This is a genomic window from Brenneria nigrifluens DSM 30175 = ATCC 13028 (assembly GCF_005484965.1).
Taxonomy (GTDB): Bacteria; Pseudomonadota; Gammaproteobacteria; order Enterobacterales; family Enterobacteriaceae; genus Brenneria; species Brenneria nigrifluens.
Genome location: NZ_CP034036.1, coordinates 745,790 through 976,475 on the forward strand (window position 1 = coordinate 745,790; position 230,686 = coordinate 976,475).

Below are 230,686 nucleotides of genomic sequence, written 5' to 3' on the forward strand. Positions count from 1 at the left end.
CTGCATGCAGGGCAACGTGCGGCCGTCTGATTTTACCCAGTTCAGCCGCATCGATATCAATATGAATGATGCCGGCCTGCGGGCAGAACTGTTCCGCCTTGCCGATCGCCCGGTCGTCAAAGCGGGCGCCCAGCACAATCAACAAATCCGCCTGTTGCAGGATCAGATTGGTTGAGCGCGCGGCGTGCATCCCCAGCATGCCCAGCGACAGCGGATGATCGGCCGGCATGGCGCCCAGCGCCATCAGCGTCATGGTGGTGGGCAAACCGGCGCGTTCCGCCAGTTGTACGGCCTGCCGATGGGCGGACGCGCTGATGATCCCGCCGCCAAGGTAGAGAATCGGGCGCTGGGCGGCGTTAATCAGCGCGGCGGCCTGCTCGATTTTTTGCCCGTCGAGCGTCGGCGGCGCCGGGGGCGGGACTATCGCCGGCAGTTCATCCAGCTCGATTTCCGCGGTTTGCACGTCTTTGGGAACATCAATCCACACCGGACCGGGACGACCGGACTGGGCGATGCGAAAGGCGTCGGGAATGACGCGCGGCAGATCGCGGATATCTCTCACCAGATAGTTATGTTTGGTGACCGGAATGGAGATGCCGTAGGTGTCCACTTCCTGAAAGGCATCGGTGCCGATCATGCAGGAAGGCACCTGCCCGGTGATGCAGACCAGCGGAATCGAATCGAGTTTGGCGTCGGCGATGGCGGTCAGCAGATTGGTGGCTCCCGGCCCGCTGGAGGCCAGACAGACGGCGGCCCGCCCGCTGGCCCGCGCCATGCCCTGGGCCATAAAGCCGGCGCCCTGTTCATGGCGCGCCAGCACATGGCGGATGGTTTTGCTTTGGCCGAGCGCATCGTATAACGGCAGGGCAGCGCCGCCGGGAATGCCTGCCACCGTGGTGATGCCTTGCCGTTCGAGCAGCCGGACAATCAATTGGGCGCCTGTATAACGCATGATCATATCCTTTATCAGGGCCGGCGCGGTGGCGGAGCGGGGAGGGTGGAAACAAGAAACCCCGCTCGGCTTGCGCCGGCGGGGTTTGGGAATCTTGGTTTGATTCGGAACCCGTTACGGCGCGCTGCCGACGACCACCACGACCACGCGCACGACGACGACCGCGTCAACATGCGCGGTGCTTAGTAGTGCTGAAGTGGAAGAAGCCTGTCTCATGGGATTCCTGTTAATGGTATGCAACCGCTTTATATAAACACGACTGATGAAAAAGACACAATACCCACAGGGGAAAAACATCAAAAATCCGCGAGTGGATCACATTTGGTGATTTTCGCCCTGCTGCCGGGAAAAGATAGCGATAACTGTCTGTTCTTGCAGGGGGCCGTCAAACAGGGGCTTATGCGCCGTTGCGCATAAGCCCGCAGAGGTGGGTAGAGATTAGCTATCAGCCTTTCGCTTTCCCTTTTTTACCGCCGTTGGTGGTTGCTTTGGATTCCGCGGCCTGCTTCGGCGTATCGCTGTAGGAACGACCGTAGTAGGTATCCAGCAGAATCTGCTTCAGTTCGGAGATCAGCGGGTAGCGCGGGTTGGCGCCGGTGCACTGGTCGTCGAACGCGTCCTCGGACAGTTTATCCACCTTGGCCAGAAACGCCTCTTCCTGCACGCCGAAGTCGCGAATGCTGGCCGGAACGTCCAGCGCCGCCTTGGCTTCCTCCAGCCAGGCCAGCAGTTTGTCGATTTTCTGCCCCACGTCGTCGCCGGGAGCGCTGAGCGCCAGATGATCGGCGATTTCCGCATAGCGTTTGCGCGCCTGCGGGTAGCCGTATTGGCTGAACGTCGCCTGTTTGGTCGGTTTATCGGTGGCGTTATAGCGAATCACATTGCAGATCAGCATGGCGTTGGCCAGACCGTGCGGAATATGGAATTCGGAACCCAGCTTATGCGCCATGGAATGGCACACGCCTAGGAAGGCGTTGGCAAAGGCGATACCGGCAATGGTCGCCGCGCTGTGCACTTTTTCGCGCGCCACCGGGTTTTTCGCCCCTTCCTGATAGCTGGTAACCAGATTGCCGTGCAGCAGTTTCAGCGCCTGCAGTGCCTGTCCGTCGCTGAATTCATTGGCCAGCACCGACACATAGGCTTCCGTGGCGTGGGTGACCGCATCCAGACCGCCGAAGGCGCACAGCGATTTCGGCATGGTCATCACCAGGTCGGCATCGACGATCGCCATATCCGGGGTCAGCGCATAGTCCGCCAGCGGATATTTCTGGCCCGTCGCATCGTCGGTCACCACGGCGAACGGCGTCACTTCGGAGCCGGTGCCGGAGGTGGTGGGCACGCAGATCATCCGCGCTTTCACCCCCATTTTCGGGAAGGTGTGGATGCGTTTGCGGATATCCATAAAGCGCAACGCCAGGTCGTCGAAACGGGTTTCCGGGTGTTCATACATCACCCACATCAGTTTGGCCGCATCCATCGGCGAACCGCCGCCCAGCGCGATGATCACATCCGGTCCGAAAGCGTTCACCTGCTCTGTTCCCTTGCGAACAACGCTCAGCGTCGGGTCGGCTTCTACTTCAAAGAACACTTCGGTAGCGACGCCGTGCTGTTTCAGACGCGATATCACCTGATCGGCATAGCCGTTGTTGAACAGAAAACGGTCGGTGACGATAAATACGCGTTTCGCACCGTCTTGTACGACCTCTGACAGGGCGACGGGAAGCGAACCACGCCGGAAATAGATGGATTTGGGAAGTTTATGCCACAACATATTTTCCGCTCGCTTGGCTACGGTTTTTATATTGAGAAGGTGTTTGGGACCCACGTTTTCCGAGACGGAGTTGCCGCCCCAGGAGCCGCAGCCCAGCGTCAGCGAAGGCACCAGCTTGAAGTTGTACAGATCGCCGATGCCGCCGTAAGAGGTAGGCGTATTGATCAGCACCCGGGAGGTTTTCATCCTTTCACCGAAATAGAGCACGCGGTGGGCATGGTTATCCTGGTCGGTGTACAGGCAACTGGTGTGGCCGATACCTTCCATATTGAGCAGTTTTTCAGCGATATCGACCGCTTCGCTGAAATTCTGCGCCCGGTACAGCGCCAGCGTGGGGGAGAGTTTCTCATGGGCGAAAGGTTCGGTCTCATCGGCTTTACTGACTTCGCCAATCAGCACCTTGGTATCCGGCGGGACGCTGATGCCCGCCATTTCGGCAATCTTTACCGCCGACTGGCCGACGATGGCGGCATTCAGCCCGCCGTTCTTTCTCAGGATTTCGCCTACCGCCGCAAGTTCGTTGCCCTGCAGGATATAGCCGCCCTGAGCGCTAAAATTCGCGCGCACGTCGTCGTAAATGCTCTTGACGACGACGGCGGACTGCTCGGACGAACAGATCATGCCGTTATCGAAGGTTTTCGACATCAGAATGGAGGCGACGAACCGTTTGACGTCGGCGCTTTCATCCACCACCACCGGCGTGTTTCCGGGGCCGACGCCCAGGGCCGGTTTTCCGGAGCTGTAGGCCGCCTTTACCATTCCCGGACCGCCGGTGGCGAGGATCAGATTGATATCCGGGTGATGCATCAACTGGTTGGTCAGGTCAATGGAGGGCTCGGCAATCCAGCCGATGATATCCTCCGGAGCGCCTGCGGCGACCGCGGCCTGAAGCACGATCTCGAGCGCCCTGTTGGTGGAGTTTTTCGCCCGCGGGTGCGGCGAGAAAATAATGCCATTGCGCGTTTTCAGACTGATCAGCGCCTTGAAAATGGCGGTGGAGGTCGGGTTGGTGGTGGGAACGATACCGCAGATCAGACCGACGGGCGCGGCGATCCTGATCGTGCCGTAGGCGTCATCTTCCGACAGGATGCCGCAGGTCTTCTCATTTTTATAGGCGTTGTATATGTATTCGGATGCGAAGTGGTTCTTGGTTACTTTATCCTCCACCACGCCCATACCTGATTCCTCCACCGCCATTTTCGCCAGCGGAATGCGATATGAGGCGGCGGCGAGCGCGGCGGCGTGGAAGATGTTATCTACCTGTTCCTGCGTATAATCGGCGTAGATGCGTTGGGCCTTTTTTACCCGGGCAACCAAGGAGTCAAGATCATCAATTTGTGTTACGGCCATGGTGGTCTCCAATTGAGCAATATATTTGCCAGGGGCTTTCCCTGAGTAAGACGGCAATAGCCCACGAGGCTGGTAACGACGCATCGTGCACGCTTGCCAGGGCTTTTGCTTCCACCTCTGCGGCATGCGTTACACAAACCGATGCCGAGAGTAAATATATTCCGTATCAAATTGGTGACTTTGATTGAGATTGATAACAAATCCCCGCTGGGAGGCTGTTAACGCATTTCTTGCGTCCTGAGCGCAAATTAATAATAGCCGGCTTATTATTTCACATTTGCATTATTAATCGGTATCACGCCAGGATGTAAAAAATCGGCATATCTTTTATTATCAATCTCGATCAAAGTATTTGTTGTTCTTGTGTTAAATTTGGTTATTTAATTGTTAATTAATATCACCTCCTGCCATTTACTTTATTGATCGCAGCCTGCGGATTGATCGGGTTCTTTCTTGAAAACATTGGTAAATATGTTGGGTGTAATGAGTTTTTCTGGTGGCTTTCAGTAATATAAAAATAGTATGGATAATAAAATAGAACAGAAATAATGGGTTGTTTGGTTTATGCGTATTTAGAAAAAGTCGGGAAAATAGCCAACTAAATCAAAAGCATTATTATCTCTACCCATTAAGAATGGTGATGTTGTTATTATGTTGCGTGGCTGTTGTTATAGGGTAATTGCCACGTTGCTCTATGTTTGTTATCAGGTAGCATATTTTATTTTTTAGCGCGTTTCACGCATCAGTTTAAAGTTTTTCCCAGAATAACCGGGTAGATCACAATATGGTGTGAAGAAGCGTCTATTTACGTCGTAAAATAGCCGCTTTTATTTCCTTTTATTAACATTTCCTTTTATGCAATGGCGTTAGTTTTAACCAGAACGGTAAATGACGTTATGACCGCTTTATTTGAGTTTCCGGTTGTCGATGATGCGCCCTTCAGACACGGTGACGGCCCGACTGGCGATATATTGCGCATCATCCAGATTGTGCGACACCATCAGCAGCGTCAGCCGGCGTTCATCGCACACCTGTTCCACCAGTTGCAGCATCTCCAGGCGTAATGCGGGATCGAGCGCGGAGAAGGGTTCATCCAGCAGCAAAATAGGCTGATGGCGCACCAGACAGCGGGCCAGCGCCGCACGCTGCCGTTGGCCGCCGGAAACCTGCGAGGGCAGGCGCTGGAATAACTCGCTTAACCCGACCTGCTGCGCAATATGCCGCAGGGTTTCGCGCTGGTCGGCATTGAGCCGCAAACCGGGATTCAGCCCCAGGGCGATATTTTGCTCGATGGTCAGGTGCGGAAAGAGGTTGTTTTCCTGAAACAGAATGGAGACCGGACGCCTGGCGGGCGGGGTATGGCGATGGTCTTCCCCGTTCAGACGCAGTTCGCCGCCGTCAGCCGGCAGAAAACCGGCGATCAGGTTCAGCAGGGTGCTTTTCCCCGCGCCGCTGGGACCGAGAACGGCAATGCGTTCTCCCGGCAGCACCTGGAGGTCGAAGCGCATGGGCATCTGTTGGTAGAGATAGGTCAGTTTATCGAGAAAGATCATCGCGATCCGCCAGTTTTTCAATCAGGGTGAACAGCATGAAGCACAGCAGCATCAGCAACAGCGCGGTAACGGCGCCGTCGGCGCTGCGATAGGCTCCAATCTGCTGATAAAGGTAAAAGGGCAAGGTGCGGAACTGCTCATTGCCGAACAGGGCGATAACGCCGAAATCGCCGATCGACAGCACGCTGGCAAACGCCAGCGCCTGAGCCAGCGGCTGTTTCAACGCCTTCAATTCAATAATTTTCAGCCGCCGCCAGCCGCGGATATCCAGCGACAGGCAGAGTTGATTATAGCGTTCGGCGATATCCACCATCGGATTTTCCAGCACTTTGAGCGCATAGGGGATGGCCATCAGCGCGTTGGTCAGCACCACCAGGGCATAAGGGGATTGCGGCAATCCCAGCGTATTGTTCAGCAGCAGGAAAAAACCGGTCGCCAGCACGATACCGGGCATGGCGAGGATCAGCATGCCGCTCAGATTCATCAGCTGGCCGGATAGCGGCCGGTGGCGCAGCTTGAGTTCCCGGCTGCTCCATAGCAGCATCATGGTCAGGATGACGCAGATAACGCCGGCGGCCACGGCGATACGCAGCGACGTGAACAGCGTTTGCCACAGCGCGGGCTGTTGCAATACGCTGAGCAGGGAGCGGTTGACGCCGTCTGCCGCCACCGCCAGCAGCGGCGGCACGATCAACAGCAGTGCCGCGCCGATCAGCAGGCTATCGCAGATCCGGCTGAACAGGCTGTCCTGCGGGTTGCGCCATGCCAGTTGCCGGGTGCTGCCCACCGGCAGCATGCGGCCTAATCGTTGGCTCAGCAGCACCAGCCCAAGGCAGCAGGTCATCTGAATAAGCGCCAGCAGCGCGGCGCGCGACGGATCGTAATCAAAGCTCAGCGCCTGATAAATAGCCAGTTCGATGGTGGTGGCCCGCGGTCCTCCCCCCAGCGACAGCACGGTGGCGAAGCTGGCGAAACAGAGCATAAAGATAAGCGCGGCGGTGGGCGGGATCTGCCGGCGCAGCCAGGGCCATTCGACAATGCGGAAATGCTGCCAGCCGTTCATGCCCAGTTGGGCCGCCAACTGACGCTGTTCCGTGGCGATGCCCTCCAGCGACTGCAACAGCAGACGGGTCGCCAGCGGCAGGTTGAAGAAAATATGCGCCAGCAGAATGCCTTGCAGTCCGTAAGGGGAGAAGCGGTAGGGAAGACCCGCCGCCTCCAGCAGATGCGCCAGCCAGCCCTGGCGGCCGTAAACGCTCAGCAGGCCGAAAACCGCCACCAGCACCGGCAGCACCAGGGTCATGGCGCACAGCCGCAATAGCCAGCGGTGGCCGGGGAAACGCCGGCGATAAAGCGCTCTGGCGAGGAAGACCGCCGGCAGGGTGGAGAGCAGGGCGGATAAAAATGCCTGCCAGAAGGTGAAGCGGATAACATGCCACAGATAGCTATCGCGCCATAGCGTCCGCCACTGGTTTTCCGGCGCCTGTAGCCACAGCGCGCCGAAAGCCAGCAGCGCCACCGAGATCAGCAGCGTGGCGGCCAGTCCGCCCGGCCACAGGCTGCCTGCGGTCAGCGGCTGACGGCGCGTTGCCATGCCTGGATCCAGTTATTCCGCTGTTCCGCTACCTGCTGTGCGCTGTATTGCAAGGCTTTTTCCGGTACGGCAAGCGAGGCGAAGCCGGGCGGCAGCTCGGTGTCGGTCACCGGATACATCCAGTTGGTGGTGGGGATCGCCTGTTGGAATGCCGGCGTCAGGATGAACTGCATAAAGCGTTTCGCCAGCGCCGGGTTTTTGCTGGACGCCAGCTGTCCGGCGACTTCGATTTGCAGATAGTGCCCTTCGCTGAAGTTTGCCGCGGCGTAGCTGTCTTTTTTCTCTTCAATGATGTGATAGGCCGGGGAAGTGGTGTAGCTGAGCACCAGGTCGGCCTCGCCTTTCAGAAACAGACCGTAGGCTTCGCTCCAGCCTTTGGTGACGGTAACCGTTTTTTTCGCCAGCTTTTGCCACGCCTGCGGCGCCTGTTCGCCGTACACCTGCTGCATCCATAGCAGCAGCCCCAATCCCGGGGTGCTGGTGCGGGGATCCTGATAAATCACTTTCCACGGCTCGCTGCTGTCGACCAGTTCATGCAGGCTCCGGGGGGGATTCTTCAGCTTCTCCTTGTTGTAGACAAAGGCGAAATAGCCGTAGTCATAGGGCACGAAGGTGGCGTTGTTCCAGCCGCCGGGAACCTTCACGGCCGCGGCGGTATCCAACTGGTGTCGGCTAAATAGCCCGGTCTGTTCCGCCGCCTGCAATAGGTTATTATCCAACCCCAGAATGATATCCGCTTTGCTGTTTTTGCCCTCCATGCGCAGGCGGTTCAGCAGCGAGGCGCCATCTTCCAGCGCCACAAAATTCAGTTCGCACTCACACTCTTTTTCAAAAGCGGTTTTGATCACCGGGCCGGGGCCCCATTCGGACGCGAAGGAGTCGTAGGTGTAAACGGTGAGCGCCGGTTTGGCGAACGCCGGCGCCGACATCAGCAGCAGGCAGGGAAGGATTTTTTTCCACAGGGAAAGCGGGCGTTTCAGCGGCCCGGGTTTTAACCCGTTTTGTTTTAATAGCGATGTAATTAACACTTTGCACTCCTGTCGTTATAGGGTGGCAAAGGTCTTTGAGTCAGCGATGAACACTCTCAAATCCCTTCGCCGGTATTAACCGGATCAGGTTCGACGGGTATTTTCTCAGCGAAAAACGCGTTAGAGACAGTTGATAAAGCCGTTTTCGCACCCCGTTGAGAACGGCCTATTGTAAAGGCTTGGGGAGGGCAGGGAAAGCCGGGTCGTCAGTTTTCCGGCGGGGCGAACCAGGCGGATTTGAAATCGAACCATCCCAGGGTATTCATACGGATGCCGCGCATGCTGCGCTGTCCCTGTAGTTGCAGCCAGTTGTGAAACAGCGGATGCAACTGACCGCTACGCACCAGTTTTTCGCTCCATTCCGCCATCGGCAGCGCTTTGCTGCGCCACAGGCCGGCGTCCTGAAGCAGATCTTCCTCCAGACAATGCTGCATCAACGGCTGTTCGTAAAGCATGGCAAACAGCGAAAATTCCAGGGGCAGATAGCAGTTGACGCTGCACAGCCAGATATCGCTCCGCGCTTCCCCCTGATGCCAATCCTCGTAGGTCACCGTTTGGATGGTCAGTTTAACGCCGTGCGCTTTAAGCACTTTCTTTATTATTTCACCGATCATCTGATATTCGGGATGGTCATGATAGAAGGTCAGGGTGAGCTGTTTCAGTTCCGCCGGTTTTTCCTGCGCTTCGTCCCGCTGCCGGTAATGCCAGCGGGGCAGCAGGCTATAGGCCGGCGACCAGTCGCGCTGATGCGCGCTATCCGCGTGGCCGAGCAGGGCGATCGGGTTGCATATCCGGCACAGCCAGCGGCGCACCTGCGGCTGACCGGCGAGCGGCGAACGCTTATCGAACAGCAGGAAGTAGCACCCCTCTTCCATACGGCTTTCCAACTCATCGTGAGATGAATCATCCGATTCCAGGTGCAGGGAGCAGGGATACACCTCGGTGGCGTCGGGCAGCACCCAGATATTGACCTCGTCAATTAGCGCCCGATAGCCGAAGTAGTCATCAAACGCCTTTATTTTCAGCTGATTATTATTGTTGCGCGTCACGGAGTAAGGGCCGGTTCCGATAGGCTGGCGGGCGAAATCAGGCAGGGTGCGCCACTCCTCCGGCAGGATCATGGCCGGCACGCTGCCCAGCAGCCAGGGCAGCCAGTCGTCGGGGCTGCTCAGCCGGACGTCGATCACGAACGGCATCGGCGAGGTCACGCTAGCGATATGGGAGAACAAGGGAAGCGCATTGAGCCGGGTGAGCGAGGCGATCACGTCTTGCATGGCGAGCTCGCGCCCGTGATGAAAACGAATCGACGGGCGCAGATAAAACCGCCAGTGCAGCGGGGACAACATTTGCCAGTGGTGCGCCAGATCGGGTTTAAGTTCCCCGTTTTCCTCATTTATATTGGTCAGGCCGCTGAAAATCTGCCGGGCGATATGCATTTCCGAGCGCCGCAGGGCGGAACCCGGCAGCAGATTGCGCAGCGGGCGATAGTAAAGAATGCGCAGAATATGTTTGCCCTGGCGGAAACTGCGGCCCAGGTGCGCCAGCAGCATTTGCCGTACGGTGTCTTTATCCCCCACCAACTGCACCAACTGATCGATGCGGTCCTGCTCCAGCAGGTCCTCGGCCCGCTGCTGTTGCAGCGCCAGCCCGGTGTAGATAAAGGTCAGCAGCGAGCGTTTGCCCCGTCCCGCTTCCGCCTGCCAGGTAATCCAGCCCTGTTGCTGCATGGCGCCCAGCAGCGAGCGGATATGGCGGCGTGAACAGCTCAGAACGCTCGCCAGCTCTTGCAGCGTGGTGGCGGTGGTCTGTCCCTGAAAGCGTTGCCATAGGCGCACGAACTGTTGTTGCAGACGGGATGAAGTCATAAAAGAGGAACTCCTGGCCTTGAAGTCATCAATTTATCTTTCCCTATATTACGTTGATACTTTCCCATAATGAAAGCGCGGAGGTGGCTTATGACAATCTCGACACTGTACCGGTTCTATCAGACCTATCTCACAACGTGCCGGGCGAAATGGCTGTGCTGGCTCTCTGCCCGGCAGCGGATAGCGTTATTGCAGCAGGCGACGCAGTGGCAAATAGCGGAAATGTCGGAGGAAGAATATCGTCACTGGATATAGTCGCAGAGAACGATAAGAGAATAATTCTGAGTAATGGTGCATTTCACCAGCCAGCGAAACTTTCCGCTGGCTTTTTTTTTATGTGCGCCGTGACTGGCGCGCCATAAAAAAGAGGTTCCCGACGGGGGAACCTCCTGATGATTATCGATCGTGCGTTATCACCGGCGAACCCGCGTCACCGGTAAGTGCTATCAATGCAGGAACGACGGTTGCTGCCGTTCATAATCGGTAATGGCGGCGTCGTGCTGCAATGTCAGCCCAATGCTGTCCAGGCCGTTAAGCATGCAGTGGCGGCGGAAGCCGTCGATTTCGAACGGGTAGCTGTTGCCGCCCGCCAGCACGGTCTGGTTTTCCAGATCGACGGTAAAGGTAATGCCCTGCTCGCCGTCGACCAGTTTGAACAGCGTATCCACATCCGCTTCGCTCAGCGTCACCGGCAGCAGTTGGTTGTTAAACGCGTTGCCGTAGAAAATATCGGCGAAGCTCGGGGCGATCACCACCTTGAAGCCGTAGTCGGTCAGCGCCCAGGGCGCGTGCTCGCGCGACGAACCGCAGCCGAAGTTTTCACGGGCCAGCAGGATGCTGGCGCCTTTATAGCGAGGTTTATTCAGCACAAAATCAGGATTGGGCTGCTGGCCGGACTCGTCCAGAAAGCGCCAGTCGTTGAACAGGTGCTGACCGAAACCGGTGCGCGTCACCTTTTGCAGAAACTGCTTGGGAATAATCGCGTCGGTATCAACGTTAGCGGCATCCAGAGGAACCACCAGACCGGTATGTTGGGTAAATTTAGTCATGTCGGCGTCTCTCTTAATTCAACTCGCGGATATCGGCGAAGCGGCCGGTAACGGCGGCGGCGGCGGCCATCGCCGGGCTCACCAGATGCGTGCGTCCGGCGCGTCCCTGACGGCCTTCAAAGTTACGGTTGCTGGTGGAGGCGCAGCGCTCGCCGGGGTTCAGGCGGTCGTTGTTCATGGCCAGACACATGGAGCAACCGGGCAGGCGCCACTCGAAGCCGGCTTCGATAAACACTTTATCCAGCCCTTCCAGTTCGGCCATGGCTTTCACCGGTCCGGAGCCGGGCACCACGATAGCCTGCACGCCGTTGGCGACCTTACGGCCTTTGGCGACTTCCGCCGCCGCGCGCAGGTCTTCAATGCGCGAGTTGGTGCAGGAGCCGATAAACACTTTGTCGATCGCCACCTCGGTCAGTTTGATGCCGGGCTGCAAATCCATATAGGCCAGCGCCTTGGCCGCCGACGCGCGTTCCACCGGATCGCTGAAGGATTCCGGCGACGGAATCACCTGATTGACGGCAATCACCTGGCCGGGGTTGGTGCCCCAGGTTACCTGCGGGGCGATGTCGGCGGCATCCAGCGTGACGACGCTGTCGAAGCCGGCGTCGTCGTCGGACTTCAGCGTACGCCAGTAAGCGACGGCGGCGTCCCAGTCGGCGCCTTTCGGCGCGAACTGACGCCCTTTCAGATAGGCGAACGTGGTTTCGTCCGGCGCCACCAGGCCGGCCTTGGCGCCCATTTCAATCGCCATATTGCACAGCGTCATACGGCCTTCCATGCTCAGCGCCCGGATGGCTTTGCCGCAGAATTCCACCACGTGGCCGGTGCCGCCGGCGCTGCCGGTTTTCCCGATAATCGCCAGCACGATATCTTTGGCGGTGATGCCGGGCGCGGCATCGCCGGTGACTTCGATCTTCATGGTTTTGGCGCGGCCCTGCTTCAGGGTTTGCGTTGCCATCACATGTTCGACTTCAGACGTGCCGATGCCAAACGCCAGCGAGCCGAACGCGCCGTGCGTCGCGGTATGGGAGTCGCCGCAGACGATGGTCATGCCCGGCAGCGTCATCCCCTGTTCCGGGCCGATAACGTGCACGATCCCCTGGTACGGATGGTTCAGGTCATACAGCTGCACGCCGAATTCGGCGCAGTTCTTGATCAGCTCCTGCATCTGGATACGCGCCATTTCGCCGCTGGCGTTGATATCTTTCGTCTGGGTAGAGACGTTGTGATCCATGGTGGCGAAGGTTTTACCCGGCTGACGAAGCTTGCGTCCTTTGGCGCGCAGACCGTCGAAAGCCTGCGGCGAGGTCACTTCGTGCACCAGATGGCGATCGATATACAGCAGGGGCGTTTCATTCGGCGCTTCGCGCACCACATGCGCATCGAATAATTTCTGATATAACGTCTTGCTCATGGTTATGCCCCTTGCGCCACAAACCGGGCAATGGCATCACCCATCTCATTGGTGCCGACGGCCTGGCCGTCGCTTGCCAGATCGGCGGTGCGATAGCCTTCAGCCAGGGCGGTATTCACGGCTTTTTCAATCGCGCCGGCCGCGTCGTCGGCGCCCAGGCTGTAACGCAGCAGCAGCGCCAGCGATAAAATCTGCGCCACCGGGTTGGCGATGTTTTTACCGGCGATATCCGGCGCGGAGCCGCCGGCGGGTTCGTACAGGCCGAACCCCTGTTCGTTCAGGCTGGCGGACGGCAGCATGCCCATCGAACCGGTGATCATCGCGCACTCGTCGGACAGAATGTCGCCGAACAGGTTGGAGCACAGCAGCACGTCGAACTGGGAGGGATCTTTAATCAGCTGCATGGTGGCGTTGTCGATATACAGATGAGACAGCTTCACATCCGGATATTCCTTGGCGATTTCAGTGACGATTTCACGCCACAGGATGGAGCTTTGCAGCACGTTGGCCTTATCGATGGAGGTTACTACGCCGCGCCGTTTGCGTGCCGATTGAAAGGCGATATGGGCGATGCGTTCAATTTCGAAGCGGTGATACACCTCGGTATCGAAGGCGCGCTCGTACTGGCCGCTGCCTTCGCGGCCTTTCGGCTGGCCGAAATAGATGCCGCCGGTCAGTTCACGCACGCACAGGATATCGAAGCCTTTGGCGGCGATGTCGCCGCGCAGCGGGCAGAACGCTTCCAGCCCCTGATACAGACGCGCCGGGCGCAGGTTGCTGAACAGGCGGAAATGCTTGCGCAACGGCAGCAATGCGCCGCGCTCAGGCTGTTCGGCCGGCGGCAGATGCTCCCATTTCGGCCCGCCGACCGAACCGAACAGGATCGCATCGGCCTGCTCGCAGCCGGCGATGGTCGCCTGCGGCAGCGGCGTACCCTGACGGTCGATGGCGCTACCGCCCACGTCGTATTCGCTGGTGGTGATCCCTATGCCGAAGCGCTGACGCACCGCGTCCAATACTTTGTGCGCCTGCGCCATTACTTCCGGCCCGATGCCGTCTCCGGGTAAGACGGCGATATGGTAACTCTTTGTCATCACACTGTTTCCTGACTATTTTGTTGTTTGCTGTTGTGCTGTTGCAGACGCTGAATTTCTTTTTCTACCTGCTGAGCGCGTTTAATGTTGTTCAGAACGTTCACCATTGCCTGCGCGGAGGATTCAACGATATCCGTCGCCAGACCGACGCCGTGGAAACGGCGTCCCTGATAATTCGCCACAATATCAACCTGACCCAGCGCATCGCGGCCTTGCCCTTTGGCGGTCAACTGATATTTAACCAGTGAAATCTGGTAGCCGGTAATACGGTTAATCGCCTGATAGACGGCGTCGACGGGGCCGTTGCCGGTGGCGGCCTCGGACTGGGTTTCATCGCCGCAGATCAGTTTGACCGAGGCGGTCGCCATCACGCTGGAGCCCGATTGTACGCTGAAATAGTCCAGACGATAAAACTCGGCCTCTTCCTGCTTGTTATTGATAAAGGCCAGCGCTTCCAGATCGTAATCGAATACCTGGCCTTTTTTGTCCGCCAGTTTCAGGAACTCGGCGTACAAGCTATCCAGATTATAATCGCTGTCGTGATAGCCCATCTCTTCCATGCGGTGCTTGACGGCCGCACGGCCGGAGCGGGAAGTCAGATTCAACTGGACCTCTTTCAGACCGATGGATTCCGGCGTCATGATTTCATAATTTTCGCGATTTTTCAGCACGCCGTCCTGGTGAATGCCGGAAGAGTGGGCGAAAGCGTTGGCGCCCACCACGGCTTTATTGGCCGGGATCGGCATATTGCAAATCTGGCTGACCAGTTGGCTGGTACGGTAGATTTCCTGATGATTGATGGCGGTCTGGACGTTGAGAATGTCATGACGGGTTTTGATCGCCATGATCACTTCTTCCAGCGCGCAGTTGCCGGCGCGTTCGCCGATGCCGTTCAGCGTGCCTTCAACCTGACGCGCGCCGGCGTTGACCGCCGCCATGGCGTTGCCCACCGCCAGACCGAGATCGTCATGGGTATGAACGGAGATAATGGCTTTATCGATGTTGGGAACGCGCTGGTACAGGGAAGAGATGATATTGCTGAATTCGTGGGGCAGGGTATAACCGACCGTGTCCGGAATATTGATGGTGCGGGCGCCGGCGTTGATGGCGGCCTCCACCACGCGACACAGATCGGCGATTGGCGTGCGCCCGGCGTCTTCGCAGGAGAATTCCACGTCGTCGGTGTAGTTGCGCGCGCGTTTGATCATGTAAATCGCCCGCTCGATAACCTCGTCCAGCGTACTGCGCAGTTTGGTGGCGATATGCATCGGCGAGGTGGCGATAAAGGTGTGGATGCGGAAGGCATCGGCCACGCGCAGCGCCTCGGCGGCCACGTCAATATCTTTTTCAACGCAGCGCGAGAGGGCGCAAACCCGGCTGTTTTTGATATGGCGGGCAATGGTCTGTACGGATTCGAAATCGCCGGGCGAGGAAACCGGGAAGCCCACTTCCATTACGTCAATGCCCATTCTTTCCAGCGCCAGCGCGATTTGCAGTTTCTCTTTGACGCTCAGACTGGCCTGCAGCGCCTGTTCACCGTCACGCAATGTGGTATCGAAAATAATGACTTGCTGGCTCATCGATTGGTTTCCTTATCGTATTTACTTAGCGCCCGGCGGGTTAGTTAGTATGGAGGCCGGGATTGCCCGCCATAAAAAAACCCGCGCATCGGCGCGGGTTTTTTATTTGGTGGCGTGAAATCAGTTCTAAATTCCTCCCACCGGCATACCGCGCAATGTAGATGCGTTTAGTAGTAGGCCTAGTAGGAAAGTGAAGTTGAACATGAAGTCTCGTCATCTGAAATTTGTGAAGTGCTCTATTGGTACTTGATTAGCAGGGTTATGTCAACCTTTGATTTGGTGTGATCCGCGTCAAGTAAAGCAGCGGGGGGGTACTGCCGGCGTTAGAAAGAGTGTTGCAGTTTTATTCTTTAACGGTAGACTGCGTCCCAAATAATTTACAACTGTACGCTGAAATTTTCAGGCTAACTTTCCTCTGTGGGCAGTCTCTTGCAAATGAATGAGCATTTACAGCAATACCATGTAGTACACCGGATACAGCAGCAGGTTGAACATTGTTCAGGTCGCAGCGCGTTACGGGAATGGACGCCGGACGGAGAACGGCGGCTTACCTGGGCCCAGGCGGGGCGGCGCATACGGCGAATCGCCAGCGCCCTGCTGGCGCAGGGGCTGGACGTGCAGGAGCGCGCGGCGATTTTCTCGCATAATTCACTGAACTGGTCGCTGGTCGATCTGGCGATGCTGCACCTGCGGGCCATCAGCGTGCCGATCTATGCCACCAACACCGCCGCGCAGGCGGCGTTTATCATTAACGACGCCGATATCCGCACCATTTTTGTCGGCGGTCAGGCGCAGTTCGATGCCCTGCTGGCGCTGCGGGAAACCTGTCCGCAATTACGCAATATCATTGTGATGGACGACGGCGTGGATTTGCGCGGCTGCGATATTGCCGTGACGCTGCGCGAATTCGAAGCGCAGGCGGTGGATGCGTTCTGGCGCGATGAGCTGCAAAAGCGGATTGACGGCCGCGATCTCAACGATCTGTTTACCCTGATTTATACCTCCGGCACCACCGGCGAACCGAAAGGCGTGATGCTGGACTACGCCAATATGGCGATGCAGCTCAAGCTGCACGACCTGCGCTTGCGCGTGACGGAGACGGATATTTCCCTGTGCTTTCTGCCGTTGTCGCACGTGTTTGAACGGGCCTGGAGCTTCTTTATCATGCACAGCGGCGCGCAAAACGTGTATCTCAACGACACCAATCTGGTGCGCGCCGCCATGCAGGCGGTTAAACCGACTATGATGTGTGCGGTGCCCCGCTTTTATGAAAAGGTGTACAGCGCGATTTATGAAAAAGCGGCGCAGGCGCCCTGGTATCGCCAGCGCTTATTCCACTGGGCCGTCGCCCAGGGGCGGCGGGTCTTTCTGCTGCGGCGCGCCGGCAAACACCCCGGCGCGTGGCGTCGCTTGATGCATCGCTACGCCGACCGTCTGGTGCTGGGAAAATTACGCCAGCTATTGGGCGGGCAGATCAGGTTCCTGCCCGCCGCCGGCGCCCGGTTGGACGACAATATCATTCTGTTTTTCCAGTCGATGGGCATCCGCATCGTCTATGGCTACGGCATGACGGAAACCTGCGCCACGGTTTCCTGCTGGGAAGAAGAGAACTTCCGCCTGGGGTCGATCGGCACGCCCTTGCCGGAAATTGAGGTGCGCATCGGTGCGGATAATGAAATTCAGGTGCGCGGCGCCACGGTGATGCGCGGTTATTTCCATCGTCCGCAGGAAACGGCGGACGCCTTTACGGCGGATGGCTGGCTGAAAACCGGCGATGCCGGCGAACTGGATGCGCAAGGCAATCTGTTTATTACCGAACGCCTGAAAGATCTGATGAAAACCTCCGGCGGCAAATACATCGCTCCGCAACACCTGGAAGGCACGCTGGGGCAGGATCGCTTTATCGAACAGGTGGCGGTGATCGCCGATGCGCGAAAATACGTGTCGGCGCTGATTGTTCCCTGTTTTGAAGCACTGGAAGAGCACGCCCGTTCGATCAATCTGAAATATCACGATCGTCTGGAACTGCTGCGCCACAGCCATATTATCGAACTGTTCGAGCAACGTCTGCGCGAGATACAGAAAGAGCTGTCCCGCGTTGAACAGGTGAAAAAATTCACCCTGTTGCCGGCGCCGTTTTCGATGGATGAGGGCGAACTGACGCCGACGTTGAAACTACGCCGCAAGGTGATTCATCAGCGTTATCAGTTGGAAATCGACGCCATGTATTCTGAATCATGACGGTTGCCTGAGTTATCATCTCGCGTTATTTTGATTAGTTATATTTAAAAAACCCTACAGTGTTAAGAGGCAAACCCATGGAGATGTTGTCAGGCGCCGAGATGGTGGTCCGATCGTTAATCGATCAGGGCGTAAAACATGTATTCGGCTATCCCGGCGGCGCGGTGCTGGATGTTTACGACGCCTTGCATACGGTTGGCGGTATTGAACATATTTTGGTGCGCCACGAACAAGGCGCGGTGCATATGGCCGATGGCTATGCGCGCGCCACCGGCGAGGTCGGCGTAGTGCTGGTGACCTCCGGTCCCGGCGCGACCAACGCCATTACCGGCATCGCCACCGCTTATATGGATTCGATTCCCTTGGTGGTAATCTCCGGTCAGGTGGCGACATCGCTGATTGGCTACGACGCTTTTCAAGAGTGCGATATGGTGGGGATTTCCCGGCCCATCGTGAAGCACAGCTTTCTGGTCAAACAGGCGGAAGATGTGCCGACGGTGCTGAAAAAAGCCTTTTATCTGGCGTCCAGCGGCCGTCCCGGTCCTGTGGTGGTGGATTTGCCGAAAGACGTGATGAATCCGGCCAATAAGCAGCCTTACGCTTATCCCGATCGCGTCAGCATGCGCTCCTATAACCCGACGGTCCAGGGGCATAAAGGGCAGATTCGGCGCGCGTTGCAAACCCTGCTGGCGGCGGAAAAACCGATTATTTACAGCGGCGGCGGGGTGATCAACTCCGGCTGCCATCAGGAACTGCTGGCGCTGGCGGAAAAACTCAATCTGCCGGTAGCCAGCTCGCTGATGGGGTTAGGCGGCTTCCCCGGCACGCATCGTCAAAGTCTGGGCATGCTCGGGATGCATGGCACCTACGAAGCCAATATGGCGATGCATAACGCCGACGTGATTTTCGCCGTCGGCGTACGCTTTGACGATCGCACCACCAATAATCTGGCCAAGTATTGCCCGGATGCCACGGTGTTGCATATTGATATCGATCCCGCTTCAATCTCCAAAACGGTAAACGCCGATATTCCCATCGTCGGCGATGCCCGCCAGGTATTAACCCTGATGCTGGAGTTGCTGGCGCAGGATGAGGCGCAGCAGCAGTTTGACGCACTGCGCGACTGGTGGCGCAACATCGAGCAGTGGCGCGCCCGCCACTGCCTGAAGTACAGCGCGGAAGGGGATAAGATCAAGCCGCAGGCGGTGATTGAAACGCTGTATCGGCTGACCGGCGGTAATGCCTATGTCGCCTCGGACGTGGGCCAGCATCAGATGTTCGCCGCCCTTTACTATCCTTTCGATCGGCCGCGCCGCTGGGTCAACTCCGGCGGTTTGGGCACCATGGGATTCGGCCTGCCCGCCGCGCTGGGGATCAAGCTGGCGCTGCCGCAGGAAACGGTTATCTGCGTCACCGGCGACGGCAGCATTCAGATGAATATTCAGGAACTCTCCACCGCGCTGCAGTATGACCTGCCGATAGTGGTGGTTAACCTGAACAACCGGTTCCTCGGCATGGTGAAACAGTGGCAGGATATGATCTATTCCGGCCGCCACTCCAGTTCCTATATGGAGTCCCTGCCGGATTTCGTCAAGCTGGCGGAGGCCTATGGGCATATCGGCATCGCCATTGATACCCCTGACGAACTGGAAAGCAAGCTGGCGCAGGCGCTGGCGCAGAAAAACCGTCTGGTGTTCGTGGATGTCAAAATCGACAGCGGCGAGCACGTTTACCCGATGCAGATCCGCGGCGGCGGGATGGATGAGATGTGGCTAAGCAAAACGGAGAGGACCTGATCATGCGGCGGATTTTATCGGTATTACTTGAAAATGAATCCGGCGCATTGTCACGCGTCGTCGGCCTGTTCTCGCAGCGCGGTTACAATATTGAAAGCCTGACGGTGGCGCCGACCGACGATCCCACGCTGTCGCGCATGACCATTCAAACCGTTGGCGATGAAAAAGCGCTGGAGCAGATAGAGAAGCAACTGCATAAGTTGGTGGATGTGCTGCGCGTCAGCGAGCTGGGACAGGGTTCCCACGTCGAGCGCGAAATCATGCTGGTGAAGCTGCAGGCGACGGGCTACGGCCGTGAGGAAGTCAAGCGCTGCGCCGAGATTTTTCGCGGGCAGATTGTGGATGTCACCTCCTCGCTTTATACCGTTCAACTGGCCGGCACCAGCGATAAGCTGGATGCGTTCCTCAATGCCGTACGTGAAGTGGCGGAGATTGTGGAAGTGGCGCGTTCCGGGATCGTCGGCGTATCCCGCGGCGATAAAATCATGCGTTAGGGGGATTTAGCGCGGATTTTTGCCGTAGCAGGCCCGATAATCGCATCGGGCCGGTTAATTTTTTCCTTCTATAACTTATAAATGATAAAAGCGGTTGCCGTTCAGTTGCGTCTGCGGTTAGATCTACGCCATATCCATGATGAGCTTATGGTCATCGCTCTATTTTATTTATCCGGCTTACTAAGGGGTTACCGTGAAACTGGATGAAATCGCGCGTCTTGCGGGTGTTTCACGCACTACTGCCAGTTATGTGATCAATGGAAAAGCAAAACAGTATCGCGTCAGCGATAAGACCGTTGAGAAAGTGATGGCGGTGGTCAGAGAACATAATTATCATCCCAACGCCGTCGCCGCCGGATTACGTGCCGGACGCACCCGTTCCATTGGTCTGGTGATCCCTGATTTGGAAAATACCAGCTATACGCGGATTGCCAATTATCTGGAGCGTCAGGCGCGACAGCGCGGATATCAGCTGTTGATCGCCTGTTCCGAAGATCAGCCGGATAACGAAATGCGCTGCATCGAACACCTGCTGCAACGCCAGGTCGATGCGATCATCGTGTCAACGGCGCTGCCGCCGGAGCACCCGTTCTACCAGCGCTGGGTGAATAACAGACTGCCGATTATCGCGCTGGACCGGGCGCTGGATCGCGAACATTTCACCAGCGTGGTCGGCGCCGATCTCGAAGATTCCGAAATGCTGGCGCAAGAACTGAGGAAAATCCCGGCCGAATCCGTTCTTTATCTCGGGGCGCTGCCTGAGCTTTCCGTCAGTTTCCTGCGTGAACAGGGGTTTCGCCAGGCCTGGGCCGACGATGCGCGGGAAGTGCATTATCTGTATGCCAATAGCTATGAGCGCACGGCGGCGGCGGCGGCGTTTGCCCAGTACCTTAACGATCATCCGATGCCGAAAGCGCTGTTCACTACCGCTTTTCCGCTGTTGCAGGGGGTGATGGACGTTACGCTGCGCCAGAGCGGACGTTTGCCGAATAATCTGGCCATCGCCACCTTTGGCGATAACGAATTGCTGGATTTTCTGGAGTGTCCGGTATTGTCCGTCGCTCAGCGTCATCGTGAAGTGGCGGAACGAGTGCTGGAACTGGTTTTGGCCAGTCTGGACGAACCGAAAAGGCCGAAGCCGGGGCTTAACCGCATTCGCCGCAACCTTTATCGCCGCGGCTCGCTTAGCCGCCGTTAACATCGCTCCCCGGCGCGCTCATATGGGCGCAACGTATGGCGCCCGCCGACGATGAAAAACGAACTGTGTTTTAACCTTTTATAAATCAGTCAGCTAACATGTCAGAAATTAATCAGGCCAGTTTTAAGCTCGCGCCAGGAAAAACGCTTTCCGCCGAGCAGGAGGCGTTAAAGCGCGGTGTCGAGGCGTTCCTGGACCGGCATCGGCATGACCAACATGCGCTCTTCGTTATCCATGGCGAAGCCGGAACGGGCAAAAGCGTTTTATTGAATACCCTGTTCGGCGAGATACAAACCCAGGCCCGCCTGCGGCCGCCGCACCCGCTTTACGGCAGCGAGAACTACCTTCTCGTTAACCATCCCGAGATGCTGAAAGCCTATAAAAATGCCGCCGATAACCAGCCCGCGCTGAGAAAAAAGGATTACGAGCGGCCCACCACTTTTATCAACCGGATGCATAAACGCGGTGCAATTGCCGACATCGTGCTGGTTGACGAAGCGCATCTGCTGCTGACCCGGCGCGATAGCTATAACCATTTTTTCCAGGATAATCATCTGGAGGAGATTATTCGTCTGGCGCGCATCGTGGTGCTGGTTTTCGATGAACAGCAGGTGTTGAAATTCAAGAGTCTGTGGCGGGAAAGCGATCTGTCGCGCATGCTGACTCGCTGGCCGCATGAGGTTTACGCGCTGCGGCGGCAGTTCCGCATGCGTGCGGATGCGGCCAGCCTGCGCTGGATCCGCGCTTTTTGTCAGCGCCGACTGCTGCCGCTGCCGGGGGCGGAAGAGGCTTTCGAGATCGGGATATTCGATGATGCTCAGGCCATGTATGAACGGGTAAAAGAAAAAAATGCCGCCCGCGGCCTGTCGCGTATGTTGTCGACGTATGACTATCCCTATCGGCTGGACGGGCAGGACTATTTTATCGAAGAGGGGCGGTTCCGCTTGCGCTGGGACCGCGCGAAACCAAATGAGCGTCTGCCCTGGGCCGAGCGCGAAGACACCATTGACGAGGTGGGATCGGTTTACACTGTGCAGGGGTTCGATCTGAACTATGTCGGCCTGATTCTGGGGCCGTCGGTGGCGTGGGATGCGCAGCGTGAGGAGATCGTGCTCGATGCGGCCAGATACGAAGATAGCGCGGCTTTTCAGGGCCAATCGCGCATTGAAAATAGCGCCGGGATGAAAGAGCGCATCATGCTCAACGCCATCAATGTGCTGATGACCCGCGCCATTCACGGACTCTATATTTACGCCCACGATCGCGGATTGCGTAACAAGCTGATGTCGCTAGCGCGAAAATAGATAGTAACGGGGAAGATAACCATGGATGCAACTGAAGTGCTTTGGATTGACGATCCGCGGATGAACCAGCGTTCCCGCAACGTCGATATTATTGATGATGAGGTTAAGGCGCTGGTCACGCGCATGTTCGCCGTGATTGACGCCATGAAGGATTCGGGGCTTGCCGCCATCCAGTTGGGCGTTCCGCTGCGCATCGTCGTCATAGACATGGCGGACGAAAAGGGAGAACGCCAGCGCCTGGCGTTGATTAACCCGCAGATAACCCACTCTTCGCCGGAGAAAACGTCACATCTGGAACTGTGCTCTTCTATTCCAGGCCATCCCATGCCGGTGGAACGGGCGAAGCGGGTCAAGGTGGCATTTATCGATCTGGACGGCGCCGCGCGGGAGATCGACGCCGGCGGCGAGTTTGCCGTATGCCTGCAACACGAAATCGATCATCTCGACGGGCTGTCGCTGCTCGACAACCTGTCCGATCTGAAACGTAACCGCCTCAAGACGCAGCTTGCCAAACTGCGTCGCAAAACGGTTTCCCATCAGTGATGCCTTTGCGGGGAAACCGGTTACCCGGTGACGGCGACCCTGAATAACCGGCGGCAGTATTCCAGAAAATAGCCGTATATCACTCCCATCACCATGGAGACGACCGCATTGCTGGCAACGGCGGTCAGCATCTGCGACGAATCCGCCCCGATGGTCCACAGAATGGCGATATAAACCGGCGACTGAAAACTGACGTACGCCAGCAGATCGGCCAGGTTGCGCAGCAGAAAGTGTTGCGGGCCATGGCGTCGGGCGAAGCCGAGCACGCGATCGCGGTAAATGCCGTAGGGCCAGGCAACGACGATATTGACCGGGATAGACAGCAGCCGTGAAGATAAAGACTGTTCAAAGCTCATGCCGGAAAGTCCGATCTCAATCACCATGCCGGTAATAAAGCAATAAACCACCAGGGCGAAGGTATCCGCCGTGGCGCTGCGTAATCTTGAGACCGGGGAAAAGAACATCTTCACTCACTCCATTTTCAGATGGCGAACAAAAATCAGAGTAACGGGTTAATCACGGATTTTTGTTTTGCTTTTTAAATTGTGAGTAGTGTACATCACTGCATTCTTGCTTAATAAGTAGCTAAAAATATTTATTTTTGACCTCCTGATCAGGTTTATCGCTACTTTATCTCTGGTTCGCCGCCGTTTTGCTTTTTTATCGCGAGAATGGTAATAAAATAATTTAAAAACAACAGGTTATTTTAAATTGGCTCTGCTGCGCCATTCAACGGGAAATAACGGCACTAAAAAGCGAAAATGGCCAGCTAAAAATAGCTGGATATATCTCCATGCTTTTTAACCTGCGGCGGTGAATACGCAAAGGCTTTATTTATTCCGTAGTACTTAACTGCGGATTTTTCTTTTTGGCGGCGGATTTTCGATGTGGACAACGTAAATTAAAGTAAATCGGGCGCTGAATAAAGACGCACGGATATTGGTGATAAAAATGCGACGTTGAGCAAATGCCGACAAGCGCAGTATAATAGCCCCCCTCAGTGAAAGCCTTGTTATGCAAGGCTTACGGCAAGTTAAGATTATTCTGGAAACATTTATATTTAGTATCAGCCTGTGACAATAAAAATAATCGGACAATGGAAATCCAGTGCCATTTTTGCGGCCAATATTATTTCGGAAGTAAATTTCTCTTAAATTTTCATGACCTTAATCTTTATTAATTATCCGCCTTTATTTTTTTTACCTTCCTGCCGACCCAAATTCATGCAGAAATAATTCCAAAGCACGCCAGCTCTGGCTTGACAAGGTTTTAATACCCTCCGTACACTCTTCATCGTGGGGATTTGTGGGATAAAGTGGTAAAAAAAGTTATGGAGGGGTAACTCAGGCATGTTTCGTGGGGCTACGCTGGTTAATCTCGACAGCAAGGGGCGGCTTGCCGTACCTACCCGTTATCGGGAAACGCTGAACGAGGAATCGCAAGGTCAAATGGTTTGCACCATTGATCTTCATCAGCCATGCCTGCTGCTTTATCCCTTGCCTGAATGGGAAATCATTGAACAGAAGCTGTCGCGCCTGTCGAGCATGAACCCCGCAGAGCGCCGCGTTCAGCGCCTGTTGCTGGGTCATGCCAGCGAGTGTCAGATGGATAACGCCGGACGGTTATTGATCGCCGGTACGTTGCGGCAGCACGCAGGCCTTACAAAAGAAGTGATGCTGGTCGGGCAGTTCAACAAGTTTGAACTGTGGGATGAACAGACTTGGTATCAACAGATCAGGGAAGATATCGACGCAGAACAATCGACTCAGGAACCGTTGTCTGAGCGGTTGCAGGACTTATCGCTATAGTCATGCCGGAAAATTATAAACACACCACCGTGCTGTTGGACGAGGCCGTTAACGGCCTGAATATTCGCAGCGACGGAACCTATATAGACGGCACTTTTGGCCGTGGCGGCCACTCTCGCCTCATTCTTTCCCAATTGGGACCGGAAGGACGCCTGCTGGCGATCGATCGCGATCCGCTGGCCATTGAAGCCGCCGGCGCGATAGACGATCCCCGGTTTTCCATTATTCACGGCCCGTTTTCCGCGCTGGCCGACTATATGGCCGAGCGCGGCCTTACCGGTCATATCGACGGCGTATTGCTGGATCTGGGCGTATCCTCGCCGCAGCTCGACGATCCCGAACGCGGTTTCTCCTTTATGCGCGACGGTCCGCTGGATATGCGCATGGATCCGACTCGCGGCCTTTCCGCCGCCGAGTGGCTGCTGAAAGCGGAAGCGGAAGATATTGCCTGGGTGCTGAAAACCTTCGGTGAAGAGCGTTTCGCCAAACGTATCGCCCGCGCCATCGTCGAGCGTAACCGCATCGAACCGCTGACGCGCACCAAAGAGCTGGCCGAGCTGATTGCCGCCGCCAGTCCGATTCGCGAAAAGCATAAACACCCGGCGACGCGCAGTTTCCAGGCCATTCGCATTTATATCAACAGCGAGCTGGAAGAGATTGAACGGGCGCTGGACGGCGCGTTGAGCGTGCTGGCTCCGCACGGTCGCCTGTCGGTCATCAGCTTTCACTCGCTGGAAGACAGAATAGTCAAACGCTTTATCCGCCATCAGAGCCGTGGTCCGCAGGTGCCGGCAGGTATGCCGTTGACGGAAGAGCAATTGCGCAGCCAGGGCGGACAAACCCTGAAGCCGGTGGGAAAGATGATGCCGTCGGCTGAAGAGGTCGCCGCCAATCCCCGCGCCCGCAGTTCGGTGCTGCGCTTTGCCGAGAGGCTGCCGGCATGATCGGCCATGAGCGTCACGGCCTGGTCGGCGTCATCGGCGAGGATCTGCTGCGTAACGGCAAGATCCCGCTGTTGCTGATGGCGGCGGTGCTGGTTTCCGCGGTGCTGGTGGTGACGACGGCGCACAAAACGCGTTTGTTGACCGCGGAGCGCGAGCGGCTATTGCTGGAGCGTGACGCGCTGGATATTGAGTGGCGCAACCTGATTCTGGAAGAGAATTCGTTAGGGGATCATAGCCGCGTTGAGCGGATCGCGACGGAGAAACTGCAAATGGGGCATGTCGATCCGTCACAGGAAAATATTGTGGTTAAGCAATGAACTAAACAGGTATCCAATACAGCATGAAAGCAGCCCGTACAGGAAAGTTAAAACGCCAGGAAGATCAAGCCAGCTTTGTCAGCTGGCGTTTTGCGTTGCTCTGTAGCTGTATTCTGCTGGCGATGATCGGTCTGATGGCGCGGGCGGCCTATCTTCAGGTGATTAACCCCGACAAACTGGTGCGTGAAGGGGATATGCGTTCGCTGCGCGTGCAGGAGGTGCCGACGGCGCGCGGCATGATCAGCGATCGCGCCGGTCGTCCGTTGGCGGTAAGCGTACCGGTTAATGCGGTGTGGGCCGATCCGCAACAGGTGAACGAACAGGGCGGCATCACGCTGGATACGCGCTGGAAAGCGCTCTCGGACGCGCTCGAAGTCCCGCTCGATCAGCTGGCGGCGAAGATTAACGCCAACCCGAAAGGGCGCTTTGTCTATCTGGCGCGTCAGGTCAACCCGGCCATCGGCGAATATATCCATAAACTGAAGCTGCCCGGCATTAACCTGCGTCAGGAGTCCCGCCGCTATTATCCTTCCGGCCAGGTCACGGCCCATCTGATCGGCTTTACCAATATTGACGGACAAGGCATTGAAGGGGTTGAAAAAAGCTTTGACCGCTGGCTGACCGGCCAGCCGGGCGAACGCACCGTGCGTAAAGATCGCTTTGGCCGGGTGATCGAAGATATCTCCTCCGTTGACAGTCAGGCGGCGCATAATCTGGCGCTGAGCATCGATGAGCGTTTGCAGGCGCTGGTCTATCGCGAACTGAGCAATGCGGTGGCGTTTAACAAAGCCGAGTCGGGCACCGCGGTGCTGGTCGATGTCGGCACCGGCGAAGTGCTGGCGATGGCCAACAGCCCGTCTTACAACCCCAATAATCTGGCCGGCACCGCCAAAGATATTATGCGCAACCGCGCCATTACCGATATTTTCGAACCCGGCTCCACCGTGAAGCCGATGGTGGTGATGACGGCGTTGCAGCGCGGGGTGATAAAAGAGAACAGCGTGCTCAATACCCTGCCTTATTACGTTAACGGTCACGAAATCAAAGACGTGGCGCGCTACAACGAATTGACCCTGACCGGGGTCCTGCAAAAATCGAGTAACGTCGGCGTTTCCAAGCTGGCGTTGGCGATGCCTTCCTCGGCGTTAGTGGATACATACTCGCGCATGGGGTTGGGAAAGGCGACCAATTTGGGGTTGGTCGGAGAAAGCAGTGGCTTATATCCTCAAAAACAACGGTGGTCTGACATAGAGAGGGCCACCTTCTCTTTTGGCTACGGGCTGATGGTAACGCCGTTACAGTTAGCGCGAGTCTACGCCACGATCGGCAGCTTTGGCGTTTATCGCCCGCTGTCGATTACCAAAGTCGATCCGCCGGTCGCCGGCGAACGTGTGTTCCCGGAAGCGCTGGTGCGCACCGTGGTGCATATGATGGAAAGCGTGGCGCTGCCCGGCGGCGGCGGCACCAAGGCGGCGATTAAAGGCTACCGGATCGCGATTAAAACCGGCACGGCGAAAAAAGTCGGTCCGGACGGCAAATACATCAACAAATATATCGCCTATACGGCGGGCGTCGCGCCCGCCAGTAACCCGCGCTTTGCGCTGGTCGTGGTCATCAACGATCCGCAGGCCGGGAAATATTACGGCGGTGCGGTTTCAGCACCGATATTCGGCGCCATCATGGGGGGGGTATTACGGACGATGAACATAGAGCCAGACGCTTTGCCCATCGGCGATAAAAACGAGTTTGTAATTAACCGAGAAGAGGGTCCAGGTGGCAGATCGTAATTTGCGCGAGTTATTAGCGCCGTGGGTGCAGGACGCCCCGGCCTGTGCGCTGCGGGAAATGACATTAGACAGCCGCGTTGCGGCTGCCGGGGATCTGTTTGTGGCGATTGTCGGCCACCAAACGGACGGACGGCGCTATATCCCGCAGGCCATTGCGCAAGGCGTCGCCGCGATTATCGCCGAAGCCGAGGGCAAAGCCGCAGATGGGGACGTGCGTGAAATGCACGGCATTCCCGTGGTTTACCTGAGCAATCTGCATCAGCGTCTTTCCGCTCTGGCGGGACATTTCTATCGGCAGCCGGCGGAAAAATTGCAGTTGGTCGGCGTGACCGGAACCAATGGTAAAACCACCACGGCGCAGCTGCTGGCGCAGTGGAGCCAGGCGTTGGGCGAAACCAGCGCGGTGATGGGTACGGTGGGAAACGGCCTGCTGGGGCACGTCGCGCCGACCGGCAACACCACAGGATCGGCGGTGGAGGTACAGCAGGTGCTGAGGCAACTGGTCGATCAGGGCGCGACGTTTGCGGCAATGGAGGTCTCTTCCCACGGTCTGGTGCAACACCGCGTCTCCGCACTGCCGTTCGCCGCGGCGGTATTCACCAATCTGAGCCGCGACCACCTGGATTACCACGGCGACATGGAACGCTATGAGGCCGCGAAATGGTCGCTGTTCGCCGACCACCGGGTGGGGCAGACGATCATTAATGCGGATGACGACGTCGGCCGCCGCTGGCTCGACAAACTGCCGGACGCCGTCGCCGTTACCATGGAAAACAATCTGGTTCCGGGCTGCCGCGGCCGCTGGCTGAAGGCCACCGGCGTCGATTATCACGACCGCGGCGCCACCATTCGCTTCGACTCTAGCTGGGGCAATGGCGAAATCGCCAGCCGCCTGATGGGGGCCTTTAACGTCAGCAATACCTTGCTGGCGCTGGCGACGCTGCTTTCCCTGGGCTATTCGCTGGATCGGCTGATTAGCGCCGGCGCGCATCTGCAACCAGTGTGCGGCAGGATGGAGGTGTTCAGCGCCCCGGGCAAACCGACGGTGGTGGTGGATTACGCCCACACCCCGGACGCGCTGGAAAAAGCGCTGGAAGCGGCGCGGCTGCACTGCGCGGGGCAACTGTGGTGCGTCTTCGGCTGCGGCGGCGATCGCGATAAAGGTAAGCGCCCGCTTATGGGGGGCATCGCGGAACAGCTGGCCGACAGAGTGGTGGTGACCGACGATAACCCGCGCAGCGAAGAGCCGCGCGCCATCGTCAGGGATATTTTAACCGGGTTGCTGGATGCCGGACGCGCCCAGGTCATTTCCGGCCGCGCCGAGGCCGTCACCAGCGCCATTATGCAGGCGAAAGAGAACGACGTGGTGCTGGTGGCCGGTAAAGGCCATGAGGATTACCAACTGGTCGGCAATCAGCGGTTGGATTATTCGGACCGCATTACCGTCGCCCGCCTGTTGGGGGTTATCGCATGATGCGCGTTTCCTTGCAGCAGATAGCGTCGATTCTGGGCGCCCAACCGATCGGCGGCAGCGTCGAAATCGACGATGTCGCCACGGATACGCGTAAGCTGCAGGCCGGCTGCCTGTTTGTCGCGCTGCGCGGCGAGAAATTCGATGGGCACGACTATGCCGCGGATGCATTGAAAAACGGCGCGGCGGCCCTGCTGGTAAGTAAGCGCTTACCAGTTAATGCGCCGCAGCTGCTGGTGGAAGATACCCGTCTGGCGCTGGGCAAGCTGGCCGGTTGGGTAAGGCAGCAGTCCGATGCCCGCGTGGTGGCGTTAACCGGTTCTTCCGGCAAGACCTCGGTCAAGGAGATGACCGCCGCCATTCTGCGTCAGTGCGGCAACGTGTTGTATACCGCCGGCAACTTTAATAACGATATCGGCGTGCCGCTGACGCTGCTGCGTCTGACGCCGGAGCATCAGTTCGCGGTGATTGAACTGGGGGCCAACCATATCGGCGAGATTGCTTACACCACCGATCTGGTGCGTCCGGAAAGCGCGCTGGTCAATAACCTCGCCGCCGCGCATCTGGAGGGCTTCGGCTCGCTGGCGGGGGTGGCGCAGGCGAAAGGCGAGATTTTTGCCGGCCTGCCGGCCGACGGCGTGGCGATTATCAATGCGGACAGCAACGACTTCCCGCACTGGCAGGTGACGCTGAGTCATAAAACCGTATGGCGTTTTTCACCGCAGGCCGCCGAGGATGTCGATTTTTTTGCCAGCGATATCAAGGTGCTGGCGCAGGGTACGCAGTTCAGCCTGCATACGCCGTTCGGGGTAATTGATGTGACACTGCCCCTGCCGGGGCGCCACAACGTGGCCAACGCGCTGGCCGCCGCCGCGCTGGCCATGTCCGTCGGCGCCACGCTGGCGGCGGTGAAAGCCGGTTTGGCGCAGCTTCAGGCGGTGCCGGGCAGGCTATTTCCGATTGTGCTGGCGCCGGGAAAATTGCTGCTGGACGACAGCTACAACGCCAATGTCGGCTCGATGACCGCGGCGGCGCAGGTTCTTGCTGAAATGCCGGGATACCGCGTGATGGTGGTCGGCGACATGGGGGAACTGGGCGACGAGGCGAGGGAGTGTCACCGTCAGGTCGGCCAGGCCGTCCGCGCCGCGGGCATCGATAAAGTCTTGAGCGTGGGAACGTTAAGCGAATTGATCGGCCGCGCCGGCGGCGATGGCGAACATTTTCAGGATAAGGGCGCGCTGGTTTCGCGTCTGGGCGCGCTGATAGCCGAACATAAGACAATAAGCATATTGGTTAAGGGGTCACGGAGCACCGCGATGGAGCAGGTAGTACGCGCATTACAGGAGAATGCAACATGTTAGTGTGGCTGGCCGAGCATCTGGTCAAGTTTTATTCCGGCTTCAACGTCTTTTCCTATTTGACGTTTCGCGCCATCGTCAGCCTGCTGACCGCGTTGGTGATTTCCCTGTGGATGGGGCCGCATTTGATTGCCTGGCTGCAACGTTTGCAGATCGGGCAGGTGGTTCGCAGTGAAGGTCCGGAGTCGCATTTCAGCAAGCGGGGAACGCCGACGATGGGGGGCGTGATGATTCTGGCGTCGATCACTATTTCGGTGCTGATGTGGGTCAACCTGTCCAACCCCTATGTCTGGTGCGTGCTGGCGGTGCTGCTGGGCTATGGCGTGGTCGGCTTTATTGACGATTACCGCAAGGTGGTGCGTAAAGACACCAAGGGGCTGATCGCGCGCTGGAAATATTTCTGGCAGTCGCTGATTGCGCTGGTGGTGGCCTTCGTCATGTATGCGATTGGTAAAGACACGCCGGCCACCCAACTGGTGGTGCCGTTTTTTAAAGACATCATGCCGCAACTGGGGCTGCTCTACGTAGTGCTGGCGTACTTTGTGATTGTCGGGACCAGCAACGCGGTGAACCTGACCGACGGTCTGGACGGACTAGCGATTATGCCGACGGTATTCGTCGCCGCCGGATTCGCCCTGGTCGCCTGGGCGACGGGGAATATGAATTTTGCCGGTTATCTGCATATTCCCTATATCCGCCATGCCAGCGAACTGGTGGTCGTCTGTACGGCGATTGTCGGGGCCGGACTGGGATTTTTATGGTTTAACACCTATCCGGCCCAGGTGTTTATGGGGGATGTGGGTTCGCTGGCGCTGGGCGGCGCGCTGGGCACCATCGCGGTGCTGCTGCGTCAGGAGTTTTTGCTGGTAATTATGGGCGGCGTATTCGTGGTGGAGACGCTGTCGGTCATTTTACAGGTTGGATCCTTTAAGCTGCGCGGCCAGCGTATTTTCCGCATGGCGCCGATTCATCACCACTATGAACTTAAAGGATGGCCGGAACCGCGGGTGATCGTGCGTTTCTGGATTATTTCGCTGATGCTGGTGCTGATTGGCCTGGCAACGCTGAAGGTACGGTAAAATATGGCGGACTATCAGGGTAAAAAAGTGGTCATTATCGGGCTGGGGCTGACCGGCCTCTCCTGTGTTGATTTCTTCCTCGCGCGCGGCGTGGTGCCGCGCGTGGTGGATACCCGTATCAGTCCGCCGGGGTTGGATAAGCTGCCGGAAAACGTCGAGCGCCATCTCGGCGATCTCAACGAAACCTGGCTGATGGACGCGGATCTCATCGTCGCCAGCCCGGGCATCGCCCTGGCGACGCCGATACTGAGCGATGCCGCTGAGGCGGGCATTGAGATCGTCGGCGATATCGAGCTGTTTTGCCGTGAAGCGCAGGCGCCCATCGTGGCGATTACCGGCTCCAACGGCAAAAGCACGGTGACCACGCTGGTGGGCGACATGGCGCGGGCCGCCGGGTGGCAGGTGGGCGTGGGCGGCAATATCGGTCTGCCCGCGCTGCGCCTGCTTGAACATGAATGCCAGCTCTATGTGCTGGAACTGTCGAGTTTCCAACTGGAGACCACCAGCAGTCTGCACGCGGCGGCGGCGACCATTCTGAACGTGACCGAAGACCACACCAACCGCTATCCGTTTGGCTTGCAGCAGTATCGCGCCGCCAAGTTGCGCATTTACGAAAACGCCGGCGTGTGCGTGGTTAACGCCGATGACGCGCTGACCATGCCGATTCGCGGCGCGGATGAGCGCTGCGTGAGCTTCGGCGTCGACGTCGGCGATTACCACCTGAATCGGCAGCAAGGGGAAACCTGGCTGCGGATTAAAGGCGAGCGGGTGTTGAACACCCGCGAGATTAAACTGGTGGGGCAGCACAACTACACCAATGCGCTGGCCGCCCTGGCATTGGCTGACGCCGTGGGTATTCCGCGTTCGTCGGCCTTGACGGCCCTGACCGCCTTTACCGGCCTGGCGCATCGTTTCCAACTGGTCTGGGAGCGCAACGGCGTGCGCTGGATCAATGATTCCAAGGCCACCAACGTCGGCAGCACCGAAGCGGCGTTAAGCGGCCTGACGGTGGATGGCACTCTTCATCTGCTTTTGGGCGGGGACGGCAAATCCGCCGATTTCTCGCCCTTGCTACGCTATTTTCAGGGCGACGACATCCGGCTTTACTGTTTTGGCCGCGACGGCGAACAGTTGGCGGCGCTGCGTCCGGATATCGCCGAACGGACGGAAACCATGGAGCAATCCATGCGGCTGATCGCGGGACGCGTCGCGCCCGGTGACATGGTATTACTGTCGCCGGCCTGCGCCAGCCTCGATCAGTTCCGCAGTTTTGAACAACGGGGCGACGAGTTCGCCCGTCTGGCGGAGGAACTGGGCTGATGCGCTTCTCCGGACTGGCGGTTGTCGAACGTATAAAAAACTGGGTCATGGGGACGCGGGAAAGCGATACGCAGAGTCTGGTTCTGTATGATCGCACGCTGGTATGGCTGACGTTCGGGCTGGCGGTGATCGGTTTTGTGATGGTGACCTCCGCCTCGATGCCGATCGGGCAGCGTCTGGCCAGCGACCCCTTTCTGTTCGCCAAGCGCGATGCGCTGTATCTGGGGTTGGCTTTGGCGCTGTCTCTGGTGACGTTGCGCGTTCCCATGGAAATTTGGCAGCGTTACAGCCCGGTCCTGCTGTTGGCCTCCATGCTGCTGCTGCTGGTGGTGCTGGCGGTCGGCAGCTCGGTTAACGGCGCGTCGCGCTGGATATCGCTGGGGCCGTTGCGCATTCAGCCGGCGGAGTTATCCAAGCTGACGCTGTTCTGCTATCTGTCCAGCTATATGGTGCGCAAAGTGGAAGAAGTGAGGAATAACTTCTGGGGCTTTTGCAAACCGATGGGGGTGATGGTGGTGCTGGCGGTGCTGTTGCTGGCGCAGCCGGACCTCGGAACGGTGGTGGTGCTGTTTATCACCACCCTGGCGATGCTGTTTCTGGCGGGGGCGAAGCTATGGCAGTTTCTGGCCATTATCGGCTGCGGCATTTTTGCCGTTTGCCTGCTGATTATCGCCGAACCCTACCGTATGCGGCGCGTCACTTCGTTCTGGAATCCGTGGGAGGATCCGTTCGGCAGCGGTTATCAGCTCACCCAATCCCTGATGGCGTTCGGCCGGGGGGAACTATGGGGGCAGGGGCTGGGAAATTCGGTGCAGAAACTGGAATATCTGCCGGAGGCGCACACCGACTTTATTTTCTCCATTTTAGGTGAAGAACTCGGCTATATCGGTGTGGTTTTGGCGCTGTTAATGATATTCTTCGTCGCTTTTCGCGCGATGTCCATCGGGCGGCGTGCGCTGGAGATCAACCAGCGTTTTTCCGGTTTTCTCGCCTGCTCGATCGGCGTCTGGTTCAGCTTTCAGACGCTGGTCAACGTCGGGGCCGCGTCGGGGATGTTGCCGACCAAGGGGTTGACGTTGCCGTTAATCAGCTACGGTGGTTCCAGTCTGATCATCATGTCGACGGCCATCGTTATGCTGTTGCGTATTGATTTTGAAACGCGCCTGACTAAAGCGCAGGCGTTTACGAGGAGTGCCCGATGAGTGGCGAAGGCAAGCGTTTGATGGTGATGGCGGGCGGAACGGGAGGACATGTGTTTCCCGGTCTTGCCGTGGCGCATCATCTGATGGCGCAGGGCTGGCAGGTGCGCTGGTTAGGCACCGCGGATCGCATGGAAGCGGATTTAGTGCCGCAGCACGATATCGAGATCGATTTTATCCGTATCTCCGGGCTGCGCGGCAAGGGGCTGCGCGCCCAGTTGGCCGCGCCGCTGCGTATATTCCAGGCGGTGCGGCAGGCGCGGGCGATATTGCGCCGTTACCGGCCGGACGTGGTGCTGGGGATGGGCGGCTATGTTTCCGGCCCCGGCGGGCTGGCCGCGTGGCTGTGCGGCGTACCGGTGGTGCTGCATGAGCAAAACGGGATTGCCGGGCTGACCAACCGCTGGCTGTCGCATATCGCCAAAAAAGTATTACAGGCTTTTCCGGGCGCCTTTGTGAAAGCCGAGGTGGTCGGCAACCCTGTGAGGGCGGACGTGCTGGCATTGCCTGCCCCCGCGGTTCGGCTTGCCGGCCGCAGCGGCCCGGTTCGGGTGCTGGTGCTGGGCGGCAGCCAGGGGGCGCGAGTCCTCAATCAGACGCTGCCGGGCGTCGCCGCGACCTTGGGCGACGGCGTGACAATCTGGCATCAGGTCGGCAAAGGCGCGCTGGCGGACGTTGAGCAGGCCTATCGGCAGGTCGGGCGGACGCAGCACAAGATCGCTGAATTTATTGATGATATGGCGCAAGCCTACGCCTGGGCCGACGTGGTGGTCTGCCGTTCCGGCGCGCTGACGGTCAGTGAAATCGCCGCCGCCGGTTTGCCGGCGCTGTTTGTCCCTTTCCAGCATAAGGACCGGCAGCAGTATTGGAACGCCCTGTCGCTGGAAAGAGCGGGGGCGGCAAAGATTATCGAGCAGCCGAAGTTTAACGCGGCGTCGGTAAGTGAAGTCCTGGCGAACTGGGATCGCGCCACGCTGCTGGCGATGGCGGAAAAGGCCCGAGCGGTGGCCGTTCCCGACGCCACGGAGCGCGTGGCGAAGGCGGTGAGCGCCGTAGCGGGCCGCGCGGTTCATAGCTGATTAATTAATACATTATCGCCGGGCGGCGCTGCCGTTCGGGGGATTAAATAAGGTAGCGATAGAAAAAAGTGAATACTCAACAACTGGCGAAACTGCGTTCAATCGTGCCCGAGATGCATCGCGTCCGGCACATCCACTTTGTCGGCATCGGCGGTGCCGGCATGGGCGGTATCGCCGAAGTGTTGGCTAATGAAGGGTATCAGATAAGCGGGTCCGATCTGGCGCCGAACGCCGTTACCCGGCAGTTGAGCGAACTGGGAGCGCAGATCTATTTTCACCATCGGGCGGAAAACGTGCTGAACGCCAGCGTGGTGGTGGTCTCCAGCGCCATTTCCGCCGATAACCCGGAGATTGTGGCGGCGCACGAGGCGCGTATTCCGGTGATCCGCCGGGCGGAAATGCTGGCCGAGCTGATGCGTTTCCGTCACGGTATCGCGGTGGCGGGAACTCACGGTAAAACCACCACCACGGCGATGGTCGCCAGCATCTACGCCGAAGCGGGGCTGGACCCGACGTTTGTCAACGGCGGATTGGTGAAGGCGGCGGGCACCCACGCGCGTCTGGGTTCCAGCCGTTACCTGATCGCGGAAGCGGACGAAAGCGACGCCTCGTTCCTGCATCTGCAGCCGATGGTGGCGATCGTGACCAATATCGAAGCCGATCACATGGATACCTATCATGGCGATTTTGAAAACCTGAAGCAGACCTTTATCAGCTTCTTGCACAATCTGCCGTTTTACGGCCGGGCGGTGATGTGTGTGGACGACGCGGTGATCCGCGAACTGCTGCCGCGGGTCGGGCGCCATATCACCACCTACGGCTTTAGCGACGACGCCGACGTGCGCGTCGCCGACTATCAGCAGACCGGCGCGCAGGGGCACTTTACCCTGGCGCGCCAGGATAAGCCGCTGCTGCAGGTGACGCTGAACGCGCCGGGGCGTCACAATGCGCTGAACGCCGCCGCCGCGGTGGCGGTGGCGATGGACGAGGGTATTGACGACGAGGCGATCCTACGCGCGCTGGAGCGCTTTGAAGGCACCGGCAGACGGTTTGATTTTCTGGGTGAATACCCGCTGGAGCTGGTAAACGGACAACGCGGCAGCGCCATGCTGGTGGATGATTACGGCCACCATCCGACCGAAGTCGACGCAACCATCAAGGCGGCGCGCGCGGGCTGGCCGGACCGGCGTCTGGTGATGGTTTTTCAGCCGCATCGCTATACGCGCACCCGCGACCTGTACGATGACTTTACGCATGTGCTGTCGCAGGTGGACGTTTTACTGATGCTGGAGGTGTATTCGGCGGGCGAGTCGCCGATCCCCGGCGCGGATAGCCGCTCTCTGTGCCGCACCATCCGCGGGCGCGGTAAGATTGATCCGATTTTGGTGGCCGATGTGGATACCTTGCCGGAACTGCTGTCGCAGGCGCTACGCGGCGGAGATCTGGTTTTGGTTCAGGGCGCCGGCAATATCGGCAAGCTGGCGCGGAAACTGGCTGATTCCCGGCTACAGCCCCAGATAAGCGAGTGAGGAACATCATGACTGAGAAAGTTGCCGTATTGCTTGGCGGCACCTCTGCCGAACGTGAAGTGTCGCTGCTTTCGGGTCAGGCGGTGCTGGCGGGCCTGAAAGAAGCGGGCATCAATGCCCATGCCGTGGATACGCGCGAGTTTCCGGTAACGCGGCTCAAGGATGAGGGGTTCACCAAAGTCTTTATCGCCTTGCACGGCCGCGGCGGCGAAGACGGTACTTTGCAGGGACTGCTGGAGTTTTTACAGTTGCCCTATACCGGCAGCGGGGTGATGGCGTCCGCGCTGACGATGGACAAACTGCGCACCAAACTGGTGTGGCAGGCGCTGGGATTGCCGGTGTCGCCCTATGTTGCGTTTCATCGCCAGCAGTTCGCCGCGCTTGCGGAGGATGAGCTGCTGGAAAAACTCGCCCATTTGGGCACGCCGCTGATAGTGAAGCCAAGCCGCGAAGGCTCCAGCGTGGGCATGAGCAAGGTGGATCGGATCGCGGCACTGCCGGCCGCGCTGGAAGAGGCGTTTCGTCATGACGACGAGGTGCTGGTGGAAAAATGGCTCAGCGGCCCGGAGTACACGGTCGCCATCCTTGGCGACGAGGTGCTGCCGTCGATTCGCATCCAGGCCGCGGGCACCTTTTACGACTATGAAGCGAAGTATCTGTCGGATGATACGCAGTACTTTTGCCCAAGCGGTCTGTCGGCGGAAAAAGAGCGGGAACTGGCCGCGCTGTCGCTGGCGGCCTACCGCGCGCTGGATTGCGGCGGCTGGGGCAGGGTGGATCTGATGATGGACGGCGACGGGGCTTTTTATCTGCTGGAGGTCAACACCTCTCCGGGGATGACCAGCCACAGTCTGGTGCCGATGGCGGCAAGGCAACAGGGGTTGAGTTTCTCACAGCTGGTTGCCAGGGTTCTGGAGCTGGCCGGCTGATATGTCGCAGGCAGCGCTGAATACGCGCGCACGGGAACCCGAAGCGAAAGGGACCCGTCGCAGCAACGGAGGCCAACTGGCGGGGATGATTTTCCTGCTGCTGGTGGTGGGGACGATCGTCTGGGGAGGATGGATGGTCGTCGGCTGGATGAAGGACGCCAGCCGCCTGCCGTTGTCCAGAATGGTGGTGACGGGCGAAAGGCAGTACACCACCAACGACGATATCCGTCAGGCGATTTTGTCGCTGGGGTCGCCGGGAACCTTTATGACGCAGGATGTGAACGTCATCCAGCAGCAGATTGAACGTTTGCCGTGGATCAAACAGGCCAGCGTGCGCAAGCAGTGGCCGGACGAATTAAAGATTCATCTGGTTGAATATGTTCCGGTGGCGCGTTGGAATGATCTGCTAATGGTCGACGGCGCGGGGAATGCTTTCAGCGTACCGGCCGAGCGGGTCGGCAACCGCAAGATGCCGTTATTGTACGGCCCGGACGGGAGTGAAACCGATGTTCTGGAGGGTTACCGGACCATGAATCAGGTGCTGGCGGCTGGAAAATTCAGCTTGAAAACGGTGGCGATGAGCGCGCGTCACTCATGGCAGCTGGGGTTGGATGATGATACCCGTATCGAACTGGGACGGGACGATCGGGCCAAGCGGCTGGCGCGTTTTATCGAGCTTTATCCGCTGTTGCAGCGTCAGGCGCAGAGCGAGAACAAACGCGTCGGCTATGTGGATCTGCGCTATGACAGCGGCGCGGCGGTAGGCTGGGCGCCGGCCTTGTTTGAACAGCAAGGCGCTGAGCAGCAGCAAGAGATTGAGCGGCAACAGAACAGTAATCAGAATCAGGCACAGGCTAAACAACAATGATCAAGTCGACGGACAGAAAACTGGTAGTTGGGCTGGAAATCGGTACGGCGAAGGTGGCCGCACTGGTAGGGGAGGTTCTGCCCGATGGCATGGTCAATATTATCGGCGTGGGCAGCTGCCCGTCGCGCGGTATGGATAAAGGCGGCGTTAACGATCTCGAATCGGTGGTCAAATGCGTGCAGCGCGCGATCGACCAGGCCGAGCTGATGGCGGACTGCCAGATATCCTCCGTCTATCTGGCGCTGTCGGGAAAGCACATCAGTTGCCAGAATGAAATAGGGATGGTGCCTATTTCGGAAGAAGAGGTGACGCAGGACGACGTGGAAAGCGTGGTGCATACCGCCAAATCGGTACGCGTGCGCGACGAGCATCGCATTCTGCATGTGATCCCGCAGGAGTACGCCATTGATTATCAGGAAGGGATCAAGAATCCGGTGGGATTATCCGGCGTGCGCATGCAGGCCAAGGTCCACCTGATTACCTGCCATAACGATATGGCGAAGAATATTGTCAAAGCCGTTGAACGCTGCGGTCTGAAGGTGGATCAGCTGATTTTCGCCGGTCTGGCCTCCAGCTACGCCGTTTTGACGGAAGACGAGCGCGAACTGGGCGTTTGCGTGGTGGATATCGGCGGCGGCACGATGGATATCGCGGTCTATACCGGCGGCGCCCTGCGCCATACCAAGGTTATCCCTTACGCGGGCAACGTGGTGACCAGCGATATCGCCTACGCGTTCGGCACGCCGCCGACGGATGCCGAAGCGATCAAGGTGCGCCACGGCTGCGCATTGGGCGCCATCGTCGGCAAAGATGAAAACGTCGAGGTCCCCAGCGTCGGGGGCCGCCCGCCGCGCAGCCTGCAACGGCAGACGCTGGCGGAAGTGATTGAACCGCGTTACACCGAACTATTGAATCTGGTGAACGACGAACTTTTACAGTTGCAGGAGCAGTTACGTCAACAGGGCGTTAAACACCATCTGGCGGCAGGTATCGTGCTTACCGGTGGTGCGGCGCAAATAGACGGCCTGGCGGCCTGTGCGCAGCGGGTGTTCCACACCCAGGTGCGCATCGGCCAGCCGCTAAATATTACAGGTCTGACGGATTATGCACAGGAACCTTACTACTCAACGGCGGTCGGGTTGCTGCATTACGGCAAAGAGTCTCACCTTGGCGGTGAGCATGAGGTCGAAAAACGTGCCTCGGTGAGCAACTGGTTCAAAAGAATCAATAGTTGGCTGAGGAAAGAATTTTAATTTTATCAAAGAGATCACCTGGCACAGTTTATGATCTCGTAGTTACAGGCACAAAACGGAGAGAAACTATGTTTGAACCAATGGAATTAACCAACGACGCGGTGATTAAAGTCATCGGCGTCGGCGGAGGCGGCGGCAACGCCGTCGAGCATATGGTGCGCGAGCGCATCGAAGGCGTTGAGTTCTTCGCGGTCAATACCGATGCTCAGGCATTGCGTAAGACGGCGGTAGGCCAGACGATCCAGATCGGCAGCGGCATCACCAAAGGTCTGGGCGCCGGCGCCAACCCGGAAGTCGGGCGTAATTCGGCGGAAGAGGACCGCGAAGCGCTGCGCACGGCGCTTGAAGGCGCCGATATGGTGTTTATCGCCGCGGGCATGGGCGGCGGCACGGGTACGGGCGCGGCGCCGGTGGTTGCCGAAGTGGCGAAGGATCTGGGTATCCTGACGGTTGCCGTGGTGACCAAGCCGTTCAACTTCGAAGGCAAAAAGCGTATGGCATTCGCCGAGCAGGGTATCGCCGAGCTCTCCAAGCACGTCGACTCGCTGATCACCATTCCGAACGATAAGCTGCTGAAGGTTCTGGGGCGCGGCATCTCCCTGCTGGATGCGTTCGGCGCCGCGAACGACGTGTTGAAAGGCGCGGTTCAGGGTATCGCCGAACTGATTACCCGTCCCGGTCTGATGAACGTCGACTTTGCCGACGTACGCACCGTGATGTCCGAGATGGGTTACGCCATGATGGGCTCGGGCGTGGCGCGCGGCGAAGATCGTGCGGAAGAGGCGGCGGAAATGGCCATCTCCAGCCCGCTGCTGGAAGATATCGACCTGTCCGGCGCGCGCGGCGTGCTGGTTAACATCACCGCGGGCTTCGATCTGCGTCTGGATGAGTTCGAAACCGTGGGTAACACCATTCGCGCTTTTGCTTCCGACAACGCGACGGTGGTTATCGGCACCTCGCTCGATCCGGAAATGAATGACGAACTGCGCGTCACCGTGGTGGCGACGGGCATCGGCATGGACAAGCGGCCGGAAATTACCCTGGTGACCAATAAGCAGTCCAGCCAGCCTGTGATGGATCATCGCTATCAGCAGCACGGCATGACGCCGCTGACCCAGGAAAAACCGGCGGCTAAAGTGGTCAACGACCAGAATCAGCAGGCCAATAAAGAGCCGGATTATCTGGATATCCCGGCGTTTCTGCGTAAGCAGGCGGATTAATACCGCCCTATGACGTTGGAATCTCCGCTCTTTGTGCTAAACTGTCCCGCCGATCCTGGTATAAACTAGGTCGGTAGGTTCAGTAACATGCGAGATAAAATGATGATCAAACAACGTACACTAAAACGTATTGTTCAGGCGACAGGGGTCGGTTTGCATACCGGCAAGAAAGTCACCCTGACCATGCGGCCTGCACCGGCAAATACCGGGGTCATCTATCGTCGCACCGACTTGAATCCACCGGTTGATTTTCCGGCTGATGCAAAATCCGTGCGTGATACCATGCTCTGTACTTGCCTGGTTAATGAGCATGACGTGCGTATTTCCACGGTGGAGCACCTTAACGCCGCGCTGGCGGGGTTGGGGATTGACAATATTGTCATTGAAGTTGATGCACCGGAAATTCCAATTATGGACGGCAGCGCCAGTCCTTTCGTCTACCTGCTGCTGGATGCGGGGATTGAAGAGCTGAACAGCGCCAAGAAATTCGTGCGTATCAAGCAGCCTGTGCGGGTTGAAGACGGCGATAAATGGGCCGAGCTGACGCCGTTCAACGGTTTTAGCCTGGACTTCACCATCGACTTCAACCACCCGGCGATTGATGCAGGATCCCAGCGTTATCGTCTGGACTTTTCTGCCGACGCTTTCGTGCGTCAGATAAGCCGCGCGCGTACTTTCGGTTTTATGCGTGATATCGAATATCTGCAGTCTCGTGGGTTGTGCCTGGGCGGCAGTTTCGATTGTGCTATAGTGGTGGATGATTACCGCGTGCTGAACGAAGACGGACTGCGTTTTGAAGATGAGTTCGTGCGCCATAAAATGCTGGACGCCATCGGCGACCTTTTTATGTGCGGTCACAACATCATCGGCGCATTTACCGCTTTCAAGTCAGGACATGCCTTGAATAATAAACTGTTGCAGGCTGTGTTGGCGAAGCAGGAAGCGTGGGAATACGTCACCTTCGAAGATGACGCTGAAATGCCGCTGGCATTCAAGGCGCCGTCGACCGTATTGGCTTAACGCATAAAGTCGTTATTTCTTATTACGACTGGTTTTACTGGTACCCTCTCCGGCCAGTGAAGCCAGTCGTTCTAATATCCGGCGCAGCTTCTCCGGGCTTTGACCGGCCAAACCCCGCAATATTTCCGCACTTTGTTCGCTCAACTGACGAAACGGTTTTGCCTCTTCCTTCTCGTCGGGCGCGCCGATAGCGCTTTTTTTCACTATTTCATGCCCTTTTGCGGCGAGCGCGGGATTAATCCTGATGTCGATCGAGGCCAATGATGGTAATATTTGGGCGCGCAGTGCAGAAAGCAGGGCCGGCTGTTCATAACGTAACCGCATCAACCAGTTAGCGTTGGCGGTTTCCAGCACCAGCAGTCCATGCCGATAGTTGGCAACGCGGCACCAGGGATGCAGCTGTGCGGGAAGTAATCCGCGCACCGCCCGGTTGAGTTTTAATAAAGCGATAGCGCGCTGCTGCACATCACGCAGTGGGCCGGTACCCGCACCCGATGCGCTATCAAACAGGGATTCCAGTGATTGTGGGCGGCTATCACGCATAAATCAGGCTCCGACGGACGTTAAACTAGTGATCGGTATTCTAAATCGTTGGCGACAATTTGGCAGACGTTATTTCTGGCCGCATCTCTTATTGGGGATGGTCGCGGCGAGCCTTGGCTTGCCGGCCAGCCTGAATGAGTCGCAGGATCTGGCGCCGTTGCCGAATTCAGCTTCCAGCGTTAGCCGCCAGAACAGCGTATCGCTCAGCCTTACCGATTTAGTGGCGCTGAAAGAAGCGCAGCGTCGCTCTTCTTTTGGCGTGGACTACTGGCATCAGCATGCCATCCGCACGGTAATACGTCACCTCTCTTTTGCGCTTACCGCGCCGCAGCAGCTACATGCGCAGCAGGTCGACGACTTGCCCTCGCATTCTCTGGTGCTGCTGGATACGCTGAGCGCGTTGCTGACGCACCAGGAACGGCAACCCACCATCATTCGCCGGACCGGGCGAGCTTCCGATTTTTCCCCCGCGCAGCATCAGACGGGCATCTGGCTGGCCCAGGTTCGCGGCATTCGCGCCGGCCCCGCTATCCATAGCTGAAAAAAATTGTTTGCTAATTAACAGCTGCAGGATTTCCTCTCAGTTTTTTGATGTTGTGCAGCCACTGGATGAGTGGCATTTGTGAGATTAAAACTATTATGGTCATGAATATATTAACCAAAATTTTTGGTAGCCGTAACGATCGTACGCTGCGCCGTATGAGTAAGAACGTTGAGGTGATTAATCGTCTGGAAGCCGATATGGAAAAGCTTTCGGATGACGAACTGAAAGCCAAAACGGCTGAATTCCGCGAGCGTCTGGAGAAAGGCGCATCGCTGGAGAGCCTGCTGCCGGAAGCTTTTGCCGTGGTGCGCGAATCCAGCAAACGGGTGTTCGGCATGCGCCACTTCGACGTTCAGCTTATCGGCGGGATGGTATTGAACGAGCGCTGCATTGCGGAAATGCGCACCGGTGAAGGTAAAACGCTGACCGCGACGCTTCCCGCGTACCTCAATGCTCTGACCGGCCGCGGCGTGCACGTGGTGACGGTGAATGACTATCTGGCGCAGCGCGATGCGGAAAACAATCGCCCGCTGTTTGAGTTCCTGGGATTGAGCGTTGGCATCAACCTGCCGGGCATGCCGGCGCCGGCCAAACGCGAAGCCTATGCCGCGGATATTACTTACGGCACCAACAACGAATACGGTTTTGACTATCTGCGCGACAATATGGCCTTCAGCCCGGAAGAGCGCGTACAGCGTAAACTCTATTATGCGCTGGTGGATGAGGTTGACTCCATCCTGATCGATGAAGCCCGTACCCCGCTGATTATTTCCGGCCCGGCTGAAGACAGCTCCGAGCTTTATATCCGCGTTAACAAAATCATTCCCCACCTGATCCGTCAGGAGAAAGAGGATTCGGATACCTTCCACGGCGAAGGGCACTTCTCGGTGGATGAGAAATCGCGCCAGGTCAACCTGACCGAGCGCGGTCTGGTGCTGGTGGAAGAGCTGCTGGTGCGCGAAGGCATTATGGATGAGGGCGAGTCGCTCTACTCGCCGGCCAATATTATGCTGATGCACCATGTGACCGCCGCATTGCGCGCCCATGTGCTGTTTACCCGCGACGTGGATTACATCGTGAAAGACGGTGAAGTTATCATCGTCGATGAACATACCGGGCGTACCATGCAGGGGCGTCGCTGGTCGGATGGTTTACATCAGGCGGTGGAGGCGAAAGAGAATGTCGCTATCCAGAATGAAAACCAGACATTGGCCTCCATCACCTTCCAGAATTACTTCCGTCTGTATGAAAAACTGGCCGGGATGACCGGTACTGCGGATACCGAAGCCTTTGAATTCAGTTCGATTTATAAGCTGGATACCATTGTTGTTCCCACCAACCGTCCGATGATCCGAAAAGATCTGCCCGATCTGGTCTATATGACCGAAAGCGAGAAGATTGACGCTATCATTGAAGATATCAAGGAACGCTCCGCCAACGGGCAGCCGGTGCTGGTGGGTACCATTTCCATCGAAAAGTCGGAGGTCGTTTCTCAGGCGCTGGATAAAGCGGGCATCAAGCACAGTGTGCTGAACGCCAAATTCCACGCCATGGAGGCGGATATCATCGCCCAGGCGGGCCAAAGCGGGGCGGTAACCATCGCCACCAACATGGCCGGTCGCGGTACGGATATCGTGCTGGGGGGAAGCTGGCAGGCTGAAATCGCCCAGTTGGAAAACCCGGAGGAAGCGCAGATAGCCGAGATTAAAGCGGCATGGCAGGTGCGCCACGACGCGGTGCTGGCTGCCGGCGGTTTGCATATCATCGGCACCGAGCGTCATGAATCCCGCCGTATCGATAACCAGCTGCGCGGCCGTTCCGGCCGTCAAGGGGACGCGGGCTCTTCACGTTTTTACCTGTCGATGGAAGATGCGCTGATGCGTATTTTCGCTTCCGACCGCGTATCCAACATGATGCGTAAACTGGGCATGAAGCCCGGCGAGGCGATTGAACACCCCTGGGTGACGAAGGCGATCGCCAATGCGCAGCGCAAGGTGGAAAGCCGTAACTTCGACATCCGTAAGCAATTGCTGGAATATGATGACGTGGCGAACGATCAGCGCCGGGCGATTTACACCCAGCGCAACGAGCTGCTGGACGTTTCCGATATCAGCGAAACCATCGCCAGTATCCGCGAAGACGTGTTCAAGGTAGCCATCGACAGCTGTATTCCGCCGCAGTCGCTGGAGGAAATGTGGGACGTCGAAGGTCTGGAGCAGCGTCTGAAAAATGACTTTGAGCTGGATATGCCGATTAAAGAGTGGCTGGATAAAGAACCTGAGCTGCATGAAGAGACGCTGCGCGAGCGCATTTTACAGCAGGCGATCGAGGTTTATCAGCGTAAAGAAGAGGTTGTGGGCAGCGAGGTGATGCGCAACTTCGAGAAAGGCGTGATGCTGCAAACGCTGGATTCCCTGTGGAAAGAGCATCTGGCGGCGATGGACTACCTGCGTCAGGGTATCCATCTGCGCGGTTACGCGCAGAAGGATCCCAAACAGGAATATAAGCGCGAGTCTTTCGCCATGTTTGCCGCCATGCTGGAATCGCTGAAATATGAGGTGATCGGCACGCTGAGCAAAGTACAGGTTCGTATGCCGGAAGAGATTGAGGCGCTGGAGCAGCAGCGGCGTGAAGAGGCCGAGCGCCTGGCCCGTCAGCAGCAGTTGAGCCACCAGGAAGAGGAGACTCAGAATGCCGGCGCGCCGGTTCACGCCGAACGTAAAATTGGTCGTAACGACCCCTGTCCCTGCGGTTCCGGGAAAAAATATAAGCAATGCCACGGCCGGTTACAGAAGTAGCCGACCGTTGAATTGAGCAATAATATAAAGGCGGTCGCAGAGGCCGCCTTTTACTTGATGGGACGTATTATGGTGCAAAAACAGTTATCCGTTGCGGTGGGCATTATCCGCAATGCCGAGCAACGGTTTTTTATTGCTCGTCGGCCGGCCGGCGTTCATATGGCGGGCATGTGGGAGTTTCCCGGCGGTAAAGTGGAAGCGGGGGAAACCCCGGCGCAGGCGTTGATTCGCGAACTGCGTGAAGAAACCGGGATTGAGGCGCAAAATCCGCAGCCGCTGAATACGAAAACTTTCTCTACGCCGGAGCGCGCCATCACGCTGCATTTTTTTCTGGTGGAGAGCTGGCTTGGCGAGCCATACGGCCGTGAAGGTCAGGCTTCCCGCTGGCTGAGGGCGGATGAGCTGCTGGAAGATGAATTTCCACCGGCGAATGCGGAGATGATCCGCTGGTTGAAAGCCAATTAACGCTGTTCTTAAGGGCGAGCTGCCGCCGTTGCCGTCGGGCGTTTGAAAACCGTGGCGCTATTCCTTAGTGCCGCGGTTCGCTCCAGTCTTCACTGTCGGAAATAATATCATCGCTGGGGATTCGCTTTTCCTCGTCGGCCCATTCCCCCAGATCGATAAGCTGGCAGCGCTTGCTGCAAAACGGGCGGTAAATGCTTTTCTCGTTCCAGATAACGGTTTTCTTGCAGGTCGGGCATTTTACGGTGGTAACGTCATTAGTCATGGCTTTTTCCTAACTATTTTTTCTTAACGATTTCTTCTTAACAACAGGCCAAATCAAACGGCAGCCGGGCGGGAATCTGACCGTTCTCATTGTCCAGGGACAGGAAACGGATGGCGTAGCGCGTTTTGTGACCGGAAATTTGCGGGTAGAGCTGATAAGCCAGATCGATACGCAGACGCAACAGATCGGCCTCAGAGGCATTATCCTGAAAGAAGCCGTTCAGGCTAATCTGCGGGCGGAAGGTGGCGGAGTGGCGAATCAGCTCCAGTATCATATCCAGCGATTTCTTTAACGGCGCCAATGAGTCCAGCCAGCCCGCCACCAACTGCTCGCGCTGTTCCTGTGGCTGATAAAGCCAGATATGCAGCGTGGGTAAATCGAAACTACAACATCCTCCCGGTATGCTGAGCCGCTGACGGACCATGGCGATCAGCCGATCTTCCCGCAGGAGTTGTCCCATCCGCGGGGCGGCCATCAGCACGCCGGACTGCGTTTTCAACTGCTGGCGCAGGGAATGGATCCGCTCCATATCAACACCGGGAACATGGCTCCATTGCAATAGTTTTTGCTGCTGGCGTTCCAGCTCTTTTAGCAGTTCGGTGCGAACATCCCCGCGCTCCAACACATCCATCAGGTCGGAAATGGCGCGAAAAAACGTCAGCGCGCTTCCCATATCGGTCAGGGAATGGTTGCGGTGCAACTGCTGTAACAATAATTCGATACGCAACCAGGTGCGCGTTTTCTCGTTTAAAGGATATTCAAATAAAATGGTTGAGGATACGTCACTCATGCTTGGTAATCCTGTCAGCGGATGAAGCCGCGAGCTCAAGGTAACGGCGATGCAACTGCGCAACGCGCGAAGCAAGCTCGCTTTGGCTGCGACTATTATCAATAATATCATCGGCATAGGCCAGGCGCTGTTCACGAGTCGCCTGAGCCGCCAGTATATTTTCTGCTTGTTGACGACCGATCCCGTCTCGGGCCAGAGTGCGTTCAAGCTGAGTATCCCGGTTCACATCGACCACCAGAACACGCTGGGCATGGCGTTGTAAACCATTCTCTATCAGTAATGGCACAACCCACAAGACATAGGGATCGGTCGATTCCTGAAACCGGGATTGTGTTTCCGCATGAATCAACGGGTGCAACAGATTATTCAGCCATTGCTTATCCTCCGGGGAGGAAAAGATGCTTTGGCGTAACGCGGCGCGCTTCAAAGAGCCGTCGGCGTGCAGGATATCGGCGCCAAAACGTAGCCTGATGGCGTCCAGCGCCGGTTTCCCCGGTTCAACCACCTGACGCGCAATGATATCCGCATCAATGATGCTCACTCCGAGTTTGGCGAACTCATCGGCTACCGTACTTTTTCCGCTGCCGATGCCACCGGTTAAGGCTACGATATATGTCATAGGCCGATTTTAAAAGTTGGTGGGCGATTTATCCGATTTTATCCCAAATAGGGAAGTTTTGCGCGCGGAATAAAATGGCGTAAAGATAGCGTGATGCCAGTATGGCTGCGGTCTGTGACGAGTCTCAACCCCATATGCCGCCCCGGCGGCGGGGCGGCATATTGAACGTTCCGATAAAAAATGGCGCAGGGCGGTTTAGTCCCTCGGCCTGGCGTTTACTCCAGTCTCACCACCACGACTGATTTGGCGGGAATTTTCAATGCCAGCGCCGAGCCGTTAATTTTGCCATCCCGATAGTTTTCCGGATGAATAACTTCGGGCCGACCGGGGATGTTGTGCGCATCCGGCACTGTGCTGGTAAGTATTTCACCGGAAACGGACGTCGCTTTAAGCGTTCCCAGATTGATGGACAGGTCATAGCCTTCGCGCTGGTTCATGTTGGCGACGCCGATATATACCTTGCCGTCCTGCGCCCTGGCGGCGGAGACATTAAAAGCCGGGAACGATTTGCCACCGGAGGTCAGCAGAGGCGCCTTAACATCAAGCGGGATGGCGGTAGCATCCTGGAACGGTACGTACATCCTGAAAGCATAATAGGTCGGCGTCAGCGCGATCTTGTCCCCTTCGGTCAGGATCATCGCCTGCAATACATTGATGGCCTGGGCGATGTTGGTCATGCGCACTCGCTCAGCATATTTATGAAAAATATTGAAATTGGCGGCGGTCAGGATACCGTCGCGCAGGGTGTTCTGCTGGAACAGATGGCCGGGATAGGTGCCGGGCTCAACGTTATACCAGGTGCCCCATTCGTCAACGAACAGACCGATGCGTTTTTGAGGGTCGTTCTTATCCATAACGGCGATATGCTGCTGCAGCACATCGTCCATGCGCAGGGTTTGCTGGAAAATCGCGTTCCACTGCTCGTCAGGGAAACCCGTAGCGCTGGCCTGATTACGATTTGCCCACTCTCCCGTCAGCACGGTGTAGAAATGCAAAGAGATGGCGTCCAGATGAAACGCGGCGTTTTTCATGACCACGTCCGTCCAGTTAGTGTCGTCGTTATTCGCGCCGGAGCCGACGCGCAGCGCGGTATTGTCATTGCCTTCATGGAAGTTGAGGCCGTCTTTATGGAAAAAAGATCCCCAGCGGCGCAGTTCGTTGGAATAATACTCCGGCGTCATATTGCCGCCGCAACCCCAGCTCTCATTGCCAATGCCGATAAAAGGCACCTTAAACGGCTTGTCGCGGCCATTGGCGCGGCGCTCGTTGGCCAGGCTGTCCTGTTCCGTCGACGTCAAATATTCAATCCATTCGCGCATTTCCGTCGGTGTGGATGACGCGACATTAACCGAAATATAGGCATCCGCGCCGATCTGTTCGGCAAAGTCGAAAAACTCATGGGTGCCGAAAGCATTGTTTTCCAGACCGCCGCCCCACCAGTTATTCTTGCGCACCGGGCGTTTATCGCGCGGCCCTATGCCGTCACGCCAGTGATATTCGTCAGCGAAACATCCTCCCGGCCAGCGTACGACCGGCACCTTGAGCGCTTTGAGCGCTGCGACCACATCGTTTCTGATACCGCGCGTATTCGGAATGGAGGAATCGGGGCCGACCCAGATGCCATCGTAGATGCCGCGCCCCAGATGCTCAGAAAACTGGCCATAGATATAGCGCGATATCTGAGGACCGGATTGTTCGGCTTTCAGCGTCGCTTCGATGCGGCTATCTGCGATTGCCGCCGACATCATTCCCATTAATCCCATCATTAATACCGAGAGCTTCATCTTTCCCATAATCATTCCGTCAATAATATTTAAGATAAAAAAAACCCGAGTGGGCCTCTTAGCGAGGACCCGCTCAGGTTTTGCCTGATCGACGACCAGTGACAATCCAGTGTTATATCGGGAGAAAGATTATAGGGATTAAGCGGACGGTGATGTAACGTTCGTCACATTTTCACCATCCCTGTCATCGCCACTGTCAGGGCGTCATCAGCTAAACATCCCCCCCGGCGTCACTTAAAAAAGTAAATTCGCAGTCTTGTCGCAGGATTATTCCCGCGTATGATAACGTCACTGGAAAGGGCATGAATTACGCCGATCACCACCGTTGCGCATCGTCGCCACTAACCAGGAATGCAAACCCCATGCGTATTGAAGAAGACTTGAAATTAGGCTTTAAAGACGTTCTTATCCGGCCCAAGCGCTCTACCCTCAAAAGCCGTTCCGACGTTGAACTGGAGCGCCGATTCACTTTTCTCCACGCTGGGTGCGACTGGTCCGGCGTGCCGATTATCGCCGCCAATATGGATACGGTCGGTACTTTCCGCATGGCGGAGAGGCTGGCATCGTTCGATGTATTAACGGCGGTGCATAAACATTATTCGCTGGAGCAATGGACGCGCTTTGTGCAGGATTCATCCGTATCGGTGTTAGGTCACGTGATGGTATCAAGCGGTACGTCGGCCGCCGATTTCACCAGGCTGCAGCAAATTCTGGCGTTGTCGCCCGATCTGAAGTTTATTTGTATTGATGTCGCCAATGGCTACTCGGAGCATTTTGTCACCTTTCTGCAAAAAGCGCGTGAGGCCTTTCCAGACAAAGTGATTTGCGCGGGTAACGTGGTGACCGGCGAAATGGTCGAAGAGCTGATTCTGTCAGGGGCGGATATCGTTAAAGTCGGTATTGGCCCGGGGTCTGTGTGTACCACCCGCGTCAAGACCGGGGTCGGCTATCCCCAGCTTTCCGCGGTGATTGAATGCGCCGATGCCGCCCATGGTCTGGGAGGACAGATCGTCAGCGACGGCGGCTGTTCCGTGCCGGGCGACGTGGCCAAAGCCTTTGGCGGCGGCGCCGATTTCGTGATGCTGGGCGGCATGCTGGCCGGGCATGATGAGTGTGAGGGCGCCGTTGTGGAAGAGAATGGCGAAAAAATGATGCTGTTCTATGGCATGAGTTCGGCTTCGGCAATGGAACGCCATGTGGGAGGCGTCGCGGAATACCGTGCCGCCGAAGGCAAAACGGTCAAATTGCCGCTGCGCGGCCCGGTTGATAACACCGTACGCGATATTCTTGGCGGGTTGCGTTCTGCCTGCACCTATGTCGGCGCTTCACGCTTGAAGGAGCTGACCAAGCGCACCACGTTTATTCGCGTTGCCGAGCAGGAAAACCGTATTTTCAATAGCTAACGAACAGCGTCCCCCGGTATTGGCTGGTTCAGGCGCCGGCCAATACGTTGCCCAACTGGAAAATAGGCAGGTACATGCCGATAACCAGGGCGCCGACCATCGCTCCGACAATCAGCATCAGCATCGGCTCCAGCGTTTGCGTCAGCGTTTCCGCCTGTTGGCGGGTTTTTCTCTCATACCAATGCGCCAATTGAGTAAACAGGCTATCCAATGCTCCGGTTTCCTCGCCCACGCGAATAAGCTGCTGACAAGGGGCGGGAAACAGCGCGCCATATTGCCGGGTCGCGTGATGAAGCGTGTTGCCCTGCCGGATCGCTATTTGTATCTGCCGGATTGCCGCCTGATAAACCGGGTGGCGGATGGCGGCGGCGGCATCCAGTCCTGCCGGCAGTGTCAGCCCGGCGTGCTGCGTCATCGCCAGTACGTTAAATATCTGGCTCAGGCAGTCGCCGCGGATCAAATGCGCCAGGAGCGGTAATTTCAACAGCCAGGCCTGTTCCTTCTCCCGCCAGAAGGGGCTGCGCCGGCGTAGGCTGCAATAGCCCAGTAACGCGCTCAATGCGATGACAAAGCCCGCTAAACCGTAGCGGGCTATCCCGTCCGCCAGATGCAGTAACTGCCGGGTAAACCAGGGAAGCGGCGTGTCGAAAGACGCATACAGGTTGGAAAATTCCGGCAATACCAGCGTCAGCATCAGCAGGCTGACCAGCATGGCGATGGCTAATACAAAACAGGGATAACGCAGCGCTTTCACCACTTTCTGGCGCAGGCGATACTGCGCCTCCTGTTGCAGCGCCAGCCGCAGGCAGCACTCATCGAGCTTTCCCGTCAGTTCGCCCACGGCGATCAGCGAACGGTAGATGACGGGAAAGATATGCGGATATTCCGCTACGGTTTCAGACAGCGCTTTCCCCTGCGCCACCTGGACGCCGATTTCTCTCAGCACGCAGCGCCAGCCCGGACGTTGATGCTGTTCGGTCACCAGATGCAGGGCTTCCAGCAAAGGGAGGCCCGCCTGCAACAGCGTCGCTATTTGTTTGATAAGCTCGCTGAGCTGCTCGCCTTTCCAATAGCCCGGCGTCAGGTAGCGGCCGGTTTTCAGCGATAAAGGCTGATATCCCTGGCTGATTAAACGCGCGTGGGCGTGTTGTCGGCGGGCGCTGATTATTTCTCCGTGGACCAACGTCCCTTCCGGCGTAATGGCCTGCCAGTGATATAAACGCTCCAGCCTCATGACGCGGGATCCTGATGCCATGCGCCTGCGCCGACAATACGGTAAATCTCCGCTATTGAGGTTACCCCCTCATGCACCAGTAATAGCCCGGCTTCGAGCAACGAGGGGGAACCCGGCTGGCGTGCAAGCCGTGATAGCTCGCCGCTGCCGGCGTTATTGGCCAGCGCTTGTCGCAGTTGCGGCGTAATCAGCAGCAATTCGTAGATGGCGACACGGTCGTAGTAGCCGGACAGACAGTGGCTACAGCCGTTGGCCCGCCAGTTATTCAGCGGACCGCGCCACAGCGCCGCTGGAAAATGAGCGAGCGGGGCGGCCGGCGTCTTACAGCGGGGGCATAAGCGCCGTACCAGACGCTGGGCAATCACCAGTTTCAGGGCGGCGGCGATCAGGTAGCCCGGAATGCCGAGATGACTCAGCCGGGTGAGGGTTTCCGGCGCGGAATTGGTATGCAGCGTGGACATCACCAGGTGCCCGGTTTGCGCCGCTTTGACGGCGATTTCAGCGGTTTCGGCATCGCGGATTTCGCCGACCATGATCACGTCCGGATCCTGGCGCAACAGCGCCCGTAATATGCGGCTGAAATCGAGGTCGGCTTTCGGGTTGATCGCCGTCTGATTGATGCCCGGCAGCGGGATTTCAACGGGATCTTCCACGCTGCAGATGTTGCGACTGACATGATTAAGCCAACTGATGGCGCTATACAGCGTAACGGTTTTACCGCTGCCGGTGGGGCCGGTCACTAAAATCATCCCTTGCGGCGCATTCAGCACCCGGATCAACTGCTTCAGGTCGGCGTCCGCAAGCCCCAGTTTGTCCAGCGCCAACTCCTGCCGGCGGGTTTGCAGAATACGCAGCACCACTTTCTCGCCGTGCTGTACCGGTAAGGTGGCAATGCGCAGCGAACAGCTTTGCCTATCCAGCATGATGCTGAACTGTCCGTCCTGCGGCAATCGCCGCTCGGCGGTATTCAGCTTGCCCATGATCTTCAGCCGGGCGGTAATACGCGCGCTCAATCCGCTCGGCGGCGGCGAGGCTTCCTGCAATACGCCGTCAATGCGCAGGCGCACGCGATAGTCGGTCGGCAGGGGTTCAAAGTGAATATCGGAGGCGCGGCGCTGAATGGCCAGGCGCAATATCTGATTGATAAACCGCACCGCCGGGGCGTCTTCGTCGCTGATGTGGCTTTCAGGCTCGGCTTGGTAAGCCTCGGTGGTTTCCTTCACCACGGTTTTTTCCGCGCCGGTTTTGAGCTGCTGCTCCATTCTGGCCTGCGGCCACTGTTCCAGCAGAATCTGGCGATTGCCGGCGAAACGCAGCGCCGCCATCATTTCCGCTGACGCCTCGCCGCTGACGGCCACCGACAAGGTCTGCTCATCCATATTCAGCAGTAACGCATGGTAGCGATGGCACACTCGCTGTAATTCGCCGGCAAGATGCTGTGCGTCAGCCATGGTTAACCCGCCGCGTCGTCAAAACGGAAAACATCCTGACAGGCGGATTGCATGCTGTCCGCCGTGCTTTCGGTGGCGCAGTTTTTGGTCCAGCGCGCCGTGCCGGTTTCCGCATCCCATACCGGCGTCAGGACGACGCTCAACCCTTGCAGGGTGGATTGTCCGCTTAGGGTAATGACGCCCTGATTAACGCTGACCGCGCTGACGTAGCGTGAGGTTTTACTGCCGGGTATTCCCTGATTTCCCGCATTGCAGGCGGAAAACGCCGCATTCTCCAGCCCGCAAAGGTCCACGGCGGTTTTATACGACGCCATCGTTTGCAGCATATCGGTCATAGCCGCCTTTTGCAGGTATCCCTGATAGGCGGGTACGCCAATGGCGCTCAGGATGGCGACAATCGCGATGACGATCATCAACTCAACCAGCGTAAATCCCTGTTGTTTTTCCATAGTGGTTTTCCCCGTTGCGGTGCGTAGCGACAAGATAGAAAACGTGGCGGCAACTGGCGACAGGCGATGATGAAAACCGGAACAGGGCGCGGAGAAGAGTTGGTGATTTGCCGATTATGGAATGGTTTTTGCGAGCGGTTTTGCAATTTGCGTACGGCAACGAAGAGGAGAGAGGCCCGGTATTTCCCAGGCCGCCTGGAGAGTCAGATAAAGCGCATCGATAAATCCAGCGCGCGGACGTGCTTGGTCAGCGCCCCGACGGAAATATAATCCACCCCGGTTTCCGCATAATCGCGCAACGTCTCGATCGTTACGTTGCCGGAGATTTCCAGCAGGGCGCGGCCCTGGGTGATGTTCACCGCCTCGCGGATGGTTTCCAGACTGAAGTTATCCAGCATGATGATATCCGCGCCGGCGTCCAGCGCCTGTCGCAGCTCATCAAGCGATTCCACCTCCACTTCCACCGGCACGTCGCGGCGCAGTAAAAAGGCGTTCTCCACCGCCTGCCTGATGGAGCCGGCCGCGATGATATGGTTTTCCTTAATCAGGAAAGCATCGGACAGGCCGAGCCGGTGGTTATTGCCGCCGCCGCACATCACCGCATATTTCAGCGCGGTGCGCAGCCCCGGAATGGTTTTGCGGGTATCCAGTAACCGGGTGCCGGTGCCTTGCAGCACCGAGACGTAACGGCTGACTTCGCTGGCCACGCCGCACAGCGTTTGCAGGAAATTCAGCGCCGTACGCTCCCCGGTCAGCAGCTGTTTGGCCGGGCCGGCGATGTCGCACAGGGTTTGGCCGGGCGCAATGGCATCGCCATCGGCAACGCGCCAGGTAATGGATGTCGCGTCGCCGAGTTGGGCGAAAACCTCCTCAAGCCAGCGTTTGCCGCAGAAGATGCCCGCCTCGCGGGTGATTATACGGGCCGAGGCCTGGGCATCATGCGTTAACAGATGGGCGGTAATATCCTGGGCGGCATCCACCTCGCCGCCCAAATCTTCACTTAACGCCAGCCGTACGCTGGCGGGAATATCCTGCGCAATACGATTGAGCAGCTCGGTCTGGCGTTGTTCCTGACTGTAGCGACGCGTTGTCATCACAAAAAGCTCCGAAGGGGGATTCGGGTCTCTATGCTACCCGGTTTGAACGACGACATCCACCATGAGTAGTTGTGATAATTCAAGGTTTTAAGTTGTTAAAAGCTGTAGCCCACCACCAGATAATAACCCCAGCCGGTTGATTTCACTTCAAATGGCCCCTGGCCGAAGTTCAGCTCGGCGCCGTCCGCCCACTGTCCGCCGTTGTGGAAATAACGGGCGACGACGGAGTAGTGCAAGTGGTCGTAACCCAGCGACAGAATATGGCTGGAGGCGATGGAGTTGCCGGTGCGCGACCGGCCGTCCTTATTGCGCAGGTCTGAGCCGAAGTCAACGTTGGTGAAACCGATATAGGCGACGTTGCCGCCCCACAGCGTCCCTAACGGATAGGCGTATTTCACTTTGAAACGGTAGCCGTCCCATTCGTTTTCATTGCCGGCGCCATAGTTCTTCCACTGGTATTTGGCATAGATATTGGTGGAAAGCGATAAATCGGTTCCGGTATCGATATCGTTGCCCAACCCTACGTACCAGGTGCTTTGCCGTGAATCACTGCTGCGCCCGTGGTCGTAAATGATATTATTGGCGACATACCACTCTTTGAACGGACCGACGCCAAGGTCGGCGCCCGTCAGCTTATCGATGGAAAAGCGCGGTTCAATTTCCACGAACAGCGGTGAGCCATCGTCCCAGGCACCGCGGTCGTTCGAGTTTCCCACGCCGAAGAACTTCGGTACATCGATATAGCCGTAAAAATCGAACCAGTCTTTGCGGGCGAACGCCTCATATTCCAGATAGACATCGTTGTTTAGCTGAGGTCCGAAGCGGGTGTGATAACTCCCCACCACGTTGACGCTCTGATGCCACCAGTCGGAAAGATATTGCGGTTTATTCTCGTCAGCGAGAGCCGGCACGCTGTAGGACAAGGCGACCAAAGCGCCTGCGGCGAAAGCTTTTTTCATATTAATTTCCGTATAGTTGGAAAGCGCGTTGTGAAGCCAGGTATTGTGAAATAAGTTTTTGTAATACCTGAAAAAATCGATGACTATTTCACGTCGCCATTTTAAATAAAAATTGAAACAGTGCACGTTAGTTGATTCACATATTCATCAGATTGCATAAAAATGTGATCCATATCACTATTTTCTGGCGTTCTGGAGAGACGTAACGCGGCTCGCTTCTGGAGCGATTACCCTGTTTAAAGACGATTTACGACGGCGTGACAACGCGCGGGGAAACAATAAAACCTTTTTGTATCCAGCCGGTTAGGTATGGGGTTGAGAAATATGGTACTCTTTCGGCAGGCGCATTCTGGTTAAACACCGTTCCGATTAACCGCACCTTATTTCAGCCCGGCAAACGACATGATGCGAGGTTATCGCCGATGCTTTTGGAAAATGGCTGGTTATCCGAGATAAAACATATTTCCTCCCCCCATTGCGATAGTCGCCCGGACGACGAAGCCCCTTCTCTGCTGGTGATCCATAATATCAGTTTACCGCCGGGGGAATTTGGCGGCCCTTATATCGACCAACTGTTTACCGCGACGCTGGATGCCGACGCCCATCCCTATTTCGCCGATATACGCCATTTACGGGTTTCCGCGCACTGCCTTATTCGCCGGGACGGGGAAATTATTCAATATGTCTCTTTTAACCAGCGAGCCTGGCATGCCGGCGTTTCTCAATATGAAGGTCGTGAACGGTGTAACGATTTTTCCATCGGCATCGAGTTGGAAGGAACGGATACGCTACCTTTTACTACGGAACAATATTATCAGCTGGCGGCGGTAACCCGGCTGCTGCTCAGCGCTTACCCCGTAACGCCGTCGCGCATTGCCGGACACAGTAATATCGCACCGGGCCGTAAAACCGATCCTGGACCGGCCTTTGATTGGGATTTATATCACCGCCTGATACGGGAAGGCCGGATGGATAATGACGGGAGCATAAACCGATGACGCTGTTTACATTGTTGCTGGTATTGGCGTGGGAGCGTCTGTTTAAACAGGGTGAGCATTGGCAGTTGGATCACCGTCTTGAAGCGGTGTTTCGCCGCTTGCCGCCCCCTTCCTTATTGCAAACCCTGTTGCTGACATTGTGCTGCGTGGGAGTGGTATCGGTTTTGTTATGGCTGGCGGACGGTATCTTGTTCGGACTGATTCTGTTAATGCTGTGGATCGCCGTCAGCCTGATGTGTATCGGGGCGGGGGAGGTGCGTCAGCACTATCGGCGATATCTGCAGTCGGCCCGGCGCGGAGAAGTGGGCGCCAGTCAGGAAATGGCGGCGGAGCTGGCTTTGATTCAGGGCTTGCCCGTCGGGGTGGGAGAAAAAGAGCGTTTGCAGGAACTGCAGAACGCCTTGCTGTGGATTAATTTCCGCTTTTATCTGGCCCCGCTGTTCTGGTTTATCGTCGCGGGCCCTTATGGTCCCGCCGCCATGGCCGGCTATGCGTTTTTACGCGCCCGGCAGACCTGGCTGGCGCGCCACCATACGCCGCTGGCGCGCGCGCAGTCAGGGGTTGATTCGCTGTTGCATTGGCTTGACTGGATCCCGGTGCGTCTGGCCGGCGTGACTTACGCTTTGCTGGGGCATGGCGAGAAGGCGCTGCCGGCCTGGTTCGCTTCTCTGGGAGATTTCCGCAACTCGCAATATTGGGTTTTGACCCAACTGGCGCAATTTTCGCTGACGCGTGAGCCGCATATCGACCCGGTAGAAACGCCAAAGGCGGCGGTGGCGCTGGCGAAAAAAGTGACGCGAATACTGGTGGTGGTGGTGGCTTTACTGACGATTTATGGCGCGCTGGTATAAGGCGCAAGAGGAAGAAAAATGGCCGGAGATATCGGCCATTCAGACCATTGACAAAGCCTGTTATTAGGGAGAGCGTGGCGAGGGGCCGTAGCGGCGTAAGCCGCCGGAGCGCCCCTCGGTACGGTAGGCCCGGGTATCTCCGGCTTACAGGCGACTTTGTCAGCAACCTCAATGGCCGAACATATCGGCCATTTTTCGCGTATCAGGCTAATTAACGGACCCGGTTTTCTGCCTGAAAGCGTAACCGATACCCAGAATAACCACCCATACCGGGATCAACAGCACGGAGATGCGAATGCCCGGCGTCAGGTACATCACCACCAGAATACCCGCCAGGAACAGCAGACAGATATAGTTGCCCAGCGGATAAAGCAGCGCCTTGAACTTGGTTACCGTCCCTTCGCTGTCTTTTTTCGCCCGGAACTTCAGGTGGGCGAGGCTGATCATCGCCCAGTTGATCACCAGCGCGGAAACCACCAGCGCCATCAGCAATTCAAAGGCTTTGCCGGGAATCAGGTAGTTGATCAGTACGCAGAACGCCGTGGCTAAGGCGGAAACCCCAATCGCCACGACGGGTACGCCGCGAGCGTCAACCGTTTGCAGCACTTTAGGGCCGTTGCCTTGTTTCGACAGGCCGTACAGCATACGGCTGTTGCAATAAACACAGCTGTTGTATACCGAGAGCGCGGCGGTCAGCACCACGATATTCAGTACGGTCGCCACCACGTTGCTGTTCAGTTCATGGAAGATCATCACAAACGGACTGCCGCCTTCGACCACTTTGCCCCACGGGTAAAGCGACAGCAGAATGGTCAGGGAACCGATGTAAAAGATCAGGATACGGTAGATAACCTGATTGGTGGCGCGGGGAATGCTCTTTTCCGGGTCATCCGCTTCCGCCGCGGTGATGCCGACCAGCTCCAGTCCGCCGAACGAGAACATGATCACCGCCATCGCCATCACCAATCCGCTGGTGCCGTTGGGGAAGAATCCGCCCTGCGCCCACAGGTTAGTAACGGTCGCTTCCGGGCCGCCGGTGCCGCTGAGCAACAGCCAGCCGCCAAACACGATCATGCCGATGATGGCCGCCACTTTAATGATGGCGAACCAAAATTCCATCTCGCCGTAAATTTTGACGTTCGCCAGATTAATGGCGTTAATCACCAGGAAGAACACGGCGGCGGAAACCCAGGTTGGGATATCAGGCCACCAATACTGGACGTAAATCCCCACGGCGCTCAGTTCGGCCATGGCGACCAGAACATACAGTACCCAGTAGTTCCAGCCGGAGGCGAAACCGGCGAAGTTGCCCCAATATTTGTAAGCAAAATGGCTGAAAGAACCCGCTACCGGCTCCTCTACCACCATCTCCCCCAGTTGTCGCATGATAAGGAAAGCAATCAGCCCGCCAATCGCATATCCCAAAATAACCGAGGGTCCAGCCATTTTGATTGTTTGAGCGATGCCGAGAAAAAGGCCGGTTCCCACCGCGCCGCCCAGGGCAATCAACTGGATATGGCGGTTTTTCAAGCCACGCTTTAGCGCTCCGTCCTGTTGTTGACCATCCATCAAATTTAATCCTCTGCCTTGGTGAGCAATATAAGGCCGATGCGCTCCGCTCGGCCGTATTAACTCTTTTACGTTGGTGTAATTTTATTTTTACGATGAGATGTAGACGAATATTGATCAGCATCTACCGTTGGTCAGAGAATAGTGGCAAGCAAACAAGATTGCACTGATTTCTTCTGCTCTATAGACAAAAATTATAGTGACATCAATGTCTCACCGTTAAATCATCCTCTTCCCGACCTGCGGGCTCTCTTTTCCCCGTTTTAGCGATCGCCTTTTTCTTACCATAGAATGAAATTGCCCGATTTCCTGGGTAAATTGCAGCGGAAAATACCGTTGACTTGAGATTATAAATGAATGAAAAGTCTTTTATTTTGAATTTAAATTCATTTATTTACTGTTTAAACGGTTCAGCACCGCCTGCTTTACGTTTCATAAAGGTTAAAATATAAGTCAGGGCGATAAAGGGGAATGGCGCCGGCGCGCTATCACTTTGCCGCATATCCTTGGTGCATTTGTTAAAATATGGCGAGATTGGTGATTTAGCGCCACGTCCTTATGGACAGAAGGTGAATATTTTGTTACTTTAGCGTCACGTTTTTGAAATTGGTATTACCAATTGACTCCGCGCCATTCGCAGAGATGAATTCACCATGGCATACAGCAAGATCCGTCAGCCCAAACTGTCAGATGTGATTGAGCAGCAACTGGAGTTTTTGATCCTTGAGGGAACCTTGCGCCCCGGCGAAAAACTGCCCCCGGAGCGCGAACTGGCCAAACAGTTCGATGTCTCCCGCCCTTCTCTGAGAGAAGCCATTCAACGCCTGGAAGCCAAAGGATTGCTTTTGCGCCGTCAGGGCGGCGGCACTTTCGTGCAGGCCAATCTATGGCAAAGCGTCAGCGATCCGCTGGCCGCGCTGCTGAGCAATCATCCTGAATCACAATTCGATCTGCTGGAAACCCGTCACGCGTTGGAGGGCATTGCCGCCTATTACGCCGCGTTACGCGGAACCGAGGCGGATTTGCAGCGTATTCGGGATTGTCATGATGTTATTCAGCAGGCCAGGGACGCGGGCGATTTGGCGGCGGAGTCGGAAGCGGTAATGCAGTATCAGGTGGCCGTAACGGAAGCGACCCATAACGTGGTGCTGTTGCACCTGCTGCGTTGTATGGGGCCGATGCTGGAACAGAACGTAAGACAGAATTTTGAATTGCTTTATCTAAGCCGGGAAGTGCTGGTGCAGGTGAGCATTCATCGCGCCAGTATTTTTGCGGCGATTGTTGCCCGTGAGCCGGAAAAGGCGCGCGAAGCATCACACCGCCATCTGGCGTTTATTGAGGAAGTATTGCTGGATCTTAACCGGGAAAATAGCCGACGAGAAAGGTCATTGCGCCGGCTCCAGCAACGCAGGGATTGAGCGTCCCATTTTGTATTTCGGGGCTCTGAATTACGGCGACTACGATGATGAGCCTGTCTTCATGTGCTTTACTCGGATCCAATGACGAGTCAGAACACAGGAAGACAGGCTCCGACAAACCAACTTATTAGAGAAGATAAGGAATAACCATGTCAGATCGTTTAACTAATGACGTGGATCCGATCGAAACCCGCGACTGGCTGCAGGCGATCGAATCGGTCATCCGTGAAGAGGGTGTTGAGCGCGCTCAGTTCCTGATTGATCAGGTATTGGGCGAAGCGCGTAAAGGCGGGGTCAGCGTTGCCGCCGGCAGCGCCGCGCGCCAATACGTCAACACCATCGCAGTGGAAGACGAACCTGAATATCCGGGTAACCTGGATCTGGAAAGTCGTATCCGCTCGGCGATTCGCTGGAACGCAGTCATGGCAGTAATGCGTGCTTCGAAAAAAGATCTGGATCTGGGGGGGCACATGGCGTCGTTCCAGTCTTCCGCCACCTTCTATGAAGTGTGCTTTAACCACTTTTTCCGTGCGCGCAACGCGCAAGACGGCGGCGACCTGGTGTATTTCCAGGGCCATATCTCTCCCGGTATCTATGCTCGCGCCTTCCTTGAAGGCCGCCTGACCGAAGAGCAGATGAATAACTTCCGTCAAGAAGTTCACGGCAACGGCCTCTCCTCTTACCCGCATCCCAAACTGATGCCGGAATTCTGGCAGTTCCCCACCGTCTCCATGGGCCTAGGCCCGATTGGCGCCATCTATCAGGCTAAGTTCCTGAAATACCTTGAGCACCGCGGCCTGAAAGACACCTCAAAGCAAACCGTTTACGCCTTTCTGGGCGACGGCGAAATGGACGAGCCGGAATCCAAGGGCGCGATCACCATCGCCACCCGTGAAAAACTGGACAACCTGGTTTTCGTTATCAACTGCAACCTGCAACGTCTGGATGGACCGGTTACCGGCAATGGCAAGATCATTAACGAACTGGAAGGCATCTTCAGCGGCGCCGGCTGGGAAGTGATCAAGGTTATCTGGGGCGGACGCTGGGACGAACTGCTGCGTAAAGACACCAGCGGCAAACTGATCCAACTGATGAACGAAACCGTCGACGGCGACTACCAGACCTTTAAATCCAAGAACGGCGCCTATGTGCGCGAGCACTTCTTCGGTAAATACCCGGAAACCGCCGCGCTGGTCAAAGACTGGACCGACGATCAGATTTGGGCGTTGAACCGCGGCGGCCATGACTCGAAGAAAGTCTATGCCGCGCTGAAAAAAGCCCAGGAAACCAAAGGCAAGCCGGTGGTTATTCTGGCGCATACCATCAAGGGTTATGGTATGGGCGACGCGGCGGAAGGGAAAAACATCGCTCACCAGGTCAAGAAAATCAACATGGAAGGCGTACGTTACTTCCGCGATCGTTTCAATGTGCCGGTTAGCGATGAAAACATCGAAAAACTGCCGTACCTCACTTTCGACAAAGATTCCGCGGAACACAAATACCTGCACGAGCGTCGTCAGGCGCTGGAAGGTTACCTGCCGTCCCGTCAGCCGAAATTCAGTGAAAAGCTGGAACTGCCGACGCTGGAAGATTTCAACAGCCTGCTGGAAGAGCAGAACAAAGAGATTTCCACCACTATCGCTTTCGTGCGCGCCCTGAACGTGATGCTGAAGAACAAGTCGATCAAAGATCGCCTGGTGCCGATCATCGCCGATGAAGCGCGTACCTTCGGTATGGAAGGTCTGTTCCGTCAGATCGGCATCTACAGCCCGAACGGCCAGCAGTACACCCCGCAGGACCGTGAGCAGGTCGCTTACTACAAAGAAGACCAAAAGGGTCAGATCCTGCAAGAAGGGATCAACGAACTGGGCGCGGGTTCATCCTGGCTGGCGGCGGCAACCTCTTACAGCACCAACGATCTGCCGATGATCCCGTTCTATATCTACTACTCGATGTTCGGTTTCCAACGTATCGGCGACCTGTGCTGGGCGGCCGGCGATCAGCAGGCGCGCGGCTTCCTGATCGGCGGAACCTCCGGGCGCACCACGCTGAACGGCGAAGGCTTGCAGCACGAAGACGGCCACAGCCATATTCAGTCGCTGACCATCCCGAACTGTATTTCCTACGATCCGGCCTATGCTTACGAAGTGGCCGTCATCATGCATGACGGTTTGCATCGTATGTACGGCGAAGCGCAGGAAAACATCTACTACTACATCACCACGCTGAACGAAAACTACCACATGCCGGCGATGCCGCAGGGGGCGGAAGAGGGTATCCGTAAGGGTATCTACAAGCTGGAAACGGTGGAAGGCGGCAAAGGAAAAGTCCAACTGCTGGGTTCCGGTTCCATCATGCGTCATGTGCGTGACGCCGCGCATATTCTGGCGAAAGACTACGGCATCGGTTCCGACATCTTCAGCGTCACGTCCTTCACCGAACTGGCTCGTGACGGTCAGGATTGTGAGCGCTGGAACATGCTGCACCCGACCGAAGAACCGCGCGTTCCCTATGTGGCCCAGGTATTGAGCGATGCGCCGGCCGTAGCCTCAACCGACTACATGAAGCTGTTTGCCGAACAAATCCGCAACTTCATCCCGGCTAGCGATTATCGCGTACTGGGCACTGACGGTTTCGGTCGTTCCGACAGCCGTGAGAATCTGCGTCACCACTTTGAAGTGGATGCGTCTTACGTCGTGGTTGCGGCTCTGGGTGAACTGGCTAAACGTGGTGAAATCGATAAGAAAGTGGTTGCCGACGCCATCGCCAAATTCAATATCGATGCTGATAAAGTCAACCCGCGTCTGGCATAAGAGGTAAAGATTACATGGCTATCGAAATCAAAGTACCGGACATCGGTGCAGATGAAGTTGAAGTCACCGAAGTGCTGGTGAAGGTGGGCGACAAGGTGGAAGCCGAGCAGTCGCTGATCACCGTAGAGGGCGATAAGGCCTCGATGGAAGTACCTTCCCCGCAGGCCGGTGTGATTAAAGAGATCAAGGTTGCGGTGGGCGATAAAGTCGAAACCGGCAAACTGATTATGATTTTCGATTCCGCCGACGGCGCGGCCGATGCCGCGCCCGCCAAGGCCGAAGAGAAGCAGGAAGAAGCCAAGCCGGCGGCCGCCCCCGCGGCCAGCGCCAGCAAAGAGGTTGCGGTGCCGGATATCGGCGATGACGAAGTCGAAGTCACCGAAGTGCTGGTGAAAGTGGGCGACAAGGTGGAAGCCGAGCAGTCGTTGATCACCGTGGAAGGCGACAAGGCTTCCATGGAAGTACCGGCGCCGTTCGCCGGCACCGTCAAAGAGATCAAAATCAACACCGGCGACAAAGTGAAAACCGGCTCGCCGATTATGGTGTTTGAAGCGGAAGGCGCGGGTGATGCCGCACCGGCCGCGGCGCAAGAGGAAAGCAAAGCGGAAGCCGCTCCGGCCAAACAGGAAGCGGCGCCGGCTAAGCAGGAAACCAAAGCCGCCGCGCCGGAGGCGAAAGCTGACGGCAAAGGCGAGTTTGCCGAGAACGACGCTTACGTTCACGCCACGCCGGTTATCCGCCGTCTGGCCCGTGAATTCGGCGTCAATCTGGCGAAGGTGAAAGGCACAGGCCGTAAAGGTCGTATCCTGCGCGAAGACGTTCAGGCCTATGTGAAAGAGGCGGTTAAACGCGCCGAGTCCGCTCCGGCCGCCGCTAGCGGCGGTAGCCTGCCGGGTCTGTTGCCCTGGCCGAAAGTGGATTTCAGCAAGTTCGGCGAAATTGAAGAAGTGGAGCTGGGCCGCATCCAGAAAATCTCCGGCGCCAACCTGAGCCGTAACTGGGTGGTCATTCCGCACGTTACGCACTTCGACAAAACGGATATCACCGAACTGGAAACGTTCCGTAAACAGCAGAACGCGGAGGCTGAGAAACGTAAGCTGGATGTGAAGATTACCCCGGTTGTTTTCATCATGAAAGCCGTTGCCGCTGCCCTTGAGCAGTTGCCGCGTTTCAACAGTTCGCTGTCCGAAGATGCCCAGCGTCTGACGCTGAAAAAATATATCAATATCGGCGTGGCGGTCGATACGCCGAACGGTCTGGTGGTTCCTGTGTTCAACGATGTGAACAAGAAAGGCATCATCGAACTGTCTCGCGAACTGGCGACTATCTCCAAGAAAGCCCGTGACGGTAAGTTGACCGCCGGCGAAATGCAGGGGGGATGCTTCACTATCTCCAGCATCGGCGGCCTTGGCACCACGCATTTCGCGCCGATTGTCAACGCGCCGGAAGTGGCTATCCTGGGCGTCTCCAAGTCTGCGATAGAACCGGTCTGGAACGGTAAAGAGTTTACGCCGCGTCTGATGCTGCCGATATCTCTGTCCTTCGACCACCGTGTCATTGACGGTGCTGATGGTGCACGCTTTATTACCATCATCAACAACACGTTGTCTGACATCCGCCGTCTGGTGATGTAATCGAAAAGCCGGCCTGACGGCCGGCTTTTTCTGATAAGCTGTTATTTGCTACGGCTACCAGTGATTAAGGACAAATCGTTAGTCGCATGTTGTTTCAAAGTTGTTAACAATTTTGTAAGCTACCGCGGCAAAGACACGTCCCGGTGGAAGAGGGCGTTAAGACTCGATAACAATAACGTCACAGGCCCGCCGGAAATTAATTAAGAGGTCATGATGAGTACTGAAATTAAAGCTCAGGTGGTGGTGCTTGGTGCCGGCCCCGCAGGCTATTCCGCGGCATTCCGCGCTGCGGACCTAGGCCTGGAAACCGTACTGGTGGAGCGCTACGCCACGCTGGGCGGTGTGTGTCTGAACGTCGGCTGTATCCCTTCCAAAGCCTTGCTGCACGTCGCCAAAGTGATTGAAGAAGCCAAAGCGCTGGCGGAACACGGCATTGTGTTTGGCGAACCCAAAACCGATATTGATAAAATTCGCCTGTGGAAAGAAAAAGTCATCACCCAGCTGACCGGCGGCCTGTCCGGCATGGCGAAAGCGCGCAAGGTGAAAGTGGTTAACGGCCTGGGCAAATTCACCGGCGCCAATACGCTGGTGGTGGACGGCGAAAACGGTAAAACGACGATCAATTTCGACAACGCCATTATCGCGGCGGGTTCCCGTCCGATCCAACTGCCGTTTATTCCCCATGATGACCCGCGCGTATGGGATTCCACCGATGCGCTGGAGCTGAAAAGCGTGCCGGAACGCCTGTTGATTATGGGCGGCGGCATTATCGGTCTGGAAATGGGCACCGTGTACCATGCGCTGGGTTCGCAGATCGATGTGGTGGAAATGTTCGATCAGGTGATCCCGGCCGCCGATAAAGACATCGTCAAAGTGTTTACCAAGCGTATCAGCAAGCAGTTTACGCTGATGCTGGAAACCAAAGTGACCGCGGTGGAAGCCAAAGAAGACGGCATCTACGTGACGATGGAAGGTAAGAAAGCGCCCGCCGAACCGCAGCGTTATGACGCGGTGCTGGTGGCCATCGGCCGCGTGCCGAACGGTAAGCAGCTGGATGCCGGTCAGGCCGGGGTTGAGGTTGACGATCGCGGCTTTATCCGCGTGGATAAGCAGCTGCGCACCAACGTGCCGCACATCTATGCCATCGGCGATATCGTCGGTCAGCCGATGCTGGCGCATAAAGGGGTGCACGAAGGCCATGTCGCCGCGGAAGTTATCGCCGGCAAGAAACACTACTTCGACCCGAAAGTGATCCCGTCCATTGCCTATACCGAGCCGGAAGTGGCCTGGGTCGGGCTGACCGAGAAAGAAGCGAAAGAGAAAGGCATCAGCTACGAAACGGCTACCTTCCCGTGGGCGGCATCGGGCCGCGCCATCGCTTCCGATTGTTCAGACGGTATGACCAAGCTGATTTTCGACAAAGAGACCCACCGCGTGATCGGCGGGGCGATTGTCGGCACCAACGGCGGCGAGCTGTTGGGTGAAATCGGTCTGGCGATTGAGATGGGCTGCGATGCGGAAGATATCGCCCTGACCATCCATGCGCACCCGACGCTGCATGAATCCGTCGGTCTGGCGGCCGAGATTTTCGAAGGCAGCATCACCGACCTGCCGAACCCGAAAGCCAAGAAAAAGTAACCGCGTCTATCGCATGGTGAAAAATCAAAATCCGGCAGATTATGCCGGATTTTTTTATGGCGGGCTGTTCTGCCCGCCGCTCCCGGCTTTTTTTAGCCGGTTGCGCGGAATGTGGCGTCGGTTCGGTTATTTGCCGCCCAGCGTCTTACAATTTCGTCTCAAAGAAAAACAACGCCTTATCTTTGGGACTACTATGATATACATTTCACGACGAGCACCGTTCTGGTTGCTGGCGGCCTGCCTGATCGGTGGCTGAACGTTGCCGGGTAGTAACAACGTCCGCATCAGACACCTAAGCGCGATGGTGCCGTTCATTTTCCATATGGGTATAAATTTATAATAAATTTGATACCGATTAGGGCTGCTGCTACTATTTTATTCGCTGGCGTTTTATTTCCACGCTTAGCGACCGGCTGAAGTGAAGGCAATAATTAGCCGGTGATTATCCAGAATTTAACCGGCCTGTTTGTGGAATCTGTCCACTCGCCATCAGGTATCAGTGAGGAGGTTAAGTATGACTAATACCATGTCCCAAAAAACAGCGCGGGAAGGTTTAGGTAATCCCGAACTTTTTGAAGGCGGCGTCTTTGTCACCAAAAACGGAGTTGCCGAGCTTTTTGTGCAGACGGCCGCGGAACGGCAAGCCGAACTGGCTGAAAGAGCCCGCGAGCGTCAGATTAACGCCCTGTTGAAACTCGTTATGAAAGGGAAACACGACATCGCCAACGATCGCAAAATGTCCCCCGAAGAAGCAAAACAGCGTCTACGCGATGCGCGGAGATAACGGGACGTAATCAATGAGTAAAATGGTGGTTTTGGCGCAGACGGCCTTTGATAGCTTACGTGAAATCGAGTTTTATAAGTCTGCTATTATCGGGCCGCAGCAAGCCGCAATTTTTGTCGATGATCTGATTGATCGCTCCGTAGCCAGCATCAGCCGTTCCCCCGCGCTTTACAAATTTAATCCGGATTTGGCTGACAAAGGCATCCAGATGCGGGAATGGTTGGATATTCACCACGGCTATCGTTGCTTTTACGATGACAGAGGCCCGGAGATTGAAATCCTGCTGTACGCCAGCACCAGACAAGATTTTGAGGCGGCACTTTACCGCCACAGTATTATTTATGCTGACTCATCGCTTGGGTAGCTAGCGAGCGCGGCTTATGCCGGCGTGTCTATCAGCAGCTCCAGCAGATATCGCAGGTCCCCCGCGTTTTGCAATGCGCAGCGAGCCAGGATCTGCCGGCTATCGAGATGCGGCAACGCGCTGATGTTCTGCGTCAGCTTTGCCCCGAGATCGGTGGGTTTCGCCGCCGTTTCCCGCCGGGTGACGCGGCTGGTCAGCCTTGAACCGTCGCGCAGGAACAGGGTGACTTTATGGAAACGGGCATCCGGATCCTGTTCGTCCGGCGGCGTGCTATCGTCCGCCAGCCGCGTAACCTTGTCCGCCAGCGCGGCGATAGCCGGATCCACCGCACCTTCCGCAAACCGCGCCAGTTTCAGTTCTCCTTCCAGCAGCGCCGCGGCAATCACATATTCCAGACTAAAACGCGCTTCCACACCGGTGGCGGCTTTACGGATAAATGGGGCGGTATCGCCGCCGGGCGGGAAAGAGACGGTGATGCCGGCTATATCATCCGCCAATGATGCGCCGTTTTCCCGCTGCGCCTGCCACTGCTCCCTGAGCGCGAAAGCCGCTTCCGCCGCGCTGTGGGTGCCGCCGCAGGTCGGGTAGCGTTTGAATTCCAGGCCGGGAGACAGGATCCGCCACGGCGCCCCCCAGGATTCGACGAGCAGTTGTGGCTGCTGTTTCTGGTCGCCATGCGCGGCCAGAAAGGCTTCCACAACCCGTTGGGCATTGCCGTTGAAACCGGCCAGCCCGAGTTTGACCGCGGTGAGGCCTGCTCTTGCCGCCAGTCCTGCATGCAGCGGTTTGGCCGCGGAACCAAACTGGGCGCGCAACCCGGCGGCCTGCGTCGCCGCCAGGCCGAGGATATTTCGCGTCTGCGTGGCGGAGGCGCCGGCCAGCCGCGCCGCCGCCGCCGCCGCCGCAATGGTTCCCAGCGTGGCGGTGTTGTGATAGCCAAGGCTATAGTGGCGCGAGCCGCCGGCCAGACCGATGCGTCCTGCGGCCTCCACCCCGATAACATAGGCGGTGAGAAACGCCGCTTCGGTTATGACGGGGTTTTCAGCGGCCAGGGCGAACAAGGCCGGCAGGATCACGGTGCCGGGATGGCCGCGAAACGCCGGCTGATAGTCATCAAAGTCCAGCGCATGGCCGGCGTACCCCAGAATCAGGCTGTTCGTCAGGCTGTCGGCGCCGCTAAATACCTGCTTTAACGGATGAAGCCCGCTGTCGGCGATGGCGCCCTGGGTAATGGGCAGGGCGGCGGCGACAAAATCGGTGACGCCCAGACGCGCGGCGTCAATGGCCGCCCGATCTGGCGAACTGTGGGTAACGTAATCGGCGAGGGCAGCGGTTAAATCGGCAACGTTAGTCATAAATAGAGCAAAATCAGCAGTGGAAGATACCTTAATCTACTGCGTCCGGCCGACGGATGATTAATAGCCAAACGGAATGAATCATTCTTTTTGGCTATTAAAGGGGGTGATGGCGCGTATCAGAAACGATCCTTCACCTGCCCCGGCGTGATGCCGAAGGCGCGGCGCAGCGCGGTGGCGAAGTTGGCCGGGCTGTTATAACCGGCGATGCTGGCCGCCTGCGCAATGCCTATCCCATCTTTTTGCAGCGCCAGCATGGCGCGTTGTAAACGGCAGTTACGCAGGTATTCAAACACGGTGATATTGAACGTCTGGCGAAAATGACGCTGTAGCGTACTTTCGCTCATGCTGACGCTTTTGGCGATTTCAGCCATGGAGAGGTGGTCGGCGGCGCCGCTTTCCAGCATATCCCGGATCTGTTGGACCCGTTGGTGATTGCGCAAGGTCACTCCTGGGGCGGTATTGTCCCGTTGCGTCTGGCGGGTGAGCGAACCGAACGCTTCGATAATCAGCAACATACACTGGGTTTCCAGATACAGCCGTTGCAGCGGGGTATGACAGGGGCCGGCGTTCAGAATCTGCCAGGCAATGGCCATTGCCTGACGCGACGGGATCCATAAATGGGTGGCGAGATGGGTTTGCGTGAAATCATAAATCGCCTGCCAGTCGCTGACGCTGTCCAGCAGATTGCCGTACAGCCATTTCCGGCTAAAGGTGAGCGACACGGTGCGTTCGTATTCGTCGCGTTTACCGCTGCGGCTGAACCGCGTGGGTTCGGTCAGTGAAATCAGCGAGGCGGGATGATGCTTTCCCAGGTGCAGCAGCTTTTCATCGTAGCTGATATGCGCGATACCGTTTACCACGATAGCCAGTTTTATCGCCCCGTTCAGCATACTCTGCGTTTTCATATTGTGCAGGTTGATTACATCGGCCGTATGCAGAATCAAATCGCGGTTCAACTGGATAACATTAAAGCTGCCGAACAGCACCGGCGTATCGTCAATCAGCCTCGATCCCAGCAGTTGATAGTCATTGGTGACCAGGCTGGATTGCTGCACGATATGGTTCTTATAGATCGATTTTGACGATGGCAGCTGATTTTGCATGATCCCCTCTTACCTTGTCCGGTTATCGCCGGTCATTTTGCCGTTTTTGCAAAACAATTTGCTGTTTGCACAAACCCGCCCTTGAAAAACAAATGTAACAATGACCGCGCCGCTTTGGTAATGCAAATACTTCTCAGTAGCATTTTTCGTTGGCGGCCGGCAACGCGCGGGCGATAACCCCCGCGATATCACAGGCTTGTCTCCACCAAGTATGGAGCCGGTTTTACGGCAATAAATAAAGCCTGCCACAGTCCGCGTCAGCATCAGCGTCTTTCAAATTACGATTCTACAGGGCGATTTTAATCATGAGACTACCACCACGCCACTATCTGGCGACCCTTATCGGGCTGAGTTGTGCGACTACGCCTTTCCTGACCTGGGCCGATGCGCCCGCTACCCGGCAGACTTCGCCGGCGGCCGCCGCTGATTCCTCCGATACCATCGTGGTCACCGCCGCCGAGCAGACCCGCCAGGCGCCGGGCGTGTCGGTGATCACCGCGGAAGATATCGCCAAGCGTCCGCCGGCCAACGATCTGTCGGAATTGATCCGCACTATGCCGGGAGTGAACCTTACCGGGAACTCCACCAGCGGACAGCGCGGGAACAACCGTCAGATTGATATTCGCGGCATGGGGCCGGAGAATACGCTGATTCTGGTGGACGGCAAGCCGGTTTCCAGCCGCAATGCCGTGCGCTATGGCTGGCGCGGCGAACGCGATACCCGCGGCGATACCAACTGGGTGCCGGCCGATATGGTGGAGCGCATCGAAGTGCTGCGCGGCCCGGCGGCGGCGCGCTACGGCAACGGCGCCGCGGGCGGGGTGATTAATATCATCACCAAACAGCCGACGCAGGAGCTGCACGGTAGTTGGAATACCTATCTGAACGCGCCGCAGCATAAGTCGGAAGGCGCCACCAAACGCACCGATTTCAGCCTGATGGGCGGCCTGACCGATAATCTGAGCTTTCGTTTGTACGGCAATCTGAATAAAACCCAGGCCGATGCCAGAGATATCAATGACGGGCATCAGTCCGAGCGTACCGGCAATCAGATCAATTCTCTGCCCGCCGGTCGGGAAGGGGTGCGTAATAAAGATATCAACGGCCTGCTGCGCTGGGATATTACCAAACAGCAGTCGCTGGAGTTTGAAGCGGGCGTCAGCCGTCAGGGCAATATCTATGCGGGCGATAGTCAAAATACCAATAGCAATGCCAATGTCCTCAGCAATTATGGCAAAGAGACTAATCGTATGTACCGTCAGAACTTTGCCGTCACGCATCGCGGCTATTGGGACAGCGGAGTCAGTTCGATGTCGTACCTGCAATATGAACGCACCCACAATACCCGTATTCTGGAAGGATTGGCGGGCGGTACGGAGGGGATTTTCTCTTCGCCTAATGCTTTTAGCACCATCAAACTGGATAGTTTCATCGCGCATAATGAAGTCAATATTCCGTTTAATGCTCTGTTCGATCAGGTGGCGACCATCGGTTTAGAGTGGAACGAGCAGAAAATGAAGGATCCGGTGTCGAATACGCAGACCACCACCGAAGCCGGCAGCATCGGTTCGCTGAGCAGCGACGGGCGTAGCGACAAGACATCCGCCCGTCTGGCGTCGGCTTTTATTGAGGATAATATTCAACTGACGCCGAGTACGGTGCTGACGCCGGCGCTGCGTCTCGATCACCATAGCACGGCGGGCACCAACTGGAGTCCGTCGCTGAACCTGTCTCAGGAACTGGGAGAGGATTACACCCTGAAACTGGGTATCGCCCGGGCTTACAAGGCGCCCAATCTGTATCAGACCAACCCTAACTATATTCTCTATAGCCGCGGTCAGGGATGTTACGGCGGCAGCTCACAGAGCTGTTACCTGCTCGGTAATGAAGACCTGAAAGCGGAAACCAGTCTGAATAAGGAGATCGGCCTGGAGTTCCACCGCAATGGTTTGACGGCGGGCATTACCTATTTCCACAATGACTATCGCAATAAGATTGAATCCGGTTTGTCGCCGATTGGTCAGGCAGTCGGGGGAAGCAACCCCGCTTACGCCAATGCCAATATTTTCCAGTGGGGAAATATCCCGAAAGCGGTGGTGCAGGGGCTGGAGGGCAGCCTGAGCGTTCCGGTTACGGAGAGTATCAACTGGCGTAACAATCTGACGTGGATGCTGGAATCGAAAAATAAAACCACCGGCGATTACCTGTCCATCACCCCGGAGTTTACCCTGAACTCATCGGTTGAATGGCAGGCGACGGAACAGCTGTCCTTCCTGGCGGATGTCACCTGGTATGGTCGTCAGAAACCCAAAAAGTATGACTATAACGGCAACCGCGTGACCGGCAGCGCCAGCGATGAACTCAGCCCGTATACGTTATTCGGCCTGAGCTCCACCTATGCGTTTAACCAGTACGTGAGCGTGACGGGCGGGGTGGACAATCTGCTGGACAAGCGCCAGTTCCGCGCCGGCAACGCGCAGGGGGTGAACAATATCGCCGGCGCGGGCGCCGCCACCTATAACGAGCCGGGCAGAACCTTTTTCGTCAGTCTGAATACCCGCTTCTAAGCGGCGCCGTCTGGCCGATCGGCGTGTCCGCCGTTCAGGATAGCGCGGCGGCCAACTGCGGCACCGGCTGCGCGTCTGATAATCTTCCGGCGGTTTCCTGCTCCTGTTCCAGTTGGAAAATGGCGACGGCCTGCATCAGCTGGCGCGCTTGTTCTTCCAGTGAAGCCGCCGCGGCGGCCGACTGCTCCACCAGAGCGGCGTTCTGTTGCGTTACGCCGTCCATTTCCGTCACCGCCTGACTGACCTGACCGATCCCCAGGCTTTGTTCGTCGGAGGCGGCGGCGATTTCCCCCATCAGGTCGTTAACCTGTTTGATGGAGGCAATGACGCCGTCCATCACTTCGCCGGTGCGAACCACCTGCCTGGCGCCCGCATCCACGCGTTCGACGGATTCCGCAATCAGCCCTTCGATTTCTTTCGCCGCCTGGGCGCTTTTCTGCGCCAGATTACGCACTTCGCCCGCCACCACGGCAAACCCGCGCCCCTGTTCGCCGGCGCGCGCGGCCTCGACGGCGGCGTTCAGCGCCAGAATATTGGTCTGGAAGGCGATGCTGTTGATCATGCCGGTGATCTCGTTGATCTTACGTGAACTGGTGGCGATGCTACCCATGATCTCACCGAGCTCACGCCCCATTTCCCAGCCCTGTTTCGCCACCGACGTCGCTTTTTCCGCCAGCCCGGTAGCCTGGTGAACGTTGTCGGCATTATGTTTTACCGTGGTGCCCAACTGCTCCATGCTGGCGGCGGTCTGTTGCAGGGCCGCCGCCTGCTGCTCGGTGCGTGAAGAGAGATCGTTGTTGCCGGCGCTGATTTCCGCCGAACCCTGATAGATGGAGTCCGCGCTGTTGCGAATGGTGCTCACCGTCATTTTCAGGCTTTCCTGCATTTCCCGCAGATAGGGAATCAGCTGGCCGGCATCGTTACGGCCGAAATCTTCCAGCGCATGATCCAATCGGCCTTTGGCCAGCGTGCGGAAATGTTCTTTGATTAGCATCAGGGGATTCACGATATAGCCCGTGAGGTAACGGTCGGTCAGCAACAGAATGACGACGCCCGCGATCATCGCCGCAATCAGAATCTTTTTACACCAGTCGACCAGCGTGTAGACATGCTGCACGGTCGTGTTATCCGAGGCGATATGCTGATAGTTGCCCGCCGCGGCGATAAACGCTTCGTTCAATGCCTGAAAATCATCGCGGAACAGCCGCCGGTATTCGGCGAATCTTTTCTCCAGCAGGGCGTTCATCATCGGCTGTAGCCCCTGCCCGATAAGCTGGCTCCATGACGCCACGACCTCATCGACGATACGCTGTTCAATTCCGGTATGCGGTTGATTTTTGAATTTTTCGAGATTTTCCTGACTGCTTTTCAAGGCGGCATCGGCCGATGATACGGTGGTATCGATATCATCCAGCTTGCCGCTTTGCATCAGCGTCATCGCCCGGTTGATGCGGATCACCGAGCGCAGGGCCTGATCGGTGCCGTTCGTCAGGGTATTCAAGGACTCCACCTGGGTGTTGCCGAGCGTCAGATAATGGGTGGCCTGATTCAGCGATGACAGCGTAAACCAGGACACCCCTCCCCATAACAGTAGAAAAAGACTGAGAATAACCAGTAAAACCTTTCTGATTGTAACATTCCGTAAAAAGGACATATGCACTCCCAATGGCGTTGATATCAACCTGCCCATTAGGAGACTATCGGCAATCGGCTCAATTAGTTACATACGTCTTTTTTATAGGTTATACGCGATATATCGAATTGAAATGGATGACGGTAATAAGCGACCAGACGCTTTCTGGGCGAGAATAAGGCGGGCCGGAGGGAGTCTGACGCCGCCATAGGGCATTGCACCATAGAGGGGCAGGAATTTTTTACTTTTGGTGCAAGGCAACGTTCACCGTATATCCGCCAATCAAGCGGTTTGTTTGGATATATTAAATTATTTTCGGCACAAAATGATTCATTCCAATCATTTTTCATTGCGCTATATTTCAATATGAACTTTTGACGCCGCAATTTATCCGCAAATATTGAATCAAATGAATCGACGTGAATCGTTTTTGGCATGACTGTTGCAAATTCTGTCCCGTACGTAGCGAAGCGAAAAACGGGCTAATTTATGGATCATCTTGCGTTGTGCCAACAAATAAAAAAGCAGTTTGAATCGTTGCCGAAACAGGAACGGCTGGCGGCCGGTTTTGTGCTCGATCATCCCCAGGAAGTGGCTGTGATGTCGATGCGCGAACAAGCGCGGCTGGCGGGCATTCCCCCTTCCACCATGACCCGGTTGGCGAAACGGCTCGGGCTGCCCGGTTACGATGAAATTCGCGCTATTTTCGTTGCCGCCTTGCGGGGGCAGGGGCATGAGTACGCTCCGCGCGTGCCTGCGCTGGTCGAGATGAAACAGAGAATGGGCGAAAGCTCGCTGGTGCTGGATTTGGCCAACACCACCACGGCCTATATTCAGAATCTATGCCAGGAGTCTACGCTGGACGCCATCGTCAGAGCGGCGAAAGTGCTCTCCGCGGGACGGATGATTTATTGCCTTGGTTTGCGGTCTTCATTTCCGGTGGCCTTTCATTTCGCTCACGTAGCCACTTATTTTCAGGGGAATATCCATTTAATCGAAGGCGCGGGAGAAAGCGGCATTATGGCACTGATGAATAATATCAGCCCGAAAGACGTATTGCTGGTATGCAGTCTTTCCCCCTATGCCAGGCGTTCGGTGGCGCTGAGCCGTTATCTGGCGCAGCAGAAGGTGAAAGTCGTCGCCATTACCGATAACGCCAGTTCGCCGCTGGCGCGTATCGCCAGCGAAACCATCTTGGTAAAAAAACAAACCACGTCTTTTTTTGACACCTTGACGCCGGCTTTTCTGGTCAGCGAATTATTGGTGGCGTTATTAGCCGCCACCGCGAAAGTGGACGTACAAGACTTGGTAAATAGTACCGAAGAAAAATTATGGGCGATGGGCGAGTGGTGGAGTCTGAATTAATTCAGCCGCCGTTTATCGCATTATTATTTATTGCCACCAGGAAAAGAGAAATGATTGCCTATAAACCTGAATTGACTACCGCGCCGAAACACGGTCATAAAAGTCTGCTTTATTCGGACGTCGTGACGGATTTAAATACGCTCGACTTCGTGGATATCGCCGTATTGGGTATTCCCTACGGTTCGGCTTACTCGATCGATGAGGTCAGTAACGATCAGACCCATGCGCCTACGGCGGTACGCCAGGCAACCGATCGCGCGCTGCGCAGCTTCGAGCGTTATGACTTTGATATCGGCGGCCCGATGATGGACAACCAGCCGATCCGCATGGTGGATTGCGGCGATATCGCCGGCGATGCGCGCGAGTTGAACCGCCATTATGACGCCGCCGAGGCGGTGGTGCGCAAGATCCTGGCGCTGGGCGGCATGCCGCTGATCATCGGCGGCGACCACGGCATTCCGATCCCGGTGCTGCGCGCGCTGGACAGCGTCGGCCCGATTACGCTGATTCATATCGATGCGCATCTTGACTGGCGGCAGGAGGTGAACGGCGTTACCGACGGTTACTCCAGCCCGATCCGTCGCGCGTCGGAGATGGCGCACGTTGGCGAAATCTTCCAGATCGGTCTGCGCGCCAATGGGTCAGCCCGCCAGGAAGAGGTGGACGCGGCGCTGGCGTACGGCGCGCATCTAATCACCGCGCATGAACTGCATGACGCGGGCCCAGAGGACATCCTCAGCCGTATTCCCGACGGCGGCAACTATTACATCACCATGGATGCGGATGGGATCGACCCGACGATTATGCCCGCGGTCAACGGCCCGGCGCTGGGCGGCGTGACCTACGGCGAAGCGCGAAAACTCATTCACGGCCTGGTGAAAAAGGGCCGCGTGGTGGGCATGGATATCGTCGAAATTACGCCTAAAAAAGATGTGAACAATATTACGGCGATTACCGCCTGCCGGTTCTTTATCAATCTGATCGGGATGGCGGTGCGCGCCGGCTATTTTAAAAAAACGTCCGCGAGCTGATTTTAACGTCGCATTCGCGACGGTTCGCCACGATAAATAATCAGACACCATTTTTACGCCGCATGCAAAAACAGCGGATTATTGCGTCAACACCAGGGTTTTTATAACTAATGAGTCGTTATCCAACCTTTATTCACTATGCCAAGTCAGGAGAACTGCCATGAAAAGACATACATTGTTGTCCGCGCTCGTCGGCGTCGTAGCGGCGTTTGCGGTAATGACGGCCAATGCCGCCAGCGTTCTCGATAGCATTATGAGTCAGAAGAATTTACGTGTGGCCGTACCTGTGGACTATCCGCCCTATGGCTACGTCGGCAGCGATATGCAGCCGCAGGGGGTGGATATCGATATCGCCCGCCTGATCGGCGAAAAGATGGGCGTCAGGGTGACGCTGATCCCGGTGACCGGTCCCAACCGCGTACCCTACCTGCAAACCGGCAAGGCGGATATGACCATCTCCTCGCTGGGGAAAACGGAAGAGCGCGCCAAAGTGATCGACTACAGTATCGCCTATGCGCCTTTCTTTGACGCGGTGTTCGGCAGCGGTAAGGTCAAGGCGACCACCACCGACGAACTGGCGGGCAAAACCGTGGCGGTGACCCGCGGTTCCATGCAGGACGAAGAGTTGACCACCATGGCGCCGAAGGCCGTCATCCGCCGCTTCGAGGACAACAATAGCACCATCTCCGCTTTCCTGTCCGGCCAGACCGAACTGGTGGCGATCGGCACCACGGTGGCGGGCGCCATGAAACAGAAAAACCCCAATATCGATCTGGAGCTGAAGGTCATTCTGTCCAATTCGCCATGCTATGTCGGGATGCCGAAAAACCAGCCGGAGCTGGTCGCCAGGGTGAACCAGATCCTGCGCGCCGCCAAGGCGGACGGTACGCTGGACGCTATTGCGCAGAAGTGGCTGGGCGCGCCGGCTGGCGAGCTGCCGGAATGATGACGGTCGGGCTGGAGAGGTGGGCATGACGGAGAAACGCGCGACCCGGCTATTGGCCGATTGGCTGGCGGCCCTGACGCCGGAGGCGATCCCCGAACCGGTGCGCCGGGTGGCGCAGCGCTGCCTGGTGGATACGCTGGGGGTTATGCTGGCTGGCTCGGAGACCCGCGTTGCCGGGCTGGCGCGCGCGGTGGCGGAGCAGAGCGCCGCCTTCGGCCGGTCGGAAGCCGTAGGATGCAATGTCGACATGGCCGCGCCGGCGGCGGCGTTTGTCAATGCCACGGCGGCCCATGCCCTCGATTTTGACGATAATTGCTACGCCGGGTTTGCGCACGGCTCGGCGGTGATTGTACCGGCGGCGCTGGCGCTGGCGCAGTCCCGTTGCGCCAGCGGCGCGGCGCTGATAACCGCGCTGGCGGCCGGTTCGGAATGCCAGTACCGGCTGGCGCAGGCGCTGGGAACGACGCTGTATGAGCGCGGTTGGTGGACCACTGGCGTGCTGGGGGCGGTGGGCGCCTGCGCGGCCGCGGCCAGACTGCTGGAGCTGGATGCGTCCGCGACCGCACAGGCGTTGGGGTTGGCTATCGCCGGAACCGGCGGGATGAAAAGCGTATTCGGCAGCGACGCCAAGCCGCTGCTGGCCGGGCGCGCTAGCGAGGCGGGCGTGATCGCCGCGCTGTTGGCCGGGCAGGGCGCCAGCGGGCCGACCGATGCCGTCGAACATCCGTACGGGCTGGCCGCGCTGTGCAACGCAGGTCGTTTTACGCGGGAACGGCTGGAGGCGGGCGATAACTGGTGCCTGCTGAACCCGGGCATCGACGTCAAACGTCTGCCGGTGTGCCTGTCTTCCCATGCGGCGGTGGACGGCGTGATGGAGCTAATCCACGAGCGGATGCTCGATACGAACGATGTCGTGCGCATCGTCTGCGATGTGCCGCCGCTGGTTGCGGCCAATCTGATCTACCCGCAGCCGCTTTCCGTTCAGCAGGCGCAGTTCAGTTTGCCGTTCGCCATCGCCGCGTCGCTCTCTTGCGGCGAACTGACGCTGGATTGCCTCAACGAAGAGACTGTGCGCAGTCCTGCGCTGGCGCAGCTGATGGAAAAAGTGGCGATGACCACCGGCCCGCGCTGGCGCGACGCTGAACTGTTGCGGCGGGCGCCGGAGGGCGCGGCGGTCACGCTGGAAATGGCGGATGGGACGAAATACGAGCGGTTTACCGCACAAGCCCGGGGAACGTCCGTCCGGCCGCTGAGCGATGAGGAACTGAGCGACAAGTTTCGCCGCTGCGCCGGCCGGGTGATGGGCGCCGCGCAGACGCAGAACTTGCTCGACCGGCTGTGGGGGGCGGAAACTCTGCCTAACCTTGACGATATACTGGCACTGCGCCCAACGCGGGGGAAAACGCCTGATGATGTTTGATTTTGCTACGGTACTGCAACAGTGGCCGCTGTTATTAACCGGAACGATAACCACGTTGGCGATGGCGCTGATCGCGACGCTGTTCGGCCTGCTGCTTGGCATCGCCTGCGGCTGGGGCCGGGCCAGGGGAGCGGCCTGGCTGCGTTTCCTGGTGGGATGTTACGTGGAGCTTTTTCGCAATACGCCCTACATCGTGCAACTGTTTTTTATCTTCTTCGGGCTGCCGGCCGCCGGCGTGCAGCTATCGGCGCTGACCGCCAGCGTGGCGTCGCTGATCCTCAACCTCGGCGCTTACGCCGCCGAAATCGTGCGGGCGGGGATCGAAACGACGCCGCGCGGCCAGATTGAGGCGGCGAAGAGCCTGGCGCTCAGCCGCTGGCAGATTTTCACCCGCGTCGTGCTGCCGCCGTCGCTGTCCCGCGTCTGGCCGTCGCTGGTAAGCCAGGTGATTATCATCATGCTGGGGTCGGCGGTGTGCAGCCAGATCTCCACCGAAGAGCTATCGTACAGCGCCAATCTGATCGCCAGCCGCTCGTTTCGCAATTTTGAATCCTACATCATTGCGGCGGCGATCTATCTGCTGCTCGCTATCGCGATGCGCCGCTTTCTGAACTGGGTGGGGCCGCGCTTTATTTTTATGACGGGCCGCCCTTCCGGGCCGTCGCTCAGCGGCGTTAAAAAATGCGCCCGGCGTATTTTCAATCGTTGATATCAGGAAAACGATAATGAGTGATTTTTCACTGTGGGATATCTACCGTAATCTGCTGCTGGCGCTGCGCTGGACGGTGGGGCTGTCGGTCATCGCCTTTATCGGCGGCGGCATCGTCGGCGGCATTCTGCTGGTGTTGCGTTTGTCCGGCGGCGTCTGGTCGCAGCGTCTGGTTGCGGCATACGTCAATCTGTTTCAGGGCACGCCGCTGTTGATGCAGCTCTTTCTGACCTACTTCGGACTGGGACTGCTCGGCATCGAAACCGCGCCGTTGTTCGCCGCCAGCCTATGCCTGACGCTATACGCCAGCGCGTTTCTCACCGAAATCTGGCGCGGCAGCGTTGCGGCTATTCCGCGTCAGCAGTGGGAGGCCGCCGCCAGTCTGGCGCTCTCATTCGGCGAACAGTTACGCTATGTGATACTGCCTCAGGCGATGCGTCTGGCCATCGCGCCGACGGTGGGGTTTATGGTGCAGGCGGTGAAAGCCACCGCGCTGGCCTCGGTGATCGGTTTTGTCGAATTGACCCGTTCGGGACAGATTATTTCCAATGCCACCTTCGCGCCGTTTTTGGTTTATGGCAGCGTGGCGCTCTTATATTTCATCCTGTGCTTTCCGTTGTCGCTGTGGAGCCGACATCTGGAAAAGCATTTAACGCGGGGATCAACCGGTCATGACTAATTCTGCCCAGCTTGCCAGCGACTTTGCGCTGGTCGACATTTGCGGTCTGCATAAGCGTTTTGGCGACAATGAAGTGCTGAAGGGCATCGATTTGCAGATAAAACGTCAGGAGGTGGTGTGCATCATCGGCAAAAGCGGTTCGGGCAAGAGTACGCTGCTGCGCTGCATCAACGGTCTGGAGTCTTTCCAGCAGGGGGAACTGCGCGTGGACGGTCAACAGGTCCAATACGACGATGAAACCGCCATGCGTGAACTGCGCCAGGACGTCGGTATGATATTCCAGAGTTTTAACCTGTTTCCTCATCTCACCGTGGGGCGAAATATTATGCTGGCGCCGTCGCTGGTGAAGAAAATGCCAAAGGACGAAGCGGAACGCGCCGCCCGCCTGCTGTTGCAACGCGTCGGGCTGGCGGAAAAGTTCGACAGTTGGCCGGACAGCCTGTCCGGCGGACAGCAGCAGCGCGTGGCGATTGCCAGAGCGCTGGCGATGAACCCGGAGGTTCTGCTGTGCGATGAGATCACGTCGGCGCTCGACCCGGAACTGGTGGGCGAAGTGCTACAGGTGGTTGAAAAGCTGGCCGAGGAGGGCATGACCATCATTATGGTGACCCATGAGATGAGTTTCGCCCGCAAGGTGAGCGACCGCGTGGTGTTTATGCATCAGGGAAAAGTCCATGAGGTCGGCCCGCCGCAGGAGATTTTCGATAATCCGCAAAGTGCGGAACTGAAACAGTTTTTAGCCTAAGACGCAATTAATTTAAAAGTGAACCTTGCCAACCCATCGGCATGGACAAGCTCTGCCGCAAACCCGCTCGTTTAAAAAACGGCTTTACCAGGAGAAATAGACTATGGCGCATACGCGTATTCGTTCGTTCAACACCAAAAAAACCTACCCCGAACAAAATCTGGACAACGATCTCTGTCAGGCGGTGGTAGCCGGCAATATGGTCTTTCTGCGCGGACAAATCGGCCAGAATCTGGATACCCGGGAGTCAGTCGGGATAGGCGATGTCGCGGCCCAGACCGAGCAGGCGATGTCAAATATCAAGATGCTGCTCGAAGAGTCCGGCAGCAAGCTGGAGGATATCTGTAAAATCACCGTCTACCTGACGGACATCCGCTACCGTGAAACGGTTTACAACATCATGGGGCGCTGGCTGAAAGGGGTCTTTCCGGTGTCGACCGGGTTGACGATCGCCGGGCTGGCGCGTCCGGAGTGGTGGGTGGAAATCGACGTCATCGCCGTAAAGTCCTGAGGATAGCCCGCTATGACTGCCGCCATTGGTATCCTGTCCGAACTGATTGCTTTTCCTACTCTCAGCCGTCAGTCCAATCTGGCGCTGATTGACTATGTGGAGGACTATCTGGCCGGTCACGGCGTTAGCGCGCGCCGGGTGTACAGCTCCGACGGCCAGCGGGCGAATCTCTACGCCACCATCGGGCCGCAGGATCGGGGCGGGATCTGCCTTTCCGGCCACTCGGATGTGGTGCCGGTGGCGGGACAGCCGTGGAGCAGCGATCCGTTCACGCTAACGCGGCGCGGCGATCGTCTCTATGGGCGCGGAACGGCGGATATGAAAGGGTTTATCGCCTGCGTACTGGCGCTGGCGCCGCGTTTTGTGCAGGGTACGCGCGGCGCCGACGCCCGGCCGATACATATCGCCATCAGCTATGACGAAGAGATCGGCTGCGTCGGCGTGCGCGGCCTGCTGGATCAACTGGCGCGGGACGCCGTGCGCCCGACGGGATGCATCATCGGCGAACCGACCATGATGCGCATCGCCACCGCGCATAAAGGGAAAAGCGCCTGGCGCTGCACCGTGCTCGGTCAGGCGGCGCACTCTTCCCAGCCGCAACAGGGAGTGAACGCCATCGAATACGCCGCCGAACTGATAATGTTTCTGCGTCAGCGTGGGCGCGACTGGCAAGAGGGCGTAAGCGATACGCGCTACGAGCCGGCCTGGTCGACGGTACAGACGGGAACGGTGCGCGGCGGCGCGGTGGTCAACGTGGTGCCGGACCGCTGCGAATTCGATTTTGAAATCCGTCCGCTGCCGGGCAGCGATCACCATCTGCTGGCGGATGAGCTGGGTCATTTCGCCCGCCGGCAAATCATGCCGCAGATGCGGCGGGTCGCCGGCGACGCGAACATTCAGCTTGAGGCGCTGTCGGCCTATCCTGGTTTGCGGGACGATGCGTCGCTGGATGCGCTGAAACACCGCTGCGCGGCGGCGGCGGAACAGCCCGGATTTCACGCGCTGGCGTTCGGCACCGAGGCCGGATTGTTTCAACAGGCGGGGATCCCGTCCGTCGTCTGCGGACCAGGATCGATTGCACAGGCCCATAAGGCGGACGAGTATATCGACTGCGGTCAGTTGGATCGGTGTCAGGCGTTTCTGGCGCGGGCGCTCGGCGTATAGCGGACTTTCTCTCTGAAAACGTCGGCGCGTTGTCGCAGACATTATGTCTCGTATACAATGGCGCATTGCCGACAACGCGCCCGCGCCGCATCATCGCCGTAAAATGCCTGCGATCGCGATGAATGGGATACTCGTTCACCAACGAAGTGAAAGAAACGATCTCTTAATGTTGCCGCCTTGTAAACAAATTAACAGGCGCTGCAAATTCTGTTATGCTAACGGCGCTGAACCGGCACTCTCTTACCTTACATCCCGTGCCGGAATAGTGGCATGGACATTAGAAGCAGGCACAGGGGCACCGGGCATAATGAAGACAATGAGAGCGAGGAGAAAGTCGTGCTAGAAGAATATCGTAAGCACGTAGCCGAGCGGGCTGCACAGGGGATTGTTCCCAAGCCGTTAGACGCCACACAGATGGCGGCGCTGGTTGAGTCATTGAAACATCCGCCGGCTGGTGAAGAGCACGTTTTACTGGATCTACTGATTAACCGCGTTCCCCCTGGCGTTGATGAAGCCGCATACGTTAAAGCCGGCTTTCTGGCGGCCATTGCCAAAGGCGAGGCCTCTTCCCCGCTGATCGATCCTGACAAAGCCGTTGAGCTGCTGGGCACCATGCAGGGCGGTTATAATATTCACCCGTTGATTGATGCGCTGGACAATAAAGATCTGGCGTCGATCGCGGCAAAAGCGCTGTCTCACACGCTGTTGATGTTTGATAACTTTTATGACGTGGAAGAAAAGGCCAAAGCCGGTAATGTCCATGCCAAACAGGTTATTCAATCCTGGGCCGACGCCGAGTGGTTCCTCTCTCGTCCCGCGCTGGCGGAAAAAATTACCGTTACCGTATTCAAGGTGACCGGCGAAACCAACACCGATGACCTCTCTCCCGCGCCCGATGCCTGGTCGCGTCCGGATATTCCTCTGCATGCGCTGGCGATGCTGAAAAACGCCCGCGAAGGCATCGAACCCGATCAGCCCGGCGTGGTCGGGCCGATCAAACAGATTGAAGCGCTGAACAAGAAAGGCTTCCCGCTGGCCTATGTCGGCGATGTGGTCGGCACCGGCTCTTCCCGCAAGTCCGCCACCAACTCCGTGTTGTGGTTTATGGGCGACGACATTCCTCATGTGCCCAACAAGCGCGGCGGCGGGGTGGTGCTGGGCGGTAAAATCGCCCCTATCTTCTTCAATACCATGGAAGATGCCGGCGCGCTGCCGATTGAGGTGGACGTCAACGACCTGAACATGGGCGATGTGATTGATATCTATCCGTACGAGGGCGAGGTTCGTCGCCATGATAACGGCGATATATTGGCGACCTTTGCGCTGAAAACCGACGTGCTGCTGGATGAAGTGCGCGCCGGCGGCCGTATTCCGCTGATTATCGGCCGAGGGCTGACCTCAAAAGCGCGTGAATCGCTGGGGATGCCGCCGAGCTCTGTGTTCCGCATCGCCAAAGCCGTGGCCGACAGCGATAAAGGCTTCTCGCTGGCGCAGAAAATGGTGGGGCGCGCCTGCGGCGTTGCCGGTATTCGTCCGAATGAATATTGCGAACCGAAAATGACCTCGGTCGGCTCCCAGGACACCACCGGGCCGATGACCCGTGATGAGCTGAAGGATCTGGCCTGCCTCGGTTTCTCCGCCGATCTGGTGATGCAGTCATTCTGCCACACCGCCGCCTATCCGAAGCCGGTGGACGTCACCACCCATCATACGCTGCCGGATTTCATTATGAACCGCGGCGGGGTATCGCTGCGTCCGGGGGACGGGGTGATCCACTCCTGGCTCAACCGTATGCTGCTGCCGGATACCGTCGGCACCGGCGGCGATTCCCATACCCGTTTCCCCATCGGCATCTCCTTCCCGGCCGGTTCCGGGCTGGTGGCGTTTGCGGCGGCGACCGGCGTAATGCCGCTGGATATGCCGGAATCCGTGCTGGTGCGTTTTAAAGGCAAAATGCAGCCGGGCATCACCCTGCGCGACCTGGTGCATGCCATTCCGCTGTATGCGATTAAGCAAGGGCTGCTGACCGTCGAGAAGAAAGGCAAAAAGAATATTTTCTCCGGCCGTATTCTGGAAATCGAAGGGTTGCCGGATCTGAAGGTGGAGCAGGCGTTCGAACTGACCGACGCCTCGGCGGAGCGTTCCGCCGCCGGCTGTACCATCAAGCTGGATAAAGCGCCGATTATCGAGTATCTGAACTCCAATATCGTGCTGCTGAAATGGATGATCTCGGAGGGGTACGGCGATCGCCGTACGCTGGAGCGCCGTATTCAGGGGATGGAGAAATGGCTGGCCGATCCGCAACTGCTTGAATCCGACGCGGATGCCGAATACGCCGCAGTGATCGATATCGATCTGGCGGAAATTAAAGAGCCGATCCTCTGCGCGCCGAACGATCCGGATGACGCCCGCTGGCTGTCCGACGTGGCCGGCGAGAAGATCGACGAGGTGTTTATCGGTTCCTGTATGACCAATATCGGCCACTTCCGCGCCGCCGGTAAGCTGCTGGATAGTCACAAAGGCCAGTTGCCTACCCGCCTGTGGGTGGCGCCGCCGACCAAAATGGACGCCGCGCAGTTGACCGAAGAGGGATACTACAGCGTGTTCGGCAAGAGCGGGGCGCGTATCGAGATCCCCGGCTGTTCGCTGTGTATGGGCAATCAGGCGCGCGTGGCGGACGGGTCAACGGTGGTTTCCACCTCTACGCGTAACTTCCCGAACCGCTTGGGCACCGGCGCCAATGTTTATCTGGCTTCCGCGGAGTTGGCGGCGGTGGCTTCGCTGCTGGGCCGTCTGCCGACGCCTGGGGAATACCAGGCTTATATGGAGCAGGTGGATAAAACCGCGCTGGATACCTACCGCTATCTGAACTTCGACCGTCTGGATCACTATACCGATAAAGCGGACGGGGTGATTTTCCAGACGGCGGTGTAAACCACGGTAGTTTTTCTCTTCCCGGCCTCCCCTGACAAGGGGGAGGCCGGGAGGGGGTCATAGCACCAAACTCTATAATCAATAATCTCAGAGGCCGTCAGGCCTCTTTTTACTTTCCCCGCTGCGCCGAACGCTCCGCATATATAACCTTCCGTTACTGGGTTAGAGCCTAATCGTATGACGATCCCGCACGCAATGGCGTGCCTTCCCCGGCGTATTTGCTCATTATATGACGGGTTAACGCCGCGTATTATCGATAAGGTCTCTGATCACTCATCTGGGTTAAGCCGTAAGGAAAATGCCATGCCAAGTTTATTTGATCCGATCAAGATAGGCGCCATTCCATTATCCAATCGTATTGTTATGGCGCCGCTCACCCGTATGCATGCCTTCGAACAGCGTATTCCCAGCGCGTTGTCGCTGGAATACTACGTTCAGCGGGCCAGCGCCGGTCTGATTTTGACCGAAGCCACCGCGGTAACGCCGCAAGGGGTGGGCTACCCCAATACGCCGGGCATCTGGTCGGAAGAACAGATCGCAAGCTGGAAAAAGATTAATGACGCGGTGCATCAGGCCGGCGGAAAAGTGGTTATCCAGCTCTGGCACGTCGGGCGCATTTCCGATCCGCTTTATCTGGATGGCGAACTGCCGGTCGCGCCCAGCGCCATTGCGCCGGAAGGCCATGTGGCTACGATCCGTCCGTATAAGCCTTACGTGGTGCCGCGCGCGCTGGAAACGGAGGAAATAGCCGGACTGGTGGCGGATTTCCGTCAGGCGGCGGAAAATGCCAAACGCGCCGGTTTTGACGGGGTGGAAATCCATGCCGCCAACGGCTATCTGTTCGATCAGTTCCTGCACGACGGTTCCAATAAGCGGACGGATCAATACGGCGGCTCCATCGCCAACCGCGCCCGTTTTCTGCTGGAAACGGTGGACGCCATACTGGAGGTGTGGCCGGCGGAGCGGATAGGTGTGCATCTGAATACCATGTCCGACACCCATTCCGTACAGGATTCCAACCCGCAGGCGCTGTTCGGCTACGTGGCCGAACAGCTGAACGAGCGTCATCTGGCGTTTATCTTCGTGCGTGAGGCGCTGACGACGCCGGTGCGCATTCTTCCGTTGATCCGCCAACGTTTTAGCGGCACGCTGATTGCCAACGATGGGTTGACGCGCGAGTCCGCCGAGCGGCTGATTGCCGATGGCGAAGCGGATGCGGTGTCTTTCGGGCGGCTTTATATCGCCAATCCGGATCTGGTGGAGCGTTTCCGACTCAACGCGCCGTTAAACGCCCTGAATAGCGCCACCATCTACAGTGCCGACAGCACCGGGTATACCGACTACCCGACGCTGGATCAGGTCGACGGCTAAGCGTCGTCCCACCTCTTTAGCCGTCATGCTTGAAGTATGACGGGTATATCACTGTGGTATGGCAGGAGGACAGTTAAACTACGTTAAGCAATATCACTGAGGATGGCATCATGGACTATGAATTCTTGCGGGACGTTACCGGGCAGGTAATGGTACGAATGTCGATGGGACATGAGGCGGTCGGGCACTGGTTTAATGAAGAGGTCAAAGGGCAACTGGCGGTATTGGACGCCGTGGAAGAGGCCGCCCGCCGGGTGGCGGGAAGCGAACGGCAGTGGCGGAAAGTCGGCCACGAATATACGCTGCTGCTGGACGGCGAGGAAGTCATGATTCAGGCAAACCTGCTGGAATTCGTCGTCGATGAAATGGAAGAGGGCATGAGCTACTACGATGAAGAAAGCCTGTCGCTGTGCGGCCTGGAGGACTTTCTCGATCTGGTGGCGAAATACCGTGAGTTTGTGCGGCAGCGTTGAGCGGGCTCGTTGGCGGCGTCGGCCTCCGGGCAATGCTGTTTAGGCGGATGGCGTAACCCTCCCCGGTCTTATCAGGCTTTCGGCAGGAATATTGAACATGGTATGTAAATTCCAGATCATCGGCAGCGTCAGATTTCGCTTGCCGTTGAGTATTTCATAAACGCGATTTAAGCGACCGATAGCCGGCTGAAGATCTTTGGGCGTCAATCCCGATTGTTCCATACGAAATTTAATCGCTTCAATGGGGTCGGGGAGATCCACAGGAAAGTGTTTGGCCTCATAGGATTCAATAAGTGTTACCATCACATCAAAAAAATCTCCTTCTGGCGTGCCGGGTTCTGGTGGATTATCGAATAAAGGAGAGATTTGTCCAAGCGCGGTCTGATAGTCGCTGTCATTGCGGATAGGATAAATCGACATCATGTTATTCCCCTTCAATGGTATTGGCGTCAATGGCGTCATACTGCCGATGCGTACCGATAAATTTGATATACATGGCGCCGAAACGATAGGCGACAGACGCGATAAGACGATACTCGTTGCCTTTGATATTAAAAACCACCCGGCGGCTTTTCAAGATGCTGGCATGGCGAAACTGCGCTTTTAACTCATTTGGAGTAAGCCAATGGGCATTTCTGACTTCATCAACCCAGGCTTTAAGCGGCTGCTCCGCATCCGGATGCAATTCCCAGAACTCGCGTAATCTGCCGATAGCGATAATTTTCATGTGAACTCTTAGTCCCAATTTGGGATTGTAGCAGTAAAATCCCATTATGGCGAGAGCGTCTGGATGCGTCGATAGATAGCCTATTGCTGGTACTGTTTATGGGTATGGCTTCGCAAATTGCTCTGGGGAATGTGATATTTGCCGTCCAGCGGATAAGACAAGGCGCGAAACAGATGGGTGCCGAATGGGGAATCGCTTTGTGAGCTTAGCGTCTACACACCCTCCATTTTGAATTTATTTAATCAAATAATCATTCCTGTGATTTTTCATACTGGGATATGGCTCGCATTTGTTTTATTTTGATCTAATATAATCATATGTGATTTAATTAAATCATAAACGGCGGGGTAGCAATGAAAATTAAAGCGACGATAGAGAAAATCCCTGGGGGAATGATGGTGGTGCCGCTGGTGTTGGGCGCCTTGCTGAATACCTTTGCTCCTCAGGCACTGAACGTCGGGGGATTCACAACCGCGCTATTCAAAAATGGCGCCGCGCCGTTGATTGGCGCGTTCTTATTATGTATGGGCGCGGGGATCCATATCAAGGCGGCGCCTAAGGCGCTGTTGATAGGGGGCAGTATTACGCTGACCAAATTTATCGTGGCGGTGGCGCTGGGCTTTGGGGTCGAGCGGTTGTTCGGGGCGGAAGGTCTTTGGGGATTGTCTTCGGTCGCCATTATTGCCGCCATGAGCAATACCAACGGGGGATTATACGCCGCCTTGGCCGGTGAGTTTGGCGGCGAAGAGGAAGTGGGGGCGACGCCGTTGATGTCGCTCAGCGACGGACCGGTGCTAACCATGATCGCTCTGGGGGCGGCAGGTATGGCCAACATCCCGCTGATGTCGATTGTGGTGGTGTTGATCCCGATGCTGATAGGCATGCTGCTTGGCAATCTCGACGTACAGATGCGGGAATTTCTCACCAAAGGCGGTCCGCTGCTGATCCCGTTTTTCGCCTTCGCGCTGGGCGCGAATATCGATTTGAGCATGCTGATCAAGGGCGGTATAGCGGGCATTTTACTGGGCGCGCTGACCACGCTGGTTGGAGGATTTTTCAATATCAAGGTCGATCGTTTAGTGGGCGGGTCGGGCATCGCCGGCGCGGCGGCTTCCAGCACCGCGGGCAACGCGGTGGCGACGCCGATGGCGATCGCCCAGGCCGATCCGGCATTGGCCCAGGTGGTTGCGGTTGCCACACCGTTAGTCGCCACTTCGGTCATTGTCACTGCATTATTAACGCCGATGCTGACGTCATGGGTGGCGAAGCAAAACCGGCAGCGGAAAACCACGTCGGCGGATGGGGGGGACAATATATGAAAATGGTGGTGATAGCCGATGATTTTACCGGCGCGAACGATACCGGCGTACAGCTGGCTAAAAAAGGGGCGCGTACCGAAGTTGTGTTCGACGGACAGAGAAAAACGCCGGGCCGGGCCGAAGTGCTGGTGATTAATACCGAGAGTCGGGCATTAACCGCCCAACAGGCGGCGGACAAAGTCAGAGACGCTCTGCAGCCCTACTGTTCGGGAAGCAATGCGCCGCCGCTGATTTATAAAAAAATTGATTCAACGTTTCGCGGCAACGTCGGGGCGGAAATCGCTGCGGCGATGGCGGTCAGCGATGCGCAGATCGCCATCGTCGCCGCGGCCATTCCCGCCGCCGGGCGCGTCACCTTGCAGGGACAATGCGTGGTGCACGGCGTTCCGCTGGCGGAGACGGAGTTTGCCAGCGATCCCAAAACGCCGGTCGTCTCATCACATATTAAAACTCTGATTGGACTGCAAACGGAATATCCCATTCACGAACTGGATCTGTCGGAGGTTCGCTCCGGCAACCTGACGGCGGCGTTACAGAAACTGGGTCGTGAGGGACCGTGCATTGTGGTGGTTGATGCCGAGCATGACGGCGATCTGGTGCGACTGGCTCAGGCGATAACGCAAATCACCGTGCGGTTTTTATTGGTCGGCGCCGCCGGTTTGGCTAATGCGCTTCCTCCCACCTGTTATCTGAATAGCGAACAACGGCTGCCGGTGTTGGTCGTCGCCGGCTCAATGAGTGATGCGACGCGGCGGCAGATTGCCTTTGCCGCCGAGTCAAAATTGCTGGGCATCGTTGATGTCGACGTTGAAGAACTGCTTCAGGCGGATAGCCGGGATGCCCAGGACAGGGTTACGCGCCGCGCGGTGGCGTTGCTTCAGGCCCGCCAGCACTGCGTGCTGCGCACCAGTCGCCACGCCGACGCCCGCCGGATGATAGAGACGCTGTGCGAAAAGTATCAACTAAGCCGTCAGCAACTGGGAGACAGCATCAGCAATGCGTTGGGCGCCATTACGCTGGCCATCGTGAGTCAGTCGCAGATTGGCGGCTTGTTCCTTACCGGCGGCGATATCGCCATCGCCGTCGCCAGAGCGCTGGGCGCGGAAGGGTATCGTATCACCAGTGAAGTTGCCCCCTGTGTGCCATGTGGAACCTTTATTAACAGTGAGATAGACGATCTGCCGGTGATTACCAAAGCCGGCGGGTTTGGCGGAGAGTCAACGCTCCAGGACGCGCTTTATTTTATTGAGGAGATGTACCGTGGCAAATAATACGATTGCGGTCACCATGGGCGATCCGGCGGGTATCGGGCCGGAGATTATTATTAATGCCTTGTCTGACGGAGAATTGTCGGGGGCGCCGGCGGTGGTGGTGGGCTGTCTGCAAACGTTACGTCGTGTTCAGGCGTTAGGGGTTACGGCCAATGTTGAACTGAAGCCCATTCAACGGGTTTCGCAGGCAAGTTTCGCTCCCGGCGTCATCAACGTTATAGATGAACCCCTGGAACAGCCTGACGCGCTGATTCCGGGAAAAGTGCAGGCCCAGGCGGGCGATCTGGCCTACCGCTGTATCAAGCGGGCGACCGAATTGGCGATGGCGCAGGAGGTACACGCCATCGCTACCGCGCCGCTGAATAAAGAAGCGCTCCATTCGGCCGGACATATTTATCCGGGGCATACGGAATTGCTGGCGAAACTTACCCACAGCCGCGATTACGCCATGGTGCTGTATACGGATAAGCTGAAAGTTATCCATGTCTCGACGCACATCGCGCTGCGTAAGTTTCTCGACACCCTGAGTAGGGAACGCGTCGAAACGGTGATCGCCATGGCGGATACTTTTCTCAAGCGGGTCGGCTTTACCCATCCGCGCATCGCCGTGGCCGGGGTAAATCCGCACGCCGGGGAGAATGGTCTGTTTGGCGATGAGGAAATAAATATCGTCAGCCCGGCGATTGAGGCGATGAAGGCCAAAGGGATTGAGGTGTCCGGCCCCTGTCCGCCGGATACCGTCTACCTACAGGCGTATGAAGGGCAATACGATATGGTGGTGGCGATGTATCACGATCAAGGGCATATCCCTCTGAAGCTGCTGGGCTTTTATGACGGGGTCAATATTACCGCCGGACTCCCTTTTATTCGTACCTCTGCCGATCATGGCACGGCGTTTGATATTGCCTGGACAGGAAAAGCGAAGTCTGAGAGCATGGCGATCTCAATCCGGTTAGCCATGCAGCTCGCGTAATCCGGGGATGATTTTCAACGGCTAATAAGGCGGTTTGATTCAATAAATGGATAGCGTCGTGGGGCAAACATTGAGTGATGCTTTCCGCGTGAGCGGAAATAATGCGAAAGGACGAAGCCGTCTTGACCAGATTATGGATTATCTGAAAAGCCATAATCTGGTGACGGTGGATGAACTGGTTGCCGTCATTGATGCTTCCCCGGCGACCATTCGCCGCGATCTGATCAAACTGGATAAACAGGGCGTTATCAGCCGCACTCACGGCGGCGTCACCCTTAACCGCTTTATTCCCGCCCAGCCGACCACCAACGAAAAGCTTCAGCGCAACTTGCTGGAAAAACAGGCCATCGCTCGCTACGCCGCGACGCTGGTGCAACCCGGCAGCTCGGTGGTGCTGGATGCGGGCACCACCACGCTGGAGCTGGCGCGCAACCTGACCCATCTGCCGCTGCGGGTGATCACCGCCGATTTGCAAATCGCGCTGTTTCTGTCGGAATTCAAACAGATTGAAGTCACCATTATCGGCGGGCGGATTGATGACAGCAGCCAGTCGTGTATCGGCGAGCACGGGCGGCGTTTATTACGCAGCATTTACCCGGATATCGCGTTTATCAGCTGCAACTCGTGGAGCCTGGAAAAAGGCATCACCACGCCGACGGAAGAAAAGGCCGGCGTGAAGCAGGATCTCCTGCTCAACGCCAGCCGCCGGGTGTTACTGGCGGACAGCAGTAAATACGGCGCCTATTCACTATTTTGCATCACGCCCTTATCCGACCTGTCGGATATCGTCACCGACGGCGGATTGCCGCCGGAAGTACAGGCGCAACTCAAGGCGCAGCCGTTTAATCTGACGCTGGTGTGAGACCGGGTATCCGGTCCGCTACCGCCTCTCATACCGCGTCCATTACGGCGGCGTAATGCTATTCCGCTCCCGCGACGTTCCCCCTCATAAACGATCTCTATCCATGCGGGATTTGATCTACTGACGTTGATTTTGTGATCCACAAACCATTTCTAAGCTATGTCGCAAACCGGCTATTTACTCGCCATAAACGGCGGTGCTAGCATGCTTGTTATGAAATATAGAACATAGTTTTATAATGTAAAACAAATATCGGCGGGTTTGCTGTCGCGGCAACAAGCGTTGTTAGCAACGAATAGCGCTGCAACAGGTGCCTTCCTCTCTTGGTGGTTGATGTTGTAAGGAGACGTTAATGGGGTTTTCGACAAAATTTTCCGGGATTATTCCCCCGGTATCTTCGATCTTCGCCGCCAATGGCGCGCTGGATGAAGCCGGCATGCGGCGCGTGATCGATTATCTGATCGCCGCCGGAGTGGATGGCTTGTTTTTTCTCGGCACCGGCGGCGAGTTTTCGCAAATGTCGGCGACGGAGCGGATGAGCTTGACGGAAACGGTTATTCGCCTGGCGGATGGCCGTGTCCCGGTACTGATTGGGGTGGGCAGCACCAATACGCGGGAAGCGGTGGGGCTAAGCCGCCATGCGCAATTGTCGGGGGCGGATGCGGTCGTCGCCATCAACCCCTATTACTGGCAAATCACCGAAGATAATCTGTTCGGCTACTACGGCGCCATTGCGCAGGCGGTAACGCTGCCGGTGATTTTGTATAACTTTCCGAAACTGACCGGGCAGGACCTCTACCCGGAACTGGTGAAACGCCTTGCGGATGCGCATGCCAATATCGTGGGTATTAAAGACACTATCGACTCGGTTGCCCATCTGCGCGACATGATCGCCACCGTGAAGCCCGCCCATCCCGATTTCAGCGTGTTCTGCGGGTTCGATGACCATTTGCTGAATACGCTGCTGCTGGGAGGGGACGGGGCGATTTCCGCCAGCGCCAACTTTGCTCCGGCCCTGTCTGTCGACCTGTATCGGTCGGTATGCGATGGCGATTTGGCGCAGGCGGTCGCTCTGCATAAGACCATCCTGCAATTGCCGAGGCTCTATCAGATCGACAGCCCATTCGTAAATGTGGTGAAAGAGGCGATGCGGTTGACGGGGTTGGATATTTCGACTGTCTGCCTGCCGCCCACTCAGCCTTTGAACGAGAAACAGAAAGCACAGGTCAGGCAAACGCTGATCGACGCCAATATCTTGCCGCAGGAATAGCTCAGGCTACGGATAGCGCTGGTTACCGCTGTGACCCAAGGGAAACGGCGCCTATTCATTCTAATCAATAAGTGAAGAAGCCATGTCTATTAATACTATTTTTAATCAAGACAATGCGCAGGTCTATGACATTTATACGCACGCCGCGGGGCCGCAGGGGGCGCTGCCGCTGACGCCGGAAATGCTGATAGATTCGCCGAGCGGCCATATTTTCGGCCTGACGCTCAATGCCGGTATGGGTTGGGATCCGAACAAGTTATTGGGTAGCGAGGTATTGATTCTCGGCACCCAGGGCGGTATCCGAGATGCGGACGGCACGCCGGTGGCGCTGGGCTACCATACCGGCCACTGGGAAATCGGTCTGCAAATGCGCGCCGCCGCCGAGGAGATCGCGCTGCATCGCGGCGTGCCGTTTGCCGGCTATATCAGCGACCCGTGCGATGGGCGCTCTCAGGGAACCACCGGGATGTTTGATTCCCTGCCGTACCGCAATGATGCGGCGATGGTTTTTCGTCGTCTGATTCGTTCTCTTCCCACCCGTAAGGCGGTGATTGGCGTCGCGACCTGCGATAAAGGGTTGCCGGCGATGATGATTGCGCTGGCGTCGATGCACGATCTGCCGACGATCATCGTTCCCGGCGGCGCCACGCTGCCGCCGACGCACGGCGAGGACGCGGGCAAAGTACAGACGATCGGCGCGCGCTTCGCCAATCACGACCTGACGCTGGAAGAAGCCGCGATGCTCGGCTGCCGGGCCTGTGCTTCACCCGGCGGCGGATGCCAGTTTCTCGGCACGGCGGGAACGTCGCAGGTGGTGGCCGAAGGGTTGGGATTGGCGTTGCCGCATTCCGCGCTGGCGCCTTCAGGGCAGGAAGTCTGGCTGGAGATTGCCCGTCAGTCGGCGCGTGCGGCGCTGACGCTGGAGCGCAAGGGGCTGACGACGCGCGATATTCTGACCGACAAGGCGATTGAGAACGCGATGACGGTACATGCCGCTTTTGGCGGTTCAACCAATCTGCTGCTGCATATTCCGGCCATTGCCCATGCCGCGGGATGCCGCCTCCCCGACGTCGAACAGTGGACCGCCGTCAATCGCCGGGTTCCGCGTTTGGTCAGCGTGTTGCCTAACGGTCCGGTTTATCACCCGACGGTACGCGCGTTTCTGGCGGGCGGCGTGCCCGAAGTGATGCTGCACCTGCGCGCGTTGGGGCTGCTGCATGAAGACGTGCTGACCGTGACCGGCGAAACCCTGGGCGACAACCTGGCATGGTGGGAAAACTCGCAGAGGCGGAAAATATTCCGCGAGCGTTTGCAACAGCTGGACGGTATTCACCCGGATGAAGTGCTGATGAGTCCGGCGCAGGCGCGCGCCCGAGGTCTGACATCAACCATTACCTTTCCCGTGGGCAATATCGCCCCTGAAGGATCGGTGATTAAATCGACGGCGATAGACGACTCGGTGGTGGGAGAGGGCGGGGTTTACCGGCATACCGGTAAAGCCAGCGTCTTTGTTTCGGAAGAACTGGCGATTAAAGCGATTAAACAGGGCGATGTGCACAAAGGCGACATAATGGTGATTATCGGCGGCGGGCCGTCGGGAACCGGGATGGAAGAGACGTATCAGGTTACCTCGGCGCTGAAACATTTACCTTACGGCAAATATGTCTCGCTGATTACCGATGCCCGCTTTTCCGGGGTGTCAACCGGAGCCTGCGTCGGGCACGTCGGGCCTGAAGCCCTGGCCGGCGGGCCGATTGGCAAACTGCGCGACGGCGATATGATTGAAATTATCGTCGATCGCCGGAAACTGGCGGGATCGATTAATTTTATCGGCAGTGAGCAACAGCCGCTGACGCCGGATGAAGCGGCCGAGGTGCTGGCGAAGCGTGAAGCCCATCCTGATTTGCGTCCTCATCCTGAATTGCCCGATGACACCCGTTTATGGGCGGCGCTACAGGGAGCCAGCGGCGGAACCTGGAAAGGCTGTATCTACGATATCGATAAAATTATTGAAGTATTGCAAGCCGGAGTGAAGGCATTAAATAAATAATGCCGCAAAGATAATAATATAATTATTCAACTGGAAATAACGTGATGCCGTGTATTACCGTCTTGTTTAATTAAGCAAGCGGTAATATGCCGTCGGGTCGGTTTTATATTTAATCGCCGACGCGTTTTATATGATGTCTGTCATATTGCAAACTGCCGATATGTTGGCTGCCTGTCTGCGCCTTGAAATCAATCGGATATAGTGGTGAGAAATGAGTTTTATTTCAGGATGAGTAGGTCTGATTGTCAGGGAAAACTATAAATAATAGAAATCTATCTTGCCTTTAATAATATAAAAACCCGGAGTTACTGATATGCCATTATTTATTGTCTGTATCGGGATCTTTTTCCTGCTTATTTTAATCATGAAGTTAAAATTAAACACCTTTGTTTCCCTGCTTATCGTCGCCTTTGGCGTGGCGCTGGCGCTGGGCATCCCGCTCAACGGCGTAGTCAAGTCCATCGAGAAAGGGCTGGGAGGCACATTAGGCCATATTGCGCTTATTTTCGGCGTGGGCGCCATGCTGGGACGGTTAATCGCCGATGCCGGCGGCGCGCACCGCATCGCGGTGACGCTGATTAATCGGTTTGGCGAACGCCATATTCAATGGGCCGTGGTGATTGCTTCGTTTATTGTCGGGATTGCGTTGTTTTTTGAAGTGGGATTGGTATTGCTGATCCCGATTCTCTTTACCATGTCACGGCAATTAAACGTTTCCATTCTGCACCTGGGCATTCCGATGATTTCCGCGTTGCTGGTTACTCACGGATTTCTGCCGCCGCATCCTGGTCCGACGATGATTGCGGGGGAATATGGCGCGGATATCGGTACGGTATTATTTTACGGCATTATCGTCGGTGCGCCGACGGTGGTTATTTGCGGTCCGCTATTCAATAAAGTGGCGAAATTGATTGTTCCGGAAGGCTTCAGCAAAGTCGGGAATATTGATTCTCTCGGCATGCAGAAAACCTTTCAACTGGAAGACACCCCGGGATTCGGCATCAGCATATTTACCGCCATGCTGCCGGTCATATTGATGTCGATTGCGACGCTGGTGTCGATGGTGCAGCAGCAAATCGGCGTGCCCGATAGCCTGTTTACCGACATTATCAAATTCCTGGGCGACGCATCGGTCGCCATGATTATCTCTTTGCTGTTCGCCATCTATTCCATGGGGCTGAGCCGGGATATCGCGGTGAAAGATCTGATGTCTTCATGCAGCTCCGCTGCTGCCGGTATCGGAATGATGTTGCTGATTATCGGCGGCGGCGGCGCGTTCAAGCAGGTGCTGATCGATGGCGGCGTGGGTAGCTATGTCGCCGAACTGTTTTCCGGCACCTCGGCTTCCCCCATTCTGCTTGCCTGGGGCGTGGCGGCTATTTTGCGCGTTTCGCTCGGCTCCGCCACCGTCGCGGCCATTTCCACCGCCGGGCTGGTGATACCGACGCTGGCGCAAAGTCACGCCAATCTGGCGCTGGTAACGCTGGCCACCGGGGCGGGCAGCGCAATCGCTTCTCACGTCAATGATGCGGGCTTCTGGATGATAAAAGAGTATTTCGGATTGACGATGAAAGAGACCTTTGCGACCTGGACGCTATTGTCGACGCTGGTCTCAGTCTTTGGCCTGGCCTTTATCCTGCTGCTTAATATGGTGATTTGACGGGCTTGCTCTGGTATGGCTTGCCGCCATGTCGGAGCGGCAATTTCAACCTTCGTAGCCAAGGCGTCGGGATAGCTCTTTGGACGCGGCTTTCAGCAACACGATGTAGTCGTTGAATTCCGCGTCGGAAACGCGATTGGTCAGCGTCGACATACTGATTGCCGCGATGGCGCGACGGGCATGATTCCAGATAGGCACCGAAATACATCTCACGCCCTGTTCATTTTCCTGGTTATCCAGCGCATAGCCATTCTGGCGTACGAATTCCAGCGCTTGCAGATAGGTTTTCCGATCGACGATGGTATTGGGGGTACGCTGGGTAAATTCATAGTCCTGCAACAGCGCGTCGATCTCATTTTGCGGGTTGAACGCCAACAGCACCTTACCAATCGCCGTGGCGTGAACGGGTAAACGCCGGCCAATGCGCGAAAAGGTAATCACGGCCAGTTTCCCTTCGACTTTATCGATATACACCCCCTCTTTGCCGTCCAGAATGGCAAGGTGCGTGGTCTGGCCGGTTTGCGACGCCAAATCCAGCAGGTAGCTGCGCGCCTTTTCGCGAATATCAATGGAGTTCACCACCAGATTACCGCGTTCTACCAGCTTCATCCCTAATCGATATTTGCCGTTTTCACGGTTCTGATCGATATAACCCGCTACCTGCAACGTTTTCAGCAGGGAGTGCAGGGTACTTTTATGTAGACCCATTTGCGTGCTGATATCGGTAATTTTGATTTCAACATTATATTCGTCAAAAAGGTCCAGAATACGTAAAGCGCGTTCCACCGACTGGATGATTGGCATAGGAAAACCAACTGCTTATGAGGGGTAGGGTGAATTTTCGCATGGTACTACGTCGGTCAGGGTAAATCAATTTGCCGCGTTTGATCGTATAAGGGCGCGCCCCGCGGATTTCCTTGCCCGCGGGGCGGCCAGAGCAGGCTATTTCATGCCGGCGGCGATGGCGTCGACGTTATGTTTCCAACTCGAAGTCGATATTGCCGCTATCCAGGCGTCAGTACTAAAAGATACCTGGGTAGCGTCGCTTTTAAGCTTATTAAACTAATAAAGCCCCGAATTTCGGGGCTTTATTGATATGACGAAAAATATTTTAATGCCGGATCAAAACGGAATATCGTCGTCAAAGTCCATCGGCGGTTCGTTGCCTGCCGCCGGGGCGTTGTTCTGCGCCGGGCGCGGTTGCTGCGCTGGCGCGGCGCCGCCGCTGAACTGATTGCCGCCCTGCGGCTGCTGCGGCTGGCCCCAGCCGCCGGATTGCTGCCCGCCCGCGCCGCCGCCGGCCGGTGCGCCGCCGCCTTGACGGCCGCCCAGCATTTGCATGGTGCCGCCGATGTTGACCACCACTTCGGTGGTGTATTTGTCTACGCCGGACTGATCGGTCCATTTACGGGTTTGCAGCGAACCTTCGATATAAACCTGAGAACCTTTACGCAGGTATTCGCCCGCGACTTCAGCCAGTTTGCCGAACAGCACCACGCGGTGCCATTCGGTTTTCTCTTTCTGCTCGCCGGTTTGCTTGTCACGCCAGCTTTCCGACGTGGCCAGCGTGATGTTGGCAACCGCACCGCCATTCGGCATATAGCGAACTTCCGGGTCCTGCCCCAGATTTCCGACAAGAATCACTTTATTAACGCCTCTGCTGGCCATGCTCGTGTCTCCTGATGAATCACTTGATTTATCTTAAGTCTAAACCATCGATTTTAGCATGATACGAATTTCTATCATACCTGCGAAATAGCTTCAGCAATGAAAGTGCTGATTGCAGCGGTTGCATAAAAAATGCCCCAACAACTGGATATCCATTCAGCCTTTTTGGTGGTAGGCTATCCCGGTTCGGTGCCTTTATCGGCTGTTTCCGTCAACGCTAAAAACGCGCCTGGCGTTTTTTTTGTGCCATAATTGCATGTTTCGTACCGGTTGTCTCCGTCCGCGAGATAATGCAAAACCGTATTTATTCCGGGAAGTGTGTGAATGGATAAGATTGAAGTTCGTGGTGCCCGTACTCATAATCTCAAGAATATCAACCTGATAATCCCTCGCGACAAGCTGATAGTCATCACCGGATTATCGGGTTCAGGCAAGTCATCGCTGGCGTTTGATACGTTATATGCCGAAGGGCAGCGACGTTACGTTGAATCTCTCTCCGCCTATGCGCGCCAGTTTTTGTCGCTGATGGAGAAACCGGACGTCGATCATATCGAAGGGTTGTCGCCCGCCATTTCCATTGAGCAGAAATCGACCTCCCATAACCCGCGCTCCACCGTCGGCACCATTACCGAAATTCACGATTACCTGCGCCTGCTGTTTGCCCGCGTCGGCGAGCCGCGCTGTCCGGAGCATGACGTTCCGCTGGACGCGCAAACCGTCAGTCAGATGGTGGATAACGTGCTGTCTCAGCCGGAGGGCAAGCGGCTGATGCTGCTGGCGCCGGTGGTGAAAGATCGCAAGGGCGAGCACAGCAAAACGCTGGAAAATCTGGCGACGCAGGGTTACATCCGGGCGCGTATCGACGGCGAAGTGTGCGATCTGTCCGATCCGCCGAAGCTGGAATTGCAGAAAAAGCACACCATCGAAGTCGTCGTCGATCGCTTTAAAGTGCGCGACGATCTGGCGCAACGCCTGGCGGAGTCGTTTGAAACCGCGCTGGAATTGTCCGGCGGCAGCGCGGTGGCGGCCGATATGGACGACCCGACGGCGCCCGAACTGCTGTTCTCTGCTAATTTCGCCTGTCCGGTGTGCGGTTACAGCATGCATGAGCTGGAACCGCGCATGTTTTCATTCAATAACCCGGCGGGCGCCTGCCCCAGCTGCGATGGCCTGGGGGTACAGCAGTTTTTCGATCCGGCCCGGGTAATTCAGAACGCCGAGCTGTCGCTGGCGGGCGGGGCGATCCGCGGCTGGGATCGGCGTAACTTCTATTATTTCCAGATGCTGCGCTCGCTGGCGGAGCACTACAAGTTTGATGTCGATGCGCCGTTCGACAGCCTGGGCGAATCAGTCCAGAAGCTGATCCTGTACGGTTCAGGCAAGGAAAACGTCGAGTTTAAATATATCAATGACCGGGGGGATACCTCGGTGCGCCGTCACCCGTTTGAAGGGGTGCTGCATAATATGGAGCGCCGTTATAAAGAGACGGAGTCCAGCGCGGTGCGCGAAGAACTGGCGAAATTTATCAGCAATCGCCCTTGCGCCAGCTGCGGCGGTACGCGTCTGCGCGAAGAGGCGCGCCATGTGTTCGTTGAGCAGACCACGCTGCCGGAAATTTCCGATATGAGCATCGGCCATGCGATGAGCTTCTTTCAGAATATGCAGCTCAGCGGACAGCGGGCCAAAATCGCCGAGAAAGTGCTGAAGGAAATCGGCGATCGGCTGAAATTCCTGGTCAACGTGGGGCTGAATTACCTGTCGCTGTCGCGCTCGGCGGAAACCCTCTCCGGCGGTGAGGCGCAGCGTATCCGTCTGGCGAGTCAGATCGGCGCCGGGCTGGTCGGGGTGATGTACGTGCTGGACGAACCGTCCATCGGCCTGCATCAGCGCGATAATGAACGCCTGCTGGAAACGCTGATTCACCTGCGCAATCTGGGCAATACCGTGATTGTGGTTGAGCATGACGAAGACGCGATTCGCGCCGCCGACCATGTGATTGATATCGGCCCCGGCGCGGGCGTGCACGGCGGCGAGATAGTCGCGGAAGGGACGATGCAGCAGATTATGGCGGTGCCTGAATCGCTCACCGGCCAGTTCCTCAGCGGAAAACGCAAGATTGAGGTGCCGCAACGGCGCGTGCCCGCCGACCCGACCAAAGTGCTGAAGTTGATCGGCGCGAAGGGCAACAATCTGAAAGACGTGACGCTGACGCTGCCGGTGGGGCTGTTTACCTGCATCACCGGGGTGTCCGGCTCGGGTAAATCCACGCTGATTAACGACACCTTATTCCCGCTGGCGCAGCGTCAGCTTAACGGCGCCACGCTGGCCGAACCGGCGGCCTACCGCGACATTCAGGGGCTGGAGCATTTCGATAAAGTCATCGACATCGACCAAAGCCCGATCGGTCGTACGCCGCGCTCCAATCCGGCGACCTATACCGGTATTTTTACCCCGATTCGCGAACTGTTCGCCGGCGTGCCGGAATCGCGCACCCGCGGCTATAACCCCGGCCGCTTTAGTTTTAACGTCCGCGGCGGGCGTTGCGAAGCCTGTCAGGGGGATGGGGTCATCAAAGTCGAAATGCATTTCCTGCCGGATATCTACGTGCCGTGCGACCAGTGCAAAGGCAAACGTTACAACCGCGAAACGCTGGAAATCAGGTACAAAGGCAAGGGCATCCATGAAGTGCTGGATATGACCATCGAAGAAGCCCGCGAGTTCTTTGATGCCATCCCGGCGCTGGCGCGCAAGCTGCAAACCCTGATTGACGTCGGCCTGTCGTATATCCGTCTGGGGCAATCCGCCACCACCCTGTCCGGCGGCGAGGCGCAGCGCGTCAAGCTGGCGCGCGAGCTGTCGAAACGCGGCACCGGGCAGACGCTGTATATCCTGGATGAACCGACCACCGGTCTGCACTTCGCCGATATTCAGCAATTGCTGGCGGTGCTGCATCAGCTGCGCGATCAGGGCAATACCATCGTGGTCATCGAGCATAATCTGGATGTGATTAAAACCGCGGACTGGATTGTCGACCTGGGGCCGGAGGGCGGCAGCGGCGGGGGGGAAATTCTGGTATCCGGCACGCCGGAAACGGTCGCCGACTGCGAACAGTCGCATACGGCGCGTTTCCTGAAACCGATGTTGGCGCGTCAACCTGCGTAACCTTCACCGCTAAGCTGAGGTAGCTATGTGGATACAATATGAAATTCGTCTGACGCCGAAAGCCAGAGGCTTTCATCTGATTACCGATGAAGTGCTGGCGCAGGTAAAAGCGCTGCGGCAAATCAAGGTCGGTCTGCTGCATATTTTTATCAAACATACCTCGGCGGCCCTGACGATAAATGAAAATGCCGATCCTACCGTGCGGCAGGATTTTGAACGTTTTTTCAATCGTCTGGTGCCGGAAGATGAGCCCTATTATCAGCATGTTGATGAGGGCAGTGACGATATGCCCGCGCATCTAAAGGGCAGTCTGTTAGGGAGCAGCCTGATGCTTCCCATTAGCGACGGGCGTCTTAACGTGGGCACCTGGCAGGGGATTTATTTATGTGAACATCGCAATCACGGCGGTAGTCGCCGCTTGGTTGTGACGCTGCAAGGGGAATAATGGGCGGCCGGGATAGGGCAAACCGCCGGGAACGAAATCTCTTTTAAGTCGCGGGGCGCCGGGCTTTTTCTCTGCGGCGATTTTTTTTAACCGTTTTTTTGACCATGAAAATAATAAAGATATAGATAATCAGGCCGATAATGACCATCAGCGCAGTGAGAGTGACTAACGCGGATGGATGTGAAGAAGGATAATGATGGCTGCTGTCGGCTGGATCTTATCCCGGCGTTGGTTTCTTACATAGAATCTTGGGCGAAGCCGTTGTTCGGGCGATAAGCATTATTTTCCGAATGGCGGCGGTAGTAATGTTGTCAGTGTTGCTGTTGTTGCATTTTTTGATGTTATTTATGGTGACTACCTCCTTCATAATTTCCTATCCTGTTGATCTCCCTCACTTGTCGTTCTCTGTCGTGTTTTGGCTTTTTATTTGAAGTAAGGGGAGAGTATGCGTTTATCTGACTGGAAAATCGGCACCCGTTTGGTGGCCTGGTTTATCTTTCTCGTCGCCATGATTTGCCTTATTAGTCTGGTCTCGCTGTCGCGGTTATCTTATTTTCACGATGATGCCCGCGGAATAGTTGAAGATGTCTATCCGCAGACGGTGGATGCCAACCGGTTGATCGATGATGTGAATGCCGCGGTATTGGCGTTTCAGAAACTGCTACTGGTGCAAAGCGAGGATAAAGTCAAACAGGTACGTGATGAAATCACCAACGTATCGGGTAATATCAGCAAGTTAATGGAGAAAATAACGGCCGGCGCGAACGATGCGGAATCGCAGAAAATTATGCGCGATATTCACCAATATCGGACGGAATTTCTGAATTCGGGGCAAAAAATCATCAGCCTGACTTTGGCGGGAGAGCAGGATGCGGCCGTCGCCGAGTTTAATGCCAACACGGATATTATCCAGAGCAAATATCGAAGCGCCATCACCCGGCTGATTGATTATCAGGATAACGCCATGGATGTCACGATTAATGAGATGTCTCACTCCTATAATGTCAGCCGCTGGATTCTGCTGGGTATTCTGTTCGGCTGTATTGTGGTCGGCAGCATGATTGCCGTGGCGATGACGCGCAGCATCACGTCGCCGATTAATCAGGCATTGCAGGTGGCTAACCGCGTGGCGCAGGGAGACCTGATGTCAACGATTGAGTCGCGGGGCAAAGATGAAACCAGCCAACTGCTACAGGCGCTGGAGCATATGAATGTCAGTCTGCGGCAGATCGTCGGTCAGGTGCGTGAAGGGGCGGAATCCATCACCACCGCCTCTTCCCAGATTGCCGCCGGCAACCAGGATCTGTCTGCGCGCACGGAAGAGCAGGCCAGCTCGCTGGAACAAACCGCGTCCTCCATGGAAGAGTTGACGTCGACCATTAAAAATACCGCCGACAACACCCGGCAGGCCACGGAGATTGCCAATAAAGCCTCTGATTCGGCGAAGCGCAGCAGCGAAGTGATGGTTTCCGTTACGCAAAAAATGCGCGGGATTCGTGATTCTTCCCAGCGGATGGCGGAAATTATCAGCGTCATCGACGGCATTGCCTTTCAGACCAATATTCTGGCATTGAATGCCGCCGTGGAAGCCGCCCGGGCCGGTGAACAAGGGCGCGGTTTCGCCGTGGTGGCGGGTGAAGTCCGTTCTCTGGCGCAGCGTAGCGCCGCGGCGGCAAAGGAAATTAAAGAACTGATTGATGACTCCGTCGGAAAAATCCATGAAGGAATGCAGTTGGTGGATAACGCCGAAGAAAATATCAGCGGCCTGACGACCAACGTTCAGGACGTAAACGATATCATCAGCGAAATCGCTCAGGCCAGCCATGAGCAAAGCGACGGCATCAACCAGATTAATATTGCGGTAGGACAGATCGATAGCACCACCCAGCAGAACGCGGCCCTGGTCGAAGAGTCGGCCTCGGCGGCCCTTTCGCTACAGTCCCAGGCGTCCATACTGGCGGAGTCGGTGCGTACGTTTAAGCTGGATGATGCGGGTGCATTTACGCGGGTCGCTGAGCCTGCCAACTTTTCGCAAACCACTACGTTGCCAGCGGCCGGCAAGTTAGCGCCGGCAGCGAACAAAACGGCGGATAGTTCACAGGACTGGACCTCGTTCTAATCCTGATCGAAGCCATTCTCCGCATGAGGATGGCTTCACTATTTTTCGGCCAAATCACGCTATTAAAAACGGACAAAGTTTCACTGCAAAGGCGATACTTTGCCTTAGTGTTATCTGCCTGTACGGCAGTGAACAATTTTACTCCACTGGCTCTGGTTCGTCATCATTTCTAAGCTGCCTGTACGGCAGTGAACGACTCAATCCTGGGCCGCAGAATTCTCCGATTTTTCTAAGCTGCCGTACAGGCAGCTCAGAAAGGTCACAGATGAAATTGATTGCTTTAATGCGTGTTCACTGCCGTACAGGCAGCTCAGAAAGATATAGAAGATGATCAACCAACCCGCCTTGGGTTCACTGCCGCACAGGCAGCCCAAAAAAGTCAGCAGCGTTGCCGGGTTTCTCTGGCGATAGCGGTTTCCTTGCGCGAAACAACGCGCGAGATTACTGCCCCGCCGGGAGCGGTTTTTTTGTCTATTGCTTTCTATCGGGAGTAAAGTTGCACTATTAGCATTAATTTTCGTCAGGAGGGCAGGATGTATCGGTCAGTTTTATTACCGGTGGATGTCAGTGAGCCGGAGTTAACGGAAAAATCGTTGCAGCAGGCCAGGTTCCTGGTGGAAAAAACGTCGGCCAGCCTGCGGCTGCTGTATGTGATATCCACGGTGCCGGACTATATTCTGAACCGGTTTAATCCGCAAACGCATCAGTTTGAAGACACGCTGGCAACGGATATCAAGCAACAGCTGAAAGCTATCGCCGATAAGCTGGCGCAGCCGGAGGAGCGGCTTTCAATCAGCGTTCGTATGGGATCGATTTATGATGAAATTCTGAAAGAGGCCGAGGAGGTCAGCGCCGACCTGATTGTCATTGGTTCGCGGCGACCGAGTGTGACCACTTATCTGCTGGGTTCCAACGCTTCCGCTATTGCGCGCTACGCTAAAACCTCCGTGCTGGTGGTGCGCTAGTCAGCTATCTCCGTTCTGTTATCGGGCGGGGATAAGAGCCACCGGACGGTGGCTCCCCGGTCGCTTATTGAATGGCGGCGAAAGCCGCGGCGACGCGCTGAACGTTGCCGTGGTTCAGACCCGCGATGCACATACGGCCGCTGGCGATCAGATAGACGCCGAATTCTTCGCGCAGGCGATCGACCTGTGCCGGGCTGAAGCCGGTATAGCTGAACATGCCGCGCTGGGTCAGCAGATAGTCAAAATTACGCTGCGGCAACGCCTCTTTCAGCGCCGCGACCAGCGTCTGGCGCATTGCCAGAATACGCGTGCGCATCTCTTCCACTTCGGCCTGCCAACCGGCATTCAGCGCCGTGTCGTTCAATACCAAGGATACCACCTGGGCGCCAAAATTCGGCGGTGACGAATAGTTGCGGCGTACGGTGGCTTTTAGCTGGCCCAGCACACGCAGCGCGGTTTCCTCATTTTCGCACACCACCGAAAGGCCGCCGACGCGCTCGCCGTATAGTGAGAATATTTTCGAGAACGAGTTGGCGATCAGCGCCGGAATACCCGCGCCGGCAACGGCGCGAATCGCATAGGCGTCTTGCGCGATGCCGGCGCCGAAGCCCTGATAGGCGATGTCCATAAACGGGATCAGTTCGCGGCTTATCAACACCTCGATAACGCGATCCCATTGCTCGTTGGTCAGGTCGGAACCGGTCGGGTTATGGCAGCACGGATGCAGCAGCACGATGCTGTGTGCCGGCAGCTGTTGCAGGGCGGCGAGCATCGCGTCGAATTTTACCCCCAGCCTGTCGGCGTCAAAGTAAGGGTAGGTATGCACCTTAAAACCCGCTCCGGCGAAAATGGCGATGTGGTTTTCCCAGGTCGGATCGCTGACCCACACTTCCGAGTGCGGAAAGTAGCGTTTCAGAAAGTCGGCGCCGACTTTCAGCGCGCCCGAACCGCCGAGGGTCTGAATGGTGGCAATGCGCTTGGCGGTCAGCGCCGGATGATTTTTGTCAAACAGCAGGTGCTGAATGGCGGTACGGTAAGACTGCAACCCTTCCATCGGCAAGTAGGAGTTTGCCTGCTTGGGTAATTGTTGCAGTTCATCTTGCGCGGCGCTGACGGAACGAAGCTGCGGAATAATGTTCTGTTCGTTGTAGTAAAGCCCGATACTCAAATTCACCTTGTCCGCGCGCGGATCCTGTTTGAATTTTTCCATCAGCGACAGGATGGGATCGCCGGCGTAGGCATCAACGTTTTGAAACACGGTGTAACTCTCCTGGAAATAATTTATGGGCATCGGGTAACGCGGCTGTCTGAGGTCATCGTCTTTGCATGAATCAGGCAGTCAGACCGCGTAGCGGCCGGGGCGGTGGTTCATCGCAATAATCAGGTTCAGAATGGTCGCGCCCAGTATTGAGGCAATCAGCATAGGTATGCTTACCACGAACAGGGAAGCCAGTACAATCACAACGTCGACACCCATTTGCAATTTACCTGCCCGTATCCCGTATTTATCCTGTAAATAGAGGGCCAGTATATTCACGCCGCCCAGACTGGTTTTATGCCGGAACAGAACAATAAACCCCAGCCCCATAATGATGTTGCCAAATACTGCGGCATAAAACGGATTGAGATGATCAAAATGGACAAACAGCGGATGGAGACTGGAAAACGCGGAAACCAGCGCCACGGCACAGAAGGTTTTTACGGTGAATTTCCACCCCATACGGCGAATGGACAGATAATAAAAAGGCAGATTTATCAAGAAGAACGCCACGCCAAAGGAGACCTGCGTCAGGTAATGCAACAGAAAGGCCAGGCCCGCCGTGCCGCCCGTCAACGCGCCGGCCTGGCGTAGCAAAATAACGCCAAAAGAAACCATCAGCGTACCAATGATTATCGCCAGAACATCTTCCAGCAGCGTATGTGATAATTTTTCGGTAGCGATCACGTTATCCATAGAACTCTTCATCTTCAACGTACCGTCAATAAACACCTGTCTATTAACTAGCAAAAATCGCACCAGATAAAGGGAAAACGGTGCGGGATTGGGCAGGGTAAAGCAGCAATAAGGGCAACTTATTGAATTGCAAGTATGATGTTTTGCACAAGTAACGCATTAATCATCTTTTTTACGAATGAATTATGCGAATTTAACGTTTAGCATGCAATATTTAATTATCTCCTTGCGCCAACCAGAAGCGCGTTGCCCCATATCAGGGCAACAGCGGCATGTCAGGCGCCATCAAGCCATTTTCTTTGAGTCGGTTGAGCACCACGGACGTTTTCAGGTGCGCCACGCTTTTATTCTGTGACAGGATCTGGCTAATCAACGTACTGAGTCCTGGCAGGTCGGCAACCGCTACTTTTAGCAGATAATCCGCATCACCGGTCGTTTTATAGGCGTCGATAATGGCGTCGACTTCCCCCAGCATCTGGTGGAATTTTTCGACGTATTCCGCGGTGTGGTTAATCAGTCTGACTTCGATCAACCCCAGACACTCCAGCCCTACGGCGTTGGGCGATAGGCGGGCATGGTAGCCGAGAATCAGCTGTGCTTGTTCCAGTGCAATACGACGTCGGGAGCATTGTGAAGCTGAAAGCCCGACCAGATCGCTTAACTCCTGATTGGTCAGACGACCATTGGCCTGCAATAGCGTCAGTATTTTCAGATCAAAGTCATCAATGTTGTACATGGTTCTCTCTACGCGGCGCGGGAAAATAATCTCCCAGACTACCAGTTTTTTACCCCGCGTTGTCTATGGGTTTTTTATCGCCGGCGTCCCGGTAGCGGTGGAAATCCGCCGCGCTGTCGGCGCATCTTATTTGTGTATACTGCTGCTTTTGCCAACCGTCTATTTTTACTTATGGGGAAAACGTAATGATCAAATGGTGTCCGCTGGCTTTGCTGTTAATCGCTGAAGGCGTAAGCGCGCAGTCTCATCTGGATAAGGTTCAGCAACAGGGCGTGCTGAGCGTGTGCACCACAGGAGACTACAAGCCCTATACCTATCGACACGCCGACGGGCGCTACGAGGGAATTGATATCTCGATGGCCGAGTCGCTGGCGCAAAGCCTGGGCGTGAAGGTTAACTGGGTGAACACCACCTGGAAAACGCTGATGCCTGATTTCCAGTCTGGAAAATGCGATATTGCCATGGGCGGGATTTCCGTCACGCTGGAACGGCAGAAAAAAGTGTTCTTTACCAACACGTTGGATGTGGATGGCAAAATCCCGCTGGCGCGTTGTGAAAATAAAGACAAATACCAGACGATTGAGCAGCTTAATCAGCCGTCGGTACGCCTGATTGAACCGGCGGGCGGCACCAATGAAGCCTTCGCGCATAAATATCTGCCTCAGGCGACGCTGATATTGCATGACAACGTGACCATCTTCCAGCAACTGGTGGATAAGAAAGCGGATGTGATGGTGACGGAAGCGTCGGAAGCGTTGTTTCAGCAGAAACATTACCCGAAACTGTGCGCGATTAACCCGGATAAACCGTTACAGTATGGGGAAAAGGCCTATATGCTGCCGCGGGAGGATATCAGTTGGAAATTGTATGTCGATCAGTGGCTGCACCTGACGAAAGCCACCGGGCAGTATCAGAAAATCGTTGGTCAATGGCTGGCTGTCGGGCAGTGATAGCAAGAAGATCCCCGCCTGTGCGGGGATGACCGTAAAAGTGAAGGGGTTGTCTTCGAATTTAAGCGCCTTGATGGCGCTTTTTTACTTATAACGTCACACCGTTATTTGCGGTTATTCTAATTATCAATGTATTCCAGCTGGGTACGTTGCGTTAACCGGGTAATCAGCTCGTAGGCACTGACGCCGGTATGGGCGGCGATTTTCTCCACGAGCAATTTTTCGCCCCATAGAATCACTTCATCGCCAACCTTGTCTTGGGCATCCGGCCCCAGATCCACGGTAATCATATCCATGGAAACCCGTCCGGCCAGCGGTACTTCGCGTCCATTTATCCGCACCGGCGTGCCGGCCGGCGCGCTGCGCGGGTAGCCGTCGCCGTAGCCGATAGCCACCACTCCCAGCCGGGTATCGCGCTTACTGGTCCAGATGCCGCCGTAGCCAACGGGTTCTCCCGCTTTGTGATCGCGCACGGCAATCAGCTGCGAGGTCAGGGTCATGGCGGGCTGGAAGCCAAAATGGGCGGCGTCTGCGGTTTCCAGCGGCGAGACGCCGTACAGGATGATGCCCGGCCGCACCTGATCGCGATGCGACTGCGGCCACAGTAGAATGCCGCCGGAGGCGGCGATGGATCGTGCGCCGGGTTTATCGGCGACAAAAGCGTCAAAGCAGTCGAGTTGGCGTACGGTGGTATCCACCTGCGGCTCATCGGCGCGGCAAAAATGGCTCATAATGTTCACCGGTTGCACCACATTGCGGCATTGCGCCAGCCGCCGGTAGAAGGCTTCGGCGTGTTCCGGCAGTACGCCAAGGCGATGCATTCCGGTATCGAGCTTCATCCACGCGCGAACGGGCTGCGGCAGCGTCGCCTGTTCCAGCGCGGCGAGTTGTTCCGGGCTGTGAACCGCGGTTTCCAGTTGATGCTCCGCCGCCAGGGGGAGTTCGTCGGCGGAGAAAAAACCCTCCAGCAGCAGGATGGGTTTGTCGATGCCCGCCGCGCGCAGCGCCAGCGCTTCTGAAAGCCGGGCGACGCCGTAACAATCAGCCTCGCAAAAGGCGCGGGCAGCTTCAATGATGCCGTGGCCGTAGGCATTGGCTTTTACTACCGCAACCAGGCGGCTTTGCGGGGCCAGTTGGCGGATCCGTTGCAGATTGTGACGCAACGCGCGGCGATTAATGACGGCGGTTGCCGTTTTCATTTTTTAGTCCTTAACGCACTATGCTCGCAGTGCGTTATTCGTCATCGTATTGTGGGCCGGCGTAATTATCAAAGCGCGACCACTGCCCGTTAAAGGTCAAACGAACGGAACCGATCGGGCCGTTACGCTGTTTCCCTAAAATAATTTCGGCGATACCTTTCATGTCGCTGTTTTCATGATAAACCTCATCACGATAGATAAACATAATCAGGTCGGCGTCCTGCTCGATGGAGCCGGATTCACGCAGGTCGGAGTTAACCGGCCGTTTATCCGCCCGCTGCTCCAGACTACGGTTAAGCTGGGACAGCGCGACGACAGGGACTTGCAATTCTTTTGCCAATGCTTTGAGCGAACGGGAAATTTCGGCGATTTCCAGCGTACGGTTATCGGATAGGGACGGAACGCGCATCAATTGCAGGTAGTCGATCATAATCAGGCTCAGGCCGTCGTGTTCGCGAAATACCCGGCGGGCGCGGGAGCGAACTTCGGTTGGCGTCAGGCCGGAGGAGTCATCGATGTACATATTGCGTTTTTCCAGCAGGATCCCCATGGTGCTGGAAATGCGCGCCCAATCCTCATCGTCCAGCTGGCCGGTGCGGATACGGGTCTGATCCACGCGCGACAGCGACGCCAGCATACGCATCATGATCTGATTGCCGGGCATTTCCAGACTGAAGATCAGCACCGGTTTATCCTGGGTCATCGCCGCGTGTTCGCACAGGTTCATCGCAAAGGTGGTTTTACCCATCGACGGGCGCGCCGCCACGATAATCAGGTCGGATTTTTGCAGGCCGGCGGTCTTTTTATTGAGATCCTGATAGCCGGTATCCACGCCGGTAACGCCGTCGTGCGGCTTCTGATAAAGCTGTTCGATGCGGGCGACGGTATCTTCCAGGATGCGGTCGATGCTTTTCGGGCCTTCATCTTTGCTGGCGCGGTTTTCGGCAATCTGAAAGACGCGGGATTCCGCCAGATCGAGCAGATCTTCACTGCTGCGCCCCTGCGGATCGTACCCGGCGTCGGCAATTTCATTGGCGACGGAAATCATCTCGCGCACCACGGCGCGTTCGCGCACGATATCGGCATAGGCGCCGATATTGGCCGCGCTGGGGGTGTTTTTCGCCAGCTCGGCCAGATAGGCAAAACCGCCCGCCGATTCCAGCGCACCCTGTTGTTCAAGCGATTCGGACAGGGTGATCAGGTCTATCGGCCGACTCATTTCCAGCAGGCGCTGCATTTCAGTGAAAATCAGACGGTGGGCGCGATTATAGAAATCGTTGGCGACAACGCGTTCGGCGACGTTATCCCAGCGCTCATTATCGAGCATCAGGCCACCCAATACCGATTGTTCCGCTTCCAGCGAATGCGGCGGAAGCTTCAGACCTTCCATCTGGCGGTCTCGGGGTTCATTCGATTTATTGGTCGGTCTTTTTTCTGCCATGAAACGAGTTCTTTTACCAGTTGATTTGCCATTGATTAAGAGGGCATTGTATATCTGAAAGCGACGAATAACACACTTCTAATACACACAAAGAGAGGAAGCGACATGGCAAAACGCATTCAGTTCAGGGCTTATGGCGGCCCGGAGGTTCTGCAATATGTTGATTTCACGCCCGCCGAGCCCGCCGCGGGCGAGGTTCAGATAGAAAACCGCGCCATCGGCATCAATTTCATCGACACTTACGTGCGCAGCGGCCTGTATCCGGTTCCCGAACTGCCTTCCGGGCTGGGGACGGAAGCGGCGGGGGTGGTGGCGAAAGTCGGCGCGGGCGTGCGGCATCTGCAAGTCGGCGATCGGGTGGTTTATGCGCAATCGACGCTGGGAGCGTATAGCGAGGTGCATAACGTGACGGAAGCGCGAGTGGCGCTACTGCCGGACAGCATCAGCTTTGAGCAGGCGGCGGCATCGTTCCTGAAAGGGCTCACGGTTTACTACCTGTTCCATCAGACTTATGCGCTCAAACCGAATGAAATCTTTCTATTCCATGCCGCGGCGGGCGGCGTCGGGCTGATTGCCAGCCAGTGGGCGAAAGCGCTGGGCGCCAAACTGATCGGCACGGTGGGGTCCGATGAAAAAGCGCAGCGGGCAAAACAGGCGGGCGCCTGGGAAACCATTAATTACCGCACCGAAAATATCGCCGGGCGGGTCGCCGAATTGACCGGCGGCGAAAAGGTGGCCGTGGTGTACGATTCGGTGGGGAAAGATACCTGGGAACCCTCGCTGGACAGCCTGCGCCGTCGCGGATTAATGGTCAGCTTCGGCAATGCGTCCGGGCCGGTAACCGGGGTTAATCTGGGGCTGCTGAATCAGAAAGGGTCGCTGTACGTTACCCGCCCGTCGTTAGGGGGGTACATAACCAATCGCGCCGAACTGGAACAGGCCGGCAATGCGCTGTTCTCCCTGCTGGCCAGCGGCGCCATCAAGGTGGACGTTCCGGCCAGCCAGACCTTTGCGCTGGCGGACGCGCAGTCGGCGCACCGTGCGCTGGAAAGCCGCGGCACGCAGGGTTCCAGCCTGTTGATCCCCGGTCTGTAATGGCTTGCGCTCAGTAAAGCAAAAGGCCCCCTTACGGAGGCCTTTGCAGTGACGCTTATTTCATCAAACTGTATGTAGGGTACAGCGGGCGTCGTTATATAAGGTGCCACTGCCTGCGTGACGGTAGTTTTCTGACGCTGATGAAATCTTGTTGTTTGCTGCTTTTGCCCGGTCAAGAGCTGGACTACAAAGCCGCCAACAAATTGTGGCGACATCCTAGCAGCCGCAAGAAGGGAAAAATATCTGCTGGCGCACAATTTTGCATAAAAGCCGCAGCGCGATGCCTTTACCCAAGGCTATGATGGGTTATCCGCAATCGTTACCGATAATAGCGCAGCGGTTTTTGTTGGAAATGACGCCATATCCACACCGCCGCGACGGCCAGCAACAGCCAGGGCAGCACTTTGATGGCCATCACGAACAGCCCGCCTAGCAGCATAAAAAAGGCGGCGACAAACAGGGCGGCGATAACCCCCAACAATGACACTCCGGTCACCATCAGCATGATAAAAAAACCAATAACGAAGAAAATTTCCAACATGGCGCGCTCCTGTTGCGGCTGAATGTGCTGTGCACGAGATTAATCTTGATGTATCGGCAGCCGTGGCGTGATTGTCGTCGGTTGCCGCATCAAGGTCATGCCATAGGGTATAACAAGAATCGTGCCAAGATGCGTTGCCGATAACTCATTGATTTATCAGCAACAGATTAAGAAAGGCGCGTTCGGCGTTAGTCAAAAAGACTAACTATTGGTCTTTTCAGCGCGCGGAATGGTTAACCAGCGCCAGCGCTCGCTCAACCACGGCGGCATCCGCCCCCGGTTTGTGCGCGTTTTCACTCAGATAGCGCCGCCACTGGCGCGCGCCGGTCACGCCCTGAAACAGGCCCAGCATATGGCGGGTGATATGGCCCAGCGCTGCGCCTTGGGATAATTCGCGCTCGATATAGGGATACATGGCCTGAACCGCCGCGACCAGATCCAGGCTGGCGGCCGGTACGCCGAACAGTTCAGCATCCACCTGCGCCAGGATACCGGGGTTGTGGTAGGCTTCGCGCCCCATCATCACGCCGTCCAGATGTTGCAGATGGATTTTGGCTTCTTCCAGCGTTTTGACGCCGCCGTTAATGGCGATAGTCAGCGCGGGAAAGTCGCGTTTCAGTTGATAAACCCGCGGGTAATCCAACGGCGGAATTTCGCGGTTCTCTTTCGGGCTCAGGCCGGAGAGCCAGGCTTTGCGCGCATGCACGATAAAGGTGTCGCAGCCGCCGCGCTCGGCGACGGTGTGGATAAAGTCGCACAGAAATTCATAGCTATCGCGATCGTCGATGCCGATGCGGGTTTTCACCGTCACCGGGATGGCGACCCGATCCTTCATCGCCTTGACGCAGTCGGCCACCAGCGGGGCTTCCCCCATCAGGCAGGCGCCGAATCGGCCGTTCTGCACCCGATCGGACGGGCAACCGACGTTCAGATTCACCTCGTCATAGCCGCGCTGTTCCGCCAGTTGCGCGCACTGCGCCAACGCTTCGGGATCGCTGCCGCCGAGTTGCAATGCCAGCGGATGCTCTTCCTCGCTGTAGGCCAGATAATCCCCTTTGCCGTGAATAATGGCGCCGGTGGTGACCATTTCGGTATACAGCAGGGCGTGGCGGGTCAACCGGCGCAGAAAATAACGGCAGTGGCGGTCCGTCCAGTCGAGCATGGGGGCGACGGAGAAGCGGTGAGGGGGGTGTTTCTGCGGGTTATCAGTGTTTATGCTTGTTTTTGCTGATTTTTCCGTGGCTATATTTTCGTGCATTTTTATCATTTTGGCGTATTGACGCTTTGTCAGCCCCCATATTTATGGGGACCTGAAAAGCGAAAAAATTAATATGGCATACTATAGCATAGAGAAGCGTCAGCGCGCCGGTGGCACCGTACAGCTACCGCTGTACTGTCGGCGTGAAAGAAAAGGGTAAATACGTTTACCGTGAAAATAAAAGATTCGGCAAACAGGTAAAAGAAATTTTAGTGCATTCTGTCATTACATGAAGGCCAGCGTAGTGGCCTCATATCATGCAGCAACAAGTTTGTGCAAGGTTGACGTGTCAACGGTCTGGTGAGCTATCCAAAGACTGTAATTGTCCTGAAGGTTTAGCCAAAACTTCGCCGAACTACCCAGAACGGTGGATAGCCTCACTGCCATTTCAGGACTGATAGCGGCATTGCCCGCAACAAGACGTTGCACGGTAGATGGCGCGACACCGAGCGCCCTGGCTAGTTCTCTGATGCCTACACCCAATTCTTCTAGGGTTTCGGCAATGATTTCCCCCGGATGCGGGGGGTTATGCATAGTCATCAGTGGTAATCCTTATAATTAACGATATAGGCATTCCCATCGATAAATTCAAATGTAATGCGCCAGTTCCCTGTAACTGTTATGGACCATTGCCCTTTTTTGTCCCCGATTATTAATAGCTTTCCCGCTCCCGCGCCATGAGAAACATTATATCGAGTGTTGCGCACTGCGCAACACTCGTTTATATATTAACTAACATGGAGCAGTAGGCTTTCCGCATTACGGCTAAGGCCGCAACACCTGCCGCAGGCGCTCGGGCACGCTTTGCGCGTACAGTTTCAGCTCGGCGATAAAGGTCTCCACCAGCGCCGAGGTCGGGCGGTGCAGCGGGCGAATCAGGCTGACGGTGAAAGGCACCTCGATACTGAACGCGCGCACCACCACCCCGGAAGAGGCGTAATCCAGCGCGGTCAGCGGATTGACGATGGAGATGCCGGCGCCGGCGCGCACCATGGCGCACACCGACGCCGCGCTGTGGGTTTCCAATACCATCCGGCGGGAGATGCCCGCCTGCTGAAACAGTTTATCCAGCAGTTGGCGATAGCCGTCGGCGCTCGACAGGCTGATAAAGGGTTCGCCGGCGAAGTCCGCCGGAATAAGCTGAGCTTTGGCCGCCAGAGGATGGCGGGCCGGCAGTACGCACACTTCATTAAGCATCATCAGGGTCTGACGTTCGGTCCCGGCCGGGGCAACGCTGTTTTCGGTCAGCCCCAGATCGTGGCGCTGGGCGGAGAGCCACTCCTCCAGCAGCGGAGACTCCTGCGGAATGATATGCAGATTAAGCGACGGATAGCGGCTAAGCAGCGGTTTACAGACGTCCGGCAGCAGCGATTGGGAAAATACCGGCAGACAGGCGACCGACAGCTGCGCCTGCTGAAAACGGCGGATATCGCCCGCGGCGTTGATAATCCGCTCCAGCCCGTAATAGGAGCGCTGCACTTCCTCAAATAGCTGCAGGCCCTGCGCGGTGGGATAAAGCCGCCCGCGCTGGCGTTCGAACAGCGTCATCTGAATCAGTTTTTCAAACCGCGCCAGTTCGCGGCTCACCGTCGGCTGCGAGGTGTTCAGCAGCGCGGCGGCCTCCGTCAGATTTCCGGTGGTCATTACCGCGTGGAAAATCTCAATATGTCTCAGTGATACGGCCGCCATCGTGGATCCTGTTTGGGTAACCTGGTATATCAAAAATGAATAGAGTAACCATATATAGATATTTTATTACCAAACAGACCATCGGCATAATACAAACATTCGCTAAATGGTCATTTTTTTGTTTCGGGGAAACGTTATGCCGCACGATTTGAATGACGCCACGCACGCGCTCAACGCGCAAAGCCTGCGCGAACTGCCGGCTCGCTTCGGCTGCCCGGTGTGGGCGTATGATGCGCAAACCATCATCGAGCGTATCGCCAGGCTGCGCCGCTTCGATACCATTCGCTTTGCGCAGAAAGCCTGTTCCAATACGCATATTCTGCGCCTGATGCGTCAGCAGGGCGTCAAGGTGGATTCGGTATCGCTGGGGGAAATTGAGCGCGCGCTGGTGGCGGGTTTTGTGCCGGGCACCGACGATCATGAAATCGTCTTTACCGCCGACCTGCTGGATCGTCCGACATTACAGCGGGTGACGGAGCTGAAGATCCCGGTCAACGCGGGGTCGGTGGATATGCTGGAACAGCTGGGACGCCAGTCGCCGGGGCATGCGGTATGGCTGCGGGTCAACCCCGGTTTCGGCCACGGCCACAGCCAGAAAACCAATACCGGCGGCGAGAACAGCAAACACGGCATCTGGTACGGCGATCTGCCGCAGGCGCTGGCGCAGATCCGGCGTTACCAACTGAAGCTGGTGGGCATACATATGCATATCGGTTCCGGCGTGGATTACGGTCATCTGGAACAGGTGTGCGACGCCATGGTGCAACAGGTGATTACCCTGGGCCACGATATTGAGGCGATCTCGGCCGGCGGCGGCTTATCCATTCCCTACCGCGACGGCGAAGAATCCATTAATACCGAACATTACTTCGGGCTGTGGAATGCCGCCCGCGAGAAAATCGCCGCCCATCTGGGGCATCCGGTGACGCTGGAAATCGAGCCGGGACGCTTTCTGGTGGCCGAATCCGGCGTGCTGGTGGCGGAAGTGCGCGCGGTGAAGGATATGGGCGGCCGTCACTTCGTACTGGTGGACGCCGGTTTCAACGACCTGATGCGTCCGGCGATGTACGGCAGCTATCACCATATATCCCTGTTGCCGGGCGACGACCGCGATATCGGCCAGGCGCCGCTGCGCGACAGCGTGATTGCCGGGCCGCTGTGCGAATCCGGCGATGTCTTTACCCAGCAGGCGGGGGGCGGCGTGGAAACCATCGCGCTGCCGCAGGCGCAGGTGGGGGATTATCTGGTGTTCCACGATACCGGCGCTTACGGGGCGTCCATGTCCTCCAACTACAATAGCCGTCCGCTGCTGCCTGAAGTGTTGTTCGAACAGGGAAAGACGCGGCCGATCCGCCGCCGCCAGACGCTGGAAGAACTGCTGGCGTTGGAATTGGTTTAAAAACGCTGTGCCCTCAACCGGGGAGTGTTTGACACTCCTCGTACTATTGGATACCGTGCTGGAATGATTGCCAACCACCCCGATCGCGACCAGATTCGCCTGGAAAATGTGCTTACCGCGCTAGGCAACCCGCTACGCCTCGCCGTACTGCGGGTGCTGGCCGACGGCGGCGAATACTCCTGCGGCTCGGTGCTGCAGGGTATCTCTAAGTCAACCCTGACTCACCACTGGCGGGTGCTGCGCGACAGCGGCGTGATCTGGCAGCGGCCCTACGGGCGCGAGAATCTGCTGTCGCTGCGCCGCGAGGATCTGGACGCGCGCTTTCCCGGCCTGCTTGATGCCCTGCTGGGCGCGGTCGAGTACGACCCGGCCACCGCCGCGGCGACGGCGAAAAATCCGCCGCCATCCCAGACCGACGGCCCTCGGTAACCCCCCACCTTTACCTGACGCGGCAGCACGATTTTTGCAACCGCATCGCGGCACGATGCCGGTCGGCCGTCAGGGGTATTACATTACCCGGCATAATTTTACAGTTGGTTGCATTTAGAGCAGAACTCTTTCGATTCTGTGCTGGTGTACCCGGCGCGCTATCTTTAGAGTATCAAGTCCCAGAGGTATTGATTGGTGATAAATCGATGTGCTCTGTACATTGAACCATTTGATTACACCAACCTACGCGGATGCGTAGGTTTTTTTTGTCTGTAATTTAAGCTGAATTCATCAACCCAGCACCTGCTTTTCGCTCAGGAAATCAATAAATACCCGCACTTTCGGCAGCATATGACGGCTGCTCGGCCAGACGACGGAGAATTTTCCCGCTTCTTTCAGATAGGGCGCCAGTACCGATATCAGTTCCCCGGATGCCAGATAGTCCCGCACGATAAATTCCGGCACATAGGCAATGCCCAGCCCCTGCAGCGCCGCCTGTAATAGCGACTCCAGATTGTTGCTGCTGAGCGCCAGCGGTAACGCCACCGGCGAGGCATCGTCGATATCCCACTCTTGCCATTGGCCGTTATTGGGAAAGCGGTAACGCAGGCAGGCGTGATGTTGCAGCGCTTGCGGGGTCTGCGGGGGCGGGCGGTCGGCAAAATAGGCCGGACTGCCGACAATGACGAAACGAAACGGCCCCAGTCGGCGCGACATCATTTGTGAACTGAGTAGCTCGCCGCTGCGGATCGCAATATCAAAGCCCTCATTAATCATATCCACCATGCGGTCGCTGAAATCGAGATCCAGTTCCACTTCGGGGTAACGTTGCCGGAATTCAGGCAAATGAGGCAGCAGCATGCGATAGCCAATCGCCGGAGCGGTGATGCGCAATTTGCCGCGCGGCGCGGCGGAGATCCGCACCAGCTCCTGCTCGGCCTCCTCCAGTTGCGCCACGATATGTTGGCAGCGCTCGAAGAACAGCTGACCTTCATCGGTCAGGCTGATGCGCCGGGTACTGCGATTGAACAAACGCACGTTGAGTTTTTCTTCCAGCCGCGCCACGCTTTTGCCGACCGCCGATGCGGAAATGCCTATTCGTTCGGCGGCGGCGACAAAGCTCTGACTCTGCGCGGCGCGCACAAACGCCACTAATCCGTTGAGACTGTCCATCGCACTATCTTCCTTCCGCCTATTCGAGCTATTTAGTCCGCAATGAACGGACATGAAGCCTGTTTTTGTTTAATTGAAGACATTTTATCATTTTTAGCACGAATTACTTTGCAGGGGAAAGCGATGAAGTCTTTATCTATCCGCGCGACGGGCAGCCTCCGCGTATTGTTCACCGTGTGTCTGGCGTCGGTGATCCTGCCGCTCAACTTTGTCGGCGGCGCGGTGGCGACATCGGCCATCGCCCATGAACTGGGGGGCGGCGCTCAGGCGCTGAGCTGGATCACCAACGCCTTTATGCTCAGTTTCGGCTGTACCCTGATGGCGGCCGGCGCGCTGGCGGATGAATTCGGCAGGAAGAAGGTGTTTATCGGCGGGGTGGCGCTGTTCGCGCTGTTTTCCTTATTGCAGGCGCTCAGCGGCAGCCTGATCGGGATTAACCTGTTGCGCGCGGCGCAGGGAGTGGCCGCCGCCGCGGCATTGGCCGGGGGCTCCGCGGCGCTGGCTCAGGAGTTTACCGGGCACGCGCGGACTCGGGCTTTCAGCCTGCTCGGCAGCAGTTTTGGCATCGGCCTGGCGTTCGGGCCGTTTCTTGCCGGGACGCTGATCGCCCATTGGGGCTGGCGCTCGGTGTTTTTTTCCATCGCCGCCGTCGCTCTGCTTTCCCTGCTGACCGGCACGTCAAAAATGCGTGAAACGCGCAATCCGCAGGCAACGGGAATCGACTGGCCGGGAACGCTGTCGTTTACCGCTATGCTGGCGCTGCTGACCTGGGCGCTGATGGCTATTCCGCAATACGGTCTGCGCAGCGCGCTGGTATTGTCGCTGTTGGCGAGCGCGGCGCTGCTGCTGGCGGTGTTTATCCGCGTGGAGCTGCGGGTGGCGCACCCGATGCTTGAGCTGTCGCTGTTTCGCTTCCCGCGTTTTATCGGCGTACAGGCGCTGCCGCTGGCCACCGGTTTTTGCTTCGTGGTGCTGCTGGTGCTGTTGCCGATGCTGTTTATCGGCGTGGTCGGTTTGAGCGAAGCGCGCGCCGGGCTGATGATGATGGCGCTATCGCTGCCCATGCTGATCGTTCCGCTGCTGGCGGGATGGCTGACGCGCTGGATATCGCCGGGGAAACTGTGCACCGCCGGGCTGGTGATTGCCGCCGGCGGTCTTGGCTGGCTGAGTCAGGCGGTGCTGGCGCAGGACGTGCCGGGGATGATTGCGCCGATGCTGGTGATTGGCATCGGCACCGGCCTGCCGTGGGGACTGATGGACGGACTGTCCATCGGCGTCGTGCCGCTTGAACGGGCGGGGATGGCGAGCGGCATTTTCAGCACCACGCGGGTGGCCGGCGAAGGGCTTGCGCTGGCGACGGTCGGGGCGATGCTCGCCGCGTTTATCCATACGGCGCTGCTGGCCTCCGACGCCGTCGGGAATGTCGGCGAGGCGGCGCAGCGGCTGGCAACGGGAGACCTGTCGCGGGCGCAGCCTCTCCTGCCGCACTCCAGCGCGACGCAGCTTCAGCAGCTTTATGCCGCCTCGTTTCATCCGTTGCTGCTATGGCTGATGGCGATCACGCTGCTTTCCGCGCTGGCGGTTTTTTTCGCCCTGCGCCGTGGTGAAGCGCATCCGGATAGTTCCGCTGCGCTGCGCAGCGCGAAAGGGAACGGGGATAAATAGCGCATTGTCTTCTACTATACTGGGCTATACCCGTCATACTTCAAGCTGCAGATGCGTTGGCTGCGTTACTCGGCCCCTCCCTGGGCCTCGCCCCGTTGGGGCTGCTGCAAGCAGCGTTCAAATCTGCTCCAGGCAGATTTGTCAGTCACCCGAATCACTTACCTGAGTAAGCTCATCGGGATTGAATGAGAGACATCCTGTCTCTCACCGGAGGCCAGCCGTTGGCTGGACAAATTCGTTCCCGACGAATTTGTCCTTCTCTTGCCGCCTTCCTGCAACTCGAATTATTTAGGGTATAAGATATTTTGATACCGGGCGTATTTTGGTTACAGTGGCCCACCGTTCTGCTTTTCGCAGTCCATAGCCTTTATCTGTCTATTGGGAGAAGACATGATTTATACCCTGTTACGCTGGGTGTTCAAACGACTGTACCGCATCCGGATTGAAGGCGACAGCCGCCATTTTCAACAGTCCAAACTGTTGATTACCCCTAACCACGTCTCCTTTCTTGACGGCGCGCTGCTGGCGTTGTTTTTACCCATCAAACCGGTATTCGCGGTCTATTCCACCATTTCGGACCGCTGGTTTATGCGCTGGCTGAAGCCCTATATTGATTTCGTGCCGCTGGACCCGACCAAGCCGCTCGCCATCAAGGGGCTGATTAGGTTGATTGAGCGGGGGCAGCCGGTGGTGGTGTTTCCCGAAGGACGCATCACCGTGACGGGATCGCTGATGAAAATCTACAGCGGGGCGGCGTTTGTGGCGGCGAAATCCGGCGCGACCATTGTTCCCGTACGGCTGGACGGCGCGGAGTTCACCCCGTTCGGGCGGCTGTCCGGGGTGTTCAAGCGCCGCTGGTTTCCGCGGATCACGATAAAATATCTGCCGCCCACCACGCTGCCGATGCCGGAGGCGAACAGCGCCAGAGAACGCCGTATTTTGGCGGGCGAACATTTGCACCGGATTATGATGCACGCCCGGATGGCGACGCGGCCGCGGCACACGCTGTATCAGGCTTTTCTCGCCGCGCGCACCCGCTACGGGCGGCGTTCCCCTTGTATTTCGGATATTTCGTTTAAAGAAGACAGCTATCAGGGGCTGCTGAAAAAATCGCTGGGCGTCGCGCGGATTTTGCAGCGTTTTACCCGCGAAGATGAGCACGTCGGCCTGCTGCTGCCCAACGCCACCGTCACCGCGGCGGCGATCCTCGGGGCGTCGCTGCGCAACCGGGTGCCGGCGATGTTGAACTACACGGCGGGGGCGAAAGGGCTGCAAAACGCCATGAAAGCCGCCGCCATCCACACCATCGTCACCTCGCGCCAGTTTCTGGAAAAAGGCAAGCTGACCGACCTGCCGCAGCAGGTCGGCGAGGCCAACTGGGTCTATCTGGAAGATTTAAAAGATACCGTCACCCTGGCGGATAAGCTGTGGATCCTGCTTCATCTGCTGTTCCCCGCCCGGGCGATGCTGATGCAGCAGGCGGACGATGCGGCGATGGTCCTGTTTACTTCCGGCTCCGAGGGAAGTCCGAAAGGCGTGGTGCATTCCCATGACAGCCTGCTGGCGAACGTCGAACAGATTCGCACCGTGGCGGACTTCACGCCGCGCGACCGTTTTATGTCCGCGCTGCCGCTGTTCCATGCCTTCGGCCTGACCGTCGGGCTGCTGACCCCGCTGATCACCGGGGCCAGGGTATTCCTCTATCCCAGTCCGCTGCATTACCGCATCGTGCCGGAGCTGGTGTACGACCAGAACTGCACCGTGCTGTTCGGCACCTCCACCTTTCTGGGTCACTACGCGCGTTTTGCCCATCCTTATGATTTCGCCCGTTTGCGCTATGTGGTGGCCGGGGCGGAGAAGCTATCGGAAACCACGCGTCAGGTCTGGCAGGATAAATTCGGCATCCGCATTCTGGAAGGCTACGGGGTGACGGAGTGCGCGCCGGTGGTGGCGATCAACGTGCCGATGGCGGCGAAAATCCATACCGTCGGTCGTCTGCTGCCGGAAATGGAATCGCGGCTGATTACGGTGCCGGGCATCGAGCGGGGCGGACGCCTGCAACTGCGCGGACCGAACATCATGAAAGGCTACCTGCGCGTCGAGCATCCCGGCGTGCTGGAAACGCCGGCGGCGGAAAACGCGCAGGGCGAAATCGAGGCGGGCTGGTACGACACCGGCGACATCGTCGAACTGGATGAAACCGGCTTCTGCACCATCGTCGGCCGGGTCAAACGCTTCGCCAAACTCGCCGGCGAGATGGTGTCGCTGGAAAGCGCGGAGCAGCTGGCGTTAGCGGTTTCCCCGCAGGCTCAGCACGCCGCCAGCGCCCGCAGCGACAGCAGCAAAGGCGAGGCGCTGGTGCTGTTTACCACCGACGGCCAGCTAACCCGCGAACGGCTGTCGGCGCAGGCGCGCAGCAGCGGCGTGCCTGAACTGGCGGTGCCGCGCGATATTCGGCATGTGAAGGCATTGCCGTTACTCGGCAGCGGCAAGCCCGATTTTGTCACGCTGCGTGAAATGGCGGAGCAGGCGGAATGAATCAGACCTCGTCACAGACAACCCCGCTGCTGTCGCGCAGTATGAGCGCGGTGATTATCGCGCAGTTTTTCTCGGCGTTTGGCGACAATGCGCTGCTGTTCGCCACGCTGGCGCTGATCAAACAGCTGGTCTATCCCGAATGGAGTCAGCCGTTTTTACAAATGGGCTTCGTCGCCGCCTATATCGTGCTGGCGCCGTTTGTCGGGCAGGTGGCGGACAGCTTCGCCAAAGGCCGGGTGATGATGTTCGCCAATACCCTGAAGCTGGCCGGGGCGCTGCTTATCTGCTTCGGCGGCAATCCGTTTCTCGGCTATACGCTGGTGGGCGTGGGGGCGGCGGCGTACTCGCCCGCCAAGTACGGCATTCTGGGGGAGATAACCCACGGCGACCAACTGGTGAAGGCCAACGGCCTGATGGAAGCCTCGACCATTGCGGCGATCCTCACCGGGTCGGTGGCCGGGGGCGTGCTGGCGGACTGGAATTTGTACGCCGCGCTGGCCGTCTGTGCGGCGGCCTACGGCGTGGCGCTGGGCGCCAATATGCTGATCCCGCGGCTCAGCGCGGCGCGGCCCGGTCAGTCCTGGCATCCCGCCCGGATGACGCGCGGCTTCTTTTCCGCCTGTCGTGTACTCTGGCGCGATGGCGAAACCCGTTTTTCCCTGCTCGGCACCAGCCTGTTCTGGGGCGCCGGGGTGACGCTGCGTTTTCTGCTGGTGCTGTGGGTGCCGCTGGCGCTCGGCATTACCGATAACGCCACGCCGACGCTGCTCAATGCGATGGTGGCGGTGGGCATTGTGTTCGGAGCCGGGGCGGCGGCCAAACTGATTACGCTGAAAACGGTACAGCGCTGCTTGCCGGCGGGGGGGCTGATTGGCGTGGTGGTAGTGATTTTCACGCTGCAACAGAGCCTGTCCAGCGCCTATGCGCTGCTGATTCTGCTCGGCGCGCTGGGGGGATTCTTTATCGTGCCTCTGAATGCGCTGCTGCAGGAGCGGGGAAAGGCCAGCGTCGGCGCCGGCAACGCCATCGCCGTGCAGAACCTGGGGGAGAACGCCGCCATGCTGCTGATGCTGGGGCTCTATTCGCTGGTGGTTAAACTGGGCGTATCGGTTATCACCATCGGCATTGGCTTCGGCGTGTTATTCGCCTGCGCCATTGGTCTATTATGGCTATGGCTGATTTACGCGAAACGGCGGGAGCAGTGAGTTTCACCCCACCCCGACCCTCCCCTTCGCAGGGGAGGGAGTTGGCTCCTCCCCCTGACAAGGGGGAGGCCGGGAGGGTAAGATTTCGAACGTTGTCAGCAATCTGACAGGATAGAGGCGGATATGGACCTGATATGGCATGACTGGCATGTTGCCGATCTGAACGTTTATTCACTCCATGACATTCTGGCGCTGCGCAATCAGGTTTTTATCGTGGAGCAGCGCTGTCCGTATCAGGATATCGACGGCCGGGATCTGGCGGAGGGCAGTCGCCATATCGCCGCCTATCGCCACGGCGGCATCGTGGCCTATGCGCGTCTGCTGGCGCCGCATCCGGGCAATGATGTGGTCACCATCGGACGGGTGATTGTGGCGCCCGACGCCAGAGGGCGGCATTTAGGACATCTGCTGATGGAGCATGCGCTGATCGGCTGCGCCCGCCACTGGCCGCAAAAGCATCTGTTGCTCTCTGCCCAGGCGCACTTGCAGGATTTTTATGCCGCTTTCGGTTTTGTCGCCGTCGGCGAGTCGTACGACGAAGACGGCATTCCCCATATTGATATGCGCAATATTATTTTATCGGCGCCGGTTCCCAGGTCTTATTGCAGTCCGAATCCCGAGAAATAGAGCGGCGCTGGCGAATCGTGCGGCACATCGCCGCGCTGTTGCTCCACCGCCGTCATTGAAGAGGGCAGTTCGAACGGCAGTCGGGCGGTATAGGCTCTATCGCTGAGTAGCGAGCGCAGCAGCACCTCGTCGCTGACGCCGAAATTCCCCAGCAGCACGGCGGCCTTATCCTCGATCGCAGTCAGGATCGCCGGTCGGTCGAGATAGACGGTCACCACGGTGGGTACGTGACGGGCCGCGGAAAGGATCGCCCGGTACTGCGGGTCGTCCGGTTTGAAGTCCAGCGCGCCCTCATGGTACATGGCGCCGAAGAAGAAGTTCCTGTGCGGCTGCTCATAAGGGGCGTTGACGCGCACGATCGCCACCTCCGCCTGCTCCGGGCGCTCGACCAGCGTCAGGCCGGCGTTCTGCGCCGCCTTGCGGCTCATCCCCCAGACATAAACCTTTGCGCCCGCCTTTAGCGGCAGCACGCCGTCCCGCTTCTTCAGCAGCACCAGCGAGTCGTACTGCGCCCGATCCGCCTGCCGCTGCGCGTCTCTATCGTTCAGCACCCGCTCCGCCCGCCGCGGATCGACAAACGGCGCCTCGAACTGCCCCAGAAGGAACTTCTGTTCCAGAATGCGCAGCACCGACCGATCGATGCGCGCTTCCTTCAGCTTGCCCTCGCGCACGGCCTGCACGATGATCGATGAGTCGTCCACGCCGCCGAACTGATCCACCCCGGCCTCGACGGCCTTGACGAAGCGCTCCGCCACCGACAGGTGTTCCACGCCCCAGGGGATGCCGATATCCACGCCGGGCTTTTCACCGTGCGGATAGCCCGCTATACAGGTGCCGACGCAGTCGGCGGTGATCAGCCAGTCGCTGACGATCACCCCGCGGAAGCCATACTCTCCGCGCAACACATTCTGTAGCAGGAATTGGTTGAAACCCGCTCCCACCTGTTCAATGGGCGTGCCCTTATAGACCGCGTCCTTCAGGATGGGGTAGGTAGGCATCACGCCGGCGACCCCGGACTCGAACGCCCCGGTGAAAGGATAGATGTGCTCCTCCAGCGCCTGCGAGTCTTTAAACGGCGCATATCTGCCGTAGTGGTGGTGGCCGTCGAATCCTTTGTCTGACGCGCCATACCCGACCCAATGCTTCACCACCGCGCTGACGCTGGCGCTATTCAGCCCCCCGGTGCCGTTCTGCATCCCGGCGACGTAGCCCCGCACCATTTTCTTTACCCGTTCCTTATCGTCGCCAAAGGTGCCGTCGATGCGCGACCAGCGCGGTTCCGTAGCCAGATCCGCCACCGGCGACAACGCCTGGGTGATGCCGACGGAGCGGTACTCCTGGCGGATGCGGTCGGCGTAATGCCGGATCAGCTCCTCGTTGCCGATGGCGGCCATTCCCGGCGGGGCAGGCCATTGGGAGAAACCGGCGGGCGACGGCGCGGCGTCCATGGCATAGGTATAGGTGTTGCGCGGATCGACGCTGATGGTCAGCGGGATCCCCAGGCGGGAGGCTTCGGCGATCTCCTGCAACAGATTATTCTGCCGGGCGAACTCTGCGGGAGCGGATTCGTTCAGGCGGGTAATGAGGCTGTTCACCTGCTTGTCCGCCGCCAGCCGACGGGTGGCGTCCAGATCGTAGGCGGCGCCGCGGCCGATGGGATCCCCGACGGACGGCGCCGAAGCGTGCATCATCATGCCGGCCTTTTCCGGCAGCGTCATGCGGGACAGCAGATCCCGCGCCCGCTCTTGTACCGGCAGGCGCCAGTCCTCGTAGGGCTGTAGTTCGGCATCGCGGTTCAGATCGCGGAACTGTAGTCCGTCTTGCTCAATGATTTTTCCCGCCCGCCAGGTCAGTACCGGTTGCGTCGCCGCGACCGGAACGGCGCAGCACAGTATCCCTAACGACAACATTGTTTTCTTCATATACCCGTCCCTTGTCCGATAAAAAAAACCTAAACGCCGCGACGCATCGTTCCCCGCAAGGGAAGCAATACGTCGAGAGGTTTAGGTTTTGCCTGTATAAACAGTCACAATCCTGACGCCGTCCGGTGTGAACGGCCTGAGTGACTATAGCAATCTGGGAAGGGAAAACCGTGAACGCATTCACGATCCGTTCCGTGATCAACCTGCGGGTGATTCAGGAAGCGCAGCGCGAACCGGCGGTGCGGCACATCGCCCTGTCCGAGGAACGGCCGCCGTCGGACAGGTTAACTGGCTGAACTGGAAATTTTACTGCCCAGTTTTTCCACGTCCTGACCAAAGCCGCGCGCGGTGTTGCAACCGCTCAATACCGCCGCCATCAGCAGCGATGCCATGATTAATTTCACCAATTTCATCATCGTCACCCGAGGAGATAAACACCGCTACACTTTGTCATAATCCGGCGCAAAAATTCAATCTCGAACAGGCTGAAAAAGCGGAAATTTATCGGGATATTCAGCCGGATGCCTTACTCATCAAACCAAGCGTTTATGTTTATGTCGGCTATATCCACCGGAGGTGGCGTACGGCATCTTGCGATTGGTGAAGTATACGCACAATAATGACCGTATCGACTTCATACAAAAAGAAAATAACGTGGCTTGAGACAGGCAACGAATAGATGCCTCTACCGATTTCGTGGCGTTCCGTGCCGACGCGATATTGAGCAATGGTACTAAACGTGTTCTCAAGTTTTGATAAATATCGCTCAGCCGCCTCTTCACCGAAATTCAGCAGGCCATACAGATAAATACTTTCCATATCCTCCTGCGCGAGCGGGGTGAGCTTAATTCCTTTTTGTCGACGCCTGCACTTTATCCCTGACTTTTTGCAGAAACTCATCGCGATTCCATTCCTGTGGCTCTCCGCTATTTAATCCGTCGGCGATCAGATTACGCAGTTTTTGCAGGTCGGACTCAGCCTGTTTTTCACGCAGCATTCTGATTGCCTCCCGAATGACTTCACTCTGTGTTCGGTAATCACCGGACTCAACCAGCGACTCTACGTAGTGTCGCAGTTCATCTCCAAGATCAATGGTTATCGTTCTGGCCATAACTACCTCAGCGGTGGATGTAAGATTTATTCTTACAGAGAATACCTAAAGATGAAATCTCAATCCAGAGTAAAGAAAATGATATTTTTGGCCGTCTGGCAAGGTGGATAACGTGAAAATGGAAAGCGGCTCGCAACGCGTTTTGTGCGCCGCTTTGCAAGGCGGGAGGTGAACGGGGCGTTCGCGGAACGAGCGGCCCCGCCTTATTCCGCTTCCGGTAGAAACAGCTCCAGCAGCGAATTAAGAAACAGCTTGCCGTGCTCGGTGATTTGCCAGTGGGCGGCGCTCTCAATCAGGTAACCCTGGGCCAGCGCCTGTTCCAGCTGCGGGCGGATTACGCTTTCATCCAGCCCGGCGTAGGCGGTGAAATCGGCGCGCGGGGCGGCTTCCAGCAGGCGAAAACGGTTCATAAAGAACTCGAAGGCGCGGTCTTCGCTGGCGACCTGCTGCTGTTTGTCCAGATAGTTGCCCCGCATATAGCCGCGCGGATGGCGGGTTTTCACCGTGCGCAGAATGCGCCCGTCGCGAAAGGTCAGTTTGCCGTGCGCGCCGCAGCCGATGCCCAGATAGTCGCCGAAGCGCCAGTAGTTCAGGTTGTGTCGGCACTGGTAGCCCGGTTTGGCGTAGGCCGAGGTTTCGTATTGCTGATAACCGGCCGCGCTCAGCAGGCGGTGCCCCTGTTCATAGATATCCCACAGCGCGTCGTCGTCCGGCAGTTTGGGCGGGCGCGAGCCGAACAGCGTATTGGGTTCGATGGTGAGCTGATACCACGACAAATGCGGCGGGTTGAGGGCAATGGCCTGACGCAGGTCGTCCAGCGCTTCTTCCAGCGACTGGTCGGGCAGGCCGTGCATCAGGTCGAGGTTAAAGCTGCGCAATCCCAGCCCGGCGGCCAGATGCGCGGCGCGTTTGGCCTCAAGTGGTCCGTGAATGCGCCCCAGCCGGGTCAGCTTTTGTTGACTGAAACTTTGTACGCCGATCGAGATGCGGTTGATGCCCGCGCGCTGATAGCCGCTGAAACGATCGGCCTCCACCGTGCCGGGGTTCGCCTCCATGGTGATTTCGGCGTCGGGGCTGAGGGGTAAACGCGCCCGTACGCCGTCCAGCAGGGATTGCATCGCTTCCGCGCTCAGCAGGCTGGGGGTGCCGCCGCCGATAAAAATGGAGTGCAGCTCCCGGCCATCCGCCAGCGGCAGGTCGGCATCCAGATCGGCCAGCAGATGGTCGACGTACTCCTGATGCGGCACGTCGCCTTTCAACGCATGAGAGTTGAAGTCGCAGTACGGGCACTTTTGTACGCACCAGGGAATATGGATGTACAGGCTGAGCGGCGGCAGTTTAAGCATTACGCAGGGCATCCAGCAGTAAACGCAGCGCCTGACCGCGGTGGGAGCGGGCGTTTTTCTCTTCGCGCGTCAGTTCGGCGGCGGTGACGCCTTCGTCCGGCAGCAGAAATATGGGATCGTAACCAAAGCCGCCGTTACCGGCGGCTTCAACGGCAATCATTCCCTGCCAACTGCCGTGGCACACCAGCGGGGTCGGGTCTTCCGCATGGCGCAGATAAACCAGCACGCAGTGGAAACTGGCGCCGCGCCGTTCATCGGGCACGTCTTGCAGCGCGTGCAACAGCTTGTCCAGATTCTGGCGGTCGCCGGCGTCCACGCCGGCGTAGCGCGCCGAATAGATCCCCGGCGCGCCGCCCAGCGCATCCACCGCCAGACCGGAATCATCGGCGATGGCCGGCAGGCCGGTGATCTTTGCCGCATGGCGCGCTTTCAGAATCGCATTCTCGATAAACGTCAGGCCGGTTTCTTGCGCGGCGTCCACGCCCAGTTCGGTTTGCGCCACGATATCCAGACCGAAGTCCGCCAGCAGACCGGCGAGTTCGCGCACTTTACCGGGGTTGCCGGTAGCCAAAACCACTTTTTGCATACTGTTTTCCTGCGTGTTTATCGGAGAAGTTCCGCGACTTCCGCCGGGATGTGTTGCGGATTGATGATTTTAATCTGTTTGTGCCGCCCGAGTTCGCCTTTTTCAATAATGACCAGACTTTTGGCGACCCGGAACTGTTTGGCGAGGAATTTGGTCAGATGGGCGTTGGCCTGACCGTCGACCGGCGGAGCGGTCACGGCGACTTTCAGTTCGTCGCCGTGCAGCCCGACAATCTGGTCGCGGCTGGCTTTCGGCTGAATATACAGCCGAATCACCAGGTCGTCATCTTGGCGAGTGACGGCGCTCACAGCAGGAACCACAGCCCCGGAAACAGATCCATGCCCAGATAGTTGAGCAGGTAGAGGATCAGGATCACCACCATCGCCGAGAAGTCGATGCCGCCCATCGCCGGGATGATGCGGCGAATCGGCGCCATAAAGGGTTCGGTAAGCTGGTGCAGCAGATATTCGATGGGGCTGCGTCCCTGGCTTATCCAGCTCATCAGCGAACGGATAATCACCACCCAGAAAATCAGGTAACCCGCCGACTTGATCAGCGACAGCAGGCCGACCAGCAGATTCATCGGGCTGAGCGACAGGGCGCCGACCTGAATCAGCAACAGCAGCGGGTACTTGATGGTGGTCAGAATAAAGGCCAGCAGCAGCGAGGCGCTGTCTATCGGCCCCAACGACGGCAGGATCCGGCGCAGCGGCCCGACGATCGGCTGGGTGATCTTGACCACGAACTGCGACAGCGGATTATAAAAATCACTGCGCGACCACTGCATCCAGATGCGCAACAGCAGGACCATTACGTAGAGGTCGACCAGCGTTTTGACCAGAAAAGTCAGGGTAAGCATAAATACGTCAGTTCCTTATTAATGGATGATACCTTTCATCTTTCATCTTTCAGGTTGCGGGTATGTCGGCCGCAACGCCGATGACTTCGGGTATAAATGGGGGTGATTATCACCGCTTTCAATTAAAACAGCTTTTCCATTTCCTGAGCGCGCTCGACGGCGGCCTGCATCGCCTCCGCCACGATTTGCGGCAACTGACGTTGGTTAAACACCCGCAGCGCTTCGGCCGTGGTGCCGCCTTTGGAGGTGATATTCTCGCGCAGCGTCGACAACGGCGTGTCCGGGTTGGCTTCCACCAGCGCCGCGGCGCCGGATGCGGCCTGCTGTACCAGCAAACGCGCGCTATCCGCATCGAAACCCTGACGGACGGCTTCCTGCTGCATGGCTTCCATAAACAGGAAAAAATAGGCCGGCGCGCTGCCTGCCGCGGCAATCACCCCGTTAATCCCGGCTTCGTTTTCCACCCAGCAGATTTTACCCACGCTTTGCATCAGTTCGGCGGTGAATTGCCGATCGGCGGCGCTGACGGAGGCGGAGGCATACAGCCCGCTCATACCCTGCCGTACCAGCGACGGCATATTCGGCATAATCCGCACGATATTCAGGTTGTCTCCCAACAGCGCCTGAAAACGGGCGGTGCTGATGCCGGCGGCGATCGACAGCACCAGCTTGGCGGAGAAATCCACCTGCCGGCGCAACGGTTCGCAGACGTCGGCCATGATTTGCGGCTTGACCGCCAGCACCACTACATCCGCTTGCTGAGCGCTGCGCACGTTATCCGCGCTGCTGATAACGCCGAATTTGGCGGCCAGTTGGTCGCGGTGCGTGGCGGATGGCGCGCACACGCTGATATTCCGCGCGGGATAACCCCCGTCGATTAGCCCGGCAACAATGGCCTGCGCCATATTTCCGGCGCCGATAAACGCTATTTTACGTTGCTGCATGTGAATTCTCGCTGATTATCTTGCTCTGTTAACGATCGCCAAGGTGACGAGGTATTCCGCGCGTCTGATTATTGGGTCGCCGCTGAATAATCACGCGCGCCAAAGATGGCGGTGCCAATCCGCACCAGCGTGCTGCCGGCGGCGATGGCGGCATGCATATCATCCGTCATCCCCATCGACAGGGTATCGATGTGCGGATAGTGTAATGCCAATTGTTGGAGCAGATCATCCATTTGCCGGAAAACGGCAAGCTGGCGCCGATAGTCGGTTTCGGGCGCCGGAATCGCCATCAGACCGCGCAGGTTCAGGTTCGGCAATGCCGCCACGCCGGCCGCCAGCGTGGCTAACTCATCCGCCCTGATGCCGGATTTGCTCGGCTCGTTGCTGATATTAATCTGTAGCAGGACGTTCAGCGGCGGCAGCGACGCCGGGCGCTGTTCGCTCAGGCGCTGGGCGATACGCAGACGATCCACCGTGTGGAACCAGTCGAAATGCTCTGCCACCAACCGACTTTTGTTCGACTGCAACGGGCCGATAAAGTGCCATTCCAACCCTGTCTCCGGCGAGTGTTCCCGGAAATAAAGGATTTTGTCCACGCCTTCCTGCACATAATTTTCGCCAAACGCCCGTTGCCCGGCCTCGATCGCTTCTTCGATAGCCGTCACAGGTTTGGTTTTACTGACTGCAAGCAGCGTTATTTCTTCCGGTGCCCGTGCGCAGCCCTGGGCGGCGACGGCGATCTGCTGCCTGATGTCCTGTAGATTCTGCTGGATAGTGGTCATAGTAGTTCAGGAGATTAATCGATGAATGTGGATGAATGGGTGGCGCTTAGTGTAAAACATAATGCCTCGGATCTGCACCTGTGTAGCGGACATCCGCCGATGTTGCGTATTGACGGTCAACTGCGATCGGAAAATACCTTACCACGTTTGTGTACGGAACAACTGGAACAATGGTGCGCCGCCTGGCTTGAGCAGCCCCTGTTACGACAGTTGCAACGGTCGGGGCAGGTGGACTGCGCGCTGATGCCGGCGGACGGGCCACGCCTGCGGGTCAATCTGTTTCGTCAGCGTCAGGGACTCTCCGCGGCGCTGCGCATCATTCCATCGACCCACCCGTCGTTAACCACGCTGCGCGCGCCGCCGTCGCTGTCGGAACTTATTGAGCAGCCCGACGGCCTGATTTTACTCACCGGCGCGACCGGCAGCGGCAAATCCACCACGTTGGCGGCGATGATCGCGGCGTTGAACCAGCGCCGCCGCCGGCATGTGATCACGCTGGAAGATCCCATCGAGTTTATCCATACCAGCGGGCAGTGTCTGATCCAGCAGCGTGAAATCGGCCGGGACAGCACCTCCTTTGCCCTGGCGCTGCGGGCCGCGCTGCGTCAGGATCCCGATGTGATTTTACTGGGGGAACTGCGCGATAGCGAAACCATCCGCCTGGCGTTGACCGCCGCCGAAACCGGCCATCTGGTGCTGGCTACCCTGCACACCCGCAGTGCGTCGCAGGCGGTGGACCGGCTGGTGGACGTATTTCCCGGCGCAGAGAAAGCGTTTGTCCGCAGCCAGCTCGCCGCCTGTCTACGGGCGGTCGTGGCGCAAAAACTGCTGCCGATGCCGCAAGGTGGTCGGGTGGCGCTATTTGAAGTGCTGACGGCGACGTCCGCGGTCGGCAATCTGATCAGGGAAGGAAAAAGCCACCAGTTGCCCAGCCTGATCCAGACCGGCGCGCAGGCGGGGATGCAGACCTTTGAGCAAAGCCGGCAGCAGCGCTGCCGGGAAGGGCTGCTGGCGTGAAGCGAGCTGGCTAAGCAGGGCATGCTCTCTGTTTTACCAACCCTTGGGGAGAGGAGTCGCGCTCTTCAGCTTCTCTTTTTGTAGCACAATTCGCACACGGCGCCGCCTTTGGCGATGGTATTTCCCAACACAAACATTAAATTGGGAAAGGCGTCGGTAATGGCGTTGTCGCCTTCCATGCAGATATCGCACAGCTGGTGTATTTCATCGGGAGCTTTTTCTTGTTCCAGCCACTTATTGACGTAAGGACAGTAGTGGAAGTGCACAATGAATTCGTTATCCGTTAAGGATATCGGCTGCATTTCATAAACCTTGCTTTCCAGTCCGGCGGTAAAGATTGCCGCAAATTCATGAATATCATTGGGATTCTGCATCTGCGAAACCATTTTTCGGCCATTGTCGCGCCCATAATGGGCGATAGCGTCGCGGGCATGGCGATCGTCCAGACCGTAACGCTTCGCTTCGTCCAGCATGTAAGCAATCGTGGCGGCTCGTTTCTCGGTAATCGCCCGCAGCGCCAGAGTGACCTCATCCGTGAGATTGGGGGTATTGTGATAAGTCATGGAGACGCCGTTTTCCATATTAGTTATCCTTAACCCGCGCCGTTTCGCGGTAGCAACGCAACGGGCGGGAATAAACATCATCTTATGATAAGGATGACTTACTCACTCCCAGTCGGTATTGACTTTGACATCTTTGGCGCCTTCCAGCCCGTAGATATCTTCGGAATACCATTTTTTGGAGAGTTCAGCCAATGTGCCGTCGTTTTTTAATTCGGCAAGTACGTCGTCGACCTCCTTGATAAAGGCTTGGTCCGTCTGCTTGTTATAAAGGAAAACGTTGGGGAAAAGACCGACGGAGTCGGCGACTTTCAGATTCAGATCGATGGCTTTGGTAACGGCCAGAAATGCGCCGATCGGATAAACGACCGCGTCGTATTCGCCGGATGCGACGGACTTGAACATATCGGCGGCGGACTGTTCGCCGGTCGGTTGCAGATTAATTTTATTATCCGGATGCTTCAAATTGTAGTTTTCAATCACGATATAACGGGCGTCGTTGGTGTGAATCGGCACCAGTTTTTTATTTTGCGCGGCAAGATCGTGCAGGGAGCGGATAGTATTATCATCTTTTCTGACAATTAAGCGCAGGTCGCTGATGCCGGAAGGCTGTTTCGAATACTCATATTTTTCCGCCCGTTCCTTGGTCAGATAAAAATGATTGGCCGCCAGCGTATACGCGCCGGTGGATAATCCGACGATAATCGCATCGCGGGAGACGGTATTAAAATGAAATTTATACCCTTTCAACCGCTTATCGATGATCTGTAATAATTCGCCGTCATAGCCGGAAATATGGTCGTCATCATCGACAAAGCTGAACGGAAAGCCATTAGCGTTAACGACCACTTCAATGGTTTTTTCCGCGTTATCCGCCGCATTAACCGTATTCAGGCTCATGACGATCAGCAATAGCGGGACGATGGCCTGGGTGAATATTTTTATCCTGAACATATTAACTCCTGTGGGAAAGTGCAACTTTTTTAAAGGAAGAATCAGCGGCGCTGGCGTCCCCCCATTTTTTATTGAGCCGGGCTTCGACAATGCGCAGTGCTTTGGCGAAAGCGAAGCACAAGGCAATATAGATAAGTAGAACGATCAGATAGGCCTCGACAAAATGAAAACCGCGCGCGGCGGCGATATTGGCTTTCGCCATCACATCCACCACGGTGATGGTATACACCAGCGCGGAGTCTTTGATTAAGTCAATGACCACGCTGGTATAGTTCGGCAGCGCGGAAATAGCGGATTGCGGCAGCAGAATTCTTCTAAAGCAGGTGAATCCGGACAAACCGACCGACCAGCCCGCCTCGCGTTGACCTTTATCCACCGCCTGGTAGGCGGAACGGAACACTTCGGAAAAATAGGCGCTGAAGATGAGGGTGAACGATACAATCGCCGCGGTATCCGCCGATAATTTGTTGGCCGCAATGCTGTTTATCGGCTTATTCAGCAGCGCCGCGATGAGATAGGGGTATACATAATAAACAAAATACAGCATAACCAGCGCCGGAACGGAACGGCCGAAAGAGATAATAATCTCCGCCACAATATGCAGCACGGGCGTTTTCTTTATTCTGAAATAGGTCAGCAGCATCCCGAATGTGCTGGCAAAAAGGGTTGAGAAAAAAGTGATGTACAGCGTTTTCGGCAGAGCGGAAAGAATAAATGGAATATTGTTCAGAAAAAAATCAAGGCTAAACATTTTCTTCTCTCTCTAATTGAGTATGTGCCGGTATCTTTTTTCTAATGCTTTCATGACCGCAAAGATCAGAACATTAATAGCCCAGTAAATCAGAACAACGCTGATAAACGCTTCCGCCTGTTTGACGCCGTAACTATTTTGCGAAATCTTCTGCGCGCGGCCAAAAATATCGATAATGCCGATGATATTGATCAGCGACGTCATCTTGACGATATTAATTAATAAATTTCCCAGGTTGGGTATGGCAATAATCAGCCCCTGCGGAAATATGATTCTTATCAATCCCAGGAACGGGGGGATATTAAGGCTACTGATGGCCTCTTTTTGCCCTTGGTCCACGGCATGATAAGCGGAGCGCATCATTTCGGCAAAATAGGCGCTCATACTGGCCGAAATGGAGAGTATGGCGAAAACGTTGTCGCTGATTGCCTGCGGGCTGATGCCTAATTCGCTCAGGATAAGTTTGCCGCCGTAAAAGAATAACAGGATAAGCAAAATCAGCGGCGAGCCGCGCATCACGTCAAGATAACCGGTGACGATTTTTTGAATAGTGCGGTTTTTTTGTTCTTGCAGCGCAACAAAAAATAAACCGCCCAACAGGCTGATTAGCAGAGAAACGATGGATATATACAGCGTGACATCCATGTTATGCAATAATTTCGGGATGATGATAAAAATTTCATCCACATTAATGACCGCGTTGTTCATACCGTATTCCAGAGGCGTAAAACGCCCACGTTAATAACTGACTCGCTCCAAAAATGCTCGCGTTCTGGGCTGCCGGGGTGAAATGAAAATAGTCTCGGGAGTGCCATCTTCCACAATCGTACCGCCTTCCATAAAAATAATGCGCGAGGCGATCTCTCTGGCGAAATTCATTTCATGGGTGACGATGATCATCGTCTGGCCTTCCTGAGCGATTTTCTGAATCAGTTTCAGCACCTCCCCCACCATTTCGGGGTCCAGAGCCGACGTCGGTTCGTCCAGCAGCAGTACGGAAGGGTTCATCGCCAGCGCCCGCGCGATGCCGACCCGCTGTTTCTGCCCGCCGGACAGGCTGTTGGGATAGCTGTCTTTCTTATGCAGCAAACCGACGCGTTGCAGCAGATCGGCGGCGATCTCCTCTGCCTGGCGTCGGGGAAGTTTTCTGGCGTATACCAATCCCTCCGTTATATTTTCGCAGGCGGTTTTATTTTTGAAGAGATTATAATTCTGGAAAACCATGGCAGATTTGCCGCGCAGCAGATTGATCTCTTTTTTCTTGGCACGGGCGCAGTCAACGCGGTATTTATCAATCTCGATCATGCCGCTATCCGCGTGTTCCAGAAAATTTATGCAGCGCAGCAATGTGGTTTTTCCTGAACCGCTGGGGCCGATGATACAAACAATATCGCGCTCTTTAACCTCTAACGAAACCTTGTTTAGAATGGTCTCATCGCCAAATTTCTTGGTTATTTTATTTAGATGGATCATTATCGCTGCCGCTGCGCCATTATTATTGGATGTCAAAAACACGCCACAATAACGTTATTAGGTTGGAAAATTTTTAAAAATGAAGTTACCTTTCAGCCATTATGCATTTCGTGCGGAAATAGCAAAATCAAAAAAAAGCATAATAATATGCAAAAACAATCATTGATTTTTTATATGTAACAAAAGCAGGAAATCGGGCATCCGGGGTTGGCCGGATGCCTGAGACATTATTGCGGATAGCTCAGCCTTTCCGGGATTCGGCGCATAATCACCTTGCCGTGTCGTATCGATATGCGGGCTTTGGCCTGACGGCGTACGGCTTCGTAATCATTTTCCGCATCCAGCACCAGCAGATTGGCCGGGCGGCCCACGGCGATGCCGTAGCCTTCCCCCAGATTCATCGCCCTGGCGCTGTTATCGGTGACGAAATCAAGGCTGCGTTGCAGGTCTTCGTAACCCATCATATGGCAGATATGCAGCCCGGCATCCAGTACGCGCAGAATGTTGCCGTTGCCGAGGGGATACCAGGGATCTTTGATGGAGTCCTGCCCGAAGCAGACGTTCATGCCCGCCCGGTCGAGTTCCGCCACCCGCGTAATGCCGCGCCGTTTGGGAAAGGTGTCGAAACGCCCCTGGAGATGGATGCTTTCCGTCGGGCAGGAGACAAAGCTGATGCCGGACATTTTAAGCAAGCGGAACAGTTTGGAGCAGTAGGCGTTATCGTAGGAGCCCATGGCCACCGTATGGCTGGCGGTCACCCGCTGTCCGATTTGCCGCACTCTGGCTTCTTCCGCCAGCACTTCCAGAAAGCGCGACTGCGCATCGTCGGTTTCATCGCAGTGTACGTCCACCAGGCAGCCGGTGCGTTCAGCCAGATCCATCAGAAACTTGACCGAACTGACGCCCTGTTCGCGGGTATTTTCGAAATGCGGAATGCCGCCGACCACGTCCGCGCCCATTTCAATGGCGCGCTCCATCAGTTGGCGGCCGTTGGCAAAGGACTCGATGCCTTCCTGCGGAAACGCCACGATTTGCAAATCAATCAGATCGCGCGCTTCCTCTTTTACCTCCAGCATGGCTTGCAGCGCCGCCAGGCTGGGGTCGGTGACGTCGATATGGGTGCGCACATGCTGAATCCCATGATCCCGCAGCATGCCGATGGCGGTGTGCGCCCGGCGCTTGGTGTCGTCATGGGTGATGGTCGCCTTGCGCTGGCTCCAGCGTTCAATGCCTTCAAACAGCGTGCCGCTCATATTCCATTGCGGTTCGCCGGCCGTCAGGGTGGCGTCCAGATGGATATGGGGCTCGACCAGCGGCGGAATAACCAACTGGCCGCCGGCGTCAATCGTCTCGCCGTCTGTCGCTGCGGGCAATAACCCTGGCTGCGCGTCGATGGCCGCGATCAGGGCGTTGTCGAGGGTGATGCTGAAAAGACCGCTTTGCCGGCGGAGGGCGGCGTTGATTATTTTCATAAAAACTCCTGCTGTTGCGCATGGGACATGCGCCAGATAAGTAATGCGACGGAGGCGTTTAGACGGAACTGCGGGTCGCTGAGCGACTGGCCCGATTGCAGCTCGATGCGCTGTAGGCGCTGATTGAGCGTATTGCGGTGAATGGCAAGACGCTCGGCCGCCTTGATCAGATTACCGTTTTCCTGCAACACGGCGTCCAGCGTTTCGAGCAGCAGCGCCGGTTTTTTGCGATGGTTGTCGAACAAACGGCCCAGGGTTTCTTGCATAAAATGCGTCACCAGATCCTGATCGGCAACGGCGGTCAGCAATTTGAGCACGCCGAGTTCGCTATAGTCGCACATGCCCTGGTCCGGGCGCATGCTTTCCGCGACGTCCAGCGCCCGCCGCGCTTCGCTCAGGCCCGAACGATAGTGCTGCGCCGCCGTCACCGTGGATGAAATGCCGCTGAACAGTTTCAGCGGGTGAATCTTCTGACGCAGCGATTGCTGTACGGCGTGCAGCCACTGTTTTCCCTGATGAAACTGGATGCTGTCGCTGGGCAACACCAGGATAAACAGATCGCCGACGATCACCAGCGGCAGGGTTTCCCCCAGCAGCGGCTGCTGCTCTTCCAGCCGCTGTTGCACCAGTCGGCGTGCCGATTGCAGCCGCGCTTCGGCGGCCTCGGGCGCGTTGTGGTCGAACAGCGCCTTGATGGCGGAGAGGCGTAGCGCGATAATCCGATAAGGACGGTCGAGTGTTAACTGAAGGTGGCCGGCCCGCTGGCTGGCGATATCAAGGCTCGGATAATCGCCGGTCAGCAACTGCGTCAAAATGTCGCGCTGCGAGCGCAGCGTGGTTTCCCGCCGTACCAGCGCCGTGCCGATTAACTGCGTGACGATGACCATTTTCAGCAGATAGGGCTGCTCAATCAGCGGCATGCCTAATTGGGCGGCCAGCGCGACCACCGCGTCGGGAATGGCGTGAATAAAAGGTTCGCCGGTGAGGATCACCAGTCCGGCAATGCCGCTTTGATGCCCTTCACGCACCAGTTGCAGCAGGTTGATCTCATCCCTGGGATGATTAATCCCGGTCACGAAAACCAGCTCGCCGCCCATAATCCAGTCGGCGATGCCTTCGTTTTCCGCCACGTAATACCAGCGAACCGTACGGTGAAGATTATTCTCCCCCGCGCGCAGCTTCAGTTCAGCCAGCCCCGGTAATTCCAGGATTTCGCTGACGGTCAGACTCATTCTATTCCCCCTGCATGGCGACGGCGGGAGCGACGCGTTTGGCAATCTGGTAGAGCACAATATAGCTCGCGGCGGAGGCGGCGATGCCGACCAGCGGCGCAATCCACGGCGAAAAGTAGGCCAGCAGCGCGCCGACCGCATAGGCGCCAAGGCCGATAAAATTAAAGCGCGGCAACGCGGTGTTTTGGATCGCCGGGTAGTGGCCGCGATAACGGAACCAGTAGTCCGCCATGATAACCCCGCCGATGGGCGGAATGATCGAGCCGAGCAGGATGAGGAAAGGGATCAGCATTTCATACATGCCGACGATAGCCAGCACGATGCCCGCGACGGCGCCCAGCAGGGTTAATGTCCGGCGGCGTTCGCTGCGCAGCAGGTGGCAGGCGGCGGCGGAAACGTTGTAGATGGTCGGTCCCTGAATGGTCCACAGGTTGAGGCACAGCATGATCACCGCGGCGACGGAAAGCCCTTGCAGCATCATGACGGCGACAATATCCGCCTGTTTGTAAACAATCGCGCAGTAAGCGCCGGAGATAATCATCAACCCGTTGCCGCCGAGAAAACTGAGGAAGCTGGCGCAGACGGCGACGCGGCCGCTGCGGGCCAGGCGGGTCCAGTTGGTCGCCTGCGTGGCGCCGCTGGCGAAGGTGCCGAATACCATGGTGATGGCGGCGGAAAAGGTCATGGCGTCGTGCGGCACGATTTTTTTCACCCCCTGCCAGCCGCCAATGTCATGGGTGGCAATCCACATGGAGGCGATCAGCATCACGAACATCAGCGGCACGGACACGCGGGACAGGATATCCAGCCCTTTGTAACCCACCAGCGCGGTGATGGAGAAGCCAAGGCCGAACAGGATCATCAGTGGAACCGTATATGCGGCGGGGAGGTTCAGCAGTTTGACCAGCGCGATGGCCAGGGTCGCGGTGCCCCAGGCGTACCAGCCCAGTTCGGCAAATCCCAACAGAAAATCGGAGAGTTTGCTGCCTATTTCACCGAAGCAGAAACGCCCCATCAGCACGGAATTCAGACCGCTGCGCGCGGCGATCAGCGCCAGCGACGCGGCGTACGCCGCCAATAGCAGGTTGCCGATAACGGCCACCCACAGCATATCGACGATATTGAAGGCGACGCCGATTTTTCCGCCGGCAAACATGGTGCCGGTAAAAAAGGTAAAACTGAATAACACCATCGAAATCGACAGTAATCCCTTGCGCCCCTCTTTGGGGGCTTCGCTTAACGGGAATTCATTCTGCTCGGACATATTGCTTTCCTCTGGTAAAAGATGGGGGCGCGTACCCGCAGAGAACAGCAATAAACGTGCCTGATTTTGAAAATAGAAAAATCGCCAGATAACCTTGCAGGGGTAACGGTATTAAGTGTGCGATATGCACATTTCTATTTCTATTATTGGCTGATGGCGCGTCATAAGTGTGCGTATTGCCGTGCAATGCACTAAAACTGTGAATGCCGTCTTTTTTTCAGGGGCAAAAAATGATTATCAATATGCAGATGATAGGCGGAAGGGAATCCCTCGTTGATCTCTTTCACCGTCCGTTTTAGCGTGGACAATATTTGGTTATCATCTCGTCAATGGCCAGCGGACTGTGTTCCTGTACATATTTCAGAAAAGCGAGATCAAAGCTGTTCATTGTACGCCTATGCGGTGGATAGTTGGCGGTTACCGTTGGGTATGGGAAAGGGTAATTCACTTGGGATATTTTGCCCGATAACCGCCGGTAACAACCATAATGCAGGCCGGATAATGAAGGTTTGTCCGCCGGCATCCGGGACGAAATTCCCGGATGCCGGCGAGTTGTTACACCTGAAACAACGCCATTGAGCGCGTAAGCTGCTGCGATTGCTCTTCCAGCGATTGGGTGGTGGCCGAAAAGGATTTCACCAATTGGCTGTTTTGCTGCGCCGCCTTGTCGATCTGGTTGAAGGCGATATTGACCTGCTCAATGCCCCGGTACTGCTCCTGCGTCGCCTGGGAAATGTTTTTCATCAGTTGGGTGATGCGCATGATCGCCTCGTCCATTTCGTCCATGGTTTCGCCGGCGCGTGAAGCCAGATCCAGCCCCTCGGAAATTTTTGTCTGCGAGTCGGCGATCAGCGAGCGGATCTCTTTGGCCGCCTGGGCGCTGTTCTGCGCCAGATTGCGCACTTCCCCGGCCACCACGGCGAAGCCGCGCCCCTGTTCGCCCGCGCGGGCCGACTCCACCGAGGCGTTCAGCGCCAGAATATTAGTTTGGAAGGCGATACCGTCAATCACGCCGAGAATGTCGTTAATCCGTTTGGCGCTGGCGTCGATCTCCTGCATTTTTTCGATCACATAGCAGACGGACTCACTGCTGAGACCGCTGGTATCCGCCGCGCTATTGGCAAGCTGATGCGCCAGCTCAGCATGTTCGGCGTTGTTTTTCACCGTCGCGCTCAGCTGTTCCATGCTGGCGGCGGTTTGCTCCAGTGACGCTGCGGACTCTTCGGTACGCTGCGAAAGATGAATATTGCCTTCGAATAACTCGCGGCTGCCGCGATCGATGCTGGTACTGGCGTCCCGCACCTGGCTGACGGACTCCAGCAGCGCCCCCTGCATGCGGCCGATGGCGTCATTGAGCCGCCCCAGTTCATTGTTTCCGCCCAGCATCAGGCGAGATGTTAGGTCGCCGGTGGCGACGCGCTCCAGTTGTTCAATGGCGTAATTCAACGGCCGCAACAGCATATGGCGCAGCGTCCCCCAGGCCAGCGCAATCAGCAATACCGATAGCAGGCAGGAAATAGCGATAAGCAGCAGCATTAACCGCTCGTTGCGCGCCGATTGATCCAGCCCCTGTGCGGAGAGCTGTTGCGCGTGCAAACGGAAATTCCGAATGGATTGATCAAAGGCGTCGCTCAGCGGGCCGAGCTGTTTTTCGAGCACGTCGTAATATTCGTCGGTGTATTGTTTTTGCAGCGCGCTCAGCATCGGTGCCATGCCTTGCTCGAGATAATCCTGGTAGGTTTTGCGTATCGCCTGCGCCAGTTCATGCCGCTGGGTGCCTGGCTCCACGGACTCCAGGGCGCGAGCAATCTCTTGTTGCGACTGAAGCAGGTTGCTTTCCACTATTGCTGTCTCCTGCGTTCCCTCTTCAAGCCGCCCCATCTCAATTTTTCTCACCGCCAGCGTCGCCGACCCTCTGGCCCTTAGCGTCAGGTTATAGCCGTTCAGCAGGCTGCCGAGTTCGGTTCCCTGAATCTGGTTCAGCGCCAGCAGCGCTTGCCGGTCTTTTTTAATCGCCAAAATACCCATCGCGCTGACGACAAGCAGCAGCAGGGTGATTAATAACAATAATGTCAATAATCCGGCACGAATGGAGATATTTTTCAGGCCCATGGTTTCCTTTTCCTTGTGTGTGCAGCATTAAAGAAACAGACGTCGTAAAGCTCACAGCCTCGTTAAACCTCATGTTTCTTTCGAGGCCGTTCATCAAACAGAACATCACAGAAAATTCGGGATTAGTGCGGTGCGAGCATACCTGATGCCGATAAGGTAATAATAATATTAAATAAATAGGGCAACGCAGACCATCCGGGTAACCCGATTTATCGTCCATCCGTTAAGGGTACGCAGAACAGACGCCGAGCTTTAACTTCATCTTTTACGCTTCGCCTAAGTAAAAATCGGCTTATAAACGATAACCATTAGGGCAAGGCGACGGATATTTGATTTTAGTTAAGCAGGTCGGGGCGCTATGCCTGTTCTGTACCGGCACGGTGGCCGTTTTAGATTAAGGAATATGGGAGATTCTGTTGTCTTGCCATATGTTGTTCATGGCACTTGAAAAAATGTAGTAATCATTACTATATTAAGCAAAGCAATTAAGAGAGGTAAATTGCGATGGGTGCTAACCTGAAAGAGTTACAGGCGCTGGCGCAGGAACTGCACGAGCACGGCGCTATGCCAGACGAAACAATGTCCCGAATTAATGCCCGAGTCAGATCGCGCGAACTGCGTGAACGCATAGCCAAGGTTCATGTAATGACGGGGATTCAGATTAAATCCATGCGTGAACGTTATGGCATGTCGCAGTCAACGCTTGCTTATACGCTGGGTATGTCAGTTGAAAGCGTATCAAAGTGGGAGCGGGGAGAGATTCAACCTAGCGGCCCCGCATTGCGCATCCTCAATACGATTGATGCCAAAGGTCCGGAAGTCTTTGTGTTGTAATTTCTGTATGGGCTCAAAATTCCTTCTTCTCAATTGAGCCTGGGGAAAAGTCTTTATTTTTAACGCACAGTATCCGCTCTCCCTTTCATCGCTATATATCGGTTTTAGCGCTAAATAATTAGCCGTAGCGTTTGCGGCTGGTTTATCATCTGCGTAACAAGGTTACGCTTGTGCGTTTGGGATGCGCGCCCGGGATTTGTCCGGCGGTATTTCGACCGGTTTCTTCGGGGCGCCTGTGCGCGCCGGAAAACGATACCCAGAGGTATCCGAGGTTTATGTGCAGTTAACGAGTTTTACGGATTATGGCTTGCGGGCGCTGATATATATGGCATCGTTGCCCGGCGGGCAAATGACCAGCATTTCGGAAGTGACGGAAGTGTATGGCGTGTCGCGCAATCATATGGTCAAAATTATCAACCAGCTCAGCCGGGCCGGGTTTGTTACGGCCGTGCGCGGTAAAAATGGCGGGATCCGGCTGGGAAAATCCGCCGAGTCCATCCGGATTGGCGATGTGGTGCGTAAGCTGGAGCCGCTCTCGTTAGTTAACTGTAGTCATGAGTTTTGCCACATCACGCCGGCCTGCCGTCTGAAACAGGTGCTCCAGCAGGCGGTGCGGAATTTCCTGCATGAGCTGGACCAATACACGCTGGCCGATTTGGTCAAAGAAAATCCACCACTTTACAAATTATTGTTGGTTGAATGAGATATGTTCAGCCTCCTGCTGATGACAACGGAGGAACCGCAATGTCACAAGATCCATTTCTGGAACGCGAAGCGGAAAAATATGAATCCCCCATCCCGAGCCGTGAATACATTCTGGCGCATATCGCCAAGCGGGATACCCCGATTAAACGGGAAGAGCTGGCCGCCGATCTGGAGTTGACCAGCGAAGAGCAACTCGAAGCATTGCGCCGCCGCCTGCGGGCGATGGAGCGCGACGGGCAGTTAATCTTTACCCGCCGCCAGTGTTATGCCCTGCCGGAAAAACTGGATCTGCTGCGCGGTACGGTGATCGGCCACCGCGACGGTTTCGGCTTCCTGCGCGTGGAGGGCCGTAAAGACGATCTTTACCTCTCCGCGGAAGAGATGAAGCGCGCCATTCACGGCGACGTGGTGCTGGCGCAGCCGTTGGGAGAAGACCGCAAGGGGCGCCGCGAAGGCCGCATTGTGCGCGTGCTGGAGCCGCGCACCGGGCAGATCGTCGGGCGCTATTTCGTTGATGCCGGGGTCGGCTTTGTCGTCCCGGACGACAGCCGTCTGAGTTTCGACATTCTTATCCCGCAGGAAAATATCAACGGCGCCCGGATGGGCTTTGTGGTGGTGGTGGAACTCACCCAGCGCGCCACGCGCCGTACCAAAGCCATCGGGAAAATCGTCGAGATCCTCGGTGATAATATGGGCACCGGCCTGGCGGTGGATATCGCCCTGCGCACCCATGATATTCCCCATACCTGGCCGCCCCAGGTGGAAGAGCAGGTGAAAGACTTCGCCGAAGAGGTGCCTTCGGAAGCCAAAAAAGGGCGGGTGGATCTGCGCAAGCTGCCGCTGGTCACCATCGACGGCGAAGACGCCCGCGATTTCGATGACGCCGTCTACTGCGAGAAAAAACGCGGCGGCGGCTGGCGTCTGTGGGTGGCGATCGCCGACGTCAGCTATTATGTGCGCCCGAATACGCCGCTGGATAACGAAGCCCGCGCGCGCGGCACCTCGGTTTACTTTCCGTCGCAGGTGGTGCCGATGTTGCCGGAAGTGCTTTCCAACGGGCTGTGTTCGCTCAACCCGCAGGTCGACCGCCTGTGTATGGTGTGCGAGATGACCGTGTCGGGGCTGGGCAAGCTCACCTCGTACAAGTTTTATGAAGCGGTAATGCGTTCCCACGCCCGTCTGACCTACACCAAGGTGTGGAATATTCTGCTGGGCGACCAGGAGTTGCGCGCGCAATACCAACCGCTGGTGGGCGGTCTGGAAGAGCTGCATAAGATGTTTCGGGTGCTGGAGCGGGCGCGCGATATCCGCGGAGGCATCGCGTTTGAAACCGAAGAAGCGAAATTTATTTTCAACGCCGAGCGCCGCATCGAGCGGGTTGAAGCGGTGGTGCGCAACGACGCGCACAAGCTGATTGAAGAGTGCATGATCCTGGCGAATATCTCGGCGGCGAAATTCGTCGAGAAGTATGAGGAGCCGGCCCTCTTCCGCGTGCACGATCGTCCCAGCGAAGATCACGTTCTGGCCCTGCGCAGCGTACTGGGCGAACTGGGGCTGACGTTAAAAGGCGGTATGAAGCCGCAACCGAAAGATTATGCCGATCTGATGCTGGAGATCGCCGGCCGCCCCGACCGTGAAATGCTGCAAACCATGCTGCTGCGTTCGATGAAGCAGGCGGTATACGACCCGGAAAACCGCGGGCACTTCGGCCTGGCGTTAACCTCTTACGGCCACTTTACCTCGCCGATCCGCCGTTATCCCGACCTCTCGCTGCATCGTTCGATCAAGTATCTGCTGGGCGACCGCAAAGCGCGCTGGACGCCGACCGGCGGCTGGCACAGCGACCTAAACGAAATGCTGCAGCTGGGCATGCACTGTTCGCTGACCGAACGCCGCGCCGATGAAGCCACCCGCGACGTGGCGGACTGGCTGAAATGTGATTTTATGCAGGATCATGTGGGTGAGGTGTTCACCGGGATTATCGCCAGCGTCACCGGTTTCGGTTTCTTCGTGCGTCTTAAAGATCTGTTTATCGACGGGCTGGTGCACGTTTCCACGCTGGATAACGACTACTATCGCTATGATAATATCGGCCAGCGGCTGATCGGCGAGTCGCGCGGTCAGGTTTATCGTCTGGGCGACGAAGTGGAAATTCGCGTTGAAGCGGTCCATATGGACGAGCGCAATATCGACTTTGCGCTGGTCTCCAGCACGCGTAAACCGCGCGGCGAAGGGAAAACGGCCCGCGATCGGGCCAAAAAGCCGGATAGTCGGGAAGCCAAACCGAGCCGTCGCCGGCGCAATGTCGCCAAGCCCGCGGCCAATTTTGAGCCTGATGCCGCTTTCCGTAAGGAAGGTGAGCGCATGGACAAACCGGCGAAGCCGAAAAAAAGCGCCGATAAAACGCGCAAGAGCGCGGCGGCAACCAGGGCCAAACGCGCGAAGAAGAAGCCGGCCGAGTAATATTCACCGTGCCTGCCCCTTCCTGGCGAAGGGAAGGGTTATTGACCGCGCCTGCTCCCTCCCCTGTGAAGGGGAGGGTTGGGGTGGGGTAGGATCCAAAAGATTGTTATCAATCTCCAACGGGCGGACGCCGCCCGTTTATGATTAATTTGAAGAGTAGCAATGAGCGAAATTATTTACGGTATTCACGCCGTCAAAGCGTTGCTGGAGCGCGATCCGCAACGCTTCCAGGAAGTTTTCATCCTCAAGGGGCGTGACGATCGTCGTCTGCAGCCGGTAATTGCTGAGCTGGAAGCGCAAGGTATCGTGATTCAGCTGGCTAACCGCCAGTGGCTGGATAGCCAGGCCCAAGGGGCGGTGCATCAGGGTATTGTCGCCAAGGTCAAAGAGGGGCGGAAATATCAGGAGAACGATCTGCCGTCCTTGCTCGAGGGGTTGGAGACGCCTTTTTTACTGGTGCTGGACGGCGTTACCGATCCGCACAATCTCGGCGCCTGTTTGCGTAACGCCGATGCGGCGGGGGTACATGCGGTTATCGTGCCGCGCGATCGTTCGGCGCAGATGAATGCAACGGTGAAAAAGGTGGCCTGCGGCGCGGCGGAAAGCGTACCGCTGATCGCCGTGACCAACCTGGCCCGCACGTTGCGACTGTTGCAGGAACACAATATCTGGATCGTCGGCACGGCGGGCGAAGCCGACCATACGCTGTACCAAAGCAAGCTGACCGGGCCGCTGGCGCTGGTGATGGGGGCTGAAGGCGAGGGTATGCGCCGCCTGACCCGCGAGCATTGCGACGAACTGATCGGCATCCCGATGGCGGGCAGCGTCTCTTCGCTGAACGTTTCCGTCGCCACCGGCGTATGCCTGTTTGAAGCGGTGCGTCAGCGTAGTTGACGGCTAATCAGGCGCCGGCTTTGCCGGCGGCCGTCTCGGACATCGGCGCCACGTTATATTCACCACCTCGGCAACCTAAAGGAAATTTACGCCATGATTATCGTCAGCGCATTACTCGCTTTTGCTTCTTACTTTTTCATCGGGTTTGTCATGGTGCTGGCATTCCTGTTTATTTATACCCGCGTCACGCCGCATGACGAGTGGGCGCTGATTAAACAGAACAACGGCGCCGCCGCCGTCGGTTTCGCCGGCGCGCTGATCGGGTATGTGATTCCGCTGGCCAGCGCGGCGGTGAATTCGGTAAGCCTGGTTGACTACATCACCTGGGGGATTGTGGCGCTGGTGATCCAGCTTGTCATCTATGGCGCGGTGCGGCTGTATATGCCGGCTATCAGCCAGCGTATCCAGCATAATGAAGTGGCGTCCGGCGTTTTCCTGTGCACGGCCTCGCTGGGCGGCGGGATTCTGAACGCGGCCTGTATGACATACTGAGGCGGCGCCGGCCGCTGCTGCCCTGATTTTCAGGAGAGCGGCATCAGCGGTATAGCACCGCGCGGGCGAACCAGACGCCGGGAAGCGTGGCGTGCTCGGACTTCAGCACGATGGTGTAGTAACGGGCGCCTTGCTCATCCGCCCGACGCTGAATGGCCTGATCCGCGTCATCCGGGCTGCCGTTTACGCTGACGGACGTGGTGCCGATTTTTTGCAATGCGGCGGTTTGCGCGTAGGTAATCAGTTGCGCCCGTTCCGTCGGCGGCGGCGGGGAAGCCGACGCGCCGGCCAGCGTGCCGCAGGCGGCGACGCATAGCGAGAAAGCCGTCGCCAATAAAGCTTTCAGCATGGTGCATTGCTCCATAACGTTTGTCAGCCTGATGAGTGTAGCGCGCTTTATCGCTATGCCGTAGGGATTTATCCTGTGCCCGCGGTCGGGTTCCGGGGGTTTTTATCAGCGCCGCATTGCCATGTTTGAGCTAAACCATTGCGAATTTGTTTTTAAAAAGAACGCCTTTTTGATGCTATGGTATTTTTCATCGGTGCTTACGTTCAAAACTGGGCGATGACAGGTAGAGAAAAAGGACATGGTTGAAATTTCATTGGATACCATTAACGGTATTAATGCTTTGCATGCGGTTCCCGGCGGTAAACACCATCTTCCCTTGCCAACTATTTTTTTCTTTCACGGTTACCTCTCCTCAAAAGAGGTTTACTCCTATTTTGGCTATGCGCTGGCCGAGGCCGGCTTCCGAGTGATTTTGCCGGATGCCGCCATGCACGGCGCCCGTTATGACGGTGACGACGCCCGGCGGCTGCGCCATTTTTGGGACATTCTGCAGTCTAATATTCGTGAACTGCCCGGCTACGTGGAAGAATATCGGCAGCGCGGGTTGATCGCCGACGAACGCATCGGCGTGTGCGGCGCTTCCCTGGGAGGCATGAGCGCGCTGGGGAGCATGGCGCGCTACCCCTGGATTTCCGCCGTGGCGGCCTTTATGGGGTCGGGCTATTTTTCCACCCTGTCCCATGCGCTCTATCCCCCGGTGCCCGCCGATATTGCGGGCGCCGATATTGCGCGTCGGCAACTGTCCGCCACGCTCGCCGAGTACGATGTTTCCTCCCGTCTGGCGGCATTGGCCGATCGTCCCTTACTGCTATGGCACGGCGACGCGGACGACGTGGTGCCCGCGCGGGAGAGCGCGCGTTTATATCAGGCGCTGAAAGCAAGCGGTCAGGATGGCAATCTGACCTATCTGACCGAGGCGGGCGTGACGCACCGCATCACGCCGCTGGCGCTTCGGGCGGGGGTTGATTTTTTTCAGCGGTATCTGACCGCGTAGGCGAAAAGAGTGGCGACGAATATCCACGGCGTTATGGATCCTTATCTGGTCGGGAGCTGAGTATGTATCAATCGGTGATGTTATGGAGCGAGCGGACGCGCGGACGGCTATTGCGCGGCGCGGCGTTAATGGCGTTGTCGACGGCCGCGGCGTTGTTTGCCACGCTGGCGGCGGCGGCAAGCTTTGATCCTGAGGCCACCATTAAAATCGGCTCCCTGGCGGAACCGCAAAATCTGGATAATACCGCCGGCGCCGGGCAGGGAATCAACGAAGCGTTTAACGGCAATGTGTATGAGGCGCTGTTTCAACTGACCGATAAGGGCAGGGTGGAAAAACAGCTGGTGACGGATTACCAGGTCAGCGAGGATGGCTTGGTATATCGTTTTACGCTGCGTCCGGGGGTGCGGTTTCATTCCGGGAAAACGCTGACGGCGGCGGATGTAAAATTCAGTATTCAACGGGTGCTGGCGCCGGAGTCGAAAAGCTCGCGCAAGAATAGCCTGAAAGCCATTGCCGGGATCGACACGCCGGACGACCGCACGGTGGTCGTCACGCTCTCTTCGCCTTCTATTTCGCTGACGTACAACCTCAGCTACGTGTGGATTGTCAACGATCGGGCCACCAGCCTCACTACCCGTGAGGACGGCACCGGCCCCTATCAGTTACAAAACTGGCGGCGCGGTTCGGCGCTGGCGCTGAAGCGGTTTGACGGCTACTGGGGTGACAAGCCGACCAACTCCGGCCTGGTTTTTCAGTACTTTACCGACGCCTCGGCGCTGAACAATGCGTTGCTGACCGGCGCGGTCGATATCATTACCTCGGTGCAGAGCCCGGATTCGCTGGCGCAGTTTAAAGATAACCCGGCCTTTGCGGTGACGGAAGGCCATTCCACCACCAAGCTGTTGTTGGCCTACAACGACCGCGCTGCCCCTTTCAACGACGCCAATGTCCGCCGGGCGATTATTCGCGCTATCGATACCCGCAAGCTGCTGACCTCTATCTGGGGCGACTATGGCACGTTAATCGGCTCTTTTGTGCCGCCGACCGACCCCTGGTACGTGGATTTGACCGGGGTAAACGGTTATAACCCACAGAGCGCGAAGGAACTACTGGCGCAGGCCGGTTATCCGGACGGCTTTACCTTTACGCTGGACACGCCGAACTACGATCCGCATCCCATCGTGGCGCAGTTTCTGCAAAACGAGCTGGCGAAGGTGGGGATCAAGATAAAAATCAACGTGATCACCGCCAATGAGTGGTACACGAAAATCTATAAGGCGCATAATTTCCAGGCGACGTTGCAGGAACATGTGAACCACCGCGACATCGTGTTTTATGGCGATCCCGATTTTTACTGGGGCTATGATAATCCGCAGGTTAGCGCGTTGATTAAAGAGGCGGAGCTGGCGTCCAGCGAAGAGGAACAGACGCGCAAGCTGACCGAAGCGAACCGCATCATAGCCGACGATGCGGCGAGCGGCTGGCTGTATCTCTATCCGCAAATCGTGGTGGCGGCCAATACCATCGACGGCTACCCGGTGAATGGCTTGAATGCGCAGTTTTTCGCCTGGAACATCAAGAAGCGTCAGAGATAATGGCGACCCGCTCCCATGGCGGGCAGGGGCATTAAATTAAGGTTGGTTATCATAATACTATGGCCGTTTATCTGCTCCGTCGTTCCATTATTCTGCTGCTGTCCGCCTTTATCGCCATCGGCGTGCTGTTCGTCCTGTTGCGCCTGCTGCCCGGCGATCCGGCCAATGCATTGGTTTCTATCGGAGCTGACCCGGAACAGATCGCCGCGGCGCGGCGTCAGGTGGGATCGGACCTTCCCGTGCTACAGCAGTTTTGGCGGTTCGTACACCAGCTGTGGCGTTTCGAGTTGGGTTCCTCGTTTGTCAGCGGCGTGCCGGTGGCCGATGAAATTCGCGCCCGGCTGACCGTAACCCTGCCGCTCACGCTGCTTTCCTTTATGCTGGCGATAGTGATTGCCGCGCCGCTGGGCATTATCGCGGCGGTAAAGGCTGAACGCTGGTACGGCGCGCTGATTTCGGTGGTCTCGCAGATCGGCATCGCGGTGCCGGTATTCTGGATCGGGATCCTGCTGGTAACGATTTTTGCCGTCAATCTGCGGCTATTCCCTTCCGCCGGGTTTCCCGCCGAGGGCTGGCAAGCTCTGCCGGCGGCGCTGCATAGTTTTATTCTGCCGGTGAGCACCATCGCGATCGTTATGTCGGCTTCCCTGTTACGCTACGTGCGTTCGGCTACCCAGGACGTGCTGGGCAGCGATTATCTGCGCACCGCGCGGGCGCTGGGGGCCAGTTTCCCGCAGGCGCTTATCAGGCACGGTATCCGCAATGGCGCAGTTCCGGTGATTGCCATCCTCGGCATTGAGCTCGCTTCAACCTTGCTGGGCGCGGTGGTGGTTGAGCAGGTGTTCGCGCTGCCCGGTCTGGGATCGATGCTGCTGCTGGGCATCGGCCAGCGGGATTATCCCAACGTGCAGGGCGTGCTGCTGATTTCCACGCTGCTGGTGCTGCTGATTGGCTTTATCGCCGATGTGGCCCAACGCCTGATCGATCCGCGCTTACGCGGCGGCGCGTCGGGAACGGCGCCATGATTCTCCCGTCCCCTATTACCCGCAGGCGATGCGCCGCCTATTCACCGACATTAATCCTGGGGATAGCGTTGGTGGGCATCCATCTTATCGTCGCGCTGACTACCCTGTTCTGGACGCCCTATGACCCCGCGGCGATGAGCGGCGGACGGCTGGCCGCGCCATCCATGGCGCACTGGGCCGGCACGGATAAACTGGGGCGGGATCTGTTTACCCGGATCATGATCGGCGGGCGTATCGCGTTGCAGGTGGGATGCGGCGCGGCGCTCGTCGGGCTGGCGATCGGCGTGCCCCTTGGCCTGCTGGCGGCGTTTGCCAGCCGTACGCTGGATGACGTGCTGGCGGTGACGCTGGATATTCTTATCGCGTTTCCCACGCTGCTGCTGGCGATGCTGATCGTGGCGGCCGGCGATGGCGCCAGCCTGGGGTCGGCCGTTATGGCGCTGGGGATCGCCATTTCCGCGATTGTGGCGCGCCTGACGCGCATTCTGGCGAAACGGGTGTTGCGCATGGACTATATTACCGCCGCCCGGACCTCGGGCACGTCGTGGGCCGGCATTGTGATACGGCATATTTTACCGAATATCTGGCCGACGCTGTCGGTGAATATAGCCTTGCAGTTCGGTCTGGCGGTGATTGCCGAAGCCTCTTTGTCTTATCTGGGGCTTGGCGCGCCGCCGCCGGAGGCGTCCTGGGGACGGCTGTTGCAGGAGGCGCAGGGAACCCTATATAGCGCGCCTTTGGCGGCGATCGCCCCCGGCATCGCCCTGGTGACGCTGGTTATCGGCGTCAATTCGCTGGCGGATGGCCTCAGGACCGCGGCCGATGCCGCCCAGGGGAGACGCTGATGAATCCGTTGCTTCGCGTGGACGCGCTGTCGTTGCGCTCGGGCCGACAGACGCTGGTGTCGGATCTCTCCTTTACCATTGCGCCGGGAGAACGGGTGGGGTTAATCGGCGAGTCGGGATCGGGAAAATCACTTACCGCGCTGGCGGTTATCGGGCTGCTGCCGGCCGGGATTCAGGCGCAGGGCTCCGTGGTGCTGGCCGATCGGCAGGTCATCGGCGCCGGCGATCGGCAACTGACCCGGCTGCGGGGCGACGGCGTGGCAATGGTGTTTCAGGAGCCGCTGACCGCGCTGGATCCGTTGATGAAAATCGGCCGGCAACTGGCGGAACCTCTCAGGCGCCGAGCGCTGCGCGACGGGCGCGCGGCCGATCGCCGCACGGTGGAGCGCGAGGTGTTGAGCTGGCTCGAACGGGTGGCGCTGTCGCCGCCGCGGAGGATCGCCGCGGCCTGGCCGCATGAGCTGTCCGGCGGGCAGCGTCAGCGGGTGGCGATAGCCATGGCGCTGGCCTGCCGGCCGGCGCTGCTGATTGCGGATGAACCCACGACGGCGCTGGATGTGACCACTCAGGCGGATATTTTAGCGTTATTGACCGACCTGGTGCGGGAGCAAGGCTCCGCGCTGCTGTTTATCAGCCATGACTTGCCGGTGGTGGCGAAAGTCGCCGACGGCGTGATGGTGATGAACAACGGGCATCTGGTCGAGCAGGGCGACCTGGCGACGATATTCAGCCAGCCGAAAAATAGCTATACCCAAATGCTGGTCGCTACGGCGAACGCGTTTGACAAGATACTGGGCGGTCCGTCATGAGCCTGATCGAGGTCAGTCATGTGGCCTTCGGCTACCACCGGGATCGGCGCATACTCAATGACGTTTCGCTGCACATCCGGCGCGGGGTGAATGTCGGGATCGTCGGTGAATCGGGATCGGGCAAAACCACCCTGCTGCGGCTCCTGCTGGGGTTGCTCAGGCCGTCGCAGGGGGAGATCCGCTTTAACGGCGCGCGGTTGGATCCCGCCAACCGGGCGTTTATGCGCGATTACCGCAAAGCGGTGCAGGTGGTCTTTCAGGATCCTTATTCATCGCTGGATCCCCGTCAGCGGGTGCGGGATATCATCGCCGAACCTTTGCGCTCGCTGGGGATCCCCGGCCCGGTGGAGCCGAGGGTGCTGGAGGTCCTCAATGCGGTGGGGCTGGCGGAAGAGAGCCTCGATCGTTACCCGCACGCCTTTTCCGGCGGCCAGCGTCAGCGCATCGCCATTGCCCGGGCGATAGTTTCCCGTCCGGCGGTGCTGCTGGCCGATGAAGCCGTCAGCGCGCTCGATTTGGCGACCAAACTCCGCATTGTGGAACTGCTGAAAACCTTATCGCATAGCCTTACGCTGGCGCTGGTATCGCACGATCTGAGCGTGGTGGCCGCGCTGTGCGAAGAGATGGTGATCGTGGAGCGCGGCCGCATTGTGGAGAGCGGCCGGGTGGAGGATATTCTCGCCGCGCCGCGCCATGCGTATACGCAAAAGCTGTTGGCCAGCATCCCGCGCATGCCGCGTTGAAGAGGACGGCGCCTGTGAGAATTGGCGACCCAGCGTGCCGGCCTGGCGCGGTTCGGCCTGTCTGATAATATCCGCCGTCGCCGCTTGTGTTCTCCCGCCGGGAACACTATACTTACGCGTCATTTTTTCAGCCGCACACATACACACGTTCCTTGCTTCCATGGGCCGCGGTTGACCCTGACAGGAGGCTGAATAATCCGTAAGGAGCAATTCGATGCGTCATTACGAAATCGTTTTTATGGTTCATCCTGACCAAAGCGAACAGGTTCCAGGCATGATCGAACGCTATACCGGCGCCATCACGGCGGCGGAAGGTACGATCCACCGTCTGGAAGACTGGGGCCGCCGTCAACTGGCTTACCCGATCAACAAACTGCACAAGGCTCACTACGTTCTGCTGAACGTTGAAGCGCCGCAGGAAGTGATCGACGAGCTGGAAACAAACTTCCGCTTCAACGACGCCGTTATCCGCAGCATGATTATGCGCGTTAAACACGCGGTAACCGAAGCATCTCCGATGGTTAAAGCGAAAGACGAACGCCGTGAGCGTCGTGAAGATTTCGCAGAAGCCGGCGATGATACGGATGCTGGGGATTCTGAAGAGTAATTGTGGTGACGACCAATCGTCTGGTGTTGTCGGGCACGGTGTGCAAGACCCCCATTCGTAAAGTCAGTCCTTCGGGTATTCCTCACTGCCAGTTTGTGCTCGAGCACCGATCGGCGCAGGAGGAAGCCGGATTCAACCGGCAAGCATGGTGTCGTATGCCCGTGATTGTCAGTGGACCAACGTCACAAGCATTTACCCACAGTATAACGGTCGGCACGCAACTCACCGTACAGGGGTTTATTAGCTGCCATCAAGGGCGCAATGGCCTGAGTAAAATAGTATTGCATGCCGAGCAGATTGAATTGATAGATTCTGGAGACTAGCCAAATGGCACGTTATTTCCGTCGTCGCAAGTTCTGCCGTTTCACCGCGGAAGGCGTTGTAGAGATCGACTATAAAGACATCGCTACGCTGAAAAACTATATCACTGAAAGCGGCAAGATTGTTCCGAGCCGTATTACCGGTACTCGTGCAAAATACCAGCGTCAGCTGGCTCGCGCTATCAAGCGTGCGCGTTACTTGTCTTTGTTGCCGTACACTGATCGTCATCAGTAATCGGCCACTGTCCATTAACGAGACTTTGAGAGGATAAGGTAATGCAAGTTATTCTGCTTGATAAAGTAGCAAACCTGGGCAGCCTGGGTGATCAGGTAAACGTTAAAGCGGGCTATGCTCGCAACTTCCTGGTTCCGCAGGGCAAAGCCGTGCCGGCAACCAAGAAAAACGTTGAGTTCTTCGAAGCGCGTCGCGCGGAACTGGAAGCCAAACTGGCCGACGTTCTGTCTGCCGCCGAAGCTCGCGCCGCCAAGATCAAAGAACTGGGCAGCGTTACCATCGCGTCTAAAGCGGGCGACGAAGGTAAACTGTTCGGTTCCATCGGTACTCGCGATATCGCTGATGCGGTAACCGCGGCCGGTGTTGACGTTGCGAAGAGCGAAGTTCGCCTGCCGAACGGCGTTCTGCGTACTCTGGGCGAGCACGAAGTGAGCTTCCAGGTACACAGCGATGTGTTCGCTACGCTGAATGTGGTTGTTGTTGCTGAAGCGTAATTGCTGACAGTGACGAGTAAAACGCCGGCCTTGTGCCGGCGTTTTGCATTTTCGGGACCGGGAAATCAGCGGGCGCGGGTAAAGGCGCCGTCGGCGTTGCGGGTGAACCTGACGACCTGATTATCGGTGGTCTCTATTTCCAGCACCGCCACCGTGCCTTGCGCGTTCAACTGCAATTTGACCGCCTGACCGGCCCGCAGGTTGCTGAGCGGTTTGTCGTTGCCTTCCACCTGAGCCATGGCGAAAACGTCGCCGACCGGCAGATTGTTGTCGCGAAACAGCTGCGCCAGCGTCTGGCCGGAGGCGATCTGATAGCTGCGCCAGGGCGTCGGCGTATTCTGCGGCGGGGGCTGCACCGCTTGTGCCGGCGGGGCGGCGGGCGGTTGTTGCGCCGCCGGCCGGTTTTCGATCATTTCCGCCCGGATGGGAACATTATCATCCGCCTGTTCCGCCGGCGCGGAAACCGTTCGCGGCGGCTGGGGCGGGCTGTAAGGCCACAGCAATAGCGCCAGCAATAGCGCGATAGCAACTAAAATCCAGCGACGATGGAACAGAGGAAGGGGTTCCATCCAACGATAATGGTCGGGCAGATGCCAGATTTTTCGCAACGAGGTCTTAATGCGCTGCCCGGATGACGGCGGCGATTGGGGATCCTCCACCGCTTCATTCTCGGCGCGCTCGGGTTGCCGATGAATAAAACGCTGGCAGCGGCGTAATAACGCTTGATAACCCCAGGTAACTTTCCGCTTCCTGGGCGCAATTCTGCCCATGGTGACCTCTCTTGCAACGGTATATAAATGGAAACAGGTTAGTATATCGGTAACAAGCGGATAATAACCAGCTAACTCTTTGATGCTTAAGGAAACAGAAGTACAGAATGTTCTGAATTTCCAGTATAGGCCAGTGAGCCGGAATTACCCCATCGATTAGCAGATAAAGTTATTCATCCGCACACAGGATTTTACCCTAATCTCCGGCGCTGTTATGCTGCGCTTTCGGTTTTTTACAGTTTAAAAGGAACATGCATGACAACCCCTTCTTTTGATAGCGTCGAGGCGCAGGCAAGTTACGGCATCGGTTTACAGGTGGGTCAACAGCTACAGGAATCTGGTCTGGAAGGGTTGATCCCGGAAGCCCTGGTCGCCGGTTTGCGCGATGCGCTGGAAGGCAATGTGCCGGCGGTCCCGGTGGATGTGGTTCACCGCGCCCTGCGTGAGGTGCATGAACGCGCCGACGCCGTGCGCCGCGAGCGTCAGCAGACGCTGGCGGTTGAAGGACAGCAGTTCCTGGCGGAGAATGCGCAGAAAGAGGGCGTGAGCAGCACCGAATCAGGCTTGCAGTTCCGCGTACTGACTCAGGGCGACGGAGAGATCCCGTCGCGTCAGGATCGGGTGCGCGTTCATTATACCGGCCGCCTGATTGACGGCAGCGTGTTTGATAGCTCGGTCGAACGCGGCCAGCCCGCCGAATTCCCGGTCAGCGGGGTGATCCCCGGCTGGATTGAAGCCTTGACCCTGATGCCGGTCGGCTCCAAGTGGGAGCTGTATATCCCGCACAATCTGGCCTATGGCGAACGCGGCGCCGGCGCGTCTATTCCGCCGTTCAGCGCCCTGATTTTTGAAGTCGAGCTGCTGGAAATTCTGTAAGCTCGCTTAATGCAACAACGGGAAAGGCGCTCACTGAGCGCCTTTTTCAGCTCAATGTGCCCTGTTGCGCCGTTCAAGGGATAGGGAAACGGCCTGTAGCAACTCCGGCATATCCATCGGCGGTATAGGCGGCATTCAGTTCGTTGGCGCAGCCGACCCAGGCGATCTGCTTATGGTTAATCACGTAATCGAGAAATTGCAGATTGTAATCGCCCGGTACGCCGAAAAGATGTCAGATGCCGGTTTGATAAAAAACCGCACCTTAATAAGCTGGCGTGCAACTTTTGGGATGCGGTTCGGCAACAAAGAATGCGTCAACAAAACGGTCGTCGGCTAAGGGCCTTATCAGCGTGCGGGTTAGCGTTGATCGAGCAGCAGCGGCCGGTAATGATGCACCTGACGCATCGCCACCAGATCCTTGCGCCTGACGGCGTTCGTCGGCACCGGGCTGTCCGCCAACGAAGCGGTATCGACGGTCAGGGTCGCGATGCCCGGCTCCTGCCACAGCACCCGTTCATGCCGCGGGAAGGCGAAGGTTTCCGGTCCGAATATCCCGCTGTATCCGCCGCGCTGGCGGTGCGTGTCCAGGCTGTTGGCAAAGGCCAGATAGAAATTGTTTTCACCGGCGCGGGTGCGCAACAAATGCCAGTGCAGCGGATCGGCCCCCACCGGGATCGGGTAATTTTGCGCAACCTGGCTACCGCCGTGGCCGCTGACGAAACCGTCGCCGAGCGCGGCCGAACAGGCCACGATGTCGCAGCCCATCAGGGTGAGAATTCGGCCTGATTCGGGAAACAACGCGTCATTGCCCGACAGCAGGCCCAGGCGCCCCAGCGGCGTATCGAATACGCGCCACCGTTCGCCGGCCGTCGCCCACGACTGATAGGCCAGGGGCAGATGCATCTGGCGGTAGCTGCCGATCATCCCTTCCGGCCCCAGCAGTACCTGGGTGTTGTAATATTTCTCTTCCTGTCGTTCCGCCATGCCGACCACCAGATACACCCGCAGCGTTATGGCCAACTGGATCAATGACCGTAGCGCCGGGGCGTCCGGCGTCTGGGCGTTGGTTTGCGGCGCGCCATGGCCGGTCAGCGCCATTTCGGGAAACACCAGCAGTTCGCTTTGTTGCCGGTCGACCGCCTCCTGCGTCAGCGCCACAATCTGGGCGAGATTCTCCTCAACGCTATCGGCGGGGGAGAACTGGCAGACGGTAATACGGCTCTGTTTGCCCGCCGGCAGGGGATGATGGCCGTAGAGGCCGAAGAAATCCGCCGGGTTCCACAGAAAGCTGTCGCTAAGCAGCGCGTGGTACTCCTGCGGCCGCCGCTGGGCGAACACCGGTTCGCCCAATACCTGACGCCGGCGGCTGAGCCGCACGTCAATCTCGCCGTAAGCAATGCCGTCCCCGTTATCCACCACGTCTACTATCGCGCCGTCCGGGGCGATAATCCCGCTGCCGCCGCTGAACTGCACGCCGCGCTCCAGCCCCCAGCGGTTGCTTTCCAGCAGATAGCAGCTATTTTCCATGGCGCGGCTGATCCAGTAGGGCGCCGGGGCGCGTTCCGCCAGCCAGTTGCTGACGTGACAGATGATATCCGCCCCCGCCAGCGCCAGCAGTCTGGCGGTTTCGGGGAAATGGATATCCATGCAGATCAGAATGCCGATCTTGCCGAGCGGCGTATCAAACACCTGATGCCCGACGTCGCCCGCCGCCGCCCACTTGGGTTCGGAAATATAGGGGTGGCTTTTGCGGTGGCGGCCGATCACCCCCTGCGGGCCGATCAGCAGCGCGCTGTTGTAATACAGTTGGCTTTCCGCATCCACTTCCGGCATTCCCAGCACGATATGGCACTGATAGCGCCGCGCCAGTTCGCTAAAACGCGCCGACGTTGCGCCGGGCACGGTTTCCACCTGGTCGGCGATCTCCCGGCGGTCATACCAGCAGTAGCCGGTCGTCGCCATCTCCGGCGTGGTGATCAGTTTGGCCCCCTGGCGGGCGGCCTGTTCCACCAGATCCAGCAGGCGGACGATATTCTCTTCTTTGGCGAACATCGCCGGTTCGAACTGGACGGCGGCGGCGAGAAAAGGAGCTGTTGACATGACGAATCCTTACTAACGGTTAATGTTGCCGCGCCGACCGGCGCAAGCGGCGGCGCGGCAGGAAAAATAAACCCGTGACGGCGCTAGGCGCTTCACGCTTTCTTGATCGGCGCGGTCATGGAAAAAACGTCGTTGGCCTGGATAAGTACGCTGGAGATCTCCTCTACCGTGATGCGTTTATCCATCGCCTGCTGGCGCAGGATTTCATAGGCCCGCTCCTCGCTGATGCCGTGTATGCGCATCAATATCGCTTTGGCTTCGCTGACCTGGCGGATCCCCAGCATCTTCTTTTCCAGGCGTTCGATGCGCTCCATCATCCGCTGCTGCTGTTGCCGGTGGTGCAACGCCACCACCATCGATGAGAGCAGGCCGGAAGCGCGGATCGGGGTGGTGATGGTCGCTCCGGCCCCCATGTGCAGCGCCTGATCGATAAAGGTCGGATTTTCATAGGCGATGATCGAAATCAGCGCATGCCGGGCGTGATCCAGCCAGGGGACTTCCGGTTCCGGCTGGTCAGACTGCGGGGCGAAGAAGATCAGATCGGTATCGGCGGGAAGCTGTTCCGGTATCGGCCAGAATGCCCTGACTTTGAATCCCATGCGTCGCAGATGACGGGTCAGGGTTTCACCATCTTCATCATCGGGATGCAGCACCACGCAGCGGATCCCCCGGCTGAGGAGCAGAGCGGTGGCGCTGTTGCGGGAGTCGTTACGGCGCATCGGGATACTCCACTTTTGTCAGTTTGGTGACCCAGTCTCCCTGAACCTGATTGGTCATATAAGGATCGGGCGCCACGATGCGCCGGGATTCCCGCACGATGGTGAATTGCCCGGCGGCGTCGGCTTTGCCGATGCGCGGGTAAAGCCCGGTATGCTGGTTCAGCGGATCGATCCTGATCCGGCCCTGCGGGGAATCGAATTCGCTGCCCCGCAGAGCGGAGGATAAACACGGCATGGCGTCGCTGCCGCACTCCCGCATGGCGTTGGCGAACAGGTGCATCTGGCTGTAAGTCGCTTCCCAGTTCATATCGGTGGTCAGGTTCGGGCCGAACATCTGCTGAAATTTGTCCAGCGCGGCCAGGTTGGCGCGGGTTTGCAGGCTCTGGAAATAGGGCGAGGAGGTGAAGTGTCCTGCCGCCAGTTCGGCGCCCATCATGGCGATTTCGGTTTCAGAGGTATTCAGGCTGCCGATGGGGGTCCGCGCGGCATCGAGCCCCACCTCGTGATAGGCGCGGTAAAGGTAGGGCACGGTCTGGCCGATGACCGTACTGAAGATAAAGTCCGGCTGTTTTTTGCGGATCTCTTCCAGTACCGGCAGGAAAGCCTCATACGGCGCATTAAGGTCCAGATAGCGTTCGCCGATCACCGCGCCGTCGTCCCGCTGCAACAGCAGTTCCTGCATATTGCGGTTGCATTCGTAGGGGAAAACGTAACGGGAGCCGATCATATACACCCTGGCGCCGAAATGGCTGGTCAGGTAATCCTCCAGCTGGACGCAGTTCTGGTTGGGGGCCGCGCCGCCGTAAAAGATGTTCTCGGAGAATTCGAACCCTTCATAGAGCTGGGAGTAAAACAGCAGCTTCTGGTATTTCTCCACGATGGGGGACATCGCCTTGCGGCTGCTGGAGGTATAGCCGCCAAAGATCACATTGACGTGATGTTCGACGATCAACTGTTCCGCCAGCGCCCGGAAGCGCGCGTTGTCGGAGTGCGGATCGAGATGAATGGCCTGCAGCGGACGGCCGTTGATGCCGCCGTCGAGATTGATTTCTTCGATTGCCAGGGTTGCGCCGCGCAGTTGCGATTGCTCCTGCGCGGCGGTCACGCCGCTGGACGAGTAGAGTAAACCGATGGTGATTGGTGTGGCCGACCCCATATTGACTCGCTTAATGTTGGTTGCGGAACGTGGCCCGGCGCGATTCGCCGCGATAGCGGGAATCATTAATGCGCCAGCAGCGTTTTGTCGAGCATGGCGCCGACGGTGTATTTCGGGTCCACCATATTCCCCAGCCGGACTTTGCCGCACTGACTCAGCAGCATATAGGCGTCCCACTGTTCGAAACCAAAATCCTCCACCAGCCAGTAGATAAGATCGCGGTAGGCGATGCGGGTGGCGTCTTCCAGCGGCCGGGCGCTGCCGATGCTCATGATGGAGGTATCATTTTCCATGCGCGGCCAACTGATGGACCAGTTTTTGATCAGATCCACCCTGATGGTGGTGACCGAAGGGTATTCCACCGCCGTGCCGCAAATTTCGCCGTCGCCCTGGCAGGCGTGAGCATCGCCGATAAACAGACGTCCGCCCGGCGAGCGTACCGGCAGATAGGTGATGCTGCCGGGGCCGATATCGGGGACGTCCATATTGCCGCCGTGATTATCCGGCGTCAGCGAGTTGATGGAGTCGATTTCCGGCGACACGCTCAGGGTGCCGATATGGGGTTTGTAAGGCAGCGTGTGGCGTTTGCTCCAGTAGACCTTTTCACTGTCCAGCTTGATCAGCCGTACCTTCTCCGGCAGCGGATCGTTGAGCATTGCCGTCAGGTCGGTGCCGGTCAGTCCGCCGAAATGGGGGATCATGGCGCAAATGCCGTGCGGATCGTCTCCCCTGGGCAGCATCGATTCGATATACACCGCCAGAACGTCGCCTTTTTCCGCGCCCTTGACCATAATCGGGCCGTTCTGCGGGTTGAGGAACGGCATTTTCAGCAGCTGGCTGGGAATATCCCGTTCGGACTGAATCGCGCCTTCAAAGGCGTCGCGGGTATCGACAATCACCCGATCGCCGGGAACGATGGTCAGCACCGGGGTGGAGTAGGGGCCGATGGTGTAGTGAAACTCCTGCTGCATCTCTTCGGTCAGATGATGGGTAACCGGCTTACGCTGCGCGCCCACCCCGCGTTGGGTCATGATGGAATTTTTCAGCCATTGTTTCATTGTCTACTCCTGTGCAAAAAAGGGTATCGCGCCGCCTGTGCGGCGCAGGTGAGGGTCACAGCGCCAGATGGCGGCGCATCAGCAGATCGTCCGACAGTTGCCGCTGGTCCAGGGTATCGACCACCCGGCCTTTATCCATCACGCAGCAGCGCTGGGCGGCGCGCTGGATCATGGCGATATCCTGTTCCACCAGAATAACGGCGACCCGCAGCTCGCGGGCGATGCGCGTCAGCGTGTCGGCGATAATGTGGACGATGGAGGGCTGTACGCCCTCCGACGGCTCATCCAGCAGCAGGACTTTCGGCGCGCCGACCAGCGCCCTGGCTATCGCCAGTTGCTGCTGCTCGCCGCCGCTCATGGTGCCCGCCTTTTGCTTCAGCCGCTGGCGCAGGATGGGAAAGTAGTCCAGCACCCGCGCCAGCAGGTCGCTGGCGAATTCCCGGTGTTCGCGCACGAACTGCATCCCCACCTGCAAATTCTCCGCCACCGTCAGTCCGGAGAACACTTCGCGCCCCTGCGGCACATAGCCGATGCCCAACCGGGCGCGGCGCTGCGGCGTGGCGTGGGTGATCTCCGTCTCTCCCAGCAGAATACGGCCCCGGCTGACGGGAACGGCGCCTATCAGCGAACGCATCAGGGTGGTTTTCCCCACGCCGTTGCGGCCGATCACCCCCAGCACTTCCGCGCTATGCAGCTGGAAGGTGGCGCCGTTCAGCACCAGCCCGCCGCCATAGCCGCCGGTAATGTCATTAACCTGCAGTAATACGTCGTCGCTCATCCGGCTTTCCCCAAATAGATATCCGCTACATCGTCCTGGGCCAGTACCGCTTCGGCTTCGCCGTCGGCAAAGACCCGCCCGCCGTGCAGTACCGTCACCCTGGAGGCAATCTGGCGGATAAAGGTCATATCGTGCTCCACCACCACCAGCGTCAGGCCGTCCTGCCGCATCTGTTTAATCAGTTCGCCGGTCAGATGGGTTTCTTCCACCGACAGCCCGGCGACCGGCTCGTCCAGCATCAGCAGGACGGGCTGCTGCGAAACCGCCATGGCGATTTCAAGCCACTGCTTTTTGCCATGGGACAGGTTGCCGGCCAACTGGCGATATTCCCCGGTCAGGTTGAAGCGTTGCAGCAGGGCATCGATACTCTCCGGCTGGTGGCGGACTTCCGGCCGCAGATGGCGCAGGGAGAGTTGCAGGTGCTGTTCGACGCTCAGATCGGGAAAAATGCCGGGGATCTGGAACTTGATGCTCATCCCCATGCGAATGCGCTGAAACGGCGACAGCGAATTAAGACGCCGGCCGAAAAAGCGGATCTCGCCGCTGCTCGGCGCGTGCTCGCCGGTCAGCAGCTTGAAGAAGGTGCTTTTTCCCGCCCCGTTGGGACCGATGACGCAGCGGATTTCCCCCCGGCGGATCTGCATATCCACCTGATTGATGACCTGCGCGCCGCCGAAGCGTTTGCCCAGCCCCTGCGTTTCCAGAATGATCTCTTGCGTCATCATGCGTCCTCCGCGTTGCGTTCGGACGGCATCAGCCGGCGTATCCTGTCGCCCAACCAGGGCAGGATGCCGTTGGGGGCGGCCAGCACCACAAACAGCAGGATGGCGCCCAGCAGGATCATGGCGTATTCGCTGCCGTAAACCGCCAGCCACTGGGAGAGCCAGACCAGCAGGGCGGTAATGACGATGGTGCCGAAGATATTTTTACGCCCGGCGGTGGCGACCCAGATAACCGGCATGGCCGCAGCGGTCAGCCCCATGGACGAGGGCGTTATATATGACCCCCACAGGGTGTAGAGCACGCCGGACAGCCCCGACAGTACGCCGCCCAGCACGAAAACCAGCAGCTGATAGCGGCGGATATCGATCCCCAGCATTTCCGCCCGGCGCGGGTTTTCGCGGATGGAGGCCAGCGTCAGGCCGAAGTCGGAGCGTAATAAATGCCGTACGCCCCAGTAGGTCAGCGCCAGCAGTACGATAATCAGGTAATAAAAGGCGTTGCCTTCCAGCACCAGCAATTCGCCGTCAACGCCGGGCAGCGAGAGCGGCGGCATGCCGGACATGCCGTTGAATCCGTTCAGCCGGGCGCTGCCGATGGTCCACTGCGGCCCGGCGGTCTGCGACATAAAGGTTTCCAGCACCAGGGTGAAAGAGAGCGTGACGATGCCGATGAAAATACCGGTCACGCCGCCGTAAAACATCAGGTAACCGAGCGCGGCGGCGACGGCCGCCGCCAGCAGCAGCGCCAGCAGCAATCCCGACCAGGTGGCGAGCGCGCCGTCGCCGAAATTCAGCGTCAACACGCCGTAGGCGTAGCCGGCCAGCCCGAAAAAGGCGGTCTGGCCGAAGGAGAGGATCCCGCCGTGGCCCCACATGGCGGCCAGCCCGATGGCGCAGAAGGTCCACAGCAGGAAATAGGCGAAATCCCCGATGGTGCCGCTGTCGACGCCCAGCGGCAACAGCAGGGCGGCCAGCAGGATAAGGCCGCCGGCCCAGGGCGCCGGCGGGCGTTTCCCCGCCGGGCCTATAGATAAACGGATGGATGATGAGGTCACTGTCGGCTCCTAGCGATGACGGGTAAACAGGCTGCCCACACCGTTCGGCAGCAGGCGGATGACCAGCATGGCGGTAAGCAGCAGACCGATTTGTCCGGCCAGTTGGCCGTACCAGGCGTTCAGCCCGGTCTGGATCGCCCCCAGCGTCATGGCGGCGGGAATGGTGCCGACCAGCACGTTGGCGCCGCCCACCACCACGGAAACAAAGGCCTGCACGATAAAACTGCTGCCCATGGTGGGCACGGCGGTGAGCGTCGGCGCGTAGATGGCGCCCGCCAGTCCGGCCAGTCCGGCGCCCAGCGCGAAGGTCTGGGTATAGAGACGGTCGGTTTCCAGTCCCAGACAGGCGGCCATGCGGGCATTCTGGATGGTGGCCCGGGCGCAGACGCCGTAATTGGTATGGAAGAACAGCCAGTACAACAGCAGCAGGATGGCGATGGCGAACAGCGGCAACAGCGCCCGGTAGGTGGCGAAGGAGTAGCCGCCCAGCGTAAAGGAGCCAAAAGGCGTGGACAGCCCTTCCAGCGACGGACCGGCCAGCAGCAGCATGCTTTGCTGCACGATCAGGCTGATCGCCCAGGTCGCCACCACCGAGTCATACAGCCGGTGGTACAGATGACGCACCACCAGCCGCTCGATGACCCCGCCGGCGAACGCGGCGGCCAGCGAACCGGCCAGCATCGCCAACGGCAGCGGCAGACCGGATTTGTTCAGTGAGATGGTGACGTAGGCGCCGCACATGATGAATTCGCCATGCGCCAGATTGATGACCCCCATCATGCCGAAGATCACCGCCAGCCCCAGCGCCGCGAGCACCAGATAGGCAAAGTTGTCTCCGAACTGATAAATCACCGAATAAAGAAAGGAGAGCATCTGCTGAGAATCCTTAGTGCCCTGCGCGACACCGTCAGAAAGGGATAACACCGGGGATGCGCCGTGTGGCCGACGCTTCCCCGGCCGTAAGCCGCCGGGTTATGGCTTGGGCGGATTAGACGGCGTGTACTGGCTGGTATCCGGTTTCACCGGCAGATTACAGCCCGCCTCGCCCAGCCAGTAAGGCTTGATGTCGGGCCAGACCTTGGGGATCTCGACGGAGTGATCTTCTTTGACGTGGGCCAGATAGATGGTATGGCTCAGGTGATGGCTTTTAGGATCGATACAGACCTTGCCGGACGGGCCGTCGGTACAGATATCCCCGCTTTCCAGCGCCTTGCGCACCGCGACCTGATCGGTGCTGTTGGCGCGCTCGACCGCCAGTTTGTACAGATAGACGGCATCGTAGGCGTTGGCCGCTTCCTGATTGATATAGGGCTCATTGGGGAATTTGGCGCGGAAGCGCTGCTTAAAGTCATTGCTGGCCGGCGTATCCACTTCCTCCATGTAATTGGCGGTAATGTACATATCTTTCAGCGCGGGCGCCTTGAAGCGTTTATGTTCGTAGGCCTGTGCCACGTTGACGGAGCTGGCCATCGGCAGATTAAGCTTTGCCGCCGCCGCCTGCTCGTAATAGGAGGACTGGTTGGCGCCCACCAGCAGGGTCATCACAAAGTCGGGTTTGGCCTGCTGGATATTCTGAATGGTTTGTCCGAACTGGGAGACGCTGAGCGGGATAAACTCCTCGCCGACCATGGCGCCGCCGTTCTCTTCGACAATCTTGCGCACCCACTCCGCTGAAATCTGGCCGAAGTTATAGTCGGCGGCGATGGTGTAAACCTTGTTGCCGTATTTTTCCATCATCCAGGGGATAAGGGTGGAAAACTGCTGCTCGGGGACGGCGCCGGTCACGAAAACGTTGCTATCGCATACGCCGCCTTCATACTGGTTGTTGTACCAGTAGAGCTGTTTTTCCCGATCCATGATCGGCCGGATGGCTTCGCGCGACGCGCTGGAAAAGGCGCCGAAAATAACGTCGACCTTATCGGTGCGGATTAACCGGCGAGCCATCTGCTGAAAACGGGTATTGTCGGATTGCGTATCGTATTTTACCAATTCGACCTGGCGGCCAAGAATACCGCCCTGGGCATTGATTTCTTCGACAGCTAATTCGGTTGCATGGATCTTGGGAATAACCGGCAGAGCAAAATTACCGGAAGCATCTTCCAATAAGCCGATTTTTATCGGTTTATCCGCTGCGGCCGCCATACCTGAAAAGGTCACGGCAAAGGCGGAGGCGGAGGCGATCGCAAGCGTCAGCGCGGCGTAGTTACCTGTTGTTCTGGACATAAATACCCCTGGCGTTGGTCTGGAAATAAGCAAAAAAAAAGAGCCCGGCATAGTCTTAAGACCTTGCATGGGCTCTATTGCCTGCACCACAAACCGACGTCATTGGCGGTCTTGCGGAGAGTTGCCATCACTATAAAAAGCAAATCAAAGCGCTGTCAATGGCTAATTTTCCAATATAAATCATATAGTAAAAACATATGGCGGCGCACTGTCGTTGAACACGGCTGCACAAATTTCGTGCGGTTTGCCCGACGACGTCGTCAGGTGGCTAACTTGTGGTTATTTATAAAATATCCCTATTCGTTTTATTTTCGCCGGCGCAGTTAGTGACCATAAAAAAGGGGAGTTGTTAATTGAATGCACTGGATAAGGTGCGGCAAAATTTTTTCCATCATGGCCGGCGCTAACCCTGTGCCAATCGTTAAGAACTGTAAATCCGTGCAAATGGGTATTTATCTGATAGTGGAGCTGAAGCATTCCCCGTATATCTTTGCCATCCGCAGCAGCGGCAAGGAAGGAGTGACCTATGTTTAAGCCACTGTTAGTCAGTACCCTGTTGGTCGGCATGTTCGCCTTGACACCGGCGGCAGAGGCCGGCAGCGTCAGCATCGATATCCTGCCCGGCGTGACGCTGAATATCGGCGATCGCGATCGGCGCGGTTATTACTGGGATGGCTATGACTGGCGCAGCGAGCGCTGGTGGCGGGAATACCGGGGCTATCACCGTGGCGAACGTAACCGTCACGGCTACTATTGGGATGGCTGGCGCTGGCGTGACCCCGGCTGGTGGCGTGAATATCAGCGCGGGCCGCGGCATTTCGACAATCGTCATCACCGTGGTCCGCGGCATATGGACGACCGCGGCCCGCGCCGCGATTACCGCCATGGACGAGGTCCCGAACGCGGTCACGGCCCGGATCGCCACGGTCCCGGCCCCGGCCAGTTCCGGCACTGATCGGCTAAACTGGCTCCCTCCCCTGCGAAGGGAGCCTCTTGCCGGGATGCTGGATCGACTCCCTCCCCTGCGAAGGGGAGGGTTGGGGTGGGGTCGGCCGGAGATTATTTTGCCAGCTTCGCGGCGATCTCCGCCACGCGCTGACCGTACAGTTTCCCGGTGGCCAGATCGCCCGCCACCACTTCATCCACGCTGGCATCGGACGGCGTTTGCGCCAGCAGGCCGACCGAAGCGCCGAGGTTATTGATATCGTTACGCGTGGCGGCTTTGGTATTCGCCGGCAGTATGCCGAGGCTGACCCAAATCCCGCCGTGCTGCGAAGCCAGGGTTTGTAGATAGATTAGCGTAACCTGCTTGTCGCCGTTCAGGCTGGCGCTATTGGTAAAGCCGCCGAATACTTTATTCTTCCACTTGCCGGCAAACCACTGTTTGGAGCTGGCGTCGGCGAATTTCTTGAACTGCCAGGACGGGCCGCCCATATAGGTCGGCGTGCCGAAAATAATGGCATCGGCGTCAGCCAGTTTATCCCAATCCGCTTCAGCGATATTGCCTTCCGCATCAATGGCGATCAGTTCGGCGCCGGCGCCTTGCGCAACGGCATCGGCCAGACGTTGGGTGTGGCCGTAGCCGGAATGATAGATCACAACGGTTTTTGACATAATAAGCCTCATACTTTCTGAGTTTGAATGAGATGCACGCCGACATAACGACGGCAAAATCCATCATGGCGATACGTGCTTTCTTATGGATACAGCCTCTATAATATGGCGACTATAGCGGAGTCTCATGATTTTGTTAAGAAAGCACTTTTAAGTTATCAGGTATCCCAAAGGTAACCGCGACGGAAGCCAGCGAATGAAAAAACCTTACGATGTTTATGCGCAGCATTGCCCGGCGCGCATGATTCTGGACCGGGTGGCGGATAAATGGACGCTACTGATTCTGAATATTCTGGTTGAGCGGCCCATGCGCTTTAACCAGTTAAAACGCGATGTGGAAGGGATCTCGCAAAAGGTTCTGTCGCAGACGCTGAAGAATCTGGTGCGCGAGCTGGACGAGGCTATTTCCCGGTAATGAATGTACCGATGCATGGCTCCTTAAATCCCCGTTGTATAATGATATGGATGAGGCATATATGACGCGGTGATTAGCCGTTTCACTGCATAACCGGTAACGACGAGGTAGAAAATGCTAGAACCTATTTGCCAACTGGCCCGCGATGCTGGCGCCGCCATTATGCGGGTCTATGAGGGGCATCAGCCCGTTGAGGTGACGCGCAAGAAAGATGATTCGCCGGTGACGGCGGCCGATCTGGCGGCGCATCGGGTCATTAAGGAAGGATTGGCGGCGGCATTTCCGGATATTCCGTTACTGTCTGAAGAGGATCCCCCTCAGTGGTCGGAACGTAGGCACTGGCAACGCTATTGGCTGGTCGATCCGCTCGACGGCACCAAAGAGTTCCTCAGCCGCAACGGCGAGTTTACGGTGAACATTGCGCTGATTGAAAAGGGGCAGCCGGTGCTGGGCGTGGTCTATGTCCCGGTTACCGACGTAATGTACGCCGCCGCGCAGGGGAAAGCGTGGAAAGAGGAAAAAGGGGAACGCCGGCAAATCAATGTGTATGACGCGCGTCCGCCGCTGGTGGTGGTGAGCCGTTCCCATGCGGATCAGGAACTGAAAGATTATCTCAGCCAGTTGGGTGAGCATCAGACGGTTGCCATCGGATCGTCGCTGAAATTTTGTCTGGTGGCGGAAGGAAAAGCTCAGCTTTATCCCCGCTTTGGACCCACCAACGTATGGGATACGGCGGCCGGCCATGCGGTTGCCATCGCCGCCGGCGCGCAGGTTCATGACTGGCAGGGAAAAGACCTGTCTTATACGCCGCGGGAATCGTTCCTCAACCCCGGTTTCCGCGTATCGCTGTTCTGAGTTTTTCTGTTTTTGATTTTCCGATTGATGCAGCAGGGGCGCAACCTGCCGCGCTTCCCGCGCGGTAAATACTCCCTGCTTTCACTCCTCCTTTCTTATACGCCGCGAACGCTATTGCCGACCGTCGTTATTTTGTCATCTTGGTTACGTAAATTAGCCGTCTGTGCCGGAGCGCACAAACACCTATCTTTTGAAGGTTTATACTGACGGTAAGTGAAATGCGTAAAGAGTATTCTGTAAAAATCTGTAAAAGCAGTGAAGAATACTGATTGAGGGGGAACTAAATACCGTTGCGCGGCACTAACTATCAGTATCCGTAACGCTCTGAGCCTATAGCTGCTTCGGTGATGGAAAGAGCGTAGAAAAATAAAACGGGAGGAGAGTAAAAAATGATGAGGATCTTCGAACGTTACAACCCGATGAAGGTCGCCAAGTATGTGAAGACACTGTTTCGCGGACGGCTGTACATTAAAGGCGTCGGCGCTTTTGAATTCGATTACGGCAAAATTTTATTGCCGAAGACACAGGACAAGCGGCATCTGCTGGTGATGTCCGAAGTCAACCGGCAGGTTATCAGGCTACAGGCCGAGATGGGCTGACAGCACAAGCGCTAACGTACTCCCTCCCCTGAGAACGGGGAGGGTTGGGTCATGCCACTGCACAGAGGTTTGTCGGCCAGCTGTTATTTTTTCTCATCTATTCTGGCAGCGCCGGCGGCGGATTTATCTTCCAGACGGGTGACCAGCAGCTGATCGATTTTATAGCTATCGATATCCACCACTTCAAATTTGAAGCCGGAAAAGCGCACGAAATCGGTGCGTTTGGGGATTTTACGCAGGGTGTACATCATAAACCCGCCGATGGTTTCATAATTGCCTGAGTGGGGGAAGTCGTCGATGCACAGCGCGCGCATCACATCCTCTATCGGCGTACCGCCTTCTATCAGCCAGGAGTTTTCATCACGGGCGACGATCTGTTCTTCCTGCCCCTGACCAATCAAATCGCCCATTAATGTGGTCATCACATCATTGAGGGTAATGATCCCCACCACCAACGCATACTCGTTGAGGATGACGGCGAAATCCTCCCCGGCGGTTTTAAAGCTTTCCAGCGCTTCGGAGAGCGTTAAGGTATCCGGCACGATCAGCGCCGGGCGGATCTGCACGCCGCTGTGCAGCTCCAGGCTCTGGTTGCCCAGCACCCGGATCAGCAGGTCTTTGGAGTCGACATAGCCGATAATCTGATCGATATGGCCGTCGCACACCAGGAATTTAGAGTGCGGCTGCTGGGCAATCTTCTCCTTGATTTGCGCTTCCTCTTCATGCAGATCGAAAAACACCACGCTTTCGCGCGACGTCATGGAAGAGGGCACGGTGCGCGACTCCAGCTCAAACACGTTTTCGATCAGCTCATGTTCCTGTTTGCGCAGCACCCCCGCCAGCGCTCCGGCTTCCACCACCGCGTAGATATCGTCGGAGGTGATGTCGTCTTTACGCACCATCGGCAATTTAAGCATCCGGAAAATCACGTTTGCCAGGCCGTTAAACAGCCATACCAGCGGACGGAAGACGAACAGACAGAAGCGCATGGGGTTGATAATGCGGATGGCAACGGCCTCAGGGGCAATCATACCAATGCGTTTCGGCGTGAGATCGCCAAACAGAATAAACAGGCTGGTGACCAGCACGAACGAACAGACAAAGCTGACTTTGCCGGCGGCTTCCGGCGACATGAATTGCTCAAACAGCAGCGAGAAGGTCGGGGAAAAGGCGGCGTCGCCGATAACCCCGGCCAGAATGGCGACCGCGTTGACGCCTATCTGAATCACGGTAAAGAAGATCCCCGGCGTTTCCTGGAATTTCAACACCATATCGGCGTTGAGGTTCCCCTCGTCAGCCAGCAGCTTGAGTTTTATTTTACGGGACGCCGCCAGCGATATTTCGGAAAGGGCGAAAAACGCGCTGATGGCAATAAGGACGATAATAATGAGTAGACTGTTTAACATAGTATTTTCGCTTTGGCCCGGAATGGGGAAAGGCGATCCTCAGAAAGGCAAATCATTTCAAATAACGCACAAGAAGCCGTTAACAGGGCCGGGAGTCGGCCCATATCATTTTTACCCGTCATCTTTCAAGTTGCAGATGCGTTGGCTGCCCTCACTCACCCCAGTCACTTACTTGAGTAAGCTCCTGGGGATTCACTCGGTTGCCGCCTTCCTGCACCTTGAAATCTATTGGGTATAAACGGGGCATTATAGCAGGAGCGGTGAAATTACCGCCAGATCTCAACGCTGCGGGGGCAGGCAGACGCCAATGCCGCCCAGGCCGCAGTAGCCGTACGGATTTTTATGCAGGTATTGCTGGTGTTCATCCTCCGCGTAATAGAACGGGCCGGCGGGAACGATTTCGGTGCTGATGGCGCGGCTATCGCCGCTCTCCTTCATCGCCTGCTGGAAGCGCTGGCGGCTCTCTTGCGCCGCCTGTTCCTGCTCCGGCGTCAGCGTGTAGATGGCCGAGCGGTACTGGGTGCCGATATCCCCGCCCTGGCGCATCCCCTGCGCGGGATCGTGATTTTCCCAGAAGCGTTGCAACAGTTGGGAATAACTGATTACCGCGGGATCAAAGACGACGCGCACCGCTTCGGCATGGTCGGTTTTCCCGCTGCAAACTTCGCGGTAGGTGGGGTTGGGGGTATAGCCCCCGGTATAGCCCGCGGCGGTGCTATAGACGCCGGGTAGCTGCCAGAAAAGGCGCTCGGCGCCCCAGAAACATCCCATGGCAAACAGCGCTACCTCCATATTGTCCGGAACGTGGGTCATGGAGTGTTCGCTAACGGCATGCAGTCTGGCGACCGGCATCGGCGTGATGCGTCCGGGCAGCGCCTCGGACGGCTTGATGCGCTGTGTTTTATCTACGTTGTCTACCACTTTTATTCTCCCGACATCACTATCAAACTTATCTCTTCTGAGCATAACCGAGAAGTCTCGGCCTGTCTTTATCGCCCCGAACTGTTTAATGTTAAGGTTATGTATATGCGGAACGCTGCAATTTAGAATTTACAGGTTAAAATCTATAGCTAAAGGGAATTATCAATATTTCCTGCAGGCTTATGACATGCTTTCATTATCGACATAGACGGCTACCTCCGTCGTCCCGCGGCGGTAGGCGAGCGGGTGTTTACCGGCACAACGCCATGTCATAAACGGTGCTATGGATTAGATGTGACAGAACGATGCGATCAGGAAGCTAAGTGACTATTTTTTCAGGACCAAAAACCAGCCTATTGGGCTTCTGCCCGCCACGTTGCCCTGCCTTGGGTTTATTGTGCATACTGCTATTTCCTTGCGAGAGTTCCGCCGCCAATGTGCGTCTGCAGGTCGTCGGACTGGAAGGCGCGCTGCAAAAGAACGTGCGGATACGCCTATCCACCATCGCCGTCGATGAAGTCAATGCCGACGGGCGCTTTCGCAATCGGGTCGACGACGCCATCCGGCAGGGATTACGCGCGCTGGGTTATTACGATCCGCAAATCGCTTTTGAATTCCGCCCGGCGGTCAACGGCGGACGTCCGGTGCTGATTGCCAGCGTGACCCCCGGCGAACCGGTGAAAATAGCCGATGTGAACGTTGTGCTGCGCGGCGGCTCCCGCGAGGACCAGGACTATCGGCAACTGCTGCGGGACGGCACGCCCGAACGCGGCGCGGTGCTGAATCACGGGGACTATGACCGCTTTAAAAATTCGTTGAATAGTTTGTCCCTGCGTAAAGGATATTTCAACGCCCATTTTTTGCAGAGCCGGTTAGGCGTCATTCAGGAGGAACGCCAGGCTTTCTGGGATATCGATTTTGACAGCGGCGAACGCTACCGTTTTGGCGAGGTTAAATTTCAGGGATCGCAAATCCGTGAGGATTACCTGCAAAATCTGGTGCCGTTTGGTGACGGCGAGCCGTACAGCAGTGAAAGTCTGGGCGAATTAAACCGCCGCCTGTCGGCAACCGGCTGGTTTAACTCGGTGGTTGTCGCGCCTGATTTCAGCCGGTCGAAGGAAAGCAAAGTTCTGCCGCTGGATGCGGTGGTAACACCGCGCACCCGCAACCGCATAGAGACCGGGGTAGGGTATGCCACCGACGTCGGGCCGCGTTTCAAAACCACCTGGAATAAACCCTGGCTGAACTCGCGCGGACACAGTCTGGAGAGCAGCCTCAGCGTCTCCGCGCCGGAGCAGTCGCTCGATCTGAGTTACAAAATTCCTTTACTGAAGAACCCGCTAGAGCAGTATTACCTGTTGCAGGGCGGATTCAAGCGTGAAGATCTCAATGATACCAAGTCTGACTCGACCACGCTGAACGTGGCGCGTTACTGGGACTTGTCCAGCGGCTGGCAGCGGGCCGTCAATTTGCGCTGGAGCCTCGACCACTTTACGCAGGGCAGCGTGACCGACACCACCATGCTTATCTATCCCGGCGTGAGTATCAACCGCACCCGCCAGCGCGGCGGGCTGATGCCGGTATGGGGAGACACTCAGCGTTACTCTATCGATGTTTCCGACACCCTGTGGGGATCGGATATCGATTTTACCATCTTCCAGGCGCAGAACGTGTGGATCCGCACGCTGGCGGAGAAACACCGTTTCGTCGCCCGCGGCAACCTGGGGTGGATTGAAACCAACAATTTCTCCCGCGTTCCCCCCTCGCTGCGGTTCTTCGCCGGGGGCGATCGCAGCATTCGCGGTTACAAGTACAAATCCATCTCGCCGCGCGACAGCGAAGATAAACTGACCGGGGCGTCCAAACTGGCGACCGGATCGCTGGAGTATCAGTACAACGTCAGCGGCAAGTGGTGGGGCGCGGTTTTCGTGGATTCGGGCGAGGCCGTCAACGACATCAAACAGAGCGACTTTAAAACCGGGACGGGGGTCGGCGTTCGCTGGGCTTCGCCCATCGGTCCGGTGAAGCTCGACATCGCCACGCCGATTGGCGATGCGGAAAAAAATGACGTGCAATTCTATATCGCATTGGGGCCTGAACTATGAGTCTGATAACTAAAACGGGCCTGATGAAAAAAATCGCCATCGGCATTGTCGCTTTCCTGCTGTTATTGCTGGCGGCGGTGGTGGTGCTGGTGGCGACCACGCCGGGTCTGCATCTGTTGCTGAATGGCGCGACGCGCGTGGTGCCGGGGCTGGAGATTGCCGGCGTCAGCGGCGGCTGGCGCGATCTGACGCTGAAAAACGTCAGCTATCAAATGCCGGGCGTCACGGTTAAGGCGGGTGAGTTTCATTTATCGCTGGCGCCGGGGTGTTTACGGCGAGGCCAGCTGTGTATCAACGATTTGTCGGCGCGGAATATTGATGTGGCGGTGGATACCCAATCGCTGCCGGCGGCGGATGAGCCCGCGCCGCCCGGCGAGCCGCTGACCGAGCTGTCGGCGCCGTTTCCGATCTCTTTGCGTCAGCTGACCCTGAACAATGTGCAGGTCACCGTGGACGGCACGGCGGTGTCGCTGGGGGAATTCCGTACCGGCATGCAGTGGGAAGAACGGAGGCTGACGCTGCTGCCGACCAGCATCAGCGCTTTGCTGGTGGCCTTGCCGAAAACGCCCGTCAACCTGCTGGAAGACGGAAAAGTGACGGCGCAGGAAGTGGCGGCGGTGGTCAAGCAAACGGCGGCCGAGGTGCGCGAAGCGGTTGAAAAGGGAACGACGCAGCCGATTCAGATAGATAAGACGCTTTCCGCCGCCGGCGATAACGGGGCGGCGCCTGTTAAGCCGGCCGCGGAAACGGACGCCTTGCCCGAACAACCGCTCGGCGAGCGGCTGGCTGAGCTGTTCTCCAAACCCTTATTACCCGACTTGCCGTCATTCACCTTGCCGCTGGATGTGAATATCGCGGAAATTCACGGCGAACAGCTGCGGCTGACGGGTGACCAGGAGATCCTGATTTCCAATCTGCTGATTCAGGCATCCACGCAGCAGCAGCGTATTAACCTGGAGAAGTTTGTGGTTCAGTCGCCGCAGGGGGGGCTGAATATGCGCGGCGCGGCCACCCTGAGCGAGAGCTGGCCGGTTTCCCTGACGGCGAATGGCGTGCTGAACGTCGATCCGCTGAAAGGGGAAAAACTCAAGCTGACCGTGGACGGCGGGCTGCGCGAACAGCTGAACGTGGCGCTTAATTTATCCGGCCCGCAGCGGGCGCAGCTCACTCTGCAGACCGAACTGGCGCAGGCTGGCCTGCCGCTGGCGCTGACGCTGCAAACCGAGCGGGTGCGCTGGCCGTTAACGGGAGACGCGCAATATCAGGTGAACAATCTGCTGTTGCGCCTGAACGGCAAGGCCACGGATTACGCCTTATCGCTGCGCGGCGATATTCGCGGCGCCGATCTGCCGCCCGCCGCGCTGTCGCTGGACGGCAAAGGGAACGAACAGCAATTTAACCTGGAGCGCCTGCGGTTGTCGGCTCTGCAAGGGAACGCCGACCTGAGCGGCGTAGTGGACTGGAGTAAAGCGGTCAGCTGGCGCAGCGAACTGGTGCTTAGCGGCATCAATACGGCGAAACAGTGGCCCGACTGGCCGGCGAAAGTGGACGGCAAAGTGACCGTCCGCGGCAGCCTGTATGGCGGCAGTTGGCAGTTGCGGGTGCCGGAGCTGCGTCTGGACGGCAACGTGAAGCAGAACAAGCTCACCGCCAGAGGTCAGCTAAGCGGCAATGCCGCCGGTCAGTGGCAGATCCCCGGCCTTAATCTGGCGCTGGGACGTAATCAGCTCAACGTGAAAGGCGAACTCAGCGATAAATGGCAGTTGGATGCGGATATCAATGCGCCGGCGCTCACCGGCCTGTTGCCCGGTCTGGCCGGGCAGGCGCTCGGAACGCTGAAGCTGCGCGGCCACCTGCGCGCGCCGCAGATTCTGGCGGATATCACGGCGTCGGGGCTGCGCTGGCAGGAGATGGCGATTCAGCGCGTTACGCTGAAAGCCGACGTGCGCTCCGAACAGCAGATTCAGGGGCAGATTGCGCTGCGGGTGGAGCAACTGCGTCAGGCGGACCTGAATATCGGGCTGTTGACCCTTAATGCCGACGGCAACGAGCAGCAGCATCAGCTGCGCCTGAATATGTCGGGGGAACCGGTAGCGGGACAGCTGGCGCTTTCCGGCAGCTTAGATCGTCAGGCGCAGCGTTGGCGCGGTACGCTGAATAACACCCGCTTTGATACGCCGGTCGGCGAGTGGCGGCTGACGCAGGCCGTGGCGCTGGATTACCTCAACGCCCAGCAAAAAATCACCGTCGGCGCGCATTGCTGGCGTAATCCCCATGCCGAGCTCTGCGTCGCCAGACCCATTGAGGCCGGGTCGAGCGGTCAGGCGAGCATCCGTCTGAACCGCTTTGATTTGGCCATGCTGAAGCCTTTCCTGAGCGAGGAGACGCAACTGGCGGGCACTTTCAGCGGCGGGGCCGATGTCAGCTGGCAGGCCGGACAAAGTTTGCCGCAGGCCAAAGTAACGCTGGCGGGCAACGGGGTCAATGTCCGCCAGTTGGTTCAGGGGAAAACGCTGCCCGTCGCTTTTGATACCTTAACCCTGAACGCCGGCATCGATGGCGGTCGCGCGCAGCTTGGCTGGCTGATCGCCATCCGCGATAACGGCCGCTTCAGCGGCGACGTGCAGATTAGCGATCCGCAGGGAAGGCGCAATCTCGGCGGCACGGTCACCATCAATAATATTTCGCTGGCGCTGCTTAACCCGGTGTTGCAACAAGGGGAGAAGGTCACCGGCATACTGAATGCCAATCTGCGTCTGGCGGGGGATGCGCAACGTCCGCAGATATTCGGCCGGATGGTGCTGGAGCGGCTTGACGTCGACGGCAGCTGGATGCCGATCGATCTGACCAACGGACGGCTGGCGGTGAGTTTCAGCGGCATGTCCTCAACGCTGCAGGGATTCCTGAAAACCGATAACGGACAGTTAAACCTGGGCGGCAACGCCGACTGGTCGCAGCCTGACGCCTGGCGCGCGCGCATCGCTGCCATCGGTCAGCGCATCAGGGTTACCGTGCCGCCGATGGCGCGTCTGGACGTTTCGCCCGACATCGTGTTTGAGGCGACGCCGCAACTGTTCGCGTTAAACGGCTCGGTCAGTATTCCCTGGGCGCGAATTGTGGTCAATGAGCTGCCGGAAAGCGCGGTGGCGGTATCATCGGACGAGGTGATGCTGGACCAACAGCGTCAGCCGCTGGAGACGGCCTCCGCCGCCATACCGATCAACAGCAACCTGACCATTCGCGTCGGCAATGACGTGCGGCTGGATGCCTATGGACTCAAGGCGCGTTTGCAGGGCGACCTGAAAATGGTGCAGGATGAGCGCGGGCTGGGACTGAACGGACAGATAGATATCCCTTCCGGGCGTTTCAAGGCTTACGGGCAGGATCTTATCGTGCAGAAAGGGCAGTTGCTGTTCTCCGGCCCGGCGGATCAGCCTCTGCTCAATATTGAAGCCGTGCGTAATCCCGATAATACCGCGGATGACGTCACCGCCGGGGTGCGCGTCACCGGGCCGGCGAGCGCGCCCAAGCTGGAGGTTTTCTCCGATCCGACCATGTCGCAGCAGGAAGCCCTGTCCTATCTGCTCAGAGGCGAGGGACTCGACAGCAGCGGAGCCGACAGCGCGGCCATGACCTCAATGCTTATTGGTTTAGGGGTTGCGCAAAGCGGTCAAGTTGTGGGTAAAATCGGCGAGGCTTTTGGCGTAAGCAATTTAGCCTTGGATACACAAGGCGCTGGCGACGATTCTCAAGTGGTGGTCAGCGGTTACGTCCTTCCCGGCCTGCAGGTTAAATACGGAGTTGGCATATTTGATTCTTTGGCAACGTTGACGCTGCGTTATCGTTTAATGCCAAAACTATACCTGGAAGCGGTGTCTGGTATCGATCAGGCATTAGATCTGCTCTATCAGTTTGAGTTTTAGCGATGCGAATTATTGTCTACGGCAGTTTACGGCGCAAACAGGGGAATAGTCACTGGATGACCAACGCCCAGTGGCTGGGGGATTGTCGGCTCGATGGCTTCGAGCTGTACGATCTAGGCCATTACCCGGCGGTGGTGCCCGGTAATGGGGAAATTTATTGCGAGGTGTATCGCATCAGTTCGTCAATACTGGCCGAGCTGGATGCGCTAAAGCGGGACGGTCACGAATATCAGCGTGAACTGATCGCCACCCCGTTGGGCAACGCCTGGATCTATCTTTACAAGCACTCGGTGGCAGGATTACCGCGTATCGCCAGCGGGGACTGGCTGAAGCGCGACGGAGAAGAGTAGCGGGACGCAATCAAGAAACATCGCAAACACTGCGCAGGCCGTGTTTGCGATTGCCGGCGATAGCGGTTTTTAACTAACCGCAGCAACGTCGTCCGTTGTATTACGGTTATGGATTAGCGCCTTGGGGTTTATCCTGCGACCAGCGCGCCTGGTTGACGTCGACTTTCACCGGAATCAAACCTACGTCGGTAAACGTATCGGCCAGCGTCTGCTGCTGGCGGATAACGTCATCGGTGATGCGTTGCGTATCGAAAGGCATACGCGCCAGCGCCCGCAGCCATATCGGTTGCGGCAGGCCGGTACTTTGCGACAGCACCTGCGCCACTTCGTCATGATTATCGTTGGCCCAAACGCTCAGTTGCGCTAGCTGTTCGATGACCAACCTGGCGATGTCAGGATGGTTCTCAGCGAATCGCCGGCTGGCGAGATAGAAGGTGTAGTGCGGTACAAGACCTTCGGCATCCTGAAGCAGGCGCGCGCCGGCGTTGGTTTCAACCTCCGCATAGAACGGGTCCCAGATTACCCAGGCATCGATGCTGCCATTCTGGAATGCCGCCCGCGCATCGCTGGGCGTCAGGTAGACCGGCGTGATATCGGTATAGGACAGCCCGGCTTTTTTCAGCGCCTCAATCAGCAGATAATTCACATCCGACCCCTTATTCAGGGCCACCCGCTTGCCTTTAAGATCCTTTACGTTTTGTACCGTCGATTCTTTCGGCACCACGATCGCTTCGGTCTTTGGATTGGGGATGTTGTGCGCCAGATAAACCAAATCCGCTTTGGCCGCCTGGGCGAAGGCGGGAGGAGCGTCGCCGGTGGCGGCAAGGTCGATACTGCCGACGTTGAGCCCTTCCAGCATCTGCGGACCGGCGGGAAACTCGATCCAGCGGGTGGCGATGCCCTTCTGTTTCAACGCTTCGTCGAGCGTGCCGCGGGATTTGAGCAGCGCCAGAATATTGGCTTTTTGAAAGCCGATATTCAACTGCTTGAGGGGCTGTGCCTCTGCGAATGCCTGACTGAATATTCCCAGCGCCAGCAACGCGATGACCGGACGCAGCAAGCGCCGTGCTAAAACATACCCGTAATTCATAAAACCGCCTGTTTATCCGTAGTGAAATGTCTAAAAACTCAGCGGGAGATTAAAAAGAACCGCCTGGATTAACGTGAAGGTTTACGTTGTAAGAGGTCGCCGATATTGTCAAAGTAAAAGATTGGTATTGCATAGGGTATTTAATTATTAACGATATAAAATCTCGCTGAACGCGTATATTTTTAATATGAAAACTAAAAAATGGTTATGCGCAGCGCTATCCTCTGAAACGGATGAGATGACGTTAAGCGCGATGATATTGCGCGGCGAGAGATATTTCGGAATGCATGCCGGCTTACGCCGGCATGATGGAGGAAAAGTGGTGTTTTTGCTTTTACGACGGGGCTTATTTCTTGGCGCGTTCGAAAGAGGCGACGATTTCCGCTTTGGCGGCTGCGGCGTTATCCCAGCCTTCGACTTTAACCCATTTGCCTTTTTCCAGATCTTTGTAGTGTTCAAAGAAATGGCCGATTTGCGCGCGCAGCAATTCCGGCAGGTCGTTAACGTCTTTGATGTGATCGTACTCTTTGGTCAGTTTGCTGTGCGGAACGGCGACCAGCTTGGCGTCCTCACCGGCTTCGTCGGTCATTTTCAGCACGCCGACCGGGCGGCAGCGAATGACGGAGCCCGGCTGTAACGGATAAGGGGTCGGCACCAGCACGTCAACCGGATCGCCATCCAGCGACAGCGTGTGGTTGATGTAGCCATAGTTACATGGGTAGAACATGGCGGTAGACATGAAACGGTCTACAAACAGCGCGCCCGTATCCTTATCAATCTCGTATTTGATCGGATCGGCGTTAGCGGGGATTTCAATAACTACGTAGATATCTTCCGGGAGATCTTTACCTGCCGGGACATTGTTCAGACTCATGTCGCTTTCCTTCTCTTCAAAGCTGAAATGGAGTGCCGGTCATTATAGCCAACTCACAGAGAAAGTCGCCGATTTTTAGGAGAACGGACGAAGCCGCGGGCGCGTTGCCACGCTTGTCCGGCTAGCTCTTGTCGCCGTGTTTACCGCGCATCAGCGCTCACCGTCGGTGGTCTGTTTTTTTCTGCGCAGCTTATTCCAGATTTTACTTTCCTGCCCGCGCCACAAACGCTGAATATTGTCGTGATGGCGCATCAGTATCAGGCAGGAGAGCATGGCGACCGGGAAAGTGAACTGCGGCTTAAACCACCAGACGTAGAACGGGGCGATCAGCGCGCTGATAATCGCCCCGAGCGACGAATAGCCGCTGAGCAGCACGGTAAGCAGCCAGGTGCCGGTCATCAGGCCGGTGAGGTCCCAGCCGATTGGCGCAATGGCGCCGAGGGCGGTGGCGACGCCTTTACCGCCGCGAAAACGAAAAAACACCGGGTAGATATGGCCGAGACAGGCGGCGATGGCGGTCAGACCGAGGTACAGCGGGGGAATGCCCAGCGCATAAGCCGCCCAGACGGGCAGCATCCCTTTCAGGATATCAAAGACCAGCACCGCGGCCGCGGCAGACTTGCCGCCGATACGCAGTACGTTGGTGGCGCCAGGATTTCCTGAACCATGCTTGCGGGGATCCGGCAGCCCGGCGATCCGGCAGACCAGAATCGCGCTGGAAATCGAGCCGCACAGATACGCGATTACTATCATGCCAAGCGCGATTGCACTCATAACGCGGTTCCGTTTAATAAGGGTCGTTTTACTCTTCGCATCTGTGGATAATACGCATATTCCGTCGGAAGTGGTATCCGACAACGACAAAAACAGAGAACGGCGTGATGGATATCGTATTTATTGAAGAGCTTGGCGTAATTACCACCATTGGTGTTTACGATTGGGAACAGACGATTCAGCAGAAGCTGGTGTTCGATATCGAAATGGGATGGGATAACCGTCAGGCGGCGGCCAGCGATGACGTTAATGACTGTTTAAGCTATGCCGACGTCAGCGAAGCGGTGATTGCGCTGGTGGCGGGACAGCGCTTTGCGCTGGTCGAGCGCGTCGCGGAGGAGGTGGCGCAGATGCTGATGCAGCGTTTCCCGATCCCCTGGCTGCGCATCAAGGTCGCCAAGCCGGGCGCCGTGGCGCAGGCGCGTCAGGTCGGCGTGGTGATTGAGCGCGGTACGCGATAAATCTGATTTAGCAGCGTTAATAATGATTTACGCGTTACTAAGCGGTAATCTACGAGGCCTATGGGGCTTATAGCGGCTCGCTGGGTGGCGCAGCCGTTTTTTTATGGCGGTAAGGGAGTTTAGATGACGGACCTGCATTCGTTGTTAATCGCATTTATTCTTGGAGTGGTTGAAGGGCTTACCGAGTTTTTGCCGGTTTCCTCCACCGGTCACATGATTATTGTCGGCCACTGGCTGGGATTTGCCGATGACAAAGCCAAAACCTTTGAGGTGATTATCCAGCTGGGTTCGATTCTGGCGGTGGTGGCGATGTTCTGGCGCCGCCTGTTCGGCCTTATCGGCATTCATTTCGGTCAGGTGCCGCATGAGGGGCAAACGGCGGGGCGTCTGAAACTGACGCACATCCTGTTGGGAATGATCCCGGCGGTGGTGCTGGGGCTGGTTTTTCACGACGTTATCAAATCGCTGTTTGATCCCAAAAATGTGATGTATGCGCTGGTTGTCGGGGGCTTTCTGCTGCTGGCGGCGGAGTGGTTAAAACCCAAACAGCCGCGGGCGATGGGGCTGGACGATATCACCCATCGCCAGGCTTTTATCATCGGCTGTTTTCAGTGTCTGGCGCTGTGGCCGGGGTTTTCCCGCTCCGGCGCCACCATCTCCGGCGGGATGCTAATGGGCGTCAGCCGCTATGCGGCGTCGGAGTTCTCTTTTATTCTGGCGGTTCCGATGATGATGGGGGCGACGGTGCTGGATCTGTACAAGAGCTGGCATTTCCTGTCATTGGCCGATCTGCCGATGTTCGCCGTCGGCTTTGTGACCGCCTTTGTGGTGGCGCTGATCGCCATTAAAACCTTTTTGCAGATTATCAAACGTATCTCTTTCGTGCCGTTCGCTATCTATCGTTTCTTTGTGGCGGCGGTGGTGTATGTGGTGTTTTTGTAGGCGCGTCCTGCTGCGCTTTCCACTGCTCCAGCGCCTTGTGGCGGCGGCGGTTGAGTTCGTTGCGGACCTCAATGCCCTGATGGCCGTCGGCGACGACCTCGGCGCTGGTGACGCCGCTGGCGACCCGAAACGCCTGGCGCAGATAATCGCCCTGCGGATAAGGACTCTCTTCAAAGCCGGTGCGACCGCGGGCGTCGGCCTCGCTGGAGAGCGCCAACTGCTCCAGCCGCTGCGGCTTGCGCCAGACGTCGAGGGCATCAAACAGTTTCAGCAAGGTTTTGGGCTGTAGCGCCTGGACGGTATGAATCAGATCGTGGTATTCCGCCACCAGTTTCGCCAGATCGCGGATATGATTGGGAACACGCAAACGCTGGCACAGCGCCTCCACCAGCTTAACCCCCGCCGGACCGTGGCCGTGATGCCGGGGCCACAGCTCCGGCGGCGTCAGCCCCTTGCCGAGATCGTGACACAGGGCGGCGAAGCGCACGTCGATATCCGGGCTAAGGCGGGCGGCGACCGCCAGCGTCATCAGAGTATGAATGCCGGTATCAATTTCCGGGTGCCATTTGGCCGGCGCCGGAACGCCATACAGCTTATCGACTTCAGGAAACAGCACCGCCAGCGCGCCGCACTCTCTGAGCACCTGGAAATAGACCTGGGGGCTGTCGGTGGCGAGCGCTTTCTCGGTCTCTTTCCAGACGCGTTCCGGCGTCAGGTAGGCGAGCTCGCCGTCGCGCGTCATTTTGCTCATCAGCGCCATAGTCTCTTCGGCGATGCGAAAACCCAGGTTGGCGAAACGGGCGGCGAAACGCGCCACGCGCAGCACCCTGAGCGGATCTTCGCTGAACGCGTCGGAGACGTGGCGCAGCAGGCGGTTTTCCAGGTCACGGCGGCCGTGATAGGGATCGATCAACTCGCCCTGTTCGCTGCGGGCGATGGCGTTAATGGTCAGATCCCGACGCAGTAAATCCTGTTCCAGCGTCACATCGGGGGAGGCATGGCAGACAAAGCCGGTGTAGCCGCTGCCGGATTTTCGTTCGGTGCGGGCCAGCGCATATTCATCGCGGCTTTGCGGGTGCAAAAAGACCGGAAAATCCCTGCCGACCTGTTGATAACCCTGCGCCAGCAGCTGTTGCGGCGTGGCGCCGACCACCACCCAGTCCTTCTCGGTAACCGGCAAGTTAAGCAGGCTGTCTCGTACGGCGCCGCCGACAAGGTAAATATTCAACGTCGGACTCCTGAGTATGCGGTGGTATTCACTACATATTAACATCTTTGCTGCGTATTATTGACCGCCGGTAAAAATGCCTGCGCGGGCAGGCATCGCTCTTAACCCATCCAGCGGTCGTTTTTCTTTCTGCGCGGGATAATGTGCGGCAGCAGCAGACCCAGCAATAGCCCGATGCCCGCCACGCCGCCGCCGTACATAAACCATTGCAGAATGATGGTGCGCTGTTTGTCGTCAAGCTGGACATTGGCGGCGCTGACTTTTTTCTGCGCCACGATAAGCTGATTCTTCAATTCCTCATTTTCGCTGCGTAATCCGTTGATAATATCGTCGCTGGCGGTGACTTTCTGCTGCATATCCGCCGTGCGCTGGTTCCAGGTTTGATCGATATTGTGCAGTTTTTCCGTTAGATCCTTCACCTGGCTTTCCAGTTCGGGAACGCGGGTGCGCAGGCTGGGCGTTTCGCTGAGCTGATCGAGCGGGATCCAACTGGTGCGGTTTTTGTCATCGCGGATTTGCGCATAGCCCGCCCCCTGATTAACGCTGAGCACCGTGACTTGATCGCCGGCGTTCAGCGTGCCGATGATGCGGTATTGATTACCCGGCCCGCTGTGGATATAGGTCAGCAGCTCATCGGAAACATAGCGCTTTTCTTCGGCATGAGCCGCGCCGCTTAAAATGAAGGTTATCAAGGTAAAACAAATCAGGCTTAATTTCTGCATAAGATCATCGTGTTGCGTGAGTTATGGGAGGATAGTAGAGGGTTAAGTCTGATGAGGCAATGATTAAACAGAAATGAGAACTGTCTTACTCTTGGCCCGAAGGGGGCGATAAAACAGAGCGCGCTGCAAAGGTGGCAAGGTGAAGTAAAATGTTATTTACTGGCGCCATTCACATTGATCCCGGTGTAGCAAATTATGAGTGAAGAAATCGAACTGAAATTTATTGTTCATCCCGGCGGCGTTGATACGCTACGGCAGCAGTTATCCGGCTGGCAGAGCGAATACAGCCATTCCGAACATCTGCGCGCCCGGCGGCTGACCAATATCTACTATGAGACGGCGGATAATTTCCTGCGCCGACATGGCATCGGGCTGCGTATCCGCGGCGAGAATGAGCGTTACGAAATGACGGCGAAAACCGCCGGCAACGTGGTCGGCGGGCTGCACCAGCATGCGGAATATAATCTGGCGCTGGAAAAGGCGGAGCTGGACCTGGCCCTTTTCCCGGCGGATATCTGGCCGGAAAACTGCGATCCCGCGGCGCTCCAGCAGTCGCTCAAGCCGCTGTTCAGCACCGATTTTACCCGTGAAAAGTGGGTGGTCACTTATCATCAAAGCGTGATTGAGGTCGCCCTTGACCTGGGGGAAATCCGCGCGGGCGAACTTAGCGAACCCCTATGTGAGCTGGAGATGGAGCTCAAGCTGGGGCAGACCTCGGACCTGCTTGAGCTGGCGAAGGAGATCGCCGAATTCGGCGGTCTGCGTCAGGGCAGCCTGAGCAAGGCCGCGCGCGGCTATCATCTGGCGCAGGGCAATCCGCCCCGCGAGTGCCGCCCGCTCGGCATCCTGGTGGTGGAGCCGAAAGCCAATATCGATCAGGCGATCCGCGCGGCGCTGGAGTACGCGCTGAGCCACTGGCAGTACCATGAGGAGCTTTGGGTGCGCGGCAACGCCGACGCCCGCCACGCGCTGCCGCAGGCCGGCGCGCTGATTCGCGAGATGCTGGTGCTGGTGGGCGGGGTGGTATCGCGTAAGGTGACGACGCTGTTTCGCGCCGCCCTCGCCAGTCTGGAAGCCGGCGTGGAAAGGACCGAGGATGCGCAAGAGCTATGCTACGGCGTGGAGTATCTGCAAAGTAAGCTGGTGCTTACTTCATGGCTGGTTGAAGCCGGCTGGCGTAACTATATGGATAACAAAGATCGCATCAGGCTGCAGGGCTCCTATAAACGTTTCGCCGATATCATGCTGGGCCGCAGTTCCGCCGATCTGAGAAGCACGTTCGCCAGCACGCTGAGCGAAGTGCAATATTTACAGCAACTGCCGCGTCTACAGCGCAATATTTGCGCCTTTCAGCTGTTATCCGGCGCTTATCCGATGGAACAGGCGGAAGCGTACATCGATCGCTGGCGCGCGCTGATTCAGGCCATTGAGCAACTGTCGGTCGATCACACCCCGTCGCCTTATCTGGAAGCCTGCCGTAAACAGGCGTTGGCTCATTCGCCATTCTGGCTGCACAGCGCCGGCTAACCGTTAACCGCATTTATCCGCCGGCGATGGCGGATCAAGGGAACCACCATGTCGCTACTTCCTTTGCCGCCGTTACTGGCGCAACAGTCTCAACGGATTTTATTGCGCTTGCGGGAAACCGCCGCCGATTACCCGCCGGCGGCGGCGGACGACGATCTCGCCGTATTGGCGCTGAGCGATTTCGTCAGCGACGCGCTGACGCGTTATCCCGACTGGTGGCGGGAGCTCCATCGGCAGCCGCCGCGGCCGGAAGAGTGGCGACATTATGCCGACTGGCTGAATCAGGCGCTGGCCGCGGTCAATGACGAAACGGCGCTGATGACGGTATTGCGGCGATTTCGTCGCCGTATGCTGGTGAGGATCGCCTGGTCGCAGACGTTGCGCACCAGCACCACGGAGCAGACGCTGCGCCAGCTCAGCGAACTGGCGGAAACGCTGATTATCGCCGCCCGCGACTGGCTGTATCAGGCCTGCTGCCGGGAGTGGGGAACGCCGGTCAACGGGCAGGGCGCGGCCCAGCCGCTGCTGATCCTGGGAATGGGGAAACTGGGCGGCGGCGAGTTGAACTTCTCCTCGGATATCGATCTGATTTTCGTCTATCCGGAAAACGGACAGACCCAGGGCGGACGCCGCGAACTGGATAATGCGCAGTTTTTTACCCGTCTGGGCCAGCGGCTGATAAAAGTGCTGGATCAGCCGACGGTGGACGGCTTTGTCTATCGCGTCGATATGCGGCTGCGCCCGTTCGGCGACAGCGGCCCGCTGGTGCTGAGTTTCGCCGCCATGGAAGATTATTATCAGGAGCAGGGGCGGGACTGGGAACGCTATGCGATGGTCAAAGCCCGCCTGCTGGGCGGCATGGACGACGCCTACAGCCAGGAGCTGCGCAGCACGCTGCGGCCCTTTGTTTTCCGCCGCTATATCGATTTCAGCGTGATTCAGTCGCTGCGCAATATGAAAGGCATGATCGCCCGCGAAGTCCGCCGGCGCGACTTGCGCGACAATATCAAGCTGGGGGCGGGCGGCATTCGGGAAATCGAATTTATCACCCAGGTTTTTCAGCTGATCCGCGGCGGGCGCGAATCCGGGCTGCAGGAGCGGGCGCTGCTGCCCACGCTGCGTCATATCGGCGAGCTGGGGCTGTTGGCGCCGCCTCAGGTCGGCGAACTCAGCGAGGCGTACCGTTTTCTGCGCCGTCTGGAAAATCTTCTGCAGGCGATAGCCGACGAGCAAACGCAAACGCTGCCCGAGGACGAACTCGATCGGCAGCGGCTGGCCTGGGGCATGGGATTCGCCGACTGGGCGCAACTGCAACAGGCGCTGTTGCGGCACATGCTGGCGGTGCGCCGCGTGTTTGATGATTTAATCGGCGATGATGCGCCGGACAGCGACGATATTCCCGAACACGCCAGCTACCGTAGCCTGTGGCAGGACCGGCTGGATGAGGCCGATCTGGCGTCGCTGACGCCGCACCTGACGGAAAGCGTGCGCGAGAAGGTGCTGCGCGCGGTCATCGAGTTTCGCTACGACGTGGCGAAACGCACCATCGGCCCGCGCGGGCGCGACGTGCTCGACCAACTGATGCCCAACCTGCTGGCGGAAGCGTGCGCCCGACAGGATGCGGATACCATTTTATCGCGCCTGACGCCATTGCTGTTGGGGATTGTCACCCGCACCACCTACCTGGAGCTGCTGCTGGAATCGCGTCCGGCGCTGGCGCAGTTGGTCCGGCTGTGCGCGGCCTCGCCGATGGTGGCCGGCCAGTTGGCGCGCTATCCGCTGCTGCTCGATGAACTGCTCGATTCCGCCACCCTGTATCAGCCGATCGCCCCGGACGCCTATGCCGATGAGCTGCGGCAGTATCTCCTCAGGGTGCCGGAGGAGGAGGAAGAGCAGCAACTGGAAGCGCTGCGCCAGTTCAAGCAGGCGCAGCTGCTGCGTATTGCCGCCGGGGATATCGCCGGCGCGCTGCCGGTGATGAAAGTGAGCGATCACTTAACCTATCTGGCCGAAGCCATCATCGCCGCGGTGGTGCAGCAGGCCTGGGGGCAGATGACGGCGCGCTACGGCCAGCCGGCCCATTTGCGGCAGCGCGAGGGGCGCGGATTCGCGGTGATCGCCTACGGCAAGCTGGGGGGCTGGGAGCTGGGCTACGGCTCCGATCTCGATCTGGTTTTCCTGCACGATTGCCCGCCCGAGGTGATGACCGACGGCGAACGCAGCATTGACGGCCGCCAGTTTTACCTGCGGCTGGCCCAGCGGGTGATACATCTGTTCAGCACCCGCACCTCGTCGGGGATTTTGTATGAGGTGGATGCGCGACTGCGGCCGTCGGGGGCGGCGGGGATGCTGGTTAGCACCGTGGAAGCCTTTGACGACTATCAGCGCAACGAAGCCTGGACCTGGGAGCATCAGGCGCTGGTGCGGGCGCGGATGGTTTACGGCGAGAGCGGCGTACAGCGGCAGTTTGAAGACATTCGCCGCAACATCCTGTGCCGCGAGCGCGATGGGGAGAAACTGCGTGGCGAAGTGCGCGACATGCGCGAGAAGATGCGCCAGCATCTGGCGAATAAAGACAAAACGCTGTTTGACCTGAAGACCGACGCCGGCGGGATCACCGATATCGAGTTTATCGTCCAGTATCTGGTGCTGCGCTATGCGTCGCGGGAGCCGCGCCTGACCCGCTGGTCGGATAACGTGCGCATACTGGAGATGATGGCGCGGTACGGCGTGATGGAGGAGAGCGAGGCGCATGCCCTGCGGCTGGCTTACGTTACGCTGCGCAATGAGCTGCATCATCTGGCGTTGCAGGAGATCGCCGGCCGGGTGAGCCAGGAAAAATTTATCGCCGAACGTCGACAGGTGCAGCACAGCTGGAACAAATGGCTGGGTTGAGAGAGGTTTCGCATTCTGTTTAACCGGGATGCGCTTTTTAATAGTAATAATCGGGCCTGTGATATTATTACGCGCATTATGCAAAATGAGCTTGGAGTATGGGATGAAAGTTACGCTGCCTGATTTCCGCCGTGCGGGGGTGTTAGTGGTTGGGGATGTGATGCTGGATCGCTACTGGTATGGACCGACCAGCCGCATTTCGCCGGAGGCGCCGGTGCCGGTGGTCAAGGTTGACACCATTGAGGAGCGACCCGGCGGGGCGGCGAACGTGGCGATGAATATCGCTTCTCTGGGGGCCGGTTCGCGGCTGGTCGGCCTGACGGGGATTGACGACGCCGCCCGCGCCCTGAGCAGCAAACTTGGCGAAGTCAATGTGAAGTGCGATTTCGTCTCGGTGCCGACGCATCCGACCATCACCAAACTGCGCGTATTATCCCGTAACCAGCAGCTGATCCGGCTGGACTTTGAAGAAGGCTTCGGCGGCGTCGACCCGCAGCCGATGATCGAGCGTATCCAGCAGGCGTTGCCCAATATCGGCGCGCTGGTGCTGTCCGATTACGCCAAAGGGGCGCTTATTCACGTACAAACCATGATCCAGACGGCGAAAGCGGCGGGCGTGCCGGTGCTGATCGACCCGAAAGGGACGGACTTTTCCCGCTACCGCGGGGCGACGCTGCTGACGCCCAACCTGTCGGAATTCGAGGCGGTGGCCGGACGCTGCAAAAATGAAGATGAGCTGGTGTCCCGCGGGATGCAACTGGTGGCCGATTACCAGCTGTCCGCCCTGCTGATCACCCGCTCGGAGCAGGGGATGACCCTGTTGCAGCCGGGCAAGGCGCCGCTGCATTTGCCGACCCAGGCGCAGGAGGTGTACGACGTGACCGGCGCCGGCGATACGGTTATCGGCGTGCTGGCCGCCGCGCTGGCCGCCGGCAACTCGCTGGAAGAGGCCTGTTTCCTCGCCAACGCCGCCGCCGGCGTGGTGGTGGGCAAGCTGGGAACCTCAACGGTGTCGCCCATCGAACTGGAAAACGCCATCCGCGGGCGCGCGGAAACCGGTTTCGGCGTGATGAGCGAAGCGCAGCTGAAAGAGGCGGTAGCGCTGGCGCGGCGGCGCGGCGAAAAAATCGTTATGACCAACGGCTGTTTCGATATCCTGCACGCGGGGCACGTTTCCTATCTGGCGAATGCCCGTAAGCTTGGCGATCGCCTGATTGTGGCGGTGAACAGCGATGCGTCGACCAAACGGCTGAAAGGGCCGACCCGGCCGGTTAATCCGCTGCCGCAGCGCATGATCGTGCTGGGGGCGCTGGAAGCCGTCGACTGGGTGGTGCCGTTTGAGGAGGATACCCCGCAGCGCCTGATTGCCGAGGTGTTGCCGGATGTTCTGGTCAAAGGCGGCGATTATCAGCCGCATGAAATCGCCGGTAGCGAAGAGGTGTGGGCCAACGGCGGCGAGGTCCGGGTGCTGAATTTTGAAGACGGCTGCTCCACCACCAATATTATTAACGCCATTAAAGCCGGTAAATCTGAATAACTGACTGAAATAAGTATGAATCCATTGAATATAGAGTCGGCCGAAGCGCGTGAGGCAAGCTCGCGGGCAGCGGAGTTGCGCAGGGTATTGCGTCATCATGAATACAAGTATCACGTGGAAGATGCGCCGGAAATCCCGGATGCCGAATACGATCGGCTGATGCGTGAGCTGAAAAGCCTGGAAGAGGCCTATCCCCAACTGGTGACGGCGGACTCGCCGACGCAGCGCGTCGGCGCGGCGCCGCTGGCGGCCTTCGAGCAGGTGCGTCACGAAGTGCCGATGCTGTCGCTGGATAACGTATTTGACGAAGAGAGCTATCTGGCGTTCAGCAAACGCATCGGCGACCGGCTGAAAAACGGCGACGATCTGACCTTCTGCTGCGAGCTGAAGCTGGACGGCCTGGCCGTCAGCCTGCTGTATGAAGAGGGCGTGCTGACGCGCGCGGCCACGCGCGGCGACGGCGCCACCGGCGAGAATATCACCGCGAATATCCGCACCGTCGGCGCCATCCCGCTGCGTCTGACGGGAGATAACATTCCGCGTCGGCTGGAAGTACGCGGCGAAGTATTTATGAAGCACAGCGGTTTCGAAAAACTCAACGAGGAAGCCCGCCGCACCGGCGGCAAAGTGTTTGCCAACCCCCGCAACGCGGCGGCCGGCTCGCTGCGTCAGCTCGATCCCCGCATCACCGCCAAACGTCCGCTGACCTTTTTTTGCTACGGCGTCGGTTTGCTGGAGGGCGGAGAGCTGCCGGACAGCCACTGGCGGCGCCTGATGCAATTCAGGCGCTGGGGACTGCCGGTCAGCGACCGTATCAGGCTCTGTACCGGCAGTGCGGAAGTGCTCGATTTTTATCGCCATATCGAACAGACGCGCGGCGCGCTGGATTTCGATATCGACGGCGTGGTGGTCAAGGTGGACGATCTGGCGCTGCAGGCGCGCCTCGGCTATGTCGCCCGCGCGCCGCGCTGGGCGGTGGCGTTTAAATTCCCGGCGCAGGAGCAGCTGACCTGGGTGCGCGACGTCGAATTTCAGGTCGGCCGCACCGGGGCGATTACCCCGGTGGCGCGTCTGGAGCCGGTGGCGGTGGCGGGGGTGATGGTCAGTAACGCCACGCTGCATAACGCCGATGAGATCGAACGGCTTGGCCTACGCATTGGCGACCGGGTGACGGTGCGCCGCGCCGGCGACGTTATTCCGCAGATTGTCGGCGTGGTGGAAACGGAGCGGCCGGAAAATGCCCGGCCGATTGTGTTCCCCGACGTCTGCCCGGTGTGCGGTTCCGACGTGGAGCGGGTGGAGGGAGAGGTGGTCACCCGTTGCACCGGCGGCCTGATTTGCGGGGCGCAGCGCAAAGAAGCCCTGAAGCACTTTGTTTCCCGCCGGGCGCTGGACGTCGACGGCATGGGCGACAAAATCATCGACCAACTGGTGGAAAAAGAGTATGTCAAAACGCCGGCCGACCTTTTCCGACTCAGCGCCGGGATATTGACCGGTCTCGACCGCATGGGGCCGAAGTCGGCGCAGAATCTGGTCGGCGCGCTGGAGAAGGCGAAAAGCACCACCCTGGCGCGTTTCCTGTTTGCGCTGGGCATCCGCGACGTCGGAGAAGCGACCGCCGCCAATCTGGCCGCGCATTTTGGTTCGCTGGAGGCGCTGTTCGCCGCGGATGAAGAGTCGCTGCTGGAGGTGCCCGACGTGGGCAAGGTGGTCGCCGCCCGCGTGCGGCATTTCCTGGAGGAGGAACACAACCGGCAGGTGATCCGCGAACTGATCGATCCCGACGGCATCAATATCCACTGGCCGCAGCCGCCGGCGGTGAAAGCGCAAGAGATCGACAGTCCGTTTGCCGGCAAGACGCTGGTGCTGACCGGGTCGCTGAGCATTCTGTCCCGCGATGAGGCCAAAGATCGGCTGACGGCGCTGGGCGCCAGGGTCAGCGGCAGCGTATCGAAAAAAACCGATATGGTGATTGCCGGCGAAGCGGCGGGATCCAAGCTGACCAAAGCGCAGGAGCTGGGGATCCCGGTGATTGACGAAGCCGAAATGATGCGTTTGCTGGGGGAGTAGGCTGGTGGAAAAAGAAGACCTGATTGAAATCGCCAATATGCCGATGCCGTTTGGCAAGTATCAGGGGCGGGCGCTGATCGACCTGCCGGAAGAGTACCTGCTGTGGTTTGCCCGTAAAGGCGAGTTTCCCCAGGGGCGCCTGGGCGAACTGATGCAAATGACGCTGGCGATCAAGATAGAAGGTCTGCAAGGGCTGGTTAAGCCGCTGAAGCGTAATAATAAGGCATGATTGTTACCTCATGCCTTATTTTTGAACTCAGATATAAACATTGATCTGATTTTCTTCCGTCGGGCGATTAACGCCGTCGGCCTGGGCTGAAAGAGCGCCTTCGTCGGTAGCCGTCTCCTCTACAGATTGTTGCGCCTGTTGGGCTTCAAGTTGAGCGATTTGCGCCTCAATAGCCTGGATCTGAGCCTGTAACAGCTCGCTTTGAGTTGCCGCTGTTTCTGAGTCTCCGGATGAGCTTGATATGTTCTCAAGCTGTTCTGTTAACTTTTCGAGCTGCTGATTTAGTTGGTTAATCTTCTGGGCGTAGCTTTGTGAAGAGCCGCCTGAAGATGAAGTTACCGATGAAACTGCACTTATGCTGGACATTTTTCCTCCTGATAAAGATCACACACATAGTGTGAATTTATTATCGGTAAATGCGTTTTCGCATTGAGGATAATTGGGTTGTCAAGGCGATTGATTGTCTTCAGTATTCAGTAAAACATGTAACAAGACATGTTTTTGCTCGTCATATTTTACGCTGCTGCTGCGTTTTGACTGTAAGTCATATTTTTCCGCGTATCTTTATGGTGAATAATGGCATTACACGTAAAGATCGAGTCGGTTACTCCCTGATGTCGCATCGATCGTATCCTGGACTTCCGACACAGTTGCGTCTGTCGCCGAAGGGGAGACCGGCTGCCGCTGTTGCAAAACGGATACCTGAGACTGGAGCGCGGCCAACTGTGCCTGGATAATCTGCTTCTGTTCCTGAATCTGTATGTTATTCGGGCTGTCATCCCCACCTGCGGCGGGGGCGCTGAGTTGCGACAGCTTCTCGTTAAGATGGCTAATGCGTTGATTAAGCTGTGTAACCTGTTGGTCGACATCGTTAACTGTGTTAGATGTTATCGGTGCGATAGAAGAAACTAAAACCAGAGCAATAGAAGATGTAGACATCGTTTTATCCTCAACGTAAAAATTCCTGACGGCAACTTTACGGTTATCGGTCAAATTTTCCCCAACTTTAATATTTGGAAACATTAATTAACCACCATAGACATTGATGGCGCTATTGAGGCGCATCGCCTGACGATTTAACCTTTCCGCCGCCTCCGTGGATTGGGCGACCATATCCGTATTGCGCTGGGTCATTTCTTCAATCTGCGCAATGGAGGTGTTGATTAAGCCCAGCGCGGAAGTCTGCTCGCCGGCGGCGTTGCTGATCTCTTTGATCATGCTGGAAACCTGGCGGACTTCCTGCACGATGTCGTTGATATGCCTGCCGGCATTTTCCACCATCTGCCCGCCCGATTTCACGCTGGCCACGTTGGCGTCAATCAGCGCTTTGATCTCCCTGGCGGCCGAGGCGGAATGCTGCGCCAAATTGCGCACTTCGGCGGCCACCACGGCGAACCCCTTGCCTTGCGCCCCGGCGCGGGCCGCTTCAACGGCGGCGTTCAGGGCGAGGATATTGGTCTGAAAGGCAATACTGTCGATCACGCTGATAATATCGACGATTTTATTACTGGCGTCGGAAATGGAATCCATCATGCCGATGGTTTCCTGCATAATCTCCCCTCCTTTCACCGCGGTGCGGTTGGCGGTTTCCGCCATCTGCGTCGCCTGGACGGCGGTTTCAGAACTTTGCCGCACCGCCGCGGTAATTTGCTCGATGGCCGCGGCCGTCTGCTGCAGATTGGCGGAGGTGTCTTCCGTGCGGCTATTCAGCGCGCTATTGTCTGCGGCCAGCCGCTGGCTGACATCGGTCATTCCCTGCACCTGGGCGCCGATATCATCCACCAGGGAGTGCAGGTTGAGTCCGAACTGGTTGATTGCCCGCAGCAGCATACCTATTTCATCCACCCGGTTGAGCCGTATAGATTTTCCCTTGCGGCCGGAAACAATATGCTGGGCCTGTTTCAGCAGCATTTTCAGCGGCCGGGCAATCTGCCGTTGCAGAAAAAGATCCAGCAGAAAGATTAAAGCAAGCGTCACAGCCAGCGACCAGAGCGGGTTTATTCCGCCGAGCGAGAGCAGCGCGGGAACCATTCCCGCGGCAGCAATCGCCATCCGCAGGCGCCAGCGCACTGGCAGCCTCTGTAATATTGACAGCGGGGCGAATATGCCGGTGCTAACCACTAACCCCTTGTAAAATCCACGGTGCCCGGCCTGCTTTTTCTTTACGGCCTGATATAAGGGTTCCGCGGATTTGATTTCATCGGCGCTCGGCGTATTGCGCACGGAGATATAACCGGTGAGTTGATTGTGATGATAAACCGGCGTGACGTTGGCGCGGACCCAGTAGTGGTCGCCATTGCACCGCCTGTTTTTTACCAGCCCGGTCCAGCTGTCGCCTTGCTGTAGGGTGAACCACATATCGGCAAAGGCTTCGGCCGGCATATCCGGGTGGCGCACAATATTGTGCGGCTGGTTGATTAATTCATCCTCCGAAAAGCCGCTGACGTTGATAAATGCGGAGTTGGCATAGGTGATATGGCTGTGAATATCTGTGGTGGACATTAATGTCGTATCCATATCCAACAGATACTCCTGCTGTGTGACAGGCGTATTTAATCGCATCAGAAACCCCGGCGGTATATTGCTGTTTAAATTAATTCAAGATATTCAATTGGGTACGCTGAATTTTTTTCGCTATTTGATAATAGTTTACCGAATGCAATCACCCGGTTATCAGCATGGATGAATTTATGATGATGAGGATCCTGCTGTCAATAAATTCATTTGATCATAAGTAATTCATTGATAAAAGATAATGATTCACAGGATTAAGTATCAATGGCAGCTATACCCGTCATACTTCAAGTTGCAGATGCGTTGGCTGCGCTCAGTCACCCGAATCACTTACTTGAGTAAGCTCATCGGGATTCCTTCCCTTGCCGCCTTCCTTCAACTCGAATTATTTAGGGTATATACCCGTCATACTTCAAGCTGCAGATGCGTTGGCTGCAACTCGAATTATTTAGGGTATATATTCAATAACGGGGGATACGCTGGTTTTGTTAAATTTTATTAGGTGATTTTTACGTATTTGGCGTGAAATGTTGCTGGTCGTTGTTTTTTTCGCTGTTACCGGGCGAATTTTTAGATGTGAAGATTTATTAAATTGATCCTGGGTCAAAAACGGCTTGTTGAATTAATAAATGGCCGGAAAATATTCCGGCCATAAGAAGATAATGTCGCAATCAGGTTACCGGCGCCGGGTTGAAAACCGCCAAGGCGTTGTGAATACCCCATTGATCTGACCAGGTTTTCTTTCTGCCGCTGGCGATGTCGAGAATAAAGTGGAACAGCTGCCAGCCGACATCTTCAATCGTCGCGTCACCCGTGGCGATGGTGCCGGCGTCGATATCCATCAGATCGTGCCAGCGTTTTGCCAACGCCGTACGGGTCGCCATTTTAATGACCGGCACCGCCAGTAAGCCATAGGGCGTGCCGCGGCCGGTGGTAAAGACCTGCACGGTGATGCCGGAAGCCAGCTGCTGCGTGCCGCAAACAAAGTCGCTGGCTGGGGTCGCCGCGTAAATCAAGCCGCGTTTGGTCGAGCGCTGCCCCGGAGACAGAACTTCGACAATGGCGCTGGTGCCCGATTTGGCAATGGAGCCGAGCGCTTTTTCCACCACGTTGGCCAGGCCGCCTTTCTTGTTGCCGGGCGACGGGTTGGCGCTGCGGTCGGTCTGGCCGCTATCGAGGTAGGCGTCATACCAGGCCATCTCTTCCAGCAGACGCTTACCGACCTCCTGGTTAACGGCCCGCGGCGTCAGCAAATGGATGGCGTCGCGCACTTCGGTGACTTCTGAAAACATCACCGTCGCGCCGCAGCGTACCAGCAGATCGGAGGCGAATCCGACCGCCGGGTTTGCCGTCACGCCGGAAAAGGCGTCGCTGCCGCCGCACTGCATGCCGACCACCAGATCGGATGCCGGGCAGGTTTCACGCCGGCGCCGGTTCAACCGCTGCAGATGCCGATCGGCCGTGGTCAGAATATCATCCACCATTGATTTAAAGCCCACATGATGTTCATCCTGTAAACGAACGATGCTGCTGTCGTCCAGCGAGATGGCCTGCACGTCGGGCGTGCCTTCCAGCAGGCGTTCGGGTTGAAGTTTTTCACACCCCAGGCCGACAACCAGCACTTCGCCGCCAAAGTTGGGATTCAGCGCCAGGTTATGAATGGTTCGTATCGGGACGACCGCCGCCGGGGCATTGATGGCCACGCCGCAGCCGTAGAGATGATTGAGGGCCACAACGCCGTCGACGTTCGGATACCTGGGAAGTAAATCCCGTTCAATGATGTTAACCACATAGTCCACCACCCCCGCGACGCAATGTACGCTGGTGGTAATGCCGAGAAGATTTTTCGTACCGACGCTGCCGTCGGGATTACGGTAACCTTCAAAGGTATAACCTTCCAGCGGGGGAAGCGCGGCGGGGACTTTTGTGGCCAGCGGCAGGGTTTCCAGCGCCGGGGCCTGGGGCAATTCCACCAGCGATTCGTCAATCCAGCTTCCCTGGGGAATATCTCTTAACGCATAGCCGATGATTTCACCGTAGCGAATAATGGGTCCGCCTTTATCAATATTGACCAGAGCGACTTTGTGCCCCTGGGGAATATGCTCAATTAATTCCAGTCCGCTATCAAATCGGGTTCCGGCACGTAAACCATTATCATTAACAATGATGGCGACATTATCATCACTGTGAACTTTAATGTAAAATGCCTGCACGGAATTCTGTTTGTTCTGCGACATAACGTCTCCAGTAAATGCTTAATTTTCAGAAAATCAGTTTTTTTCTTCGTGTTATAATTAGGGCTATATAGATTTTATATATACATAGTATCTGATTTTTAATCGCACTGGATTGTGCAATTGAATGATATTTTTTGTTTTTAACGTCGTATGATCTGGCGAATAGCCAATATACTGTGATCTATCTCACCTTACATATTTTAATGGGCTATGCCACTGACAATAATGTGATGCTGGTCGCAATTTTTTGTGCGTAACCCATAAAATAGATGTAATGCGGCGCTGATTATTGTGCATTTTAACAATGCTATTCGGTTGCGCTATTTTTATACTGATAACGTTTTCCAAATCTTTGCGGATAAAGATGGTCATGCAACATTTTATTAAAATAGTCTTTATCTAAAACATTTAAATAAAATACTCAAATTTCAATGCCTGGCGTGATGTTGGTTTATTTGAGTTAACATACTAATAACGAGAGCCAAGGGGATTTTATGAATTCCGATGCACTTCTTACAACAAGAAAAACTTATGTTCGTTACATTATCCTATTCATCATCTTTACAGTTACCGCTATAAACTATGCGGATCGCGCGACATTGTCGATAGCGGGTTCGGCAGTAGCGCAAGAGTTACAGCTAGACGCGGTGCATATGGGATATATTTTTTCCGCATTCGGCTGGTCATATTTAGTGATGCAGATACCCGGCGGTTGGTTGCTCGACCGCTTCGGCTCCAAAAAGGTTTATGCCTATAGTATCTTCTTCTGGTCCCTGTTCACTTTCCTGCAAGGATTTGTGGATTGGGTTCCTTTGGTGTGGGCTCCGTTAACCCTTTTTGCCCTGCGCTTTATGCTGGGATTTTCCGAAGCGCCGTCTTTTCCCGCCAATGCCCGTATCACCGCGGCGTGGTTCCCGACCAAGGAGCGCGGTACGGCATCCGCCATTTTCAATTCGGCCCAATACTTCTCACTGGCGATTTTCTCTCCGATCCTCGGCTGGTTGACCTACCAATGGGGTTGGGAACATGTCTTCCTGGTGATGGGCGGATTAGGGTTTGTATTGACCGCGGTATGGCTTAAGTTTATCCATAATCCCACCGATCACCCCGGTATTAGCCCACAGGAGTTGGAATATATTTCCAAAGGCGGCGCCGTCGTCGATATGGATCATAAAAAAGAGGGCGGCAAAAAAGACGGTCCTAAATGGAACTACGTTAAACAGCTTCTTACCAACCGTATGATGCTGGGGGTATTTCTGGGGCAATACTTTATTAATAGTATTACCTGGTTCTTCCTTACCTGGTTCCCCATTTACCTGGTTTCGGAAAAGGGCATGTCTATTCTGAAAGTGGGGTTGGTTGCGGCAATTCCGGCGCTGTGTGGTTTTGCCGGCGGCGTGCTGGGCGGCGTGGTATCGGATATGTTGCTGAAACGCGGCTTTACGTTAACCGCCGCGCGTAAAATTCCTATTGTGCTGGGTATGCTGCTTGCTTCAACCATCATTCTCTGTAATTACACCGATAGTAATGTAGTGGTTGTTTCACTGATGGCGCTGGCATTCTTTGGTAAAGGATTCGGGGCATTGGGTTGGCCGGTTATTTCCGATACCGCGCCTAAAGAGATCATTGGCCTGTGCGGCGGCGTATTTAATGTCTTTGGCAACGTTGCGTCAATCGTTACCCCGCTGGTTATCGGTTATTTAGTCAAAGAACTGCATTCATTTAACAGCGCGCTGGTTTTTGTCGGTATTTCCGCACTGATGGCAATGCTGTGCTATTTACTGGTTGTAGGTGAAATCAAACGCATGGAATTGAAGAAAGTTAATGATTGATGAAGCACTTTTATCATCCGTCAATGTCCAGGCATGTTAATTCACGAACCGTAATTAAATAGAAGGTTATTATGAGTCATACGATATTACCTAACCATTTTCGCCAAAATCTACGCCAGGGGAAAACTCTGATTGGCTGCTGGTGCGCGCTGGGCAATCCCATTTCCACCGAAGTGCTGGGGCTGGCGGGATTCGACTGGCTGGTACTGGATGGGGAGCATGCGCCGAACGATATCCTGACCTTTATTCCGCAGCTTATGGCGCTGAAAGGCAGCAGCAGCGCGCCTGTCGTCCGTCCGCCGAGCAATGAGCCGGTCATTATCAAGCGTCTGCTGGATATCGGCTTCAATAACTTCCTGATCCCTTTCGTGGAAAGCGAGGAGGAGGCCGTCCGCGCGGTGGCGTCGACGCGCTATCCGCCCGCCGGGATGCGCGGCGTTTCCGTGGCGCATCGCAGCAATGCCTATGGCACCGAGCCCGACTATTTCGCCACCATTAACGACAACATCACCGTCCTGGTACAAATCGAAAGCCAGCAGGGCGTCGACAATCTGGATGCCATCGCCGCCGTTGACGGCGTTGACGGCATTTTTGTCGGACCGGGCGATCTCTCCGCGGCGCTGGGGTATCTGGGGCAGCCCAACCACTCGGAAGTGCAGCGCGTTATCCGTCATATCTTTGAGCGCGCCGCCGCGCACGGCAAGCCCAGCGGCATCCTGGCGCCGGCCGAGGCCGATGCCAGGCGCTATCTGGAATGGGGGGCGACTTTCGTTGCCGTCGGCAGCGATCTGGGTGTTTTCCGCGGCGCCACCCAGGCGCTGCGCGACAAGTTCAAAGGGTAATTTTGCAGTGAATCGCGCGTGTTAATTACATCAGACAATGAGGTTATAACGATGAAAATTGGTTTTATTGGGCTCGGTATCATGGGAAAACCGATGAGTAAAAATCTGCTGAAAGCGGGTTACTCATTAGTCGTGATGGACAGAAATCTGGAGGCGGTGGCCGAGGTGGTCGCGGCCGGCGCCACGGCGGCGGAAACGCCGAAGTCGGTGGCGGCGCAGAGCGACGTGGTTATCACCATGCTGCCCAACTCTCCGCATGTGAAAGAGGTGGTGCTGGGCGAGAACGGCGTGATTGAAGGCGCGCGCGCCGGCACCATTGTGGTCGATATGAGTTCGATCGCGCCGCTGGCCAGCCGTGAAATCGCGGCGGCGTTGGCCGGGAAAGAGATCGCCATGCTGGACGCCCCCGTCAGCGGCGGCGAGCCGAAAGCGATCGACGGCACCCTGTCGGTGATGGTCGGCGGCGACAAAGCGCTGTTCGAACGCTGTTTCGCCATCCTCAAGGCGATGGCCGGATCGGTGGTGCATACCGGCGATATCGGCGCCGGCAACGTCACCAAGCTGGCGAACCAGGTGATTGTGGCCCTGAATATCGCGGCGATGTCCGAAGCCCTGGTGCTGGCGACCAAAGCCGGCGTTAACCCGGACTTGGTGTATCAGGCGATTCGCGGCGGGCTGGCGGGCAGCACGGTGCTGGACGCCAAAGCGCCTATGGTGCTGGATCGCAACTTTAAACCGGGTTTCCGCATTGATTTGCATATTAAAGACCTGGCCAACGCGCTGGATACGTCGCACGGCGTGGGCGCGCAGCTGCCGCTGACCGCCGCCGTAATGGAGATGATGCAGGCGCTGAAAGCGGACGATCTGGGTTCCGCCGATCACAGCGCGCTGGCCCGCTATTACGAGAAGTTAGCTAAGATTGAAGTGACGCGATAAGGCTTGATGGTTGTCGGAGCGGCATAGGTGACCGTATGCCGCTCTGGTTGTCGGGGTAATCATTCTGATAAGCGCCGATTCAGCAGCGCGGATTATTGGTGAAACCGAAACGTTTATGAAATCGGATCGTTTATGAAAATAGTTATCGCACCGGATTCTTATAAAGAAAGCCTGTCTGCACAAGAGGTTGCCAGGCAAATTGAAGCGGGATTCCGTGAGATCTTTCCCGATGCCTGCTATATCAAACTGCCGGTCGCCGACGGTGGTGAAGGAACCGTTGAAGCCATGGTGGAGGCAACGCACGGCGAGATTGTCAAGGTTAAGGTTACCGGTCCGTTAGGCGATAACGTCGAGGCGTTTTTCGGTCTGTCCGGCGATAAAAAGACGGCTTTTATCGAGATGGCCGCCGCCAGCGGGTTGGAACAGGTGCCCGCGCAGCGGCGTAATCCGCTGCTGACGACCAGCTACGGCACCGGCGAGCTGATACGCTGCGCGCTGGATCATGGCGTGCGGCATTGCATCATCGGCATTGGCGGCAGCGCCACCAATGACGGCGGCGCGGGGATGGCGCAGGCGCTGGGCGCGAAGTTGCTTGATGAATCCGGCGCGCAGATTGGCTTCGGCGGCAGAGAACTCGACAAGCTGGCAAGTATCGATATCGGCGAACTGGACCCGCGTATCAAAGAGTGCCGCTTTGAAGTGGCCTGTGATGTCACCAATCCGCTGACCGGAAAACAGGGCGCCTCCGCTATTTTCGGCCCGCAAAAAGGGGCGACGGAGGAGATGATCGAACGGCTGGATAATGCGCTGAAGCATTACGCCGCGGTCATCCGCGACGATCTGGATATGGACGTCGAGCATGTTCCCGGCGCCGGCGCCGCCGGCGGAATGGGCGCCGCGCTGCGGGCGTTCTGCGGCGCCGATCTGCGGCAGGGAATAGAGATCGTTACCGAAGCGCTGGGGCTGGATGAATTGGTGCGCGATGCGTCGCTGGTGATTACCGGCGAAGGGCGTATTGACAGCCAGACCATTCACGGCAAGGTGCCGATTGGCGTTGCCCGGGTGGCGAAACGCTACCATAAACCGGTGATCGGCATCGCCGGCAGCCTGACCGCCGACGTCGGGATTGTCCACCAGCACGGTCTGGATGCGGTATTCAGCGTGCTGTACAACGTCTGTTCGCTGGACGAAGCGCTGGAAAACGCCGCGGAAAATGTGCGCATGACGGCACGCAATATCGCGGCGACCATCAAGCTGGCGCAAGATTTATCAGCGTGATTTACGGTTCAGATGCGCGCGCGCGGCGTCGCTGACGTTATCGATTTCGTCCAGCAGCTCCAGCCATTCCGGCTCCAGTTCGCTGGCGCTAACCCCCTCACGCAGCTGCTGTTCCAGATAACGGCAGATCTGTTTCAAGCGCGGCACGCCGCTATAGCTGCAACTGCCATGCAGCTTGTGGATCACCTCGATGATTTTGTCGTCGGGTCGATCGTGCAACAGGTTTTCAACCTGCCGGCGCACCTCCGGCAGAAAATCCAGCAGCATCTGTAGCAGCTCGCGCGCCAGTTCCGGTTTATTGGCCGCCTGGCGCTGCGCCAGCGTCCAGTCCAGCGACGGTTGTCTATCGCGGCGCCGATCCTGCGGCGGACGCTCCGCTTCCGGGGCAGAGTAGCGGGACAGCACTTTCTGCAACATCTGCTCGTCAATCGGTTTTGCCAGATAATCATTCATACAGGCCTGTAACAGCTGCTCGCGTTCATCGCTCATGGTGTGGGCGGTAACGGCGACAATCGGCGTTTTGGCATGCCTGGGGAACTGGCGGATGATTTCGCTGGCGCGGATACCGTCCATCCCCGGCATCTGGATATCCATAAGGATAAGATCAAGATCGCGATTTCGGGCCTGGGAGACGGCCTCCGTGCCGTTGGTGCACAGAATGATGGTTTCCACCTGTTCTTCCAGCAGGGTGCCGATCAGCTTCAGATTGGCCGGATTATCATCCACGGCCATCACGCTTAGCGGTAGCCGTGCGCGGGGCGGCGGTTGAGGCGCGGTGATGTTTTCCGGCAGCAGCGACAGCTGGAAAACCGAACTGTCCTGCAGCAGCGGCAGCAGGCGGGGAGCGGAAATCGGTTTATTCAGACAGGCGTAAACGCCGAATATTTTCAACTGCTCGGCATCCATTTGCGCAAAGCTGGGCAGCGCCAGGATCACGTAGGGCGCGCGCCGGCAGACGTCGCGTAATTGGGGCGTGTAATCGAGCAGCGTGTTGCGGTAATGCACCGGAACGCCCAACAGCAAAATATCGAAGGGGGCTGCGGGAAGTTGTTCCAGCGTCGGGCTGTAGCTGACCGTTAAGGGCGTTTGGCTGAGAATATTCAGCGTGGCCTGCGCCGCCGCCGGATCGGATTCGATATACGCCAGGTGTTTGTCGCGCAGCGTTCGGTATTCGTTGTTTGCCGGCGCGGCGTGGGGATTTAACGGCAGATTGATATGGAACCAGAAGGTAGAGCCCTTATTTAGCTGGCTGTGAAAACCGATATTGCCGCCCATCTCTTTGATCAGCCGCTGGGTGATCACCAGCCCCAGCCCGGTTCCGCCATGGCGCCGTGAAATACTGGTGTCCGCCTGGCGGAATGCCTGAAAGAGCTGTGACTGCTGGCGTTCGGCAATGCCGATGCCGCTGTCGCGGATTTGAATTTCCAACTGAACCAGGTTGCCTTCCTGGCGGCGTTTTTCCATCCGGATATCAATGTTGCCCTGCTCGGTGAACTTGATGGCGTTGCCCAACAGGTTGGTGATGATTTGCTGAATGCGCAGCGGATCGCCGATAAACTGTTCCGGAATATCATGCTGAACGTCGAGCGTCAGTTCCAGTCCTTTTTCATGGGCGGTATGGGCCAGCAGCATCACGACTTCGTCCAGCGTGTTGTGCAGCGAGAACGGAATGTTTTCCAATACCAGCTTGCCCGCCTCCAGTTTGGAGAAATCCAGTACGTCGTTAATGATGTTCAGCAGGTTATTGGCGGAGCGTTCGATGGTCAGCAGATAATCGGTCTGGGTCGGATTCAGCGACGTTTTCAATGTCTGGCGGGTAAAACCGATCACGCCGTTGAGCGGCGTTCTCAGCTCGTGAGACATATTGGCCAAAAACTCCGACTTGATGCGCGCCGCTTCCTGCGCCCGCTTTTTGGCCAGATCCAGCTCGACGTTCTGGATCTCCATCTGCTCGAGCGTTTCCCGCAGATCGCAGGTCGCCTGATCGATATTCTGCTGCATCTCTTCGTGGTAGGCGGTCAACGACATGGCCATGGAGTTGATGCCGTTTTTCAGCATATTCAACTCGCCCAGCATGTGGCCTTCAACCCGGCTATCCAGCTGTCCGCGGCGGATGCGATCGACCGTTTCCACCATATTGCCGATCGGCGCGGTAACGTCCTTCATCAGGCGATAGGCGAATAGCACCGCGACGCCCATACACAGCAGCAGCATCAGGCCGGCGATAAAAATTTCCTGGTATTGCCGGAGCTTGATGGAGTTGATATCCAGCTCGACGGCAAGGTAGCCGATAGGGGGTATCGCGCCGGGTCGCGGCGATGTCAAACCGTTATCGGCGAACTCGCCGTCGGCGGTAATCGGCATATGCAGGATCAGGGTGTTCCCGCTATGGTGCAGGTGCAAGCGGTTGTCGGCCGGGGTGTCTTCGCTCAGGAGTGGCGACCATAGGCTATAGCGATTATTGGTGGTCACAATCAGCTGATTTTTATCATCAAAGATGCTGATGGCCCGGATAATGCCGGAGTGCCGCCGATGCAGCGTATTAATCAGCGGTTGCAGCGTATTCTGCTGGTTTTTTACCATGGCGTAAGCGCTGGTGACGGCCAGCGGTTCGATGATACTGGCTCCCGCATCGGCCAATTGTTCCTGCAATTGGTTATAGCGGTGTACCACGAAAAAGGTACTGAGCAACAGTCCGATCATTAACGTCGGCGCCAAAATCAGTATTAACATGCGCGCGCGCAGACTGTATTTGGTCATAAGAGTCCAATGTGGGAGAATTAAACTTAAAAATTATTGTATTTATAAAACGATCGTAAATTATGGCGCAATTCTACTCTCCAAACCGGCGCGTGACGACCCGGCAAACGATAACCGTGACGGTAGACAGCCTTGACCCCTTCGGGCAGGGTGTGGCGCGTCATCAGGGCAAGACGATTTTTGTCGCCGGCGTGCTGCCGGGCGAACAGGCTGAAGTACGGCTGACGGAGGAAAAGCGTCAGTTTGCCCATGGCAAACTTAAACGACTATTAACCAGCAGCCCGCAGCGCGTCGCGCCGCGCTGCCCGCATTTCAACGACTGCGGCGGATGCCAGCAGCAGCATGCCGATATCGCGCTGCAGCAGCATAGCAAAGCGTCGGCGCTGGCGCGCCTGATGGCGCGGGAAACGGGAGTGGAGGCGCCGCCCGCGGCGCCGATCGCCGGGCCGTCTTACGCCTACCGGCGACGGGCCCGGCTTGCGTTATACTATCAGGCTAAACAGCAACGGCTGTTGATGGGATATCGTCGGGCGGGGTCGCATGAACTGGTCGATATCCGGGCCTGCCCGATACTACGGCCGGAGCTGGAGAAACTGCTGGCGCCGCTGCGCGACTGCCTGAGCCGCCTGCAGGCGGTAAAGCGGCTGGGGCATGTGGAACTGGTGCAGGCTGATAACGGCCCGCTGCTGGTGCTGCGCCATCTGGATGCGCTGAGCCAGGCGGACAGCCAGGCGCTGAGCGACTTTGCGCGGCGGCACGCGGCGTCGGTTTATCTGGCGCCCGATGCGGATTCGGTGACCTGTCTGCACGGCGAGGCGCCGCTGTATCATATCGCCGGATTAACGCTGGCGTTCAGCCCGCGGGATTTTATTCAGGTCAATGATGCGGTCAATCAGCAAATGGTCGAACGGGCGCTGGCCTGGCTGGACGTTCAGCCGCAGGACCGGATATTGGATCTGTTCTGCGGCATGGGTAATTTTACCCTTCCGCTGGCGCGGCGGGCGGCCAGCGTCGTCGGCGTTGAGGGTGTGGCGGCGCTGGTGGAAAAAGGGCGCGAGAACGCGCGGCGCAATTCGCTCGCCAATGTCACATTTTTTCACCAAAATCTTGAAGATGATGTTACTCAACAGCCTTGGGCTGCCCAAGGTTTTGATAAGATATTGCTGGATCCGGCACGAGCGGGTGCCGCGGGGGTCATGGCGCAGATTGTCCGTCTGGCTCCCCGGCGCGTGGTTTACGTTTCCTGTAACCCGACCACGCTGGCGCGTGACAGCAAAATATTACTCGCCGCCGGTTATCGGCTGGCGAATGTCGCCATGCTGGATATGTTTCCACATACCGGCCACCTTGAGTCGATGGCGTTATACATAGGTGATGCGGCGGCGCGGTAAAGTAGGGAGAAATTATGGTTGCGGTAAGAAGTGCGCATTTGAATACGGCTGGTGAGTTTGTACCTGACGCGTGGATTGCTTCGCTTGGCATAACCAGTCAGCAGTCGTGTGAACGTTTAGCCGAAACCTGGCATTACTGTGAACAACAAACCCAGGATCATCCCGATGCCATGCTGCTGCTGTGGCGCGGTATCGAGATGGTGGAAATTCTGTCCACGCTGAGTATGGACAATGACAGCATGCGCGCCGCCCTGCTGTTTCCCATCGCCGACGCCAACGTGGTGGATGAAAGCACGCTGCAGGAAAAATTCGGCAAAAGCATCGTCGATCTGGTGCACGGCGTGCGCGATATGGATGCCATCCGCCAGTTGAAAGCCACGCAGCATGACTCCGTCGCCTCCGAACAGGTGGATAATATCCGTCGCATGCTGCTGGCGATGGTGGAAGATTTTCGCTGCGTGGTGATCAAGCTGGCGGAGCGGATCGCGCATCTGCGCGAAGTGAAAGACGCCCCGGAAGAAGAGCGGGTGCTGGCGGCGAAGGAATGCGGCAATATTTATGCCCCGCTGGCCAATCGGCTGGGTATCGGGCAGCTCAAATGGGAACTGGAGGATTTTTGCTTCCGCTACCTTCATCCCGAAGAGTACAAGCGTATCGCGACGCTGCTGCACGAGCGGCGTATCGATCGCGAACAGTACATAGACGACTTCGTCAACACGCTGCGCGCCGCGATGAAAGAAGAGGGCGTGCAGGCGGAAATTTACGGCCGCCCCAAACATATCTACAGCATCTGGCGCAAGATGCAGAAAAAATCGCTGTCGTTTGACGAGCTGTACGACGTGCGGGCGGTTCGCATCGTGGTGGAACGCCTGCAGGATTGCTACGGCGCGCTGGGTATCGTGCATACCCATTACCGCCATCTGCCGGATGAGTTTGACGATTATGTCGCCAATCCGAAGCCGAACGGCTATCAGTCGATTCATACGGTGGTGCTGGGACCGCGCGGCAAAACCCTGGAAATTCAGATCCGCACCCGGCAGATGCATGAAGACGCCGAGTTGGGCGTAGCGGCGCACTGGAAATACAAAGAGGGCACGGTGGCCGGCGGTCGTTCCGGTTACGAAGGCCGCATCGCCTGGCTGCGTAAGCTGATCGCCTGGCAGGAGGAGATGGCGGACTCGGATGAGGTGCTGGATGAGGTGCGCAGTCAGGTGTTCGACGACCGGGTCTACGTGTTTACGCCGAAAGGCGACGTGGTGGATTTGCCGGCCGGATCAACGCCGCTGGATTTCGCCTATCACATTCACAGCGATATCGGTCATCGTTGCATCGGCGCGAAAATCGGCGGACGCATCGTCCCGTTCACCTACCAACTGCAGATGGGCGATCAGATCGAGGTGATCACCCAGAAACAGCCGAATCCCAGCCGTGACTGGCTGAACCCGAATCTGGGCTATATCACCACCAGCCGCGGGCGTTCAAAAATTCACAACTGGTTCCGCAAACAGGATCGCGACAAGAACATTCTGGCCGGCCGTCAGATTCTGGATGATGAACTGGCGCATCTGGGGATCGGCCTCAAGGCCGCGGAGAAACTGCTGCTGCCGCGTTATAACGTGAATTCTCTGGATGAACTGCTGGCGGCGATAGGCGGGGGGGATATTCGCCTTAACCAGATGGTGAATTTCCTGCAGGCGCAGCTGAATCAGCCCAGCGCGGAAGAGCAGGACCGCCAGGCGCTGCGCCAGCTGACGCAGAAATCCCCGCCGCCGGCCGCGCGTAACAAAGATAAGGGGCGGGTGGTGGTGGAAGGGGTCGGCAACCTGATGCACCACATCGCCCGTTGCTGCCAGCCGATCCCGGGCGACGAGATCACCGGTTTTATCACCCGCGGCCGGGGGATCTCCATCCATCGGGCCGACTGCGAGCAACTGGACGATCTGCGCAGCCACGCGCCGGAGCGCATTGTCGACGCCGTGTGGGGCGAAAGCTATTCCAGCGGCTATTCGCTGGTGGTGAGGGTGACCGCCAACGATCGCAGCGGATTGCTGCGCGATATCACCACCATTCTGGCGAACGAAAAGGTCAATGTACTGGGCGTGGCGAGCCGCAGCGATACCAAACAGCAGTTGGCCACCATTGATATGGATATCGAGATTTATAACCTTCAGGTGCTGAGCCGTATTCTGGCCAAACTCAACCAACTGCCGGATGTGATTGACGCGCGCCGCCAGCAGGGGGGATGAAGGGGGGGGGTTTTTGGCTTTTACAATGGCGTAAGAAATTACGCTGAGGTGGGCGACCCCGCGAATGAGCCGCAGGACGCGGCGAAAGCCAGTGCCGCGTCGGGAACGCGTCACTGGCGGTTCGGAAAAGGGGGCGAACATCGAAGGAACCGCGTTAGCGGCGTGATTTCAGCCAAAAGCCTGGGTTCAAAGGGATGCGGCGTTTGAGCATCCCTTTGTCGGGCGTGGCGCAATGCGCCAGAGAAATACGGATATTTATCACGCACGAAATTTTTCACTGGCCTGCCATATAAAGAGCCTTTTGTTTAATCACTATCCGTATGTCACTATCCGCAGCATGTTATTTACCCAATTTTTAAATTGAGATACCCAATGACTTCACCCGCTATTGAGCGCCTGCTCGCCATTATGAAAACCCTGCGCGATCCGCACAACGGCTGCCCGTGGGATCGGGAACAGACGTTTGACTCCATCGCGTCTTACACGCTGGAAGAAACCTACGAAGTGCTGGACGCCATCAGCCGTAAGGATTTTGATGATTTGCGCGGCGAGCTGGGGGATCTGCTGTTTCAGGTGGTGTTTTACGCGCAGATGGCGCAGGAGCAGGGGTTGTTTGATTTTTCCGCCGTTTGTGACGCCATCAGCGACAAGCTGGTGCGCCGGCACCCGCACATTTTTGCCGATGCCCAACTGGCGGACAGCGACGCCGTGCTGGCCAACTGGGAGCAAACCAAATCGCGGGAAAGGGCGGAAAAGGATCGCCATTCGCCGCTGGATGATATTCCCGAGGCGCTGCCGGCGCTGATGAAAGCACAAAAAATTCAGCAGCGCGTCGCGTCGGTGGGCTTTGATTGGAACAGTTTAGCACCCGTTGTCGACAAGGTTTACGAAGAGATCGACGAAGTGCTGCATGAGGCGCGGCAAGCCGTTGTTGATGAAGAAAAACTGGGTGAGGAAATCGGCGATTTATTGTTCGCCACGGTTAACCTGTCGCGCCATCTGGGGCACAAGGCCGAGCGGGCGTTGCAAACCGCCAACCGTAAGTTCAGCCGGCGTTTTCGTCAGGTAGAACAAATCGTTATCGCATCCGGAAAAACGCTGGAGCAGGCCACGCTCGAAGAGATGGAAGCGGCGTGGCGGCAGGTTAAACTGCAGGAAACAAGCCATTGATCCTGTTTTGGCCGTTATTGCGATATTTTTATGATATTAACATTATAAATATATGATTTTAAATTAATTATATATTGGCGTCGGGCGAGGTTAAACTCCTGTGGCCGGCGGGTTGGGATCCCGGTGGTGGGTAAAACGAACATTTGTGGCGCTCATCAGGTTCCGGTATACTACTTTCCCGTCTTGGTCGTTCCATCGTCTTTAAACCTAAACTCTCAGGTTCAGCATGACAACTAATTATATTTTTGTGACCGGCGGGGTCGTTTCCTCTCTGGGTAAAGGCATTGCCGCAGCCTCTCTGGCGGCTATTCTTGAAGCCCGTGGCCTCAACGTTACCATCATGAAACTGGACCCGTATATCAACGTGGATCCGGGCACGATGAGCCCGACACAGCACGGCGAAGTGTTCGTCACCGAAGACGGCGCGGAAACCGATCTCGATCTGGGCCACTACGAGCGCTTTATCCGCACCAAAATGTCGCGCCGCAACAACTTCACCACCGGCCGTATCTACTCCGACGTATTGCGCAAAGAGCGTCGCGGCGACTACCTGGGCGCCACGATTCAGGTTATCCCTCATATTACCAACGCCATCAAAGAACGCATCCTTGAGGGGGGCGAAGGGCATGACGTGGTGCTGGTTGAGATCGGCGGCACCGTCGGCGATATCGAATCGCTGCCGTTCCTTGAAGCGATTCGGCAAATGGCGGTTGAAGTGGGCCGCGAGCATACGCTGTTTATGCACCTGACGCTGGTGCCTTACCTGGCCGCCGCCGGTGAAGTGAAAACCAAGCCCACTCAGCACTCGGTAAAAGAGCTGCTTTCCATCGGTATTCAGCCTGACGTGCTGATTTGCCGTTCCGACCGTACCGTACCGGCCAATGAGCGGGCAAAGATTGCTTTATTCTGCAATGTGCCGGAAAAAGCGGTAATCTCCCTTAAAGACATTGATTCTATTTATAAAATCCCGTCGCTCTTGAAATCCCAGGGGCTGGACGATTATATTTGTAAACGATTCAGCTTGAACTGTCAGGAAGCCGACCTGTCGGAATGGGAGCAGGTGGTTTACGAAGAGGCCAATCCGGGCGGCGAAGTCACCATCGGCATGATCGGCAAGTATGTGGCGTTGCCCGACGCCTATAAATCCGTTATTGAGGCGCTTAAGCACGGCGGATTGAAAAACCGTCTGACGGTGAACATCAAGCTTATCGACTCCCAGGATGTGGAAACCCGCGGCGTCGAGATGCTGAAAGATTTGGACGCTATCCTGATCCCCGGCGGTTTTGGCTACCGCGGCGTGGAAGGCAAGGTGATGGCGGCGCGTTATGCCCGCGAAAACAACGTCCCTTATCTGGGCATTTGCCTGGGGATGCAGGTCGCATTAATGGAGTTTGCCCGTAACGTTGCCGGTATGGATGAGGCAAACTCTACCGAGTTTGTGCCAGACTGTAAGTACCCGGTGATTGCGCTGATCACCGAATGGCGCGATGAACACGGCAATATAGAAGTACGCGATGAAGCGAGCGATCTGGGCGGCACCATGCGGGTTGGCGGGCAGCAATGTCATCTGACCGAAGGCAGTCTGGTACGTCAGCTTTACGGTGAGCCGACGATTATTGAACGTCACCGTCATCGTTATGAAGTCAACAACATGTTGTTGAAACAGATTGAAGCGGCGGGATTGCGGGTTGCTGGCCTTTCCGCCGACCGCAAACTGGTGGAGATCATAGAACTACCCGATCATCCATGGTTCGTGGCCTGTCAGTTCCATCCGGAATTTACATCGACGCCGCGGGATGGGCATCCACTGTTTGCCGGCTTTGTCAAAGCCGCTGGCGCGTACCAAAAGCGTCAGGTGAAGTAAGCTTTTTTTCAGCAGCGCGCGACCTAAACGATCGCGCGTTGTTCGTCTGAGGTTTTAGTTAACTTGTATTGAGGAAAATCTAATGTCCAAAATTGTTAAAGTCATCGGTCGCGAAATCATCGACTCACGCGGAAATCCGACTGTTGAAGCCGAAGTGCACCTGGAAGGCGGCTTTGTCGGTCTGGCCGCCGCGCCGTCAGGGGCTTCCACCGGTTCCCGCGAAGCGCTGGAACTACGCGACGGTGACAAATCCCGTTTTCTGGGCAAAGGCGTAACCAAAGCGGTCGCCGCGGTAAACGGCCCGATTGCTCAGGCTATTCTGGGTAAGGACGCGAAAGATCAGGCCAACGTCGATAAAATCATGATCGACCTGGACGGAACGGAAAACAAATCCAAATTCGGCGCCAACGCCATTCTGGCCGTTTCTCTGGCAAGCGCCAAAGCGGCCGCGGCTTCCAAGGGCCAGCCGCTGTACGAACACATCGCCGAACTGAACGGCACCCCGGGCAAATTCTCCATGCCTCTGCCGATGATGAACATTATCAACGGCGGCGAGCACGCTGACAACAATGTTGATATTCAGGAATTCATGATCCAGCCGGTTGGCGCGAAAACGGTTAAAGAAGCGATTCGCATCGGTTCCGAAGTTTTCCATACCCTGGCGAAAGTGCTGAAAGCCAAAGGCCTGAACACCGCGGTCGGCGACGAAGGCGGCTATGCGCCGAACCTGGAGTCCAACGCTGCGGCGCTGGCCGCTATCAAAGAAGCGGTGGAAAAAGCCGGTTACGTGCTGGGTAAAGACGTTACTCTGGCGATGGACTGCGCGGCTTCCGAGTTCTACAGCAAAGAAAGCGGCAAGTATGAACTGAAAGGCGAAGGCAAAACCTTCACTTCTCAGGAATTCACCCACTATCTGGAAGGCCTGACCAAAGAATATCCGATCGTCTCTATCGAAGACGGCCTGGATGAGTCCGACTGGGACGGTTTTGCTTACCAGACCAAAGTGCTGGGCGACAAAATCCAGCTGGTTGGCGACGATCTGTTCGTCACCAACACCAAGATCCTGAAAGAAGGTATCGATAAAGGCATCGCCAACTCCATCCTGATCAAATTCAACCAGATCGGTTCCCTGACCGAAACCCTGGCCGCCATCAAGATGGCGAAAGATGCGGGTTACACGGCGGTTATCTCTCACCGCTCCGGCGAAACCGAAGACGCCACCATCGCCGACCTGGCGGTAGGTACCGCGGCCGGCCAGATCAAAACCGGTTCCATGAGCCGTTCTGACCGCGTTGCCAAATACAACCAACTGATCCGTATCGAAGAAGCGCTGGGCAACCGTGCGCCGTTCAACGGTCTGAAAGAAGTGAAAGGCCAGGCTTAATCGCCTCTTTCGCTTAAAATAATGTGTTGCTCGCGGCCCCGTTTCGGGGCCGTTTTTCCGTATACAATAATTAACGGCTTGTTGCAGCGCCGCTTTCCCCCTCATACAACACAAATATTGTGCCCGTTCTCAAAACGCCATCCTTGGGCGTGCATTCCTTTTCGTTGGTTATTACATTAATCGGACTCGTGGTTTTTAAAATATAAAACGCCTTTTTATAAAAACTTTGAAGCCGATCGCCATGTTCTTCTTTCGGCTGCCAGTGCATCACCGGTGGTGGCAAAAGGACAAAGGTTTTCCGCTTGGTCGAACGTTACGTTATGAAAATAGCGGCAAGGGGGCCTGCCGCTCAACGTTTATAAACACAATGACCGGGAAGGATGGCAATGAAAACACGTAAGATCGGGTTGGCCAACTATTTAGCCTATGGCTCGGGCGACTTTCTTGGGGCCGGCACCACGGCGCTGACGGCGGCCTGGCTGCTTTATTTCTATACCACGTTCTGCGGCCTGACGCCCATTGAAGCCACGTTTATTTTTGCCATGGCCCGGGTACTGGACGCCGTCGTCAGCCCGCTGATGGGCTTCCTGAGCGACAACTTCGGTTCCACCTGGCTGGGCAAACGCTTCGGCCGGCGCAAATTTTTTATCCTGCTCGGCATCCCCTGCGTATTCAGCTACAGTTTTATGTGGGTCGGCGACATGGGATACTGGTACTACCTGCTGACCTATCTGCTGTTCGATATCGTCTACACCATGATTCTGGTGCCGTATGAAACGCTGGTGCCGGAAATGACCGACGACTTTAAGCAGAAAACCAAATTCTCCGGCGCGCGTATCGCGCTGGCGCAGCTTTCCGCCATTCTGGCCGCTTTCCTGCCCGGTATTCTGCTTAGCCACTTTGGTAAAGACAACGCCGTCTCGTTCTTCTATGCCAGTCTGGTGTTCTCCGTTATTTGCGCGCTGGTGCTGACGCTGGTCTACCTATTTACCTGGGAGCGGCCGCGTGAACTGATGTCGGAAGCGTCGCTGCGGGCGGAAAAGGAACGCCAGTCCCTGTCGCTGGTGGACAGCCTGAAACGTTTGAACGTCGAACTGTTGTCGACGCTGCGTATCCGTATTTTCCGTCAGCATCTGGGCATGTATCTGGGCGGCTATATCGCCCAGGACGTGTTCAACGCCGTGTTTACCTATTATGTGGTCTTTGTGTTAATGCAAAGCCCGACGATGGCCTCCAACCTGATGGGCACCATGGCGATCCTGCAATTTATCTCGGTTATCGGCATGATCCCGCTGTGCATCCGTTTCGGGCCCGCGCCGTCTTACCGTCTGGTGGTGTGCCTGTTCGGGATGAGCGCCATCTCTTACGCCGTCCTCTGGTACAGCGGCATGCATGACGCCTTCTCGCTGCTGCTGCTGATTTCCGCGCTGGCCGGTCTGGGCCGCGGCGGCATCAACTACGTTCCCTGGAACACCTATACCTATATCGCCGATGTGGATGAAGTGATTACCGCGCAGCGCCGCGAGGGGATTTTCGCCGGCATTATGACCCTGACCCGCAAGGCTTCTCAGGCCGGCGCGGTAATGCTGGTGGGGATCGTGCTGCAACTGTCCGGCTTTGTCTCGGGGCAGAGCGTACAGGCGCCGAGCGTCAGCCATACCATCCTGATGATCCTCAGTTTCGGCACCGTCGGGGTGCTGGCGCTGGGCTTCCTGGTTTCCCTGCGCTTTAAGCTCAATCTGCACACGCATAGCGTACTGCGGGAAGAAACGCAGAAGATGCGCGAAGCGGGGCGGCCGGTGCCCGAAAATATCACCCCGCAGGCCAGAGCGACCGTCGAAATGTTGGCCGGCATGCCTTATGAGTCGCTCTGGGGCAACAACAATGTCGGCTATCTCAACCGTCATAAGGCGAAGACCACCCCCATGTTACCCAGTCCTGATAAACGATAACGCAATAGGATAATTGACCATGACCGTATTCAGTGTAAAACACAGCCCGCTTTTACGTCAGCCCGAACGTTTTATTTCCCGTGAGGAACTGAAGGCGCTGATTTGCCGAGTCACCGATAATCTGGTGAATATTGAAGATAAGACCGGCGAGTTTCTGTTACGGCTGGACGACGGCCGGGTGATTGATACCAAGGGCTGGGCCGGCTGGGAATGGACGCATGGCATCGGGTTGTACGGTATTTATCAGTATTATCAGCAAACGGGGGACGAGCAGATGCGGGCCATTATCGATGACTGGTTCGCCGCGCGGCTCGCCGAGGGCACGCCGACCAAGAATGTGAATACCGTTTGCCCTTTCCTGACACTGGCCTACCGCTACGAGGAAACGCGCGATCCCCGCTGGCTGCCGTATCTGGAACGCTGGGCCGAATGGGTGATGTATGAGATGCCGCGCACCCGGAAGCGCGGGTTGCAGCACATTGTCTATAACAGTGAGAATACCGGGCAGTTATGGGACGACACGCTGATGATGAGCGTGTTGCCGCTGGCGAAAATCGGCAAACTGTTGAACCGTCCGGAGTTTGTGGAAGAGGCGACCTATCAGTTCCTGCTGCACGTCCAGTATCTGATGGATCGCGAGAGCGGTCTGTGGTTCCACGGCTGGACGTTCGCAGAGCAGCACAACTTCGCCAAGGCGCGCTGGGCGAGAGGCAATAGCTGGCTGACGGTGGCGATCCCCGAGTTTATCGAACTGCTGGATCTGCCGGAGCACAATGCCACGCGCCGTTTCCTGTTGCAGGTGCTGGAAAGCCAGATTGAGGCGCTGGCGAAATATCAGGATGACAGCGGCCTGTGGCACACGCTGATTGACGATCCGCAATCCTATCTGGAAAGCTCGGCAACCGCCGGCTTTGCCTACGGCATGTTAAAAGCGGTGCGCAAGCGCTATGTGGACCAGCGTTACGCGGTGGTGGCGGAGAAAGCGATTCGCGGCGTGATAAACCACGTCAACGCCGAGGGAGAGCTGACACGGGTCTCGTTCGGCACCGCGATGGGCAACGATCTCGATTTTTACCGTGAAATCGCGCTGACTTCCATGCCGTACGGACAGGCGATGGCGATCCTCTGCCTGGCGGAATATCTGCGGATTTACCTGTAATCAGGGTGCGGACATCCCCGGCGCGCGGGATGTCCGTCGGCGGGCTTACTGCGTCAGCCCGGCCACGCTGTAGTTAATCGGCACCCAGCGATAGCCGTTCGGCTTGCCGTCATCGGTTTTTAGCGCCTTGACGCGGCCGATGCCGGGGAAGGAGATATGCGAACCCGCCACCAGGTAACCATGACTGGCGGCATCTTCCAGCACTTTATGGCGGGTTTGCGCCGCCGCGTCCATATCGGAATCAAAACTGATGGTGGTTGCCGGCAGCGGGAACTGTACCGCCGCGACGTGAATGATATCGCCCCACAGCAGCAATTTCTCTCCGTCGCTCTCCGCCAGGAAAGCGGTATGGCCGGGCGAGTGTCCGGGGGTTGGCCGCGGCGTGATGCCGCTGAAGAGCGCTTGTTCGCCGGCAAAGATTTTCAGCTTATCGGATGCCGTAATAATACGGAATGTCTCCTGTACCCGTTGGAATGCTGGCTTGCGATCGTCGTCGGCCTGTCGCAGATTCGTTTCGCTGAGCCAATAGTCGGCCTCGGGCTGGCTGACGTAGACGTTGGCGTTGGGGAAAGCGAGTTTGCCATCGTCAACCAGGCCGCCGAAGTGGTCGCCGTGCAGGTGGGTGAGCAGGACGCTATCCACCTGTTGCGGCGTATAGCCGGCGGCTTTGAGGTTATTCACCACCTTGCCGACGGACGGATTGCCCTGCCTGCCATTGCCGGTATCCACCAGAATCAGGTTTTTTCCGGTATTAATCAGATAGGCATTGATCGAGGTATCGACGGGAGCGGCCAGCGACTGTTGCGCCAGCAGGCCGTTGATTTGCTCCGCCGAGGCGCGCGCCAGCAGTTTATCCACCGGCATGGCGTTGGTGCCGTCGGCCAAGGCGGTAATTTCGAATTGCCCCAGCAGTAGCCGGTAAAAACCCGCCTGGGTTTTTACCTGTGCCACCGGCTGCGCCGCGGCGATAACGGGGACGGCAATAGACGCCAGCAATAGTAAGGCAAGCGATCTCAATCGATTCATGTTTTTCTTTCCTTGTTGCGTTGTCAGTGTGACGACGGTTGAAAAGCATCAATACTGCCTGTTGAGTATTAACCGGGTGGCGCCATTACTCAAATCAAAGGTCGCCAGCGCCGGCCGCACGACAATCGCGGCGCAAGGTTTGGCGTGTTATCGGCGATCTGCGATAATGCGTTTTTAAGTAACCGGTATAGTGAAAAACATGCAGTACCCGATTAATGAAATGTTCCAGACGTTACAGGGAGAAGGCTATTTTACCGGCGTTCCGGCGGTGTTTGTGCGCCTACAGGGGTGTCCGGTCGGCTGTAGCTGGTGCGATACCAAACATACCTGGGACAAACTGGCGCAGCGGGAAATTCCGCTGGATCAGGTGCTGGTGAAAACGCAGGAAAACGACGGCTGGGGCGCAGCCAGCGCCGAAGACGTTCTGGCGCTGATCGCGAGCGAAGGCTATACCGCGCGCCATATCGTCATCACCGGCGGAGAACCCTGCATTCACGATCTGGCGCCGCTGACGCTGCTGCTGGAAAAACAGGGGTTTAGCTGCCAGATAGAAACCAGCGGCACCCATGAGGTGCGCTGCTCGCCCAAAACCTGGGTGACGGTTTCCCCGAAGGTGAATATGCGCGGCGGCATGAAGGTTATCGATCAGGCATTGCAGCGGGCGGATGAGATTAAGCATCCGGTCGCCCGCGAGCGGGATATCGAGGCGCTGGACGCCCTGCTGGCCCGGCTGGAAGATGACAAGCCGCGCATTGTGGCGCTACAGCCCATCAGTCAGAAAGCGGAGGCGACCAAACTGTGCATCGCCACCTGTATCGCCCGCAACTGGCGGCTTTCCATGCAAACGCATAAGTATTTGCATATCGCCTAGTCCTGCCAATCCGTTATCCCGGCTATGACCCCACCCCGACCCTTCTCAAGGGAGGGAGTAAGTTAGCTCCTCCCCCTGTGAAGGGGGAGGCCGGGGTTAAAGCCGGAAGGGATCTGTTTTTTGAACGCTCCGCGTGGTTTGAGATGCCCGCTTACTCGCCCTTATACACACAGCCCGCGGTGCAGGTTTCTTTTACCATCACTGCGCTCAGTTCAGGCAATACGGGTTTTACCTGTTGCCAGATCCACTGGGCCAGCACTTCGCTGGTGGGATTCTCCAGACCGGGAATATCATTCAGGTAGTGATGATCCAGCCTTTCCCACGTAGGTTTAAACGCGGCTTTTAATTCGGCGAAATCCATCACCCAGCCGGTATACGCATCCACTTCGCCGGTAATTTCCAGCCGAACCATAAAGGAGTGTCCGTGCAGGCGTCCGCATTTATGCCCGGCCGGAACGTGGGGCAGGCGGTGAGCGGCTTCGAACTGAAAATCTTTAAATAGCGTGGTAGCCATGGCGATGATCCCGGTTTCTCAAAAATAGCTTTTCAAATTACGACTCAAAAACCGTCGCATACTACCGGAAATTGCCCTGTGAAGCACCTATCTCCACGGTTCGGGAAAGCGCCGCCGGCATTTCCGCGCGCAGGCTTATCGTCCGGCTGTGCCGGGCGGCGCGGTAACACACGGCCTATAACACTTTAGGCAATAAGGATTATCAGAAAAACCATTTAGTCATTTTGGTTATTTTATATGTCCATCATTTCTTTAATTGTTAAGATGCGGGTGGTTACCCTTAGATTCCATTCACTTTTATCGCATGAATTGTATTACCCCGGTCATAAGCACAAGGAAATAGAGATCATAATGACAACTCCGGTTTCTCCGACTCCGTTGCTCCCGTTGAGTGCGGAGCAATTAACGCGTCTACAGGCGGCGACCGGTGATTTTTCACCCACGCAGCTGGCCTGGCTGTCAGGTTATTTTTGGGGCCTGCTACAGCAGCCGACGGGACAACAACTGCCCGGCGCGGCGCCGACCGCCGCGAGTGCGGGGGCATCGTCGACGATCTCGGTTCCCGTTCCAAGCATCACCCTGATTTCCGCCTCGCAGACCGGCAATGCCCGGCGGGTGGCCGAACAGCTGCGCGATGATCTGCTGAGCGCCAAGCTGGCGGTGAATCTGGTGAACGCCGGCGACTACAAATTCAAGCAAATCGCCCAGGAAAAACTGCTGCTGATTGTGACCTCGACCCAGGGGGAAGGGGAGCCGCCGGAGGAAGCCGTGGCGTTGCATAAGTTCCTGTTATCCAAAAAAGCGCCGCAGCTGAAAGAGACCGCCTTCGCGGTGTTCGGGCTGGGCGATACCTCCTACGAATTCTTCAGCAAGGCCGGCAAGGACTTCGACGGCCGTCTGGCCGAGCTGGGCGCGGAGCGGCTGCTGGATCGCGTTGATGCCGATGTGGATTATCAGGCGCAGGCGGAGCAATGGCGCCGCCAGATGGTGGATGTGCTTCAGGCGCGGGCGCCCGCGCAGGGCGAGGCGGTGGCCCAGGCCAGCGCCGGCGGCGCGCTGGATGAAATCACCAGCAGCCCTTACAGCAAGGAAGCGCCGCTACAGGCGCTGTTGGCGGTTAATCAGAAAATCACCGGCCGCAATTCGGAAAAAGACGTGCGCCATATTGAAATCGATCTGGGCGATTCCGGCCTGCGCTACCAACCGGGAGACGCGCTGGGCGTCTGGTTTGAAAACGACCCGGCGCTGGTACAGGAACTGCTTGAGCTACTATGGTTGAAAGGGGATGAGCCGGTAAGCGTCGACGGTAAAACGCTGCCGTTGACGCAGGCGCTGCTCAGCTATTTTGAACTGACGCAGAATACGGCGCCGATTGTGGAAAAATATGCCGCCCTGGCGCGCGATGAAACGCTGCTGGCGCTGGCGAGCGATAAGCCCGCGCTACAGCGGTACGCCCAGCGTACGCCGCTGGTGGATATGGTGCGCCAGGCGCCGGCGGAACTGAGCGCCGAGCAGTTGGTCGGCCTATTGCGTCCGCTGACGCCGCGCCTGTATTCCATCGCCTCTTCGCAGGCGGAAATGGAAAGCGAAGTGCATATAACGGTGGGCGTGGTGCGCTATGACGTCGACGGCCGTCCCCGCACCGGCGGCGCGTCCGGCTATCTGGCCGATCGGCTGCAGGAAGACGACGCCGTTCGGGTATTTATCGAACATAACGATAATTTCCGCCTGCCCGCCAACCCGGATGCACCGGTGATCATGATTGGACCCGGCACCGGCATCGCCCCGTTCCGCGCCTTTATGCAACAGCGCGAGGCCGATGGCGCCGGCGGCAAGAACTGGCTGTTTTTCGGCAATCCGCACTTTACCGAAGATTTCCTCTATCAGGTTGAATGGCAGCGTTATGTGAAAGAGGGGCTGCTGACCCATATCGATCTGGCCTGGTCGCGCGATCAGGCGCACAAGATTTACGTACAGGACAAACTGCGGGAAAAAGGCGCGGAAGTCTGGCGCTGGCTGCAGGATGGCGCCCATATTTATGTCTGCGGCGATGCCAATCGCATGGCGAAAGACGTCGAGCAGGCGTTGCTGGACGTGGTGGCCGAGCACGGTGGCATGGATACCGAGCAGGCCGACGAATTTTTGAGTGATTTGCGCCTTGAGCGCCGTTATCAGCGAGATGTGTACTAATGAGTGAAAAATTGTCTACAAGTGAAAAACATCCCGGCCCGTTAGTGGTGGAAGGGAAACTCGCTGATGCCGAACGTCTTAAGAAGGAAAGCAATTTTCTGCGCGGCACCATCGCCGATGATTTACAGGACGGCCTGACCGGCGGTTTCAACGGCGATAACTTTTTGCTGATCCGTTTTCACGGCATGTATCAGCAGGATGACCGCGACATCCGCGCCGAACGCGCCGTGCAGAAACTGGAGCCGCGCCATGCCATGATGCTGCGCTGCCGTTTGCCGGGCGGGGTCATTACGCCCGCACAGTGGCTGGGGATTGATAAATTCGCCGCCGACAACACGCTGTACGGCAGTATCCGGCTGACCAACCGCCAGACGTTCCAGTTTCACGGCATTCTAAAACCGAATGTGAAACCGGCGCACAAGCTGCTGAACAGCGTGGGGCTGGACTCGCTGGCGACGGCCAACGACGTTAACCGCAACGTGATGTGTACCTCGAACCCGGTGGAGTCCGAACTGCATCAGCAGGCGTATGCGTGGGCGAAGAAAATTTCTGAACATCTCCTGCCGCGCACTCGCGCCTATGCCGAGATCTGGCTGGATCAGGAGAAGGTTGAGACCACGGACGAGGAGCCGATTCTGGGGGCGACCTATCTGCCGCGCAAGTTCAAGACCACCGTGGTGATCCCGCCGCAAAACGATGTGGATCTGCACGCCAACGATCTCAACTTTATCGCCATTGCCGATAACGGCCGGCTGGTGGGGTTCAACGTGCTGGTGGGCGGCGGGCTGTCGATCGCCCACGGCGATAAGGCGACCTATGCGCGCACCGCCAGCGAACTGGGCTATATTCCGGTTGAACATACGCTGGAAATCGCCGAAGCGGTGGTCACCACCCAGCGCGACTGGGGGAATCGCACCAACCGCAAAAACGCCAAAACCAAGTACACGCTGGAGCGCGTGGGCGTGGAGACCTTCAAACAGGAAGTGGAAAGGCGCGCCGGCGTGAAGTTTGAAGCCATTCGTCCGTATGAATTTACCGGCCGCGGCGATCGCATCGGCTGGGTGAAAGGCATCGATAACAAATGGCATCTGACGCTGTTTATCGAAAACGGCCGTATTCTTGACTATCCCGGCCGCCCGTTAAAAACCGGGCTGGCGGAAATTGCTAAAATCCATAAAGGCGATTTCCGTCTGACGGCGAACCAGAATCTGATCGTCGCCGGGGTGCCGACGCGCAGCAAGGCGAAGATTGAAGCGCTGGCGCGCCAGCACGGTCTGATAGACGACGCGGTGACGGAACAGCGTAAAAACTCCATGGCCTGCGTCTCCTATCCCACCTGTCCGCTGGCGATGGCGGAAGCGGAACGTTTCCTGCCGGAGTTTGTGACCAAGGTTGAAAATATCATGCAGCAGCATGGCGTGGGGGACGAACATATCATCCTGCGCGTGACCGGGTGCCCCAACGGCTGCGGCCGGGCGTTGCTGGCGGAGATCGGCCTGGTAGGGAAAGCCATCGGACGCTATAACCTGCATCTGGGCGGCAACCGCGAGGGGACGAGGATCCCGCGCATGTACCGCGAGAACATCAACGAGGCGGAAATCCTCGGCGAAATAGATCGGCTTGTCGGGCGCTGGGCGAAAGAGCGCAATGAGAATGAAGGCTTTGGCGATTTCACCATCCGTGCCAATATCATTAAACCGGTGCTGGATCCGGCGCGTGACTTCTATGACTGACAGGAGATCCTGATGGCTGAGCTTAATCTCGAAACGCTTAATGCGTTACCCAAAGCGGAGCAGGCGGAGGCGCTGGCGGCGGTTAACCATCGGCTGGAGACACTGTCCGCGCAGGAGCGGGTAAGCTGGGCGCTGGAAAATCTGCCGGGGGAGTACGTGCTCTCCTCCAGCTTTGGCATTCAGGCCGCGGTGTCCCTGCATCTGGTGACGCGGCAGCGGCCCGATATCCCGGTGATCCTGACCGATACCGGCTATCTTTTCCCGGAAACCTATCAGTTTATCGATGCCTTGTCCGAGCAGTTGCAGCTCAACCTTCAGGTATACCGCGCGGCGCTGTCGCCCGCCTGGCAGGAGGCGCGCTTCGGTAAACTGTGGGAGCAGGGGGTGGAGGGCATCGAGCGCTACAATCAACTGAACAAGGTGGAACCGATGAACCGGGCGTTAAGCGAGCTTGGGGCGCAAACCTGGTTTGCCGGCCTGCGGCGCGAACAGTCCGCCAGTCGCGGCCATCTGCCGGTTTTGGCGCTGCAGCGCGGGGTGTTCAAGCTGCTGCCGATTATCGACTGGGATAACCGCCAGGTGTATCAGTACCTGAAACAAAACGGGTTGAGCTATCATCCGTTGTGGGATCAGGGGTATTTATCCGTGGGCGACACCCATACCACCCGTAAATGGGAACCCGGCATGAGCGAAGAGGAAACCCGCTTTTTCGGCCTGAAGCGCGAATGCGGGCTGCACGAAGAGTGAATGGCGGAGCCGGGCATTTGCCCGGTTCAGCGTGTGATAAAGTTCGATATTAGGGAGAGCGTAGCGAGGGGGCGTAGCGGCGTAAGCCGCCGGAGCGCCCCTCGTTACGGTAGGCCCGGGTATCGCTGGCCAACAGGCTACTGCCCGCAATCTATGCCGGCTTTTCCCGGGTTATTCCATTACGGAACTTGTCATTCCAATTCGGCATTTCATAAGTGTTCTATCGGCACCGTATAGTCGCTTTATCTATTTTTTATATTTGTTAAGGCAATTGTGAACTATCTCCCTTTGTTCGCTGACCTTCGGCAACGTCCGGTGCTGGTGGTAGGCGGCGGCGACGTGGCCGCGCGTAAAATCGATCTGCTGCAACGCGCCGGCGCCGAGGTAAAGGTGGTGGCGCAGTCGTTGTCGGCGAACCTGGCCGAACGGCATCAGGCGGGGCGTATTCAATGGCTGGCGCAGCGTTTTACGCCGGAGTTGCTGTCCGGCGTGTTTCTGGTTATCGCCGCCACCGATGACGCAGAGCTTAACGCTGCCGTATCCGACGCCGCCAACCAGCGCCATCTATTGGTGAACGTGGTGGACGACCAGCCGAAGTGTTCTTTTATTTTCCCATCGATTGTCGATCGTTCGCCGCTGATGGTGGCGATCTCTTCCGGTGGGCAGGCGCCGGTGCTGGCGCGCCTGCTGCGTGAAAAGCTGGAGGCGCTGCTGCCGGCCAGTCTGGGAACCATGGCGCAGCTCGCCGGCGGCTGGCGCGAGCGGATCAAACAACGCCTGCATACCATCGGCGATCGCCGGCGTTTCTGGGAGCGTCTGTTCTCCGGGCGCTTCTCCAGCCTGGTGGCGGCGGGGCAGCTGTCGCAGGCGGAAGAGGAACTGCAAAAGCAGTTGGAACAACAGCGGCATGCGCAACGCCAGCCGGCGGAGGAGCGGGGGGAGGTGGCGCTGGTGGGCGCCGGTCCCGGCGATGCCGGGTTATTGACGCTGCGCGGCTTGCAGGTTATTCAGCAGGCGGATGTGGTGCTTTACGACCAACTGGTCAGCGCGGACATTCTGGAACTGGTGCGCCGCGATGCCGAACGCATTTGCGTGGGCAAGCGCGCCGGCGCCCACTCGGTGACCCAGGAGGAGATTAACCGGTTATTGATCTCACTGGCGCGACAGGGCAAGCGGGTGGTGCGGCTGAAAGGCGGCGACCCGTTTATTTTCGGGCGCGGCGGCGAAGAGCTGCAACAGGTGGCGCAGGCGGGCATCTCCTTCCAGGTGGTGCCGGGGGTGACCGCGGCGGCCGGCGCCACCGCCTATGCCGGCATCCCGCTGACGCACCGGGATTACGCCCAGAGCGTGGTGTTTATCACCGGGCATTGCCGGCCGGACGGCGACGCGCTGGACTGGTCGACGCTGGCGCGCGGGCGTCAGACGCTGGCGATTTATATGGGCACGGTGAAGGCGGCCGAAATCGCCCGGCAATTGATCGCCCACGGCCGCGCCGCCGAGACGCCGGTGGCGGTGATCGGTCGGGGAACGCGGCACGATCAGCAAGTGCTGACGGGCACGTTGCGGCAGTTGGAACAATTGGCCCGGCAGGCGCCGACCCCGGCCCTGTTGGTGATTGGCGAAGTGGTGAATCTGCACCATCAGATCGCCTGGTTTGGTCAACTGACGGCGCGGCCGGAGAGTCGGCCGGCGGTAGTGAATTTGGCTTAAGGAATGGTTATGGACGAGAAACGACTTACTCATTTACGGCAGTTAGAGGCCGAGAGCATTCATATCATCCGCGAGGTGGCGGCGGAGTTCGCCAACCCGGTGATGATGTATTCGATCGGTAAAGACTCTTCGGTCATGCTGCATCTGGCGCGTAAGGCATTCTTTCCCGGATCGCTGCCGTTCCCGCTGCTGCATGTGGATACCGGTTGGAAATTCCGCGAAATGTATGAATTTCGCGACCGCACGGCGAAAGCGTACGGCTGCGAGCTGCTGGTGCACCGCAACCCGCAGGGCGAGGCGCTCGGCATCAACCCGTTTATCCACGGCAGCGCCAAGCATACCGATATCATGAAAACCGAGGGATTAAAGCAGGCGCTGGATAAATACGGCTTTGACGCCGCTTTCGGCGGCGCGCGGCGCGATGAGGAAAAATCCCGCGCCAAAGAGCGTATTTATTCGTTCCGCGACCGTTTTCACCGCTGGGATCCCAAAAGTCAGCGCCCGGAGCTGTGGCATAACTACAACGGCCAGATCAACAAGGGCGAAAGCATTCGCGTATTCCCGCTGTCCAACTGGACCGAGCTGGATATCTGGCAGTACATCTATCTGGAAAATATCGATATTGTTCCGCTCTATCTGGCCGCCGAGCGGCCGGTTCTGGAACGTGACGGCATGCTGCTGATGGTGGATGACGACCGTATCGACCTGCAACCGGGCGAAGTGATCGAACAGCGCATGGTGCGTTTCCGCACCCTGGGCTGCTGGCCGCTGACCGGCGCGGTGGAATCCAACGCGCAAACGCTGCCGGAAATTATCGAAGAGATGCTGATTTCCACCACCAGCGAGCGCCAGGGACGGATGATTGACCGCGATCAGTCCGGTTCAATGGAGTTGAAAAAGCGTCAAGGGTATTTCTGAGGAGTCGTCGAATGAACCAGGTTGTGGCAAAAGATACGGTTGTAATAAATAGTGTAATTGCGAAACAAATTGCTGAGCAGGGAGGCGTCGAAGCCTATCTGCACGCTCAGCAGGACAAAACCCTGCTGCGTTTTCTGACCTGCGGCAGCGTCGACGACGGTAAAAGTACCCTGATCGGCCGTTTACTGCACGATACCCGGCAGATTTACGAAGATCAGCTCACCACGCTGCACAGCGATAGTAAGCGCCTGGGCACGCAGGGGGAAAAGCTGGATCTGGCGTTGCTGGTGGACGGCCTGCAGGCGGAGCGCGAGCAGGGCATTACCATTGATGTCGCCTACCGCTATTTCTCGACGGAAAAACGCAAATTTATTATTGCCGATACGCCGGGGCATGAGCAGTACACCCGCAATATGGCGACGGGCGCCTCCACCTGCGAACTGGCGATCCTGCTAATCGATGCGCGCAAGGGCGTGCTCGATCAGACCCGGCGGCACAGCTTTATCGCCACCCTGCTGGGGATCCGCGATCTGGTGGTCGCGGTAAACAAAATGGATCTGGTGAATTACCAGCAGGCGGTATTTGAACAGTTCAAACAGGACTATCTGGATTTCGCCCAGCAGTTGCCCACCGATCTGAACATCACCTTTGTGCCGATCTCCGCGCTGGACGGGGATAACGTCGCCACGCCGAGCGCCGCGATGAGCTGGTACAGCGGCCCGACGCTGCTGGACGTGCTGGAAACGGTCAACGTGG

General features: G+C 57.3%; 202 protein-coding genes, 4 pseudogenes and 1 riboswitch (2 of these 207 cut by a window edge). Of the genes and pseudogenes, 119 read left to right on the top strand and 87 right to left on the bottom strand.

Annotated elements, in window-relative coordinates; translation table 11 throughout:
- The 6 genes from ilvB to sgrR form a co-directional block, all read right to left on the bottom strand.
- Positions 1–952, bottom strand: the 5' portion of a protein-coding gene (gene ilvB / locus EH206_RS03385) for an acetolactate synthase large subunit (RefSeq protein ID WP_009111415.1). The gene continues 713 nt to the left of window position 1, outside the view; the window shows 952 of its 1,665 coding nt (coding positions 1–952); its start codon is at positions 950–952; its stop codon lies beyond the left edge, outside the window.
- A gap of 445 nt (positions 953–1,397) precedes the next feature.
- Positions 1,398–4,073 (bottom strand): bifunctional acetaldehyde-CoA/alcohol dehydrogenase, encoded by a 2,676-nt coding sequence (gene adhE, locus EH206_RS03395; RefSeq protein WP_009111417.1) that lies wholly within the window; start codon positions 4,071–4,073, stop codon positions 1,398–1,400.
- Positions 4,074–4,978: 905 nt separating this feature from the next.
- Complete coding sequence (thiQ, locus tag EH206_RS03400; protein ID WP_009111418.1) at positions 4,979–5,626, bottom strand: thiamine ABC transporter ATP-binding protein ThiQ; 648 nt, start codon at positions 5,624–5,626, stop codon at positions 4,979–4,981.
- Positions 5,610–7,220: a thiamine/thiamine pyrophosphate ABC transporter permease ThiP gene (gene thiP, locus EH206_RS03405; protein ID WP_009111419.1), complete on the bottom strand. Its 1,611-nt coding sequence runs from the start codon at positions 7,218–7,220 to the stop codon at positions 5,610–5,612. The genes thiQ and thiP overlap by 17 nt, the downstream gene beginning before the upstream one ends.
- Positions 7,196–8,182 (bottom strand): thiamine ABC transporter substrate binding subunit, encoded by a 987-nt coding sequence (gene thiB, locus EH206_RS03410; protein WP_040343642.1) that lies wholly within the window; start codon positions 8,180–8,182, stop codon positions 7,196–7,198. The genes thiP and thiB overlap by 25 nt, the downstream gene beginning before the upstream one ends.
- Before the next feature lie 109 nt (positions 8,183–8,291).
- A riboswitch (TPP riboswitch) is annotated at positions 8,292–8,413 on the bottom strand.
- A 41-nt stretch (positions 8,414–8,454) separates the two neighbouring features.
- Positions 8,455–10,113, bottom strand: coding sequence for an HTH-type transcriptional regulator SgrR (gene sgrR, locus EH206_RS03415; protein WP_009111421.1), 1,659 nt, complete (start codon positions 10,111–10,113; stop codon positions 8,455–8,457).
- A gap of 90 nt (positions 10,114–10,203) precedes the next feature.
- Here sgrR and sgrT point away from each other — a divergent pair, with 90 nt between their 5' ends.
- Entirely contained in the window at positions 10,204–10,368 is a 165-nt protein-coding gene (sgrT, locus tag EH206_RS03420; RefSeq protein WP_009111422.1) for a glucose uptake inhibitor SgrT, read from the top strand.
- A gap of 191 nt (positions 10,369–10,559) precedes the next feature.
- On the opposite strand, the gene leuD is transcribed toward sgrT, so the two are convergent.
- From leuD to leuL, 5 genes are all read right to left on the bottom strand, one after another.
- Complete coding sequence (gene leuD, locus EH206_RS03425; RefSeq protein WP_009111423.1) at positions 10,560–11,162, bottom strand: 3-isopropylmalate dehydratase small subunit; 603 nt, start codon at positions 11,160–11,162, stop codon at positions 10,560–10,562.
- A 13-nt stretch (positions 11,163–11,175) separates the two neighbouring features.
- Positions 11,176–12,576 carry a 3-isopropylmalate dehydratase large subunit gene (gene leuC / locus EH206_RS03430; RefSeq protein ID WP_009111424.1) on the bottom strand — a complete coding sequence of 467 codons (1,401 nt, stop codon included), beginning with the start codon at positions 12,574–12,576 and terminating at the stop codon, positions 11,176–11,178.
- A gap of 2 nt (positions 12,577–12,578) precedes the next feature.
- Positions 12,579–13,670, bottom strand: coding sequence for a 3-isopropylmalate dehydrogenase (gene leuB, locus EH206_RS03435; RefSeq protein ID WP_009111425.1), 1,092 nt, complete (start codon positions 13,668–13,670; stop codon positions 12,579–12,581).
- On the bottom strand, positions 13,670–15,250 hold the full coding sequence (gene leuA / locus EH206_RS03440; protein ID WP_009111426.1) for a 2-isopropylmalate synthase: 1,581 nt from the start codon (positions 15,248–15,250) through the stop codon (positions 13,670–13,672). The genes leuB and leuA overlap by 1 nt, the downstream gene beginning before the upstream one ends.
- 126 nt (positions 15,251–15,376) lie before the next feature.
- Complete coding sequence (gene leuL, locus EH206_RS23600; protein ID WP_136163865.1) at positions 15,377–15,454, bottom strand: leu operon leader peptide; 78 nt, start codon at positions 15,452–15,454, stop codon at positions 15,377–15,379.
- 231 nt (positions 15,455–15,685) lie between these two features.
- Between leuL and EH206_RS03450 the strand changes: the two genes are divergently transcribed.
- From EH206_RS03450 to def, 6 genes are all read left to right on the top strand, one after another.
- On the top strand, positions 15,686–17,491 hold the full coding sequence (locus tag EH206_RS03450) for an AMP-dependent synthetase/ligase (RefSeq protein ID WP_040342867.1): 1,806 nt from the start codon (positions 15,686–15,688) through the stop codon (positions 17,489–17,491).
- 77 nt (positions 17,492–17,568) lie between these two features.
- Complete coding sequence (ilvI, locus tag EH206_RS03455; RefSeq protein WP_009111428.1) at positions 17,569–19,287, top strand: acetolactate synthase 3 large subunit; 1,719 nt, start codon at positions 17,569–17,571, stop codon at positions 19,285–19,287.
- 2 nt (positions 19,288–19,289) lie between these two features.
- Positions 19,290–19,781, top strand: coding sequence for an acetolactate synthase small subunit (gene ilvN, locus EH206_RS03460; RefSeq protein ID WP_009111429.1), 492 nt, complete (start codon positions 19,290–19,292; stop codon positions 19,779–19,781).
- Between the two features lie 193 nt (positions 19,782–19,974).
- Positions 19,975–20,979 (top strand): catabolite repressor/activator, encoded by a 1,005-nt coding sequence (gene cra, locus EH206_RS03465; protein WP_009111430.1) that lies wholly within the window; start codon positions 19,975–19,977, stop codon positions 20,977–20,979.
- Positions 20,980–21,077: 98 nt separating this feature from the next.
- Complete coding sequence (locus tag EH206_RS03470) at positions 21,078–22,283, top strand: DUF2075 domain-containing protein (RefSeq protein WP_009111431.1); 1,206 nt, start codon at positions 21,078–21,080, stop codon at positions 22,281–22,283.
- A 21-nt stretch (positions 22,284–22,304) separates the two neighbouring features.
- The gene (gene def, locus EH206_RS03475; RefSeq protein WP_009111432.1) at positions 22,305–22,826 is read left to right on the top strand and encodes a peptide deformylase; all 522 of its coding nucleotides are present in this window, start codon (positions 22,305–22,307) and stop codon (positions 22,824–22,826) included.
- A gap of 20 nt (positions 22,827–22,846) precedes the next feature.
- Here def and EH206_RS03480 read toward each other — a convergent pair whose 3' ends face one another.
- Positions 22,847–23,290 carry an L-alanine exporter AlaE gene (locus EH206_RS03480; RefSeq protein ID WP_009111433.1) on the bottom strand — a complete coding sequence of 148 codons (444 nt, stop codon included), beginning with the start codon at positions 23,288–23,290 and terminating at the stop codon, positions 22,847–22,849.
- An 885-nt stretch (positions 23,291–24,175) separates the two neighbouring features.
- Between EH206_RS03480 and mraZ the strand changes: the two genes are divergently transcribed.
- From mraZ to lpxC, 16 genes are all read left to right on the top strand, one after another.
- Positions 24,176–24,634 carry a division/cell wall cluster transcriptional repressor MraZ gene (gene mraZ, locus EH206_RS03485; RefSeq protein WP_009111434.1) on the top strand — a complete coding sequence of 153 codons (459 nt, stop codon included), beginning with the start codon at positions 24,176–24,178 and terminating at the stop codon, positions 24,632–24,634.
- 2 nt (positions 24,635–24,636) lie between these two features.
- The gene (gene rsmH / locus EH206_RS03490) at positions 24,637–25,578 is read left to right on the top strand and encodes a 16S rRNA (cytosine(1402)-N(4))-methyltransferase RsmH (RefSeq protein ID WP_009111435.1); all 942 of its coding nucleotides are present in this window, start codon (positions 24,637–24,639) and stop codon (positions 25,576–25,578) included.
- Entirely contained in the window at positions 25,575–25,895 is a 321-nt protein-coding gene (gene ftsL, locus EH206_RS03495) for a cell division protein FtsL (protein ID WP_009111436.1), read from the top strand. The genes rsmH and ftsL overlap by 4 nt, the downstream gene beginning before the upstream one ends.
- Before the next feature lie 23 nt (positions 25,896–25,918).
- Complete coding sequence (locus EH206_RS03500) at positions 25,919–27,682, top strand: peptidoglycan glycosyltransferase FtsI (RefSeq protein ID WP_009111437.1); 1,764 nt, start codon at positions 25,919–25,921, stop codon at positions 27,680–27,682.
- Complete coding sequence (murE, locus tag EH206_RS03505; RefSeq protein WP_009111438.1) at positions 27,669–29,156, top strand: UDP-N-acetylmuramoyl-L-alanyl-D-glutamate--2,6-diaminopimelate ligase; 1,488 nt, start codon at positions 27,669–27,671, stop codon at positions 29,154–29,156. Before EH206_RS03500 ends, murE begins: the two co-directional genes overlap by 14 nt.
- Positions 29,153–30,514, top strand: a complete 1,362-nt coding sequence (gene murF / locus EH206_RS03510; RefSeq protein ID WP_009111439.1) for a UDP-N-acetylmuramoyl-tripeptide--D-alanyl-D-alanine ligase — start codon at positions 29,153–29,155, stop codon at positions 30,512–30,514. Before murE ends, murF begins: the two co-directional genes overlap by 4 nt.
- Positions 30,508–31,590, top strand: coding sequence for a phospho-N-acetylmuramoyl-pentapeptide-transferase (mraY, locus tag EH206_RS03515; RefSeq protein WP_009111440.1), 1,083 nt, complete (start codon positions 30,508–30,510; stop codon positions 31,588–31,590). Before murF ends, mraY begins: the two co-directional genes overlap by 7 nt.
- 3 nt (positions 31,591–31,593) lie before the next feature.
- Complete coding sequence (gene murD / locus EH206_RS03520; RefSeq protein ID WP_009111441.1) at positions 31,594–32,910, top strand: UDP-N-acetylmuramoyl-L-alanine--D-glutamate ligase; 1,317 nt, start codon at positions 31,594–31,596, stop codon at positions 32,908–32,910.
- Positions 32,910–34,112 carry a cell division protein FtsW gene (gene ftsW, locus EH206_RS03525; RefSeq protein ID WP_009111442.1) on the top strand — a complete coding sequence of 401 codons (1,203 nt, stop codon included), beginning with the start codon at positions 32,910–32,912 and terminating at the stop codon, positions 34,110–34,112. Before murD ends, ftsW begins: the two co-directional genes overlap by 1 nt.
- Positions 34,109–35,188, top strand: a complete 1,080-nt coding sequence (gene murG / locus EH206_RS03530; protein WP_009111443.1) for an undecaprenyldiphospho-muramoylpentapeptide beta-N-acetylglucosaminyltransferase — start codon at positions 34,109–34,111, stop codon at positions 35,186–35,188. Before ftsW ends, murG begins: the two co-directional genes overlap by 4 nt.
- A 68-nt stretch (positions 35,189–35,256) precedes the next feature.
- A complete protein-coding gene (gene murC / locus EH206_RS03535) occupies positions 35,257–36,717 on the top strand; it encodes a UDP-N-acetylmuramate--L-alanine ligase (protein ID WP_009111444.1) in 1,461 nt (486 codons plus the stop codon).
- Between the two features lie 8 nt (positions 36,718–36,725).
- Positions 36,726–37,646, top strand: coding sequence for a D-alanine--D-alanine ligase (locus EH206_RS03540; protein WP_009111445.1), 921 nt, complete (start codon positions 36,726–36,728; stop codon positions 37,644–37,646).
- 1 nt (position 37,647) lies between these two features.
- Positions 37,648–38,514, top strand: a complete 867-nt coding sequence (gene ftsQ / locus EH206_RS03545; protein WP_009111446.1) for a cell division protein FtsQ — start codon at positions 37,648–37,650, stop codon at positions 38,512–38,514.
- Positions 38,511–39,767 (top strand): cell division protein FtsA, encoded by a 1,257-nt coding sequence (ftsA, locus tag EH206_RS03550; RefSeq protein ID WP_009111447.1) that lies wholly within the window; start codon positions 38,511–38,513, stop codon positions 39,765–39,767. Before ftsQ ends, ftsA begins: the two co-directional genes overlap by 4 nt.
- A gap of 68 nt (positions 39,768–39,835) precedes the next feature.
- Positions 39,836–40,987 (top strand): cell division protein FtsZ, encoded by a 1,152-nt coding sequence (gene ftsZ / locus EH206_RS03555; RefSeq protein WP_009111448.1) that lies wholly within the window; start codon positions 39,836–39,838, stop codon positions 40,985–40,987.
- A gap of 102 nt (positions 40,988–41,089) precedes the next feature.
- On the top strand, positions 41,090–42,007 hold the full coding sequence (lpxC, locus tag EH206_RS03560; RefSeq protein ID WP_040343643.1) for a UDP-3-O-acyl-N-acetylglucosamine deacetylase: 918 nt from the start codon (positions 41,090–41,092) through the stop codon (positions 42,005–42,007).
- A 12-nt stretch (positions 42,008–42,019) separates the two neighbouring features.
- On the opposite strand, the gene EH206_RS03565 is transcribed toward lpxC, so the two are convergent.
- Positions 42,020–42,550, bottom strand: coding sequence for a DUF721 domain-containing protein (locus tag EH206_RS03565; protein ID WP_009111450.1), 531 nt, complete (start codon positions 42,548–42,550; stop codon positions 42,020–42,022).
- A 28-nt stretch (positions 42,551–42,578) separates the two neighbouring features.
- Between EH206_RS03565 and secM the strand changes: the two genes are divergently transcribed.
- The 3 genes from secM (at position 42,579) to mutT (ending at position 46,357) form a co-directional block, all read left to right on the top strand.
- Positions 42,579–43,091, top strand: a complete 513-nt coding sequence (gene secM / locus EH206_RS03570; protein WP_009111451.1) for a secA translation cis-regulator SecM — start codon at positions 42,579–42,581, stop codon at positions 43,089–43,091.
- A 98-nt stretch (positions 43,092–43,189) separates the two neighbouring features.
- Entirely contained in the window at positions 43,190–45,892 is a 2,703-nt protein-coding gene (gene secA, locus EH206_RS03575; protein ID WP_040342871.1) for a preprotein translocase subunit SecA, read from the top strand.
- 69 nt (positions 45,893–45,961) lie between these two features.
- Entirely contained in the window at positions 45,962–46,357 is a 396-nt protein-coding gene (gene mutT, locus EH206_RS03580) for an 8-oxo-dGTP diphosphatase MutT (RefSeq protein WP_009111453.1), read from the top strand.
- 64 nt (positions 46,358–46,421) lie between these two features.
- On the opposite strand, the gene yacG is transcribed toward mutT, so the two are convergent.
- The 4 genes from yacG to EH206_RS03600 form a co-directional block, all read right to left on the bottom strand.
- Positions 46,422–46,619: a DNA gyrase inhibitor YacG gene (gene yacG / locus EH206_RS03585; RefSeq protein WP_009111454.1), complete on the bottom strand. Its 198-nt coding sequence runs from the start codon at positions 46,617–46,619 to the stop codon at positions 46,422–46,424.
- A 37-nt stretch (positions 46,620–46,656) separates the two neighbouring features.
- Positions 46,657–47,409, bottom strand: a complete 753-nt coding sequence (gene zapD, locus EH206_RS03590) for a cell division protein ZapD (protein WP_009111455.1) — start codon at positions 47,407–47,409, stop codon at positions 46,657–46,659.
- Entirely contained in the window at positions 47,402–48,028 is a 627-nt protein-coding gene (gene coaE / locus EH206_RS03595) for a dephospho-CoA kinase (RefSeq protein WP_009111456.1), read from the bottom strand. Before coaE ends, zapD begins: the two co-directional genes overlap by 8 nt.
- 215 nt (positions 48,029–48,243) lie before the next feature.
- Positions 48,244–49,821 carry an alpha-N-arabinofuranosidase gene (locus tag EH206_RS03600; RefSeq protein WP_009111457.1) on the bottom strand — a complete coding sequence of 526 codons (1,578 nt, stop codon included), beginning with the start codon at positions 49,819–49,821 and terminating at the stop codon, positions 48,244–48,246.
- Positions 49,822–50,174: 353 nt separating this feature from the next.
- Here EH206_RS03600 and EH206_RS03605 point away from each other — a divergent pair, with 353 nt between their 5' ends.
- Positions 50,175–51,215 carry a GMP reductase gene (locus tag EH206_RS03605; RefSeq protein WP_009111458.1) on the top strand — a complete coding sequence of 347 codons (1,041 nt, stop codon included), beginning with the start codon at positions 50,175–50,177 and terminating at the stop codon, positions 51,213–51,215.
- 28 nt (positions 51,216–51,243) lie between these two features.
- Here the strand turns inward: EH206_RS03605 and hofC are convergent, their stop codons facing one another.
- The 5 genes from hofC to EH206_RS03630 all read right to left on the bottom strand — a co-directional run bounded on the left by hofC (position 51,244) and on the right by EH206_RS03630 (position 56,405).
- Positions 51,244–52,449 carry a protein transport protein HofC gene (gene hofC, locus EH206_RS03610; RefSeq protein WP_009111459.1) on the bottom strand — a complete coding sequence of 402 codons (1,206 nt, stop codon included), beginning with the start codon at positions 52,447–52,449 and terminating at the stop codon, positions 51,244–51,246.
- On the bottom strand, positions 52,446–53,900 hold the full coding sequence (gene gspE / locus EH206_RS03615) for a type II secretion system protein GspE (protein WP_009111460.1): 1,455 nt from the start codon (positions 53,898–53,900) through the stop codon (positions 52,446–52,448). The genes hofC and gspE overlap by 4 nt, the downstream gene beginning before the upstream one ends.
- A 2-nt stretch (positions 53,901–53,902) precedes the next feature.
- Complete coding sequence (gene ppdD, locus EH206_RS03620; protein ID WP_009111461.1) at positions 53,903–54,349, bottom strand: prepilin peptidase-dependent pilin; 447 nt, start codon at positions 54,347–54,349, stop codon at positions 53,903–53,905.
- A 203-nt stretch (positions 54,350–54,552) separates the two neighbouring features.
- Positions 54,553–55,443, bottom strand: coding sequence for a carboxylating nicotinate-nucleotide diphosphorylase (nadC, locus tag EH206_RS03625; protein WP_009111462.1), 891 nt, complete (start codon positions 55,441–55,443; stop codon positions 54,553–54,555).
- Positions 55,444–55,541: 98 nt separating this feature from the next.
- Positions 55,542–56,405, bottom strand: a complete 864-nt coding sequence (locus tag EH206_RS03630; RefSeq protein ID WP_009111463.1) for a nucleoside-specific channel-forming protein Tsx — start codon at positions 56,403–56,405, stop codon at positions 55,542–55,544.
- 422 nt (positions 56,406–56,827) lie between these two features.
- Here EH206_RS03630 and ampD point away from each other — a divergent pair, with 422 nt between their 5' ends.
- Positions 56,828–57,403 (top strand): 1,6-anhydro-N-acetylmuramyl-L-alanine amidase AmpD, encoded by a 576-nt coding sequence (ampD, locus tag EH206_RS03635; protein WP_009111464.1) that lies wholly within the window; start codon positions 56,828–56,830, stop codon positions 57,401–57,403.
- Positions 57,400–58,254, top strand: coding sequence for a beta-lactamase regulator AmpE (gene ampE, locus EH206_RS03640; protein ID WP_009111465.1), 855 nt, complete (start codon positions 57,400–57,402; stop codon positions 58,252–58,254). Before ampD ends, ampE begins: the two co-directional genes overlap by 4 nt.
- A gap of 207 nt (positions 58,255–58,461) precedes the next feature.
- Here the strand turns inward: ampE and EH206_RS03645 are convergent, their stop codons facing one another.
- Positions 58,462–59,823, bottom strand: coding sequence for an amino acid permease (locus tag EH206_RS03645; protein ID WP_009111466.1), 1,362 nt, complete (start codon positions 59,821–59,823; stop codon positions 58,462–58,464).
- A gap of 653 nt (positions 59,824–60,476) precedes the next feature.
- Here EH206_RS03645 and pdhR point away from each other — a divergent pair.
- The 7 genes from pdhR (at position 60,477) to EH206_RS03680 (ending at position 68,474) form a co-directional block, all read left to right on the top strand.
- A complete protein-coding gene (gene pdhR, locus EH206_RS03650; RefSeq protein WP_009111467.1) occupies positions 60,477–61,241 on the top strand; it encodes a pyruvate dehydrogenase complex transcriptional repressor PdhR in 765 nt (254 codons plus the stop codon).
- Between the two features lie 149 nt (positions 61,242–61,390).
- The gene (gene aceE / locus EH206_RS03655) at positions 61,391–64,054 is read left to right on the top strand and encodes a pyruvate dehydrogenase (acetyl-transferring), homodimeric type (RefSeq protein ID WP_009111468.1); all 2,664 of its coding nucleotides are present in this window, start codon (positions 61,391–61,393) and stop codon (positions 64,052–64,054) included.
- A gap of 14 nt (positions 64,055–64,068) precedes the next feature.
- Positions 64,069–65,688: a dihydrolipoyllysine-residue acetyltransferase gene (aceF, locus tag EH206_RS03660; protein ID WP_009111469.1), complete on the top strand. Its 1,620-nt coding sequence runs from the start codon at positions 64,069–64,071 to the stop codon at positions 65,686–65,688.
- 213 nt (positions 65,689–65,901) lie between these two features.
- The gene (lpdA, locus tag EH206_RS03665; RefSeq protein WP_009111470.1) at positions 65,902–67,326 is read left to right on the top strand and encodes a dihydrolipoyl dehydrogenase; all 1,425 of its coding nucleotides are present in this window, start codon (positions 65,902–65,904) and stop codon (positions 67,324–67,326) included.
- 13 nt (positions 67,327–67,339) lie between these two features.
- Positions 67,340–67,582: a hypothetical protein gene (locus tag EH206_RS03670; protein WP_040342874.1), complete on the top strand. Its 243-nt coding sequence runs from the start codon at positions 67,340–67,342 to the stop codon at positions 67,580–67,582.
- Positions 67,583–67,840: 258 nt separating this feature from the next.
- A complete protein-coding gene (locus tag EH206_RS03675) occupies positions 67,841–68,110 on the top strand; it encodes a hypothetical protein (RefSeq protein WP_009111471.1) in 270 nt (89 codons plus the stop codon).
- A 13-nt stretch (positions 68,111–68,123) separates the two neighbouring features.
- Positions 68,124–68,474, top strand: a complete 351-nt coding sequence (locus EH206_RS03680; RefSeq protein WP_009111472.1) for a type II toxin-antitoxin system RelE/ParE family toxin — start codon at positions 68,124–68,126, stop codon at positions 68,472–68,474.
- Between the two features lie 14 nt (positions 68,475–68,488).
- Here the strand turns inward: EH206_RS03680 and EH206_RS03685 are convergent, their stop codons facing one another.
- Complete coding sequence (locus tag EH206_RS03685) at positions 68,489–69,829, bottom strand: MmgE/PrpD family protein (protein ID WP_009111473.1); 1,341 nt, start codon at positions 69,827–69,829, stop codon at positions 68,489–68,491.
- 119 nt (positions 69,830–69,948) lie between these two features.
- Entirely contained in the window at positions 69,949–70,935 is a 987-nt protein-coding gene (locus tag EH206_RS03690; protein ID WP_009111474.1) for a helix-turn-helix transcriptional regulator, read from the bottom strand.
- Positions 70,936–71,240: 305 nt separating this feature from the next.
- On the opposite strand from EH206_RS03690, the gene EH206_RS03695 reads away from it, so the two are divergent.
- The gene (locus EH206_RS03695) at positions 71,241–73,502 is read left to right on the top strand and encodes a TonB-dependent siderophore receptor (protein WP_009111475.1); all 2,262 of its coding nucleotides are present in this window, start codon (positions 71,241–71,243) and stop codon (positions 73,500–73,502) included.
- A gap of 34 nt (positions 73,503–73,536) precedes the next feature.
- Here the strand turns inward: EH206_RS03695 and EH206_RS03700 are convergent, their stop codons facing one another.
- Entirely contained in the window at positions 73,537–75,156 is a 1,620-nt protein-coding gene (locus EH206_RS03700) for a methyl-accepting chemotaxis protein (protein WP_009111476.1), read from the bottom strand.
- Between the two features lie 468 nt (positions 75,157–75,624).
- Between EH206_RS03700 and EH206_RS03705 the strand changes: the two genes are divergently transcribed.
- The 12 genes from EH206_RS03705 (at position 75,625) to yacL (ending at position 88,483) form a co-directional block, all read left to right on the top strand.
- Positions 75,625–76,500 (top strand): MurR/RpiR family transcriptional regulator, encoded by an 876-nt coding sequence (locus tag EH206_RS03705; RefSeq protein ID WP_009111477.1) that lies wholly within the window; start codon positions 75,625–75,627, stop codon positions 76,498–76,500.
- Between the two features lie 50 nt (positions 76,501–76,550).
- The gene (locus EH206_RS03710; protein ID WP_009111478.1) at positions 76,551–77,531 is read left to right on the top strand and encodes an agmatinase; all 981 of its coding nucleotides are present in this window, start codon (positions 76,551–76,553) and stop codon (positions 77,529–77,531) included.
- A gap of 160 nt (positions 77,532–77,691) precedes the next feature.
- The gene (locus tag EH206_RS03715; RefSeq protein WP_009111479.1) at positions 77,692–78,477 is read left to right on the top strand and encodes a transporter substrate-binding domain-containing protein; all 786 of its coding nucleotides are present in this window, start codon (positions 77,692–77,694) and stop codon (positions 78,475–78,477) included.
- Positions 78,478–78,502: 25 nt separating this feature from the next.
- Positions 78,503–79,897, top strand: a complete 1,395-nt coding sequence (locus EH206_RS03720) for an MmgE/PrpD family protein (RefSeq protein ID WP_009111480.1) — start codon at positions 78,503–78,505, stop codon at positions 79,895–79,897.
- A complete protein-coding gene (locus EH206_RS03725; protein ID WP_009111481.1) occupies positions 79,887–80,606 on the top strand; it encodes an amino acid ABC transporter permease in 720 nt (239 codons plus the stop codon). Before EH206_RS03720 ends, EH206_RS03725 begins: the two co-directional genes overlap by 11 nt.
- Positions 80,607–80,622: 16 nt before the next feature.
- Positions 80,623–81,285 carry an amino acid ABC transporter permease gene (locus EH206_RS03730; RefSeq protein ID WP_009111482.1) on the top strand — a complete coding sequence of 221 codons (663 nt, stop codon included), beginning with the start codon at positions 80,623–80,625 and terminating at the stop codon, positions 81,283–81,285.
- Complete coding sequence (locus EH206_RS03735) at positions 81,278–82,030, top strand: amino acid ABC transporter ATP-binding protein (RefSeq protein WP_009111483.1); 753 nt, start codon at positions 81,278–81,280, stop codon at positions 82,028–82,030. The genes EH206_RS03730 and EH206_RS03735 overlap by 8 nt, the downstream gene beginning before the upstream one ends.
- 103 nt (positions 82,031–82,133) lie before the next feature.
- Positions 82,134–82,541 carry a RidA family protein gene (locus EH206_RS03740; RefSeq protein ID WP_009111484.1) on the top strand — a complete coding sequence of 136 codons (408 nt, stop codon included), beginning with the start codon at positions 82,134–82,136 and terminating at the stop codon, positions 82,539–82,541.
- A gap of 12 nt (positions 82,542–82,553) precedes the next feature.
- The gene (gene argE / locus EH206_RS03745) at positions 82,554–83,705 is read left to right on the top strand and encodes an acetylornithine deacetylase (RefSeq protein ID WP_009111485.1); all 1,152 of its coding nucleotides are present in this window, start codon (positions 82,554–82,556) and stop codon (positions 83,703–83,705) included.
- A gap of 336 nt (positions 83,706–84,041) precedes the next feature.
- The gene (acnB, locus tag EH206_RS03750; protein ID WP_136163858.1) at positions 84,042–86,639 is read left to right on the top strand and encodes a bifunctional aconitate hydratase 2/2-methylisocitrate dehydratase; all 2,598 of its coding nucleotides are present in this window, start codon (positions 84,042–84,044) and stop codon (positions 86,637–86,639) included.
- A gap of 303 nt (positions 86,640–86,942) precedes the next feature.
- Positions 86,943–88,010, top strand: a complete 1,068-nt coding sequence (locus EH206_RS03755; RefSeq protein ID WP_009111487.1) for an alkene reductase — start codon at positions 86,943–86,945, stop codon at positions 88,008–88,010.
- Positions 88,011–88,120: 110 nt separating this feature from the next.
- Positions 88,121–88,483 carry a protein YacL gene (gene yacL / locus EH206_RS03760; RefSeq protein ID WP_009111488.1) on the top strand — a complete coding sequence of 121 codons (363 nt, stop codon included), beginning with the start codon at positions 88,121–88,123 and terminating at the stop codon, positions 88,481–88,483.
- A gap of 39 nt (positions 88,484–88,522) precedes the next feature.
- Here yacL and EH206_RS03765 read toward each other — a convergent pair whose 3' ends face one another.
- Positions 88,523–88,903 (bottom strand): helix-turn-helix domain-containing protein, encoded by a 381-nt coding sequence (locus EH206_RS03765; protein WP_040343647.1) that lies wholly within the window; start codon positions 88,901–88,903, stop codon positions 88,523–88,525.
- A gap of 4 nt (positions 88,904–88,907) precedes the next feature.
- Positions 88,908–89,210 (bottom strand): type II toxin-antitoxin system HigB family toxin, encoded by a 303-nt coding sequence (locus EH206_RS03770; protein WP_009111490.1) that lies wholly within the window; start codon positions 89,208–89,210, stop codon positions 88,908–88,910.
- A gap of 353 nt (positions 89,211–89,563) precedes the next feature.
- Between EH206_RS03770 and EH206_RS03775 the strand changes: the two genes are divergently transcribed.
- From EH206_RS03775 to EH206_RS03805, 7 genes are all read left to right on the top strand, one after another.
- On the top strand, positions 89,564–90,529 hold the full coding sequence (locus EH206_RS03775; protein WP_009111491.1) for a 2-keto-3-deoxygluconate permease: 966 nt from the start codon (positions 89,564–89,566) through the stop codon (positions 90,527–90,529).
- Positions 90,526–91,800 (top strand): D-threonate kinase, encoded by a 1,275-nt coding sequence (dtnK, locus tag EH206_RS03780; protein ID WP_009111492.1) that lies wholly within the window; start codon positions 90,526–90,528, stop codon positions 91,798–91,800. The genes EH206_RS03775 and dtnK overlap by 4 nt, the downstream gene beginning before the upstream one ends.
- Before the next feature lie 16 nt (positions 91,801–91,816).
- Positions 91,817–92,773: a D-threonate 4-phosphate dehydrogenase gene (locus EH206_RS03785; protein ID WP_040343648.1), complete on the top strand. Its 957-nt coding sequence runs from the start codon at positions 91,817–91,819 to the stop codon at positions 92,771–92,773.
- Positions 92,774–92,819: 46 nt separating this feature from the next.
- On the top strand, positions 92,820–93,635 hold the full coding sequence (locus EH206_RS03790) for a DeoR/GlpR family DNA-binding transcription regulator (RefSeq protein WP_009111494.1): 816 nt from the start codon (positions 92,820–92,822) through the stop codon (positions 93,633–93,635).
- A 352-nt stretch (positions 93,636–93,987) separates the two neighbouring features.
- Positions 93,988–94,905, top strand: a complete 918-nt coding sequence (locus EH206_RS03795) for a dihydrodipicolinate synthase family protein (protein WP_009111495.1) — start codon at positions 93,988–93,990, stop codon at positions 94,903–94,905.
- Positions 94,906–94,987: 82 nt separating this feature from the next.
- Positions 94,988–96,955 (top strand): YjhG/YagF family D-xylonate dehydratase, encoded by a 1,968-nt coding sequence (locus tag EH206_RS03800; protein ID WP_009111496.1) that lies wholly within the window; start codon positions 94,988–94,990, stop codon positions 96,953–96,955.
- A 313-nt stretch (positions 96,956–97,268) separates the two neighbouring features.
- Positions 97,269–98,615 (top strand): gluconate:H+ symporter, encoded by a 1,347-nt coding sequence (locus EH206_RS03805; protein ID WP_009111497.1) that lies wholly within the window; start codon positions 97,269–97,271, stop codon positions 98,613–98,615.
- 45 nt (positions 98,616–98,660) lie between these two features.
- On the opposite strand, the gene EH206_RS03810 is transcribed toward EH206_RS03805, so the two are convergent.
- Entirely contained in the window at positions 98,661–99,419 is a 759-nt protein-coding gene (locus EH206_RS03810) for an IclR family transcriptional regulator (RefSeq protein ID WP_009111498.1), read from the bottom strand.
- Between the two features lie 318 nt (positions 99,420–99,737).
- Complete coding sequence (gene ssb1 / locus EH206_RS03815) at positions 99,738–100,283, bottom strand: single-stranded DNA-binding protein SSB1 (RefSeq protein WP_009111499.1); 546 nt, start codon at positions 100,281–100,283, stop codon at positions 99,738–99,740.
- 324 nt (positions 100,284–100,607) lie between these two features.
- Between ssb1 and uvrA the strand changes: the two genes are divergently transcribed.
- The 4 genes from uvrA to EH206_RS03835 all read left to right on the top strand — a co-directional run bounded on the left by uvrA (position 100,608) and on the right by EH206_RS03835 (position 106,974).
- Entirely contained in the window at positions 100,608–103,445 is a 2,838-nt protein-coding gene (gene uvrA / locus EH206_RS03820) for an excinuclease ABC subunit UvrA (RefSeq protein WP_009111500.1), read from the top strand.
- 25 nt (positions 103,446–103,470) lie between these two features.
- Complete coding sequence (locus EH206_RS03825; protein ID WP_009111501.1) at positions 103,471–103,890, top strand: secondary thiamine-phosphate synthase enzyme YjbQ; 420 nt, start codon at positions 103,471–103,473, stop codon at positions 103,888–103,890.
- A gap of 445 nt (positions 103,891–104,335) precedes the next feature.
- Positions 104,336–106,009 (top strand): methyl-accepting chemotaxis protein, encoded by a 1,674-nt coding sequence (locus tag EH206_RS03830; protein ID WP_009111502.1) that lies wholly within the window; start codon positions 104,336–104,338, stop codon positions 106,007–106,009.
- A 533-nt stretch (positions 106,010–106,542) separates the two neighbouring features.
- A complete protein-coding gene (locus EH206_RS03835; protein ID WP_009111503.1) occupies positions 106,543–106,974 on the top strand; it encodes a universal stress protein in 432 nt (143 codons plus the stop codon).
- A 64-nt stretch (positions 106,975–107,038) separates the two neighbouring features.
- On the opposite strand, the gene EH206_RS03840 is transcribed toward EH206_RS03835, so the two are convergent.
- From EH206_RS03840 to EH206_RS03850, 3 genes are all read right to left on the bottom strand, one after another.
- Positions 107,039–108,232, bottom strand: a complete 1,194-nt coding sequence (locus EH206_RS03840; RefSeq protein ID WP_009111504.1) for an amino acid aminotransferase — start codon at positions 108,230–108,232, stop codon at positions 107,039–107,041.
- Positions 108,233–108,313: 81 nt separating this feature from the next.
- Positions 108,314–108,928: a YitT family protein gene (locus EH206_RS03845; protein ID WP_009111505.1), complete on the bottom strand. Its 615-nt coding sequence runs from the start codon at positions 108,926–108,928 to the stop codon at positions 108,314–108,316.
- A 256-nt stretch (positions 108,929–109,184) separates the two neighbouring features.
- Positions 109,185–109,664: an Lrp/AsnC family transcriptional regulator gene (locus EH206_RS03850; RefSeq protein WP_009111506.1), complete on the bottom strand. Its 480-nt coding sequence runs from the start codon at positions 109,662–109,664 to the stop codon at positions 109,185–109,187.
- 185 nt (positions 109,665–109,849) lie between these two features.
- Here EH206_RS03850 and EH206_RS03855 point away from each other — a divergent pair, with 185 nt between their 5' ends.
- Positions 109,850–110,614, top strand: a complete 765-nt coding sequence (locus tag EH206_RS03855; RefSeq protein WP_009111507.1) for a transporter substrate-binding domain-containing protein — start codon at positions 109,850–109,852, stop codon at positions 110,612–110,614.
- A gap of 119 nt (positions 110,615–110,733) precedes the next feature.
- On the opposite strand, the gene alr is transcribed toward EH206_RS03855, so the two are convergent.
- Both alr and dnaB read right to left on the bottom strand, forming a co-directional pair.
- Positions 110,734–111,813, bottom strand: coding sequence for an alanine racemase (gene alr, locus EH206_RS03860; protein WP_009111508.1), 1,080 nt, complete (start codon positions 111,811–111,813; stop codon positions 110,734–110,736).
- Positions 111,814–111,847: 34 nt separating this feature from the next.
- On the bottom strand, positions 111,848–113,254 hold the full coding sequence (gene dnaB / locus EH206_RS03865) for a replicative DNA helicase (RefSeq protein WP_009111509.1): 1,407 nt from the start codon (positions 113,252–113,254) through the stop codon (positions 111,848–111,850).
- Positions 113,255–113,359: 105 nt separating this feature from the next.
- Between dnaB and EH206_RS03870 the strand changes: the two genes are divergently transcribed.
- Positions 113,360–114,349: a quinone oxidoreductase gene (locus tag EH206_RS03870; protein ID WP_009111510.1), complete on the top strand. Its 990-nt coding sequence runs from the start codon at positions 113,360–113,362 to the stop codon at positions 114,347–114,349.
- Between the two features lie 319 nt (positions 114,350–114,668).
- Here the strand turns inward: EH206_RS03870 and pspG are convergent, their stop codons facing one another.
- Positions 114,669–114,890 (bottom strand): envelope stress response protein PspG, encoded by a 222-nt coding sequence (gene pspG / locus EH206_RS03875; protein ID WP_009111511.1) that lies wholly within the window; start codon positions 114,888–114,890, stop codon positions 114,669–114,671.
- A gap of 217 nt (positions 114,891–115,107) precedes the next feature.
- Positions 115,108–116,148: a tRNA dihydrouridine(20/20a) synthase DusA gene (gene dusA, locus EH206_RS03880; protein WP_009111512.1), complete on the bottom strand. Its 1,041-nt coding sequence runs from the start codon at positions 116,146–116,148 to the stop codon at positions 115,108–115,110.
- A gap of 73 nt (positions 116,149–116,221) precedes the next feature.
- Between dusA and EH206_RS23295 the strand changes: the two are divergent.
- A pseudogene (locus EH206_RS23295) lies at positions 116,222–116,342 on the top strand (site-specific integrase); the annotation flags it as partial.
- A gap of 61 nt (positions 116,343–116,403) precedes the next feature.
- Here EH206_RS23295 and EH206_RS03890 read toward each other — a convergent pair.
- The 3 genes and pseudogenes from EH206_RS03890 to EH206_RS03900 form a co-directional block, all read right to left on the bottom strand.
- Positions 116,404–116,688: a HigA family addiction module antitoxin gene (locus tag EH206_RS03890; RefSeq protein WP_009111513.1), complete on the bottom strand. Its 285-nt coding sequence runs from the start codon at positions 116,686–116,688 to the stop codon at positions 116,404–116,406.
- Positions 116,688–116,795, bottom strand: a pseudogene (locus EH206_RS23300) (type II toxin-antitoxin system RelE/ParE family toxin); the annotation flags it as partial. The pseudogene EH206_RS23300 and the gene EH206_RS03890, both read right to left, overlap by 1 nt.
- 118 nt (positions 116,796–116,913) lie before the next feature.
- A complete protein-coding gene (locus tag EH206_RS03900; protein WP_009111514.1) occupies positions 116,914–117,837 on the bottom strand; it encodes a LysR family transcriptional regulator in 924 nt (307 codons plus the stop codon).
- A gap of 136 nt (positions 117,838–117,973) precedes the next feature.
- Here EH206_RS03900 and lysA point away from each other — a divergent pair, with 136 nt between their 5' ends.
- Positions 117,974–119,236 (top strand): diaminopimelate decarboxylase, encoded by a 1,263-nt coding sequence (lysA, locus tag EH206_RS03905; protein ID WP_009111515.1) that lies wholly within the window; start codon positions 117,974–117,976, stop codon positions 119,234–119,236.
- 63 nt (positions 119,237–119,299) lie between these two features.
- Positions 119,300–119,665: an ArsR/SmtB family transcription factor gene (locus EH206_RS03910; protein ID WP_009111516.1), complete on the top strand. Its 366-nt coding sequence runs from the start codon at positions 119,300–119,302 to the stop codon at positions 119,663–119,665.
- A gap of 291 nt (positions 119,666–119,956) precedes the next feature.
- Here EH206_RS03910 and EH206_RS03915 read toward each other — a convergent pair whose 3' ends face one another.
- Positions 119,957–120,838 (bottom strand): LysR substrate-binding domain-containing protein, encoded by an 882-nt coding sequence (locus EH206_RS03915; protein ID WP_009111517.1) that lies wholly within the window; start codon positions 120,836–120,838, stop codon positions 119,957–119,959.
- A gap of 123 nt (positions 120,839–120,961) precedes the next feature.
- Between EH206_RS03915 and EH206_RS03920 the strand changes: the two genes are divergently transcribed.
- The 4 genes from EH206_RS03920 (at position 120,962) to EH206_RS03935 (ending at position 126,873) form a co-directional block, all read left to right on the top strand.
- Entirely contained in the window at positions 120,962–122,503 is a 1,542-nt protein-coding gene (locus tag EH206_RS03920; RefSeq protein WP_009111518.1) for an MFS transporter, read from the top strand.
- A 390-nt stretch (positions 122,504–122,893) separates the two neighbouring features.
- Complete coding sequence (aas, locus tag EH206_RS03925; protein ID WP_009111519.1) at positions 122,894–125,041, top strand: bifunctional acyl-ACP--phospholipid O-acyltransferase/long-chain-fatty-acid--ACP ligase; 2,148 nt, start codon at positions 122,894–122,896, stop codon at positions 125,039–125,041.
- The gene (gene lplT, locus EH206_RS03930) at positions 125,038–126,246 is read left to right on the top strand and encodes a lysophospholipid transporter LplT (RefSeq protein WP_009111520.1); all 1,209 of its coding nucleotides are present in this window, start codon (positions 125,038–125,040) and stop codon (positions 126,244–126,246) included. The genes aas and lplT overlap by 4 nt, the downstream gene beginning before the upstream one ends.
- Positions 126,247–126,369: 123 nt before the next feature.
- Positions 126,370–126,873 carry a GNAT family N-acetyltransferase gene (locus tag EH206_RS03935; protein ID WP_009111521.1) on the top strand — a complete coding sequence of 168 codons (504 nt, stop codon included), beginning with the start codon at positions 126,370–126,372 and terminating at the stop codon, positions 126,871–126,873.
- Here the strand turns inward: EH206_RS03935 and EH206_RS03940 are convergent.
- Positions 126,846–128,795 carry a glycoside hydrolase family 3 protein gene (locus EH206_RS03940; RefSeq protein WP_009111522.1) on the bottom strand — a complete coding sequence of 650 codons (1,950 nt, stop codon included), beginning with the start codon at positions 128,793–128,795 and terminating at the stop codon, positions 126,846–126,848. The two genes, EH206_RS03935 and EH206_RS03940, sit on opposite strands and share 28 nt — an antisense overlap.
- Positions 128,796–128,965: 170 nt before the next feature.
- On the opposite strand from EH206_RS03940, the gene EH206_RS23490 reads away from it, so the two are divergent.
- Positions 128,966–129,091 carry a hypothetical protein gene (locus tag EH206_RS23490; protein WP_255342512.1) on the top strand — a complete coding sequence of 42 codons (126 nt, stop codon included), beginning with the start codon at positions 128,966–128,968 and terminating at the stop codon, positions 129,089–129,091.
- Here the strand turns inward: EH206_RS23490 and EH206_RS03945 are convergent.
- The 9 genes from EH206_RS03945 to EH206_RS03985 all read right to left on the bottom strand — a co-directional run bounded on the left by EH206_RS03945 (position 129,080) and on the right by EH206_RS03985 (position 134,423).
- Positions 129,080–129,211: an entericidin A/B family lipoprotein gene (locus tag EH206_RS03945; protein WP_009111523.1), complete on the bottom strand. Its 132-nt coding sequence runs from the start codon at positions 129,209–129,211 to the stop codon at positions 129,080–129,082. The two genes, EH206_RS23490 and EH206_RS03945, sit on opposite strands and share 12 nt — an antisense overlap.
- A gap of 145 nt (positions 129,212–129,356) precedes the next feature.
- Positions 129,357–129,614, bottom strand: a complete 258-nt coding sequence (locus tag EH206_RS03950) for a type II toxin-antitoxin system RelE/ParE family toxin (RefSeq protein WP_232216569.1) — start codon at positions 129,612–129,614, stop codon at positions 129,357–129,359.
- Positions 129,615–129,639: 25 nt separating this feature from the next.
- Positions 129,640–129,906 (bottom strand): type II toxin-antitoxin system ParD family antitoxin, encoded by a 267-nt coding sequence (locus EH206_RS03955; RefSeq protein ID WP_009111525.1) that lies wholly within the window; start codon positions 129,904–129,906, stop codon positions 129,640–129,642.
- 203 nt (positions 129,907–130,109) lie between these two features.
- Positions 130,110–131,252 carry a radical SAM family heme chaperone HemW gene (hemW, locus tag EH206_RS03960; RefSeq protein ID WP_009111526.1) on the bottom strand — a complete coding sequence of 381 codons (1,143 nt, stop codon included), beginning with the start codon at positions 131,250–131,252 and terminating at the stop codon, positions 130,110–130,112.
- Positions 131,245–131,838 (bottom strand): RdgB/HAM1 family non-canonical purine NTP pyrophosphatase, encoded by a 594-nt coding sequence (rdgB, locus tag EH206_RS03965; protein ID WP_009111527.1) that lies wholly within the window; start codon positions 131,836–131,838, stop codon positions 131,245–131,247. Before rdgB ends, hemW begins: the two co-directional genes overlap by 8 nt.
- 17 nt (positions 131,839–131,855) lie before the next feature.
- On the bottom strand, positions 131,856–132,146 hold the full coding sequence (gene yggU / locus EH206_RS03970; RefSeq protein ID WP_009111528.1) for a DUF167 family protein YggU: 291 nt from the start codon (positions 132,144–132,146) through the stop codon (positions 131,856–131,858).
- Positions 132,143–132,697, bottom strand: coding sequence for a YggT family protein (locus tag EH206_RS03975; RefSeq protein WP_009111529.1), 555 nt, complete (start codon positions 132,695–132,697; stop codon positions 132,143–132,145). Before EH206_RS03975 ends, yggU begins: the two co-directional genes overlap by 4 nt.
- 122 nt (positions 132,698–132,819) lie before the next feature.
- Entirely contained in the window at positions 132,820–133,641 is an 822-nt protein-coding gene (gene proC, locus EH206_RS03980; protein ID WP_009111530.1) for a pyrroline-5-carboxylate reductase, read from the bottom strand.
- A 68-nt stretch (positions 133,642–133,709) separates the two neighbouring features.
- Complete coding sequence (locus tag EH206_RS03985) at positions 133,710–134,423, bottom strand: YggS family pyridoxal phosphate-dependent enzyme (RefSeq protein ID WP_009111531.1); 714 nt, start codon at positions 134,421–134,423, stop codon at positions 133,710–133,712.
- 21 nt (positions 134,424–134,444) lie between these two features.
- Between EH206_RS03985 and EH206_RS03990 the strand changes: the two genes are divergently transcribed.
- Positions 134,445–135,440, top strand: a complete 996-nt coding sequence (locus EH206_RS03990; RefSeq protein WP_009111532.1) for a type IV pilus twitching motility protein PilT — start codon at positions 134,445–134,447, stop codon at positions 135,438–135,440.
- Between the two features lie 65 nt (positions 135,441–135,505).
- On the opposite strand, the gene EH206_RS03995 is transcribed toward EH206_RS03990, so the two are convergent.
- The 9 genes from EH206_RS03995 to EH206_RS04035 all read right to left on the bottom strand — a co-directional run bounded on the left by EH206_RS03995 (position 135,506) and on the right by EH206_RS04035 (position 145,258).
- The gene (locus EH206_RS03995; protein WP_009111533.1) at positions 135,506–136,021 is read right to left on the bottom strand and encodes an L-2-amino-thiazoline-4-carboxylic acid hydrolase; all 516 of its coding nucleotides are present in this window, start codon (positions 136,019–136,021) and stop codon (positions 135,506–135,508) included.
- An 84-nt stretch (positions 136,022–136,105) separates the two neighbouring features.
- Entirely contained in the window at positions 136,106–136,900 is a 795-nt protein-coding gene (locus EH206_RS04000) for a transporter substrate-binding domain-containing protein (RefSeq protein ID WP_050815636.1), read from the bottom strand.
- A gap of 55 nt (positions 136,901–136,955) precedes the next feature.
- Entirely contained in the window at positions 136,956–137,705 is a 750-nt protein-coding gene (locus EH206_RS04005) for an amino acid ABC transporter permease (protein WP_009111535.1), read from the bottom strand.
- Positions 137,706–137,717: 12 nt separating this feature from the next.
- Entirely contained in the window at positions 137,718–138,413 is a 696-nt protein-coding gene (locus EH206_RS04010) for an ABC transporter permease subunit (protein ID WP_009111536.1), read from the bottom strand.
- Positions 138,414–138,443: 30 nt separating this feature from the next.
- Positions 138,444–139,178 carry an amino acid ABC transporter ATP-binding protein gene (locus tag EH206_RS04015; RefSeq protein ID WP_009111537.1) on the bottom strand — a complete coding sequence of 245 codons (735 nt, stop codon included), beginning with the start codon at positions 139,176–139,178 and terminating at the stop codon, positions 138,444–138,446.
- Between the two features lie 227 nt (positions 139,179–139,405).
- Positions 139,406–140,650 carry a cytosine deaminase gene (gene codA, locus EH206_RS04020; RefSeq protein ID WP_009111538.1) on the bottom strand — a complete coding sequence of 415 codons (1,245 nt, stop codon included), beginning with the start codon at positions 140,648–140,650 and terminating at the stop codon, positions 139,406–139,408.
- The gene (locus EH206_RS04025; RefSeq protein ID WP_009111539.1) at positions 140,647–141,882 is read right to left on the bottom strand and encodes a PucR family transcriptional regulator; all 1,236 of its coding nucleotides are present in this window, start codon (positions 141,880–141,882) and stop codon (positions 140,647–140,649) included. The genes codA and EH206_RS04025 overlap by 4 nt, the downstream gene beginning before the upstream one ends.
- Position 141,883: 1 nt before the next feature.
- Positions 141,884–143,146: a cytosine permease gene (gene codB, locus EH206_RS04030; RefSeq protein ID WP_009111540.1), complete on the bottom strand. Its 1,263-nt coding sequence runs from the start codon at positions 143,144–143,146 to the stop codon at positions 141,884–141,886.
- Positions 143,147–143,701: 555 nt separating this feature from the next.
- Positions 143,702–145,258, bottom strand: a complete 1,557-nt coding sequence (locus EH206_RS04035) for a methyl-accepting chemotaxis protein (RefSeq protein ID WP_009111542.1) — start codon at positions 145,256–145,258, stop codon at positions 143,702–143,704.
- A gap of 504 nt (positions 145,259–145,762) precedes the next feature.
- On the opposite strand from EH206_RS04035, the gene EH206_RS04040 reads away from it, so the two are divergent.
- The 5 genes from EH206_RS04040 (at position 145,763) to EH206_RS04060 (ending at position 150,646) form a co-directional block, all read left to right on the top strand.
- Positions 145,763–146,092, top strand: coding sequence for a helix-turn-helix domain-containing protein (locus EH206_RS04040; protein WP_009111543.1), 330 nt, complete (start codon positions 145,763–145,765; stop codon positions 146,090–146,092).
- 277 nt (positions 146,093–146,369) lie between these two features.
- Positions 146,370–146,795 carry a nitric oxide-sensing transcriptional repressor NsrR gene (nsrR, locus tag EH206_RS04045; RefSeq protein WP_009111544.1) on the top strand — a complete coding sequence of 142 codons (426 nt, stop codon included), beginning with the start codon at positions 146,370–146,372 and terminating at the stop codon, positions 146,793–146,795.
- A gap of 41 nt (positions 146,796–146,836) precedes the next feature.
- Complete coding sequence (rnr, locus tag EH206_RS04050) at positions 146,837–149,260, top strand: ribonuclease R (protein WP_009111545.1); 2,424 nt, start codon at positions 146,837–146,839, stop codon at positions 149,258–149,260.
- Between the two features lie 162 nt (positions 149,261–149,422).
- Complete coding sequence (gene rlmB, locus EH206_RS04055; protein WP_009111546.1) at positions 149,423–150,154, top strand: 23S rRNA (guanosine(2251)-2'-O)-methyltransferase RlmB; 732 nt, start codon at positions 149,423–149,425, stop codon at positions 150,152–150,154.
- Between the two features lie 93 nt (positions 150,155–150,247).
- Entirely contained in the window at positions 150,248–150,646 is a 399-nt protein-coding gene (locus EH206_RS04060) for a DUF350 domain-containing protein (protein WP_009111547.1), read from the top strand.
- A gap of 43 nt (positions 150,647–150,689) precedes the next feature.
- On the opposite strand, the gene bsmA is transcribed toward EH206_RS04060, so the two are convergent.
- The gene (bsmA, locus tag EH206_RS04065; RefSeq protein WP_009111548.1) at positions 150,690–150,995 is read right to left on the bottom strand and encodes a biofilm peroxide resistance protein BsmA; all 306 of its coding nucleotides are present in this window, start codon (positions 150,993–150,995) and stop codon (positions 150,690–150,692) included.
- Positions 150,996–151,233: 238 nt separating this feature from the next.
- Between bsmA and yjfP the strand changes: the two genes are divergently transcribed.
- The 10 genes from yjfP (at position 151,234) to rplI (ending at position 158,662) form a co-directional block, all read left to right on the top strand.
- Positions 151,234–151,989 carry an esterase gene (yjfP, locus tag EH206_RS04070; RefSeq protein WP_009111549.1) on the top strand — a complete coding sequence of 252 codons (756 nt, stop codon included), beginning with the start codon at positions 151,234–151,236 and terminating at the stop codon, positions 151,987–151,989.
- Between the two features lie 62 nt (positions 151,990–152,051).
- Positions 152,052–153,584: an ABC transporter substrate-binding protein gene (locus EH206_RS04075; RefSeq protein WP_009111550.1), complete on the top strand. Its 1,533-nt coding sequence runs from the start codon at positions 152,052–152,054 to the stop codon at positions 153,582–153,584.
- 59 nt (positions 153,585–153,643) lie between these two features.
- Complete coding sequence (locus EH206_RS04080; RefSeq protein ID WP_009111551.1) at positions 153,644–154,609, top strand: ABC transporter permease; 966 nt, start codon at positions 153,644–153,646, stop codon at positions 154,607–154,609.
- The gene (locus tag EH206_RS04085) at positions 154,606–155,454 is read left to right on the top strand and encodes an ABC transporter permease (protein ID WP_009111552.1); all 849 of its coding nucleotides are present in this window, start codon (positions 154,606–154,608) and stop codon (positions 155,452–155,454) included. The genes EH206_RS04080 and EH206_RS04085 overlap by 4 nt, the downstream gene beginning before the upstream one ends.
- Positions 155,454–156,263, top strand: a complete 810-nt coding sequence (locus tag EH206_RS04090; RefSeq protein ID WP_009111553.1) for an ATP-binding cassette domain-containing protein — start codon at positions 155,454–155,456, stop codon at positions 156,261–156,263. The genes EH206_RS04085 and EH206_RS04090 overlap by 1 nt, the downstream gene beginning before the upstream one ends.
- Positions 156,260–157,006, top strand: coding sequence for an ABC transporter ATP-binding protein (locus EH206_RS04095; protein ID WP_009111554.1), 747 nt, complete (start codon positions 156,260–156,262; stop codon positions 157,004–157,006). Before EH206_RS04090 ends, EH206_RS04095 begins: the two co-directional genes overlap by 4 nt.
- A 214-nt stretch (positions 157,007–157,220) precedes the next feature.
- Complete coding sequence (gene rpsF / locus EH206_RS04100) at positions 157,221–157,613, top strand: 30S ribosomal protein S6 (RefSeq protein ID WP_009111555.1); 393 nt, start codon at positions 157,221–157,223, stop codon at positions 157,611–157,613.
- A 2-nt stretch (positions 157,614–157,615) separates the two neighbouring features.
- A complete protein-coding gene (gene priB, locus EH206_RS04105) occupies positions 157,616–157,936 on the top strand; it encodes a primosomal replication protein N (RefSeq protein WP_009111556.1) in 321 nt (106 codons plus the stop codon).
- 4 nt (positions 157,937–157,940) lie between these two features.
- Positions 157,941–158,168 (top strand): 30S ribosomal protein S18, encoded by a 228-nt coding sequence (gene rpsR, locus EH206_RS04110; protein WP_005974788.1) that lies wholly within the window; start codon positions 157,941–157,943, stop codon positions 158,166–158,168.
- Between the two features lie 41 nt (positions 158,169–158,209).
- Positions 158,210–158,662, top strand: a complete 453-nt coding sequence (gene rplI, locus EH206_RS04115) for a 50S ribosomal protein L9 (RefSeq protein WP_009111557.1) — start codon at positions 158,210–158,212, stop codon at positions 158,660–158,662.
- Between the two features lie 65 nt (positions 158,663–158,727).
- On the opposite strand, the gene EH206_RS04120 is transcribed toward rplI, so the two are convergent.
- Positions 158,728–159,432 carry a LysM-like peptidoglycan-binding domain-containing protein gene (locus EH206_RS04120; protein WP_009111558.1) on the bottom strand — a complete coding sequence of 235 codons (705 nt, stop codon included), beginning with the start codon at positions 159,430–159,432 and terminating at the stop codon, positions 158,728–158,730.
- 255 nt (positions 159,433–159,687) lie between these two features.
- On the opposite strand from EH206_RS04120, the gene bamJ reads away from it, so the two are divergent.
- On the top strand, positions 159,688–160,308 hold the full coding sequence (bamJ, locus tag EH206_RS04125; protein WP_009111559.1) for a BamJ family beta-barrel-assembly machinery protein: 621 nt from the start codon (positions 159,688–159,690) through the stop codon (positions 160,306–160,308).
- Positions 160,309–160,405: 97 nt separating this feature from the next.
- Here the strand turns inward: bamJ and EH206_RS04130 are convergent.
- The 10 genes and pseudogenes from EH206_RS04130 to EH206_RS04175 all read right to left on the bottom strand — a co-directional run.
- Positions 160,406–160,540: pseudogene (locus EH206_RS04130) on the bottom strand (thiamine pyrophosphate-binding protein); the annotation flags it as partial.
- Positions 160,541–160,665: 125 nt separating this feature from the next.
- Positions 160,666–162,408 carry a nitrilase-related carbon-nitrogen hydrolase gene (locus tag EH206_RS04135; protein WP_009111560.1) on the bottom strand — a complete coding sequence of 581 codons (1,743 nt, stop codon included), beginning with the start codon at positions 162,406–162,408 and terminating at the stop codon, positions 160,666–160,668.
- A gap of 92 nt (positions 162,409–162,500) precedes the next feature.
- Positions 162,501–163,127, bottom strand: a complete 627-nt coding sequence (locus tag EH206_RS04140) for an ANTAR domain-containing response regulator (protein WP_009111561.1) — start codon at positions 163,125–163,127, stop codon at positions 162,501–162,503.
- Positions 163,117–164,283, bottom strand: a complete 1,167-nt coding sequence (locus EH206_RS04145; protein ID WP_040343653.1) for a transporter substrate-binding domain-containing protein — start codon at positions 164,281–164,283, stop codon at positions 163,117–163,119. The genes EH206_RS04140 and EH206_RS04145 overlap by 11 nt, the downstream gene beginning before the upstream one ends.
- 65 nt (positions 164,284–164,348) lie before the next feature.
- Positions 164,349–165,341, bottom strand: coding sequence for an acetamidase/formamidase family protein (locus EH206_RS04150; protein ID WP_009111563.1), 993 nt, complete (start codon positions 165,339–165,341; stop codon positions 164,349–164,351).
- 55 nt (positions 165,342–165,396) lie between these two features.
- Positions 165,397–166,119, bottom strand: a complete 723-nt coding sequence (locus EH206_RS04155; RefSeq protein ID WP_009111564.1) for an ABC transporter ATP-binding protein — start codon at positions 166,117–166,119, stop codon at positions 165,397–165,399.
- Entirely contained in the window at positions 166,116–166,844 is a 729-nt protein-coding gene (locus EH206_RS04160) for an ABC transporter ATP-binding protein (protein ID WP_009111565.1), read from the bottom strand. Before EH206_RS04160 ends, EH206_RS04155 begins: the two co-directional genes overlap by 4 nt.
- A complete protein-coding gene (locus tag EH206_RS04165) occupies positions 166,841–167,869 on the bottom strand; it encodes a branched-chain amino acid ABC transporter permease (protein WP_369750664.1) in 1,029 nt (342 codons plus the stop codon). Before EH206_RS04165 ends, EH206_RS04160 begins: the two co-directional genes overlap by 4 nt.
- 36 nt (positions 167,870–167,905) lie before the next feature.
- Positions 167,906–168,769 carry an ABC transporter permease subunit gene (locus EH206_RS04170; protein ID WP_009111567.1) on the bottom strand — a complete coding sequence of 288 codons (864 nt, stop codon included), beginning with the start codon at positions 168,767–168,769 and terminating at the stop codon, positions 167,906–167,908.
- A 99-nt stretch (positions 168,770–168,868) separates the two neighbouring features.
- Positions 168,869–170,038 carry an urea ABC transporter substrate-binding protein gene (locus EH206_RS04175; protein WP_198008336.1) on the bottom strand — a complete coding sequence of 390 codons (1,170 nt, stop codon included), beginning with the start codon at positions 170,036–170,038 and terminating at the stop codon, positions 168,869–168,871.
- Positions 170,039–170,645: 607 nt separating this feature from the next.
- Between EH206_RS04175 and EH206_RS04180 the strand changes: the two genes are divergently transcribed.
- On the top strand, positions 170,646–171,074 hold the full coding sequence (locus EH206_RS04180; protein ID WP_009111570.1) for a DUF2502 domain-containing protein: 429 nt from the start codon (positions 170,646–170,648) through the stop codon (positions 171,072–171,074).
- Positions 171,075–171,178: 104 nt separating this feature from the next.
- Here the strand turns inward: EH206_RS04180 and EH206_RS04185 are convergent, their stop codons facing one another.
- Positions 171,179–171,733, bottom strand: a complete 555-nt coding sequence (locus EH206_RS04185; protein ID WP_009111571.1) for a flavodoxin family protein — start codon at positions 171,731–171,733, stop codon at positions 171,179–171,181.
- 196 nt (positions 171,734–171,929) lie between these two features.
- Here EH206_RS04185 and EH206_RS04190 point away from each other — a divergent pair.
- From EH206_RS04190 to EH206_RS04200, 3 genes and pseudogenes are all read left to right on the top strand, one after another.
- Positions 171,930–172,124: pseudogene (locus tag EH206_RS04190) on the top strand (winged helix-turn-helix transcriptional regulator); the annotation flags it as partial.
- A 138-nt stretch (positions 172,125–172,262) separates the two neighbouring features.
- Entirely contained in the window at positions 172,263–173,003 is a 741-nt protein-coding gene (gene cysQ, locus EH206_RS04195; RefSeq protein WP_009111573.1) for a 3'(2'),5'-bisphosphate nucleotidase CysQ, read from the top strand.
- A 392-nt stretch (positions 173,004–173,395) separates the two neighbouring features.
- Positions 173,396–173,602, top strand: coding sequence for a DUF1107 domain-containing protein (locus tag EH206_RS04200; protein WP_040343657.1), 207 nt, complete (start codon positions 173,396–173,398; stop codon positions 173,600–173,602).
- Between the two features lie 83 nt (positions 173,603–173,685).
- Here the strand turns inward: EH206_RS04200 and paeA are convergent, their stop codons facing one another.
- Positions 173,686–175,008, bottom strand: a complete 1,323-nt coding sequence (gene paeA, locus EH206_RS04205) for a polyamine export protein PaeA (protein WP_009111575.1) — start codon at positions 175,006–175,008, stop codon at positions 173,686–173,688.
- 279 nt (positions 175,009–175,287) lie between these two features.
- On the bottom strand, positions 175,288–175,929 hold the full coding sequence (gene msrA / locus EH206_RS04210; protein WP_009111577.1) for a peptide-methionine (S)-S-oxide reductase MsrA: 642 nt from the start codon (positions 175,927–175,929) through the stop codon (positions 175,288–175,290).
- A gap of 386 nt (positions 175,930–176,315) precedes the next feature.
- Between msrA and tamA the strand changes: the two genes are divergently transcribed.
- Genes tamA through EH206_RS04225 form a run of 3 tightly spaced genes read left to right on the top strand, consistent with a single transcriptional unit; the run spans position 176,316 to position 182,307 of the window.
- The gene (gene tamA, locus EH206_RS04215; protein WP_136163861.1) at positions 176,316–178,034 is read left to right on the top strand and encodes an autotransporter assembly complex protein TamA; all 1,719 of its coding nucleotides are present in this window, start codon (positions 176,316–176,318) and stop codon (positions 178,032–178,034) included.
- On the top strand, positions 178,031–181,957 hold the full coding sequence (gene tamB, locus EH206_RS04220; RefSeq protein ID WP_009111579.1) for an autotransporter assembly complex protein TamB: 3,927 nt from the start codon (positions 178,031–178,033) through the stop codon (positions 181,955–181,957). The genes tamA and tamB overlap by 4 nt, the downstream gene beginning before the upstream one ends.
- Positions 181,958–181,959: 2 nt before the next feature.
- Entirely contained in the window at positions 181,960–182,307 is a 348-nt protein-coding gene (locus tag EH206_RS04225; RefSeq protein WP_009111580.1) for a gamma-glutamylcyclotransferase family protein, read from the top strand.
- Positions 182,308–182,413: 106 nt separating this feature from the next.
- Here the strand turns inward: EH206_RS04225 and EH206_RS04230 are convergent, their stop codons facing one another.
- From EH206_RS04230 to plsY, 3 genes are all read right to left on the bottom strand, one after another.
- Positions 182,414–183,397 (bottom strand): sulfonate ABC transporter substrate-binding protein, encoded by a 984-nt coding sequence (locus EH206_RS04230; protein ID WP_009111581.1) that lies wholly within the window; start codon positions 183,395–183,397, stop codon positions 182,414–182,416.
- A 346-nt stretch (positions 183,398–183,743) separates the two neighbouring features.
- Complete coding sequence (gene ppa, locus EH206_RS04235) at positions 183,744–184,271, bottom strand: inorganic diphosphatase (RefSeq protein ID WP_009111582.1); 528 nt, start codon at positions 184,269–184,271, stop codon at positions 183,744–183,746.
- Between the two features lie 150 nt (positions 184,272–184,421).
- A complete protein-coding gene (gene plsY / locus EH206_RS04240) occupies positions 184,422–185,045 on the bottom strand; it encodes a glycerol-3-phosphate 1-O-acyltransferase PlsY (RefSeq protein WP_009111583.1) in 624 nt (207 codons plus the stop codon).
- Positions 185,046–185,152: 107 nt separating this feature from the next.
- On the opposite strand from plsY, the gene folB reads away from it, so the two are divergent.
- Positions 185,153–185,506 carry a bifunctional dihydroneopterin aldolase/7,8-dihydroneopterin epimerase gene (gene folB, locus EH206_RS04245; protein ID WP_009111584.1) on the top strand — a complete coding sequence of 118 codons (354 nt, stop codon included), beginning with the start codon at positions 185,153–185,155 and terminating at the stop codon, positions 185,504–185,506.
- Positions 185,507–185,629: 123 nt separating this feature from the next.
- Complete coding sequence (gene bacA, locus EH206_RS04250; protein WP_009111585.1) at positions 185,630–186,448, top strand: undecaprenyl-diphosphate phosphatase; 819 nt, start codon at positions 185,630–185,632, stop codon at positions 186,446–186,448.
- On the opposite strand, the gene EH206_RS04255 is transcribed toward bacA, so the two are convergent.
- Together EH206_RS04255 and EH206_RS04260 are read right to left on the bottom strand one after the other, a co-directional pair.
- A complete protein-coding gene (locus EH206_RS04255) occupies positions 186,399–187,676 on the bottom strand; it encodes a multifunctional CCA addition/repair protein (protein WP_009111586.1) in 1,278 nt (425 codons plus the stop codon). The genes bacA and EH206_RS04255 overlap by 50 nt on opposite strands.
- Positions 187,677–187,777: 101 nt before the next feature.
- Complete coding sequence (locus EH206_RS04260; RefSeq protein ID WP_009111587.1) at positions 187,778–188,398, bottom strand: TIGR04211 family SH3 domain-containing protein; 621 nt, start codon at positions 188,396–188,398, stop codon at positions 187,778–187,780.
- 195 nt (positions 188,399–188,593) lie between these two features.
- Between EH206_RS04260 and EH206_RS04265 the strand changes: the two genes are divergently transcribed.
- The 5 genes from EH206_RS04265 to EH206_RS04285 all read left to right on the top strand — a co-directional run bounded on the left by EH206_RS04265 (position 188,594) and on the right by EH206_RS04285 (position 196,656).
- The gene (locus EH206_RS04265) at positions 188,594–189,925 is read left to right on the top strand and encodes a CYTH domain-containing protein (RefSeq protein WP_009111588.1); all 1,332 of its coding nucleotides are present in this window, start codon (positions 188,594–188,596) and stop codon (positions 189,923–189,925) included.
- Positions 189,926–189,973: 48 nt separating this feature from the next.
- Positions 189,974–192,820, top strand: coding sequence for a bifunctional [glutamate--ammonia ligase]-adenylyl-L-tyrosine phosphorylase/[glutamate--ammonia-ligase] adenylyltransferase (glnE, locus tag EH206_RS04270; protein WP_009111589.1), 2,847 nt, complete (start codon positions 189,974–189,976; stop codon positions 192,818–192,820).
- Positions 192,821–192,923: 103 nt separating this feature from the next.
- Entirely contained in the window at positions 192,924–194,357 is a 1,434-nt protein-coding gene (hldE, locus tag EH206_RS04275; protein ID WP_009111590.1) for a bifunctional D-glycero-beta-D-manno-heptose-7-phosphate kinase/D-glycero-beta-D-manno-heptose 1-phosphate adenylyltransferase HldE, read from the top strand.
- A 15-nt stretch (positions 194,358–194,372) separates the two neighbouring features.
- Positions 194,373–196,427, top strand: a complete 2,055-nt coding sequence (ligA, locus tag EH206_RS04280; protein ID WP_009111591.1) for an NAD-dependent DNA ligase LigA — start codon at positions 194,373–194,375, stop codon at positions 196,425–196,427.
- A 4-nt stretch (positions 196,428–196,431) separates the two neighbouring features.
- Positions 196,432–196,656 carry a DUF3820 family protein gene (locus tag EH206_RS04285; protein WP_009111592.1) on the top strand — a complete coding sequence of 75 codons (225 nt, stop codon included), beginning with the start codon at positions 196,432–196,434 and terminating at the stop codon, positions 196,654–196,656.
- 27 nt (positions 196,657–196,683) lie between these two features.
- Here EH206_RS04285 and EH206_RS04290 read toward each other — a convergent pair whose 3' ends face one another.
- The 4 genes from EH206_RS04290 to garD form a co-directional block, all read right to left on the bottom strand.
- The gene (locus EH206_RS04290; RefSeq protein WP_009111593.1) at positions 196,684–197,022 is read right to left on the bottom strand and encodes a FlxA-like family protein; all 339 of its coding nucleotides are present in this window, start codon (positions 197,020–197,022) and stop codon (positions 196,684–196,686) included.
- A 216-nt stretch (positions 197,023–197,238) separates the two neighbouring features.
- A complete protein-coding gene (locus EH206_RS04295) occupies positions 197,239–197,679 on the bottom strand; it encodes a FlxA-like family protein (RefSeq protein ID WP_040342884.1) in 441 nt (146 codons plus the stop codon).
- 3 nt (positions 197,680–197,682) lie between these two features.
- Positions 197,683–199,218, bottom strand: coding sequence for a methyl-accepting chemotaxis protein (locus EH206_RS04300; RefSeq protein ID WP_009111595.1), 1,536 nt, complete (start codon positions 199,216–199,218; stop codon positions 197,683–197,685).
- Positions 199,219–199,841: 623 nt separating this feature from the next.
- On the bottom strand, positions 199,842–201,407 hold the full coding sequence (garD, locus tag EH206_RS04305) for a galactarate dehydratase (protein WP_009111597.1): 1,566 nt from the start codon (positions 201,405–201,407) through the stop codon (positions 199,842–199,844).
- A 494-nt stretch (positions 201,408–201,901) separates the two neighbouring features.
- Here garD and EH206_RS04310 point away from each other — a divergent pair, with 494 nt between their 5' ends.
- The 4 genes from EH206_RS04310 (at position 201,902) to EH206_RS04325 (ending at position 206,295) form a co-directional block, all read left to right on the top strand.
- Entirely contained in the window at positions 201,902–203,239 is a 1,338-nt protein-coding gene (locus EH206_RS04310; protein ID WP_009111598.1) for an MFS transporter, read from the top strand.
- 71 nt (positions 203,240–203,310) lie between these two features.
- Positions 203,311–204,081, top strand: a complete 771-nt coding sequence (garL, locus tag EH206_RS04315; protein WP_009111599.1) for a 2-dehydro-3-deoxyglucarate aldolase — start codon at positions 203,311–203,313, stop codon at positions 204,079–204,081.
- A 45-nt stretch (positions 204,082–204,126) separates the two neighbouring features.
- Positions 204,127–205,017, top strand: coding sequence for a 2-hydroxy-3-oxopropionate reductase (gene garR, locus EH206_RS04320; protein ID WP_071778508.1), 891 nt, complete (start codon positions 204,127–204,129; stop codon positions 205,015–205,017).
- A gap of 132 nt (positions 205,018–205,149) precedes the next feature.
- Positions 205,150–206,295, top strand: coding sequence for a glycerate kinase (locus tag EH206_RS04325; RefSeq protein WP_009111601.1), 1,146 nt, complete (start codon positions 205,150–205,152; stop codon positions 206,293–206,295).
- Here the strand turns inward: EH206_RS04325 and barA are convergent.
- The gene (gene barA, locus EH206_RS04330) at positions 206,287–209,055 is read right to left on the bottom strand and encodes a two-component sensor histidine kinase BarA (protein ID WP_009111602.1); all 2,769 of its coding nucleotides are present in this window, start codon (positions 209,053–209,055) and stop codon (positions 206,287–206,289) included. The two genes, EH206_RS04325 and barA, sit on opposite strands and share 9 nt — an antisense overlap.
- Positions 209,056–209,117: 62 nt before the next feature.
- Here barA and rlmD point away from each other — a divergent pair, with 62 nt between their 5' ends.
- The 7 genes from rlmD (at position 209,118) to bglB (ending at position 220,221) form a co-directional block, all read left to right on the top strand.
- Complete coding sequence (gene rlmD / locus EH206_RS04335) at positions 209,118–210,446, top strand: 23S rRNA (uracil(1939)-C(5))-methyltransferase RlmD (protein WP_009111603.1); 1,329 nt, start codon at positions 209,118–209,120, stop codon at positions 210,444–210,446.
- Positions 210,447–210,460: 14 nt separating this feature from the next.
- The gene (relA, locus tag EH206_RS04340) at positions 210,461–212,692 is read left to right on the top strand and encodes a GTP diphosphokinase (protein ID WP_009111604.1); all 2,232 of its coding nucleotides are present in this window, start codon (positions 210,461–210,463) and stop codon (positions 212,690–212,692) included.
- A 372-nt stretch (positions 212,693–213,064) separates the two neighbouring features.
- Positions 213,065–213,862, top strand: a complete 798-nt coding sequence (mazG, locus tag EH206_RS04345; RefSeq protein ID WP_009111605.1) for a nucleoside triphosphate pyrophosphohydrolase — start codon at positions 213,065–213,067, stop codon at positions 213,860–213,862.
- A 226-nt stretch (positions 213,863–214,088) separates the two neighbouring features.
- On the top strand, positions 214,089–215,726 hold the full coding sequence (pyrG, locus tag EH206_RS04350; RefSeq protein WP_009111606.1) for a glutamine hydrolyzing CTP synthase: 1,638 nt from the start codon (positions 214,089–214,091) through the stop codon (positions 215,724–215,726).
- Between the two features lie 82 nt (positions 215,727–215,808).
- Complete coding sequence (gene eno / locus EH206_RS04355; protein ID WP_009111607.1) at positions 215,809–217,110, top strand: phosphopyruvate hydratase; 1,302 nt, start codon at positions 215,809–215,811, stop codon at positions 217,108–217,110.
- 386 nt (positions 217,111–217,496) lie between these two features.
- Positions 217,497–219,062 carry an MFS transporter gene (locus EH206_RS04360; protein ID WP_009111608.1) on the top strand — a complete coding sequence of 522 codons (1,566 nt, stop codon included), beginning with the start codon at positions 217,497–217,499 and terminating at the stop codon, positions 219,060–219,062.
- 19 nt (positions 219,063–219,081) lie between these two features.
- On the top strand, positions 219,082–220,221 hold the full coding sequence (gene bglB / locus EH206_RS04365; protein ID WP_009111609.1) for a beta-galactosidase BglB: 1,140 nt from the start codon (positions 219,082–219,084) through the stop codon (positions 220,219–220,221).
- A gap of 45 nt (positions 220,222–220,266) precedes the next feature.
- On the opposite strand, the gene EH206_RS04370 is transcribed toward bglB, so the two are convergent.
- Complete coding sequence (locus EH206_RS04370) at positions 220,267–221,247, bottom strand: MBL fold metallo-hydrolase (RefSeq protein ID WP_009111610.1); 981 nt, start codon at positions 221,245–221,247, stop codon at positions 220,267–220,269.
- Positions 221,248–221,446: 199 nt separating this feature from the next.
- Here EH206_RS04370 and queE point away from each other — a divergent pair, with 199 nt between their 5' ends.
- Positions 221,447–222,118, top strand: coding sequence for a 7-carboxy-7-deazaguanine synthase QueE (queE, locus tag EH206_RS04375; RefSeq protein ID WP_009111611.1), 672 nt, complete (start codon positions 221,447–221,449; stop codon positions 222,116–222,118).
- Positions 222,119–222,269: 151 nt separating this feature from the next.
- On the opposite strand, the gene queD is transcribed toward queE, so the two are convergent.
- Positions 222,270–222,632 (bottom strand): 6-carboxytetrahydropterin synthase QueD, encoded by a 363-nt coding sequence (gene queD, locus EH206_RS04380; protein WP_009111612.1) that lies wholly within the window; start codon positions 222,630–222,632, stop codon positions 222,270–222,272.
- Between the two features lie 351 nt (positions 222,633–222,983).
- Here queD and cysJ point away from each other — a divergent pair, with 351 nt between their 5' ends.
- The 6 genes from cysJ to cysN form a co-directional block, all read left to right on the top strand.
- On the top strand, positions 222,984–224,822 hold the full coding sequence (gene cysJ / locus EH206_RS04385) for an NADPH-dependent assimilatory sulfite reductase flavoprotein subunit (protein WP_040342887.1): 1,839 nt from the start codon (positions 222,984–222,986) through the stop codon (positions 224,820–224,822).
- Entirely contained in the window at positions 224,822–226,555 is a 1,734-nt protein-coding gene (gene cysI / locus EH206_RS04390; RefSeq protein ID WP_009111614.1) for an assimilatory sulfite reductase (NADPH) hemoprotein subunit, read from the top strand. Before cysJ ends, cysI begins: the two co-directional genes overlap by 1 nt.
- Before the next feature lie 12 nt (positions 226,556–226,567).
- Complete coding sequence (locus EH206_RS04395; protein ID WP_009111615.1) at positions 226,568–227,302, top strand: phosphoadenylyl-sulfate reductase; 735 nt, start codon at positions 226,568–226,570, stop codon at positions 227,300–227,302.
- A gap of 273 nt (positions 227,303–227,575) precedes the next feature.
- Entirely contained in the window at positions 227,576–229,012 is a 1,437-nt protein-coding gene (gene cysG, locus EH206_RS04400) for a siroheme synthase CysG (protein WP_009111616.1), read from the top strand.
- Positions 229,013–229,021: 9 nt separating this feature from the next.
- Positions 229,022–229,930, top strand: coding sequence for a sulfate adenylyltransferase subunit CysD (gene cysD, locus EH206_RS04405; protein ID WP_009111617.1), 909 nt, complete (start codon positions 229,022–229,024; stop codon positions 229,928–229,930).
- Positions 229,931–229,941: 11 nt separating this feature from the next.
- Positions 229,942–230,686: the 5' portion of a sulfate adenylyltransferase subunit CysN gene (cysN, locus tag EH206_RS04410; protein WP_009111618.1), read on the top strand. Its footprint extends 716 nt past the window's final position; only the first 745 of its 1,461 coding nucleotides appear in the window; its start codon is at positions 229,942–229,944; its stop codon lies off the right edge, out of view.

What these genes read in the sequence shown, in the direction of transcription:
- adhE (WP_009111417.1), bottom strand. Translation starts at nt 4,073, where the DNA reads ATGGCCGTAACACAAATTGATGATCTTGACTCCTTGGTTGCCCGGGTA.
- thiQ (WP_009111418.1), bottom strand. Translation starts at nt 5,626, where the DNA reads ATGATCTTTCTCGATAAACTGACCTATCTCTACCAACAGATGCCCATG.
- thiP (WP_009111419.1), bottom strand. Translation starts at nt 7,220, where the DNA reads ATGGCAACGCGCCGTCAGCCGCTGACCGCAGGCAGCCTGTGGCCGGGC.
- sgrR (WP_009111421.1), bottom strand. Translation starts at nt 10,113, where the DNA reads ATGACTTCATCCCGTCTGCAACAACAGTTCGTGCGCCTATGGCAACGC.
- sgrT (WP_009111422.1), top strand. Translation starts at nt 10,204, where the DNA reads ATGACAATCTCGACACTGTACCGGTTCTATCAGACCTATCTCACAACG.
- leuD (WP_009111423.1), bottom strand. Translation starts at nt 11,162, where the DNA reads ATGACTAAATTTACCCAACATACCGGTCTGGTGGTTCCTCTGGATGCC.
- leuC (WP_009111424.1), bottom strand. Translation starts at nt 12,576, where the DNA reads ATGAGCAAGACGTTATATCAGAAATTATTCGATGCGCATGTGGTGCGC.
- leuB (WP_009111425.1), bottom strand. Translation starts at nt 13,670, where the DNA reads ATGACAAAGAGTTACCATATCGCCGTCTTACCCGGAGACGGCATCGGG.
- leuA (WP_009111426.1), bottom strand. Translation starts at nt 15,250, where the DNA reads ATGAGCCAGCAAGTCATTATTTTCGATACCACATTGCGTGACGGTGAA.
- leuL (WP_136163865.1), bottom strand. Translation starts at nt 15,454, where the DNA reads ATGTTCAACTTCACTTTCCTACTAGGCCTACTACTAAACGCATCTACA.
- EH206_RS03450 (WP_040342867.1), top strand. Translation starts at nt 15,686, where the DNA reads ATGAATGAGCATTTACAGCAATACCATGTAGTACACCGGATACAGCAG.
- ilvI (WP_009111428.1), top strand. Translation starts at nt 17,569, where the DNA reads ATGGAGATGTTGTCAGGCGCCGAGATGGTGGTCCGATCGTTAATCGAT.
- ilvN (WP_009111429.1), top strand. Translation starts at nt 19,290, where the DNA reads ATGCGGCGGATTTTATCGGTATTACTTGAAAATGAATCCGGCGCATTG.
- EH206_RS03470 (WP_009111431.1), top strand. Translation starts at nt 21,078, where the DNA reads ATGTCAGAAATTAATCAGGCCAGTTTTAAGCTCGCGCCAGGAAAAACG.
- def (WP_009111432.1), top strand. Translation starts at nt 22,305, where the DNA reads ATGGATGCAACTGAAGTGCTTTGGATTGACGATCCGCGGATGAACCAG.
- EH206_RS03480 (WP_009111433.1), bottom strand. Translation starts at nt 23,290, where the DNA reads ATGTTCTTTTCCCCGGTCTCAAGATTACGCAGCGCCACGGCGGATACC.
- mraZ (WP_009111434.1), top strand. Translation starts at nt 24,176, where the DNA reads ATGTTTCGTGGGGCTACGCTGGTTAATCTCGACAGCAAGGGGCGGCTT.
- rsmH (WP_009111435.1), top strand. Translation starts at nt 24,637, where the DNA reads ATGCCGGAAAATTATAAACACACCACCGTGCTGTTGGACGAGGCCGTT.
- ftsL (WP_009111436.1), top strand. Translation starts at nt 25,575, where the DNA reads ATGATCGGCCATGAGCGTCACGGCCTGGTCGGCGTCATCGGCGAGGAT.
- EH206_RS03500 (WP_009111437.1), top strand. Translation starts at nt 25,919, where the DNA reads ATGAAAGCAGCCCGTACAGGAAAGTTAAAACGCCAGGAAGATCAAGCC.
- murF (WP_009111439.1), top strand. Translation starts at nt 29,153, where the DNA reads ATGATGCGCGTTTCCTTGCAGCAGATAGCGTCGATTCTGGGCGCCCAA.
- mraY (WP_009111440.1), top strand. Translation starts at nt 30,508, where the DNA reads ATGTTAGTGTGGCTGGCCGAGCATCTGGTCAAGTTTTATTCCGGCTTC.
- murD (WP_009111441.1), top strand. Translation starts at nt 31,594, where the DNA reads ATGGCGGACTATCAGGGTAAAAAAGTGGTCATTATCGGGCTGGGGCTG.
- ftsW (WP_009111442.1), top strand. Translation starts at nt 32,910, where the DNA reads ATGCGCTTCTCCGGACTGGCGGTTGTCGAACGTATAAAAAACTGGGTC.
- murG (WP_009111443.1), top strand. Translation starts at nt 34,109, where the DNA reads ATGAGTGGCGAAGGCAAGCGTTTGATGGTGATGGCGGGCGGAACGGGA.
- EH206_RS03540 (WP_009111445.1), top strand. Translation starts at nt 36,726, where the DNA reads ATGACTGAGAAAGTTGCCGTATTGCTTGGCGGCACCTCTGCCGAACGT.
- ftsQ (WP_009111446.1), top strand. Translation starts at nt 37,648, where the DNA reads ATGTCGCAGGCAGCGCTGAATACGCGCGCACGGGAACCCGAAGCGAAA.
- ftsA (WP_009111447.1), top strand. Translation starts at nt 38,511, where the DNA reads ATGATCAAGTCGACGGACAGAAAACTGGTAGTTGGGCTGGAAATCGGT.
- ftsZ (WP_009111448.1), top strand. Translation starts at nt 39,836, where the DNA reads ATGTTTGAACCAATGGAATTAACCAACGACGCGGTGATTAAAGTCATC.
- lpxC (WP_040343643.1), top strand. Translation starts at nt 41,090, where the DNA reads ATGATCAAACAACGTACACTAAAACGTATTGTTCAGGCGACAGGGGTC.
- EH206_RS03565 (WP_009111450.1), bottom strand. Translation starts at nt 42,550, where the DNA reads ATGCGTGATAGCCGCCCACAATCACTGGAATCCCTGTTTGATAGCGCA.
- secA (WP_040342871.1), top strand. Translation starts at nt 43,190, where the DNA reads ATGGTCATGAATATATTAACCAAAATTTTTGGTAGCCGTAACGATCGT.
- mutT (WP_009111453.1), top strand. Translation starts at nt 45,962, where the DNA reads ATGGTGCAAAAACAGTTATCCGTTGCGGTGGGCATTATCCGCAATGCC.
- yacG (WP_009111454.1), bottom strand. Translation starts at nt 46,619, where the DNA reads ATGACTAATGACGTTACCACCGTAAAATGCCCGACCTGCAAGAAAACC.
- zapD (WP_009111455.1), bottom strand. Translation starts at nt 47,409, where the DNA reads ATGAGTGACGTATCCTCAACCATTTTATTTGAATATCCTTTAAACGAG.
- coaE (WP_009111456.1), bottom strand. Translation starts at nt 48,028, where the DNA reads ATGACATATATCGTAGCCTTAACCGGTGGCATCGGCAGCGGAAAAAGT.
- EH206_RS03600 (WP_009111457.1), bottom strand. Translation starts at nt 49,821, where the DNA reads ATGGGAAAGATGAAGCTCTCGGTATTAATGATGGGATTAATGGGAATG.
- EH206_RS03605 (WP_009111458.1), top strand. Translation starts at nt 50,175, where the DNA reads ATGCGTATTGAAGAAGACTTGAAATTAGGCTTTAAAGACGTTCTTATC.
- hofC (WP_009111459.1), bottom strand. Translation starts at nt 52,449, where the DNA reads ATGAGGCTGGAGCGTTTATATCACTGGCAGGCCATTACGCCGGAAGGG.
- gspE (WP_009111460.1), bottom strand. Translation starts at nt 53,900, where the DNA reads ATGGCTGACGCACAGCATCTTGCCGGCGAATTACAGCGAGTGTGCCAT.
- ppdD (WP_009111461.1), bottom strand. Translation starts at nt 54,349, where the DNA reads ATGGAAAAACAACAGGGATTTACGCTGGTTGAGTTGATGATCGTCATC.
- nadC (WP_009111462.1), bottom strand. Translation starts at nt 55,443, where the DNA reads ATGACAACGCGTCGCTACAGTCAGGAACAACGCCAGACCGAGCTGCTC.
- EH206_RS03630 (WP_009111463.1), bottom strand. Translation starts at nt 56,405, where the DNA reads ATGAAAAAAGCTTTCGCCGCAGGCGCTTTGGTCGCCTTGTCCTACAGC.
- ampD (WP_009111464.1), top strand. Translation starts at nt 56,828, where the DNA reads ATGCTTTTGGAAAATGGCTGGTTATCCGAGATAAAACATATTTCCTCC.
- ampE (WP_009111465.1), top strand. Translation starts at nt 57,400, where the DNA reads ATGACGCTGTTTACATTGTTGCTGGTATTGGCGTGGGAGCGTCTGTTT.
- EH206_RS03645 (WP_009111466.1), bottom strand. Translation starts at nt 59,823, where the DNA reads ATGGATGGTCAACAACAGGACGGAGCGCTAAAGCGTGGCTTGAAAAAC.
- pdhR (WP_009111467.1), top strand. Translation starts at nt 60,477, where the DNA reads ATGGCATACAGCAAGATCCGTCAGCCCAAACTGTCAGATGTGATTGAG.
- aceE (WP_009111468.1), top strand. Translation starts at nt 61,391, where the DNA reads ATGTCAGATCGTTTAACTAATGACGTGGATCCGATCGAAACCCGCGAC.
- aceF (WP_009111469.1), top strand. Translation starts at nt 64,069, where the DNA reads ATGGCTATCGAAATCAAAGTACCGGACATCGGTGCAGATGAAGTTGAA.
- lpdA (WP_009111470.1), top strand. Translation starts at nt 65,902, where the DNA reads ATGAGTACTGAAATTAAAGCTCAGGTGGTGGTGCTTGGTGCCGGCCCC.
- EH206_RS03670 (WP_040342874.1), top strand. Translation starts at nt 67,340, where the DNA reads ATGGTGAAAAATCAAAATCCGGCAGATTATGCCGGATTTTTTTATGGC.
- EH206_RS03675 (WP_009111471.1), top strand. Translation starts at nt 67,841, where the DNA reads ATGACTAATACCATGTCCCAAAAAACAGCGCGGGAAGGTTTAGGTAAT.
- EH206_RS03680 (WP_009111472.1), top strand. Translation starts at nt 68,124, where the DNA reads ATGAGTAAAATGGTGGTTTTGGCGCAGACGGCCTTTGATAGCTTACGT.
- EH206_RS03685 (WP_009111473.1), bottom strand. Translation starts at nt 69,829, where the DNA reads ATGACTAACGTTGCCGATTTAACCGCTGCCCTCGCCGATTACGTTACC.
- EH206_RS03690 (WP_009111474.1), bottom strand. Translation starts at nt 70,935, where the DNA reads ATGCAAAATCAGCTGCCATCGTCAAAATCGATCTATAAGAACCATATC.
- EH206_RS03695 (WP_009111475.1), top strand. Translation starts at nt 71,241, where the DNA reads ATGAGACTACCACCACGCCACTATCTGGCGACCCTTATCGGGCTGAGT.
- EH206_RS03700 (WP_009111476.1), bottom strand. Translation starts at nt 75,156, where the DNA reads ATGTCCTTTTTACGGAATGTTACAATCAGAAAGGTTTTACTGGTTATT.
- EH206_RS03705 (WP_009111477.1), top strand. Translation starts at nt 75,625, where the DNA reads ATGGATCATCTTGCGTTGTGCCAACAAATAAAAAAGCAGTTTGAATCG.
- EH206_RS03710 (WP_009111478.1), top strand. Translation starts at nt 76,551, where the DNA reads ATGATTGCCTATAAACCTGAATTGACTACCGCGCCGAAACACGGTCAT.
- EH206_RS03715 (WP_009111479.1), top strand. Translation starts at nt 77,692, where the DNA reads ATGAAAAGACATACATTGTTGTCCGCGCTCGTCGGCGTCGTAGCGGCG.
- EH206_RS03720 (WP_009111480.1), top strand. Translation starts at nt 78,503, where the DNA reads ATGACGGAGAAACGCGCGACCCGGCTATTGGCCGATTGGCTGGCGGCC.
- EH206_RS03725 (WP_009111481.1), top strand. Translation starts at nt 79,887, where the DNA reads ATGATGTTTGATTTTGCTACGGTACTGCAACAGTGGCCGCTGTTATTA.
- EH206_RS03730 (WP_009111482.1), top strand. Translation starts at nt 80,623, where the DNA reads ATGAGTGATTTTTCACTGTGGGATATCTACCGTAATCTGCTGCTGGCG.
- EH206_RS03735 (WP_009111483.1), top strand. Translation starts at nt 81,278, where the DNA reads ATGACTAATTCTGCCCAGCTTGCCAGCGACTTTGCGCTGGTCGACATT.
- EH206_RS03740 (WP_009111484.1), top strand. Translation starts at nt 82,134, where the DNA reads ATGGCGCATACGCGTATTCGTTCGTTCAACACCAAAAAAACCTACCCC.
- argE (WP_009111485.1), top strand. Translation starts at nt 82,554, where the DNA reads ATGACTGCCGCCATTGGTATCCTGTCCGAACTGATTGCTTTTCCTACT.
- EH206_RS03755 (WP_009111487.1), top strand. Translation starts at nt 86,943, where the DNA reads ATGCCAAGTTTATTTGATCCGATCAAGATAGGCGCCATTCCATTATCC.
- yacL (WP_009111488.1), top strand. Translation starts at nt 88,121, where the DNA reads ATGGACTATGAATTCTTGCGGGACGTTACCGGGCAGGTAATGGTACGA.
- EH206_RS03765 (WP_040343647.1), bottom strand. Translation starts at nt 88,903, where the DNA reads ATGTCGATTTATCCTATCCGCAATGACAGCGACTATCAGACCGCGCTT.
- EH206_RS03770 (WP_009111490.1), bottom strand. Translation starts at nt 89,210, where the DNA reads ATGAAAATTATCGCTATCGGCAGATTACGCGAGTTCTGGGAATTGCAT.
- EH206_RS03775 (WP_009111491.1), top strand. Translation starts at nt 89,564, where the DNA reads ATGAAAATTAAAGCGACGATAGAGAAAATCCCTGGGGGAATGATGGTG.
- dtnK (WP_009111492.1), top strand. Translation starts at nt 90,526, where the DNA reads ATGAAAATGGTGGTGATAGCCGATGATTTTACCGGCGCGAACGATACC.
- EH206_RS03785 (WP_040343648.1), top strand. Translation starts at nt 91,817, where the DNA reads ATGGGCGATCCGGCGGGTATCGGGCCGGAGATTATTATTAATGCCTTG.
- EH206_RS03790 (WP_009111494.1), top strand. Translation starts at nt 92,820, where the DNA reads ATGGATAGCGTCGTGGGGCAAACATTGAGTGATGCTTTCCGCGTGAGC.
- EH206_RS03795 (WP_009111495.1), top strand. Translation starts at nt 93,988, where the DNA reads ATGGGGTTTTCGACAAAATTTTCCGGGATTATTCCCCCGGTATCTTCG.
- EH206_RS03800 (WP_009111496.1), top strand. Translation starts at nt 94,988, where the DNA reads ATGTCTATTAATACTATTTTTAATCAAGACAATGCGCAGGTCTATGAC.
- EH206_RS03805 (WP_009111497.1), top strand. Translation starts at nt 97,269, where the DNA reads ATGCCATTATTTATTGTCTGTATCGGGATCTTTTTCCTGCTTATTTTA.
- EH206_RS03810 (WP_009111498.1), bottom strand. Translation starts at nt 99,419, where the DNA reads ATGCCAATCATCCAGTCGGTGGAACGCGCTTTACGTATTCTGGACCTT.
- ssb1 (WP_009111499.1), bottom strand. Translation starts at nt 100,283, where the DNA reads ATGGCCAGCAGAGGCGTTAATAAAGTGATTCTTGTCGGAAATCTGGGG.
- uvrA (WP_009111500.1), top strand. Translation starts at nt 100,608, where the DNA reads ATGGATAAGATTGAAGTTCGTGGTGCCCGTACTCATAATCTCAAGAAT.
- EH206_RS03825 (WP_009111501.1), top strand. Translation starts at nt 103,471, where the DNA reads ATGTGGATACAATATGAAATTCGTCTGACGCCGAAAGCCAGAGGCTTT.
- EH206_RS03830 (WP_009111502.1), top strand. Translation starts at nt 104,336, where the DNA reads ATGCGTTTATCTGACTGGAAAATCGGCACCCGTTTGGTGGCCTGGTTT.
- EH206_RS03835 (WP_009111503.1), top strand. Translation starts at nt 106,543, where the DNA reads ATGTATCGGTCAGTTTTATTACCGGTGGATGTCAGTGAGCCGGAGTTA.
- EH206_RS03845 (WP_009111505.1), bottom strand. Translation starts at nt 108,928, where the DNA reads ATGGATAACGTGATCGCTACCGAAAAATTATCACATACGCTGCTGGAA.
- EH206_RS03850 (WP_009111506.1), bottom strand. Translation starts at nt 109,664, where the DNA reads ATGTACAACATTGATGACTTTGATCTGAAAATACTGACGCTATTGCAG.
- EH206_RS03855 (WP_009111507.1), top strand. Translation starts at nt 109,850, where the DNA reads ATGATCAAATGGTGTCCGCTGGCTTTGCTGTTAATCGCTGAAGGCGTA.
- alr (WP_009111508.1), bottom strand. Translation starts at nt 111,813, where the DNA reads ATGAAAACGGCAACCGCCGTCATTAATCGCCGCGCGTTGCGTCACAAT.
- dnaB (WP_009111509.1), bottom strand. Translation starts at nt 113,254, where the DNA reads ATGGCAGAAAAAAGACCGACCAATAAATCGAATGAACCCCGAGACCGC.
- EH206_RS03870 (WP_009111510.1), top strand. Translation starts at nt 113,360, where the DNA reads ATGGCAAAACGCATTCAGTTCAGGGCTTATGGCGGCCCGGAGGTTCTG.
- pspG (WP_009111511.1), bottom strand. Translation starts at nt 114,890, where the DNA reads ATGTTGGAAATTTTCTTCGTTATTGGTTTTTTTATCATGCTGATGGTG.
- dusA (WP_009111512.1), bottom strand. Translation starts at nt 116,148, where the DNA reads ATGCACGAAAATATAGCCACGGAAAAATCAGCAAAAACAAGCATAAAC.
- EH206_RS03890 (WP_009111513.1), bottom strand. Translation starts at nt 116,688, where the DNA reads ATGACTATGCATAACCCCCCGCATCCGGGGGAAATCATTGCCGAAACC.
- EH206_RS03900 (WP_009111514.1), bottom strand. Translation starts at nt 117,837, where the DNA reads ATGGCGGCCGTATCACTGAGACATATTGAGATTTTCCACGCGGTAATG.
- lysA (WP_009111515.1), top strand. Translation starts at nt 117,974, where the DNA reads ATGCCGCACGATTTGAATGACGCCACGCACGCGCTCAACGCGCAAAGC.
- EH206_RS03910 (WP_009111516.1), top strand. Translation starts at nt 119,300, where the DNA reads ATGATTGCCAACCACCCCGATCGCGACCAGATTCGCCTGGAAAATGTG.
- EH206_RS03915 (WP_009111517.1), bottom strand. Translation starts at nt 120,838, where the DNA reads ATGGACAGTCTCAACGGATTAGTGGCGTTTGTGCGCGCCGCGCAGAGT.
- EH206_RS03920 (WP_009111518.1), top strand. Translation starts at nt 120,962, where the DNA reads ATGAAGTCTTTATCTATCCGCGCGACGGGCAGCCTCCGCGTATTGTTC.
- aas (WP_009111519.1), top strand. Translation starts at nt 122,894, where the DNA reads ATGATTTATACCCTGTTACGCTGGGTGTTCAAACGACTGTACCGCATC.
- lplT (WP_009111520.1), top strand. Translation starts at nt 125,038, where the DNA reads ATGAATCAGACCTCGTCACAGACAACCCCGCTGCTGTCGCGCAGTATG.
- EH206_RS03935 (WP_009111521.1), top strand. Translation starts at nt 126,370, where the DNA reads ATGGACCTGATATGGCATGACTGGCATGTTGCCGATCTGAACGTTTAT.
- EH206_RS03940 (WP_009111522.1), bottom strand. Translation starts at nt 128,795, where the DNA reads ATGAAGAAAACAATGTTGTCGTTAGGGATACTGTGCTGCGCCGTTCCG.
- EH206_RS03945 (WP_009111523.1), bottom strand. Translation starts at nt 129,211, where the DNA reads ATGATGAAATTGGTGAAATTAATCATGGCATCGCTGCTGATGGCGGCG.
- EH206_RS03950 (WP_232216569.1), bottom strand. Translation starts at nt 129,614, where the DNA reads ATGGAAAGTATTTATCTGTATGGCCTGCTGAATTTCGGTGAAGAGGCG.
- EH206_RS03955 (WP_009111525.1), bottom strand. Translation starts at nt 129,906, where the DNA reads ATGGCCAGAACGATAACCATTGATCTTGGAGATGAACTGCGACACTAC.
- hemW (WP_009111526.1), bottom strand. Translation starts at nt 131,252, where the DNA reads ATGCTTAAACTGCCGCCGCTCAGCCTGTACATCCATATTCCCTGGTGC.
- rdgB (WP_009111527.1), bottom strand. Translation starts at nt 131,838, where the DNA reads ATGCAAAAAGTGGTTTTGGCTACCGGCAACCCCGGTAAAGTGCGCGAA.
- EH206_RS03975 (WP_009111529.1), bottom strand. Translation starts at nt 132,697, where the DNA reads ATGCTTACCCTGACTTTTCTGGTCAAAACGCTGGTCGACCTCTACGTA.
- proC (WP_009111530.1), bottom strand. Translation starts at nt 133,641, where the DNA reads ATGCAGCAACGTAAAATAGCGTTTATCGGCGCCGGAAATATGGCGCAG.
- EH206_RS03985 (WP_009111531.1), bottom strand. Translation starts at nt 134,423, where the DNA reads ATGACCACTATCCAGCAGAATCTACAGGACATCAGGCAGCAGATCGCC.
- EH206_RS03990 (WP_009111532.1), top strand. Translation starts at nt 134,445, where the DNA reads ATGAATGTGGATGAATGGGTGGCGCTTAGTGTAAAACATAATGCCTCG.
- EH206_RS03995 (WP_009111533.1), bottom strand. Translation starts at nt 136,021, where the DNA reads ATGGAAAACGGCGTCTCCATGACTTATCACAATACCCCCAATCTCACG.
- EH206_RS04000 (WP_050815636.1), bottom strand. Translation starts at nt 136,900, where the DNA reads ATGAGCCTGAATACGGTTAATGCGGCGGATAACGCGGAAAAAACCATT.
- EH206_RS04005 (WP_009111535.1), bottom strand. Translation starts at nt 137,705, where the DNA reads ATGTTTAGCCTTGATTTTTTTCTGAACAATATTCCATTTATTCTTTCC.
- EH206_RS04010 (WP_009111536.1), bottom strand. Translation starts at nt 138,413, where the DNA reads ATGAACAACGCGGTCATTAATGTGGATGAAATTTTTATCATCATCCCG.
- EH206_RS04015 (WP_009111537.1), bottom strand. Translation starts at nt 139,178, where the DNA reads ATGATCCATCTAAATAAAATAACCAAGAAATTTGGCGATGAGACCATT.
- codA (WP_009111538.1), bottom strand. Translation starts at nt 140,650, where the DNA reads ATGAAAATAATCAACGCCGCCCTCCGCCGGCAAAGCGGTCTTTTCAGC.
- EH206_RS04025 (WP_009111539.1), bottom strand. Translation starts at nt 141,882, where the DNA reads ATGAGTCTGACCGTCAGCGAAATCCTGGAATTACCGGGGCTGGCTGAA.
- codB (WP_009111540.1), bottom strand. Translation starts at nt 143,146, where the DNA reads ATGTCCGAGCAGAATGAATTCCCGTTAAGCGAAGCCCCCAAAGAGGGG.
- EH206_RS04035 (WP_009111542.1), bottom strand. Translation starts at nt 145,258, where the DNA reads ATGGGCCTGAAAAATATCTCCATTCGTGCCGGATTATTGACATTATTG.
- EH206_RS04040 (WP_009111543.1), top strand. Translation starts at nt 145,763, where the DNA reads ATGGGTGCTAACCTGAAAGAGTTACAGGCGCTGGCGCAGGAACTGCAC.
- rnr (WP_009111545.1), top strand. Translation starts at nt 146,837, where the DNA reads ATGTCACAAGATCCATTTCTGGAACGCGAAGCGGAAAAATATGAATCC.
- rlmB (WP_009111546.1), top strand. Translation starts at nt 149,423, where the DNA reads ATGAGCGAAATTATTTACGGTATTCACGCCGTCAAAGCGTTGCTGGAG.
- EH206_RS04060 (WP_009111547.1), top strand. Translation starts at nt 150,248, where the DNA reads ATGATTATCGTCAGCGCATTACTCGCTTTTGCTTCTTACTTTTTCATC.
- bsmA (WP_009111548.1), bottom strand. Translation starts at nt 150,995, where the DNA reads ATGCTGAAAGCTTTATTGGCGACGGCTTTCTCGCTATGCGTCGCCGCC.
- yjfP (WP_009111549.1), top strand. Translation starts at nt 151,234, where the DNA reads ATGGTTGAAATTTCATTGGATACCATTAACGGTATTAATGCTTTGCAT.
- EH206_RS04075 (WP_009111550.1), top strand. Translation starts at nt 152,052, where the DNA reads ATGTATCAATCGGTGATGTTATGGAGCGAGCGGACGCGCGGACGGCTA.
- EH206_RS04080 (WP_009111551.1), top strand. Translation starts at nt 153,644, where the DNA reads ATGGCCGTTTATCTGCTCCGTCGTTCCATTATTCTGCTGCTGTCCGCC.
- EH206_RS04085 (WP_009111552.1), top strand. Translation starts at nt 154,606, where the DNA reads ATGATTCTCCCGTCCCCTATTACCCGCAGGCGATGCGCCGCCTATTCA.
- EH206_RS04090 (WP_009111553.1), top strand. Translation starts at nt 155,454, where the DNA reads ATGAATCCGTTGCTTCGCGTGGACGCGCTGTCGTTGCGCTCGGGCCGA.
- EH206_RS04095 (WP_009111554.1), top strand. Translation starts at nt 156,260, where the DNA reads ATGAGCCTGATCGAGGTCAGTCATGTGGCCTTCGGCTACCACCGGGAT.
- rpsF (WP_009111555.1), top strand. Translation starts at nt 157,221, where the DNA reads ATGCGTCATTACGAAATCGTTTTTATGGTTCATCCTGACCAAAGCGAA.
- rpsR (WP_005974788.1), top strand. Translation starts at nt 157,941, where the DNA reads ATGGCACGTTATTTCCGTCGTCGCAAGTTCTGCCGTTTCACCGCGGAA.
- rplI (WP_009111557.1), top strand. Translation starts at nt 158,210, where the DNA reads ATGCAAGTTATTCTGCTTGATAAAGTAGCAAACCTGGGCAGCCTGGGT.
- EH206_RS04120 (WP_009111558.1), bottom strand. Translation starts at nt 159,432, where the DNA reads ATGGGCAGAATTGCGCCCAGGAAGCGGAAAGTTACCTGGGGTTATCAA.
- bamJ (WP_009111559.1), top strand. Translation starts at nt 159,688, where the DNA reads ATGACAACCCCTTCTTTTGATAGCGTCGAGGCGCAGGCAAGTTACGGC.
- EH206_RS04135 (WP_009111560.1), bottom strand. Translation starts at nt 162,408, where the DNA reads ATGTCAACAGCTCCTTTTCTCGCCGCCGCCGTCCAGTTCGAACCGGCG.
- EH206_RS04140 (WP_009111561.1), bottom strand. Translation starts at nt 163,127, where the DNA reads ATGCGCCGTAACGACTCCCGCAACAGCGCCACCGCTCTGCTCCTCAGC.
- EH206_RS04145 (WP_040343653.1), bottom strand. Translation starts at nt 164,283, where the DNA reads ATGGGGTCGGCCACACCAATCACCATCGGTTTACTCTACTCGTCCAGC.
- EH206_RS04150 (WP_009111563.1), bottom strand. Translation starts at nt 165,341, where the DNA reads ATGAAACAATGGCTGAAAAATTCCATCATGACCCAACGCGGGGTGGGC.
- EH206_RS04155 (WP_009111564.1), bottom strand. Translation starts at nt 166,119, where the DNA reads ATGAGCGACGACGTATTACTGCAGGTTAATGACATTACCGGCGGCTAT.
- EH206_RS04160 (WP_009111565.1), bottom strand. Translation starts at nt 166,844, where the DNA reads ATGATGACGCAAGAGATCATTCTGGAAACGCAGGGGCTGGGCAAACGC.
- EH206_RS04170 (WP_009111567.1), bottom strand. Translation starts at nt 168,769, where the DNA reads ATGCTCTCCTTTCTTTATTCGGTGATTTATCAGTTCGGAGACAACTTT.
- EH206_RS04175 (WP_198008336.1), bottom strand. Translation starts at nt 170,038, where the DNA reads ATGGCGGCCGCAGCGGATAAACCGATAAAAATCGGCTTATTGGAAGAT.
- EH206_RS04180 (WP_009111570.1), top strand. Translation starts at nt 170,646, where the DNA reads ATGTTTAAGCCACTGTTAGTCAGTACCCTGTTGGTCGGCATGTTCGCC.
- EH206_RS04185 (WP_009111571.1), bottom strand. Translation starts at nt 171,733, where the DNA reads ATGTCAAAAACCGTTGTGATCTATCATTCCGGCTACGGCCACACCCAA.
- cysQ (WP_009111573.1), top strand. Translation starts at nt 172,263, where the DNA reads ATGCTAGAACCTATTTGCCAACTGGCCCGCGATGCTGGCGCCGCCATT.
- EH206_RS04200 (WP_040343657.1), top strand. Translation starts at nt 173,396, where the DNA reads ATGAGGATCTTCGAACGTTACAACCCGATGAAGGTCGCCAAGTATGTG.
- paeA (WP_009111575.1), bottom strand. Translation starts at nt 175,008, where the DNA reads ATGTTAAACAGTCTACTCATTATTATCGTCCTTATTGCCATCAGCGCG.
- tamB (WP_009111579.1), top strand. Translation starts at nt 178,031, where the DNA reads ATGAGTCTGATAACTAAAACGGGCCTGATGAAAAAAATCGCCATCGGC.
- EH206_RS04225 (WP_009111580.1), top strand. Translation starts at nt 181,960, where the DNA reads ATGCGAATTATTGTCTACGGCAGTTTACGGCGCAAACAGGGGAATAGT.
- EH206_RS04230 (WP_009111581.1), bottom strand. Translation starts at nt 183,397, where the DNA reads ATGAATTACGGGTATGTTTTAGCACGGCGCTTGCTGCGTCCGGTCATC.
- ppa (WP_009111582.1), bottom strand. Translation starts at nt 184,271, where the DNA reads ATGAGTCTGAACAATGTCCCGGCAGGTAAAGATCTCCCGGAAGATATC.
- plsY (WP_009111583.1), bottom strand. Translation starts at nt 185,045, where the DNA reads ATGAGTGCAATCGCGCTTGGCATGATAGTAATCGCGTATCTGTGCGGC.
- folB (WP_009111584.1), top strand. Translation starts at nt 185,153, where the DNA reads ATGGATATCGTATTTATTGAAGAGCTTGGCGTAATTACCACCATTGGT.
- bacA (WP_009111585.1), top strand. Translation starts at nt 185,630, where the DNA reads ATGACGGACCTGCATTCGTTGTTAATCGCATTTATTCTTGGAGTGGTT.
- EH206_RS04260 (WP_009111587.1), bottom strand. Translation starts at nt 188,398, where the DNA reads ATGCAGAAATTAAGCCTGATTTGTTTTACCTTGATAACCTTCATTTTA.
- EH206_RS04265 (WP_009111588.1), top strand. Translation starts at nt 188,594, where the DNA reads ATGAGTGAAGAAATCGAACTGAAATTTATTGTTCATCCCGGCGGCGTT.
- glnE (WP_009111589.1), top strand. Translation starts at nt 189,974, where the DNA reads ATGTCGCTACTTCCTTTGCCGCCGTTACTGGCGCAACAGTCTCAACGG.
- hldE (WP_009111590.1), top strand. Translation starts at nt 192,924, where the DNA reads ATGAAAGTTACGCTGCCTGATTTCCGCCGTGCGGGGGTGTTAGTGGTT.
- ligA (WP_009111591.1), top strand. Translation starts at nt 194,373, where the DNA reads ATGAATCCATTGAATATAGAGTCGGCCGAAGCGCGTGAGGCAAGCTCG.
- EH206_RS04290 (WP_009111593.1), bottom strand. Translation starts at nt 197,022, where the DNA reads ATGTCCAGCATAAGTGCAGTTTCATCGGTAACTTCATCTTCAGGCGGC.
- EH206_RS04295 (WP_040342884.1), bottom strand. Translation starts at nt 197,679, where the DNA reads ATGTTTCCAAATATTAAAGTTGGGGAAAATTTGACCGATAACCGTAAA.
- EH206_RS04300 (WP_009111595.1), bottom strand. Translation starts at nt 199,218, where the DNA reads ATGCGATTAAATACGCCTGTCACACAGCAGGAGTATCTGTTGGATATG.
- garD (WP_009111597.1), bottom strand. Translation starts at nt 201,407, where the DNA reads ATGTCGCAGAACAAACAGAATTCCGTGCAGGCATTTTACATTAAAGTT.
- EH206_RS04310 (WP_009111598.1), top strand. Translation starts at nt 201,902, where the DNA reads ATGAATTCCGATGCACTTCTTACAACAAGAAAAACTTATGTTCGTTAC.
- garL (WP_009111599.1), top strand. Translation starts at nt 203,311, where the DNA reads ATGAGTCATACGATATTACCTAACCATTTTCGCCAAAATCTACGCCAG.
- EH206_RS04325 (WP_009111601.1), top strand. Translation starts at nt 205,150, where the DNA reads ATGAAAATAGTTATCGCACCGGATTCTTATAAAGAAAGCCTGTCTGCA.
- barA (WP_009111602.1), bottom strand. Translation starts at nt 209,055, where the DNA reads ATGACCAAATACAGTCTGCGCGCGCGCATGTTAATACTGATTTTGGCG.
- rlmD (WP_009111603.1), top strand. Translation starts at nt 209,118, where the DNA reads ATGGCGCAATTCTACTCTCCAAACCGGCGCGTGACGACCCGGCAAACG.
- relA (WP_009111604.1), top strand. Translation starts at nt 210,461, where the DNA reads ATGGTTGCGGTAAGAAGTGCGCATTTGAATACGGCTGGTGAGTTTGTA.
- mazG (WP_009111605.1), top strand. Translation starts at nt 213,065, where the DNA reads ATGACTTCACCCGCTATTGAGCGCCTGCTCGCCATTATGAAAACCCTG.
- pyrG (WP_009111606.1), top strand. Translation starts at nt 214,089, where the DNA reads ATGACAACTAATTATATTTTTGTGACCGGCGGGGTCGTTTCCTCTCTG.
- eno (WP_009111607.1), top strand. Translation starts at nt 215,809, where the DNA reads ATGTCCAAAATTGTTAAAGTCATCGGTCGCGAAATCATCGACTCACGC.
- EH206_RS04360 (WP_009111608.1), top strand. Translation starts at nt 217,497, where the DNA reads ATGAAAACACGTAAGATCGGGTTGGCCAACTATTTAGCCTATGGCTCG.
- bglB (WP_009111609.1), top strand. Translation starts at nt 219,082, where the DNA reads ATGACCGTATTCAGTGTAAAACACAGCCCGCTTTTACGTCAGCCCGAA.
- EH206_RS04370 (WP_009111610.1), bottom strand. Translation starts at nt 221,247, where the DNA reads ATGAATCGATTGAGATCGCTTGCCTTACTATTGCTGGCGTCTATTGCC.
- queE (WP_009111611.1), top strand. Translation starts at nt 221,447, where the DNA reads ATGCAGTACCCGATTAATGAAATGTTCCAGACGTTACAGGGAGAAGGC.
- queD (WP_009111612.1), bottom strand. Translation starts at nt 222,632, where the DNA reads ATGGCTACCACGCTATTTAAAGATTTTCAGTTCGAAGCCGCTCACCGC.
- cysJ (WP_040342887.1), top strand. Translation starts at nt 222,984, where the DNA reads ATGACAACTCCGGTTTCTCCGACTCCGTTGCTCCCGTTGAGTGCGGAG.
- cysI (WP_009111614.1), top strand. Translation starts at nt 224,822, where the DNA reads ATGAGTGAAAAATTGTCTACAAGTGAAAAACATCCCGGCCCGTTAGTG.
- EH206_RS04395 (WP_009111615.1), top strand. Translation starts at nt 226,568, where the DNA reads ATGGCTGAGCTTAATCTCGAAACGCTTAATGCGTTACCCAAAGCGGAG.
- cysD (WP_009111617.1), top strand. Translation starts at nt 229,022, where the DNA reads ATGGACGAGAAACGACTTACTCATTTACGGCAGTTAGAGGCCGAGAGC.